Genomic DNA, 230,686 nt, shown 5'->3' with positions numbered 1-230,686 from the left:
TTGGCAGATCTGATCTCCCTAAAAGCATCCCCTTTCAAGGCAACTTTTACAAGGGCTATAAGTGGAAGGACAGAACCGGCAACCATCTGCTGATTCTCAGCAACAGCTATCATCCATGGAATGAAAAAGAGTCGGACGAGGCAGTAGATGAAGGGGATCTATATGTTGCCCATTTTCAGGAAACTGGATCAGATCTCTCCCGAACCTGGCGCATTCATGATTATGTCAGGAATTGCCCGGTTGATATGTTCCTCTACTTTATAGACCAGGGCATTGCCATAACCGACCTTGATAAGAACGGTAAAGCTGAGGTCTGGATTATGTACAAAGTTTCCTGCCAGGGAGATGTAAGTCCAGTTACCATGAAGATCATCATGTACGAAGACGGTCAAAAATTTGCGGTACGTGGATCAACAAGGGTTAGGCTCTCCGAAAATAATTATGAAGGAGGAGAATATACATTTGATACCGCATTCAAAAATGGGCCTTCAGTATTCAGGGAATATGCCAAAGGCTTATGGAAAAATCAGGTTACTGAGAACTGGAAGAAGAAACCTTAGTAATTCTACATGTCCTCCATGATTATCTTTCCAACCAGAAAATCCCTATATGGAAATATCACAGAAATTGAATAGCCTCCAAACCAGCCTTTCTAACCTTGCCAATGAAACAGACCGAATTGCCAATTTCATCCAGTCTAGATTCTCTGAATTGATCTTCTTTCCGAGTATCATTGAGGCAGATATTGACTACACAACCTATTGCAAGCATTGTAAAGCTATCAAACAATACACAGATCAACTGCCTCTAAATGCAGATACAGCGATCTTGAAGCAAAAGGCAATAGATCTTCCTGCAATTGATCACCGTGATTTTCAATACTACCATTGGGGGCTACCTACAATATTGATACTCGTCATTCTACCAATTGGCATAGTGGCCTGGATCAATACCTATATTAAACTAACTGACCTACAAAGCAAATTAAAGATCATCAAGGAAAGCTCAGATAACCTCCGAAACATGATTAAAATATTACAGGATTAAATTCATACATCCCAGATACAATTACCAACTACAACCTATCCGATCTTTATCATACTTTTAGCCATACGACTCAATATGACAAGCAAATCGCAGTGTACCTAATCAGTTATTACAGTAAGAGGTTGTCATTAAAAACGCCAAAAAACAATATCACTATGATCACCTATTAGCTATAGGCTATTACTAATCAACATTCCCGTCCTCACCCGCGTTACGCCTCCACGGGTGCGATCGAAGAGGACCCCAATTGAAAATATGTATAGACAGTAGGCTTTGGTAGGGCTTCCCATTCTATCCATGCTATGCCAGGATCAATAGCGGGTGCAGGCCATTAGCTGATCGGCCTGCTGTATAACTGGCGCAGGTTATCGGCCTGTTCCGTAAAGGCAACGGAAGCAGCTATCGCAAAAAGGATGGTGGTAGCCACCAATACTTGCTTCATCCTGGTCTTTTGGTATGGGGGATAAAGATAGTTGTAAATAGCAGTGTTGATTGAATGGGAATAAGGAAGATCATTGTGAGAAAGCAAATCGCGCCAATGGAATATTGGTCAAGTCATTAACTCATTAATCGCCCAATCTAAAGACATTAAGTACCGATAAATACTATCTTGATCTTTCTCAGTTAATTGCCTAGAATAGAATATGTGATTTGAATCGTTCAAAACTTGCATGTATCGATCCAAAGAGACCTCTGATTCCTATATTTTAAAAAGAGCACGTAAATGCACTGTCTTTGACTCCGAATAATTATGACAGGAGACACATTTATCATTAACCAGGTCTTTACCAGACTTGGCATTTCCCGTATTCAGACAGGAATGATGTAATACAGCCGTAGTGATTAGAATCATTCTCCATTTAGGGATCATAGACAAAGTGCGACTGAAGTAAGCTATGATAAGCAATTATTTAATCAAATTCACTAAAACAGAGAATTCTACACTCCCTTATTTCGTAAAATCTCTTTCTGTTATAAGTTCATTCGCAACCAGCCTTGTCACCGTTGCGACCTGAGCATCTGGGGTATCACCCAGGACCATCTTGCCATAGAAATAAATATCGCCGAATCTTTTAAAATCGGAAAAATAGGTAATTGAAGTTTCGGGAGAGCCGGCATCGGTCACATCTTCCCTGATGATATTAAAGGTCTTCTTCTCTATATAGACCAGTTTAATCCTTCCGGTTATAAAACGAGCTTTCACCTTATAACAATCAGATCTTTTCACTTTTACATCTTCCATTCTCTCAATGGCATAAACCGAAGAATCAAGGTAATCGAGCTCATTGAAAATATTCTTCCTTGGGAATTTATTAGTCAATTGTTCAGCAGCTGTTTCTACTACCTCACCCCTCCTTGTCTCGAACCCTTTTTGTCCATCAAACCAATCCTGGTAGACAATTGAGCCATTGTATACAATCTGGAAGGCCCCCTTATTGGGAAGCATCTCCTTTGTAACCCAAGTTACCTTTCTGCCGTCCATCTCTGTAGTCAATTCGGTATAAAGGGTTTTAACGGATCTTAATTTCTCCATTCCTCCCATTCTATCAATGCATTTTAGAATGATCGTTCTTGCATCGAGGTTAGCAGTCGTCTCCTGACAAAATGCAGACAGGGAATTTAAAAGGCAAAGTGTACAAATCAAAAATTGCTTGGTGATCTTCATTTGTCTCGTTTTGGATTTATTAATTGAAGGCGATCAATGATTATCATTATATTTATTCAGATAAACTACAGGAAGAAGTATCCTGCATACAGAGCCGTTATTAGGATTCTTCCAGTAGACCACATAATTCACCTCTGCCCTTTTTTGACGATACCCATTTTGGTAAAAGACTTCCAGTTTTTCCCTGAATGAACTGGAATATTTGACGACCCTATTCTCCTTATAACCCAATTCAGCATCATTGAGAATGTTCAACTCCGATCCCGGCAGCAAGGAACGCACCCTGTTTTGTACATATTCAAAATAGCCAAGCTGAACATCTTTGTGCGTGAGCTGCAGCTTTATCTCGGGCGGCAGATCATAATTAGTGGCATCAAATCTATTTGTTTGTCCATTTACTTTTACCCGATCAAAATAAGTACCATTATAATGAATGAAAAGGCGCTTTTTAGCCCTGGTCAACGCAACATAAATGAGGCGTTTTGTTTCCTCCAACTTGGGATCCAATCCATTTAGCATCAAATAAACATTATCGAATTCCCTTCCTTTTGCTTTATGAATCGTACTCAAGTAAACCAATTCGCTGCCAATCCCGGTAAAATCATCCATGCCCGACTCTGCGAGCAAGGTCTTCCAGTCAGATTTGTACATTATCCCAGGACTTGACTGTTCAAATGCATCAATGATCCCCAGACAGGAGGGCAATTGGGTGCTCTTACCATACTGAGCTTTTAAACCCTTTTTAGCTGACTCCCAGTCCTCTTTTGTAATAACCGGACTATCCGTTTTTAGGCAAACCCAATCCGTAAACTCCTTTAACTCCAGGAGATTGTACAAATAAAACCCTTCAGTATGCTGCATTATCCTGTTTGGAATACCAGCTCTCTGCAATAGGCATTGCATTTGAAGTACTTCTTCATTCCTATAGGTGAGTACCGCTATTGTTCCCTCAGGTCTTTGCCTGGTTATCTCCTCTGCAACACCAATGTTGAATTGCTTACCCGCATATTGAACCAACTCTACCAGGCCATTTTCAATTGTTTTTGCGGAAATTTCTTCCCGCTTCATTCTATTCTGTAAGTAACGAGCCCATTGATTACTGAAAGCCACAATATTCTGAACAGATCTATAATTGGTTACCAGGTGATACAATACTGACCCATCCAATCGGGCCATTTCATTAAGTGCTCGGTTGCTCGCACCCCTGAAATCAAAAATATTCTGATCATCATCCCCAACCAGCAGGGTTCTCATATTCTCATTTTGCTCTAAAAGGGCTTTAATCAATTCAAACTCATCGTCATTGATATCTTGCGCTTCATCTACCACCAGGACTTGCTTGGTGATTCTATTAGGCTCAATCTCGCCATTACGTATTTTATTAACCGTAATCTTTAAAATATCATTTGATTTTTCGAGATTACCCTGCCTGCCTAACAAATCAAAACAATATGCATGAAAAGTTTTGATCTCTACATAATGGGCCACTGGTCCAATAAGTTCAAGTAACCTTTTTTTAAACTCCATAGCAGCAGCCCGCGAAAAAGTTAACATCAGCAATTGCTCATGTTTTATATCTTCCATTAACAGCAGTGAGGCCATTTTACTTACAAGGATTCGGGTTTTGCCACTACCCGGACCCGCAGCCACAATGATATGCTGATGGTCCTTATCATTAATGATGCTCAATTGCCGGGGATCGAGGGAACCAAAAATGCGTTTAAACTTTTCAGGACTGATTCTCATCTTTAGATCACGTGCCTTTTCACCAGGAAAATATTTTCGAATAAATCGGTCATAGGGCAAACTGAAATAATCCTCGGTGAAATTAATAGCATCCTCATAGTTATTAGCCATCCGCTTTGCGTATTCCCCTACAATATGAATCTGTTCCGCTTTCTGCTTATAATATTCCTCCAATTGGGCATAATCTTCTTTTTTATACTGGACCTTATTATTCTTTTCAATTCTTTCTATTTGTATTTTATTATAGGTAACAATAAAACCCCCTTCAATATTCATGGCACCAATTCTGGACAAATAAAATAGCGCATCCTCAATTTCTTCAATTGTAGCCGATTGTTTAAATAAGGAGTTGGATTGAATAAAACTATCCCGCAGTCCAATAACAGAAACATTAACAATCCCCTCCTTTGTATTAGTTGAGGAACTTTTATTAATTAATTGCCCGACAAACTCAATTATGAAATTGCATATAGCAGCCCTCTTCTCAATACGCTCCAGTAGCTTTTCATTGTCAAGGGTAAGCTGAAGTTGCAAATGGTTCCTGGAATATTCCTGAAGCTGTCTTTTACACCATTTTTTGACCACCCAAAAATTCAGGATATTCTTTATAAATGTGGGGGAATATTCCTTACCAAGATCATTATTAATATCATCAAGTAGTTCCTTGATATTGAATATAGTTGCTTCGAGACTCAGTTTTTGGGATAAAGCCCTTTCCATGGCAACATGTTCCAGTAACAGCCTCTGTGCTTTTAAATCTTCCCCTTTGTCAATACTGATCTGAATATCCTTAGCATCAGCAAGTATCTTTTCTTCTCTCAGCAGGTTAATGAGCTCAATCGTCTCATAAACGGTAATACCTAACCGATCAGCGATATAATCGACCCTGGACTCAACTGCTTCATCCCGGCCGATAGATTTACGGTTGGAAGAGATAAGCGACTTGATAATTCTAATGGCATTTACTTTCTGATCAGGCAATATTCTAGCTGAGTTGTTAACCCTCGAAATTGCTTCATCAGCATTGAACACTTCAATACTGGTAGCAAAAACCCGGGGCATATTCTGTTTACGTCTTAGATAGCTGGCATTTTCCAATGCTGCTATAGCCGTTTTAACTCGTGTTTCCAGATCTTCAATACCTTCCTCCCAACCACCTTTCCTGGCGATTTCAAGCACAGAATTCGAAATATTTACTCGCTTCCTGGTAAGATCCTTGATAGCCTTCCAGATTTGGTTGATCTCAGCCTGGCTCATTTTAGTTTGGTTCAGCCTGCTGAAATGCCGGTCCAGATCATCCGGATTGAACAATACATAACAATCAGCCTGCAAAGCTTCGTCCCTCCCGGCCCTTCCTGCCTCCTGGACATAATTTTCCAATGAGTCAGAAATATCATAATGAATAACCATGCCCACATCCTTTTTATCCACGCCCATCCCAAAAGCAGCGGTAGCAACAATGATCCTGGTAGAACCGGCGATAAAATCATTCTGATTGCTCGTTTTATCCTGTCTGTCCATTTTGCCGTGAAAAGCGAGCGCCTCATACCCATCCGCACTTAGTTTTTCCGCGATCTTTTCCGCCTTCTTTGTCCGGGAAACATAGATAATCGTAGGGCAGTCTTTTTGAGCCAACAAATTGCGTAGCGTATCATATTTGGATTCGTCGGAATCCAGTCTAATAACCTTATAATGGAGATTCTTTCTTCTTACACTGGCCTGAAAAAGTTCAAGTTCTAGGTTCAATCGGCTTTTAAAATAATTGCGGATATCATCTACAACCTGGGGCTTGGCAGTTGCAGAAAAACAGGAAACCGGGATAGGAAATTCCAGGTTCTTTTTTTGTTGTATTGTTTTAATAAACTCAGCGATATAGAGATAATCTACCCTAAAATCATGCCCCCATGAAGAAAAACAGTGCGCCTCATCAATCACAAAACGACTGATATGCCTACCCAGTAAAACCTTTTCAATGGTAGCCGATCGGAGTGATTCAGGAGAAATATATAGAATACCAGCAGATCCGTCAGCAACCTGTTCCAGCACCATGCTCCTTTCGATCGGGTCGAGCAACCCATTAATGGTAACAGCAGCGGTAATTTGCTTTTCCAAAAGATTATCCACCTGATCTTTCATCAATGACTGCAGCGGAGAGATAACCACTGTGAGTCCTTTTTCTGTATCAGCACTGATCAAAGCCGGAACCTGGAAAGTAATGGACTTACCACCGCCGGTAGGAAATATAGCCAGCAGGGATTTATTATTGATGGCAGCGGTAACAGCCTTTTCCTGTAAAGGCTCACCATCATAAACCCGGTAAGCATCGTAGCCAAAATACTTTTTCAAGGCACGCCTGGCATCCAAGGATTCTGAGCAATACTGGCAGGATTCCGGGCAAGGCGTACCTCTCAGGAGCTTGAGTACATATTCCAACCTGGGAAAGGTGAAAAGCAACCAGCGCGGCAGAATGGATTGACGGTCTTGAGCCCCAATAAGCGCTAACGCATAGGCGAGCTCAACCGGCTCAGTTTCAATGATTGATTCTAAGGGACTATTAAAGCAAAATTTACCTTGGTAGCTGTCCCGAATGAGGTTTAAAAGATTGCTATTGGAGGTTGGTCGAAAGGCTATGTATTCAAAAAAATGTTTAAACCGATGGTCCGGCGTAAGGAGGTGGTAAAATATTTGTTGCACATTTGGATTCAATCTTTGAAAAGTGGCCAGCTCATCGAAAAAAAGGTCTCTTGCCTTGATTGAATCGTTCAATGGATTGTTAGGTGCATCATCAGAAATCTTATCATCCTTCAGCAGTCGGTGGTAGGGTTTGGAAGGGAATAGAATGGGGGAAAGAAAAAGCGTATCAATATGCTTCCATTGATCGAATTCTATATCAGGATACAATCTGGCCATATAAGGCAGATCATGAAGCAGGATATTATGTCCAGCTATGAACTGCGACCTGTTAAATTGTGCCAATAGTTTTTCAATAGAAGTGCCATGGTATTGGGAATGGTCTGAGGAGATATAACCCAGATCGGCAATCTTTTTTGATTTAGGATCGACCTCCAGGTCGAAAAATGTCACAACATGGTTCATCAGGTATAAGGTTCCATCTTAAAACAGAGAACATTTAAGATACTTCTACAACTCCAATATATTATTTAATTTATTTAAACACAAGGGGTTAACGAAATATTACACCAATTCTGTATTACCCTAATCACGGAAAATTGAAAAGGCCCTTTCCAGTTTCTCCATAAAGACCCGCTTCGGCATTCTTTGGTTGGTGAGCTCATCCCGCAACAGCAAGTCAATGGCCTTGGTAGCCATCAACCCGAGGAAATAAACGAAAGCCTCCTTTTCGGTGGAGAAGCCAACAGTGCGCAGTTGCATCGCCAGGATTTTGGGTGAGCGGGCAAATTATTAGGGACCTTTGCAAGGGAATTGCAGGGGTTGGGGAGTTGTTGGTCATTTCGGCTACCATTCAATCTAGTATAGAGAAGCCGGAATTGAAACCCGGCGCAACAACCACCTTGTTTTTAAGGAATAGGGTGGGGCATCGGGGGAAGCAGGGATATTGCCATTGAAAGTGCAACGATTGACGGCATCAGGCAGTCAACCTAAAAAAACACACATGAGAAAACTAATTGCTATAACCTTGGGGGGCATCCTGCTGGCAGCCGCTACCAGCTGCAACAAGGACAGCGGGGAGCCGTTGGCCATACAGGGAAAATGGGAACTGCGGCTGCAGCAAGGCGGCTCAGGCTTCCCGGTCAATTATGCCCCGGGCAACGGGAATTATCTCCAATTTTCAGGATGGCGCTTTGAAAGGATCAGCAACGGCGCAGTCGTTCAATCCGGCCATTACTGGCTGGTGAAAGACAATACCGCAGCCGAAACACTGGGCTTGCGCATCCAGGACGGCCAATTCAACCACAGGATCGTATTCGGCGCAGGAGGGCAGGGAAAAACTTTTATTGACGTCAGGGATAACCGGCTCAACCTATTATCCGGCTTCTTCCCCCTGGATGGTGGTGGCATGACCGTTTATGAGCGGGTGGAATAAACTACGGACCATTGATCTGTTATTAACTACCTTAATCCTGGACCAAGGCGAATACCTTCATTCATTTATTTTCATTTTTAAACGCTTTATCCCGGATCGCACAAACTTCTAATAAGCTTTGACTATCAATTATTTATAATAATCAACTGGCCTTCCTATCTGCTTTTCCAACTTCAGGGCCTGTTACATTTTGAAAGCTTGCTCCAAGAAATCAGTAATTTTGTAACATATTTTTATTTTCAAACCAGTCGGTATGGAGCATTGCGGACCTATCATAAAAAAGTTACGGCAGCAATACGGCTATAAACAGGAAACCGTAGCAGATTACCTGGGCGTAAAAAGGGAAATGATCAGCTATTACGAAAATGGCACAAGGGAGCCTTCTTTGGAAGCATTGGAAAAATTAGCTGATCTATTTGGCGTAGCGCTGGATATCTTTTTCTCAGATAACCCTGATGAAGTGGCCGCTGAAATGGCATTTGCCTTCAGGGCAGATCACCTCACCGCAAAGGACATGGAAAACATTGCCACATTCAGAAGGGTCATCAGGAATTACCACCGTATCGTTCAATTAGGGCAGCGTCATGCGTAAGGAAAGATTAATTGAATATAAGGCCAATAAATTCAGGGAGGAGCATGGCTTATCCCCGACAGAACCCGTCAATCTTGGTCACCTGTTGACCAGGCTGAATGTGATCACCCTTTTTAAAGAAATGGGGGATAACTTTTCCGGTATGGCCGTTAAAAATGGTTATGGTCATTTCATGATGATCAATGCCAATGATATCATTGCCAGGCAAAGATTTACCATTGGGCACGAACTCTACCATCTGTTCATCCAGGAAGAATTCCAAAACCGAATCTGTTTCGTAGGCAGTTTCGATAAGAAAGATAAAGAGGAATATAATGCAGATTGGTTCTCTTCCTATTTTTTGATTCCGGAAGACGGCATAATTGAACAATCCCCCGAAAAGGAATTAAAGAAAGATAGTATCACCATCAGTACAGTCACCAAATTGGAACAATACTTTGGCGTGTCAAGGTCTGCCTTGCTCAACCGGCTCAAATTCCTGGACCTGATCAGTTCATCCTATCTGGAACAATTAAAGGATCCCGGTAATATTAAGCGCAATGCCCTTCAAATGGGTTACAGCACAGAACTCTATGAACCAGGCAACAAAAACAGATTCATCGGCGATTATGGCCTGAAGGCAAAGCAACTCCTGGACAAAGACCTGATATCAGAATCTGACTTTTACAGTATGATGTCAGATATAGGGATAGACCCGGATAAAAACCTGGTGGAGGATGACAAGGCAGCAGGATGAACCAAAGATATTACTGGATGCAGATGTCGTCATTCACTTTATAAAAGGGGGTAGTCATCTGAAACTGGCTTCCATTTTCCCGGGCAGGCTGGTAATGCTGGATAAGGTTAAGCAGGAATTAATCAAACATAAATCAGCATCAATAAGCATTGAAAATTTCCTGCACTGGACTAAAATCCCAGTTATCCCCATGCCAAAAGATGTACATATATTGAGGGAATATGCAGCTCTTAAAAAATTAAGAGGTGAAGGCGAAAGTGCCTGTATGGCTGTTGCAAGGTTTCGACGGGATTATATTGCGAGCAGTAACCTAAAAGATATTAAATCTTATTGCCAGGAAAACCAGATAGTTTATTACACGACCATGGACATTTTGGAATTCGCCATTACAAAAGGAATTATGAACCAAAGCGAATGTGATCAATTTATCAAAGAGGTGACCAGCAAGGGTAGCAAACTGCCATTTTCTTCCATGGCTGAATTCAGAAAGCATAAAGGAAAAGGGGTTTAAGGAACCATTTGAATTATAAGTATCCCGATCCTGGCAATTCATGGTGCTGCCTATGATCAGGGAAAGTCATATTCCTGCCCTTTACCCATTTAACCACCTAAAAGCCTCTAATTTTACCACTTTCCCGTATACATAATGACCGGAACAAAGCAAATATTGGCGATCATAGGAAGCGCCAGCAGCAATTCCTCCAATGAAAGACTCATCGATTTCATCCAAAATGAAACCAGCGGCATCTTCCAGCTCACCGTATTTAATGCGCTGAAGACCCTACCCCATTTCGACCCGGAAAGATCGGTTGCCAATTCCCCTGCGGAAATTGAGGCCATTCGCGCCTCGATAGCCAAAGCTGATGGCGTGATCATCTGTACCCCGGAATACATTTTCAGCGTCCCCAGTGGACTGAAAAATTTACTGGAATGGTGTGTAGCTACCACCATTTTCAATGAAAAACCGGTAGGGATCATCACCGCTTCCGCGCATGGGCAGAAAGGCCATGAGGAATTAAAACGCATCATGCAAACCCTGATGGCCAGGTTCACAGAACAGACAACGCTATTGATACCAGGTATCAAAGGCAAGGTAGGCAGGGATGGTAAGCTGTCTGACCAGTCTACCATTGAAGCGCTCAGACAGTTCATTGAGGCATTCAGGTCCATCGTAGGGGAAGAAACAGGGCATTGAACCATATTGTTTCCCCATTGGGGTCTCTTATTGAGGACCTCGATGAAATAAGTCTTTCTATTCATCAGGGTCCCCTGCGGGAGACCCTGATGGGGTGAAGATGTGGGTACACGGTAGCCCCTGCGGGAGACCCTGATGGGGCATATTTTGTACCAAACCACTAAACCTCAGCGGGGTCTCCCGAAGGGGACCCCGATGTATAAATGGCGAAATATTTATGGATCCAACAACTAATCCCATCTTCCAATTACCCGTTGGTCATAAGACACAAAGGGAGGGGGCAGGGACCACCTCAGTGGGAGCAGTTGAAGTGGACCGCGTAGAATACCTATTCTATTATTCATCAGGGTCCCCTGCGGGAGACCCTGCTGGGGTAGGGAATGTGGGTACATTGTAGCCCCTGATGGGTGCAAGTTTTATGCTGCGCCGCTGTTGCGTGTTATCACCAACAGCTTGTAGACACCATCCATTATCAACCTTGGTAGCAGATAGGAAAGTAAAATACCTCCTCGGAGCCTCCCGAAGGGGACCCCACTTGAGTACAAAGACCAAACTAACCGAAAACCATAAGAAAGCGTCCTGTTACCTGTAAACAGGACGCATGCATTCAATTATTCATAGTCTTGAAGGTATAGACATTACCGCTCTTGTCCACTTTTAGGATCACCCGCTTTCCCGGTTGGAACAATTCAATGAAATAGTTATCCTGGTCATCGAACTGTTCACCATAAAGGACCATATCAGTTTCATTGATCTCATTATCGTTGAATAAGATCACATCGCCCTTGCTATAGCCCGCAAACCTTTTCTCGATCATTTTCTGCGCATTGGCGGGAAGGGCACTGTATTCTTTCTTCACCACAGTGCCTACGAGGCTGCCATCGATATCATAATAGGCCGCTTCTTGTTTACCGTCACGGACAAATGTGGCTTTATCCAGGTAGTCGGTCCTTTCCCAGTTTACCCCATTCACTTCACCGAAATCCTTTTTGAAATTCTCCCTTGCCAGGTAGCTGACCTCATTACCCTTTAGCCTGGCCATTTCCTTATGCCCCATCATCATGGAATCCATTTCATGATGATGATGGTGATGATGATGGGTGTCCATATCCTTTTTATGAGTGGATGGCTCCTGTGCGCTGACCACTGAACCTGCCAGGTAAAGGCAGGAAAAAAGCATTGACATCTTTTTCATGATATAGTTTTTAAGTTGAATATTCCGAAGCTTGTTCCCATACAAGAGCAGGTCAAAACGGCTTCCCAGTGGAAGGATCCTATTAACAAGCAGTTAAGTTGAAGAATGGAATCGGTGTAGTGATCCCGGAATCCGTGCTTACCAGAATCATATAATGGTAATGATTAGCGAATCCTCTCCTCTAATTTACACCAATCCTCAGGCAATGGATTATTTGCTGCTGTCCTTTACCACTCATTAACATCCCTTGAAACGTATGCTTTACCTGTATCTGAATGCATCATGGTTGGAGGATGCAGAGACCTGTAGAAGCTCATCATTTGTAAACTAATTACAAATCGGCAATACAAACATATAGCACCCTAAAGGGCTGACTCCTGCCGCTATCATGTGGTGCCAACAAGCAGGCCCACTCCCATGTTCCAACTACCCGTTGGTCATAAGACACAACGGGGGCTATGACATATTTTCACCACATAGGGGGTTTCTTCGAGTGTCCCCGATGGAACTCCATCCTACTATTCATCAGGGTCCCCTGCGGGAGACCCTGATGGGGTAACGAAGAACAGCATGAAGTGATTCTTTTAACCTCAGCGGGCGCGGCCGGAGGGGACCCCGATGTATAAAAGGCAAAATAGTTTATACATCCAATAGCTAAGCTCATCTTCCAACTACCCGTTGGTCATAAGACACAACGGGGGCGACGGGGAGTGTTAAATTTTTTCACCCTAAAGTGGTACTCTTCAATAGTCCCCAATGAATTTTCATCCAACTATTCATCAGGGTCCCCTGCGGGAGACCCTGATGGGGTGTAAAAAATTGTTTTCGTCAACCAGTTGATCTAATCTTCCAACTACCCGTTGGTCATCAAACACAACGGGGGCGTGCGGGGGTGTATTATATCTTTTCACCCCATAGTTCTACCCTTCGAGGTTCCCCGATGGATATCCATCCTACTATTCATCAGGGTCCCCTCCGGGAGACCCTGCTGAGGTAACGAAGAACAGCATGAAGTGATTCTTTTAACCTCAGCGGGCGCGGCCGGAGGGGACCCCGATGTATTATAGGTGAAATATTGTTTTCGTCAACCAGTTGATCTAATCTTCCAACTACCCGTTGGTCATCAAACACAACGGGGGCGTGCGGGGGTGTATTATATCTTTTCACCCCATAGTTCTACCCTTCGAGGTTCCCCGATGGAACTCCATCCTACTATTCATCAGGGTCCCCTCCGGGAGACCCTGCTGAGGTAAAATGAATATCTATCCTACCATTCATCAGGGTCCCCTCCGGGAGACCCTGCTGGGGTATACAAACAATCCTTCAAATTTGCATTATCATCCAGCAAACTATTCCTTTTGTCATGACGATCGAAAAACTTTCCCCGCATAATCTGCAACAGTTACTTACCCTTGTACTGGAGCTATGGACCGATTGTTCCTTAGAAGAAGAGACTCCTTACTATACCGCATTGATGAATGCGCCCGATGAACTATGTCTCCTGGCGAAGGAAGGGGATCATTATGTAGGATTCTTGCATTTATCCACCCGCAAGGATTATGTGGAAGGCGCAGATGAATTACCTATCGCGTATATAGAAGGCATTTATGTACAACCCCACCATCAACACAAGGGTATTGCCAGAAGACTGGTAAGCGCCGGGGAAGAATGGGCAAGACAAATGGGCCTGAAGCAGCTCGCATCGGATACGGAATGGAACAACACCAGCAGCATTGCCTTTCACCAACAGATCGGGTTCCATGAAGCGGGAAGGATCGTCTGCTTCATCAAATCACTATGACTGGGCAGGTAATGGCTGAACCCATAATGAATGGCGCCTGTCCCGGCTGGCCAACCACTCATATTGACGAATTGCTTTAAATTTGTACCACATTTGCTGACCATGTCCTTTGCCACACCAGCCATCCTCAATGAAATAGCCCAGGAGTTGGACCTAGGCTTCCGGGCATTCATCCATAAAGAAACAGGACAACTTGTTTTCATTCCTGACCTCATGAATTACCCAGACATTGAAATTGAGGCATGGAAAGAAGAGACAGCACTGCTGGAAAAGCATCCATCAGACTTTGAGGAGATTTGCAAATGGGAATCATGGGAAGCCTTTAGGGTGATGGAAGCTTTTGTGAATGAGGTATCCGGTGACCGTAGACTTCAGATCCGGCTGCTGGATGCCCTGGAAGGTAAGAAGCCTTTCAGCAGGTTTAAATACGTTATTGATAATTCCGGTCCCTACCGCCAGCAATGGTTCGACTTCAAACACCAGCGTATGATGGAGTATGTGGCGCAGCAGTTGGAAGCACTGGCCTTCAAGCCCGGACAGTAATTTCTCTACTGCCTTGGGTATTGAGCTTCAATTTGGTTCAAAAAGCATCATCCTGATATCCTTAATACCCCCAAAAATTTAGCATTCCACTACCTGATACTAAATACCATGGTCGTGTTTTGATTATTGGTTCACCTAACCAAGAAGCAATGACCTATCCCTCACTATGATTCGTTTTTACTATCTATTATTCATTTTATAATACTCAGGCCTACAATTTATATCTAATTTCATTTGCATACGTAGAAGGCCAATCATGCAAACAACCCTTTACGATTTGTTTCCTGGCCTGCCCTAAGCTTTCATGTAATTCCTGACCCTGGCTTTATAGCTTTTGATAGTTCACTGTAAGTCTCATTAGTAGCCCATCAATTTACTTATCCACCCTTGCAAGCAGTCTCTAACGCTTTAAACTATTACCGAATGAAAATTTTCGCGAAGGTCCTCCTTTTTGGATTACTCTGCAGTGGCTGTAACAACCAGCCTGAGAAACAATCCGCTGACAACCCTGACAACTCAGCAATAGAACAAATGGTGGCGGATGCCTATTTCCATTGCTTCCCCATCGTTGAAAACTACAAGGCCTTGTATGCCTATGGCGTGGACACCAGCTCCCCCAAATACCTACCCATGAACACCCTGTACAATACAAGGAATTTGTATACCCCCGCGGATAAATATGTAGTGAGTCCAAACAACGACACTTATTATACCACTGTTACCGCCGACCTCAGGGCCGAGCCATTGATCATCAAGGTGCCGGCAGTGAAGGACAGGTATTATTCCTTCCAGCTCAACAGCATGGTGACCGATAATTTCGGCTATATCGGCACCAATACCACAGGGACGGATGCTGGCATTTATGCCGTCACAGGCCCCAACTATTCAGGCCCCCTGCCTCCCGGTGTAAAAGAGATCAAATCGCCCAGCGAATTCCTCGGGTTGATGGGACGCACCCAGGTGAATGTGTCGGACCCGAAAGATGTAAAGCAGGCACAGGCTGTCCAGGACAAATACCAGATCGGGGTCATGCACAAATTCTACCCGGAATTCCCGCCTGCGGAGGTGAAGCCCATCAATTTCCCTACCTACAAGGAAGAAGACAAGGCGACCCCAAAGTTTTTCAGCCTGCTGAATTTCCTGCTCCAATTCATCCGTCTCAGTGATGATGAAAAGAAGATCATGGATGGATTTAAGGCCAGTGGGATTGAAGCAGGCAAGCCTTATACCTATTTTGATGACCACCCAAAGCTGCAGCCCGCCATCCAGAACGGCATCAACAAAGGCATGCAAATGGTGGACTCTTCTGCCAGGAAGATGGGCGAGATCATCAATGGCTGGACCATGTTTCCATTGGGAGAATATTTCGGCAAGAACTACATCGCACGGACCAATGTGGCCAAGATGGGCATCTATGCGAACAGTCCATTCGAAGCCTATTATCCTTTGGCTTTTGTTGACCAGGAAGGCAATCCCCTCAATGGGAACAACAGCTATGCCATCACCTTCAAAGCTGGACAACTGCCGCCGGTAAAATATTTCTGGTCCATCACCATGTATGATTCCAAAACCCAGCTACTGGTAGAGAACAAGATCAAAAGGTATTCTATCGGTGATCGGACCAAGGGGATGGTATATGGCAAGGATAGTTCCCTGACCATCTACTTCGGTGCCAATCCCCCAATGGACCAAACCAGCAACTGGCTGCCTGCCCCTAACGGCGACTTCAATGTCATGATGCGCATGTACGGCCCGAAAGATATGGTATTGAATGGCCAGTGGACACCACCTCCCATTGTCAGGCTAACAGGAAAATAAATACAGGAAGGTCAAAATAAAAGTGCGACCTGCACTTGCTGCATCTATAAAAAACATAACCCATCAAAATGAAAAATATTTCCAGACTCCTCCCTATGGCTTTATTGGGTATTGCGGTATTGTTATCCGGTTGCCAGGGAAACACCCGCACCACCGAGAAAGAAACGGATAGCCTAACGGTAGAGGATGCCCGAAGCATTGCCCGGGAAGCCTATATCTATGCCTTCCCCATAGTGGACAACTTAAGGGTCCAGCACTCCTTCTTTGTTGACAGCACCAATGCAGAATACAAAGCACCTTACAATACCCTGTTCAATATCCCCCGGGTATTCACGCCAAAAGACAGGGTGATCCAGACACCCAATTCCGATACCCCTTATTCATGGGCGGGTCTTGACCTCAGGACCGAACCCATGGTATTCATCGTACCGCCGATCGAAAAGAACCGGTATTGGAGTTTGCAATTGATCGACCTCTACACGCATAATTTTGATTACCTGGGCAGCAGGACAACCGGCAATAATGGCGGGGCATATATGATAGCTGGGCCAGGCTGGCAAGGCGAAACTCCCAAAGGCATTACCAAAGTGTACCGTTGCGAAACAGCCATTGCCTCGGCACAATTCAGGACACAATTGTTCAATCCTGGCGACCTTTCCAATGTAAAGAAGATCCAGTCCCAATATCAACTGGTTCCTTTATCGGTTTTCCTGGGAACACCAAGACCTGCACCAGCAGCACCTATCGCCTTCCCGCAGCCCCTTTCTCCACAGGAGCAACGCCATTCCCTGCAGGTCTTTGATATCCTCAATTTTGCATTGCAATACTGTCCCACCCATCCCTCCGAGACGGAGCTCCTGAAAAAGTTCAGCAAAATGGGCATTGAAAGTGGGAAACCATTCGACACGACCAGGTTCTCGCCGGAAATACGGCAAGCCATGCATGAAGGGATCAATGATGCCTGGAAGGATTTTGCGGGGGTGATGCAGCAGATGAACGAAGGAAAGGTTTCCCCCGGTGATGGGTTTGGCACCCGCGAATTTCTCAAGAACAATTATTTGTTTCGCATGGCCGCCGCGGTAGCCGGCATTTACGGCAACAGTAAGGAAGAAGCCATGTATCCAAATTATTACCTCGATAAGAATGGGGAAAAGCTGGATGGCAAAAACCGTTACATCATGTATTTCCCACCAGGCCAGCTTCCGCCGGTCAATTCCTTCTGGTCCCTGACCATGTACGATGCTTCGGATCTTTTGGTGGACAACCCGATCAATCGCTATTTGCTTAACTCAACCATGCTCTCGCAGTTCAAGAAGGACGATAAGGGAGGCATTACCCTTTACATACAGCACGACTCACCAGGCAAAGCAAAAGAAAGCAATTGGTTGCCTGCGCCTGAAGGCATATTCCGTTTGGTGATGCGCTTGTATTGGCCCAAGGAAGCGGCACTTAACGGATCCTGGAAGCAACCGGTAGTGGAAAAAATTTCACCCTGATGGATATGCCTTAGCACAGTTTGTTTCATACCAACATTATAGCGCTGGCTATTGGTTTCACCTTCAAGGCATCATTATTGTACCTGAAGATCATGACTATTGAACCATGAAATTGCGATGGGAATGATATTGGTGCTTAATGTACAGGTGACTTTATTCTGCTATCGCCTTTGGCAGCAGGTGATGGTTTAAGGCATTGTACTTCCTCAGGATCTCGATGGTTTTACCGATCGGCAAGGCCGGTACAAAACGGCCATTATTTCCTTTCATTTCCTCGGCCATGAAGAGCGAATTGATGATGGCTTCTTCTGTAGCTTCCCATACCGCGAGGAACAAGGGAGATAGATGGTCATTGGGAACATCTGCCTTCTGCACTACTGGCTGCTTCGCATCATAGGGAATTCGGTTAGCCTTATACGTGGAAAAAGCGATCGCATAATCGCCACTGCCATTGGAAGAGAAGGAACCCACATTCCCGAAGGCCAGGTAGGCCCGCTTGGCCAGTCGTTTCAGGTTGCGGTCCGACAGCGGTGCATCAATGGCAATGATGATCATGCAGGAGCCATCGGCCTTATACTTGTTGGCAGGGTCCTGCAGGTAAAAATTATTCAATTCCCTTCCCACCGGCGCCCCGTTGATGCTGAGGATGCCGCCAAAATTCGACTGCACCAATACACCCACCGTATATCCTCCCCTGGAAGCCGGCAGCTTTCTTGATGCTGTTCCGATCCCGCCCTTGAAACCCAGGCATTCTGTACCGGTGCCTGCGCCCACATTGCCTTCTGCCACTTTACCGCCTTGGGCTGATCGAATGGCATTCATGACATCGGCTGCCGTAACATGTCGGCCGCGGATATCATTCAGGCCGCCGTCGTTGGTTTCACCTACCACGGCATTCACGGATCGCACTTGTTCATTGCCCGGCAGCGAGAGCATATGGTCCAGCAGGGCATTGGCCACGATTGGTGTGTTTAGCGTATTGGTCAACAGGATCGGGGTTTCCATATTGCCGAGTTCTTCCACTTGCGACAAGCCCATCAACTTTCCGAAGCCATTGCCCACATAAATAGCGGCCGGCACTTTCTCCTGGAAGATATTTCCCTCATGCGGCAGGATGGCCGTTACCCCTGTGCGGATGGCATCGCCTTTCACCAGGGTGGTATGGCCTACTTTCACCCCTTCCACATCGGTAATGGCATTATTGGTACCGGTGGGCAGGATGCCGATGGTGATGCCGAAATCGCGGGCGCGACCGCGTTTTTCTGATTGAGCCCAACCCTGTTGGGTGAGCGATAAACCAAGGCCTAACCAAATGAAGAGTGCTCTTGTCATGGATTGTTTTTTCAATGCTGTAAGCAAAAGGTAAAAAAATTGGAACAGTCTCCGCTCACGATATAGTTGATTAGTTGCATTTATCTATACCTCAGCAGGGTCTCCCGAAGGGGACCCTGATGTGTAAAAGGCGAGATCATTTCTACATCCAACAACTTATCCTTCGTTGCAATTCTATCCTCAGCAGGGTCTCTCGCAGAGGACCCTGATGTATAAAAGGCGAGATATTTATACATCCACCAGCTAATCCCATCTTCCAACTGCCCGTTGGCCATAAGACACAACGGAGGCGGCGGGGGGTTATCTCTATTGTTGTTTGGTGCGGAGTAATTATATCCTGCGCCGCTGTTGTGTGTTATCACCAACAGCTCTTTTATTTAACCCCAGCGGGGTCTCCCGAAGGGGACCCCGATGTATAAAAGACGAAATATTTATGCATCCACCAGCTAAGCTCATCTTCCAACTGCCCGTTGGTCATAAGACACAACGGGGGCGGCGGGGGGGTATCTCTATTGTTGTTTGGTGCGGAGTAATTATATCCTGCGCCGCTGTTGTGTGTTATCACCAACAGCTCTTTTATTTAACCCCAGCGGGGTCTCCCGAAGGGGACCCCGATGTATCAAAGACGAAATATTTATGCATCCACCAGCTAAGCTCATCTTCCAACTGCCCGTTGGTCATAAGACACAACGGGGGCTATGAGAGATATTAAATCCTATCACTCCATAGGGATTCTCTTCGAAAGTCCCCGATGAATTTCTCTCTTACTATTCATCAGGGTCCCCTGCGGGAGACCCTGCTGGGGTTTGAATCCTATCACTCCATAGGGATTCTCTTCGAAAGTCCCCGATGAATTTCTCTCTTACTATTCATCAGGGTCCCCTTTGGGAGACCCTGCTGGGGTTTGAATCCTATCACTCCATAGGGATTCTCTTCGAAAGTCCCCGATGAATTTCTCTCCTACTATTCATCAGGGTCCCCTTCGGGAGACCCTGATGGGGTTTGAATCCTATCACTCCATAGGGATTCTCTTCGAAAGTCCCCGATGAATTTCTCTCCTACTATTCATCAGGGTCCCCTTCGGGAGACCCTGCTGGGGTTTGAATCCTATCACTCCATAGGGATTCTCTTCGAAAGTCCCCGATGAATTTCTCTCCTACTATTCATCAGGGTCCCCTTTGGGAGACCCTGCTGGGGTTTGAATCCTATCACTCCATAGGGATTCTCTTCGAAAGTCCCCGATGAATTTCTCTCCTACTATTCATCAGGGTCCCCTTCGGGAGACCCTGCTGGGGTTTGAATCCTATCACTCCATAGGGATTCTCTTCGAAAGTCCCCGATGAATTTCTCTCCTACTATTCATCAGGGTCCCCTTTGGGAGACCCTGCTGGGGTTTGAATCCTATCACTCCATAGGGATTCTCTTCGAAAGTCCCCGATGAATTTCTCTCCTACTATTCATCAGGGTCCCCTTTGGGAGACCCTGCTGGGGTGAAGATGTGGGTACACGGGAGACCATTCTGAGTTGAAAATTTCTATCCTACTATTCATCTGGCTAAAATGAAGAAGACCCTACACCTTCAACACCCCACGGAATCCCCTTGCCGCATAGTAGGAGCCGGCCCCGTTATGGTAGATGAATACATGGTCATAGCGGCGGTCACCGAAGATGGCGCCACCCAATTTCCTGATGGGCTCAGGGGTCCGTAGCCAACTGGAGGTCTTGGTATCAAAATGGCCCAGGGTCTGCAAATAGCGGTATTCGGCTTCTGTGAGAACGGAAATACCCATACTGGCCGCCAGATCCATCACCGTTGACTCCGGCTTGAACTCCTTGCGCGCATCCAATGCCTCGCGGTCATAGCAAAGGCTACGGCGATCCTTCGGACTTTCAGGGGCACAGTCCATAAAGACCAGTTCTCCACTGGAAGAATCCATTCCCACCACATCGGGTTCACCGCCAGTTCGCTCCATCTCCTGTAAGGACCATAGCTTATCCGGCCGGACCGTTAAACGACCCAATACGGTAGTCCAGTCAATCCCTTTGTGCCGACCAGGGTTCCTTTCAAACCTTTGCTGAAGGGTTTCAATCAGCTGTTGGCGCTGGCTTGCATTAAGTTTTAGTTGATCTTGCTTTGCCATTGGAATGGATAATGTTGTAGTTAAAAAATGTACAGGCCTTTAAGTATCAGGCCTGTTAAAGTTCGTCTAATAGGTGTTGGCTACAGTTTCCTTGTCGGGCAACCAACGTACTTACCTTAATTATGTGGGTAACCTACCTATAAATGTTTAAAGGTTTTGGGTATTTTTTGAAAAAATTATTGAACAATTTACCTATCTTGCTTTCAGGTCAAGGCTTTATATATACCCCGAAGTCGTAAAGCCTGCCATTATATGGCAGGCTTTAATGTACTCATAACCAGAACCATGTAAATTTCCTTTTGCTTATTTCAAATGAACTTTCAACAAGAAGGCCCCCAAATACACCCAATAGCTATAGGATTTCCGATAGATTAGCCATAAATACAATATCTTCACCAAACTGGCGGCGGAGCATGTCCGGTCACCCTATTTGAAGACAATAAACATAACAACCTGGTCATCTGGGCCTCCCCAGCACCCGGGTTATTTTTTTGGGTAACCCAACCAACATGGGCATTTTAAGGTTTATTAATCACCCATCCCCTTTGATTTTTGTAACGGCAGGATTCCAATCCCTGGTCAATAGCAGCCAATAATCAGACTTCAATGGAGGATGATATTCCTTCCTTTTCTATAATGTCGATGGTCATCGATAAATTAAACTTTATCATAAAACAATATAGATGCTTTTTGAAAACAACAAAGACCGTACAACATATATCTTTCCATTTCCTCTTTACTTTTCTCGATTGTTCTTAACCACTGGGTTATTAGTTTTCAGCAGCATAGCAATGGGGCAGGTAAATGGGGATAATAAGGAAAAGATCAAAGCCCTCGATAACCGTATCGAAAGCCGGCAGGCAGAAGTCGAAAAACTGAAGAAGGAAAAGGATGAACTGGATAAGAATTTCATCAAACAAAAAGAGGTGGCAACGCAGGCACAGCTATCAGCTGAATCATTGATGAGCAAGAATCTTTCTGCCGCAAAATCGCTCAAGGAGAACAGCCTGAGTAAAAAGAAAAGCAATGTAGCCTACAAAAATGCCAAAGCTTCCAGGAAAGCCAGCAAAACGGCACGTAAGGAAGCCAGCAAGGCCAATGCCATGGAGAAACGAGTAAAAAAAATGAACAAGCGGATCAGCAAATCAGAAAAAGACCTGTCAAAATTGAAGTCACGGAGAGAAAAACTATAATAACATAGTTCTATCCCCTGGCCGTGCATTTCAATATTTCAAGAACAGGAAATTCAATCCCACCTGGAAGGAAAATCCACCGAACCTATTGCGGGTGCCAAAATTTTGCAGTGCCCTGCCCAGTACACCGAACTTGCCCGGCTTGAACCAATAAGAACCATACAAGCCCAATCCATACATACGGTCATTACCGGCAACGGCCTTTTCGCCTTTGTCATCGCCCAACTGCCACATCCCACAACCCATCAAACCCAATTCATGGCCCTTGGTAAAGCTATAGGATACACCATAATCAAGGGTCAGGTGGGGTGCTTCCTTGAAGTCTACATCCTTTTGATTGGTATTGAATTCAAAGGTAGTGGCAGCCATCAAGGTATATTGTGGTTTGGGTTTGTAGCGGATAGCCCCGCGTAGGTTATGGGAGAGATAACCCAGACCCATGTTCTCTGCACTACCCGCCTCGTATTTACCGGTGGGCAACCATAGCCCATAGGAAACAGAAGTAGTGAGCTTGTTCTTTTCCCAGGTCAGCCATATGGGTTGTAGGTAACAATCACCCAAACCAAAGATATTGATATTGATATCCTCGTTGGCGGGAGGGGTAGGGCCTGTGTAAAAATCAAGGGCGATGTTGGCACTGGGACTATTGATGATCGGCAAGGCCATCATACCCCAACGGGCATTGAGGATCTTGCCTTTTCCAAAATAGAGGGCCATAGGGATTATCGAATGGGTCTTGACCTTTTGGCCAATGGTAACATACAGTGGCGGTTCCTGGCTTACTTCGATCACATCGGTCTTATTTCCGCTCTGGTTGAAATAATCCAAATTGGTATAACTGTAATAGAAGGACACTACCCATCCTGTGGCAGGTGGGATGAAATAATCATTGGGATTAAAGCTACCCCCTACAAAATGCCCCTGGGCATTTGCCCTTGCCAATGACAACAGCAGGGCCAGGGTGAGTAGCAGGCTTTGGCCGGAACAATATTTTCTAACAAACATGAAACCCGGTTTTAGGGTGGCAGATAGGTTCACCAGGATCATTTCAGGTCTCCAGGCTTCACAGTGAGGCTACCCCCTTTCTGCCGTGGTGGAAAATCGCTCAATGTTTTCAAATGCGCCCCAATGATGTCCTGGACCTGTCCGCCCCAGGCAATTCCCAAGCGCATCGCCACTTCCCTTGATTTCCAATCGGTATGTCGCTCGAAGGGGTCCATACGCAGGTTAACCAGTAAGGCACTTGGCTTGTTGTAATCAAAGAAGCCTTCCCGGGTTTGAATATGGGATTTCCAATGGCCGATCCGGATAGCTGTAAGGTCACTCTCATTGTAATAGATCTCAAACTGGCGTGCAGAGGGAGCATTGGAGGTCCAGTGGTTCAGGTTATTCACGCCATCAATATATACTTTGTGAGAAGCTTTCAGGTTCTCCTGAACATTGTTTACGCCAGCTGCTGCTGCCAATGTGGTAAACATATCGCAATGGTCCTGGATCCCATTCGACTTCTTACCGGCAGGGATCCTTGCAGGCCATCTCACCAGCATGGGTACCCGAACACCGCCTTCCCAGGTGGTGGCCTTTTCACCCCTGAATGGCGTGGTGCCACCATCGGGGAACCAATCGGCCATCGCACCATTATCGGTGGTAAAGACAACAATGGTGTTATTGGCAACACCCAGGTCTTCCAGCTTCTTCAATAACCTTCTTACCATATCATCCAATTCCATCAGTCCACTGCCATAGATATCGAACTCTGAAGAATACGGAGTAGCCAGGTTCTTGCTTTCGGGCTTGAGGTGGGTATAAATATGCATACGGGATGGATTGAACCAGGCAAAAAAGGGCTTGCCCTCTTTTGTACTTCTCTCCATAAAATCCATGGTCCGGGACAAGAACTCCTCATCAACCGTTTCCATTCGTTTAGGATCCAGCGGACCGGTATCCTTGATCTTTTGCTTTCCAACTTTACCGAATCGGGGATCTACTGTTGCATCATCCACATTGGTGGCAATGCAATCAAGGACACCCCTTGGTTTGTAGCGCTTATTGAATCCGGAATCCTTTGGCCACATCTCAAGCGATGGCTCTTCTTCTGTGTTAAGGTGGTAGAGGTTCCCGTAGAACTCATCAAACCCGTGTACAGTAGGCAAATGTTCGTTTCGATCACCCAAATGGTTCTTCCCGAATTGACCTGTTCTGTAGCCAAGCGGTTTCAGGAGTTCTGCCAGTGTCGGATCCTTTTCGCTTAGGCCAATGGGTGAACCGGCCATACCCACGGTGGTCAGACCGGTCCTGATAGGCAACTGGCCGGTAATGAACATAGCCCTGCCGGCTGTACAGGAAGGGGCTGCATAATGATCCGTGAACAGCATGCCCTCCTGCCCGATCCGGTCAATACTGGGCGTAGGCACCATCATGCCATTATTGTAAGCGCCAACATTCCAATAACCCACATCATCCGGCATGATGACCAGGATATTGGGTTTTTCACTGGCCGGTGCAGCAACCACTTTCGTTTTACCTGCTGCCGGCTTCTTAGCCGTTTTGGGATTCTGGGCGAAAATGGGGCAGACAGTCAACAAGGATGCCGCAAGAAGCACATTTTTCATACAATAAAAAGTAAGCATTGACAAATAAGAAGGGGCACAGGCCTTAGCAAAGTGGCTTAGAGACAATTGTCAGTCCTGCATCGCAACAATAACTATTACTAACTTTAGATCCTATGATTATGCGGCCTTTGGTTAGATTTGACGAATATGCCAGGAAGCTACCAGCAAGCATAACGAATTTATTTAATTTAAAATAACAAACAAAATATTTGTTTTTAATGGCAAAAACAAATAAAGGGATTGCCTCACGCAGTACTATCCTAACGGAAGCCCGGCATTTGTTGAATGAAAAGGGGCTCTCCATCACTGTTGATATGATCGCCTCGGAACTGGGGCTTACCAGGGGAAGGATCACCCATTTCTTCCCCACCAAGGATAGCCTTATGGTAGGGATCATGAGGGATTATGAACATGAGTTAAGTGAGCTGATCCACCAGTTCGACTGGGGGAAAGGGCCTGATTTTGCCAATTCGGTGGACATTATGGACAGGGTCCTCGACCTGCAATATGAATACCGCTGTGCCATTGCCTTTCTTGCCATTACCACCAAGAACCAACCTGAGTTGCACCAGCATATTGAAGGCTCCTATTATAACCGCATTGATGGCATCAGGATGCGCACCAGCTATATGGTGGAAAAAAAACTATTGCACCCGCAGATCCTGGAAAAAGAAAACTGGGAAGTGTATTGCTTCCAATATACCAACCTGCTTACCACCTGGGTGATCAGCCAGGAAATGTACCATAGCAAGAAGGCCTATAAAAAGATGAAGCCTGTCTATATCCTGGGAGCCATGAACCTTTATATCCCCTATCTTACCCGGGAAGGGAAAAAGGCCTATGATGCCGCCATGGTACCCTATGTCTCCTCAATTTCCGACTCAGAAAAAGCATAGGGATACATCCCTGCTTGATGAATTATTATATTACTAAACCATTTACGTCTTCGTGCCCCTTCGTGCCTTCGAGCCTTTGTGGCAAAAAAAGTATATACTTTTTATACTTAAAATACCCTCTTATGCAACAAAGCCAGCTCTTCTGCAATGGCCTGCAGCATGGGCTCATCCTTCCCCCTTTCATTGAAGATCCTGGTGATCTCCCCAAAATACCATGCCTGCTGCTCCTTGCTGGCACTGAACCGCTCCCAGATAACATCTCCCAAACGCGCATGGTCCGCCGCCATTGAACGCAGGTTATCCAGCTTATCCGCTGCCGGCACTTTCAACTCCAGCAAACTGGCATCATGCTCCAGGAAATTGATGGTCTCCTGCTTGCGTTCAGCCCAGCTGCCTTTCTTATCAATGGAACGCTTCTCCAGTTTGTCCAGTTCCGTTGCTGCCCTAACCAGTGATGCTACCCTCGTTCCAAAATGCAGTTCCACTTCTTCAATGGTAACCGGTGTATCCTCCACCACATCATGCAGCAAGCCGGCCGCCAGCACTTCATCATCACAATCGTGGTCAACGAGGATCTTACAAACATTCAACAGGTGGTACATATAAGGCACCCGCGTGCCTTTCCGCAACTGGTGCTGGTGATGCTCTGCTGCAAAGACAAGTGCCCGGGAAACGATACTCATGGTCAGGTATTATTTTGTTAGATTGAAAGAGGTCGAAATGCCCTACATAATTTAAGCAATATTTTATCATATTCTAGCCAATTACCGATCAAGCAAGGAATTTTCAATGGCCTTGTTTGTCCAATCACCTATTTTGAATTAGTTTCACCAAAACGCAACTGCTGAAAAAACTGTTCGCCTTATTCCTGCTGGTGGTATACCTCTTCAATCTTTTGGGGTATACCCTGCTCTTCGAATATATCGAGGAGCGGTCGGACAGGCAGTTGGTTCAAAAGCTCGATGAAAACCGGTACAGCGAAGACCAGCTGATCGAGATCAAAATACCCCTCTCCCTTCCTTATGGTACTGACTGGCCCGACTATCGACGGGAAGACGGGGAAGTGGAAATTGATGGCAAAATCTTTTCCTTCGTAAAGAAGAAGATCAGTAACGATACCGTTTACCTCAAATGCCTTCCAAATACAGCCAAGGACCAGTTAACACTGGCCAGGCACGACTATAACCGCAAAGCCAACGATCTTCCAACTGGCGAAGCTGGCGGTAGTTTGCTAAAAAAAGCTACCGGTCTATTCTCCTATTCCTTACAGTTGACTTCTTTTGACCTTACCACACCGGTAATCCTGGTCTGCAGGGAGTATGCCCTATTCTCGAATCATCCCTGCACAGCCAGCACTGATGAGATCTTACGTCCCCCTATTGCCTAAAATTCCCCTTGCGTAATTCACCCGTGGATCCCATTTCCAGGGGTACTATGCTATTATGACCATTCTGCATTAACCCGGTATAACCCCCGATGGGATTATACATCATTTCACATAACCATACCTATCAACATGCCTTACATTCCGGTTGAGCGCCATTTACCTGGCATCACTGGGCTGCTGGAATACCGCAAGGATTCGGCTGCCCCTATTCGTGAGTTGACCCAATTCCTCCTGCGCGGACCCAATAGTCTGACCGAAGCAGAAAGGGAACTCATCGCCACTATTGTTTCCCATGGTAACCAATGCAGGTTTTGCACCACTGCCCATACTGCAGCTGCCGACCTGCTGTTGGGGGAACAGGCTACCACAGCACAGGTCAAACAGGACATTAACGCCGCTCCCGTTTCCCCCAAAATGAAAACCCTGCTGACCATTGCCTCCATGGTAAGGGAAAGCGGTAAGGCGGTTACTGAAGAAGCCATCCAGCAGGCAAGGCAGGCTGGGGCAACTGACCTGGAGATCCACGACACAGTGCTGATCGCGGCACTGTTCTGCCTCTACAACCGCTATGTGGATGGACTGGCGACAGCCCTTCCTGAAGATGAAAACTATTATTCCACCCTGGCAGACCGACTGGTCAACCACGGCTATACCAGGCTGCCCCAAGGCTATGATCACCTCAAAAAGTAAACAACCAAAACTTAGCAAGCTATCATGAAAAGACTATTCACCTTATTCGCCTTCCTCATTACTGTTCAAGTACAGGCGCAGGTCTTCAACCTGTCCGGACAGATCACTACAGAACAAAACGAACCCATCAGCAATGCCAGCCTAACGGTGAAGGACAAACTACTGGGAACCGTTACAAATAACAAAGGCCAATTCAACCTTGCTATTACCAAACTCAAACCTCCCTTCACCCTGGTGGTAAGTTCAGTAGGATTTACAGAGATGGAAGTGCAGATCGACAGCACTACCACTACCATCAATATACAATTACAAGCCAAGCCGGCAGCACTGGGGGAAGTGGTAACCGCTGCCACCCGGATGCCGGAAAACATCCTGCGCTCACCCGTGACCATTGAAAAAATGACGCTTAAGTCCATTCGTGAAAATGCCTCCCTTACTTTCTACGATGGCCTTCAGCATCTCAAAGGAATGGAAGTGGTGACCAGCAGCCTCACCTACAAACAGGTCAATACCCGTGGATTCAATAGCACCGGTAACTCACGTTTCCTACAGCTGGTGGATGGGGTGGACAACCAGACACCAGGGCTGAACTTCGCAGTGGGCAACCTCTTCGGCAGTTCAGACCTTGACATGGAAAGTGTGGAATTGATCCCCGGCTCTGCCTCTGCCCTTTATGGACCGATGGCTTTTAATGGTGCCCTGCTCATGCATACAAAGGATCCCTTCAAATACCAGGGACTAAGTTTACAGGCCAAAGCCGGTGTTAACCATATTGGTGAGGACGCTGTTAAGCCGCATGGATTGTACGATGTGGGACTGCGATATGCCAAGGCATTCAATAACCGCTTTGCCTTCAAGCTTAATGCTTCTTACCTGAGCGGACTCGACTGGTACGCCACCAACTATACTGATATCAGTGCACAAACACCCCCGGACAAGCGCGGACCCAATAATCCCGGTCGCGATGCCCTGAACATCTATGGCGATGAAGTATCCAGGACCATTCCGGGCGTTGGCCTCGTATCGCGCACGGGCTATGAAGAAAAGGACCTGATGAACTACGATGTGTACAGCCTCAAACTTAATGGGGCACTGCATTACCGGATCACCAACAATCTTGAAGCAATCTACCAGTACAACTACGGCAGGGGTACTGCCAGCTATACCGGCAGCAGCAGGTTCGACCTGAATAATTTTGAACTGCAAACCCATCGCCTGGAGTTGAAAGGCAGCCAGTTCTTTATCCGCACCTACTCTGTTGTTGAAAACTCCAATGATTCCTACAATACCCGCTCGCTGGCGCAGTTCATCAACCGCACTTGGGTAAAAGACCTCAATGGCAATACCGTAAGCGCTGACAAGGCGGACAATATGTGGTTTACCCGTTTTGAGTCTGCCTTCAAAGGAAATATCAGTGGTGTTGCCGCAAACGATTATGCGGCAGCAAGGGGCTTTGCCGACCAGGGAAGGTTGTTGCCGGGTACAGCTGCATACGAGGCTGCAAAGGAAACTTCCATACATAACTATGGATTAAGCGGGGCAGGTGTCTTCTCCAACAGCAAGTTCTACAATACGGAAGGCCAATATGATTTTTCGAAAGCCATCAAGATCTTCGGCCTGCAGGCAGGTGCCAACTTCAGGTATTATGACATGTTCACCAACGGTAGCTTATTTGATGATAAGGACCAGGAGATCACCATCAAGGAATACGGCGCATTTATCCAGGCAAACAAATCATTGTTGAATGAGCGCCTGAAGCTTACCGCATCCCTTCGCTATGACAAGAATGAGAACTTTGATGGCTATTTCACGCCCAGGGTAGCCGCAGTTTATGAGGTGGCCAGGAACCATAATGTCAGGGCATCCTACCAGACCGGCTTCAGGAACCCAACCCCTGTTGACCAATTCATCCACCTGAATGTAGGTCCCATCACTATCCTGGGAGGCGCACCCAAGAACAGCAAGGACCTGAATGTTTACCAGAACTCCTTCACTGCTGCTTCAGTAGGCGCCTTCGGGGCGGCATTCGGACAGGCCATGGCCAATGGCAAACCCTATCCCGTTGCTGTCAATGAAAACAAGCACCTGCTGCAAAAGTCTGAGGTAGCCTACATCAAGCCCGAAAAACAGCAGGCGCTGGAACTGGGTTATAAAGGATTGTTCGGTAACCAACTATTGGTTGACATCAACTACAACTATAGCGTATACACGAACTTCATCCTTACCACAGTGGTATTGGAACCACAAAGTGACGTATATGATGAAAATGGGGACGTGAACTTTGATGCTGCCAATGACCTCTTAAGCGGTAAGGCCCATGCATACCAGTTGTATACCAATGCAGCCGATAAGGTATCAGCTCAAAGCTTGTCAGCAGGATTGACCTATACCACCAGGTCAGGTTACAGCCTGGGAGGAAACATTACCTGGGCGAAGTTCGATATCAGGGATGCCAATCCAAACAATGTACCTGCATTCAATACCCCTGAGTACAGCAGCAACCTGACCATTGGCAACAGCAACTTGTACCGGAATTTCGGCTTCAACCTGGCCTGGCATTGGCAGGACTCCTTTGACTGGTATGGCAGTTTCAATGGTATGCGTCCGGGCCGTATCGGAGCCTATTCGCTGGTGGACCTGCAGTTCAACAAAAAGCTTCCTAAGCATAACGCGATGTTGAAATTGGGATCCAGCAATCTCCTCAACAACAGGATCTACCAGGCCTACGGTTCACCTGCTATTGGTGCGATCTATTATGTGGCCATCACTTTTGAAGGACTCTTAAAATGATCACCATGAAATCTGGCCAAATTAGAATAACACATATTGGTTTGTTCATTACCTGCTTCCTGAGTAGTGTGGTAGGTGGAACGGTTTCGACCCTCATGTCAGTTTACCTGCCCGTTGCGATCAGGGAATTGCTGGGACCAGAAAATCTCGGGAACCTGGACCAGATAAGCGCTTACGTTAATGCCATCTTTATCCTCGGATGGGCCCTGGGTGGATTCACCTGGGGCCTGATCGGGGACAGGATCGGCAGGAAGAAAGCATTATTGCTGGCCATTGGCAGTTATGGCTTAGCTACTATTGCTACAGGTTCCATGCAGCTTTGGGAAGGACTGGTCATCTGTCGCTTTATCAGTGGCTTTGGGGTAGGCGGTACGCTTGTACTATCCTTCACCCTGCTGAGTGAAGTATGGCCCGCCAAAAGCAGGTCCATCTTTATTGGGATACTATCCATTGGTATTCCGACAGGTATTTTTTCTGCTGGACTCATCAACTACCTGGTTACTTCCTGGCGGCAAGGATTCCTGGTAGGTATCATACCCGTTGCCATTTCGCTGATCGCCTGGATTTGGTTGAAGATCCCCACCGTACCAATCGAAACCACTACATCAAAGGAAACAGAGGCAACAGCTTTTTCGGGTGTCCATGGTCGTAACCTGATCAAGGGCTCTGTCATCTTCGGCTCCATGCTGATTGGATTATGGGCTATTTTCTCCTGGTTGCCAACCTGGATACAGAGCATTAGTCCCGGCCATGATGCCCACCAGGAAAGGGGCATGAGCATGATGTTGCTTGGCTTTGGTGGCCTAACCGGTGGATTCCTCAGTGGATGGATAGCCAATGCATTAGGATTGAGGCGCTGCATGCTACTCTGTTTCACCGCCTGTACAGCGCTTACCCTTATCCTTCTCCTGACCAATAGCCAGGTTCGGCCTGTGCTTTACCTTGAAATAGGCGTGTTGGCATTCTTCTTTGGCATCAGCCAGGGAGTGCTTTCCGCCTATATCCCACAATTGTTCCCCTCTGTCATCAGGGGAACCGCTACAGGATTCTGCTTCAATATTGGAAGGATCCTGACGGCCATTGGGGTCATGTTTGTTGGCCTCCTGGTATCCAGTCTGGGTGGTTATGGCAATACCCTCACCCTATTCACATTGAGTTTTGTCATCGGGGCAATGGCCCTGTTACTTGACAGGTCGCAAACCGAATCCTATTCACTACTTAAAACAAAATAACATGCCACATATAGCACTTCCCGAAAATGTCCCCGGTATCAGGAGCCTTGTCCTCTACCGGCCTGAAACAGGGCAACACTTGTATGATCTCGCCCAGGTACTGCTCAGGGGAGAATCACCCTTGTCCGAAGCAGACCGCGAACTGATCGCCACTTATGTTTCCCATCTCAATCAATGTTACTTCTGCCAAAACAGTCATGCTGCAGCGGCACGTTGCCTCTATGGCCCATCAGCACAACTGGTGGATGAGGTACTAACAGACCTGCAGGCAGCGGGAGTAAGCGAAAAACTGAAAGCATTGTTGCAGATCGCCGGCAAGGTGCAGGTGCTGGGCAAGGAGGTGAAGGAAGATGATATCGCCAAGGCCAGGGCTCTGGGAGCCAATGACCGCGAGATCCATGATACTGTACTGATCGCAGCCACCTTCTGTATGTTCAACCGGTATGTGGATGGGCTGGCCACCCTAACCCCAACAGACCCGGAAGCCTATCGCGCGATGGGTGAACGGATGACCAGCATTGGCTATGTATTACCACAAAAAGCACAACCATGACCACCACAACTACTTCAAAAGCCTATATTGACCTGGGAAATGACCTTCCCGGTATCAGGGGACTGATGGCCTTTCGCCCTGAAACTGCCCAACACCTGAATGCATTGGCGGAGGTATTGCTCCGTGATGATGACAATACCCTAAGCAGGGGTGAGCGGGAACTGATCGCCACCTATGTTTCCTCGCTGAATGATTGTTTCTTCTGCCAGAACGTTCATGGCGCATTGGCTGGACATTACCTGGGATGGTCAATGGCCGAAATTGATGCAGTCAAGGCGAACAGGGAATACCCTGAACTGACTGAAAAAATGAAAGCCTTACTGTCCATCGCTGGTAGTGTGCAAATAAGTGGCAAAGCAGTGACCGAAGCACAGGTGATCACAGCAAAAGAACAAGGAGCTACTGATCGGGAGATCCATGACACGGTACTGATCGCAGCGGCATTCTGTATGTTCAACCGCTATGTTGATGGACTGGGCACCTGGGCACCACAAGACCGGCAGGTCTATATTGAAAGGGCGCCAAGACGTGCAGCTGAAGGATATGTAAACACAGACTTAAATAAATAATCGAATGAAAGCCGTTACACTAATCATTGGACTGATCCTGCTCATCCTGCTCGAGGTCCTGAGGGTATATTTCATCATGCCCTTTCCCGGTAGCCAGTCGGCCAACACCATCGGCATTGCTTATTGGTTACATAACAATATCCTTTGGTTAAGACTGATAGGCTGGGCGATCATCGCCTACCCGCTATTTTATTTCCTTCGCCAACCCTCCTCCTGGAAGCGCTATGCATTACTGCTTGGGCTGGTTCTATATGCAGTAGTAGGCTATCTCTTCAACTTCAGGTTCCTGGCCGATAAAATGTTCTACCAACCGAAGCAGAAGATGTTTGCTACAGGTGACAAGAACAGTATCAAAGGAGAGAAGCTGGTAATAGGTGTAAGCATCAATGGGGAAGCCAAAGCCTATCCCATCCAGTTGATCGGCTATCACCACCAGGTTAGGGATACAGTTGGCGGGATCCCTGTAATGGTAACTTATTGTACTGTTTGCCGCACGGGACGTGTATTCAGTCCGGACGTAAAGGGCAAAACCGAAGACTTCAGGTTGGTAGGGATGGATCATTTCAATGCCATGTTCGAAGATGCAAGTACCAAGAGTTGGTGGCAGCAGGCAACTGGAATGGCCATCGCCGGACCATTAAAGGGAACTTCGTTAAAGGAGATCCCATCACAGCAGGTCCGTCTAGACAGGTGGCTGGAAGCCTACCCGACTTCGCTGGTCATGCAACCTGATGATAACTTTAAGGAAGACTATGCACATCTTGACAAATACGATAAGGGGCAGGGAAAGAGCGACCTGACGCGCAGGGATACATCATCCTGGCAATTCAAATCATGGGTGGTTGGTATCTCTACCCCTTCAGCTGCAAAAGCATATGACTGGAACCGTTTGATAAGGGAGAAGGTGGTGAACGACTCCCTTCCTGGCCTGGCAACAGTACTGCTGATGGAAACGGATTCAGCCTCCTTTCATGCATGGGACAGAAAAATAGACAGCCTCTATCTTCGGTTCCAACCGGCCGGCACCAACCAGATGAGTGATACCCAAACAGGCTCTGTCTGGAATGCCGATGGAAAATGTGTTGATGGTTTCTTGAAGGGAAAACAGTTAGCGCGGATCCAGGCCTACCAGGAATTCTGGCATTCCTGGCAAACATTTCATCCCCACTCAGGGAAGTACTGAAGAATACCTTAGTCAAGCGGCTTGTGGCTATCGTCCATAAGCCGCTTTTCTATCTGTATGACCTATTGGTTCCATCTTCCATAAAATCCAGCATGGTAAACTTGTAAGCTGCTATTGAACAGCCTTTTGACCCTCGTTGGGATGCTATCCTGGCTGCCTAACTACTACCTGAATTTATTCCCAATTGTGAAGTAAACATCTTCTTCGATCCTTACCAGGTCCCCTTTCTTTATCCTCTTCTTGAATTCCTCTGAGAGTATGGCCTTGGGAAGGAAGACCAGGATGAAGTATTTGTTCTCGACAAAAACATTTCCCGAACTGGCAGACCGGAAGGACAAATAGGTAACCGTTTCCTTTCTTCCATTCTCATAAAAGCTTGCCTTCGATATCCAGAGGCATTTCAATTCCAGTAACTGGCGGGAAAACTTTCTTATCAGTGCAGTATCATAGCCAAACCTTGCAATACTTGAGATGAGTTGTGCCTCACTCCTTTCGGTATCATAGATATACCTGATGGTGTCGGTATTCACTTCCATCAGGTAATACCGGAATGACTTATCGGTAAACCCTGCTGAAAAAGCCTGTTGGTCATACAACAGGTCATAAGCCGACTTGAGGTCATGCAGGGCCTCTTTGTTGGCAAAATAGTATTGGTCAGACTTTCGCTTGGAGGCAGAAGCGCATGACAATGCCAGGCAAACATATGCCAGGAACCAGCAGTAGGTATTAAAGTTTTTCCTCCTCATTATATTTGGTAATGGTAGTGATCCCAAAAATCAATCGCTTCAATCTTTTCCTGGTGATAAACTGTTCGGTTTTCAAGCCATAATCCCAGTACTTAAAGTCCAGGACATCATTGATCTTATTAAGGTCGTACAATACAATGAAATGGGTGGGGGCCCTTAACTTCAGCACATTGTGCTTATGGGGGTATAGGTATTTGCTGTTGACAAACAACATCACCACACCTTCCTGCAACTGTTGTTTGAGGTAGGCATAATAATCATCCTTCCAGGGACGGATAAAATCTGAGCCGGTCAATTCAAGCTTTCTTTGCGTGAACACCTTCACCATCTTGTTGAACTTGGCCAGGTTGGTGCCTGCCCATATCTTATTCTCATCTCCCGGCTGGTAATGGTGGTCTACAATATTCATGTAACCTTTAAAGGCATCAGCCAGCGATAAGAACCACATTTGGTTGGCATGCAGCATGTCTAGTTCACCCTTGCGCCTGAGGGTACCGGCAGCATTCCGCACTGCTTCAGATGGCTTAATGGATTTCCGGTTGACCACCAGCGCCCCCTCCCGGTACAAGGTATATATGGATTGCACATATACATCCGGCTGGTACTTTAACAGCAGGTGGGTAAGGGCAGCATAGCCGCAAAAATTGGTTTGTTGTCCCTGGTTGATGGATTCCGGGTGTTCAATATTCTTCCTGATGTTGGAAAAGAAGAGATCCGGGCTAAGGTTAGGCCAAAGGAGAGAAGGACTGGTAGTATCCAGGCCCTTTAGGATGCTGAGGGCTTTTCTTTGCTTTCCGGTCAATAAGCTATTGACTCCTGCATCTTCTATCAGGCTCTGTTGTGCCATTACCATCTGGCAATATCCCGGTATGAATGCCAGGAATAGGAACAGGTATGATTTGGCCCGGGAAAATGTCAGCATTGTTGTTTTTCAATCATCCTTATTGATCCACCATCCGGGATCACCAGGATATATTAAAAATAAACAATCTATACTATACTTTGATAAGGCTACATGTTCCGAAAGAACTCAGGCATAGTAAAGGCCAGGTCTTGTTGGAGAAAGGATCAAAGCAAAGGAAACCGGAATAATGGTAGTTGGTTAACCAGTTTAAAAGATGAGCCTCATCAAGGCCATGACCCGGAATGCCCTGCCCTTTGTATTGTCATAGTTCTCCCTTGAACCAAAAAGGAATTCGCCACCAGCAGTAAAATATTTATTGATGGCATAAATGGCATTGGCTGACAAGTAATTGCTCTTCTTGAAAAAATCTTCTACGCCTTCCGGCTTTTCCTGGTGGAGGTAACTCATTACATAGGTAGAGGACCACCGCTTTTTGAATACAAAACTGAAGGATACATAACCACCATAATACATCAGGCTTTTCAGGGTAACGCTATCTGAAGGCAATGCTTCAAAGCCCAGGCCGCCAAAATCATTGACAGCACCTTGCGTACCGTTACCAAGGATGACAAAAACATTCACTACCTTTTTCCTGATCCCTTTCAGTATAGCCTTAGGCTGGTCCGGGATATTAAGGGTCAGGGAACTGGTCACCCCCCAGGCCCTGATCCTTTTCTTGAAACTATAGTCCTTATCGGTATACACAATGGGTTTATAGATCACTGAACTGATCCATTTACCTTGCTTAAAATTCATGGCAGGCTTAACCACCACTTCGGGAAATGCCGCTTTTACACTCTGGGCGCTATCCAATGGCGTATAATCAGCCCGCGGCTCCTCTGCTGCCAACAGCAGGCTGAACTTCTTGGTGTATTGCCGTTTCCATCTTACCTGGGCCACCCTTGATGCCGGCATTGAATTGGGCCCTTCCAGGTCAAGGGTATTCGGGGAATTAGATACATCGCCAAAATTGGTCCAGGATTGACCAATCAGGAATTCACCATAGGTCAGGTAAGCATGTCTCAGCCTGAAATTCGAATTGGCACCTTTTGCACTGGAAAAAAAATCTGCTTCAATAAATGCAGTAGTGTTCTTTCCAGCTGTCGGGAACTTGAAGGCAAACCCCATCCGGCTCTGGTTGGCGGAGAAATGGACCCTGTTGAACTTAATGTCGGTCTGACCAGTAGTTGGGATTTCTGAAGTAATAAAAAGATCACTGCTCAGCACATTGTTATAATCAAAATAGAATGCTGGCTGGACAAACCCCGATATCTTGAGTTCCGCAAACTCGGTCCGGATGGTCGGCTTATTGGAAGGCTGGTACATGGTATCCAGCATACTGTTACGTTTGAGGGAGTCGAACTCAGTTTGCCCAAATACCTGGACAAATCCTGAAAGGCAAAACACCAATGCCAGACCTAACTTCTTCATATAATGAAAATACTCAACTTGACTGAATGCATTCATAGAAAAACTTCACCTTCTTCGTCTTCATCATCGTTCTTAGCCGAACCCACCATTTTAGACCCATTACTTTCCACCGCTAGCCGCAAATCAATCAATTCAAAATCCATCAGTTTGATAGAATCGGGACCACCCATCCTGAAAGGGTCCTCCAATTGTACCTGGACATTGAAGAGGGAGATTAGTAAGATGGCCTTAAATGCAGTCATAGCGAATAGATACCAAAGGGGAACCTGGAAACCTTGTTGATCGAGTACTGAAGCGGGGTAAAAGATCACAAAACTATAGATGGCGATGAGGGCAATGGTCCGGATACCTAAAGGGGTATGGTGCCGCTTGGTCGCCACAAGGAAATTGGTGCATTCCCTTGCCCGGAACAGCGATAACATCAATTTCTGGGACAGGGCACCTTTCAACACCTTTCGGTTCTCCGTAATAAAACTGGCAATCTGGTCTGTCCCCTCACTTACCCTTTTGATATCCTGGTGTTGCCCCGTCAGGAAAGCATGTAATGCTGACGATGCCTTGTAAAGAAGTTCATTGGCCAACTGTTTCCCGCTTGGATCCAGCTTGCTGTTGGAGAAGCAATAGTAGAAGGAGCGCAAGGAAGCTTCCATTGCAGAAAGATATTGGATGGCCCGCTCCCGGCGCTTGAACGCCTCCTTGATGGTTAGGGTCAGGGGGAAGACCACCAACAACCCCAGTACAAGGAAATCAAGGTGGATGCTGAGTTGCCACTGCAAGGCTGCCAATGAACTGGCCAGGGCCAGGAAAAGGATCAGCAGGCTATGCCAATTGAATATGCCCAGGTACGCTCTCATGAGTGTAAGTTGGTTGAAACAGCGAATAATGGCCGGATAATAAAATGTCCTATGGCGATTACTGCCGCCAGGTAAAGCAATACTGCCAGGATGATGCGCAGGAGATACATACCACTATTCAAGTTGAAGAATTGAACCCTTGACCATACCAGATAGACCATGACCAATCCGATTATCCCCATGCTGATGGCCATATGGGCAGTACTTTGTTTTGCCATAACCATTACAGGAATAGACAATAACTGTATGGCGGAAACACCGCAGAAAATGAAGGTGTTGGCAACAAACATTTCCGGGAAAGTATAGTCCTGCCTGCGAAAGAATAAGCTGTCACCCAAACTGCATACCGTTACAAATACCAGCATCCTTAAGGCAAAATACTTATGGGCAATGGTCGAATGTTCCTGTTCGAGTTGGTCCAGCCGGATGGAAGCAAAAATGGTTGGTAAGTGAAAATGGACAAAAAGAATAGTGGTCAATCCACCCAGCAGCACCAGCATGAGAAAGGGGCTGAAATGGGGTTTTCTTCTCCCTTCCAGGTATTCCCTGATGGTATGACCCGGTCTCGTGGCAAGTTCCTTTAGCGTGAAGAAGAAGCCACTGTCAATATGGAAAAGGGCATGGGGGAGATGGTGAAGCACCTCCGTCCAGGTGATCCGGTAGGTGTCGGCTTTCTGGCCACATTGGTTGCAGAAATTCGAGTCAAAATGATGGCCACAGTTCTTACATTGTATGCTCCCCTTATCCATGATATTCGTTTAAGCTAGTCCCCGCTATTTTTCTATTGACTGGAAGGCTCAGGATGTTTTTTACGGCTGGAGATCTTGCTGACAGCGATCCCAAATAACCAACTGTCATAGGTCTTGAACTTGTTGTCATACTGCAGGCAAATGCTTAGTTCAAATTGCTTTGGCAGCTCCCAACCATAATCGATACCTATCTTCCACAATCCAAGGCTTTCACTTTTTTCCAACTCAACACCAATACCTGAAATGATGGTAAGATGCCTGCCCGGCTTAAAGAGACCTACCAGCGTGGAAGCTACCGGGTAGCTTCTTTCGATGATCGTCTTGTCTTCTTCCTTTTCTACCTTATACTGTTGCAGGATCAGCTCATTGTGCAGGCCTATGGCCCATTTTTCATTGAACCATGCATCATAATCAAACCCCCATGCAGGCACCACCGTAAACTTATTCTGGCCTTCTATGCCATCCATATTGGGAATATGGGCATTGGCCATCATGATGGTAAACCGGTGATGGTGGAATAAGCCGGCTTTCTCTTGTTCTTTTGTTTGCTGTGCTTCAACCTCTGCGGAAGCCTTAACCAGCAAGAACAGGACTGCTGCACGCCTTAGGGATTTGATGACTTCTTGCATTATCATAAATTTATTCTTCTACCCACCACGGGCATTCATCTGTAATTTCCCTATCCCTTATGAAGTATACTGTGGCTCTATTCGAAACCCTGTCTGGGTAATTCTGAACAGTCCCCACTACTCATCATCCAATCCATAGCTCTTGCGATAAAGTGAATCAAAATGCCCCTTGTGGTCGAACACCTCATTCTCCTTTGCATATTTTCCCCATGCCTCGATCAATTCTTGCTTAACAGTAGGGAACTGGATGGAGAGGTCAGTCGTTTCACCCGGATCCTTTGACAGGTCATACAACTCCCATTGGCCTGAACCGAATGGTTTGGGCAACCGCATCAGTTTCCAGTTGCCCCTGATATAAGCTTTCATTTCGAATAATTCCCAGCCCATACCATCAGAACTGTGGATGGTGGCAGAATCCCCTTTCAATACAGGCAGCATTGACTTGCCGATCAACTGGTGGATCTTCCTGCCCCTATATTCCGCGGGATAGGTTGTGCCCGTCAATTCAAGAATAGTAGGCATGATATCGGTAACATGGAGCATCCCATGGTTCCATTGTCCGTTGGATTTGGCCTGTCCGGGCATTTTAACCAATAAAGGAGCTTTGATGCCGCCCTCGCCGACAAATCCCTTGAAAAGGCGGTAGGGAGCTGCTGAAGCTTGCGCCCATCCCGGCCCCATTTCTATATATGATCCTTTTAGGCCACGGTTATCGAGTTGATTATTGAAGCTGTCCAGGTACTTATGGTCTTCATTTCCTGGGTAAGCGGTTGCCATGGCGCCATTGGGGCCATTATCGGATAAGAACAGGATCATGGTATTCTCATAAAGCCCTTCCTTCTTCAGGTAATCGATCACCCTTCCAATGCTCATATCCATGTACTCGAGCATAGCCGCATACACTTCCATATCACGGGCATAATCCTGCTGTTCCTTCTTGCTAAGGCTTTTCCATGTAGGAATAGAGGGGTTCTTCACGAACTTATTGATCCCCTGATCCACTAAACCTAATGCCTTCAGGTTGCTGAGGCGCATGGTCCAGAGGGAATCCCATCCCATGTCAAACTTTCCCTTGTACTTATCGATATACTCCTTTGGAGCATGCAGTGGATCATGCACAGCAGTATAGGAAAGGTAGCCGAAGAAAGGTTTGCCATCCTCCTTGTGCATATTGATGAAGCGGATCATGGAATCGGTGTAGTTACGGGTGGAATAAAAGTCTTGCGGTGGCTCAACTACTACACCATTGCGGGTATATTCCATGTGCTGCGGAGGGGCCAATGCCTTCCTGTCATTAAAATGGCTGCCACCGCCGGTTCCCAGGATAAAGGATTCCTCAAATCCCCTGTCGTGCGGATCCTTGCCCGGTCCTTCACCCAGGTGCCATTTACCGGTCATATAGGTATGGTAACCATTCCCGGCCAATAGTTCTGGTATCGTAGCTACCTGCTGGCTCAATTCTGCAGCATAGCCCGGGAGGTTCAACTCATGCAAGGCAGGGTAATCCAATTCACCCATAATGCCCAGGCCGGCCACATGGTTATCGTTTCCTGTCAATAGCGCTGACCTTGTTGGGGAACAGGTGGGCAGCACATGGAAGTTGGAGAACTTCATTCCCTCCTTTGCCAGTCCATCTATTACGGGGGTTGAGATATTTCCCCCATAACAACCGATGTCGCTGAAGCCCATATCATCTGCCAGGATGATCAGTACATTGGGCCTGGCTGTGGATTCCTGTTTGGTGGATGGCTGGTTATTACAGGAAGAAAAGATGGCCATCAAACCAAAAGCCATCAGGGGAAAGGCTGGTTTCATTGTAATGCTTTTATCTGGTTAATACTGGGGCAGGGATTCAGGACTGGGATTGTAAAGACTTCATCACTTCTTCCTCAAGGTTGATGCAGAGCATGCGGCAGGAGTTTTCCAATCGCTCATCCTTTTCCTCCATTACCACCAGGCGCTTAAGGGTATCATGACACTGCCAGAAATCATCGCATAAGGACCTGAAGTTCGCACTATTCTCATACAGCTCAATCAATTGTCCCCGGTGTTCGGGATACCTGCTGATCATATAATCCAATTCACGGGTCATATTTGTTGATTGTTTTATTTCTCTATATTGTGCCCGTTCTCCTTACAATATTACCTTTCCTTACAACGCATCCTGCCTTGAAAAACCGGTTTACAGTAAAGCAAAAGGTAAAACGTGACCACTAACACTATTAGTCCTGAACGCATCCACCAACAATTGGGGAAAATACTGGCAACAGAAAATTTTCAACACTCAGCTGCCTTGTCAAGGTTCCTGAGTTTCATTGTGAAGGAAACTCTGGCAGGGGAAGATGCTAAACTGAAGGAATATACCATTGCCGTTAAAGTGCTCTCCAGGGAGCCGGACTTTAATCCCCAAAAAAGCCCGATCGTCCGCATCCACGCTGGCAGGCTAAGACGTGCATTAAGCGAATACTATGAAACAGAAGGCAGTGAGGATGAGATCCTGATCAGCATTCCCAAAGGTTCCTATGTGCCACAATTCTCTAATAAGCAAAGCGTTGTTCCTGAAGCAAGGCCCCTTGCGAAAATTGAGGCAAGGTCAAGGAGGATCACGGTAGCGGTATTACCATTCAGGTATTACGACAACAAACAAACCGACTCCCTTTCTTATGCGGATGGGTTTTGTGACCACCTGAGCACCGAGCTCACCAAGTATGCTGATCTATCGGTCATTTCCTATTTCTCCTGCAGGAAGATCAAAGATAAAGTTGCGGATGTCAGGGAAGCAGGCCTGGTCCTCGATGCCAGGTATATCCTTACAGGTAGCATCCAGGTTAGTACCAACAGGATCCGCATTACGGTCCAATTGACCAGGAGTGACACCAGTGAGCAGGTTTGGGCCAATACTTATGAACGGTCTGGCAATGAAACCAATTTGTTTGATATCCAGGATGAGATCGTCTGGCAGGTAGTTAGCCAGACAGCAGGTTCCCATGGTGCTATTTCCAGGCACATTGCCAAGCTTCCACCCAACCACCAGCCTGCTGACCTCGATAATTTCAATGCCATCAACTGGTACTACTATTTTGTTAGTGACCTGTCGGAGGAAACCTTTGACAAGGCAGAAGCCGCTTTATCCAGGGCAGTGGAAGAAGACAGGAACTATGCCCTTGGATGGGCGATCCTGGGTGAAGTGTTGATCGGTGGATTTTTCATGGGGCATAAAAGTAAACTGGTCACCGACCAATTGGAGAAGGCAGTAACCTATGGCAAAACAGCCATACGGATTGATCCTACCTGTCAGCATGCCTACCAAACCATTGCACTGGCTTCACTCTTCCTGCAAAACAAAACCGAAAGCCTGAAGGCCATAGAAGAATGGTCCAGGATCAAACCTGTCGCTGCAGGAGTACAGGGTGCCATGGGCTTTATCCTTATCTGTTGTGGGGAATACGAACGGGGTTTCAAGATGCTCGATGAATCCATCAACCTCAACCCTTTCTACCAATGGTGGTTGAATGCCGGGCTTTCTTTTTACTTCATTCACCATCGTGATTATAGTAATGCCTTGTATTGGGCGGAGAAAATGAACCGTCCTGAAACACCATGGGAGGATTTACTGAAATTGGTTTGTCACAAAGGCCTGGGCAACGAAAAAGATGCTGCACTAATCCTTGAAAGAATAAGAAAAGACTTCCCCTTTGCTTTAACAAATCCTGATCTTCTTGTTGGAGCATTCCTGCAGGATAAGGAACTGGTTGCCCACATCAAGGCTGCACTACTATAACCAAAGGCCTGATCAACGATATTTAAGGTAACTGGTTTTAGTGGCCACTAAGGTCTCGTCATAATGGACACGATCACCGGACCCCATGCAGTCAGGAGAATATTTCCCAATGCATACGGTATGGTATAACCGAGAACTGGCACCTTACTACCGGCTGCATCCTGGATGGCTTTAAGACCAATAGTGGTGGTCCCGGCACCCGACTGGGCACCAAGCAGGATAGCAGGATTCATCTTCAACACATAGCGGCCAAAATACAATCCAATGATATGTGGCACCAGCGCAACAACCAGCCCTGCAGGAAGGATCTGCCAGCCCGTATGCTGCAGGCCGGAAATGAATGAAGGTCCCGCAGACAAACCAACGATACCAAGGAAAGTAGCTAAGCCCAGGTTATCAAATATCCAAAGTGCGGCCTCGGGAATATTACCATATTTCGGTGTCCGGGAATGGATCCAGCCAAATACCAAACCCATAACCAATGCACCGCCGCTGGTACTAAGGGTGATCGTGATCCCGTTCCAACTGGTAGCCAGTAAGCCAACCAGTCCACCCAGCACAATACCCAGGCTCACAAAACTGATATCGGTGTTCACCCCTTTCAATTGCTGTACACCAAGGGTGGTGGTCAACCGGTCCACATCCTCCTTACGGCCATAGATGGTAAGGACATCCCCGGCATGCACCACAGTGTCTGCCTGAAAAGGTAATTCCTGACCTGCCCTGGTGATCTTTTCAAGTAATACCCCTTCCCCATAGGTGGTAGCAATCTCCTTTAAGGTCTTATCGACGATCCTGTCTCCCTTTACAACGAGTTCAAATTCCCTCATGGGATAATCAAGCAGTTTGCGATCCATTACTTCCTTACCAATGCCATTCATGATGTCAAGGATAACACCCTGCCGGGCAGCGATCGCCAATATATCGCCTTCCTGTAAAACCAATTCGGGACCGGGCTCCAATATAGCCCCCAATCTACGCAACCGGTGGATCACGATCCGCTTACCTGGGAAACTCCTTTCAGCCTCACCAATGCTTTTGCCTACCCAATGGTCCTTATCCAGTTGAATGGATCGGATAGACCATTCCTTTAAAGCAGTTTGCTCATCACTCTCCTGCGTCCCTGCTGAGATCATGGTCGATTCATGTACGGCGCATTCCTTCTTCAGGTCAATGCCCAATAACTTAGGTGCCATATTGGAAAGGAACCAAACCAGTGAAGTAGTACCCACCAGGTAAGCAACCGCATAAGCAATGGGGATATTATTGATCAGCTGTTTCTGTTCTTCCGGGGAGATGGCCAGTTTCTTGATGCTTTCACTGGCCGTACCAATTACGGTGGATTCACTAAAGGCCCCAGCCAGGATGCCGGCAGCAGTACCCACATCATACCCCAGGAATTTGGAGACCAGGATCGCCGTGACCAGGCATCCTACGCACACCACGATCGTGAGAAGGAACATGGGCAAGGCATCCTTCCTCAACCCATAAAAAAACTGGGGACCAACCTTGTAGCCAGTTGCAAATAGGAAAAGGTCGAAGAAAATGATCTTCACCACCTCGGGTATCTCTATGGTAAGCTGTCCAACTACCATCCCGGCAAATAAGGTCCCTAACATGGCCCCTACCTGGAAACTGCCGATCCTGATCCTGCCGATCAGGAAGCCAAATCCCAGGGTCAGGAAAACTGCCAATTCAGGATGTTCCCTTAAAATGGTTGCAATAGTATCCATAAAGCAATAGTTGTGGGGTAAATAAACGCAGGGACGGATCGCTACTAACACAAATGCTTAACCGAAAATCATTCATCACTTATACCGCTGGTAGGCTTCTTTCAGGATAGCCCTTACTGATTTGCGCAAGGACTTGGGTTCCAGGACCTCTACCTCGGTCCCCATCGCCAGCAGGCGCTGGATGAGTTCATAGTTGGGTACGACAAAATACCTGAAATCGGTATAGTCTTCTGTCTGCTTCACCACTTCCTGTGAGGCATGCAGCGGAAAGCTCAGGAGGTATTTATCCTGTTTCGGATAAACCCTCAGGATCACTTCAGAGGGGTTATCTACATCATAGGTTACCCCTACCACATGGTTGAAGAGATCGGCATAGGGAAACTTTTTCTTCGGCTCAAAGGTCTGCTCCAGCAATTTCAGGTCATGGATCCTGTCCACCCCAAATGTCCGCAGTTCACCATCAGGTGTATAGCCTACCAGGTACCAGCGGTAGAGGTATTCACGCAGGAGGTAGGGTTCCACCACAAACTCCTTAAAGGTCCCCTTGTGGTAATTCTCATGGCGAAAGCTCACCTGTTGCTGGCTGGTGATGGCCCTGAAAAGTGGGTCGAGCCAATGGATACCTTTCAGTTCACTGCTATTGCCGAAGGAAATATGCTTCAGTGCCTGCGCAGGCTCCGCCATCAGGGTCTGTCCAAATGCAGCCACCTCACCTGTTTTACAAAATCGCATGAAGTCAGCTACCTGTGGCAGTGTATCCTCATCGATCCTGTAGCAGTTCTTCGCGGCATCATAGGGGATACTGATCTTGTATTCGTAACGAAGGCCTTCCAATAAGCGTTCAAAAGTGCGGGGACTCAATTGAAATCCTGCAGTCTCCAGGGCCGACATCAGTTGCTTCCTGCTGCGTCCCTTGGAATGGAGCAAACTATCGATGATGATCTTGTATTGGTGGATCTTTCCCTGGAGAGACATAGTAGTAAGTTACGTTATTCAATGCTCGGCTCAAAGTCATTCAACCAGAATAATCACAATATCCATCACGTTGGTCCTGGTTGGACCAGTAATAATATGACCACCCGCATTGCTGAAAAAATGATACGCATCAAAATCCCCTATTGCTGCCTCTCCATCGATCCCTTTCGCATGGGCATCCGGGAAAGTCCTTCCATCTGCTACAGCACCTGCCGCATCAGTTGGACCATCCGTGCCATCAGAACCTGCCGACAGGACGGTGATGCCTGAGGTTCCCGCAAGCAGTTTGGCCATTACCAGTGCCATGTGCTGGTTCCTTCCACCCCGTCCGGGTCCCCCTACTCTCAAAGTGGTTTCCCCGCCCATAATCCAGCAACATGGTTTGCGAACCGAAGGATCCGTTTGTAAGCGTTTAGCTTCCGGTACAATCGCTTCCGCCATTGCCACGGTGTCACCATGCAAATCCAGGTCATCTTTCACAACCAATAAACCGGCTTTCCCGGCAGCAGCAGCAATGGCTTTCAATGCTATCCGGTTACTCCCGATGATATGGTTGCTTACCCGGTCAAAAACGGGATCACCCGGCTTGGGGGTTTCGGGTAACTGTCCGGCTACCCCGGCTGCCAATACCCTTAACAGGTCAGGATAGATGGCAGAAGCAAGCTTATACTTATGCACTACCTCCCATGCATCAACGAAGCCTGAAGGATCAGGGCAGGTGGGACCCGAAGCGATCACAGCTGGCGAATCGCCCGGCACATCCGAGAGAAGTAAATTGACCATGGTGGCCGGGTATACCTTCCTGGCCAGCTGCCCACCCTTGATCCCCGATAAATGTTTGCGAACGGCATTGATCTCGTCAATACCCGCCCCGCTGCTTACCAGCAATGCGTTTAGGCCAACCATGGCTTCATCTGGAACGCCACCCGGACCATCCGCAAGTAAAGATGACCCGCCACCCGACCATAATCCGATCACCAGATCAGTCGGACTGACCCCTTCCACCAAATGCAATAATTCCCGGGTGGCGCTGAAGGCAGCTGCATCCGGGACCGGGTGGCCAGCCTCCCTTATCGTAATGAATTGGGAAGGCGAAGCATGCCCATGTTTGACGATCACCAATCCTTTGCTGATCCTTTCACCCAGGACCGATTCGAGAGCAGCAGCCATTTGTCCACTGGCCTTACCTGCTCCCATTACAATGATATTCGTATAAGCATTTAAGTTATATACCTGGTCACAAACATGAATTTGCCCTTCTATTCGCTTAACATTGGCCAGTAGTAACCTCTCGGGATCAACGGCTGCAATACCAGCAAGGAATAGTTCCCTCAGGCTTGATTTGGGATCATTGGTAGCGGTGCTATCCTTCATGTAACTGATAGAATCCTTGCAAATAATGAATACTTGATAAACTGATTAATGATGCTCTACCCACTCTGGTTGAAGCCCCCAGTGTTCGGGTGAACGCCATAGTGAGGACAGCAACAGTTCGCGCATAAAGAAGAATTCCTTGGGCAGCTTATCATACATCCGCGAAAACAATTCTTCGTGCGACAATAATTCCTTCTTCCATGGTTCCCGGTCTACGGCCATGATCTTATCAAAATCTACCGCATCGAATGACTCCATATCCGCCCAGTCGAGGTCCTCATGCCTGGGCATCCAGCCGATTGGACTTTCCACTGCGGAAGCCTGGCCATTGATCCTTTTCACGATCCATTGCAGTACACGCATGTTTTGTCCAAATCCCGGCCAGATGAACTGCCCGTTCTCGTCCTTCCTGAACCAGTTCACCCCGAATATGCGCGGGGCATTGGGCAGGTTTCTTCCGAACTGCAGCCAATGGTTTACATAGTCGCCAATATGGTAACCGATAAAGGGCAACATGGCAAAGGGATCATGCCTAACCTTTCCCAGTTCACCAAAGGCAGCGGCCGTCATTTCACTACCCATTGTAGTGGCGAGGTAAACCCCGAAATTCCAGTTGAAGGACTGGTAAACCAAGGGTACAGTTGTGCTGCGCCGTCCACCAAAAATGAAGCCATCTATGGGCACGCCATTCACGTTATCCCAACCCTCATCGATCGCTGGGTTCTGGTGGGCAGGTGCGGTGAACCTGGAGTTGGGATGGGCAGCTGGCTTTCCACTTGATGGATCCCATGGCTTTCCATGCCAGTCGGTAAGTCCTTCCGGGATTTCCCTGGTCATGCCTTCCCACCATACATCCTTGTCCGGGGTCAACGCCACATTGGTGAAGATGGTATTGGCCCGGATCGACTCCATGGCATTGGGATTGGTCTTGGCATTGGTACCCGGTGCCACACCAAAATAGCCGGCTTCCGGGTTGATCGCATACAACCTTCCATCCTTGCCTTTATGGATCCAGGCAATATCATCGCCCACCGTGGTGATCTTCCAGCCATCGAAGGTATTCGGCGGGATCATCATGGCGAAATTGGTCTTGCCGCAGGCACTGGGGAAGGCAGCTGCCACATAGGTCTTTTTACCTTCAGGAGATCTCACCCCAAGGATCAGCATATGTTCGGCCAGCCAGCCTTCTTCCTTTCCCATCACTGAAGCGATCCTCAGGGCAAAGCATTTCTTTCCCATCAGGGCATTGCCACCGTAACCACTTCCATAGGAAATGATCAACCGCTCTTCAGGGAAATGGGAAATATATTTCACATCCGGATTGCAGGGCCAGGGTACATCCTTCTGCCCCGGCTCCAGCGGCGCCCCGACAGTATGAAGGCATTTCACAAAATGACGGGTCATATGGGGCAATACCTGCTCACCTATGCGCGTCATGATGCGCATACTCACCACCACGTATTCGGAATCGGTCAGCTCCACGCCATACCTGGCATAGGGCGAACCAAGCGGACCCATACAGAAGGGGATAACGTAGAGTGTCCTTCCCTTCATGGCTCCTTCTAAAAGATAATTGAGGGTCTTCTTCATCTGTGCGGGTTCCATCCAGTTATTGGTGGGACCAGCATCTGATTGCAAACGACTACAAATGAAAGTCTTGTCTTCCACCCTTGCCACATCGCTGGGATCACTGAAACAGGCAAAGCTATTGGGGCGCTTTTCCGGATTCAGGGGAATGAAGGTGCCCTTCTTTACCAGCAGCTTACAGAGGTTATCATATTCTTCCTGCGACCCATCGCATAAGTGGATATGGTCCGCAGCACATTGGGCAGCGATCTGCCTGGCCCATCCTTCAATTTCGCTGAGTACAGGGCTCGATTTGAAATGGGAGAAATTGGTCCTTATGGCCATAGAGAAAGGTTAATGGTGAATTCGAATTTACCCAGCCTTTTTCTAACGGCAACAAATATTGAACAGTTAAAGGACTGATTTTAATTAGGTCGGGGTACTGGTTGGTTACCTCAGGGCCAGATGCTGCTGACCAGCCAAACCAGCAGGAAGCTCACCAATCCCATCAGGATGGAGGCGATCGTGTATACCTTCAGCAACACATGTACCGGTACCTGCTGGAATTTCGCGATCACCCAGAAATAAGCATCATTGGCATGGGATACCATCATGGAACCCGCACCCATGGCCAGCACCGTATACAACCTGCCATCGGGGGATTCTAATCCCAGTTGCGGCAACAGGGGCTGAACCAGTGAAGCGGCGGTGATGATGGCCACAGTGGAAGAACCCTGTGCCGTCTTTAGCAATGAGGTAACCAGGAAAGGGAAGAAAATGCCCAGGCTTTCGAGGGGCAGGCGAGCACCCAGGTGCTCACCCAAATGGGTAGCCGCCAGCACGGCACCAAATGCCCCACCCGCGCCAATGATCACCAGTATGCCCCCTGCTTTCTCTGCCGACTCCTGCAGCCAGTAATTAAAATGGCTATCCCGCCATCCCCTGTTCAGGCCAATGGTAAGCAGAAGGGCAATGGCCAGGGCGATCACCGGCTCACCGGTGAAATACAGGATATCCTTCCACCCCGGTGATGCAGGCTTTACCGGATACAGGATAGAACGAAGGGTCAGGAGCAGGATGGGCAATAACACAGGAAGGAAGGCCTTCCAGGCAGGTGGCAGGATGCCTGTGGAAGCAGTGCCTGCCTTTTCTTCCCGGTCTTCCAAAAGTTCAGTACCCTTTCCCGCATATAACGCCCATCTATAACCGACATACATGGCCGGGATGGCTAGCAACATGCCAACGATCACGAGCTTGCCATAGTCGGCCCCAATGATCCCCGCGGCGGCTGCGGCACCAGGGTGGGGAGGGATGAGGCAATGGACGGAATACAATCCCGCTGCCATGGCAACCGACATTACGGCAATGGGTTGGGCAGTGCGGATGGCGACAGACTTGTTAAGGCCGCTGAGTACGATGAAGCCGGAATCACAGAAGATGGGCAATCCCACCACATAACCGGTGATGGCCATGGCCAGTGTCGCGAACTTCGGCCCGATCCATTGAAGGATATGGGTGGCCATCACGGTGGCACTGCCGGTCTTCTCCAACAAAATACCTAATGCCGTCCCCAGGACAATGATGAAGCCCAGGGACTGCATGATATGACCAAAGCCGGATCTCATGGTATCGAGCACCTGGAGGGTGGGTATGCCCACGCCCCATCCTACCAGCAAGGCAGCGAGGAACAAGGCGAAGAAGGGATGCAGCCGGATCCTGGCCGTAAGCCAAACGATCAGCAGCACCCCTGCTAATAAGGAAAGCATCACCTGCAAAAAAGAAGTTTCCATACAGGGAAGTTAGGAAGAGGAAGAAGGATTAAATGACCCACCTCCCCTAAAGTTTCGGTGGGCAGTGTGAGAAAATGTGGAGACCGGCCTCCGCTGAAGCTATGGCCGGCGAAGTGTGGAGACCCGCCTCCGCTAAAGCTGCGACGGGCACTGTGTGAAGACCTACGTCTGCTGTAGCTACGGCGGGCGAGGTGTGGAGAGGTTCATGCATTTTTCACCTCAGCAGGGTCTCCCGCAGGGGACCCTGATGAAAGTAGGAGAGAAATTCATCGGGAGTCATTTGCAACCATGCCCGCTGGCGTGATGAGATGTACTATCCCCCGTTGCTCCCGTTGTGTCTTATGACCAACGGGTAGTTGGAAGATGAGCTTAGCTGGTGGATGTATAAATATTTTGCCTTTATACATTTCACCTCAGCAGGGTCTCCCGCAGGGGACCCTGATGAATAATAGGAGAGAAATTCATCGGGAGTCCTTTGCAACCACACCCGCTGGTGTGATGAGATGTACTATCCCCCGTTGCCCCCGTTGTGTCTTATGACCAACGGGTAGTTGGAAGATGAACTTAGCTGGTGGATGTATAAATATTTCCCCTTTTATACATCGGGGTCCCCTTCGGGAGACCCCGCTGGGGCTAAAAAAATACCTGACTCTGCTGAAATTCATCAGGGTCCCCTGCGGGAGACCCTGCTGAGGTGAAACAAATGAAAATTAAAATTGGCGCAGCCGTTTCATGCCGCTTACGTAACAACCCCTCAAAGCAGCCCACGCGTTACTCCACCATTTACACGACTTCATTACCTTCACCCAATGAAAACGATGCTACCAATCCTGGTAATGTTGATCCTGTTCGCGGGCTGCAGCAGCCGCCCGACTGACAAGCCCGTGGTGGTCATTGAAACAGCAGAGGGCGATATCTCCGTTGAGCTCTACCCTAAGCAGGCACCGAAAAGTGTGGCAGCCTTCCTTTCGTATATAGATAAAGGTTATTACAAGGACATCTCCTTTTACCGTGTCCTCAACAACGACAACCAACCTTCCAATGCCCCTAAGGCAGAGCTCATACAAGGCGGTTGCTGGGGAAGCAAGAACCGACCCAAAGTGCCGGGCATCCCGCACGAAAGCACCCAACAAACCGGGCTGAAACATGTAACCGGGACGGTATCCTTTGCCCGCCTCGAACCCGGAACGGCAACCACTGAATTCTTCATTTGCATGGACACCCAGCCCGGACTCGATCATGGCGGACCCAATAATCCCGATGGCCAGGGTTATGCAGCTTTTGGCAAGGTGATACAGGGTATGGATGTGGCCAGGAAGATCTTTAAGCAATCTGAAAGCGACCAGTATTTCGACCCTCCTGTTCCCATTTACCGCATCAAGCGTGATTAAAACGCAAAACCTTCCGGTGTTGGACGCTCTTTTGTAACTTATGGTATGAATGAAGCTAGCCCCAGCAAATCTTGGCGGGAGAAACTCTTTACCGTCATCTTTGAATCAGATACCCGTGCAGGCAGGCAATTCGACCTGGCTTTGCTTTTGCTGATCACCTTAAGTGTGGTCCTGGTGATGGCACAAAGTATCCCCTCCGTTCATGAACAGTATGGCGACCTGTTGTACGACCTGGAATGGATACTGACCATCATCTTCACGGTGGAATATATTCTTCGCATACTCTCGGTAAAGCAGCCCATTCATTATATCACCAGTTTCTATGGATGGATCGACCTCTTGTCCATCCTCCCTACCTACCTCAGCCTTTTCCTGCCGGGTACCCATTTCCTGATGGCCATCAGGGCATTGCGACTGATGCGCATCTTCCGCATCCTCAAGCTCAGCCAGTTTGTGCGCGAGGGCACCACCATCATCCTGGCGCTTAAAGCCAGCGCCCAAAGGATCTTTATCTTCCTGTCGTTCGTGTTGCTGCTGAGCATCATCCTGGGTGCCATCATCTATGTGGTGGAAAGCGGCCAAAATGAAAAATTCACCAGCATACCCCAAAGTATCTACTGGGCCATAGTGACCATCACCACGGTTGGTTATGGTGATATCTCTCCGATCACCCCAATGGGTAAAGTAGTTGCTTCTTTAATCATGTTGCTGGGTTATGCCATCCTGGCCGTACCCACTGGTATTGTCACAGTAGAACTGTCGAAAGCCGCCCGTCACCAGGAACCCAAGGCGCAGGCTTGTCCCAACTGTTCCCGCGAAGGACATGATCCGGATGCCAGTTTTTGCAAATATTGCGGGCATGCATTGTGATAAAATCATGAGATGTGAAGATGTGATTGTACACCAACCATTTCTACCCGACCATTCACCCCAGCAGCGTCTGCCGAAGGGGAGCCTGATGAATAGCACGATAATGGTTCATCGGGATATCTTTCTGTTTTAGCCCCATCGGGGTCTCCCGAAGGGGCTACCGTGTACCCACATTTATTTTTACCCCATCGGGGTCCCCTTCGGGAGACCCCGATGTATAGAAGGCGAAATATTTATGCATCCAACAGTCAAGCTAATCTTCCAACTACCCGTTGGTCATAAGACATAACTGGGGCGACGGGGAGCCAAATCATTTCAATCCATAGTGGTACTCTTCAAGATTCCCCGATGAATTTTCATCCAACCATTCATCAGGGTCCCCTCCGGGAGACCCTGATGGGGTTAGAAATAGTTTTCGTTGTTATTACCCGTTGGTCATAAGACACAACGGGGGCGACGGGGGATAGTACATCTCATCACGCCAGCGGGCGTAGTCGAAAAGGACTCCCGATGAATTTCTCTCCTACTATTCATCAGGATGATGATTCATTGGAATTTCTTTCTGTTACAACTCCAAAAAACTATTCCGCTAACTTTGCCCTCCCCTTATTCTATTCTATCCATGCAACAAAAGCCCATTCTGCATAAAAAGGTCCAACTCGAAAAATTCCCCGGGAAGGGAGGTTGGACCTATGCCCGTATACCTGAAATACTGCAGGATCCCCATAGCCCCTTCGGTTGGGTAAGGGTCAATGGCAGTATCGATGGGGTGGAACTGCAACATTACCACCTGATGCCCATGGGCAATGGTCAACTCTTCCTGCCCGTGAAATCAGCAATACGCAAGAAGATCAAAAAAGAAGCAGGCGATTGGATCGAGGTTATCCTGTATGCCGACACCAACAGCATTGATGTTCCCCCTGATTTCCTCGAATGCCTGCAAGATGAACCAGCCGCACTCGCCTTCTTCCAAAGCCTCCCGGAAACTGAACAACTCCAATGGATCAAATGGATCGGAGCGGTAAGTTTGGAAGAAAAGCGGATCGAGCGCATGGCCAAAGCGGTCAATGACCTGGCCAGGAAGATCAAGTCCCCTAACTAAAAGCATGTATTGAAGTTACTGGCTTAACCCCTTCCATTTATCCATACTGCTCTTATTGCTGCTGAAATCTTCTTATTATTGATGCCATGTCAACTGTGCCGACCATAAGCCTTTCGCAACTCGCTTCCATGATCAAACTGACCCTGGAAGATGCTTTTGCGCGCCAAAGCTTCTGGGTGGTGGCCGATGTGACCAGCCATAATTTCTATTACCAGAAAGGCTATCACTATTTTGACCTGGTGGAGAAGGACAAGCGATCCAACCAGATCCTCGCCAAACTCTCCACTACGGCATGGGGCACTGGCTCCCAAAGGATCAAGGCCTTTGAACAGGAAACAGGACAGCGATTCACCAATGATATCCAGGTATTGGTAAAAGTGGCTGTGGAATACCACCCGGTTTATGGCCTGAAGCTTAACCTGCTGGATATCGATGCCCGGTTTACCTTGGGTGCTATCGAACAGCAAAGACAGGCCACACTGGAACGCTTGTTGAAAGAATGCCCCCAGGACGTTCGAAGGATCGGGGAACAATACCATACCAGCAACCAGTCGCTGCAATTGAACAAGGTGATCCAGTACATTGCCGTACTGAGTTCCAGCTCTTCAGCCGGCTACCAGGATTTCATCCACACACTTTCGCATAACCCTTATGGTTATACCTTCCATGCGGAGCTTTTTCATACGGTGGTGCAGGGCGAGTTCAATGCGGAGGCGATCAATATGAAACTGCAGCAGATCAGGAAAAGCGGGCGCCACTATGATGCCGTGGTGATCATCAGGGGCGGCGGTGCACAAACCGACTTCCTGGTATTCGACCAGTTCCCCCTGGCCAAGACAGTGGCGCAATTCCCCATTCCCGTGATCACCGGTATCGGTCACCAAAAGAATGAGACCATTGTGGACCTGATGGCACATACCGCCACCAAAACCCCCACCAAAGCGGCGGAACTCATTATCCAGCACAATGCCAGTTTTGAGGCAGAACTGGTTACGGCCCAGCGGGATATCATCATCAAATGCCAGCAATTGCTGCATCGCGAAGCAAGGGCGGTCAACACCATTCACCACAATGTGATCAACCTTTCACGCGACCTGCTCGACAATCAACGGTATTCACTGGGCAGACTACAACAGGACCTGGGCACGCAAGCGCGACAACTGCTGTTTGATAACAGATCAGCATTGAATAACGCAGCCTCACTGGTAAGCAGGAAACCGTTGTCGATGCTGGCGGTAGAACAACAACAGATCATTCACTATAAGGAGCGGTTAAAACTGCTCATGAAACAATATCTCCGCAACAGGAAACAGGACCTGGAGCACCGGATCAGTTTGTTCAGGATGGCTTCACCGGAACAGATCATGAAGAGGGGTTTTGCCCTGGTGAAGGTGGACGGCAAGATCACGGCCAACCCCGACCAGATCGAGCCGGGACAAACCATCAGCGTGATCCTGTCGGCAACGGAGATCAAAGCAATTGTAGAATCAAAAAAATTGTACGATGGACCAGCAATTGACCTATGAATCGGCTTATGAAGAATTGATGCAGATCGCGCAGGAGATCGAGAATGAAACCATATCCATCGACCTGCTGGCAGAAAAGGTAAAGCGTGCATCCGAACTGATCGCCTTTTGCCAATCGAGGCTGCGCTCCACAGAAACAGAGTTGAACAAGATCATCAGCCAGATGGAAAACAAACCGGAGGAATAATATGGACCCACAACTAAGGCCGGCCGAAGCAACCGACTTCAACTTTTTCTATGAGCTATACATGCATCCCGATGTCAATCCCTACCTGCTCTATGAATGGATGGGCGAAGAGGAGTTCCGTCCCGTCTGGCAGGAGCTGATGGACAAGCAGGTCTTGTATGTGCTGGAGGCAGGTAGCGAACCGGTGGGCATGTGCAAACTGGTACCCCAATACCATCGCAATAGCCATATGGTATACCTGGGTGGTGTGGCCATCCATCCCGACCATGGCGGCAAGGGCTATGGCAAATCCCTGATGGAAGCCATCATCCAAAAAGCGAAAGCAAATGGTATTAAGCGGATAGAATTGAGTACAGCTGTTGACAATGAAAGAGCCATCCGCCTGTATGAACGTTCAGGTTTTCAGATCGAAGGCCGGCTGCGCAACTATACCTGGCTGAAAAGTGAGGAAAGGTTCATTGATGAATACCTGATGAGTTGGTTGGAGGGATAGATCATTTTGACTTATGCATCGGGGTCCCCTTCGGGAGACCCCGCTGAGGTTACATCGAATGCATCAAGGTCCCTTTCAGGAGACCCCGCTGAGGTTACATCGAATGCATCAAGGTCCCTTTCAGGAGACCACGCTGAGGTTACATCGAATGCATCGGGGCCCCTTTCAGGAGACCCCGCTGAAGTGGTAGTGATGATATTTCTTCACCCCAGCAGGGTCTCCCGCAGGGGACCCTGATGAGGTGAAGATGTGGGTACACGGTAGCTCACGAAAGGGACCCCGATGAATAAATCCTTACTCGAACAAATACCTCAGATCCTCTTCACTCAGTTCCTTCACGAAGGAATCATCCTCCGTCACCAAAGCATCCGACAACATCCGCTTGCGCTGTTGCAGTTCAATGATCTTCTCTTCTATACTATCCTTACAGATCATCTGGTAAGCAAATACATTCTTCGTTTGTCCGATACGGTAAGCCCGGTCAATGGCCTGCTGCTGCACTGCGGTATTCCACCAGGGATCCACCAGGAATACATAATCGGCAGCCGTGAGCGTTAGACCCGTATTGCCTGCTTTCAGGCTGATCAGGAAGACCATTACCTCATTGCCTTCTTCCTGGAATTGCGCCACCATCTCCGAACGCTTCGCCGGTGGTGTATCCCCATCGAAATGGTAAAATTTGATGCCTGAACGCTTACAAGCGTCCCCGATCATTTGCAACATGCCTTTGAACTGCGAAAATACCAGCACCTTATTGTTGCGGAGGTTATGTTGCAGTTCATCCAGCAATACTTCGATCTTCACGGCCGGTGATTGCTGGTAGCCCGCCTCACCCAGTAATTGCGGCGCGGCACAGATCTGGCGCAGCTTCTGCATCCCCTGGAGGATAGACAGTTTGCTCTTGCCCAGTCCGTCATTCTTGATATTCAGGAACAGGCTGTCGCGGATCTGGCCTTTTACCTCTTCATATAATGCTTTCTGCTCAACCCCCATCTCACACCAGAGCACGGATTCTGTCTTGGGCGGCAGGTCTGTAGCCACCTGTTTCTTGGTACGCCGCAGGATGAAGGGTGCGGTCATCTTCTGCAATGCCCTGATCTTTTCCTCATCGTGTTCCCGGTCGATCGGGTGGGCATATACTTTCCGGAAGAACTCCTGTCCGCCGAACAGCCCCGGCACCAGGAACTGCAGCTGGGCATAGAGATCAAAAGTATTGTTCATCACGGGCGTTCCGCTCAGGGCAACCCTTGCTTTTGCTTTCAATTGGTAAACCGCCCGGGTGATCTGCGCCGATGGGTTCTTGATCGTATGGCTCTCATCCAGCACTACGGCAGCCCATTGCACCAATTGCAGTTGTTCAATATCACTGCGCATGGTTCCATAGCTGGTGATCAGCACCTGGGCATCTTCCTTGAAGAACTGCTCCATATTGCGCTGGGTACTATGGTAAACAGACGCTTTCAGATGGGGCGCGAATTTTTCCAGTTCTTTCCGCCAGTTATGGATCAGGCTCGCCGGGCACACGATCATATACTTGCCATTGGCCTCCCTTTCATTCAGGTAGGCCAGGAAGCAAATGGTCTGCAGGGTCTTACCCAAACCCATATCATCTGCGAGGCAGGCGCCCGCATCGATCTCCGCCAACAGGCACATCCACTCAAACCCTTTTTGCTGGTAGGGACGAAGGGTAGCTTTGATAGTAGCAGGCAAACTGATTACAGTGTGATCTTCTTCCTGCCATTTGGTCCAGCGGTTCCACCATTCCTGGCTGATGGCCGGACGGGTACTCGCTTCATTCTCCTCAAGGTCGATGCCCAACAGGATCCACTGGGGGATCACCACCTCGTTCTTGCTGATCTTACCGTGCTTGAGGATGGCACTGTATTGGGCCATCCATTTATCATCGAGGATGGCAATGGAATGGTCCTTCAGCAAGAGGCTACGCTGGCCGGCCAATAACAGCTTCTGCAGTTCATTCAACTGCACTTCCTCTTTGCCAAAACCCACCTTCATGTGCAGGTGCATGATGCTGTCAACGGTCTTGCTTATGCGCAATTCGGTTTGTACCGGATAGGGGGAATAACGGAACTGCTGCAGCATTTCCATGCCGATCAGCTCCACATTATCCGCCAGCAATTGGTGGTATACTTTCAGGAACCAATGCTTCTTCTTGGCCTCGGAAAAGGGCAGGTAGAAATACCCATTCAACTGCCTTCCGAAAGTCGGGTGCAGCCCTTGCAAAAAGTCATGGAAGCCTTGCTCAGCTTCCTTATCGCGATACACCACATAGGTTTCGCCATTGCGGTTGAACTCCTGGATCATTTGCCAGGGGCCTTCCACCCAGAAGCCGTCGTAGTTGTAACGAGGTGTCAGCATCAGGAAGTTGCCGCTGATCTCACTCAGGTATACCGCGTTCACCGGCGGCACCTTCACTTCCTGCTTATTAAGGAGACCGGACACTTCAACCGGGTAATCGGTCTGCAGTTTACTGACCACATGTTCGGAGAAGGCCACCGGGTCTTTCGCATAATCATCCGGGTTATTCGCCTCCAGCCACCTTAGGGTCTGGTGGTCCAGGTAGCTCAAAAGGTAATATTCCTTCCCCCGCTGCAGGAATAGGGTATGAAGGATGAAAGCTTCCAAAGGAGTGGTTTCACCATCCAGTTGCACAAAGGTTTCTAACCCAAGGGACCCTTCCTCATTCCTTCCCACTTTAAAAGATAGCTTCGGCTGATTAGGTGAGAGGACACAGGGTTCTGTAAGGTGGTTACCCGTTTTGGGATTGACGGAACGATGGTAGATCGGCAGTTCCCGGGCAAGGGGCAGCGCCTGTTGCAACAGTTGCTGCAGTTGACGGACAAAGGACCTTTCGATATAGGCATGTAAGGAAGTGCCGGCCTTCTGTTTGGCATGGGTCCGGGTGATCTCCTGAACCAGCAAGGCCAGGGCAGGGTCGCCCAGGCGAATGAGCAATTCCCTCCATTCCTTCGGTTGCTGGCGGAAATGTTTGTCCACCGACTCCTCGGTCATCGGCTCCTGCGCATACTCGATCCCCCGGTTCGATTTGATGATATGGAAGACCTGCAGGGGCGACCAGCGCTGGTCGATCCGGGCAGGCTTAAGGAACAAGGCTATTTTGGTCTGGACGTTGGATACTGCCATAAGGGCAGCAAAGATAAGGAGGCGGGAATAGCGGAAAGGGGCAGATGGAAAATTCTGGAGCAGCAGGACCTGTAGGCATCTTACAGGGTTTTCCGGGTAAAAAATAGCCACTCCCGTTGGAGCGGCTATTGGAAAAATTTCACACTATTGGGAGGGCATTATTTCACTTCGTCCAGTTCCACCTTGATGGTCACTTCCACTTCTTTGCTTACTACCAGGCTACCGGTCTCGGTGGCGCGATCCCACTTCAGGTTGTAGTCAAAGCGGTTGATGGTAGTGGTGGCCTTGAAGCCGGCTTTCTTACCGCGTTGGCCATTGATGGTACCGCCATAGGTAACATCAAAGGAAACAGGCTTGGTAACGTCGCGGATGGTGAGGTTACCGTTCAGTTTGTATTTGTTATTGCCGAGGGGCTGCATGGAAGTGCTTTCAAACTTAATGGTAGGGAATTTCTCGGCATTGAAGAAATCATCGCTCTTCAGGTGCTTGTCACGGTTTTCGTTTTCTGTGTTAATGGAGTTCACGTCAACGGAGAACACAACCTTGGCATCGGAGAAGTCGGGCTTGGTATGCTCTACCGTTCCGTCCCAGATCTTGAAGGTTCCCTCGGTCTCGGAAACTACCATGTGTGTAACGGAAAAACGTACATTGGAGTGGGCCTTGTCCAGCTTCCATTTGGTTTGGGCAGATGCAGCCGTGGCCAGGAATAATCCCGCAGCAGCCAGGATGGTGTTCAGTTTTCTCATAATTTTCATTTTTGTTGTTTCAACACTAAGGTAGGGGATTTTGTTTGAAGAAGGCAGCAGGATCCTTTAACAGCTGACGCTGGTGGGGAAGACCCGCCTACGCTAAGGCTGCGGCGGGCGAGGTGTAGGGATGTGGTGATGTGTTCCCTCCTTCGCTTTGCTTCGGCGGGCGAGGTGCGTTAGAAATGAAAAATTGGATTGGCGAAGCCAACTCTTACACTCAATTCAGCCCCTTCCCCCAAACCAGCTTACTTTTCCGCCTCTCATCACAAACCCCAATGGCTATGCGCCGAATGGCTTAATTTCCCTTCTTAAAACTTTCCTGAACATGACACTCATGAGAACCACTCTCCTGGCAGGCTCGTTGCTGGCCTTATCGGCTATTGCCGTAGAGGCCCAGCAGGTTAAGCTCGATCAGTTCAAAAACTGGAAGCCCCGTAATATCGGCCCCGCCGGTATGAGCGGCCGCATCACCGCCATCGACGCGGTGGTCGACAATCCCAACATCATCTATTTAGGCGCCGCCTCCGGTGGCGTATGGAAGACCGAAAATGGTGGCACCGAATGGAAATCCCTCTTCGATGACCAGCCCATCCTGAACATCGGTTCCATCGCCATCCAGCAAAGCAACCCCAACATCGTTTGGGTGGGTACCGGTGAGGGCAACCCCCGCAACTCCATCAATATCGGCGAGGGTATCTACAAAAGCCTGGATGCCGGCAAGACCTGGCAACGCATGGGACTCGAAAAGACCCGCAATATCCATCGCGTGATCATCGACCCCACTAACCCCAATACGGTATATGCCGGGGCCATCGGTAACCCTTACGCCGAACATCCCGAACGCGGTGTGTTCAAAACAACAGACGGCGGCCAGACCTGGAACAAGATCCTCTACACCAACGACACTTCCGGTGTGGCGGACATGATCATGGACCCCTCCAACCCCAATAAGCTCTTCGCCGGCATGTGGCAGCACCGCCGTACCCCCTGGAGTTTCAGCTCCGGAGGTAAGGGCAGCGGCCTGTACATGACCATCGACGGTGGTAAGAACTGGAAGAAACTGGGCAAGGAGAACGGTCTGCCTTCTGGCGACTACGGCCGTATCGGCCTGGCCATTTCCCGCAGCAACCCCAATGTGGTATACGCACTGGTGGAAGCCACCAAGAACGGCCTCTACAAGAGCGAAGACGGCGGTTACAACTGGAAACTCGTGAACGATAAGCCGGAATGGGTGACCAACCGCCCCTTCTACTTCCAGGAGATCGCAGTGGACCCGCAGAACGAAAACAGGCTATGGCTGATCTACCAGATGATCGCCGTGAGCGAGGATGGTGGCAAGGATTTCAGGGTAGTGATCCCCTATAATGGTATCCACCCCGACCACCACGCCTTCTGGATCCATCCAAAGGATAACAAGTTCATCATCGACGGTAATGATGGCGGTATCGGTATCACCCGCGATATGGGCAAGAACTGGATGTTCGATGAGAAGCTGCCGGTGGGCCAGTTCTACCATATCAATGTAGATAATGAAATGCCTTACAACGTAATGGGAGGCATGCAGGATAATGGTAGCTGGCGCGGACCCGCTTATACCTGGATCAGCGGCGGCATCAAGAACTATTACTGGGAGAGCCTCTGGGGTGGTGATGGCTTCGATGCCATGCCCGATCCCGATGACGCCAACTGGGTATATGCCGAAAGCCAGGGTGGCTTCGTAGGCCGCTACAATATCAAGACCGGCGAGCAGTGGTTCATCCGTCCTGCACCCGCCGACCTGAATGTTCAGTTCCGTTTCAACTGGAACGCAGCCATGGCCCAGGATCCTTTTGACAAGAACACCATTTACTACGGCAGCCAGTACCTGCACAAGAGCACCAATAAAGGGGTGAGCTGGGAACTGATCTCCGGCGACCTCACCACCAACGATTCTTCCAAGATCGACCAGAGCAAGAATGGTGGCCTTAGCCTCGATATCACCGGTGCCGAGAACCATTGTACCATCCTTACCATCGCGCCTTCTGCCAAAGAGAAAGGGGTGATCTGGGTTGGTACCGATGATGGCAATGTACAGCTGACCCGCGACGGCGGAAAGACCTGGACCAATTTCCGTGGCAAGATCCCCGGTATGCCAATTGGCGCCTGGATACCGCAGATCCAGGCATCCCGCCATAATGCCGGCGAAGCCTTCGTTACCGTGAACGATTACCGCAGGGGTGATTTCAAGCCTTATATCTTCCGCACTACTGATTATGGCAAGACCTGGACCAGGATGGTGGATGAGAAGAAGGTGGTGGGTTATGCGCTCTGCATGATCCAGGACCCCACACAGCCCAACCTGATCTTTGTAGGTACCGAACAAGGACTTTGGGTAAGCATGGACAATGGCGTTAGCTTCCAGCAGTGGAAGAACGGCTATCCATCCGTTTCTACTTACGATATGGCCATCCAGGAGCGCGAAGCCGACCTGGCGATCGCCACTTTTGGCCGCGCCATCTGGATCCTGGATGATATCCGCCCCTTGCGCGATCTGGCCGCCAACAAAGGCGTGGCACCCGGCAAGGCGATTAAGGTCTTCGAATCGCCCAAAGCCTACCAGGCTTCTTACCGCAACGCCCCCGGCTATGAATGGAGCACCTGGGGGATCTGGGATGCAGAGAACCGCAAACCCGGCGCACCTGTTTCCTTCTTTGTTGATCCTTCAAAGTTGGACAGCCTTTCTAAAAAGAAGGCCGATAGCGTAGGCGTGAAGATCTATAATGACAAGAACGAACTGATCCGCAACCTGAAATGGAAAGTGGACAGTGGCTATAACCGCAATTACTGGGGCATGGAAGAGAAGGGTGTTCGCAGGCCCGGTTCACCCAAACCCAAGGCAGGGGCACCCGAGCCTGGTGGTGAACAAGTGCTGCCCGGCAACTACAAAGTGGTAGTTACCCTGGGCAATGCTGCAGATAGCACCCTGCTCAGCGTGAATGATGATCCCCGTTTCGGTAACCGCAACGAGGTTCGCATTGCCCAGGCTCAATTGCGTGATCGCCTGCGCAAGAGCAGCGATAAGCTGACCGAAGGCATGGACCGCCTGACCGAAGCAGAAGATATCACCAAAAAACTGGAAGCCCAGTTGAAGGATATCACCGGTAAGGAAGCAGATACCCTTCGTACTGCAGGAAAGAAAATGCAGGATGAGATCAAGGCCATCCGCGAATTCATCAATGGCAAGACCATCGAACGCCAGGGTTATGGTCGCCCGCAGCAACCACCCACAACCATGAGCACCCTGCAGCAGGCCAATATGTATATTGGCGCAAAGGGATTGAAGCCTGGTCCCCATGAGGAGCAGCTGGTGGCCAATGCCGAGACCAAAATCAACGAGGCGGTGGTGAAGATCAACCAGTTCTTCGACAGCAAGTGGAAGGACTACCGCAAGCTGGTAGAAAGCACCCCGGTCAAGCTGTTCAAGGACTACACACCAATACAGTAAGACCTTAAGCAATAAAAAGTGGCTATCGCTTGATAGCCACTTTTTTTATGGAACGCCTTGCCAGATCCTTACGGATAGCCGGGTTAATTTGCGATAATGCTCAGTCGGTTGGCTTCTTTTAAGAAGGGAACATATTTCCAGGCGGCCACCACCCCACCACAGCGCAATCTGTCATAATCCGTTCGCTTCTTCCTCGACTCCCGCTTCTTCGCATCAAAACTCCACCTGACCAATAAGGTTCCTGCGTTTTCGTCCACATCAACGATTTCGAGGTTAGCATCCGAAGGCTTCCATACCTCTTCCCCGTCGGGTGTCCTTAACACCACCCTGATATCGAAATGGGCCTTATTGGCGATCTTCAGGATCTTGATGATGTCCTTTGTAGTGTTGACCTCATTCTTCAGTGAACCAGGACCATCCTGTTCCCACTCGCCACGGTCCGGAATGATGGGTTTGAACAGGTTCATCTGCTTGACCTCACCCTTCTTCAGGTTCTGTTTCAAGTTCAACAAACGAATGACCACCACCCATTCCTCATTGGGTTTACTGGAAGGCCTGAATTGCATTTGCAGTTCCTGTACCCCCTCCTGGTCAGGTGGTAGCAGTTTATGTTGTACGGCATTCGCTGTATCACCCGATTGCCACATGCTGGCACTTAAGGCAGTGGATACCCGGCTGCTGTCCTGGGCATGGAGCCCGGAGCCTGCAAACAAAAGGAAACCCGCAGCCAGGGATCGAAAAAGGATCTTTTTCATGCCGCAAAGAAAATACTGGTTTGCCGATCAAAAATACCGTTCATCCTGATTCACATTAATATGTGAATGGTCTATTGGTTTAGCTTTTTCCTGGACCTGAATTCCCATGGTGCAATAGGATTGGGCTGGCTCCAAATGCCGATCCTCGCTGATCTTGCCGCCTGTTCAGCAGCGTGAAGCTGGCTATTGGCGGAGTACTTCTTAAAATGCCAGGCCAGGCCATTATTCACCAAATCAAGATTCACCCACCTGTTATCTTCCAGGTACACATCAGCGATGATGCGGCCATACTTATCCTTGCCATTTGATTTGATCCTTACTGTTCTTCCGGCTAACAACCGGGAAAGCCTGTCTTTGGCTACCCTGTAGAAGTCCTGTCCTTTTTCGGGCGCATCAATGCCATTCAACCTTATCCTGAATTGGTCCTTGCTTTCGGTGAGCAGGGTAAAAGTGTCCCCGTCGGCCACCTTCACCATCCGACCTGACAAGGTTCCGGAAGAGGGTCTTTCGGTACAGGCACCTGCGATCGCAAGAATGGATAAGGCCAGCAGGAAGAAAAATTTCATAGGCGAGTGAGAATATTTTGGGATGAAGTTAATCATAGGTGCTAATGTGAGGATTTCCTTTGCAAGCTACTTGCAGGAATGGGAAGCATTTTAACCAAATAGTAACCATCTTTACAAGTAATCACCGATCAGCAGAATCAAGCTATGAAAAAGATCATCCTGGCAATAGCCCATATTTTCCTTGTAGCGGGTGCCGATGCCCAAAAACTGGTATCCTTTGTAGATCCCTTCCTGGGCACGGGAGGCCATGGCCATGTTTTCCCCGGGGCAACTGTTCCATTTGGCATGGTACAATTGAGCCCTGATAATGGGGACCAGGGCTGGGATTGGTGCTCCGGCTACCATTATAGTTCCCACACCATTGCCGGCTTCAGCCATACCCACCTGAGCGGCACAGGCATCGGCGATTGGTGTGACATATCGGTACTTCCGCTCACTGATACGGCATCCATCCATTCCAAAAAGATCCTGGTTCCTTTTAGCCATGCCAATGAAAAAGCCTCACCCGGCTATTATGAAGTGAAGCTCGACAATGGCGTGAAGGCTTCCCTGACCGCTACAGACAGGATCGGCTATCACCGCTACCAGTTCCCCGGTCAGGAAGGATGGTTGCGCTTCGATATGGGTTTTGCCATCAACTGGGACAGCGCCACCATGGGCGGGTTGCAACTGCTTGATGACTGTACGCTTATAGGTTACCGTTATTCCACCGGTTGGGCCAAAAACCAGAAGGTCTATTTTGCTGCGCGGTTCTCCCGTTCTATCAGTTCCCATCGTATCCTGATGGCCAGTGGGCAGGAAGGGAAATTCTCCACCGGCAACCAGGTGAAATCCTTGTTACAATTCAATACCCAGGGCCAGCCATTGGAATGCAGGGTAGCACTTAGCAGTGTAGGCACCGAAGCGGCATTGGCGGAATTGCAGGCCGTTACAGCAGGATTTGAAGAGACCGTTAAGGCGGCTGAGGGAAGGTGGGAAAAGGAACTGGAAAAGATCAGGATCAATACCGATAATAAGGACTTCGCCACCAGGTTCTATACAGCCTTGTACCGCACTTGCATGGCTCCGAATCTTTATTCGGATAGGGATGGCCGTTACCATAACAGTAATGGCCTCATTAAAAAACAACCAAAAGGGGATAAGTATACGGTATTTTCCCTCTGGGATACTTTCCGGGCATTGAATCCCCTGTTCACCATCACCCAAACAGAAAGGCTGCCCGACCTGGTCAACAGCATGCTTTCCTTTTACCAGGACAATGGGCTGTTGCCCGTTTGGGACTTGAGCAGTTGGGAAACCAATACCATGACCGGCTACCACGCCTTACCGGTACTGGCGGATGCCATCCTGAAAGGCATCGGGGGCTTTGATGTGAACCTTGCTTATGAGGCGATGTACAAGAGTGCCCACCAGCAGCAGCGGGGGACACCAGCATACATCAGGTATGGCTACTTGCCGCAGGACAAACATGGATGGAGTGTGACCATAACCCTGGAATACGCATTCGACGACTGGTGCATTGCCCAGGTTGCGAAGAAAATCGGGAAGCAGGCCGATTACGAATACTTCATGAAGAGGGCGGGAAGCTACAAGAACCTGTTCGACCCTGCAAGCGGTTTCATGCGCGGAAAGGACAGCCTGGGTAAATTCATCGAACCTTTCGATCCGCTGCTTTCAGAACACGGATTTGAAGGCCAGTATATAGAAGGAACGGCCTGGCAACATAGCTTCTTTGTTCCCCATGATGTGGAAGGCCTTGCCGTATTGTATGGTGGCAAGGAAAAACTTGTTAAGAAACTGGATGAGCTGTTCAGCAGCAGCTCTGAATTACATGGGGAGAATGTGTCCGCAGATGTAAGCGGACTGATCGGCCAATATGCGCATGGCAATGAACCCAGCCACCATATCATTTACCTGTATACGAAACTTGGTCATCCCGAAAAGGCCGCGGAGAAGATCAGGATAGTAGTGGATAGTATGTACAAGAGCGGACCTGACGGCTTAAGCGGTAATGATGACTGCGGCCAGATGAGTGCCTGGCTGGTTTGGACCAGCCTGGGTATGTATCCACTGAACCCGGCCTCAGGGGAATATGTATTTGGCTATCCCCTGGTGAACTCGGCTGATATATTTCTGCCCAATGGAAAAACATTAACTATCCGGGTAAAGAAGGCCAAGGACCGTAGGAAGACAGGCATCCAATCAGTACGCTTTAATGGCAGGGAACTCCCTTCGCTTTCCATCCGTCATGCTGATATTATGCAAGGTGGAAATCTTGAATTCCTTATCTCCACCAATTAATCAATAGCTTAGGCGAATTATTAGTGAATCAATACCCAGCAATGTTTCAGGTTAATGCGTTACCAGGCCGCACACTCCTTTCAGGTGGCAAGGAATGGCTCTATTTTGGGGGCACAGCCTATTTGGGATTACCAGGACTTCCCGAATTCCAGGAACTGGTGATCAACAATATCCGCAAATGGGGTACTGCTTATGGAAGTTCCCGGAATGCCAATATCCGGTTAAGTGCATATGCGGAAGGGGAAGCCTTTCTGGCCAAATTAACCGGAACGGAAATGGCGCTAACCGTATCCTCCGGCATGCTGGCAGGAAAACTGGCCATAGAAGCACTAACGGTTGAGAGTAACCGATTTTTTTACCTGCCGGGTCACCACCCTGCCATCTGGGCCGCCAACAGTGAGCCATTCTATACTGATGGTCAGATCAATCCTTCCTTATTGAATGAACAGAAGGAGAAGATCGTTATCCTCACCGATGCCGTTCCCTCTTTTAGTGTGAAAGCCGTTGAACTCAATGACCTTGAAAAGATCTCACCAGCCAAGCAGGTTACATTGGTGGTAGATGAATCGCATACACTTGGCATCCTGGGAAAGAATGGAGGGGGCATACTTTCAGGTATTAGTTATCCCAATATCTCCCGAAAGATCATGGTCAGCTCATTGGGCAAGGCCATGGGACTGACCGGCGGGGTCATCGCAGCAGACGGGGATTTTATCACTTCAATGAGGAAGCTCGATGGCTTCGTGTCCGGTGCAGGTATGCAACCGGCATTCGTGCAGACCATTGCAGAGGCAGGCGCTATTTACCAACAACAACATGAAAGGCTTCAATCAAACACCCGATATCTCTACGAATTACTAAAAGGATACAACAACCTCACAGCAGCTAGTGATTACCCGGCATTCTACCCGCATGATGCGGATAGTTACCAAAAGTTATTGCAACACCATATAATCATCACCCATTTTACCTATCCCACATCGCCCTTGCCGCTGAACAGGATAGTGGTATCGGCCCATCACACCCTTGATGACCTCAACCAATTGGCTAAGGCCTTTGGGTAAAATTTGTCTTGCCTGACATCATTGGCTGGTCACAAAGTTCCCTTCATGATCCACTTGTTTGGCGGCAAAGGGGTTGACCACGCGATCCAGCAGTACTGCCAGCTCGGCCCTCGTAATGGCACGAGTTGGGGAGAAGTTGGTCAACTTCCATTCGGACCAGGCTTTACCCACCGAGGCCTTGAAAGAATTCAGGCTTTTCAGGTGCAGGTCCCCGGGTTTAGCCCAACTAGACAAACGATTCCTCATCTCATAAACGGTTTCCATGGCCGCATCGATGGTCAGTTCGCCAGCCCCGGATTTCCCTTTTACCGCTGGATCAAATGCCTCCAGGTCTTTGTAGAACTGGTTGGCCGCAATGGTGGAATCGGGATAGAACCAGGTCTGGTTGGCCCATTTATAGGGCACCCCCTTCCCTTGCAATATACCGGTAACACCTATGCGCTGGATGGCTGCAAAATGCGGATGAGCCGGAGTCACATCAATGAAGGGCAGCAGGAAAGCACCGGCATTCAGCAGTTGTTCCTGCACTGCGCGAACGCTGATCCCCTCAGGAAGTTTATGGGACCGGATGGCCAGTGCGGCCAGCACCCCCGCGGCCTGCCCGGTAAGGAGTACAACCGGCTGTAAGCGGGTAGTCCCATTTACGACATTACTGACACTGATCCCTTTTTCCGCAACGATCAGGTTGCCCCCCTGCCTTGGCAGCATGGCCCCTAAGGGTACACTATAGGATGGAATGGGATAGAACTCAAGGTGCTGGGGAGCATCAAGGTTTTTCTTATGGTGATGGTCGATCGGGTAATCACCCACCGAGATACCTGTCCGGTAAAGCGCTGTTCCATTGTCGTAGGGATCGGCAATATGGTTGATGGTCAGCCTGATCTTCCCCTTCACCCTTCTTCCTTCCCGGTGGTAAGGCATCAGGGCCAGTCGATCAGGACTTGGAAACTCATCATGGGCCAGTCCAAGGTTCTTATAACCTAACTGTGTCTGGATGAAATACACAAACCTTAGGGTGGTAGCCTTGGCCTTCTCCAGTTCCCTTTCCCTTTGGGCAGGTTCCATCTCCACAATATTGAGATAAGTATCATTGCCCCTGTTGGGCCAGTTCAGCATGTATTTTCCATTGGGGAGCTTACCATAATCCAGCAGCTTTGCCGCATCTGCGGATGGTTTGGGGAGGGATTTGTTGAGGTAATAGTCAGTGCAGGCCCCATCGAATTCAGCCGGGTCATAGCCTGCAGGCTTTACGATGGTGCAGTCGGCAGCAGGTCCGTAGTCCTTCAGGATAGCCACATAGGTAAGGTCCTGAACGATGGAATTGGATTGGGTTACCCCTACCTTCTCGCCGGTAAAGGATCCGGCTTCCATGCCCAGGTCATAGTCCATACCGGCATTCGCCAGCACATCACCCAACTCGGTTGCATCAATTATAATGGTAGCCTCCACCTGGAGTCGCTTGCCCTTGTCGTTTACAAACTGGGCCCCTTTCAGCAAACCACCCGATCCGGGGATCACCTTTTCAAATCGCCAGCCCTGCAAAACATTGAGGTACTCCTTCTCTGCAGCCACCATTACTTTCCAAATGCTGTCGCCTACATATGGTTCAAACTGGGTATTGCTGACCCAGCCGGTTTCCAGTGCCTTTGGGCTCCCATAATGGGCGTATAGTTTTTGGCGAAACTCCTGCCACAATCCGGAAGGCAGGCGGTGGTTACCATCGGTTGCCGATACCCCGGCAGCCGTCAACATCCCACCAAGCCAGGGAAGGGGCTCCACCACTAGGGTCTTTACTTTCAGGCGGGCAGCCTGGATGCCTGCAGCAGTACCACCGGTTCCGCCACCGATCACCAAAACTTCAGCACGCTTAACTATTTGCGCTTGAATAAAGGTTGCATCAATTAATAAGAATAAAATAAGTATTCTCTGAGGCTTTCTAAAGATCATTTGGGTAAAATGGAACAATACAAAATACTGAAAGTTCCTATAATCCTATAAATGATATTAATTTAAATGTAATCGAAAAAACTCCCAACTTGTGACATATACATCTATATCTCCAGGATAACTATGCTCACCATTAATCACTTTTAAAAACTCAACAAATGGCTTTCCATTCTTTAAATAGGTATACCGCTCAATGCGTTTTCCGTCAGCGGTGTCAATATCCGGTAATACAGTAAGGGATGGAGGCTGTTGGCAATTTGCTAAACTCACCCAGTATTCAACGGTTGACTCGGTTGATCGAACCTTTCCAAATTTTACAGGCAATAAATTAATTTCACCTCCTTGATATGGATTGGTGGCATCATTCGTACCATTAATTACCATTACCGGAACAGGCTTATTTGAAACGACACAATCCATATTGGACAGGTCAGGTAAACTCGCAACAATTGCACTAATAGCCTTAATCTTTTTTGGCATGGTTAACGCCAGTTTATATGCCATATGTCCACCCCCTGAAAAACCAATGGCGAACACATTAGATTTTGAAGCTTTAAACCTTTTAGAGAAATAATCAATCATATAATTAAAAAATAATTCCTCTCTAATGTTAAATAAATTAGGCGTGGTGTTTGCATTCTTACGGCATTCATTCCAGAATCTATTATATCCATCAGGATAAACTAAAAGTAAGCCTTCAGTAGCAGCTCGCGCCTCCAACTCTTTTGTGTAATTCATCATAGACTGACCAGTTCCACCTGACCCATGCAACACAAAAACAAGTGACTTTACCTTGTTACTGTGAACCGGTTTCAAATAATGAAAATGGCGCATATGACCATCAATTACAACTGAATCAGAAATCACATCAGCGTAAACATTGAATGGGGTAAAAAGACTCATAAATAAAGCAACAACCAAAACAAATGAAATGGACACCATGCCATCTGAAGCAATACTATTTTTCATCTTTGAAAATTAATTTTATCTGATAAATACCAAATGCAAGAAGATACAAGTAGCAAAATGCAGGAATCATATACGCCATCTCCCAATTATATCGATCCTTTACATAGCCTTGTAAGTAAGTCACAATTGCTCCTCCAACGATTGCAGTAGAAAGATATCCGGATGCCCGATTCGCATACTTACCTAATCCCTTTATGGATAATGAAAACACAATTGCAAATAAAACAGAATTAAAAAGCCCAATAAGTGCCATGCTCCAAACAGCTATTTCTCCCTTCGTAGCCAAAGAAAGCAATATCAATATAATAGAAGTGAAAGAACAGAAGATGAGCATAAGCGCTGGTCTGCATGAATTCAAAAGATAAGCACCCAAAATTCTGCCAACAATCATGCTACCCCAATATATAGCCACAAAGAAATTGGCATCATCTACTCCGATTTGCAAAGTGTCAGAGATATAATTGGTAAGGAATGTTCCAATTGAGACTTCTGCACCAACATACATAAATATACCAATTACACCGAATAATAAAGATGGATTCCCTATTAGAGAAAACTCACCATTTGTGTCATATGAAACATTATTATTCAACTCAGGCATACTAAGCCTTGATACTACATAGGCAATAAGAACCAATACTAATGCAATCACTGCATACTGAATTTGTATTGGCAGATTAGAATCCATTACATTCTTGGAAGAAAGTAGGAAAGCTGTTCCAACTATTGGCGCAACTGTCGTTCCAATTGAACCTATTGCCTGCAATAGGGTGAGACGAGAAGAAGCTTTATGAGCGGGACCAAGGATAGCAGCATAAGGATTAGCGGTTACCTGAAGCAAAACAACTCCTACTGCCATTACAAAAAGGGCTACCAAGAAATAATTATAATTATCCAATAGAGTAGCTGGTATAAAAAGAATTGCCCCGGCAGCAGTAATACAAAAACCCAGGGTAATACCTGTCCTATAACCTATCCTTGAAACAAGCCTGCCCGATGGTATTGAAACAATTCCGTAAGTAAGGAAAAAGTAAAACTGTACCAAGGAAGAATCAGCATAACTTAAATTAAACCGATTTCTAAAATAAGGAACCAATGAATCATTTAAACAGGTAATAAAACCCATTAAAAAATATAGAACGCCTAATGAACATAGTGCAGGAAAATATGATTGCCGATTATATGTTTCATTTGAAGATAGACTGGTGTCTTGCATTCCAATCAATGCCATATCAAATAAATTTTGTGGTAAGAGAATGTTTTCTTGTTTCAATTTCATTTAAAGTCTTCCATGTCTGATATAACCCCCTTGGGACATGAAAAAACCCCTTCCATTTTCCACCTTTGGCATTAATCAATACCTCTCCCTGACGGTTTAAATACCCAAACCACTCTCCAAAACTACTATCATGAAAACGATCCCAACTGTAATGATGCAATCGAATAAACCACTCTTTGCATCTAGGATCACCAGTAAGGGAATAAGCCTTTATCATGCACACAATTGCTTCTATATGGACCCACCAAAGTTTTTGGTCCCATTCCAACTGTTGGGGGGGGTTACCTTCAATGTCTAAAAAGTAAAAAATTCCACCATGTTCTTTATCCCATCCAAACTCAAGAGTATTCAATGAAATTTCAACAGCTTTTTCAATAAGATCCATATCATGTCTACGAACTGCCAGATCCATAATAAACCACATAGCTTCCAATGAATGTCCAGGATTTACTAACCTGCCTTCAAATGAATTGGAAAAGTTTCCATCTTCTAGGACATTTTCCAAAATCAAACCGTACTTCTTATTATAAAATACCTCCATCACTTCATGAATACCTTCTGCAATCAAACTGTCAATTGTAGAAGGATTAAGAAGGGATTCCATTTCAAGTACCAGATTGCATAAAATCATTGGCAGGGAGAATCCCTTTAGAGGTCTTGTACCGGGGAATTGCTTGTTATAATGCCCCTTGGGACTTGAACGTCGACTTAATATATTTTCAAAGGTCCTAACGGCAATGTCTCGATACTCTGTATTTTCAGTCGCTTTGTAAAGCTGTGCAAAAGCCATAGTTGCAAAGCAGTCTGAAAATATATTATAAGGTTGAACTAATGGCTTTCCAGACCGATCCAGAGAGAAATACCAATTCCCCTCTCCATCCCTACCGTATTTAATTAAAAATTCAGCACCATGCAAAGCATTAGCTAACCATTCTTCCCGCTTTTGAACCTGATTGTACAGCATAGCATAAGTCCATACTTGTCGGCACTGCAACCAAACAAACTTATCAGTATCATACACTTTTCCCTTATTGTCCAAGCAAGTGAAAAAGCCACCATTCTCCTTATCTAGAGAAAATTTGCTCCAAAAAGGGACAACGTCATTCAAAAGTTGATTTTTATAGAACTCTAATAAATTATGAATATGCATTTCTTAAAATATTATGTAATTATTTACCGGAATATCTCCTATCTCTTTCATTTAAAGAATCGATATAGGCTTTATATGCAAGGAACAACTCAATCGTTCTTGAACCACCAGGCTTCAGGCGCATATCAGGACTGCTTAACAAACCTGGAAATTGGTAACAGATAATCTTCTCAAATAGGGGAAAACGCAATAAATCACTTTTAAGTCCATCAATTGAACGCGGAATAAGCGCATTTTCCTCGGCAAAATCAAATATCTCGAGATCAAGCCAGAAATGAGTTCCGAACTGGTCACACAAAGCTTGCAGCTTTAGTGCAGCTTCTTCACCGGATAGATCAGTAGACGGCATTCTATGGAAACCAAATGTGCATAATATATCAAGGTTGGGTAATAGTGCCCTATAGGTATTTTCAGCGCCTCTCAAATTATGGGAATTGGTCGCCAACATTACAGGCTTACCTGGGGCAAGCTTTCTTACGTGTTCGGAAAACTCCTTAAAAAACATGACAATTTCCTGCCGTTCAACATCAGTGCCTAAACCGCCATCTTTTTCCTCACTGATATACCAACCATAGAAAGAAGGATGATGACCATACTTCTCCCATATTTCATTGGCAACACTTTTATGCCATTTTAAAGACCCATTTGAAAAATCAAACCAAGCATACATGCCCACTGCAATAAATACATTCATCCCTAATCTGTCTGCTTCAGATAAAACCGCCTCAACGGGATCCTTAGCTGCGAGTTGCATACGATTTCCAAATAGTGATGAAGGATAAAAAGCAGAACCATTATAACCATTCTTATCAATGTTATGCTGGCCATTGTACTCTTGATTACGAAACAATTCTTGCAGAACAATTATATTCATCGATAGCTGATGCTGAGCCTTTACCATTTGCCGCCAGTCATCATCTGTCATTTCCTTTATGTCTGAATTCCAATACTTCCCTTCCTTTTCACTCCAATGATAGAATCCCATAAAGGAGCCATCAATTCGTTTAGATGAACGCGTATCGGAAGAAATAACCTCTAAGTTTTTCTGTAAAATTCTTTTACTCCTTCCAATATTAATTTCAGCCCAAATAATATGGCTACCCGCCTGTTCCTTAGTTGGCCAATTAAACTTTGCAACTCCTACATCATGACCTTTAATCTCAAGCTTTGTTGAATACAATTTCTTTGATGGCTTTATGCTATCAAGAAAAAAACTAACAGACACTATTACTTTTTTTGGGCTGTTATTTTTGATGCCAGTACGGATATCTACCAATATATGGTCAGATACTGGACTTGGGGGGATTAATAAAAGATCAATGGAACTAAGCGGGTCTCCTTTTCCAGTTTCCTGTGCACTTGAAGATGCGAAGCCATTCATCAGGAACAGCAGTATATAGAAAAAATAATAGTGTCTGGTTTTCATGTATTGCAGTGATTTATTTAGTTATACTATTAAAAATTGATCAATAACCCGGATTCTGAATAATTGAACCTCCTGAACGGTCTATCTCTACCTGTGGTATTGGGAACAATTCATTAATGCCCTTTTTGTGAGCAGCACCCTTTCCATTTGAAAATGGCAAAGTTGAATACTTATTCATAGTTTCTACATAGGTATTCCAGCGAATCAAATCATACAAGCGCTGGTATTCCATAGCAAGTTCCACTCTCCTTTCATGTCTAACAGCTTTTCGGAGGTCATCGGCTGGGCTAACCATCTTCAATGGCATATCGGCAATAACACGTATTCGGCTGATCGCTTCCTTATCCTTCCGCGAAGAGAGGCTGGCACGTCTTCTTACTATATTAATATACTCGGCCACTTCAGCTTTATCGCCACCGCTTTCCAAAAGTGCTTCAGCGTACATCAACAAAACATCCGCGTAACGAATGGGATGGAATGTCCATGCATCATCACCCCATCCTGGCCCCCTCCTGGCCTGTATTAAATATGATTTCCTATTATGGTATCCAGTATTGGGGTAAGAAGAAAAATTAAGCACTTCTTGTCCTGATAACCTTGGGAAAACATCGCCAGACTCAATTATTGTATGGAGCAATCGCGGATCCCCCTCTTCAAACTCATTAACCAGATCCTGTGTCGGAGTATCAAAGCCCCATGCTCCAGTGGGTCCCCTGGGAGAAGTATATATAGGTATAAATGAACCATATATTGCCTGACCCCTATTATCACCCCTGATTATTGTAAAAACTGGCTCAGGCAAAAGGTAACTCTCCTTCAGGAAAAGATCCTGGAAATCGGCAGCGAGTGAGTAGGCCTTTGAATCAATTACTTTTTTTGCCGCATCCCTGGCTTTAGCATATAATTGAATATTGTCCTTGGCAAAAAACAGGTGGACACGAGCCTCAAAAGCCCAGATAGCCTCTTTAGTCACACGACCGACTTCACCAGGACTTATACTACTTTTAGATGGCATGCTGGGGTCATTTACTGCAAGGGCTAACTCACGAATAATAAAATCATAAATTTCTTTATCAGAACTACGTTTCAATTTGTTGCTATACTCAACAGTTGGCGTAGTCTCAATTAAGGGAACACCACCAAAAACACGCACAAGATCAAAATACCAAAATGCCCGGAGGAAGCGAATCTCAGACAAATATTGATCCCTTATTCTATTATCCAGCTTATATCCCTGTGCATCAACAAGCTCATTCTTAGGCAGATTATCTAGCGCAAGATTGCAACGACCGATACCAAGATAACAAGCCGTCCAAAAGCTCTGTAAACTTGAGTTACTTGATAATGCCCGACCAAAACCAAGATCTGTTACAAAAGGCCTATCACCAGCATCTGACCCTCCTTTATCGCTATCATCGGTTGCCATGTTCCCAAGATCCGCCCTAGGCGCCTCATAACCATAAAAGTCATTGAATACCTGGTAGCAATAAACCAATGATTTGAAAGCAGCATCAGGGGATTTATAAAAATTCTCTTCGGTTTGTACGCCACGTGGGGGATGTTCCAAAAAATCCTTGCTGCAGGAGCTGATCAAAAACATCACTGCAAACACTATTAACAAGGGAATATTTTTCATGATTTCAGAAGTTAAAATTTTGCATTAATACCAATAGTAATAGTCCTGGCCTGAGGATAAAAGCCCATATCGATACCTGTTTTTTTAGGATCTGCAGAACCGATCTCAGGGTCCAGTCCGGAATATTTGGTGAACGTAAATAAGTTTTGAGCCCCAGCATACAATCTAAGCTGGCTCATAGAAATTCTCTTTAATAATCTGGTTGAAAAGTTGTATCCAAACTGCAGGTTCCTAATCCTTAAGTAGGAACCATCTTCTACGAAATAATCTGATACACTATTATTGAGTCCTTGTTTTTGAGAAATCTTATGAAATCGATCGGTACTTCCTTCTCCGTTCCATGACCGTTTAAGGAAGTCCTTAGGTGCATTATAAAAACCGGTTCCGGACTCAATATCATAAAGCATAATATTCATAACATCATTACCCTGGGAACCTTGCAAAAAAACACTTAAATCAAAGTTCTTGTAAGATAAATTCGTAGTAATTCCATAGACAAAGTCAGGCCAAGGATTACCAATAACCGTACGGTCATTGGCATTGATTACATCATCTCCATTTATATCCTTGAATCTAATGTCTCCAGGTGTAGACACATCCCTTTGCGGACTATTCTCTACCTCTTTCTCATTTTGGAAAATCCCATTAGTCAGATAACCATAATAAAAACCGATGGGCATACCCACTTCTGTTTTCGTCAAAATTTGATTTAGGTGGGCGGTTGTAAATATTGGCTCCCCATTACCAAGCTTTGTTACTTTGTTACGATATGTAGAAATATTAGCGGCAACGCTGTACTTGAGCTTTCCAATTTGATTGTTAAATGTCAGCTCAGCTTCGTAACCTATGTTTTGCATACTGCCGGCATTAGAATATGGCGAATTTGGATAGCCTAATGTAGTTGGCAGGGGAACGGTAATCAGCATGTTATCTACCCTTTTGTCAAAATAATCCAATACCAGGTTAAGTCTACCCTTTAATAAAGTAACATCCAGACCTACATCCAGCTGCTTGGAAGTTTCCCAACGCAAAACTGAATTACCCGCAGCTATACGGCCACCTCCTATTACAGGGGAAGACTCATTACCGAACAAATAACGACCAAATGAATTGCCAAAGGTTGATAAATAAGCGCCTCCTGCTATATTCTGGTTACCTATTACACCATAACTGATCCGAATCTTTCCTTCATTAATATTGGCACTTATAAACTCTGGAATGAAGGCTTCTTCTGTGAATCGCCAGGCGGCTGATACTGATGGGAAGGTCCCCCATCTATAAGCATCGGCGAACCTTGAAGTACCATCACGCCTAATATTTCCACTAATTATATATCTCCCAGCATAATCCAAACTTAGCCTTCCAAAATATGAATTGATAGCGCTTGATGAAGGATAGCCAAAAACTGATGGATTTACGGTCCCAGCATTGATTATTCGCATCTCTTCATCATTGTTAACAATGCCTTGAATAGAAGCACCAAACTGTGAAGACTTGGTTAGTTCAGCTGAAACACCTGCCAAAGCATTAAGGGTTAAATTTTGATACGTCTTTGTGTAATTCAGTGTGTTCTCGAAAACATAATAGTTTGTGTTGTAGGAACTGTTACTAACCTGGTTGAAATTACTGTTATCATATGCATTTAGTGAATACTTTGGAATGAACCCTAAAGAAAATCCCCTGTATACATCAAAACCAAAACGGCTTTGTAGCATTAGACCTTGCACAAGTCGTAGTTCTGCTGTAACTCCTCCTTTAACAGATATCTGATCAAACTTTCCCTGTTTTAAACGGTCTATTTGGGCAATAGGGTTTCGCTTGTTGGAATAAAGAAAACCGGCATATTGAGAGAATGAATTATTCGGCTCATATCCATTCATTATACCTGCTAAAAATCCAGGTAACTCTACAAGGCTGTTTCTAAATACAGGAGTTATAGGGTCACCTGCCATCGCACTAAAAATGGTACCAGTAAAAGGATTGTTCTCATCAACAGCAAGTCTTTTCTCATAAATAATTCCCAGATTGGTACTGATCTTTAAATTTTTGCTTACCTGAGAATTTAAATTGTTACGCCAAGAAATCCGTTCATATTCTGAGCCCTTTATTATTCCTTCCTGATTCATATAGGCAAGGCTACTTAAATAGGAAGCAAGCTTCCCACCTCCACTTACACTAAGATTATAGTTTTGCACAGGTGCTGCATTATTGGTGATCCCAGCCCACCAATCAGTGCCATTGGGCCCTGTTGTTTTTGATACGAAACTCAATATTGAATCAACTCTTTCCTTTGTAGCGAAATCAAATTGTAAAGGAGCGCCAGCATTTATTGCTGCTTTTTGCTTATATTCTATAAACTCTGCTGCATTTAACATTTCAGGCTCCCGCCATGGACTTTGTACACCTATGTAACTATCAAATGAAATGGTTGCTTTCTCATTCTTTGATCCTGATTTAGTGGTAATGATTACCACTCCATTTGAAGCTCTTGCTCCATAAATAGCAGCGACCGAAGCATCTTTATGAATAGCTATTGATTCAATATCGTTTGGATTTAAAAAATTAATTTCATTCTGCGGCAAACCATCTACCACATACAAAGGATCGGTGCTACCATTTATTGACCCAATTCCACGCACCCTTACCACCGAAGGAGCACCAGGACTTCCACTGCTCTGGCTTACAGTTACACCTGCCGCCTTTCCCTGTAAAACATCTGCAGCGCTTCGTACAGGCATATTACTAATCTGATTTCCTTTCACTATTGATACAGCACCAGTAATCTCTTTCTTTGTTACCGATCCATAGCCAACAAAAACCACTTCTTTTAACGTAGCAGAAGTTTCTTTCAAGGTTATGGTTATTTCCTTACCTGGCTCAGCCACCTTCTCCATCGCCTCAAATCCGATCATAGTAAACTCAAGGATAATTTGTTTAGTCTGGTTAGGAATGGAAAAGAAACCTCGTTCATTTGTTACTGTCTTTAGCTGGCTGTTCTTTACGGCTACTGTAACTCCAGCTAGTGGCTTATTCCCGCTCTCTAGTACATATCCACTTACAATTGTGCTCTGAGCAAATGAATATTGACCAGAAGCCAATGAAAGCACAATAAGTAACATGATAATAATGTGAACGCTTTTTATGTTGAAGCGATACTTCATCTTATTAATTATTTGATGGTTAGAAATGATTATTTATAGACCTCAACCTCCCAAAATGAGAAAGAATAGATGGTGCCACGCTTATTCAATACCAGTTTAACATAGCGTGCATCTTTGGGATTAAAACGGTGACTTACATCACCTCCACTACCACTGGTGGTAGAGTAAACTGTGGTATACGCAATATCGTCAGTCGAAACCTGTATAGAATAATCCACCGCAAACGCACCCTCCCATTTAATGTCTACCCTGCTAATTGAACGAATTGAACCCATATCGACCTTCCACCATTGGTTGTCTGCTACTGCACTGAACCAACGGGTAGATAGCTCGCCATCATTGGCCAGTTTCTCAGCATTTCCACCGCCTGAGGAAGTTGCAGGTTTATTCAATGCCATGTTTGCATTCTCGATTGGGGGGGCAGGGGGTATATATTCAAATCCTGCCAACGGTCTTGCCCCTTTTGCATTGGCTACCGATACCTGCCCAGAGGCTCCGTCCCCAACAACAGCCTTTATCAGTTCATCAGATAGTATTGAATACGAAGCAGCTGGCTTATTGCCAAACATCACTTTTGATGCTTCCTTGAAATTGAATCCGTTAATCAAGATGGTATCTCCAGTTTTACCAGTTGACGGGGAAAATGATTTTACCTTGGGAATCAAAGAAACGGAGACTGGAGTCCCCGGATCATAAGGGCTAGCGCCCTTTTCCTTTTGACAGGCTGCCAGCCATATCAATGGCAATAAAGCAAGCAGAAGAACTTTTCTCATGAGATTAGCTTTTGGTTAGAAAAAAAATTAATAGACGTAAGCCTATTTAATTAAAAAATATACTATATGCGTCTAGATAATAATTTTTTTAAATTTAAAAACTTTTTTCAAATCATAGCCTATTTGATAAAAATTTTTCTCATAAACTTATCTAGTAATAAAATATTTTATTTTTCAATCATGAGGATCTCAAAAAGGTGTATTTTAAATAATTGATTTTGAAATAGTTAGAAAAAATGTAATAACCAGAGGAATAAGAGAGGGAATTGAATAGTTAAAAAATTTATTATAATAATTACTTTAATAAATTTTGTTCTGTTTTTATTTAAAGTCAGCCTGGAAAATGATTAATTGTCTTTACTTTTATTGATTGACAAAAATTCTAAATACATGGTAGGAGCAAATACCCTTCTTACTTTGTTCTCGGATGATACAATAACCGGTGTAGCACATAAGAACAAGGCGCTGAAACGACAAATAATGCAGCTACTGGATAGAAAGGGACATTCAACTATTACAGACCTAGCTCAGGAGTTTACAATCAGTGTTCCTAAAATGACTAGCCTTATTAGTGAACTCATTGATTCAGGGATTGTCCAGGATTATGGGAAAACTGAAACCCTTGGCGGAAGAAAGCCCTACCTGTATGGACTAAATGCTAAAGCCGCCTACTTTTTAGGAGTCGATGTTAAAAAAGACTACATTAATATCGGCTTAATGAACTTTAATAAGGAGTTGGTTTCAGTTAGGGAGCGTATTCCATATAACCTTGAGAACTCTCAAGAAGCCCTCCAAAACCTGATTGCCATTATAAGAAAATTCATAGATGACTTCCCACAGTACAAAAATGATCTTCTGGCCCTGGGTGTGAATCTTTCCGGTCGAATTAACCATACAAATGGCTTCAGTTTCAGCTATTTCCACTTTCAAGAAGAGCCTTTGACAGTGGTGCTTGAGAAACAATTAGGCATTCGCACCTTTCTGGAAAACGATGCCAGGGCAAACACCTATGGTGAAATAATGAATATGTCAACGGAAAGGGATAAAAATATTTTGTATATCTTCCTTGACCATGGCATAGGAATGGGCATGTATATCAATGGAAACCTGTATTACGGAAAATCTGGTTACTCAGGCGAACTCGGTCATATTCCAATCTTCGACAATGAGAGAATTTGCCATTGCGGTAAAAAAGGCTGCCTCGAAACAGAAGCTTCCGGTTCTGCACTCCAAAAAGCTTTTAAAGAGAAACTGTTGTCTGGCTCTACGTCATTGATCCTGGATAAGGTAAAAACCATAGAATCTATCCGGCTTCGCCATATTATAGAGGCGGCCAATAACGATGATGTTCTTTCAATTGAACTTATTGGCCATATTGGTGAAAAAATTGGTCGAGCTATTGCGATCGTAATAAATATTTTCAACCCGGATTTGGTAATTCTTGGTGGTACGCTTGCCGAAACCGGGGAAATACTTCGCTTGCCTGTTAAAAGTGCGCTTAGCAAATATTCCCTTAGTCTGGTAAATTCGGATTCCCAGCTGAAAACATCTGTTCTGGGTGAAAAAGCTGGCTATATAGGAGCTTGCCTTATTGCACGTAATAAATTAATCCAAATGGTCTGAAAATCAAGTTGATCATTTAACAAGAACCGATTTTTCAATAAATCAACAAACGATCTTATTGATAATGAAGCTGATATGCTTTCAAATCCCTAAAAACTACATATAAGAGCCGGGTGTAACTCATTTTGGCCATTGAGCCAATTTTATTATTGGGAAATCAGCGTTTCCTACTGACTATTAGGGCAATTAGCAGTTAAGTTCTTAAAATATTATTTTGTTTGAACACATCTTTATTAATAATTGAACAAAGTTTGGTTGAACACATTTAAGTTTTTGTGGCTAATCGATTAAATTAGCCTCCACCAACAAAATCAGTTCATGTCAGCCCATTCTACCATCCTGGAAGTTTTCACCGAGGACAATGCCACCGGGGTTGCCTTAAAGAACAAGGCATTAAAAAGGGCCATTATCAATTACCTCGACCAGCATGGGGAGACCACTATTACGGAACTGACACAGGAACTAAATATCAGTATACCCAAGACCACCAGCCTGATCAATGAGCTGATGGTGGAAGAGCTGATCCGTGACTATGGGAAGATCGATTCAACAGGGGGCAGGAGGGCAAGCCTGTATGGACTGGCACCTGAGGCGGCTTATTTTATTGGAGTAGACATCAAACGCTATTATATCAATATTGGCTTACTGGATTTCAAGAAGAACCTGGTCTCCGTTAACAAACAAATTCCCTACCAGCTGGAGAATACGGAAGAATCCTACCAGGAGCTGCTGAGGATCATCCGCAACTTCATCAATACCATGCCGGTTGCCAAGGAAAAAGTGCTGGCGCTTGGTATCAATATTGCCGGCCGCATCAATACCGCCACCGGTTTCAACTTCAACTTCTTCCATTTCCATGAGGAATCCCTGAGTACTACCCTTGAAAAGGAACTAGGTATCCGCACCTACCTGGAGAATGACGCCCGCTCAGCCGCATTCGGGGAGATGAGCAATGGCGTGGTTACTACTGAAAAGAATGTGTTGTACGTGTACCTCGATTACGGGATTGGAATGGGAATTTTCATTGACGGGAAGCTATACTATGGCAAATCGGGCTATAGTGGTGAGTTCGGGCATATCCCCATTTTCTACAACGAGATCATATGCCATTGCGGAAAGAAGGGCTGCCTGGAGACAGAGGCCTCCGGCCAGGCCCTGGTAAAGCTATTCAGGGAGAAGATCGAACAGGGCTCTTCTTCTGTGCTACTTAAGAAACTGAAAGGAATGGATGAACTTCGGTTACGGGATATCGTTGATGCTGCCCAGAAAGAAGATGTACTTTCCATTGAACTGATTGCCGCCATTGGCGAGAAGATCGGGAAAGCGCTTGCCATCCTCATCAATATCTTCAACCCTGAAATGGTGATACTAGGTGGCACCATGGCCGAAACGGGAGACTATATCAGGCTCCCGATCCGGAGTGCATTGAACAAGTATTCACTTAGCCTGGTGAACAGCGATTCTACCCTTGCCTTGTCTGTATTAGGGGAAGATGCCGGTGTAATCGGCGGATGCCTGATCGCGAGGAGTAAACTGCTCCGGACGATCTAGTATGCTAACACATCCGGTATTGATCAACCAACCTTTGCCAGCAGGTGCTCTTCAATAACTTTTTTAAAAATGTTCTTTGGGAAAGCTCCAGGTTGCATCATGGGCTGTCCTTCAACGGGGATGAAAAGGAGGGTCGGGATGCTCTGGATGCCAAAAGCAGCAGACAATTCCATTTCTTCTTCCGTATCCACTTTATAGATCAGCAACTTGCCGGCATATTCTTCAGAAAGTTCTTCCAAAATGGGGGCTACCATCTTACAGGGACCGCACCAGTCAGCGTAAAAATCAATGATCGCTGGTAATTGGCCCGCATATTTCCACTCCTTTTCCGTATCGTAATTAAAAACTTTCTCCTTAAAATCTGCCGTGGTCATTTTGATCGTCGCCATTTGAAAAATTTTATGCAAAGCTAATCCATAGCCTTCCTTTTGTATGTGAACAATATCACATTTCCCCACCCTGTCCTCCAAGGGCCTGTTGGTCATGGGGCGCAACATTATTTTTATCCCATTGGGGTCCTTCATAGAGGCTACGGTGTGCACACATATATTTTAACCCCAGCGGGGTCTCCCACAGGGGACCCCGATGTATACAAGACGAAATATGTATGCTTTCAACAGCTAAGCTCAACTTCCAACTACCCGTTGGTCATAAGACACAATAGGGGCGACGGGGGTAGTAAATTTTTTTCCTCAGCGGGGTCTCCCAATGGGGACCCCGATGCACACCCACCCTACTATTCATCAGGGTCCCCTCCGGGAGACCCTGATGGGGTTAGAAATTGTTTTCGTTGTTATTATCCGTTTGTCATAAGGCACAACGGGGGCGACGGGGGGTATAAAATCTTATCACCTCATAGGAATTCTCTTCTAAAGTCCCCGATAAATAGCTTTCCTGCTATTCATCAGGGTCCCCTTCGGGAGACCCTGATGGGGTGAAAATTGGATGGGTTCACATTGGCGCAGCCAATGCTTTGCGTTCTCAAAAACCCCTCAAAAGCTTACCCACCCTTTTGCCTGCCCCAACAGCACTGTTGTGGGCGCTCTTTGCGCTAAAAAAATGAAAATTAAACCTCCCTCCATCTATTCATCAGGGTCCCCTTCGGGAGACCCTGATGGGGTGAAGATGGGGTACACGATAGCCCTTTAAGCAGACCCTGATGAGGTGAGTAGATTTGGGATACAGTAGCTTTTCAGGAGAACCCAATGGGAAGGAAAACCATGGACGCCCATATACCATACCCTATTTAAGCATCCTGATTACCTTTTTATGACAAAAACTAACAACTATTAGCCTTACTTTTGCGCCTGATTCAACAAATCACCACGAAATGAAACTGAGTTATCTATCCGAAACCCTGATTGGTTCGGAAATCGTGAAACTGGGTGGCGAGATCCGCGAAAAGATCCGCCAGGGCGAAAAGATCTACAATTTTACTGTAGGGGATTTTGACCCGAAGGTGTTTCCTATTCCGAAGGAATTGGAAAATGAGATCGTTGAAGCCTATCGCCAGCACTTCACCAACTATCCCTCTGCTGAAGGTAATCCCGACCTGCGCGAAGCATTGGCAGCCTTTATCAAGGAATGGGAAGGCCTGGATTACAGTCCGGCTGAATACCTGGTAGCTGCAGGCGGCCGTCCTTTGATCTATGCGCTATTCCGCGCCATCGTGGACCAGGGCGACAAGGTGGTTTATGCCGTTCCTTCCTGGAACAATAACCACTATACCCATTTCGTAGGTGCAGAACATGTGGTGGTAGAAGCCGGCCCCGAAGCCAACTTCATGCCTACTGCTGCCGAACTGGCACCACTGCTGAAAGGTGCAACCCTGCTTGCCCTCTGTTCTCCTCAAAACCCAACCGGTACTGTTTTCAGTAAGGAAGAACTGGAAAAGATCTGTGACCTTGTCCTTGCAGAGAATGCCCGCCGCGGTGAGGGAGAGAAGAAACTCTATGTCATGTATGACCAGATGTACTGGCACCTTACCTACGGTGATATCCAACATTACAACCCGGTTAGCCTGCGTCCTGAAATGCGTCAATACACTGTTTTCATTGACGCGATCAGTAAGGTCTTTGCCGCCACCGGCGTAAGGGTGGGTTGGAGTTTTGGTCCGGCTACCATCATCAATAAGATGAAGGCTATCCTCACCCATGTGGGTGCATGGGCGCCGATGGCAGAGCAAAAGGCTACTGCCAGATTCCTGCACAACAAACCCGCGATCTCCAACTACCTCAGCCAGTTCAAAACAGCAGTGGAAGACCGTTTGCGTGGTATCTACAATGGCCTGATGACGTTGAAGGCAGAAGGCTTGAACGTTGATGCCATTGCCCCACAGGCTGCCATTTACCTCACCATCAAGATCGACCTGGTTGGTAAGCATACAGCAGATGGAAAGTTGCTGGCAACACAGGCTGATGTATCTGATTACCTGTTGAATGAGGCCAAGCTGGCAGTTGTTCCTTTCTACGCTTTTGGTGCGGCAAAGAATTCACCCTGGTACCGTTTGAGTGTTGGAACCTGCAAGCAGGAAGACATAGACGGCATGCTGCAATTGTTGAAGGCAGCATTGGTGAAATTGAAATAACCGTGAAGTATAAATAAAAAAACCCGTCCCAAACAGGACGGGTTTTTTATTGGAAGTGCGTTTTTAGTTCTTGTTGTTAAAGAAGATGAATGGCTTCTCTCCTTCATTGATGTAGCGAATCACTTTCCGCCCATCTGTATGGATCTTATACCTGTTCATATCTATGATCTCATAGACACAGGAGAAGGTCCTGGAAGTTTCCACCTCCATCAATAACCTGTGCAACTGGGCTATCTCCAGCTCCATTGCTTCCTCATCATAGCGATGATTCTTAACCAGTACAAGCAAATCGCGGTTAGGCGCTTTCATGTCATTAGATTTTAATACCCTACATAGCCTTTATGAAGGTTACAGCCACAGCCCTTTCCGGACCTACCGCTACTCGCGCATCCGACTGCTATGCTACTAATCAGCAGGATAAAGGCGATGTACCTTACTGTCTTCTTCATAGATTTGATTTCTAATTTAAACAGTTTTTCCGGAAAAAAATTATGTGTGAATAACCCTATTTTAAAAAATATCCTCAATATTCAACAAAACTCCAGGGTTTTGGTTGCACCGTTGGATTGGGGATTAGGGCATGCCACACGTTGTATTCCGATCATCCGGTTCCTTACCAGCGAAATAAAATGCCAGGTGATCCTGGCCGCCAACGGTCCCCAAAGGGCTTTGCTGGCTGAATCCTTTCCCGGACTGAAGATTCTGGAGATCCCTGATTACAAGGTTAGTTACAGCAAAAAACGGACCGCAACCATCCTCAAACTCTCCGCAAGTGTCCCATCCATCCTTCGCGCCATCCGGAGGGAACACGCATGGCTAAGAACTGTTGTGACCAGTCACGGTATCGATGTGGTGATCAGTGACAACCGCTATGGACTTTTCCATCCCGGCATTCCCTGCCATTTCATCACCCATCAATTGCTGGTCAAAACCCCATTGGGGCCATGGGCTGACCGCTTGCTGCAAAAGCAATTGTACCGGTTCATCAACAGGTTCAGCTCCTGCTGGGTGCCTGATGACCCCGTTTATCCGGGCCTGGCCGGTGAATTGTCGCACCCTGCGAAATTGCCCTCCGTACCCATACATTACCTTGGCCCCCTGAGCAGGATCCAACCCGGATCGTTCGTCCATCCACCCAAGCCTTCTATCGACCTGTTGGTATTGCTTTCGGGCCCTGAACCCCAGCGCAGTCTGCTCGAGGACCAGGTGCTCAAGGAACTGAAGAAATTACCCGGATTGAAAGTTGTTCTGGTGCGCGGCCTGCCCGGCACCAGCCAAATTCCGCCCACCGGCCCCGATATCCAGGTATTCAACCACCTGGCCACCCCAGCTTTGATTGGGGAAATAGCCAATGCCAGGAGTATAGTAAGCCGAAGCGGCTATAGCACCATCATGGACCTACTGCCACTAGGAAAGGATTGCATCATGGTTCCCACCCCTGGCCAAACCGAGCAGGAATACCTGGCCAAACTTCATAGTTCAACAGGTCGTATCAGGAGTTTCCACCAGGATCAATTAGACCTGGTAAGTCTGTTCGGTTCCTGACCATCTCGCTCAAGGGGCAGTGGTTGAATCCGCTTTCGCCTACCTTTGCGGCAAAAAATTGGAACGCGATCTTAAACCCCATCTGGCTGTCCTGGCAGCCAACGTATTCTTCGGTATCAATTTCAGTGCGGTCCAGCATATCACCAGGGGATTTATCCAGCCCTTCGGCCTGAATATGATAAGGGTGGGTATTTGCGTGATCCTTTTCTGGCTGCTCCTTTTATTCTATCCATCCAAGGCCGGGATAAGGAAGGAGCATTTCCCAAGGTTCTTTTTATGCAGCCTCACGGGGGTGGTCATCAACCAACTGCTCTTCATCAAGGGTTTATCCATGACACTCAGTATCCACGCGGCCCTGCTGATCCTGGTTACCCCCATATTCATCACCTTCGTGGCCGCATGGCTAGACAAGGAGTCGCTAACAATTTGGAAGATCCTGGGATTATCCCTCGGTATCGGGGGTGCTGCCTTACTGGTAGCCGGCAAAGAGTCAAAGGGGGGTGGTAATAATATCCTGGTCGGTAATATACTCATCATTATCAATGCTATTTCCTATGCCTTCTATTTTGCACTGGTCAAACCGCTGATGAAGGCCTACCGCCCAACCCATGTGATCAGGTGGGTATTCACCCTTGGCCTTCCATTCATGGTCTTCTTTGGCTGGGAAGAATTCAAGGCAGTGCAATGGAGTGGCTTCCAGGAAAAGGAATGGGCAGCCTTAGCCCTGATCGTATTGGGCGCAACCTTCTTCGCTTACCTTTTCAATATTTATGGCATCAGCAAGCTGGGGGCCGGCATTACCGGTAGCTATATTTATACCCAGCCCATCTTCGCCACCATCATCGCCGTGTTTTTCCTGGGCGAACACCTGACCTGGCCTAAGGTTTTGGCGGCCTTGCTGATCGTCAGCGGAGTTTGGTTAGTGGGAAAGAAAACCGGCAACCAGCGTGTATGAGGTTATCCGGATGCTTCACCTGCAGTATGTGAGCACTGCGTCAGTAAGATAGGGATATCAGTCCTTGCCGATTTTGGGGGAATCAAAAAACCAGAACTCCTTTTTCGCAGTATCGAAATCCTTCCAGTGTTTGGCATCCACCTTCAGCGCATAGATAGCGCAGGTAGGCATATCATCAATGCGGGTGTTGGTAAGCTGGTTCACAAACTCAGTGATGCCTGGATTATGCCCGAAGATGATGATGGTATCATTTTCGTCATCCACCTCACTGATAACATTAGCATATACATGGGGAGGGGCATGGTATAACTCGTCCTTGAGGACCAGTTCTTTGAGCGGCCTGTCATAGGCCTTAACAAAATGGGTGGCTGTTTCAACGGCTCTTTTGGCCGTACTGGTGATAAAGAGGTCGATCTTGATATCGCGTTTAAGCAAGCGATGCGCCATTTCTGGCGCATTTCGCTGCCCACGATCATTTAACGGACGATCGAAGTCCGAAATCGTTAAGTCACCCCAGCTACTTTTTGCATGACGAACAAGTAACAACTTTTTCATATGTCAAAGGTAACTGGTAATCAGTGAATCCTTAACCGAAATCAATAAGGTACCAAATTAGAGCTGACTTCTTTAGAGCGGTCACTCATAGGTTGGAAATTAAAAACGGACGGTGCTGTTATCTTGCAAATATGTTGCCAGAACTTAGCGGTAATCGGAAAATTTTACCCTGAATTCTTCAACAATTGACCACAATCAATAACCTCTAACATTCTTACCCTCCATATAATTAAGGAAGGCATTATTAACCACCCTGTTTCCTCCCGGGGTGGGATAGTTACCTGTAAAGTACCAATCGCCGGTATTGGTGGGACAGGCGGAATGCAGTGATTCGATGGTCTGGAAAATCACTTCTACCTCGAAGTCGATATCGGGCGGTGTGATCAGTTCCGCAACCTTTGCAGCGATCTGTTCTGCTGTAAAGGGCTTGTAGATCTCTTTCACCAGGTTTCGGGTATGCAATTGGCCTGCACGGGCCAGTTCCTTACATTCTTCGTGGAGCTGTTGCAGTTGCCCCTCCATCCCATTGTCCTTCAGCAGGGCAATGGCTGCACGGAAGGCAATAAAATCGCCCAGCTTACTCATATCAATGCCATAACAATCAGGGTACCTGATCTGGGGGGCGGAGGATACGATTATGATCTTTTTGGGTTTGAGACGACCCAGCATCCTCACAATGCTTTCCTTCAGTGTGGTACCACGAACGATCGAGTCATCGATCACCACCAGGGTATCAGTATGCTTGTTTACTGTACCATAGGTGATATCATAAACGTGCTGCACCATCTCATTACGGCTGGCATCTTCCGTAATGAAGGTCCTCATCTTCACATCCTTGATAGCGATCTTTTCCACCCTGATCCTGCGGTTGACCATCTCGGCCAGTTTCTCTTCATCAAAATCCTTGTCCCATGACATGATCCGCTGGATCTTGATTGTATTAAGGTAATCCTCCATACCCTTCAGCAGGCCGTAGAAGGCAACTTCCGCCGTATTGGGAATGAAGGAAAAAATGGTATTCTTTAAATCGTAGTTGATGGATTTCAATACCGCATCGCTGAGATTATAACCCAGTTGGCTGCGTTCACGGTAGATCTTTTCGTCATTTCCCCTGGAGAAATAGATCCTTTCGAAACTACAGGCCCTCCTTTCCTTTGGCTCCAGGATCTGCTCTATACTATAACTACCATCAGCCCGTACAATCAATGCATGGCCTGGCATCAGTTCCTTCACTTCATTCTCGCCAACATTAAAGGAGGTACGAATGGCCGCACGCTCGGAAGCGGCAACGATCACATCCTCATTGACATAGTAATAAGATGGCCTGATACCATGGGCATCCCGCATCACAAAGCTGTCGCCATTGCCTACGAGACCACCTATATGGTAACCGCCGTCAAATAGCTTTGCAGACCTTTTCAATACGTTGGCGATATCCAGGTTGCCGGGGTTCTGCTCGTCTTCCTGCACCAGGAAATGGTGTACGACCTCCATCATGGCAGCGAGATCACTCTGTCGCTGGAATACACCGGGGTCAATATTCACCAGGCTGAACAGTTCTTCCGTATTCACCAGGTTAAAGTTGCCGGCCAGGGCCAGGTTCCTTGCCTGGATCGTATTTCTTTTGATAAAGGGGTGGCAGAATTCCACATTGTTCTTACCCTGGGTGCCGTAGCGAAGATGGCCCAGGAGAAGTTCGCCCATGAAGCGAACATGGCCTTTCAGCAAACCGGGGTGTTTCTTGATATCTGGTTGGTACTTCTCCAGTTCCTGTACTTCTTCACCAACCTGCTTAAAAATGTCCGCAATGGCCTGGGTAGCATTGCTTCTCAGCCTGTGAAGGAAAGGGTAACCGGGCTCTACGTTCAATTTCACCGCCGCGATACCGGCTCCATCCTGGCCGCGGTTGTGTTGTTTTTCCATAAGCAGGTACAGCTTGTTGAGCCCATACATCACCGTACCATATTCCTGCAAATAATATGAAAAAGGCTTGCGTAAACGAATGAAGGCAAGGCCACATTCGTGTTTGATTGCGTCGCTCATGGTAACAATTGAAGGCGCAAAGTTAGGACGAATTCAGGAAAATGGTGGCAAAGGATTGTTAACCCGGTGGCCCCAAAAACCGCCCGGGGGTTTAACACTTGGTTTACGGTTAACTACCATGTAGTTAGGCTTCGCTAAATTCAATCATACAAATTTTCGCTAATTTGTTCATCAAACCACCTCCATGCGGACCTGCCTTTTAGTTTCTTCCGCCCTGATCGCCGGTTTTTTTTGCATGAGCCAACCGGCACCTTCACCCCAAAAAAAGGTGAAGCAATACCCGCTTTTTGAAAGCGATAGTATCCTTAACCTGGAGATCAGGGGAAATCTAAGGTCCGTGATGCGCGACAGGGAAGATGATGCCGAGTACCACTATGTCGACCTATTGGCACCGGACACTGCGGGCAACATGGAAGCAACCAGGATCAGGGTAAGGAGCAGGGGTAATTTCCGGCGAAGCAGGGCGAATTGTGAATACCCACCCCTTTGGATCAACCTGCCCAAGGACAGTATTTCCCCCTCCAGCATATTTGCGAACCTGAACAAGGTCAAGCTGGTCATGCCATGTACCGATCCGGAATACATTGTCAGGGAGTATATGGTCTATAAGGTCTACAATCTTTTCACCCCCTACAGCTTCCGGGCAAGGTTGGTGAACATTACTTTCCGCGACTCTTCCAGGCTGGACAAGCCGGACAGGTTCTATGGTATCCTCCTTGAGCCGGAAGAAATAATGGCGAAGCGCAATGGTTTTGACCTATACGAGAAAAAGGGGGTTAATTCCAGCTATATCGTTCCCTCCGAATTCCATAGGATGGCCGTTTTCCAATTCTTTGCCGGCAATACCGACTGGTCCCTTCCCTTCCTGCACAACATCAAACTCATGGGTAACGATACAACCCTTCCACCGATCCCAGTCCCCTACGATTTCGATCATACCGGACTGGTCAATGCATCTTATGCCTACCCGGCCGAAGAGCTGAGGCTCCCATCGGTAAGGGTGAGAAGGTACAGGGGCTATTGCCTGGACGATTATGCTAAGGACCTGGCTCCCGTTTTTGCAATGTTCAAGGAAAAAAGAGCTCAGGTAGAGGCCCTTTACCAAAACCAGCCGGGCCTTTCCGATAATTACATCAAATCAACCCTTCGATTCATTGATGATTTCTACAAATTGATCGACAATCCTAAAAAGGCAAAGATGGAATTCAATTATCCCTGCGCCCACAAGGACGGTGGCGAGGTCCAGATCAAGGGAATGAACAACTGATAGCTCGTTACTTTTTGTTGGTGACGATCAGGAAGATGCTCAATAATGAAAGGAAGAAGCTGATCAATGATAAACCAAAGCTCCACCAATAGGTAACGATGCGGTAACGGGTGAATTTAAGCCGGGCCTCACGTAACTCCTCCCTCATTTGCAGTTCATGGGCACTATGATTGGAGCCATGATGGCTATGTTCATGGTGTTCCTTTTGCTTTCTTTCGCCGCCCTTCAGGAATTCCATATAACCACCATGCGACATCCAGTAACGGCCATAATTGGTGATCTGCACTTGTGTCCGCTGGGCATCATTAAAATGCAGCAGTTTTTCCTCCACCAGTTCATCCACCAATGATTTGGTGGAGCGGAAAGCCTCAGAATCCTGACCCCATTTTTCAAGGGCAAGGTCATATACCGGCAAGGGACTATTGGCATAGGCAGCTTGCAACAACTCTTCCAGCAGTAGTTCTCGGTTCATTTGGCAATGGTTGTTATTAAGGTACGACTATTCGGTCGTTTTCGGTTCATAGGGCCCGGAACTTATGTAAGCCCGGGTTTTATCACCCCATTCTTAAAATTCATTTCCCGGAAGGACCTTTTTACGTTTATTTGCGCAAAAAGCGACATGGAATTAACTGGCAAACTCGTTCAGCTGTTACCGGTTCAGACAGGGCAGGGCAAGAACGGAACATGGAAAAAACAGGAATTCATCATTGAATATGGCGATAGCTATCCAAAGAAAGTCTGTATAGAAATATGGGGCGATAAGATCGATATGAACCAGTTCAGGCCTGGCGAAAACATCCAGGTTTCATTCGATGTGGAAAGCAGGGAATACAATGGTCGCTGGTATACCGGCGTGAAAGCCTGGAAGGTTGTGGGTCAGGGTGCCGGCAGTGCTGCGCCTCCACCGCCAGGTCCGATTGATTCCTTCCCCGATGAAGATCTCCCCTTCTGATAAGGAAAGAAAGAGGAATGGTCTGCGCCATTCCTCTTTTAGTTTAATCCTCCCCAGGATCTAAATTTTTACGGTACTGGTGATCTGGTCAGGAAGGTCCTTATTCCTTTGCTCAAGGAGTATGGCCTGGTCTTCAACATGCTTTAAGGCTTCCTGTGCAGAAGCCAGGTAATCATTTGTGCGGGAATGGGTGAATAAACTATCACCATAGATCGTCAACCTTATCTCACAGATCTTGTCCTCAGCAAGGTCGGTTGCTGAATCCTCCCTAAGGATCACTTCTATCCTGGATATGGTCTTATGCCTTTGCGACAATTTTATCATTGACTGCTTCAGGTGCTGGACAACATGGTCCTGGACTCCTTCATGCGGGGTATGCAACTCTATGGTCATGGCAAACTATTTAAGCTTTACTTGAAATACCTACATCAAAAATCCTCCATCTACCGGTAAGGCTACACCGGTAACAAAACTGGCCGCATCCGAACAGAGCCAGCAAACGGATTCCGCTATTTCTTTGGGTTCGCCCATCCTGCCAATGGGCTCCATCGCTACATAAGCAGCTAACTTTTCCGGATCGCCACCGGTGGCCCTTTCGATCATTGGCGTATGAATCACTCCCGGACAAACCGCGTTAATGCGGATCGCTTTCTTTGCATTTTCAATAGCGGCAGACTTGGTCAATCCAATTACGCCATGTTTACTGGCCGTATAGGCGGGAAGGTTAGCAAAGCCTTTTAAGCCAGCTACAGAAGAACAGTTCACGATCACACCGGATCCCTGCTTATGCATCTGGATCAACTCGTGCTTCATGCAGAGAAATACCCCTTTGAGGTTGATGGCAATGGTGGTATCAAAATTGCGCTCGGTACACTGGTCGGTAGAGGCCATTTCCCCTTCAATACCGGCATTATTATAGGCAAAATCCAGCCGGCCATAAGTTTCAACGATCAGGCGAATCAGTTGCACAACCTGTTCTTCTGAGGATACATCACATTTGACGAACCTGCCTTTAGCGCCAGCCTCCTGTACCTGTCTGAGGGTTTGCTGCTGGGGGTCTTCTACCTTGTCAGCAATGACCACCGTTGCACCTCGACTGGCAAAAGCGATGGCTGTTGCCTGTCCGATACCATAGCTGCCACCGGTAACCAATACCACTTTGCCCTGGAAATCCTTGTTCATAACAATCGTTTACAGGATAAAGCTAATGTAGTCCCATACCAGGGAAATTGATATTAATCAGGAGGCGGACTGATACTGGTTCAGATCACGTCATCCAACAAGAAAAGCAAGTGTTCATATGGTTTGCCAGACGCATGTTCCAATGCCATTTCACAAGTCAGGCCGGTACTGTAACAAGACCCTGCCCCTTTCGGGAGCTCAGCTACCTCTTCCTTCGTAGCGCCATTGGTCAGCTCAGGGAACAGGAAGCCCCTGTCACCCGCCATCCCGCAACATCCCGCGTGAACGGGAACCACTACCTGATCGGCGCAGGCCGCTGCAACTTTCTGCAAGGATGACCCCAGCAGCAATTTGCTGGTGGAACAGGTCGGATGCAGCACTACTTCTTTTCGCTTGTCCTTTACTGTTATTCTGGGAACGATCTCTTTTTCAAGGTACTGGATAATATCCATCCACCTGAGCCTTGAAAACTTCTCCTTGTATTCAGCAGAAAAATAGTCTGCATTGTGCAGCAGGGTATAGGTACAGGAGGTAAAATCACATACCACCGGCAACCTGCCGTTATCGGTCCAGCGCAACAAAGCATCAATGGTCTTCTCTTCCATCATGCCTGCCGCTTTCTTGAAACCCTTGCTGCTGAAAGGCTGGCCACAGCAATGGCCCTGGATATCACGGGGCAATAACACCTCCATGCCGGCAGCGCGGCTCACCCTGATGAAGCTTTCCTGCAACGAACGCCCGTTGCGGTTACCCATCACCCTGTGAATGCAGGCGGTAAAATAAACGACCTGGGGGTGGGAGGGTTCACTGACCAGTTGTTTGGGGGCAGCACCTATCTCATCCCACCATTGGGGTACTGCCGCATCCTTTGGAAGCACCCGCTTGACCATGCCCGTCATCTTTCCCATGAAGGATGGCCCAAACACCTTGTTCAATCCCACGCCCGCCCTTACGAGTCCACGGGTCATCGTTTCGGTGAGGGAGAAGTTCCTTGACAGGAAGTTGGCAACGCCATTGGAAAAGCTTCCATGCTGTTCCCTTCGCAGCCTTTTGACCAGTTCCCCAGTGTTGATGGATACCGGGCAGTCTGATTGACAAAGGCCATCGGTAGCACAGGTATCCAGGCCTGCATACTGGTATTCTTTCAACAACTGGCGATGATCCTTTTCATTTCCCTGCCTACGGAAAAGTTGCAGTTGCCGCCTTACCTGGATGCGCTGTCGGGGTGTAAGTGTAACGTCCTTACTTGGACAATGGTGCTCACAAAAGCCACATTCAATGCACTTATCCACTTCCGCCTCTACCGAAGGCATTTGTTTGAGGTTTTGGATATGGGCTTCTGCAGACTGGTTGATGATCACTCCGGGGTTCAGGAGATGCCCGGGGTCAACACAGGCTTTCAGTTCCTTCATGATGGCATAAGCCTCCCCACCCCATTCCGCTTCCACGAATGGCGCCATATTACGGCCGGTACCATGCTCGGCTTTCAAGGCGCCGTCATATTTTTTCAATACCAGTTCAACCAGGGCGCGGATGAACCTATCATAACGGTCTATCTCCTTTTGTTCTTCCAGCAACTGGGTCACCACAAAATGCAGATTCCCATCCTTGGCATGGCCAAAAATGATGGCATTATCGTAGCCAAAGTCCCTGAACAACTGCTGCAGGTCAATGACCGCATCGGCAAGCTGTTCAACCGGGAAGGCAATATCCTCGAGGATCACTGTTGTTCCACTGGCCCTTACCGCACCTACACTGGGGAACATCCCCTTCCTGATCTTCCAGTAGAACTCCCGGGTATAGGGATCACGGGTAAAATCTGCAGCGTGCAGTAATGGCAATTCTTGTAACAAAGGTTGAACGGCAGCAAGCTGTTTTTCCAACTCTTCCGGACTGGAGGCCTGGTATTCACACAGGATACCCGCAGCAGATTCCGGCAATTCACGGAAAAAGGCAGGCAAGCCCTTTAGGTTCTCCACCGACCTCAGGGAGGCCCTGTCCATTAATTCCAACACTGCCGCACCGCTATCCTTTAGTGGGGTAATGGCAGCACAGGCACTCCGGATGGTATCGAAATACAAAATGGCAGTGGCATTGTGAACCGGGTTGGGAATGGTATGCAGCACCGCTTCCGCAATAAAGCCCAATGTGCCTTCAGCCCCAATGAGGAGGTGGGCAAAAATATCGAGGGGGTGGAGGTAATCTACAAGCGCATTAAGGCTATAGCCTACCGTATTCTTAGTGCGGTACTTTTTCCTGATCCTTTCTTCCAGTAAGGGATTGGCGGCGATCCTTTCCCTTAACCCGACCAGCTTATCATGCAGGACCTTCTCTTCCTTCTCAAATCGCGCATAGTCGTCGGTGTTAGCCGTATCGAAACAATTCCCATCCGGCAGCACAAACCTTAGGGAAGCCAGGGTATGGTAAGAGTTATAGGCCACCCCGCAACACATTCCAGATGCGTTATTGGAAAGTATCCCACCCATCATGGCCGCGTTGATGGATGAGGGATCCGGGCCGATCTTGGTTTGCCATGACTTCAGGTAGGTATTCACCATGGCGCCTGTCACCCCTGGTTCCACCCTCACTTTCCTTCCCTGTTCCAGAGGCTCCACCTTCCGCCAATGCTTGCTCAGGTCAACCAGGATGCCATCGGTAATACTCTGGCCCGACAAGCTGGTGCCCCCTGCCCGGAAGCAGAGTGGGATCTGCTGCTCCCTGGAGATCCTGAACAATTCCCTGACCTCGTCCACCCCAACCGGCTGCACAACAGCCTTGGGTATCAGGTGGTAGAAGCCTGCATCATTGGCATAGGCGATCCTGTCTACTAAACTGGTCTTTACCCTTTCCTGCGGTAAGATCCGGGCTAAATAATCTTCTGGTTTCATCTGCATTGCTTGTCGTTCCCAAAAATACAAGAGCCCCGCCAAATAGCGGGGCCTCTTAATTATTTGTGATGACCGATCCTCACTTATTCCCTTTCAGGTATTTATCCAGGAAGGCCAGGGTTACCTCAGCAGCCTTGATCTGGTTGGCCCTTTTCACAAACCCATGGCCCTCATCAGGAAATAATACATATTCCACCGGAACCCCATTCTTCTTCGCGCCCGCTACTATCTCATCGCTTTCCACCTGCAGCACCCTGGGATCATTTGAACCCTGCAACACCAATAAAGGCGTCTTGATCTTTTCGGTATTGAACAGTGGTGAGATACTCTTCAGCCGAACACTGTCTTCCGTCGAAGGGTCCCCCATTTCATCATACAGGGCCTTGCGGAAAGTTTCCCAATAAGGAGGAATGCTCCTTAAGGTGCGGATCCAGTTCGTTACCCCATACAGGTTCACCCCAACAGCAAACTCCTGCGGGTACTGGATGATGCCGGCCAGGCACATGAAGCCGCCATAGCTTCCGCCATAGATGCCGATCTTATTGGCATCGATATAATCCTGGGAGTTCAGCCATTTCTTACCCCATACACAGTCCTTCAGGTCCTTATCCCCATGGTTCTGGTTATCCATTTTGTAGAAAGTCTTGCCATAACCACTGCTGCCACGGTTATTGACGGCAAGGATTGCATAGCCATGGTTCACGAAATACTGGATGGCCTGGGAGTACCCGGCACGGCTTTGACCACCCGGACCGCCATGCACCCATACCAATGCCGGCACTTTGTTTTGCTTGCTTGCCTGGTGGGGTTTGTAATAGATGGCGGGAATCTCTACGCCATCGAAAGACTTGAAGCGAACCACCTGGGCATCCACCAGGTCAGCCGGGTTGATTTCCGGATTCAGTGCCCTGGTCAACTGTTGCAACTTACCTGTTGCTGGTTCATAGTACCAGATATCATTAGGGCTCCTGTCGCCGCCAACATACAACAACATCTTGTTCTCACTGGGGGAGAAGCTGATATTCTGGATGGTTCCTTCATTCAGGGCTGGCAAACTGATCTCCTTGCCAGACTTATGGTCAAATACCATGACCTTATTCCTGCCATCCTCATTGAGGGTGATCACGTGGTACTTGCCATTCATGGTAATATAGAAACCTGCCACATCCCAGTTGGCTGAAAAGTATTTTGATCTTTTACCGGACGCCATATCGTATTTCACCAGGTAAGCGTATTCATTGCCTTCATTGGTGATATAATAGAAGGCTGAATTATCGATTTCAAATCCACCTGAGTAGTAATTAGCAATGCCCGTATCAGCAGAGAGTTTTACCTCCGTACCAGATTTAAGGTCGGCCAGGTAAAGTTCACTTTTATCCGTAGTGATGGGTTGGCTAAGTGCGAGGTATTGTTCGTTCGGACTGAGGTCACCGGGAGTAAGCGCTTTTTCATTCTTGTATAGAAGGACGGGCTGCCAATTGCTACGGTCCATCTTGTAAACATCAAACATCCTTGGGTCGCGGACATTAGAGGAATAATAGAAGGTAGTCCCCTCCCTGTTCCAACCATTGAAATCCGCTTTCTCCTTCTCCCCGGGCGTCAGGTCTTTTATTTTCCCGTCAGCGCTTTGGAGGTAAATATGGCTGTTCTCATTACCACCCTGGTCAGCGGTGTACAGGAAGTCGTTGGAACCGGGAAGATACCCCAGTGAAAAGAAGGACTCTTTTGCCGATTGGGTCAGGGGCTGGATTGCCTTGGTAGACAGGTCAATGGAGTACAGGTTAAAAATACCTGTACCATTATGGTTCAGGATGATCTTCTGCTCATCCTTGTGAAAACTTGCACCTCCATAGCTAACGGTCTTGTAGAACTGTTCTATGGTGTATTGCTTTACCTTGGACGCCGTTGATCGCTGCTGGGCCGTTCCGATTATCGGAATAAGGAGAAGGAGTAAGGGAGAAATGCGCATTTGACTGGTATTTAGTGATACTTAAAATACGCATAAAGTCTAATATGAGAAAAGGACCTTACTGGTCCTTTTTCTCCTGGTATTTCTTTTCTGTTTCTTTTGCTTTCTCAAAATCCAGTATTACCCCATTGATGCAATACCTCAATCCGGTTGGCGGGGGGCCGTCCTCAAACACATGGCCCAGGTGGGCCTTGCACCGGCCGCACATCACTTCTGTCCTGTTCATGCCATGGGAATGATCCGGGGCATAAATGATGCTTCCTTTGGTTATGGGCTGGTAAAAACTGGGCCAACCACAGCCACTGTCAAATTTGGTATCGCTTTTGAACAAAGGGTTACCGCAGGCGGCACAGTAATAGGTACCCACCTCCTTAAAATCTTCAAACTTGCTGGTCCAGGGACGTTCCGTTCCTTTCATCCTGGCAATATAATACACCTCTTCCGGAAGGATCTTCTTCCATTCCGCTTCACTCAGGTTTACCTTTTCATTGGCTGTCCGGGAATAGACCGGATTGGGTTTTGAACTATCCATTGTTGTGCTTTCTTTTTTGGGAGGATGCTGGGAGAAACTACAATGCTGCAGGCTCATGACCAGCAGCAGGAAAAACAGTTTATGGACGATTTTTCTCATGTTTAAATAACAACGCCATTGCTGCCTTGGTTGTGTTTACTTGTTATTGAATTACAAAAAGCAGGCCCGACCCATGTTGTTTTTCGATAATATCTAATTACTGAACCCAATTTATCGAGCATTTTTAACTCCCATGCATTAAATTTGACGTTCACAAGGTTAGCAAGCAATCATGTTCAATTTAATTTTATTTGGTCCTCCCGGTAGTGGGAAGGGCACTCAATCGGAGCGCCTCATTGCGCAATATGGCCTGAAACACCTGTCTACTGGTGACCTGCTACGCAGCGAAATTGCCCACCAAACCCAGTTGGGATTGGAAGCCAAAGCTTTTATGGACCGCGGTGAGCTGGTACCCGATGAAGTAGTTATTGGAATGATCCGCAGCGCGCTGGATGCCAATCCACAAGCCAAGGGCTTTCTCTTTGACGGCTTTCCGCGTACCCAGGCACAGAGTGAAGCACTGGATGCCTTGCTGGCCCAACGCAATGAAGCCATTAACGTGGTATTGGCACTCGAAGTAAGCGAGGAGGAACTGGTGAAGCGCTTGCTCAACAGGGGACTGACCAGTGGCAGGAGCGATGATACCAATGAAGAAGTAATCCGGGCAAGGATCGTGGAATACCACAAGAAGACTTCAGCAGTTGCCGATCATTATCGCAAGTTCGATAAAGTGGTTATGATCAAAGGGGAAGGCAGCATTGACGATATCTTCAATGCCCTATGTGCTGAGATCAACAAGCGCCAGGCAGCTTAACAAGAATAATGATTGTATACAACGATCCCGTATCTTCAGGTACGGGATTTTTATTGCCCTTTTCATATGGACCAGTCAAAATTGGATTTTCTGCAAAAGGATTTCATTGCCAAATTAAAAAGCCTGCAAGCCGATGCGGCAGGTAGTTGGGGCCGCATGAATGGCCAGCAGATGGTAGAGCACTTTATTGATGCGGTTGAATTGGCCTATGGAAAGATTCCTGCCAGGCTGCTCACTCCCCCTGAAAACCTCGGGAAGATGCAGGCCTTTGTCCTTAGCGATATACCCTTCAAGGAGAATACCAAAAACCCATTGATGGGGGAAACCCCTGCACCCCTGAAATACCCTGATATGGCCACCGCCGTCGCAAAACTGGAAGGGGCATTAAAGGAACTGGTCGCCACCTTTACCGCAGAACCAGGAAAAAAGGCCATGAACCCATTTTTCGGTGAATTGGATTTTGCAGGACAAGTCCATTTGCTTCACAAGCATGCCATTCATCACCTCACCCAATTCAAGCTTTATCCTTGATCGAGTCATCTGGAAAACTACCGTACCGCCTTGCTTTTCGTTGTTTAAACAAACAAAAAAAACTTCAGGAAACTTGCATCTAATGGTTTTCCATTATAATTTAGCTTTCTCCCTCCTTTAAAAACCGCGCCTTAAAGACAGTATCCACCACAACACATTTTTAACTGTCAAATTATTACCGATCATGAAAAGAGTATTACTATCTGTTGCCACCCTGGCAATTGGAGCCATCGTTTTCGTAGCCTGCCAAAAGCAAGTTAAGCCCAGTGAAACCGTAGATAACAACCAGGCCATTGTTACCCTGGATGCGGAAAGATCCTACATTATCCCCAGCCATCCTGATTGTAAGAGCCCTTATGAAGTTGTACTGGATGTGAACGGCAATGGAGATGGTACTTACACCTGGATCTGGAAATGGACCAATAATAATCCGGGCAACGGAAAGAATGGTACCGCCCAGGACCTGAGCCATTGGGGGCTTAAGCTGGAAGCTTGCGTAGATGATCCCAATAACGGCGCCAAGTTTGAACATATTGTAAGTGCAGCCTACAGCTATGATGGTGTGAATTGGACCGAGTTCACTCCCAGCTACAAGCCAGATCCAAGTATTGCGAACACCTGTGGCTTTACTACCCCCGATATCCTGAAGTTTGATGCAGGTACTAGTGGTAGCACACCTTCTTACTATAAGTTGGTTGTAAATAAGAAATTCTCTGTTAACCGCTTCTCCAAGGCTTATTATAAGTCTGGCCGCAATACCGGTTGCGGAGAAATTTGTATCCCCAGCTTCTGCTGTATCTGTGAGCACTAAAATTCCTCTTAAAACAGCATAATAAAAGGGCCGCCCTGAGTTGGGCGGCCCTTTTCAATTTATTCCTGAATCTTATTTCTTCATTACAGAGTCTGCGAACCTTAAACTTTCCAGTATTGAGTTCTTTACTTTTTCAACCTTCTCCTGTTCTACTTTGAGGTAGTTCAACCTGGACTCCAGGTCCTCCTTTGATGAGTCAGGATTAAACTCTTCCATCCAGGTATTCATACTATATTCAGCGTAATTGAGTGCTTCCTGCACATCCATCAATGCCTGCTGCTGTTGTTCAATTGCAGGTGTCAATTTCAGCTTGTTCAGGCTGTCGAGTGCCTGCTGTGCTCTCTTTTGAAGCCCTTTAAGCTGCCCCATCTTAGCCATCCCAATATCATGTCCATCCATCACCAACTGGAAAAGGCTGTCCTCGGGTGAAGAAGGCAATGCAGAGAACCCATCCTTCCTTTGTACCTTCTCTTCACCGCCGCCCTGGCAAGCAATCATGGCTATGGAGACCAGGGCAGAAAAGACCAGTTTTTTCATACAACTTGTTTTGGCAAGAGTACAAATTTGGTTGTAAGAATTCAAATTCCCGATTAAAATCTTCATTTCTGTTTACACATAAAATGGAGGCCATCCAGATTATATAAATTGCAGGACAAATGCTTGCTATGACCAAATTAGAAAATTATGTGGGTGGACGTTGGGTTACCGGCGACGGTGACGGACAAACCCTATTCAATGCCGTTACCGGGGACCCGATCGGCGCTGCCAGTACAAAAGGACTGGATTTTAAAGCCATGGCGGAATATGCCAGGAAGGTAGGCTCTCCCAACCTTAAGAAAATGACCTTCCAGGAAAGGGGCCTCATGCTCCGTGGCCTGGCCCTGCACCTGCGCAACCATCTCGAAAAATTTTACCAGGTCAGCTACCAATCCGGTGCCACAAAAGCCGATAGCTGGATCGATATCGAAGGAGGGATCGGCAATCTTTTCTCTTATGCCTCCCTGAGAAGAAAATTCCCGAATGAAACCTATTGCGTGGATGGCGAAAGCCATAACCTGGGCAAACAAAACAGTTTCATGGGCACCCACCTGCTGGTCCCCAAAGAAGGTGTGGCCATCCATATCAATGCCTTTAATTTCCCTGTCTGGGGCATGCTGGAGAAAGTTGCTGTTAACTGGCTGGCTGGCGTACCCGCCATTGTAAAGCCCGCAACAGTCACCTCCTATCTCACAGAAGCTGTAGTAAGGGAGATCATCGCATCAGGCATTCTTCCTGAAGGGGCATTGCAACTGATCTGTGGTAGCGCAGGCGACCTGCTTGACCATGTACAGTCGCAGGATGTGGTGACCTTTACCGGTTCTGCCTCAACCGGATTGATGCTAAAATCCCATCCTGCAATCCTTAGGGAGTCAGTGCCCTTTAATATGGAAGCAGATTCCCTGAACTGTATCATCCTGGGCGAAGATGTTGAGCCCGGCATGCCCGAATGGGATGTATTTGTGAAGGAAGTCCGTAAGGAAATGACCGTAAAGGCCGGCCAGAAATGTACGGCCATCCGCCGCATCTTTGTTCCGGACAATAAGGTGGAAGCTGTTTGGAAAGCTGTTGCCGCTGCCCTCCAGCAAACCACCATCGGCAATCCCCTGAATGAAAAAGTGAGGATGGGCTCTTTGGCAGGCAAGACCCAGCAACGCGAAGTGATGGAGCAGGTACAGAAATTACTGGCCAGCTCCCAGTTGGTATATGGGTCTCTTGATAGTGTTGAGTTGATTGATGCAGACCCAGAAAAAGGAGCCTTTATCAGCCCGCTTCTGCTGGTCAATGATAAACCCTTCAGCAGCCAGGCCGTGCATGAAGTGGAAGCCTTTGGACCCGTGAGTACCATCATGCCTTACAAACACCGTGATGAAACGGTTGAACTGGCGAGGATGGGGAAAGGCTCCCTGTGCAGCTCTATCGTAACCGCTGACCCTGCCATTGCCAGGGAATATGTACTGGGTGCAGGTGCCTGGCATGGCCGCATCCTGGTCCTGAACAACGAATGCGCCAGGGAATCTACCGGCCATGGTTCACCGCTCCCGCTATTGGTTCATGGCGGGCCAGGAAGGGCAGGTGGTGGAGAGGAAATGGGCGGTGTTAGGGGCGTGAAACATTATATGCAAAGGGTGGCGGTACAAGGTTCACCAACCATGCTAACCGCTGTTACTAATGTTTACCAGCCTTTTGCCAAAGGAAATGAAGATGTGGTGCATCCTTTCAGGAAACACTTTGATGAGATCAGGGTGGGCGACCAATTACTGACCGGTAAAAGAACCATCACCGAAGGCGATATCGTCAATTTCGCCAACCTCAGCTGGGATCATTTCTATGCCCACACCGACCATACTTCGCTGGAAGGCACCCTATTTGAAAAACCCGTTGCCCATGGCTATTTCATCCTTTCAGCAGCGGCCGGACTCTTTGTTGATGGCAGTGGTAAAGGACCGGTATTGCTGAACTATGGGCTCGATGAGTTAAGGTTTGTCAAACCTGTTTACGCGGGCAATACCATCCAGGTACGTTTTACCTGCAAGGAAAAAATTGAGCAGGAAAAGAAAACGGAGGAAGATATTCCCAAGGGCATTGTGAAGTGGTACGTGGAAGTGCTGGACCAGACCGGCGAACATGTAGCCATCGGCACCATCCTGACCATGGTGAAAAAAAAGGACTAACACAACTTTCATCCGGAACTAGTCGTTAATATTTTAAAAGCAGGTCGCATTATCCGGGGATACACAACAGTAGAATGAATCGCCTTCTTTCTGGCTATTGTGTATCCCCTGTTTTAACCTTAAATAAGCAATTTGGCTTTGATAAAATAGTCCTCCGGGGTTAACTTTATTGAAGCCCATCCAACAGGAATTTCTTTCACTTCCCAAATCCTTTTTTATGATACATGAAGTAAAAGGCGGTTATGTAAAATCCGAAACGCACAAAGGCATCACTTCAATAGAATTCTTCCATCCACAGAGCAATTCAATGCCCGGCAAACTGTTGCAGGAATTGGCTAACGAGATCACCAATGCCGGTAACGACCCGGATACCAGGGTGATCATCCTTCGTTCCACTGGTGAGAAGGTGTTCTGTTCCGGCGCCTCCTTCGATGAACTCAGTAATATCCGTACTGCACAGGAAGGATTGGCCTTCTTCAGTGGATTTGCCCAGGTGATCAATGCCATGCGCAAGGCACCCAAACTAATCATCGGTCGTATCCACGGTAAATGCGTGGGTGGCGGCGTTGGACTTGCCGCTTCAGTTGATTATGCCATTGCTGTTGAAGGAGCTGATGTTAAATTAAGTGAGCTGGCCGTTGGTATCGGGCCATTTGTTGTAGGACCTGCCGTGGAAAGGAAGATCGGCACATCTGCCTTCTCACAGATCGCTATTGATGCCACCATGTGGCGCAACAGCGATTGGGCAAGGAGAAAAGGGCTCTATGCTGAACTGCATCCCAATCTCGACAGTATGGAAGAATCGATCAACAGGCTGGCCAACACCCTGGCCGCTTCATCACCCGAAGCCATGCTGGAAATGAAAAAGGTTTTCTGGAAAGGAACTGAGAACTGGGACCAGTTGCTGGCTGAAAGGGCTGCCATCAGTGGCCGCCTGATCTTAAGCGATTATTCAAAGAATGCAATTGAGAAATTCAAGTCCAAAGTGGTAAGCTCGTCCTAAATCTCCACTCACCATTTCTCTTCATCATCATCCATGGCCAGGTCCCTGAAAGCCTTCCTGGTGTTGGCTTTCTGGATCTGCCTTTCAATGATGAGGTCTGCCATGATCATGGCAGCGTCTTCGCCCACCTTTTCCCTGAGCAGGTATTTTAGTTTGGGTTCACTCACATCAACCCTATAGAGGATACTGATCAACTGGTTAAAATCCTTACTGATCAGTTCATTGAGTTTTGCGGCAAGCTGTGTCCGCAACTCCTCGAAGGAAATTTGCTCGGGCAAAGCCAGGGATAGGCTGTCGTTGATCCCCTTGATGATGGATGGATCTGGGGTATTGGCTTCCATGGGGGAAAGGTACATCAGTATTTTTCAACAACACCCAGGCCGAAAAGGGCAAAATCGTATTTCACCGGATCAGCAGGATCCATCTTACGCAAATAGGCAGTAAGCTCAAGGGCAGCCTGCCAATCCACCTGGTTGCGGTCCAGCAAACCAAATCGCCTTGCCACCCGCGCTACATGCACATCAATCGGGCAGATCAACTGGGAAGGGCTGATCGTATTCCAGATGCCAAAATCAACCCCGGACCTATCCTGGCGTACCATCCACCTTAGGTACATATTCAGGCGTTTGCAGGTCGACTGCCGCATGGGTGCAGCAATATGCTTACGGGTTCGGGAGGGCACATCCTCCCCGGTAAAGAAATAAGTATAGAAGCCATTCAATGCCTGGGTGATATCTTCTGCTCCACTATCCATCCATTGACTAAAAGCGGTTTCCAGGCTATCAAACCTTGAATAATGCCGGTTCAGGAAATCGATGAAGTACAAGAGGTCAGTGGCATTGAAGGTCCTGTGCTTGAAATCCAGCAGGTCCCTGAGGTCTTTATCGGTGTGGTGAAGTACAAAATCATGCGGACTGTCGTGCATCCGCTTCATCAGTTCATTGCTCTTGTTGATGATGGTGGTACGGTTGCCCCAGGCAAAAATGGAAGCAAACAATCCGGCTATCTCAATGTCCGCTTTTTTGGTAAAGCGATGGGGAACACAGATGGGGTCATCCGGAATAAATTCAGGCTTGTCGTACTCCTCCACCTTCCGGTTAAGGAACTCTATCAGTTTTAATGCTTCCTTCTTCGAGCTGCTAACTGCCATGCAGGGCAAAATTAGGGCAAACCCTTCACCTGCATGGACAGTTGACAGCTTCATTATCGTGCCTGCAAAAGAGGATTCATATCAATTCTAATGGGATCAGTTTTCAGCTTAACCGATCGCCTGGTTCAGGTCCTCGATCAGGTCATCCGCATCTTCAACACCAACGCTCAGCCTGATCAGCGAATCGGTCAGGCCATTCTTCAAGCGTTCTTCCCTAGGTATGGAAGCATGCGTCATAGAGGCCGGGTGATTGATGAGGGATTCTACGCCACCAAGGCTTTCTGCCAGGGAAAAGAGTTTGGTTGATGACAATACCCTCTTTGCTGCCTCTACGCTATCATCCTTCAAAACAAAACTCATCATGCCACCGAAGCCACGCATCTGCTTGCTGGCCACTGCATAACCCGGATGGTCTTCGAAGCCACACCAGTAAACCTTTCCTACTTTGGGATGGTTACGCAACCACCTGGCGACCTTCTCCCCATTCTCGCAATGCCTTTGCATACGCAGGTGCAGGGTTTTTATACCTCGCAGTACCAGGAAGCAATCCATTGGGCCGGGAACGGCACCGCAACTTTTCTGGATAAAGTACAGCTGCTCCCTTAAAGCAGGGTCATTCATGATCAAGGCACCCTGGATCACATCACTGTGGCCACCCAGGTATTTGGTGGCAGAGTGCATCACGATATCCGCACCAAAATCAAGTGGATTCTGTAAATAGGGAGAGGCAAATGTGTTGTCAACGCAAAGCAATGCACCAGCCTTCTTTGCAATGGCTGATACTGCAGCGATGTCTGTGATATTCATCAGGGGATTGGTTGGGGTTTCCAGCCAGATCAACCTTGTCTTCTCCGTAATGGCAGCACTAACATTTTCGGGGTTAGTGGTATCAACATAATGAAAACGGATGCCAAACTTTTCGAACACCCTGGTGAACAAACGGTAGGTGCCCCCATACATATCGCTGGCGGCGATCACCTCATCACCGGGCTGCAATAACTTGATCACCGCATCAGTGGCGGCAACACCACTGCTGAAGGCCAGGCCGAACTTTCCATTCTCGATCTGGGCGAAGGCTTCTTCCAGCGCCTTCCTGGTTGGATTCTGGGAACGCGCATATTCATACCCTTTATGTTGGCCAGGTGATTCCTGTACATAGGTTGAGGTCTGGTAGATAGGAGTCATGATCGCACCAGTACTGGGATCTGGTTCCATTCCTGCATGAATGATCTTAGTCGCAAGCTTCATATATTCAATTGTATGATCAATAAAAGAAAAGCAAATTTGCGCATTATTTTCTAATGCAGGAGGGTAGCCCAGACAATGCTCCTCCAATCAGCATTCCGGGCATCGTGGGCAGGGGTTGCTACTATATCTTTTTGCATTACACCGGGAAGGAATATCCCTTCCCTTACTAACCTGCCCCTGGAGTCCATCACCAGGTCCTTCATTCCCGGTGAGGCCATCCAATCTTCCTGTGGCGGCTCAAAGCCGATCTTCCCCTTCTGCCATAAGATACTTTCCGGCAATAAGCCTTCCGCAGCCCGGCGCAATATCATCTTCCCAAAGCCCCTGTTGATCTTGAGGGTGGAGGGAAGGGTAAAGGCAAACTGCACCAGGAAATGGTTCAGGTAGGGCAGCCTTACCTCCCGACCATGGTACATACTATTGCGGTCAGCATAGCGCAATAATTCCTGCAGGGAACCATTCATGGTATCATGGTAAAGGATGTCGTTCAACCCAAGGACCACAGGCTTATAGAACTTAAGCCCCTTCCGGGTCTCCTGTGCAAAATCAGGATGGACCCAACCAGTCCCCATGGTTTGCAGGGCTTGCCTTTTCTCCAATTGTCGTTGGGCTGCAAATGGGAAAAGGGAGGCCAGTTGATTGGCAATGCCCCAATTAAAATTGAATCCATTGGCTTGAAGCGCCTTGCGCTCTGACCGGCAGTTCCTGAATTGCAAGCGACGCCAGGTTTCTTGCAGATACCAATGGAAATACCTTGGATAGCCACCAAAAACCTCATCCGCCCCCTGGCCATCCAAAAGCACCTTCACCCCTTCGGCCTTAGCCTTCTCATATACTTTGTGCTGGATCCAGGCACTGGCAGAACCAATAGGCTGTTCATGATGCCTGATCAGGGTTTGCAGGTCATGGCCAAGGTCTGGTGCATCTGCCGTTACCAGGTAAGACTCCAGGCCCAAGTGGTTGCAAACCTGGTTAATAGCCGCCGATTCATCCCGTTCAAATCCCGGGAATACAGCTGAAAAGGCTTTCAGGCCATGGCCATCCTTACTAAATCCTGATACCAATGCCGCAATGGTACTACTATCAATGCCGCCGCTCAGGGAAATACCCAATGGCACATCGCTTCTCAAACGGTGCTGCACGGAAACAGCCAAAAGCTGCCTGATATGACCAAGGGCTTCTGTTTCACTGATCCCTTCACCGGTAAGTTTATCAAGGTCCCAATACCGGATGATCTCAACATTCACCGCTCCCGCATGCAGGTTTACCTTAGCGTAGCAGGAGGGTGGAAGCTGCCATATTCCCAGGTAGCCGGAGCGTTCCGGTTCCAGCGGCATAAAGCTTTGGCCGGTGGTGAAGAACAACAGCAATAAGGATGGGTCAGGATCCCTCTTGATACCTGCTGCCCACAGCGCCTTCATTTCTGATGCAAAGAAGAATCGTTCCTCTTTATCCCAGCAATAGAATAGGGGTTTCTCCCCAAACCGATCCCGGGCCAGGAAAAGGCTTTTGCCTTGCACATCATAAATGGCCATGGCGAACATGCCATCAAAGTGTTGGAGGCATTTTTCCTTATAATGATCATAGGCAGCCAGGATCACTTCTGTATCCGATTGGGTCCTGAACCGGTAGCCAATACCGGACAACCGTTCCTTTAATTCAATGTAATTGTATAACTCCCCATTATAGGTAATGGAATAGCGGTCGAGGTATTGCATGGGTTGGGCGGCAGCGCTGCTGGTATCAATGATGGCGAGCCTCCGGTGCCCAAGCCAACAATTGCCTGAAGGGTCTTGCCAATGGCCTTCGCCATCTGGCCCCCGGTGCGCCAATGCATCCGTCATGAGCTCAAGGCAACGTTCATCCCTAACCGAATGCTCGGGTGAGGGGAAAGGTTGAAGGATGCCTGCTATACCGCACATACTGTAAAGATGGGATAAAGCGGGCATAAAAAAAGCAGGCTCATCGCCTGCTTATAGTACTGTACCAGTTACTTATTAAAAATAGATAGGCAGTTTAACCATGGAATCATCCCAGCCAATTACCAGGTTCACATTTCCATTGCTTTTCTCAAAAAACATGCTGAAGGCTTCCAATGGCTCCGATAGCTTACTCACGGGAACTTCGGTACGAAGGATATCCTTCTTTACATCGTATTTGAAAGCGCCCCAGGTATCGGTATCACGGTTCAGGATGATGGTCCATTTACCGGGAGTTGGGATGGCATAAATGGTATAACGGCCTTTCTTGATCTTGGTATTTCCAATCCTCGCATCCTTGAAAAAGTCGATCTCTGTTGCTTCGTTGGCGCCCAGCCTCCATACAGAACCAAACTCCACCAGTTCGCCGAATACAACACGGCCACCTTTTTGGGGACGGCTGTAAAGCACCCTGGCCAATAGGGGTTCAGTTGCCTTGTCCTGTATCTTCAGGATGGGGAAGTTGGCTGGGTAATAGCTCACATCCATTCCCGATTTATCAACTGTGGGAAATTTGCTCTGGGCCGATGCAGACTGGAAAAGGAAAACAGAAAAAGCCAGTAACAACAAGTTTCTCATATGATAGATAAAATGATTAAGGTGCAAAATTAAGTAAGCAGGGCTAACGGTTGTCAATTGTTTACATGAGTAGCCTCAACATTAGTACAAATGGCTTGTTTGTAGTTTTGCTAAAAATTTGCCCATGCGCCCTCCTATTGAATATGTTTCCCCTGCTGAAGCTTTGTCCGTTATCCAATCCGGCAACCGGGTGTTCATTCACGGAAGTGCCCAAACGCCCTCATTCATGATGCAACACCTTGCCTTGCAGAAGGACCGCCTCCGTAATGTGGAACTGGTGAACATCAGTGTATACGGGGATATGGTCGTAGACAAGCCAGAATACCAGGGACATTTCCATATCAATTCCCTGTTTGTCTCGGCATCCATCAGGGATGCTGTTAAAGAGGGCCGGGCCGATTATGTACCCGTTTTCCTGAGCGAGATCCCCGAATTGTTCAAGCAGGGCATCCTTCCCCTGGATGTGGCCATCGTGCAGGTGTCGGTACCAGACAGGCATGGCTACTGTTCCCTGGGTGTATCGGTTGATATTGCCCGGTCTGCGGTGAATACAGCAAAGATTGTGATCGCACAGGTTAACCCCAATGTGCCCCGGACCCATGGCGACGGCATGATCCATGTAAACAGGTTCCATGCCATGGTCTATTGTGAGGATCCCCTGCATGAAGCTGTTTTTGGTGGAAGCGTGAGCCCGGAAGAGGCCAGGATAGGCCAGTACATTGCAGAACTGATCGAGGACAGGAGTACGCTCCAGATGGGCATCGGGGCCATTCCTGATGCAGTGTTGAAATGCCTGGGCAACCATAAGGACCTTGGTGTGCATACCGAAATGTGCAGTGATGGCATCATTGATCTTTTTGAACGCGACATTATCAACAACAAATACAAGAAGATACACCCCAATAAAACGGTAACCGGTTTTGCATTGGGTACGAAAAGGCTTTACGATTATGTGAATGATAACCCGGCCTTTGCCTTCCTTGATATCGACTATGTGAACGAGACCAGTGTGATCAGGAGGAATCCCAAGATGGTCGCTATCAACAGTGCAGTCGAGATCGACCTTACCGGGCAGGTCTGCGCTGACTCCATCGGCACCTTTCAGTTCTCAGGGATTGGCGGCCAGATGGATTTCATGCGGGGTGCCGCACTCAGCGAAGGGGGCAAACCCATTATTGCCCTGCCTTCCAGGACCGCGAAAGGTATCGCACGCATCGTTCCTTTCCTGAAACAGGGAGCAGGGGTGGTTACTACCAGGGGGCATGTGCATTATGTGGTCACTGAATATGGGGTAGCCTACCTCTACGGGAAGAACCTTCGCCAAAGGGCAAAGGCCTTGATCGATATTGCGCATCCCGATGACCGGGAAATGCTGGAAAGGGCTTGTCATGAAAGATTCAAGGTTTTCCCCGGGCAATGATCTTTTCGCGGTAATAATTACTGACAAACAACATCAGCTCGGGGAAGAAATGCTGGTAACAGCCTTCCAGGAAGTTGTAATGTTGCTCAAATACCTGGAAGGCCGGCTGGCTCTCTTCCAGGTATTTTGCCCTTCTCACCAATCCTTCCATACTTCTTTCAATACCCCATTTGTGTTGGTAATTCAACAACCAATCCTGGCTTTTCATAAAAGGGAACATGCCGGCAAACCTTTCCGGAAATAAAGACTGGAAAGGCTCCAGTGTCTTATACACCCACTGGCTGAATTGCCCAAGCGACTGCGTTGAAAATGCAATAGGGTCAGTAGCGAGGAAATGATCATACACCACATCCACGAATGCGGAGGCATATAGGCCTACCACTGGCTTGAAGATTTGCCTGGCCCTTACATTAACCGGATGTTCATCGGTGAAAGTATCAATTGCCCTGTGCAACATTATCCCATCCTGGATCCCGGCGGGATAACTGAACCTGGCCTTACCCTTTACATAATCACTGATCATGTTACCCAGCAACAGCTCGGGTTGCCTGAAAGAAAGGTATGCATGTGCCAGGTAGTTCATTACCGGTAAGATAAATATTATTGCTTAACGGGTGGCACCTTTTCCAACAGCCATTCCCTGATGACATCCAGGGCTGCGGGGGAAATGGTTTCCGTGAGCTGGCCATACTCGTTCAGGCTGCAACTTTTACAGGTTTGGAACAAATGGTTCAACCCCGGCAGGTAACGGATCGTAAAGTCTTTGTTGCGGGCTTTCCCCAACCCCTTGCGAATTCCTTCCAGGTTAGAAGCGGCGAGTACCTGTATATCCCTTTCCCCATTCAGGGCCAGCACCTTTGTCTTTACCCTGGCCAGCCAGGGCTGCGGATCGAAGGAAATAAAATACCTGTACCAGGGAGTATAGAGGGAATTGACCATGGTATTCACATAGCCCTTTGCGGTGCTATCATTTCTCACGCCTGTTGCAGCCATAACAATATTGGGATGGGTAGTGGCGCGCCATTCTTTTAAAGCATTTGCCATCAATGAAACCGCACTGTCCTTCGTCGGTGCCTTTACCAATGCGGGTACTGCATCGCGGAAAAATCGTCCATAAGTTGTGGCTGCATTGGAATCCAATCCTGCCGACCTTAAAACTGCAATATTCTGTTCCGCCATGAGCTGTACTACAGGGACTCCCGGGGCTGCCAGCAGGATGAGAAATGCAAGGTCCTTCCTTTCAGCTGCAACCATCGGGGCGATCATACCGCCCTCACTATGGCCAAGAAGACCGATTCTTTTGGTATCCACTTGCGGGAGTTGTTGCAGGTAATACAGGTGTTCCTTTACATCGGCAGCGAAGTCGGCTGAAGTAGCCATATTGAAGTCACCGGTGGAAACGCCCACTCCCCTGTCATCAGCCCTCAGTACCAGGTAACCGTTTCGGGTAAGCATATCCGATAGTACGGCAAACATCCTGTGACCAAGAATATTCTCATCACGATCCTGCGCACCGGAACCTGTTATCAGTATGATGGATGGAAATGGCCCCTTACCATTGGGTATGGTGATGGTTGCCCCATAGGTCAATTTCCCATCCCTGCTTTTGTATACCACACTATCAGCGCGATAAGGAAATGGAGGCTGGGGTGTTTGGGGCCTGGCTGGTCCCTGCACCGCTTCTCCCCTTGCCATGCGGCGAAAACTCACGGGTACAGGGCCACCCTGGTAAAGACTCGCACTGATGGTTGAATCGTTTACCATCCTTCCTGCAATACGACCATTTATCGAGGGTATGTTGATCCTGATGCTATCGCCTGAAACAATAACACCTTCTGTTTTAATCCCATTCACTTGCTGGTCAGGACTGTCAAGCGTTGCCGAATACTGGCCATCACCGGCTGGTTCTATATGGAGCACGATACGCAAACCCGGACCCACATTGAGTTTCCCCATCCAACTGCCAATAAAGGAAGATTTAACCTGGGCGTTTACAATGCAGGAAAAGAACAATGACAAGGTGAGGAAAATAGAACGCATAGATTCGGTTTTCTTATCAGGAACGTACCACTAAAGTAGTATAAACAGCGAAGCGGTATATGGAGCTACTACTTATTTTGTAAAGGCAAAAGCCAATGAATGGTCACAAAATAGTCAAATGTTAATTCCACTTCTCTAATTTAACCATGGCTTAACCGCACTTTATTGTTTATTTAACACTTTTTCTCAAATGCAGTGCAGTGGCTGCTTTCAACGGATAATCGAGAAGCTGTAAAAGCTATAATTCTCCTGTACTTCACTATTCCTTAATGTTTGTTGCCACCAGTCACTATTTACTTGACGTGCACCTGTAACCATTCTACTTTTACATCGTCATACTTATCAAACGCACATTAATCATTAAACCTATCAATTTTAAGCTATGAAAAAGATTATCGTATTGGCAGCCGCTGCAGTGATCAGCCTGTCCAGTTTCGCAAACGTTGACCCAATAAGGGGAGTAGTTCTCCAGGCCTTCCGCGCTGATTTTGGCAACGCCAAGAATGTAGAATGGAAATCCATTGAAGACACTGACCTGTTCCAGGCAACATTCAATTATGAAAACAGCCAGCTCAGCGCCTTTTATAATGCAGAAGGAGAACTGGTGGCCACCGCTCGTTATGTTTCCCAGGACAACCTTCCCATCATGGTTACCAAAAAGATCAGGGAAAGCTATCCTGAGCACGTGATCAAGAATGTAATTGAGCATATTGCGAACAATACAACTACTTATCATGTAACCCTGGCAAGCCCTAAGAGCTCAATGATGGTAACCGCTACACCATCAGGCCAATTAAGCGTATTCAAAAAAATTAAAAATAAGCTGTAACCTTTTTACAGGCACAGCGTCCTATTCTAAACAAACAAACACTTAAACCTTATAACAATGAAAAAGAGTATCACAAGCTTTGTGGTATTGTCACTCCTGACCTTAACTACCACATTTGCAAACACTAAGAAGAATGAAAATGGTGTTACCGATCGCGTAGAGAAATCCTTTAAAAAAGAATTCGCTGCTGCCGAAAAAACATCCTGGAGCAAGGTAAATGACCTTTACAAAGCCCAGTTCTCCATGAATGGCCAGGTAATGTTCGCATTCCTGAATGAAGATGGTGAAGTTGTAGGAATCTACCGCAACATCCTTTCCAATCAGCTGCCCATTACACTGCAGACCCAACTGAAAGAAGATTATCCCGATTACTGGATCTCTAACTTGTTTGAACTGGCCAAGAGCGAAGGATCAGGCTACTATGTTACCATTGAAAATGCCGACCATACCGTGGTATTGAAAAGCGAAAACTCTGTAGACTGGTACGTTTACTCAAAAGTTAAAAAATAATCAACCGTTTTTTCTCTGAGGTTTTGTTGGAAAGTGAAACAGTCCCGCCATCCGGCGGGACCTGTTTTTTTATTGGGTTTTACTACCAGGAAAGCCAATAATTGGCAAGGGATCCGGACGGTCATTTCATCCAACAAAGTTCTGGCCATCCCAAGTCCAGGCCCTCCGGGCTAGCCGGAATCCTCCTTTTCCCAATCAAGGCAGCCCTTAAACCCCATACCTTCCCCTCTTTCCCCTCCCCAAATTTCACTATTCAAAATTGCCAATCCCCTTACCTTTGCAAGTCAAGATTTCACTTTAAAATAAATTATCATGAGTAAAGGTCCTGTTTCGCAGTTTATTCAGCACCACTACCGCCACTTTAATGCGGCTGCATTGGTGGACGCCGCCAAAGGATATGAAAAGCACCTCCTGGAAGGTGGTAAAATGATGGTAACCCTGGCCGGTGCCATGAGTACTGCAGAATTAGGGGTTTCCCTGGCTGAGATGATACGTCAGGGTAAAGTGGATATTATCAGTTGTACAGGTGCCAACCTGGAAGAAGATATCATGAACCTGGTGGCTCACTCCCATTACAGGAGGATCCCCAACTACCGCGACCTGACCCCTGAGCAGGAATGGGAATTGCTGGAAAACGGTTTGAACCGCGTTACCGATACCTGTATCCCTGAAGAAGAGGCATTCCGTAAGATCCAGCACCATATTGCCAAGATCTGGAAAGATGCTGATGCTGCCGGTGAGCGCTATTTCCCGCATGAATACATGTACAAATTATTGCTGAGCGGCGTAATGAAGGATGATTACGAGATCGATCCCAAGGATAGCTGGATGATCGCTGCCGCAGAACGCAACATCCCGATCATTGTAGGCGGATGGGAGGACAGTACCATGGGTAATATCTTCGCTTCCTATGTGATAAAGAATGAAGTGAAGGCTTCTACCATGAAGAGTGGAATTGAATATATGGTATGGCTGGCCGATTGGTACCGTCACAATAGCGGTGGAAAGGGCGTAGGCTTTTTCCAGATCGGTGGTGGTATTGCCGGTGACTTCCCCATTTGCGTGGTTCCCATGATGTACCAGGACCTGGAATGGCATGATGTTCCATTCTGGAGCTATTTCTGCCAGATCAGTGACTCCACCACCTCCTACGGGTCTTACTCCGGTGCTGTTCCTAATGAGAAGATCACCTGGGGTAAGCTGGACATCAAGACCCCCAAGTACATTGTTGAAAGTGATGCTACTATCGTAGCCCCCCTCATCTTCGCTTATATCCTGGGCTGGTAATTATTAAACCCGGATAATCATAAACGAACAAGGCCTGCTCATTTGCAGGCCTTGCTTTTTGGTACGATCAAAAAAATGCCGGCCCTTTGAAAAAAGAGCCGGCCTATGGTTTAGAAACGACGGTCTATCCGGTTTTCCTTTCTGTCGCGCTTGTCCTCTCTGCGGTCACGACGGTCTTCTTTCCTGTCGCGAACATCTTCCCTGCTGTCCCTTACATCCTCCCTGGCATCACGGCGATCTTCAAGGATATCCTTTTTTCCGCCAAAATGCCTGGCATCACGTACATCTTCCCTTACATCACGACGGTCTTCCCTGCGGTCCCTCACATCCTCCCTGCGGTCAGCAACATCCTCTTTCCTGTCCCTCACATTCTCCCTGCGATCCCTTACATCTTCCCTTCTGTCAGCCCTCTTGCGTTTGCCGGGGTCAGCCTGCAGTTCATTGGATACCAGTACGGTTGAAAGCAACAAAGCGGTTGCCAGCGCGATCTTCATAATAGGTTTACGGTTCATAACGGTAAGTTTTCTATTGTTTTCATTGGGGTTTACAATAGATAGACCTCACCAAATGCGCCGGGTTTAATTCCTTTTCAAAAAAAATTAATCACCTGGTCATGGTTGGAATGGGAAGGTCGCGAACCATCATTTTGTCGCGGTTGGCCATTTCCCATGCTGTAAAGAAAACCAGCTTCGCCCTTTTGGCGCAGAGGGCATAATTGATCTTATCGGGGGTATCTGTAGGCGCATGGTAATCGGCCTTCAACATACCATCATAGTAAAAGATCACCGGCACGCCTTTACGGGCAAAATTGTAATGGTCACTACGGAAATAGATGCGGTTGGGATCGTTATCATCATTGTACTTGTAATCCAGGGTCATCTTGATATACTTACTGTTGATGCCTTCACTCAGCGCCTTCAATTCGGTACTTATCTTATTATCCCCTACCACATACACATAGTTAAGGGTATCGGGGGTTTTCCTTTCCGTATCCACCCTGCCGATCATATCGATATTCAGGTTGGCGGTGATCTTTTCCAGTGGAATGGGGGAATGATCACTGAACCAGGCCGAGCCCCAAAGTCCCTTTTCTTCACCGCTCACCGCCATGATCATTACATTCCTGCGCGGCCCCTTACCTTCTGCCTTAGCCTTAGCAAACGCTTCGGCGATCTCCATTATACCTACAGTTCCCGATCCGTCATCATCAGCGCCGTAATAGATCTTGCCGTTACGCATCCCCAGGTGGTCATAATGTGCAGTGATCACCAACCACTCATCTGTCTTATCAGTACCCTCAATATACCCCAGTACATTGGTGCTGCTGAGTTCCTGCAGTTCCTTCCTGATCTCCAGCATCAGGTTGGCTTTAACGGTGGTGGCCGCCAGCCTTGTGGTCTTTCCCACCATCACCAGGGTATCATAGGAAGATCCCAGTAATGCAGTAGCAACTTTTCCGGAGATGGAATACAGTGGTGACGGGTGTTCCGGGCTGTAAAGGTTTACATACATATTACCGGGGGCAACAGACGGTTTGCGTGGGAAATCCCTGGCCACGATCAAAACCGCTGCCGCGCCTTTCCTGAGCGCATTATTGTATTTCCCGATCGGGGCAGCCGGCCCCATCATGCCCCGGTCTGAGTTCTTATAGTTATCGGGAGCACCATCAAGCAGGACGACCGCTTTTCCCCGAACTTCAACTCCGGCATAATCATCCTGTAGGGAATCCACAATGCCATGCCCGGCAAATACGAACTCCGAGAAGTACTGGCTGCCGGAACGGGTAATGCGCAAATTGGGCTGGAATTCAGCATCAAGCGCATAGGCACTACCGTTAACCATGATCCTTGAGGACAAGAGGGTATCCCGGTAAACAGGGAATGGCATTTGGTAGCTGCCATTGAAACCGGGCTTCAACCCGATTCCCTTAAAGTACTGCTCGATATAGGTGGCAGCTGCCTGCTGGCCCGGTGTTGCCGTTTCCCGGCCTTCCATTGCAGGACCGGCAAGGATATACAGGTGTTTGCTAAGGTCTGCTTCTGTAATGGTGGCAGCATAGGGGGCAGGGTTAGGTTGGCCTGCCGTTTTTTTCTTCTGGGCATGGACATTACCGGCAAGTACCGACAGGCCCAAGATCAAATAGGCTATTCTCATGTGTAGTGGTTAAAACAGCAATATAACCATGATTGCTATTTTTCCCACTTAAAAGAGGATCACTGGCAGGCAATCTTGTTTACACGGTTGGCATGGCGACCGCCTTCAAAAGGGGTGGCAATGAATGTATCGATCATTTGGATCGCATAAGGAAGGGCAACAAACCTCGCCGGAATACAGATGACATTGGCATCATTATGCTGCCGGATCAGCTTGGCCACTTCATTGTCAAAACTAAGGCCTGCCCGGATCCCCTGGTGTTTATTGGCAGTGATGGCCACGCCATTGGCGCTGCCGCAGATCAGGATACCAAAGGCTGCCTCACCAGACTCAACAAATGCTGCTGTGGGGTGGGCAAAATCAGGGTAATCAACTGATGCGGGACTATTGGTGCCAAAATCCTTAACGGTCCAGCCAAGTTTTTCGAGGTGCGACTTGATCGCTTCCTTGTATTCGTATCCGGCATGGTCGCAGCCGATGGCTACGGGCCTGGCAGTTGAAAAGGTTGACATAACAATAGTTTGAGTTGGTATAAAGTTCGTGAAAAAACAAGCTAGTCCCTAGCTCCACTCAGAAGGGGCAGCAACAGCCTCTTCGCCAGGGTTAACCCTTGCAGCAATGGTAATACTGATCTCGTACAAGAGCCAAAGGGGAACGGTAACGATCAGCTGGCTGATCACATCGGGTGGCGTTATCACCGCTGCAATGACCAGGATGACCACCACTGCAAACTTACGGTAGGTCCGAAGGAAGTTGGCAGTCACAATGCCCACCTTGGCCAGGAAGAACACTACCAGCGGTAATTGGAATACAACACCGGTGCCTACCACCAGCGATACGATATTGTCGATATAATCACTTACTGTAAAGGTGTTCTGGATGAGCGGGCTAAGCGTATAGGCGGCAAAGAAATTCACGGTGTAAGGGGCGATCAGGAAATAGCCAAAGGCGATCCCGGTAAAGAAAAGCAGGGACACCCAGAAGATCACACCCCTTGTCTTGCGCAATTCCTTTTCGGTGAGGGCAGGCTTTACGAAACGCCAGAACTCCCAGAATATATAAGGGAAGGCGATAACAAACCCTCCAACAAAAGCAATGGTAAAGCTCATCATGAACTGGCTGCTCATCTCGGTGCTGATCAGCTTCAGGTTAATATCCGCCAGGCACATGGCATCGCCCAGCCCAACCTTATGGCTGAAAGCGCAAAGCATCCGGTAGGTCAGGAACTCCTTATGTGCAGGACCCATGATCACCTGGTCGAAGAAGAAATCCATGTTCGCAAAAACAACAATAGCACCCATCAGGATAGCCAGCAAAGAGCGCATGATATGCCAGCGCAATGCTTCGAGATGGTCGATAAATGACATTTCAGCCTGCTCGCTGCCTCCTTTCCTGTTGAATATACTTTTTGCCATATAATTTCTGCGAACGCAAATTTAATGATTGAAGCCTTGCCATCGGGACCCAAACAGGCCGCAACAATAACTACGAAATTCCGGATATTAGGATTTTTATAAGAAAAAACAGCAATAAAAGTTTAGTATATTCGTTAGTCATCGTATTACATTATCCAAAAAACCAATATCAATGGAAAGGAACTCCATGTATTTTGACACGAACGCCATCAAGATCAACAAGGATGATTTCCGTCCCGGATTCAGGATTACCAGGTTCTTCAGATGTCTCTGGTTCGTCATCCTAAACGGCGAGTCCCCTCTTGCTACCAGGAAAAGCCTGCGTAAGCATTATCGTTACTAACCCATATTACATATCTGGCACTTACCTCTGAAACCACTTTTGTACGTGCCTGCCCCGCCAATGGCGGGGCTTTTTTTCATGAAAAAAGCAATAAGCGATTGTCGTAATAACGGTTTGCTTATTGCTTTCAAATGGAATCAATTCCATTCGCATAATTTAAGGGGAAGCAAATATCCTTACATCAAGAATTTGCCAATGCTGCCCTTCCTTAACTGAACAGGTATTCCACGTCTTCCCTCGTCAGGTTCTTCACGAAGCCTTCATCATCGGCTATCAGGTCTTTCGCGAGTACCCGCTTTCTTTCCTGGAGCTGAAGGATCTTGTCCTCAATGGTGTCCTTACAGATCATCCGGTACGCAAAGATATTCTTGGTCTGGCCAATACGGTGCGTCCGGTCAATGGCCTGCTGCTCTACGGCTGGGTTCCACCAGGGATCAACGATGTACACATAATCGGCCGCGGTAAGGTTAAGACCTACACCCCCGGCTTTCAGTGAGATCAGGAATACCCTGCAGTTCTCATCGTTCTGGAAACGCTGGATGGCCTTCTCACGGTCAGGGGCAGACGTACTTCCATCGAAGTAGGCGAAATCAACTTCCTGCGACTTCAGTTTCTGCCTGATCAGGTCAAGCATACCCAGGAACTGCGAGAAGATCAGGGCCTTGTGGTTGCCAATATTCTCGGTTATCTCCCTGCTGAGCTCCTCCAGTTTAATGGAATGGTTCTCGAACTTTTCCTGCTCATTAAGGATCGCGGGCGAATCACAGATCTGGCGCAACTTCATAAGACCCTGCAAAATGGTCAACTGGGATTTCTGCATACCCTGGGTATCAATAGTGCCAAGGATCTTGTCACGGTAATCATTGCGGTAGGCATCATAGATCCTTCGCTGCTCTTCATCCATTTCACACCATAAGATGGTCTCGGTTTTTTCCGGAAGGTCTTTCGCTACCTGCTCCTTTGTCCTGCGCAGGATGAAGGGATAAAGCAATTTCCGCAGATGCTCCTTCCTGTCCTGCTCCCCGAACTTATCGATAGGAATGGCAAACTCCTGGCGGAAGAACTCCATGCTGCCCAGCATGCCCGGGTTCAGGAAATTCATCTGGGCATAGATATCAAAAGTATTGTTCTGCAGCGGGGTACCGCTCATGCATATACGATGTTTGGAACGGAGCAGCGAAGCCGCCTTCGTTACCTTGCTCGAGGGGTTTTTGATGGCTTGTGATTCATCCAGCACTACACAATCAAATTCCATATCCACCAGCAGCTTGATATCACTCCTGAGGGTGCCATAGGTGGTGATGATCACATTCTTCCCTTCCAGCATGGCCTTATTCCTTGTCCTTTCCCCACCATGATGGATATGGTAGGTAAGCGCAGGGGTGAACTTCTTGATCTCATTCTCCCAGTTGAACATCAGCGTGGTCGGGCAAACCACCAGGGCTTTCAGGGTTCCTTCCGAACTCTTATAATGATGCAGGAAACTCAATGCCTGTACGGTCTTACCAAGACCCATATCATCGGCCAGGATCCCACCCCAGTTTACTTCCTTCAGGTAGTTCAACCACTGGAAGCCAAATACCTGGTAGGGACGCAGGATAGGCGCAAGATGGTTGGGGGGATCCACTTCCGTTATGGTCTGGAACCCCTTCAGGCGGTCATACTTCTCTTCCAGTTGCAGGAATAATTCCTCTTCATTGCGTTCATTGTACAACTCGTCGATCACACTCATGTGGTATTTCGAGAGTTTGAGGTGCTGGTGCTTGCCTTCACCTATCCTGAACAATAGGGAGTACTTCTTGATCCATTCCTCCGGAAGGATACCCAGTGAGCCGTCTCCCAGCTGAACGAATTGTTGCTTATTGGATAATGCCCGTTTAACTTCGGCTACTGTCACTTTCTGGTCGCCGAAAAGGATATCCACCTTCGCATCGAACCAGTCGGTATTGCTGCTGATCTGTATCCTCGTCTGTGGCTTGGCCGTATTGAACCTGAAGTTCTTCAAGGCCTCAAATCCATATACCGGGACCTTCATATCCTTCATGGCATCCACGAAGAGGAAGAACCAGTTATTGCGCAACACATCATTGCCCTTGAGGACAAGGTTATGGGAACCTTCAGGACGGATAAAATTTGAGTGAAGGGCTTCCAGCTTCTGGAGGAATTGGGTTTCCACCTCCTTGTTGCGGTGAACGATCATCACCTTATCGCCATCCGGCACAATGATCTCGTCCTTGTCACCGGGTTTGGTTTCAAATCCCTTGTAACTGAATACAGGCTGGAATACGAGGTAATCACCTTTTTCCTGCAACACCAATCTTTGCTCCGGATCCCCATCCTTATAACTGGAGATAAGGGCTGGGTCAAAATCCACATGGTAATGCTTGGCCAGGGGAAGCACAAGCTGCTTCAATTGCATTGGCCAGGCAGCCTTGGTGATGGTCATTGAGCCTTTGGGCATAAAGGTCTCCACCCTGTTCACATCTTCTTCATTACGCCAGAGGTATAGGTTATCCTGGTAAAGGAAAAGCACATTGCTCTGAAGTTCATTGGCCGTCACCTTTAACTCCACCCCGCTGATCTTTACATGGCAGGTGATCTCATACTGGCTTTTCCTGGGCTGCACCTTAAAATAGGGCACAAGAGGATCATTACTGATGCCCAGAGGCTGAAGGTTCTCCGTTTTGAACACCTTATGCGACGGCAGGTAGAAGACAAAAGGATTTTCCGCCTGCTCTATCATCATCTTCTTTAGCTTGGGATGCAGGTACTCCACTACCAGGTGCTTGGTTTCAGCTGGCAGGTCTTCTGTATCCTGGTGGATGATGTTCTCCCATATCCCGCTGAAGGGAGAGTTCCTGTTGAGGTACTTGGTCAACTCCGACTCCTGCATCCTCCTGATAACTGGTATCAGTTGTTTATCATTCTCGGGGAAGGATTCCGTATCCACATACTTGCTCAGGTCAATTTTCTCTACTTTCCCCACAAATCGCTCCATGGACTCCTCCGGCTCCCCCTGTACTGCCTCAACAAAGAAACCAGGATAGGATTTGTTGTGCAGGTTCAGGACAATACCTACCCGCATTTTTGCAGCGGCTTCCTCTTCTGCTTCCAACACCGGGGTCTCGGTCACTTCTACCGGTTTTTCCACCGGCTTCGGTTTGGAAGAAAGCTGGACAGGGTTTAGTCGCTTGATCGAGGTGTCCAATACACGCAGGTAAGGCTTCCCTTCCTTATAGGCGAATTCAAATTTTCCGGAGAGGTCATCATTCAGGCTATAGCCATAGGCCTCCAGTAACTTGTTCTTCTCTTTGTCCCAGTTCCGGATACTATCAAAATAATTGGCGCCATATGAATTCAGGAGCTGGATGAAGACGATCACCTTGGGCAGGCAGAGGGGATGCTTGGTGTCAACAAAGTCGCAGCTCGTATCAAAATTCCTTTCTTCATTCTTCCTGATGACCACCTGGTAGGTCTTACCCTCCAGGTCAACCGAAGCCTTCACCACTTCATCAGCAGCATGCTCAATGGTTGCCTTGTTGGTCCGAAGGTATTTCTCCGCATCGGCAATGGACTGGGGCGCACTCAGTAGTTTGATCGTTTTCAGGTCAATGGTCTTCATCTTGACCACAGTATGGCGCTGGTCGTATTCCACTTCCTCGGCCTTGAGCAGGTTCTTGTCCAGCAGCTCCTGCAACTGGATCAGGGCGGCAGCTTCATGGCGGCAGATATCACCCAGGTTATAGGGGCAACTGCACCTGACAGAAAGGGATTTGGGATCCTGGAATTTCTGGATATAAACCTTGTAGAAGGTAGAATAGCTATCGTCCTTTACCCGGAAGGTAACGGATCCCAGCAGTTCGTCGTATTCGATCAACTCCACGAAACCAATAGCATGGATCTTCTTCCCACGTCTGATCACTTCCTCGGTGCCATTGGTATACACATACTTGATAAGGTGCGGTAAAGCCATTCAACTATAATATTTCACCCCTTCCTGGTTGTGGCATTCTTTACCCAACCACTTACGGCAAAGGGTCATTTACGAAAAGGACAATTGGCAAAAGTAAAGGAAAGATGGCCAGAATTCCATATTATATAATATGTTCCCAAAACCGGGAATTATTCCCGAAAATTCAGGAACTTTACAGGTTTCGCTGATCACATCCACCCCAATGATCCCCTGGCCGGAACTTCTTCCTAAAATATTTGAAGCGGCACGGTATTAGTGTTCACATCGGTAACTTTGCCCCACGATGAAACCTTTCTTTATGCATCCTTTTGAGAAAGCTGCCTTAACCGCGGCCCTATTACTGACCCAAATGGGTTATGCCCAGAAATTGAAAAAATCCGATAAGCAGGTGATCCAACAGCTCCAGGCCCATGTGAACTACCTGGCGGACGACAAGTTAGAGGGTCGCCGGGCAGGAAGCCGGGGGGAAGAACTGGCAAGGAATTATATCAGCAAGCAATTTGCAGAGATCGGCCTTACACCTAAAGGTGCCGATAACAGTTGGTTCCAGGCATTCAGTATTTATGACGGACTGGAATACAAGGGGAACAGTTACCTTTTCATCGAGGGAAATGAAATCAAGGACAAGGACTTCTTCCCAATGGCCCTGTCGCCCGAGAAGATCCTGGAAGCCATGCCTTCGGTTGCACTGAAGGAAAGCGGCCAGCCATGGTTCATGGACCTGGCTGCTGAAAAACAGGCCAATAGCGGGAACCCCCATTTCGACCTGGATGCACATTTGCAAGCCAAAATAAAGGAGTATGCTTCCAAAGGCGCAACAGCCCTCCTTATTTACAATATAGGCGAGGACATCAAGTTTAACCCCAAGCAAAAAGGGGATCAACTTCCCATTCCGGTGCTTTGCCTCTCAGATGCCATCGCTAAAAAATACCTGGTTGATGAAACCGCCATGGTTGAGGTCAAACTCAAGACCGGCTTCAAAAAGAATGAAAGACAGGGACATAACGTAGTGGGCTACCTTGACAATGGGGCGGCCAGGACAGTGATCATTGGGGCACACTACGACCACCTTGGATTTGGCGAAGACGGCAATTCCATGTTGAGGAACGGCGAACGCCTCATCCACAATGGAGCCGATGATAATGCCAGCGGAACTTCTACCCTTATTGAGTTGGCCAGAAGCTTAAAGAAGGATAAGCAGAAAAACACCAATTACCTGTTCCTAGCCTTTTCAGGGGAAGAACTGGGGCTGTTTGGGTCGAAGTATTTTGCCGAGAACCCTACAATAGCCCTTAATACCGTCAACTATATGATCAATATGGATATGGTGGGAAGGCTAAACGACAGCAGCAAATCCATAACCGTTGGGGGAATTGGCACTTCGCCTTCCTGGGGAAGTATTTTTAATTCGGTTAGTGATGCACGTTACTTCAATATCAAGTATGATAGCAGCGGTACCGGTCCAAGTGACCACACCTCCTTCTATAGGAAGGACCTGCCGGTGTTGTTCTTCTTTACCGGTCTGCACACCGACTACCATAAACCCAGCGATGACGCAGAAAAAGTGAATGTAACAGGTCAGTTGCAGATCCTGAAACTGGTCCAGGGAGTCATCAAACAGGCCAATGAACAGGAAAAGCTGGTGTTCACCAAGACAAGGGAACAGCAAACGACCACTTCTGCAAGGTTCAGCGTGAGCATGGGAATAATGCCCGATTACAGTTTCAGTGGCAATGGTGTTAAAGTGGATGGTGTAACGGACGGAAGGCCGGCCAGCAAGGCAGGGGTAAAGACAGGTGACATCATTGTACAACTGGGCACCTACCCGGTAAGTTCAGTTGAGCAGTATATGCAGGCGCTCGGAAAATTCAGGAAAGGGGATAAGACAACGGTGAAGTATAAACGAGGTGAATCCGAACTGGAGGGCAATATTGAATTTTGATCATATCCATGCCGGGAATTTTTCCCGGCATTTTTTTTGGTGATAATTTAGGGGCATGAAACTAAAACTGGACGTATCGGAAATGGCGGAGGAGTTCTTTGAGGACTCAAAGCTCCTAGGTATTGTGGCCAAGGTGAAGGACTACCAGTTTTGCTGGCAGCTGAACCAAAGGTTCAGGTTCAGGTTCCGCCTGAACAATGACATTGAGATCCAGCTCAGTAAAAAGCAACGGAACTATTTCTTCCCCATTTACCAATATCCAGAGCCTAATTCCTCGCTTATCCATTATCTATACAACAACCACCATGACGGGGAATACCTGTTGCCGGAGTTCAAGCACCTGGACTTCCTATGGCTGGTCAAAGGCGATGTTATTGACCAGGTAGCCCTGCAGGAAATCATACAATCCATCAGGTCCATTAGTGCTGTACAGTTGGTAACCGAATTGACGAATGAAAAGATCAAGCATAAGGACCACCTGATCTTTTGAGCCCAACCATTTTACCCAGTCACATTAAAAAACATGAAGTTTAAACACAATTCGCTAAATTGTGTTTATAATCAATTTGATACATATCAAATTCATATCCGAGTATCTTATCCTATTTGGCATTTTACCCGGTGAACAACAATTACCGGCGAATTAATCTCGTTTGTTTAGAAGGCTGGCGCCTGTATGGGTCTTTTGTCCTTTTGAATAAACCGATTTGTAAACCAAGCCCGTCATATGCCTCAGGTAGAAAACTTTAGTGATAAAATCAAGCAATTTGGCTATGCCAATGCCGGCACCCTGATGATAAAAAAAGTGTTGGAAAAACTAGGCATATTCAAGCATACCTACTTGGTCTACAAGAAGAAATGCAATGCCGCAACCATTTCATCCATTACCTTACCAGAAGGCTACCACCTGAAAAAACTTGCACTATCGGATTTCTCTGCCGCAACCCATTTTCTTTTCCGCGACTCAAAACTGGAACTATTCAAAAAGCAACTAGAGAACCCCGCTTACCATTCCTATGGCATTTTCAAAGGTGATGAACTGGCAGCCTATATCTGGATCTCCTACTCCAATATTGAGTTACCCAACCCTTTCAACGAGGGGTTCTATTTACCACTGGAGCCAAATGAAGGGTACCAGTTTGACAGTTTCTGCCATCCCACTCATAGAAGGAAAGGACTCAATGCCTACCTGGTCCACTATGGAGAAAAGGAGCTTATCAATAACAAAAAGGATTATGCAGTTTCCATCATCCGCAGGGAAAATAAGGCCTCCAGGGGATCATGGGAAAAAGTTGGATTCAAAGAGGACCGCAAGGTAATGTGTACGCTTTGGTGGGGGAAAAAGAAAATATGCATTGCGAACTTCAATACTGTCTGAGACAGCAACCATTTCGGTTCCTGCTTGTTCCTATTAAGTAAAAGGTTTCGTTTAAAAATCCTCAACCATGTGGCAGGAAATCAATAACCAGCTCTATAAAGAGTTTCGTTTCCGTGACTTTTCCGAAGCTTTCGCTTTTATGACCAGGGTCGCGATCGAAGCTGAAAAAATGAACCATCACCCGCTTTGGTCCAATGTCTGGAACAAGGTGGAGATCTGGCTAAGCACACATGACGCCGGCAATATCGTTACTGATAAGGACAGGCAGCTGGCTACCAGGATCGATCAACTCTTATCATGAGCAACCCAAACGAAGACCATATCCTCCGGAGCTGGCATACCAATGCCGGAGCATGGAATACAGCCATTGATTCCAATGCGATCCGGAGCAGGGTGCTGGTGACCAATGAAGCTATTGTAAATAACATTGTAGAACTATCTCCTTCAACTTATCTAGACCTGGGCTGTGGCGAAGGCTGGCTCGTTCGTGCGATCAACGAAAAACTTCCCGGTGTTGTTGCCGAAGGCGCTGACGCCATACCTAACCTGGTTGCTATGGCAGGCCAAAAATTCAAGGCTTCCCATTTCACTATAGCCTCCTACCAGGACATTATTGCTGGCCAATATAAACCAGCCAGGAGTTATGATGTGATCAGCTTCAACTTCTCCCTTTTTGGCAATGAACTGGTAGGGTATCTGTTAACGGCTATCATTCCTTTCTTCTCACCGAAAGGCAAACTGGTGATCCAGACCCTACATCCTTATAGCAGCTGTGGTGATCTGCCTTACCGGGATGGATGGCGGGAAGGAAGCTGGAATGGTTTTTCACCAGATTTCAATGACCCGGCCCCATGGTATTTCCGCACCTTCAATGGATGGTTCAGGCTACTTCACCATTGCGGCTATGCCATCACTGACATCAGGGAGCCGATCCACCCCGAGACCGGCATGCCCGCCTCCCTTATATTTGTGGCCCAACCATAATGTATGCAGGCTGCTTCTTCTATTGCCATGATCCGTCCCGCCTCTTTTGGCTTTAACCCGGACACCGCTGTTACCAATGCTTTCCAGAAACAAACAGGACTGGACCCTGAAAAGCTGGCGAGCCTTGCCAGGGAAGAATTTGACCATATGGTCTCCCTTCTCCGAAACAAGGATATCCATGTATTGGTGTTGGAAGACGATCCTGAACCAAAGAAACCAGATGCGGTTTTCCCCAACAATTGGTTCAGTCTTGGCCCTGATGGGACCTTGCATATCTATCCCATGCAGGCCGCATCCAGGCAACTTGAAGTGAGGGAAGATTTGCTTGCAGAATTATCCGGGCATTTCAAGGTAAAGGAGATAAAGGATTGGAGGGAGAACCCCTATGGAGCTTTCCTGGAAGGAACGGGCAGCATGATCATGGACCATCAGGAAAAAATCATTTATGCGGCTATTTCCCCGCGGACGGATGAGCAATTGCTGTTATCCTATGCATCATATACAGGTTACCGCGCCTTTCCATTCCAGGCAGCTGACCGCTTTGGAAAAAGCATCTATCATACCAATGTATTAATGGCTTTGGGTACCAGCTTTGCCATTCTCTGCACCAGCGCAATAAAAAATGAGGATGAAAGAAGCAGGCTCATTGGATCGCTTGAGCAAACTGGCCATGAACTTATTGCTATCAGTTTCGACCAAATGGATGCCTTTGCAGGCAATATGCTGGAAGTAAAAAACAAGAAGGGGCAACCGTTCATTGCCATGAGCCAGGCTGCTTTCGATAGCCTGACCAATGAGCAACGTAGGAAGCTTTCAGCACACGGGGAATTACTACCCATACCTATCCCTACCATCGAAACGATTGGCGGCGGTAGCGTGAGGTGTATGATGGCCGAGATCTTCGCTCCGGAAAAGGAATAAAAAAGCCGGCACCCGGGCCGGCTATAAAAGAAAACAGTCTTGCTTATGCTGAGACCCTTACCAGCTTTTCCCCCTTTTCCTCCAATTTGCCAATAGGCTCGATGAACTTATCCATTCCTTTTGACTGCAATAAACCAACCACCTCATCCATTGCATTGGGTGAAACGGAGAAAAGTAGACCGCCATTGGTTTGTGGGTCAGGCAACAGGCTAAATGCTTCCATTACATTCACTCCTTTTTCAAAAGCCACCTTATTACTATAACTATTCCAGTTACGGTAGGTGGCATCCGGAACGATCCTTTTAGCCAGGTAGTCCCTAACCCCTTCCAGCACGGGAATGCTATTGTAGAACAGCTGGGCGGTTAAACCACTCCCTTCTGCCATTTCTATCAGGTGGCCCATCAATCCAAAACCGGTAATGTCGGTCATGGCAGTTACCCCTGGGATATTTCCCAAAGAAGCGCCGATCTTATTGAGGGTGGTCAATTGCTTAACCATGGCATCATAATGCTCCGGGAGCAGCTCGCCTCTTTTCTGTGCTGTGGAAAGCACCCCAACCCCTAAGGGTTTGGTAATAAAAAGAAGGTCTCCTTCGCGGGCTGTATTATTCTGCTTCAGGTTCCTTATGTCGACCAACCCATTCACTGAAAGGCCAAAGATGGGCTCTGGAGAATCTATGCTGTGTCCCCCTGCCAATGGTATGCCAGCTTCCGCGCAAATAGCACGTCCCCCTTCAAGCACCCTTGCTGCAATATCTGCCGGTAATTTCTCCACAGGCCAGCCCAGGATCGCTATCGCAACGATCGGGTCTCCTCCCATCGCATATACATCACTGATAGCATTAGCCGCGGCTATCCTTCCAAAATCAAAGGGGTCATCTACAATGGGCATGAAGAAATCAGTAGTAGTGATCAATGCACTACCATTTCCCATATCATACACTGCGGCATCATCCTTTGACTCATTCCCTACCAGGAGCTTTGGGTTCACTGCCATTGGCGAAGTGGTGTGAACGATCTGTTCCAATACCTGCGGTGCTATCTTACAACCACAGCCAGCGCCATGGGAAAACTGTGTTAATCGTATCGTTTGTTCTGACATGTCTGGTTAATTATTTTCTTGTACAAATCCACTGCCGGCTGCGGTCAATAATAGCTGGGCATTCCGGGCCTCATCAACTGCCGTGCTGTTCAACATCCTTATCGGTGGCGCACCAGGCTCACGCGTATGGATACTTTTCCCATACCATTTATCGTAATACTTCAACAAGATGGTGAATGCCCCCTCAATATCATTTTCGATCAGGCAATTGATCGCCTGTTTGGTTTCCAGTCCGCCTAACCTTTTCTGGATGCGAAGTGTGGCCTGGATCAGGTTCTCCCTGTCGGCTACCCCATAATCCTTCACAATATGCTGAAGCCTTGCCTCAAATGGGATATCAATGAAGTAGCATTGTGCCTTTCGCATTTGTTTATAAAGGGGCTGGGGAATGAAAAGGTGCCCTATGCGCAGGCTTTCATCTTCCATCCAGATGGGACGGACCTTCCCGGGGGTCTTTTCCTGTTCTGATTTCAATACATTCCTCAGTGCACCCGCCAGGCAATTCTCAAACATCTCCTGGCTGGGTTGGGAAGAGAGTCCGAGGTGACCAAATGCCGAACCCTTATGATGGGCCAGCCCTTCCAGGTCTATAACGGGCTCGCCTAAACGCTCAAGCTTCTGCAGGATGTCAGTCTTTCCCGCCCCTGTATAGCCACCTATGATATGAATGGGCCATTCCATTTCAAAGGCATCCAACACAGAGCGTCGATAGGCCTTATAACCGCCAATGAGGGTGTACACCTTAAAGCCATACAGGTCCAGTAACCAGGCAACCCCTGCACTTCTCATACCGCCCCGCCAGCAATGGACCAGGACAGTTTGGTGTTCGGCACCTGGCCTGCCTTGCTTCTTCCAATCCTTCAGTAGCCGCTCCACCTCTTCCACCATCTTCCTCATCTTCACCCCAAAATAGTCAAGCCCTATTTTGATGGCATGCTCCCTGCTCTGTTGTTTATAAGCCGTTCCCACCACCTTTCGCTCTTCATCAGAGAAAAGGGGGAGGGAGTACGCACCTGGTATCCTGGCATGGGAAAATTCCCCGGGACTTCTTACGTCCAGGACGGGATAGACTTCAGCTAACTCCATGAACTTTTGTAGTTCCAGTGGTTTTACTGCCATGGCTGCAAATTAGTGCAGATTTTACTCTCTGTTCCTTTCATAAAAAATGCCCTTCGGGTCCGAAGGGCATTCAATTATCTACATCTGGATTATCCATTCATGCTGGCCAGGAACTCTTCATTGCTCTTGGTTCCACGCATACGCTTAAGCAATTCAGTCATAGCTTCTTCTGTATTCATATCATTCAGATACAAACGCAGCAGGTTCATGCGCTGCAAAACATCACGATCCAACAGCAGGTCATCCCTACGGGTTGACGATGCCACCAGGTCGATGGCCGGGAAGATACGGCGGTTGGCCAATCTCCTATCCAGCTGCAATTCCATGTTACCGGTACCCTTGAATTCTTCAAAGATCACTTCATCCATTTTACTACCAGTATCAATGAGGGCTGTTGCCAGGATGGTCAATGATCCACCGTTCTCAATTTTACGGGCCGCACCAAAGAATTGCTTGGGCTTTTGCATGGCGTTGGCTTCCACACCACCGCTGAGCACTTTACCACTGGCAGGCGCCACGGTATTGTGGGCACGGGCCAAACGGGTGATGGAATCCAGGAGGATGACCACATCATGACCGCATTCTACCAAACGCTTCGCTTTCTGGAGCGCCATGGCAGACACTTTCACGTGCTTCTCCGCCGGTTCGTCAAAGGTAGAAGCGATCACTTCAGCCCTAACGCTGCGCTCCATATCGGTCACTTCTTCCGGACGTTCATCGATCAGCACTACCATCAGGTAACACTCGGGGTGGTTGGCAGCAATGGCATTGGCCACTTCTTTCAACAGGACGGTCTTACCCACTTTTGGTTGGGCAACGATCAGTCCACGCTGGCCCTTTCCTATAGGGGTGAAGAGGTCGATCATCCTTGTGCTGTAACCATTTGGCTCGGTGAACAGGTTCAGCTTTTCGAATGGGAACAGAGGGGTGAGGTAATCGAAAGGAACCCTGTCACGCACTTCTTCAGGAAGCTTACCATTGATGGTCTCTACCTTCAAGAGTGCAAAATATTTTTCCCCTTCTTTTGGAGGGCGAACCGTACCGTTTACAGTATCACCGGTCTTCAGGCCAAAGAGCTTGATCTGGGAAGGAGATACATATACATCATCGGGGGAAGATAAGTAGTTATAGTCGCTGCTGCGCAGGAAACCATACCCATCAGGCATCATTTCCAATACGCCTTCCGCGGGAATAACCCCATCAAATTCTATGTTGAAATAATCCTTCTCCCTGCGCTGGTGGTGTTGGGGTCTTTGCTGGGGTTCAACGGGAGGCATAACCGGAGCAGGTTCTGCTTCCTGCCTGATCAGGTCACCAACTTCCGCTTCGGCTACCACAGATCCAAGTTCTTCATCTGCAGTGTCTACAGGCAAAACAGGCATCACTTCTTCTTCCTCGTTCAAAGGTAATTCCTGGGGTTTCTTGCGCGGCTTCTTATTGGGAGCCGGCTTTTCTTCTTTTTTTACTACCGGTTTTTTCTGCTCAACCTTCCTGGGCTTTTCTTCTTCGCTTTCCACAACAGCCTCCTCAGTGGTATGTGCAGTAGTAGCTTTTACAATTCGTTTCCTCTTGGTTTTCTCACCTGAATCGGTACTCTTTACCTCACTGGCCAGAACAGCCTGTTTGTCCAGGATCTTGTAGATCAGCTCCTGCTTGTCAAGTTTCTTTGCATTAGGGATTTTCAGTTGCTCCGCAATATCGAGCAACTCAGGAACGAGCATATCGTTCAGTTGCAGAATGTCGTACATACTAAGACTTGTGCTTTTTGTAAGATTTCAATCAGTCTTGTTAGTTGAAAAAAATCGAAATGATAATTGATTGATTGGGTGGCAGCAAGTGATGAGTTAGCGAGAGGATAAGAACTAATCAGCTTGATTCCAATGCAAGTTTAGGTCAAAAATGGCATTTTTTAAAAAATATTTCTGCCGAACCCCCTCTTAACAGGGTAAGCCAGCCCTTATTCTACTCTGTTTTCCAGCTCCCGGCCTTCTTCAAAATCATCTATATTCCGGAGCGTAACGGTAGCGATCTGGGTTAGCGCCTCATCTGTGAAAAAGCCCTGGTGTGCAGTGATCATAACATTAGGGAAACTCATCAGGCGAAGGATCTGGTCATCCTCAATGATCTCCTCGCTAAGATTATAAAAGAACAGTTTCTCTTCCTGCTCATAAACATCCATTCCCAGATAACCCAATTGCCCGTTTTTCAAGGCCTCGATCACCGCCGGGGTATCGATCAATCCACCCCTGCTGGTATTGACCAGCATGGCCCCTTTCTTCATTTGGCCAAGGTTCGCCGCATTGATGAGGTGGTGGGTGTGACTGTTCAGGGGACAATGCAGGGAAACAATATCGGATTGGTTAAAAAGTACAGGAAGTTCAACATACTCAACACCCTTTTCCTCCAGAAGCCTGTTCCTGGCTACATCATAGGCAATGACCCTGCAGCCGAAACCAAGCATGATGGAAGCAAATACTTCCCCGATCTTCCCGGTTCCTATTACCCCTACCGTTTTGCCATAGAGGTCAAACCCGGTAAGCTTATCAAGGGAAAAATTACCCTCCCTGATCCGGTTATAGGCCTTATGGGTCTTGCGGTTCAGTGCCATGATGAGGGCCACAGCATGCTCCGCCACAGCATGCGGCGAGTAGGCCGGAACGCGTAGAACTGTCATGCCAAGGGACCTTGCTGTTATGAGGTCAACATTGTTATACCCGGCGCAACGAAGGGCTACCAATCTGATTCCCAGCTCCTTAAGTTGCTTAAGCACCTTTTCGTCAAGTTTGTCATTCACGAAAACGCAAACTGCTTCATTACCGGCTGCAAGGTTGACTGTTTGTTCGTTCAGTCGCAGGTCAAAGTAGGTGATCTCATGCTTTTCATTGTAGCGATTGAAATACTGGCGGTCATATGGTTGGGTGGAGAAAAATGCTATCCTCATGTTGCAGTTTTGGCTAAAATAGCACGAAATGCCACGAACAGCTTTCATTAAACAGTAAAAACCCGAATAGGCTTATCTTTGCCAACCTTAATAAACAGGATATGTTCAACAAAAGAACCAAGATAAAAGAGCTGCTGACCTGGGAACCTGCCCAGCAGGAAGTTACCGTAATGGGATGGGTTAGAACCTTCAGGAACAACCAATTCATTGCCCTGAATGATGGCTCTACCAATACCAACCTCCAGGTGGTGGTAGAACTTGGCCAGTACGATGACGAGTTCCTCAAGCGCATTACCACCAGTGCTTCCCTGAAAGTTACCGGTGTAGTGATCCCTTCCCTGGGAAAAGGCCAGAAACTTGAAGTGAAAGCATCCGCTGTGGAGATCCTGGGAGACAGCGATCCTGAAAAATACCCTTTGCAACCCAAGAAGCATAGCCTTGAATTCCTCAGGGAGAAAGCCCACTTGCGCTTCCGGACCAATACATTCGGGGCCATTTTCAGGGTTAGGCATAGCCTGGCTTTTGCTGTACACAAATTCTTCCATGAGAAAGGGTTCCTTTACCTCCACACTCCTATCATCACGGCCAGTGATGCAGAAGGTGCGGGTGAAATGTTCAGGGTAACCACCCTTGACCTGGGCAACCCGCCACGCAATGAAGATGGCAGCATCAATTTCAAGGAAGACTTCTTTGGACGCAGCACCAACCTTACGGTGAGCGGACAGCTGGAGGGCGAACTGGGTGCCACTGCCTTTGGTGACATCTATACCTTCGGTCCAACTTTCCGTGCGGAGAACTCCAATACAACACGCCACCTGGCTGAGTTCTGGATGATCGAACCGGAGATGGCCTTCTATGACATCGAAGACAACATGAACCTTGCAGAAGAGTTCATCAAATACATCATCCGTTTCGCCATGGACAATAACCGTGAGGACCTGGAGTTCCTGGGACAGCGACTGGCAGAAGAAGAAAAGCAACTGCCGCAGGATAAGCGTAGCGAGATGGGCCTGATCGAGAAACTTGAGTTTGTCCTGAATAACGACTTCGAACGCATCACTTATACAGAAGCTATCGACATCCTCCTGCAATCACCTGCCTACAAGAAGAAGAAATTCCAATACGATGTGAAGTGGGGAATTGACATGCAGAGTGAACACGAGCGCTACCTCGTAGAGAAACATTTCAAGAAGCCTGTGATCGTCAGGAACTACCCTAAGGACATCAAGGCCTTTTACATGCGCCTGAACGATGATGGTAAGACCGTTGCGGCGATGGATATCCTGGCTCCCGGCATTGGCGAGATCGTAGGTGGTTCACAAAGGGAAGAACGCCAGGAGGTGTTGGAAGCAAGGATGAAGGAAATGCATGTACCCGCAGATGAATTGTGGTGGTACCTCGATACCAGGAGGTTTGGTACCGTTCCCCATGCGGGATTTGGGCTGGGCTTTGAGCGCATGGTTCAATTTGTTACCGGTATGGGCAATATCAGGGACGTGATCGCCTTCCCCCGCACCCCAAAGACAGCTGAATTCTAATCTATACTATGGATTCAAAATGAAAAAGACCGAAGCCCATCGCTTCGGTCTTTTTTGTCCTCCATGATTCATTGATTTTTTTGCTATAGCACCATTATGGAAAACACAGGCATCGCCATCTCATTATCAAACCCCAAACATATGGCAGAAATGATGGCAAATGCCGCTTCCAGTGGCAAACAGGGAGCTATTACCCGTAGCAAAAAACTATCTACAAGAGTAGACCTTACCCCAATGGTTGACCTGGGTTTCCTGCTGATTACCTTCTTCATTTTCACTACCCAGCTCAGCAAGCCGGCCGTACTTAAGTTCAACCTGCCTGCGAACGGCTCACCATTATTAACAGGAGAATCAACAACTCTTACAATCATTCCAATGGCCAATGACAGTTTATTTTATTTCCACGGGGAACTGGAAACTGCACTCAGGCAAGAACAATATGGCACAACAGGCTTTCATTGGGAAACTGGTATCGGTGAGATCATAAGGACCAAGAAGAAAATGCTTGCCCAAACCGGCAAGCTCAATGATCTCTTTGTCATCATTACCCCCACTCCCTCCTGCAGCTACAAGAATATTGTTGACCTAATGGATGAAATGCTGATTAATGATGTGAAAAAATACAGCTTTAGCGATGATGGTGCTTTATTGGATATGATCGGCCATCATTAATATCCGGGTACTCTCCAAAAACTACATAAAATATAAATCCAGCATGCTGCATTGGCCACTTCTGGCATAGCTTTGCTATATGACTGTATCGAAGCCATCCTGTCCTTTTTGTAAATGCGAAGCCTTGCAACCAAAATTCAAGGGGCTTTACCATCCTTACAAAAAAGAATACGGACCCTTCGACTACTTGTGTTGTAATAATTGTAAATCACTCGTCATTCATCCCTTACCATCAAACCAAGAACTCCAGGACTTATATAAAAGCCTTCAAAACGGAATGATCCCAAAGATCACCCAACTAAGGGAGCAATTCCCATTAAAGAGCTGGTACAACCAATGTATCGATCATGCTATTAAGGATTTTTCTGAAATTGATGCCAAATCAGTATTCACCTGGATGGATATTGGCGCTGGCAATGGAAATCTATCTGTCTTGATGGCCAATAGGTTTCCTCTTAGTAAAGGTATTGCCATAGATTTTGGTGAAAAGCCTGAAAAATTAAAAGATCTGCCAAATATTGAATGGCTGCAAGCCAACCTGGATGGTCCCGACTTCAACACACTGGCCAATTCCCATAAAGCTGATCTTATCCTTTCCATAACAGTTATGGAGCATATATCAGATCCGACTTCATTCCTTAAAGGACTTTGCAAGCTGGCAAAGCCAGGTGGAAGGGTTTACTTAAGTACACCAGTCTACGGCAATTGGGTGTCTTACTTAATGGGTAAACGTTGGCCATACCTTATTGCCGGGGAGCATCTTCATCTTCCAACCCTTAAAGGTTTAAAATACTGGCTACAAAGGGAGGCGCACACCAGGCCATCCATGCAGTTAAACGCCAATACCAGCACAACAAAGATTCCCTACCCAATAGCTTATGTAGCAGGCTTTTTAAACATGCCACTCATTGGGAGGTTAATGCCTTCCTACCTGAATTTCCCATTCCCAACTGGGATGGCTGAAGCCTGGATCACGGTCAGTGAATGAGTCAACCCTGTTCAGGCTTCCTTCTTCACCACTTCAGCGATAGTTTGATTTCGGATCAGGTCGGTCACCTGGGCTTCCAGTTTGCGAATTTTAGCGTAAAGTTTGATCAGGATGAACCAGAATAACAGGATGCTAACATACATTACCAGGTCTGCTCCCCGACCAACTCCCAATTTATGGGCAAGTTTATTGGCCAATTCAGGCATTAAAACAAATAGTATAGCAACTGTTCCCAGCAGCAAAAGCAATAGCACATCTGCAATGGCTCTTTGCATCCTGCTATAAAAATAGAACCCAATAAAAAGGATCCCTGTCAATAATATTATCTGAATTCCACTCATAGTAATGTTGTAAGAAATCCAATACATCCAAGATATCACTTAAATAGCCTACCCATCATCACATCAAAAAGAATACGGATACCGGCGGACGATGACTGGCCTTTTGAAATGGAATAATCCGTATAAGCAACATGTACAGGCACTTCTTTCCACCTGAGGCGATGCTGCTTGACTTCAAAAAGGATCTCAGTGGCATGTGCCATCCTGTTTTCCCTCAACCGGATCTTTGCTGCAGCATGGGCGGACAGGCCCCTGAATCCATTATGTGCATCTGTCATTTTCATACCCGTCATGAGGCACTGAATGAACTTGGCAAGCCTTATAGTCTGATTCCTTAACCAAGGCATATTGCTTTCCTTGCCCATGAAGCGTGAACCAAAAACTATATCCGCTTCCTCATTAATCAATGGTTGCAATACAGCCGGTATATCCTCCAACTGGTGCTGGCCGTCCGAATCAAAAGTGACCAACATTCTTGCACCGCATTGTAATGCATAATCCATCCCTGTTTGCAAAGCTGCTCCCTGTCCGAGGTTTACGCGGTGACGCAATAAATGGACCGGACCTTTGAGTTCATCCAATAGGATTTTTGGGTCGGACCCGTCATCTACCACCACAATCTCATAGCGTTCACCTGAATCATTAAAACGTTGAAGCACTTCTTTTAACGCCTCCCGCTCATTGAACACTGGTATCACTATAAAAACTTGGCACATCATTACTGCGGGTTAATAAAACTAATATAACAATTATAATCAGTGTCGATGGTGGCAGTCTTCTTGAATCCATACCGGTCAATGAAAGCCTGGTGGGCCGAATTGGGTTCCCTGTAGGTAAAGAAAACCAATAATGACGGCCTGGTGGCTGTTAAACTGGTTTGGCTGTTCAATAGCTGGGCATGACGCATCAATTTAATATTATGCATAGCAGCATGATACATATTGCTATAGTCACTGGTAAATAGCACCATATCCGCATCATGCTTATCAGCAGCCTTTTTCAGCTGGTCAAGGTATTTTCTTGAATTACCGGTATAAATGGAATAAAAGATATTTTCCTCCGCCCGTTCGCGCCTGCTCTTCAAAAGCATCCATCCTACATGCAGGACCTGGAAAGCCAGTGATCCCCACAAAAACAAACCCACCAGGTATTTCACTCTGGTAAATGTTCCCCCGCTGATGAATGCCCAATGAATCAACACCAGTAAGATCAACAATAGTGGCAGTAAATAGTACCTTTCCTCGGACACAAACGTCCAACTTCCTCCGGTCCCCTGACCGCCATCAAACAGTATCCTCGCAGAGAGATACATTAACAAAATCAGCAGCGCCAGTGAAGGAAAGAACATTACATAGACCAACCGGCCAAATACACTTGCCGGCATCCTGCATTTGTTAATAAATGCACCTGAAACCATTTTCCAGACCATTGGAACCAGGACAATCAGGGAAGAATAGAAAAAATAAACAGAAACATCACTATAAGGAACCTTAAACAGGTACGACAATTGTAATACTATAAAAACATGATGGGCTATCGCATGCCAGAATAATGGGGCTATACCCATAGCCCTGGATAGATCAAAGCCCTGTGCCCATTTCCCAAAATACGTAACCTGTTCACCAAGCAGATAGTTCATGAGAAAATAGCCCCCTGTTCCCAACAGCAATATCCCTCCTAACAACAACCCGTTTTTTATCCGGAACCATTCCTTATTTATAACCCCATTCCAGATAGTCATTAAAGGAAAAACTGCAATAACCGGCAGGTACATATACCGGAAGTAAAATGCAGCCAATGACCAAAATGCTACCACTAATATGTAAGAAACACTTTTACTATCCCAACGTTTAAGAAATACATAAACACCTAAGAAAAGTGATCCTGCTGCAAGATGATCGGTTGGCATTGAAAATAGAATTCCTTCATTGAATTCAGTCGCCTTAAAGCCTAATACCATGCATTGCAAAATGATGGGAAAACCTATGAGTGTGGTTATTCTCCAGATTGCATACAAATAAAGTACGGCCCCGGACACATCAAGGATGGTGGCACTCAATACCTGGTCCATTCCGGTTAACCAGAGAAAAGGGACCAACAACAAACTGTAAAGTGGCGGCCACTCAAGCAGCCAATCGTTGTACACGGTATTAATGTCCGGCAAATGAATAACAGGAATCGTATAGCCAAAGCCTTTTGCCCAATTAATTGCTGCAGTCATTTGAAGTGCCCTGTCCCCATCCATTACCAGGTAGGATTGAAGCAGAAGACTTTTAAGGAAAATACAACATAAGAATAATCCAGCAACTATAAATTTCTCAGCGATAACACTGTGACCCGTATTTGCAATCGAATGTTGGCTAATTTTCATAATAGACGAGTAGCATTATCTGCCTTGTTATGAAATAATGCAGCACCGATCAAATAAAGGCTTAAAAATATCAATGCTGAAAAATTGAACATCTGGAACCTGGGAAAGCAGGCTGTTCCATTGTAAGCAAGGGAGGGCATTACCAAAAGTGCAGCCAGGAAAAGCCAACCCCAGAAAACCAATGTTTCATGCTGTAAGAGCGCTTTGCCCATTTTCCAAAGAACGACCCACCCCAATGGGATAAACAGCAATGACATGATTTCATTGGTAATGCTGAAAAACCCGACATCTATTCCAAAATACTGCAGGAACACCAGCTCATAGGGCTCCACCATGGAAAACCAGAAATATTCTTTCGGGGTCATGCTCATCCGTTCTGCCCACCAGGAATAATCTGCGAAATACACAAGTTTTCCTGCAAAAAAATAATTGTGCAGGAATGGAAGGCATAATACAAGGGAAAAGGCCAGGGCATTCCAGCCTTTGTTCTTCTCCATCACAGGAAAAACGAAGAAGGAGGATACCAGCGCAACGGGTACGAAGGTTTGACGGACAAATGCAGCAAGGCCGAGAAATACCAGACAAGCGCCATACCATCTGCGATGGTAGGTTAAGAATGATAGGATCATCATCAGGATGGCCAGCCATTCGGTCAATCCCATCAGCATACTTTTCAGTAGACTGGGTACCATACCAATAAAGAATAAGGAGACAAGGACAGGGCCTCCCGGAATTTCCCTTTCTTTCCTTAAAGTACAAACCAGCGAAATCATGGTCATCAGAATGAACAACTCCCCGATGAATTGAATCACCCTGAACAATTGGCCATCAGTCAGGAAAAGAAGTGCAGCGAGGTAATATTTATAACCCGGCTGGTACAGGTAGTGATTCCCAATGTTGGTTCCCAATAAGTGGCCATCGTAAGAGCAAAGGGTCTTATGCTCATACATGTAATTGGCCGCCCTTTGATAAAGGTGGCTATCTGTTCCGCTAACATAATCGTACACTTCAGGAATATGGTGGAACAAAGGAAGCTGGATCGCCAGGCATGCAACCAATCCCGCAATCATTACCCTGGATGTTGACATCTTCCCGAAATAGGATAGACAAAAAGCCAGGAGTACAGCCGTCATAGGACCTACATAAAAGGCAAGCATTTCTTCCCCGTTGGAAATTTTGAAGTCCTTCCACAGCCACCTGTCCAGTACATAAGTTAGTCCCATGGATGGCAGTATGAAAATAAGCGCTAGCCATCCCGGTGCAAATTGCTTCACAAAGGAATCAAGGCTCTTATCCATGCGGGTCAAAATATCCTTCATCGCTGGTTCTTATAACTTTTGATCCTGACCGAAAGGTTTTCCCTTATGTTCATATAGAACAAATTGATGTCGCCTATATGGTAATTCCGGGAAGTGTACAACCAACTGCCGGGAAACTTTGGCCTGCTGATCCATAGGAGGTCCTTATACACCTGGGCATCACTGACAGCAGGAACCAACTTATCAAAATTCCTTAGGATCGCTCCCTTATGCATCCCAACTGACGCATAACTGGTATCGGTCTTCCAGTTTAGCGGGTTCACTACCACTGAACGCCTTGACGAAGGCTTGTAATCCGGTTCATAGTCTCGCCGGAAGGTACGCCATGCCACATAACATCCGGTTGCTGTTGAGTCCCGGCAAGGCTGGAGGGAGGTAAAGTAATCCGGCTCCACCTGGATGCCTATGATATAGGCTGCTACCAACTGCTTCTGTAAAGGCTTGCCTTCAACCAATTCCCTGATCAGTCGCTTGCTGTGCGTGGTTCCCTGGCTATGGGAAGCGATCACAAAAGGCTTTCCCTTGTTTTCGTTGGCCAGGTAGTATTCAAAGGCAGCTTTTACATCCTGGTAGGCAATATCAAATGCCTTTAAGGCCTGAGAAGTATCCTTGTCATAATAGCTCTGGATATGCGCCTGCCTGTACCTGGGGGTAAATACATTGCATTCATTAAATGCAGAAGCCTGGTACTTGATACTCGACCCATCTATCTTGTTGTTGAGCTCCGCATCATCAATGGCCGCATTCCAACGTTTTGCCTTTTTGTGGGTATAGATCGTTGGATAGATAAAGAATACATCAACGGAACTATCCTTTACATAGTTTTTTTGCAAAGCTGCCGGCACCAGGTCAGAGGGATCCTGCTTCCCTGGATGGGCGGCCCAATAGGCAATTTGGGAATAATCAGGTGCCGGTTCTATATCATTATTTACTGGAACGGAAAGCCTGGGCCCGGAGGAACAGGCCGACAGCAACAGGCCGCCTATCAACGGCAATAGGCTTAAATAAAGGGATTTGGTTAATTTCACGGCCTAAAATAATACATTTCCTCACTGTTAAACGATTGTGTATGGCCATTCCTGTAGTTGACCTGGCTGATTTCCTTAGCAACGACCCCACCCGGAAGCAACAATTCGTCCAGCAATTGGGCAAGGCATATGAAGACGTAGGATTTGTTGCAGTAAAGAACCATGGCATCCCCGATGACCTGATCGCGGACCTGTACAAATATGTCCAGCAGTTCTTTTCCCTGCCGCTGGAAAAGAAAAAAGGCTATGAGATCCCTGAACTTGCGGGACAAAGGGGATATACCTCTTTTGGAAAGGAACACGCCAAGGGCAGTGATGCGCCGGACCTGAAGGAGTTCTACCAGCATGGGCAGACCGTAGAGGATATTGATCCCGTGAAAGCTGAATATCCCGATAATGTAAGTATTGAAGAAGTACCCGGCTTTACTCCAACCTTCAATAAGGCTTACCGGGCTTTCGAAAAATCAGGTAAATCCTTGTTGCAGGCCATAGCCCTTTACCTCGGGCTTGATGAACATTATTTCGATGACCATATCCATAATGGGAATTCCATCCTTCGCGCCATCCATTACCCTCCTATTACCCAGGAACCCAAATCTTCCATCAGGGCTGAACAACATGAGGACATCAACCTGATCACCCTACTGGTGGGTGCCAGCGCCGATGGCCTGCAGATCCTGACCAAGCAGAACGAATGGGTGGGCGTAACCTCCCTACCGGAGCAGATCGTAGTGAATGTGGGGGATATGTTGCAGCGACTGACCAATAACAGACTGCGCTCTACTACCCACCGTGTGGTAAATCCCCCGAGGGAAATGTGGCATACCAGTCGCTTTTCCATTCCCTTTTTCCTGCATCCCAAGAGTGCCATGAGCCTTGCCTGCCTCGAAAGCTGTATCGATGGTCAGCATCCAAAGGCCTATCCCGATGCCACTGCCGGGGAATATCTCGATGAACGCCTGAGGGAGATCGGCTTGAAAAAATAGCCCGGGGTGGTTCTTATGATTATGCGAACCACCTTCATAAATACAAAAAGCTCCCCTGGTCCAATAGTTCCAGGGGAGCTTTTTTACTTCCCACCCCCCGGTTGCCCCTTTTTCAACAACACCTATCCCCTTTCCTTGCCCCGGAAGTGCTTCAGTGTTTTCACGGTATTTTGACCAGCGGCTTCCAAATTCCCCTTTTCCTCCTTAATTTCTACATTCCAAACCATTCTACTTATGCCAACAACCATTCCTTCAGCAGCACTTAAGCTGCTGTCGGGGGGACTGCTACTTGGAGTTCTGTTCCAGACAGAAGCTCATTATTCCCCTTTGCGCTCCTTCAAGCCATTTGCTGACTCCACTAAAAAAGATACCAGCAAATTCACCGAATTCAAGTCACTACCGCTTAAGCCTAACCGAAAAATTAAGCTTAACACCAGTGAAGGCACCTGGATGTCGGTAGATGTGCACCCGGATGGGAAGTCGCTGCTCTTCGACCTGATGGGTGATATCTATACCATTCCCATAGCCGGCGGCAAGGCTACGCAGGTAACGAAGGGCATCGCCTTTGATGTCCATCCCAAATACAGTCCGGACGGGAAAAGGATCCTGTTCATTTCCGATCGTAGCGGAAGCGATAACCTTTGGTACATCGATACAGAAAAACAGGACACAGTACAATTAACGAAGGATCCCAGCCAGAATATCCCGGGCGCAAGCTGGACACCGGATGGTGAATATGTGGTGTATGCCAAGGGAAGGATGAATGTGCAGTTGTTCATGGTACATCGCGATGGTGGGGGCGGTACACAGCTGATCGATGCACCACCCACCCTGAAGACCATTGACCCTGCAGTAAGTGCAGATGGACGGTACATTTATTTCTCCCGCCGCTTTGGTCCCTGGAACTACAATGCAACGATGCCCCAATACCAACTGGGTGTCTATGACAGGGAGAACGCCAAGGTCACTACCATTACCAGCCGGTACGGTTCTGCTTTCAGGCCTGTGCTCTCCAGGGACGGTAAATGGCTGGCCTACGGCAGCAGGTTTGAAGAGAAGACCGGGCTGGTCCTAAGGAACCTGGCTACAGGTGAGGAAAAATGGCTGGCCTATCCCGTACAACGAGATGAACAGGAATCCATCGCCACAATGGGTGTATTGCCAGCCATGGCATTTACGCCAGACAGCAAAGCCCTTATTGCATCCTTTGGCGGAAAGATAAAGCGCATACCCATTGATGGTAGTGCCATTACCGAAATTCCCTTCACCGTTGACACGGAAATAGAAATGGGCGAACAACTCGATTTCCAATACCCCATTTCAGACTCCTCCCATGCGTTGACCACCCAGATCCGTGATGCCGTTCCTTCTCCGGATGGGAAGAAACTGGCCTTCACTGCATTGAACAGGCTGTATGTGATGGATTACCCCAATGGTAAACCCAAAAGGGTTACCAGTAATAATTTCACAGAGGCCATGCCAACCTGGGCACCAGATGGAAACAGCATCGTGTTCAGTACCTGGACACCTGAGGGCGGGCATTTGTTCAGGACCTACCTGAATGGCAAAACACCCGTTCAACAACTCACCAGGGTTGCAGGACTTTACCAAAATCCTGTATTCAATAATACGGGAGACAGGGTGGTGTTCCTCCAAAGCAACACTGAGACCTATAAAACCGCTATTTCACCTTTTTACAATGGAGCCGAGGATAACCTTAGCTGGGTACCTGCCAATGGTGGTGATATCAGCATCATTGATAAAGCCAATGGACGCTATAACCCCCATTTCGTGAAAGGCAGCAACCGCATCTACCTGAATAATGCAGGAAGCCTGGTCTCCATTCAATGGGATGGTACGGATGAGAAGGTACATGCCAAGATCACCGGTATCACTACCTATGGCATGAGCAATTTCCAGAATGGAAGACCGGTAATGGATAAATGTATCCTTACCGAGGCTTCGGCTGAGGCCATGGAACTCACCATGCCGTCCAATGCCGCCTTCATCAAAATGTCACCATCAGGCAACAGGGCGCTGGCCCAGATCAACAACGAGATCTATGTGATCAATATCCCCATGACCGGTAAAACAGTTAACATCAATGTAGCAGATGCCGGCAATGCCATTTTCCCTGCCAGGAAGCTTACTGAAGTGGGAGGTGAATTCCCTGCATGGGAAGGGAATGGCAAAAGGGCCCATTGGAGCCTGGGCAATGCCCATTTTGTTTACGATGTAGATCTTGCCAGGCAGTTTGAAGACAGCCTGAAGGAAGCCAAGAAACTGGAAGCGAAAAAGTTGGCCGATTCATTGGCCAGGGCCAGCACCGACACCCTGAAAGCGAAACTGGATAGCGCCCTGGCAAAAGCAGATACTTCCAAGGCCAAAGCAGACAGCCTTGCGAAAAAGAAAAAAGAAGAGCCTAAGTACAGTCCGGAAGAAACAGCCATCAAGGTCTATTTCGAGCGTGACCTCCCGGCAGGTACCGTTCTGTTGAAGAACGCCAGGATCATTACCATGAAAGGTGAGGAAGTGATCGAAAATGGGGATATCCTCGTAGTCAATAACCGCATTAAGGCAGTGGGTAAGACCGGTACCCTTACTGTTCCCGCAGGGGTGAAAACCATTGATTGTACCGGCAAGACCATTACCCCCGGCTTTGTTGATACACATTCGCATATGTGGCCAAACTGGGGAATCCATAAGAACCAGATCTGGATTTATGCAGCCAACCTCGCTTATGGGGTAACCACCACTATGGATCCCCAGACCAGTACAACGGATGTATTGACCTATGGCGATATGGTTGAATCGGGTGCCATGGTTGGACCAAGGGTTTATTCCACCGGACCGGGAGTTGGATTCTGGAGTTACAATGTGAAAGACTCTGCACAGGCCGAAACTATTCTCCAGCAGTACAGCAAGTATTATAATACCAAGTACATCAAGATGTACCTGACCGGCAACCGCCAGCAGCGCCAGTGGATCATCATGGCGGCCAAACGCCAGGGACTGCATCCTACTACCGAAGGAGGCCTGAATTTCAAGCTCAACATGACCAACTTGCTGGATGGCTATCCCGGTCATGAGCATGCTATACCTGTTTACCCCTTATTCAAGGATGTGACCCAAACGATCGCAACCTCCCAAATGGCAGTCACCCCCACCTTACTGGTCGCCTATGGAGGCCCCTTTGCCGAGAACTACTACTTCCAGACCGAAAATCCCTATCATGATAAAAAGATGCAGTACTTCATGCCCTATGAGGAGCTCGCGGAAAAGACACGCAGGGTGCAGGGATGGTTCATGCCGGAAGAACATGTATTTACCAAACATGCCAGGAGCATGAAGGCGCTCGTGGAAAGCGGAGGCCTGGCAGGTATCGGCAGCCATGGCGAGTTCCAGGGCCTGGGTTACCATTGGGAGCTCTGGGCCATGAAGAGTGGTGGCATGAAGAACCATGATGCCCTCAAAGTGGCCACCATATTGGGCGCAAAGACCCTGGGGCTCGACAGGGACCTGGGATCCATTGAAAGCGGCAAACTGGCAGACCTGGTCATTATGGATAAGAATCCCCTGGAGAATATCCGTAACAGCAATGCCATACAATATGTGATGAAGAATGGCCGCCTCTACGATGGAAATACCTGTGATGAGGTCTATCCCAAGGCCAGGAAACTGGATAGGAGCGAGTGGAACCAGCAAAAACCACCAACCAATACCGGAATCACGGAATAGCAGTTTAATCCGCATTTAAGGACCAGTTCCCAGCAAAAGGCCGTCAAGAGACGGCCTTTTGCCATTAATAATCAACCGTTTAAAAAGGATAGTTGGGGCCAGGTCTAACACCCATTGACATCCCATCAGCAGAAATACCGTTCATACTTGAATTTTACCATTCGCAACATCTGTGAAAAAATTTTTCTATGTGAGCGAATTCCTGAAATCCTCTTCAGAACTGCATTCCAACCAAAACCTATTATCTTTTTATAAAAATTACCTCCCATAATTAGGTACTTTGTGTTGCATAGTACTGAAACATTATCTATGTTTGTGTTGTCAAAGTAATTGAACAGGCTGGTGGCAAGGCCAGCGAAACGGCGGAACTAACCTTATCCTTATAACCTTATCCGAATTAAACCTTATCCACGCCGCTGACACTGCCACCAGCCATAAAAACTAGAATCGCCATGAATATAGAAAACACACAAAGCCAGATGCGGAAGGGGATACTGGAGTTCTGTATCCTGTCCGTCATCCGCCGCGGTGAGGCTTACCCGAGTGATATCGTGGACGAAATGAAGGCGGCCAACCTGCAGATCCTGGAAGGCACCCTTTATCCACTACTCACCAGGCTGAAGAACGCAGACATGCTCACCTACCGTTGGGTAGAAAGCAACTCCGGCCCCCCGAGGAAATATTTCTCCCTCACCGCAAAAGGAGAAACCTTTTACCAGGAACTGGAAGCTACCTGGAATGAGTTGGCCAACGGAGTGAAAGCACTCACCAGCAAGTCAGAATCACTTCCAACTGTCCCTGAAAACCCAACAACCAACTAAACTTCAACCAAGCTAATACGAGAATTATGAAAAAGGTAATCAACATAAACTTCCAGGGCAGGGTGATCCCGATCGAGGAGACCGCTTACGACCTGTTGAAGCACTATACCGAGAGCCTGCGTCGCTACTTCGCTAATGAAGAAGGCCGCGACGAGATCATCAATGATATTGAAGGGCGCATTGCCGAGCTTTTCTCCGACAGGCTGAAGAAAGGCAGCACCTGCATCACCGATGAGGATGTAAATGCCATCATCGCCAGCATGGGTCGCCCGGAAGATTTTGAAGCTGCAGAGGCCGAAACCTCCAGTGCTTCAGGAAATTCATCTTATACTAACACTCATTCAACTTCGGGTACCGGCTTCAGTGGCGGCGGCGCTACCTCTGGTGGCTATACCGGTCCCGCTGGCCGTGGTAAACTCTACCGCAATGCTGATGACAAGATCATCGGTGGTGTATGTAGCGGTCTGGCCAACTACCTGGGCATCGACCCCGTGATCATGAGGATCATTTTTGTCCTCCTCTTTGGTGCCTTGTTCTGGGTATACATCCTGCTGTGGATCATCGTTCCATCGCAGAGCCTGCAGTCAAACGTTACCAAGCGTTTGTACCGCAACCCCGACGATAAGGTGATCGCCGGTGTGGCAGGTGGTCTCGCCGCCTATTTTAACCTCCAGCCCTGGATCCCCAGGTTGATCTTCGCCCTGCCCATCATCCTTGGCATTGTGGGCGGAAGCTTCAACGCTTTCTTCTGGGATTGGGACTTCATGGCCGGCCCTCGATTCATCTCCGGCGGACTGGGTAGTACCCTGTTCGTAGTGTACCTGATCCTCTGGATCGCAGTACCCTATGCCAATACTGCAGCCGAAAAGCTTGAAATGAAGGGTGAGCGCATTGACCTGAATTCTATCCGCGACACTGTTAAAGGTGACCTGGAAAATTTTAAGCACAGGGCGCAAAGCTGGGGCGCTGAAGTGAAAGAAACAGCCCAGCAATTAGGTGAGAAAGGACGTAGCATGGCCTATGAGGCGGCCCCAACAGCAAGGAGGGCAGGCAGTGGGATCGGCAATGTGATCGGTATCCTCTTCAAGGCTTTCTTCCTCTTCATCGCTGCTATCATTGCCCTGTCACTGTTCGCCGCCCTGATGGGTATCCTGTTCAGCGGTATGGCCGTGTATCCCTTGAAGGATTTCTTCCTGGAAGGTTTCTGGCAAAATGCCCTGGCCTGGAGTAGCCTCTTCCTTTTCCTGGGTGTTCCCGCCATCGCGCTGCTCACCTGGGTAGTACGCAGGATCATGGGTGTAAGAAGCACCAATAATTACCTGGGCTACATTTTCGGTGGACTGTGGATCTTAGGCTTGTTCAGCTTTGTTTTCCTTGCCGGCATGGTTGCCCGCAACTTCAAGAACAGGGCTGGTGTAGAGAACCCGGTTACCATCGCCCAGCCATCCAAGGACAAGCTTTTCGTTGATGCTATCGGTAACAATATCCGCTACTATGGTGATGACTGGTTCGGGATCGAATGGGATGAAAATGCCCCCTTCTATGGGATCAACCGCGATAGCCTGATGCTGAAGACTGTCAGGGTAAATGTGGTCAAGAGCAAGGATTCTTCCTTCCATGTGTACACCATCCGCTTCAGCAGGAGCAACGATAACATCAGGGCTAAAGAACTGGCTGAACATATCGAGTTCCCGATCACCCAGCAAGACAGCATTCTCCAACTGCCCCGTGGCTTTGTGATCACCAACAAGGACAAGTTCCGTAACCAGCAGGTACTGGTGGTGATCGAAGTACCGGTAGGTAAGAAGATTGAACTGGACGGCAGCCTCGAAGACTACGAATGGTTCAATGTAAATGCTAACCGCAGGAGAGGATTCAATGTTACCTGGGACGAGAATTGGGATGATAGCTACGATTGGGACTCTGATGTCGAATATATCATGACCCGGGAAGGACTGGAAAGGACCAATAAGACCACTGAAAAGGAACTGAAGAACGGGGATTTCAAGATGAAGATCGATGAGAACGGTGTGATCATTGAAGGTAAGGGAGAGTTCAAGGAAAATAAGGACGGTGATTATGAATACAAAGGACCGGATAAGAAAGACAAGAAGGATTCCACTACCATCAAGATAGAAGGCAAGATCTCACAAACAGATGCGATCGATAAGGAACAGGACGCAGAAGAAACCGAGTCCAATTCCACCTTAAGCAGCCTTCGCCAGCTCAAGCAGGCGGCCATTGACAACCATTCACCCTTCCTGATACTGAGCACCCTGCTCAGGTAAGATATCACCAACCCGGCCGCCGGTTTTCTATAGTGAACCCTGGCGGGGTTGAAGTTGGAACGGCCCCTGGTCTTATACCCGGGGCCTTTTTATGCCCCTGCCTGTCCCGACACAGTTTCCAATAGTACCTATATTTGGGAATGACCACCAAGCAACCCTCCATATTTCACCTATCCGTTATCGTTAGTGCCCTGGGATTCTTTGTGGATGTGTATGATCTCCTCCTTTTTGGGATCATCCGCAAGCCAAGTCTTACCGACCTGGGATTAGGTCCCGAGGAAGTATTGACGCAAGGCGAATTCATCATCAGTATCCAGATGATCGGGCTACTGGTGGGCGGTATTCTATGGGGAATGTTGGGCGACAAGAAGGGAAGGTTAAGTGTATTGTTTGGCTCCATCCTATTGTATTCGGTGGCGAATATCCTCAACGGTATGGTCACCACAATTCCCCAATATATCATCCTCCGGTTTATTGCCGGGGTTGGCCTGGCCGGCGAGCTGGGGGCAGGGATAACTCTTGTTAACGAGCTTCTTCCCAAAGAGAAAAGGGGGATAGCTTCTGCCATGGTGGCCAGCTTCGGTATCCTGGGTGCCGTTACGGCCTTCTTCATGAAGGAATGGTTCCACTGGAGAACCTGTTACTATATCGGCGGAGGCCTGGGCATCCTTTTATTGCTCTTACGGATATCTGTAGCCGAAAGTGGATTATACAACAAGGTCAAAGAATCATCCTTATCACGGGGTGATTTCCTGATGTTCTTCAATAACCGGGAAAGATTCAGCAGGTACATGCGCTGCATCCTCATTGGCATCCCCGCCTGGTATATCATTGGCGTGCTGGTTACATTCTCTGACCAGTTTGCGAGGGAGTTCGGCATCGAAGGAATTGATCCTGGTAAGGCCATCATGTACCAATACATGGCCATTGCTTTTGGCGACCTTACCGTTGGGTTACTCAGCAACTACCTGAAAAGCCGGAAGAAAGCATTGTTCATTTTCTATGCGATCACTGCCCTTTTTATTATACTCTACTTCAACCAGGATGGCGGAACAGCTGAACGGTTCTATTGGATCTGCGCCGGACTTGGTTATGGAACAGGATTTACGGTAGTATACATCACCATGAGTGCAGAACAATTCGGCACCAACCTCAGGGCCACAGCCGCCATCAGCATCCCCAATATGGTTCGTGGGGCATTACCCCTGATCATCCTGCTCTTCAAAGGAATGAGGGAGATCACTGGGTCCTATGTTACCGGTGCATGGGTAACCGGCGTGATCCTGATGGGTATTGCCGTTATTGCAGCATGGAAAACAGAAGAGACCTTTGGTAAAGACCTTGATTTCGTCGAGACCCCTTAAAGAAGAGATATAACTTTACCAGCCTAGCAGTGCTTTCAGTTTCAGGTCAAGGTTACTGTATACGAGGAACAAGAATAAACTATCAACCAACCCATGGGCTATGATACATACCCATAAGTTGTATCCGGTCCTTATAAACAACCAGCCAAAGAGGATTCCTGCCAAAAAAGTAATCGTGATCCCGCTAGGTCCCTGATAAAGATGGATCAGGGCAAATGCTACAGCTGATAACAAAATGGCCAACCAATTTTTTCCTGTTAGCACTTTGATCCTTTCCAGTATGAACCCCCTGAAAACCACTTCCTCGCAGAATGCAGCTGTAATCCAAATCGACAACATCATTCTTGCAAAAACCTTTGTATCTCCCCTGAGCTTATCAAACCTGGTTAGGTCAGTAACCTGACCGGTCAGTTTTTCAATAAATGGTGTAAATACCCAGTCAATTAGCACCCAAAAAATCACCCCATACAGGATCCCCAGCAAGAGGGTGGATAAAAACGAGCCCGCATTGATTACCCCCGTCCTTTTCAAACTCTTTTCATCATTCCAGGCAAAAAAGAATACGGCAAGTGTGCATATTACCAGTGAACCAATTGATAACCACATGCCGGGGGGCAGGAACTGTGGCAAATAGATAACTATTGCGATGATCGCCAACTGGAGTAGGGGCTTGGTTGGTTTGCTAAGTGCGAGGGATGATGACATGTGCTGACAACTTTATATTTAGGTAGTAACAATTGTCATAGCAATACGGAATCCAAAGTGTTGAACTTTGGATTCCGCCACTACAGCCTTGCTTCATGTCAGGATTTAAAAGTATGATTTATAACATGCCTGGAATAGCACACCCTCTTAAACCTTATTGATATCAAACGGTAATCTGCGTATACGTTTGCCTGTTGCTGCAAAGATGGCATTGCAAAGTGCAGGCGCCAAAGGTGGCAAACCGGGTTCACCAACCCCTTTGATCTTCCCCCCATCAGCTATATAATGTACCTCTATTGGTGGGGTCTCGCTCATCCTTACCACCGGGTTATTATGGAAGTTGGATTGAACCGTCCTTCCCCTGTCAAAACTGATACCGTTCTTGATGGCTGCTGAAAGTCCCATGATCACAGCCCCCTGTACCTGGCCTTCTATGGTATCAGGGTTGACTATGGTGCCCAGGTCAATGACCGCATATACTTTCTCGATCTTCACACCATCGCCTTGCTTCGACACTTCCACTACCTGGCCACAAAGCCCTGCAAAGAACTCCCATTGGGCTACGCCCCTTCCCCATCCTTTGGGCAATGGCTTATCCCAATTGGACACTGCCCTTAGCTTCTCCAATACCTTCTTGGTATCCGAGTCCTTGGTCAGCATTTCCATCCTGAATACCATCGGGTCTTTACCTGCCGCAACAGCCATCTCATCAATGAAGCATTCATGTGAAAAGGCTAGCGTGGTACTGGTCACGGCACGCCATGCCGCTATGGGAATATGCAGGTCGGCATAAACATAGAGGTTCCTGATATTGGGGATCTCATACTGTTGTTCGCTGATCCCTTCTGTCATACCCCTGTCCGATTTGGTCTTGTCGTACTTGGGATCCCTTGATGCGTCTATGGATGGCGAGATCACTTTGTGCTGGAAGGCCAGTGCCTTGCCGTCAGCACCTATGGCACCCTTCATGGCAGAAAAGGTCATAGGCCTGAATGGTCCTTGCTGGGTGTCATCTTCCCTTGTCCAGATCACTTTGACCGGCTTCCCGATCTTCTTCGATACCTGAACGGCCTCATGTACATAGTCGGGATATAACCTCCGGCCAAAACCGCCGCCATTGAAGGTTACATTCACCTTCAGCTGCTCATCGGTTATGTTGTACTCCTTGGCAAAGTCGCGCTTGATGCCGCTGGGCACCTGGGTGGATGTCCAAATCTCCAATTGGTTCCCTTCCTTCCAATGGGCTACACAGTTCATGGGTTCAATGGGAGAGTGCGACACCATGGGTGTTTCATAGAACGCCTCCAGTTTTTTAGCAGCATCGGCGAAAGCCTTGTCAAAATCCCCAACTTTATGGTCTTCCACACCCTCTGTCTTGGCCAGCTCCCGCAACTGTTGCTCATAGGCCTTGGTATTGAAACTATCATAACCCTGGAAATCCCAGTTCACCTTCAATGCCTTCCTGCCCTGTAAGGCAGCCCAATAATTATCGGCAATAACTGCCACTCCGGTATAACGGTATTTACCAATGATCCTTTCGCAGGTAACCACATCTGTTACACCCTTGACCTTCCGGGCGGCGCTATCATCAAAGTTGACCAGCTTGCCCCCAAATACGGGACAACGCTCAACTGATGCATATACCATACCCGGCACTTCAATATCAATACCAAATACTGCACGTCCTGATGATTTCAGCGGCACATCAGGGCGCATCGTTTTCTTACCCAATATTTTAAAGTCCCTGGGGTCCTTCAATTTCGGCTCCTTGGGAATTTCAAGCTTGGAAGCTGCCTCGGCCAGTTCATTGTAGGCAAGGCTTTTCCCTGATGGGCGATGGTAAACTTTTCCCTGTTCTGCATAACATTCTTCCACCGGAACATTCCAGGTCTTTGCTGCCGCCGTCACCAGCATTTCCCTTGCCGATGCTCCCACCTTCCTTAATTTGTCATAACTGGACCTTACTGAAAAACTACCGCCAGAAAACTGGTCCGGCCCGAGTGACCTTTCCCCTCCTGATTGTTTGATCGTCACCTGGTCGAGGGAAACTTCCAGCTCCTCTGCGATCAGGGAAGGGATGGACTGGAACGTACCCTGGCCCATTTCCGGTTTCGTATTGAATATGGTGATGCCACCACCTTTCTCGATGATGATATATGGGGAAAGCTCGTAGGTCTCTGTTGCATCATTCATCAACACAACCGCATCGGCAATATTCCCCTTCACGTAAGAGAGGCCCAGGATGAATCCGGTACCAGTTAGGCCGGTCATCCTCAGGAAATTACGGCGACTAAGATTAGAAGACTGTTTTTCCATTGTTCAATAGTTGAATGGAGGTGAATTATTTCTTCATGAGTTCGGCAGCGCGGTGAATGGCACTGCGAATGCGTGGATAAGTACCGCATCGGCAAAGGTTACCCTGCATTGCCGCATCGATCTGTGCATCGGTGGGATTGGGGTTGCGCTTCAATAATGCAACCGCCGACATGATCTGGCCCGACTGGCAATAACCGCATTGCGGCACTTGCAATTCGATCCATGCCTGCTGAACGGGATGATCAATATTTTCCGACAACCCTTCGATGGTGGTAATTTTCTTACCGGAAGCCGCTGTGACAGGAGTACTGCAGGAGCGGATCGGATTGCCTTCCAGCAATACCGTACATGCCCCGCACTGGGCAATACCGCAACCGAACTTTGTTCCCTTCAATCCTATAAAGTCCCTGATGGCCCAGAGTAAGGGCATTTGCGGATCTGCATCAATGGTGTGGGACTTGTTGTTAATGGTCAGTGTAATGGATGCCATAACAGTATTTTTCAGGACAACTAATCTACCGATTTTTCAGGGTAAATGGTGAAATATTATTGTATCCCGCTTTGTGTAAGCTACTGCCCAAATTTGTCCTAAACAATATAACAGGATCGTATAAGTGAAAACCGTTGCCTGCCACCTGGCATCCTGTGGCCTATTCAATTTTTAGCCCGGCTTCACGGGAAAAACACCCCTTTCCCACTGGTAAAACACCTTCTATTGTCCTGCTGTGTCTTTATACCTTGTTGTAAAGAAAGTCCTGGTGAACCCAACTGAACAATTAAGCAATATTTCCCCCAGCCCTTCATCGCGCGAGGTTATTGAAAGGTTATCCATTCCTGAGACCAATAATACCATTGCAGTAATATTGCCCGGGGAGGAACTGAACGAACTGTTGGGCCTGGACGGAAGGCCGCACCAGGGGATCCACGCCTATATAGGAATCGAAAAACTGGCCAATGGCCAAACAATTGCCAAGTTGTTTACTGTTGCCTGCACCACCTCCGATTCAGAGAAAAAAATTGAACCAATTGTCAGCATTAAAGGTGTGAACTTCTAGTCCAGGTTGGGCGGGCCATCCGGCAATTGCGCCTTCCAAACCTCATTCCCTTTCCTGGCTTCAAATTCTTTCCGGATATCGGTCCTCAGCTTTTCATTTTCAAACAGGTCAACCATAGTCAGGCCCAGTGCCTTTGCAGCATATAACATGCCTTTATGGCCAATGCTCATGCCTCCGCATGCCACAACTACCCAGGAATGCCAAGGTGCTTCAGCAGGCGCGGTTGGGGCCATCAGGGTGATCTCCGGAACAATATAACTGACATCACCCACATCAGTAGAACCTCCTGCAGGATCGGGGTTGGTCTTCTCCAAAGGTTTCACCTTTGCATCCATGCCTTTGTAAGGTGCACCATATTCCTTCATGATCTTCTCGGCAAAAGCCAACTCTTCCGGTGTGTAACTGATACCACCCAGCAGCTCAAGGTTCTTTTGTAATGCAGTTGCACCCGCTTCATTGACCAGGAGCTCATACAGGCCACTGTTCAATTTGATCTCATAGTCTACACCGGCCATAAGTGCCGCGCCCTTGGCAATATCCCTCATGCGTTCTTCCACTGCCTTCACCCCAGAACGCTTGCTGTCCCTGATCCATAACCAAACACTTGCAGACTCGGGTATAACATTGGGAACCTTGCCGGCATCCTTGAAAACATAGTGCATGCGCACACTGGGCCTTACATGCTCACGGAGGTAGTTGATGCCATCGGTGAATAACTGCGCGGCATCAAGCGCACTTCTGCCATTCCATGGGTCAAAGGCAGCATGGGCACTCTTCCCTTTAAAGATGATTTCATGGTCAATAACCGCCTGGGAACTCTGCATATTTGCCCTGATCTCAGCATCCGGATGCCAGTCGAGGCAAACATCCAGGTCGCTGAAAAGACCTTCCCTTGCCATATATACCTTGCCGGCACGGTCTTCTTCGGCCGGGGTCCCATAAAACCGGATAGTCCCCTTGAGCTTACCCGAGGCGATCAATTCCTTTACGGCTACAGCTGCACCGAGGCTGCCGGCCCCAAACATATTGTGCCCACAACCATGACCGTTACCCCCGGGTTGCAATTCTGCCCTCACCGGCTCCGTCTTCTGGGAAAGGCCGGGCAATGCATCAAATTCACCCAATATGCCAATGATCGGCCTGCCTGAACCATACTCTGCCACAAAGGCCGTTGGAATTGCTGCAACTCCCCGCTTCACCCTGAAGCCCTGCTTCTCTGCATAATCTGCCAACACTTTGGCCGAATTCGTTTCTTTCATCGCCAGTTCGGCAAAGGACCACACCTGGTCACTTAACTGGATCAATTCCTTTTGGTGCTTGTCAACAGAAGACAGGACATTTGATTTATTGCCGCTCATTTGGGCAATGGAGATTTGGGTCAGGCAGAGCAGACCAAGGATCGATGGGACTCTCATAATTGTTAGTTAGGTATTCCAATTTAGTTTAAACAACTGGAATTCCCGTACCCTCCTTTATTTATCATTGCAGGAGGCTGGCCCTGATCTTTTCCCTGTTGAATAACGCCTTTACCTGCGTTTGGAAGATCTCATCTGCCAACTGTTGCAGTACCTTCACACTTCCGGCCACACCCTTCTTGTCCACAAAAATATCCTGGGTGGTTTCCGAAGCCAGTAATTGGCCGGACTGGTCATAGATATCCAGCTTGAGGTCGTACAACACTTCATACTTGATGGTGGTAAAGGTGGGCGTTTCTTCCGCTTCCCATTTCCTGATGGTAAAGAAAACCAACCTTTCCTTTCCTGATGAGGTAAAAGCCTGCCTTATCGAATCAAAACTGGTGAGGTGCGTGACTACCAGCGGACTATTGTTGAGCTGCTTTTCCGTCAAGCCCTTACTTACGGCATTGGTAAACTCCTCCGCCAGGGGCTTACCCGACTCTGTTTGCATATTGTATTCGATCTGTCCCGTTGACTTCATATGCCCACAGAAACTGGGCTTTTCCTTTCCACTCAGGACATCGGGTCTCTGGTCCTGGAAACTGACCAGCATCGACTTGGCTGAGGCATAGTCGGGAGCCACTTTCTTCTCTTCAAAACTCATTTTCCTACCAACCGAACAACCGACCAATAAAAAGAGGCCAATCAGCATGGCAAACAGTACATGACTTTGTTTCATTGTGCAAGGTTTAGGGTGATGCTTAAAATTATCCTGTCACCCTAGCTCATACCATGACCTTCATCAATTCGAAAAATGATTTATTAAACATTTGACCATATATCCCACCTCCGATGCCTATTATAAATACTTGCAATTATTTGATATTTACCTTTTTGTATCACCTATTCAGAAAAAAATTCCACAAAGTGGGTAGCGTTAATTTGGATTTTCCAGCCAAATTGCAGTTGGTGAAAGCTTCTGATAAAAATACCATGACAGTAGCCATGGTGGACGACCACAAATTGTTGAGAAGTGGTTTGGCCTACATGGTTAATTCGTTTGAAGGCTTCAAAGTAATTTTTGAGGCCGGCAACGGAAAGGAGCTTATTGAACAATTGAGCTTCCACCCGGCCCCCGATCTCATCCTGCTTGATATCAACATGCCGGTAATGAACGGCTATGAAACTGCCGCATGGATCAGGCAAAACCTTTCACGTACCAAGGTGGTGGTACTGAGCATGCTGGATGCAGACCTGGCGATTATCCGGATGCTTAACCTGGGAGCCAGGGGCTACCTTCGTAAGGATACCGATCCCAAGGAATTCCAAAAATCACTGAACCAATTAAGAAGGACGGGCTTCTGCCTGAACGAAACCTTTAACCGCAGGATGAACCTGAGGCAGCCCATCGTTTCGCAGGAAATGGACGAAGAGAATGCAGAGGAGCCTGATTTCTTCAAGCAGGCGGTAAAGGTCTCCAGCCTTTCAGAGAGGGAACTCAATTTCCTTCGCCTGGTGTGTACCGATAAGACCTACAGGGAGATCGCGGAGGAATTGAATGTTTCCCCCCGGACAGTGGATAGCTATCGCGATTCGCTTTTTGAGAAACTGGGTATCTCCACCAGGATGGGTCTGGCCCTTTTCGCTATCAAGAATGGTATCGTCATGGTCTAGGCTTTAATTACTCCTTTACTAGCAGCAGATGGTCAGCGCCAACTAAAATAGTCCAGGCCTTCAAGTATCCCCCCACAACCCGGCTCATCAGCGAAATAGACTGTTTCCTTTTTATCCAGCAAGGCCTTCAAGCCCGGTTCTGCGTTACCGACAACCACCGACTGGTATCCCGCATCCAGCATGGACAGGTCATTCATGGTATCGCCACAGGCCATAATGCGGTGGTTGGGAATTCCCAATACTGCCGCTAGTCTTTTCAATGTATATCCCTTATTGATACCCGCCGGCAACACATCGAGGTATTTCCCGGCAGAATAGATGGCTTCACAACCCAGGCTGCTTAGCCTTCCATAAACCTGGTTTGGCTGGTGGCCTTTTTCATAATAATAGGATGACCTCCTGTTCATAGGCACTTCCTGCTTACTTAATCCTTCGACCCCCATAAGCATATTCTCTACCAGTTCTGCTCCCGGCCACCGGGCTTCTATTTCAGCATGGATGGGCTGAACGGGTTGGAGTGTCTCGCCGGCTACTATGGTGGCCCCAACATCAGCAATGATGTAGTCGGGCTTCGGAAGGAAAGGATCAATAAGTAAGGGAGAGACCGCATCAAGGCTTCGACCGGTCACATATGCCAGGCGGATGTCAACAGTTGAGCGTATCCACTGGTAAAGTTCCTCCCTTTGCGCATTGGTCCCGGCAAGGAAAGTCCCATCGAGGTCTGTTGCCAATAAAAACATTGCCCAAAATTAGCCATAGCCCTGATGGCGTACAATAGTACGACGGCCTGCCCTCGTTTAAGCCTTTAGTTTTCAGCAAGATGCAGTCATTATTTTAATGGCTTTTTCATAGCAGGTGGTCGATCCAATGCTTTCCGCTACTTTTGCGACCGAAATAATGCAGCTATATGAAGAATACACCGTTCACCCATAAGCACCAGCAACTCGGTGCAAAAATGGCGCCTTTCGCAGGCTATAACATGCCCATTTCCTATTCAGGGATCAATGATGAACACCAGGCAGTAAGGACCAATGCCGGGGTGTTTGATGTCAGCCATATGGGTGAATTTATTCTTAAGGGTCCCGGGGCACTGGACCTAATCCAACGTGTTACCACCAACGATGCCTCCAAGCTAACTGCAGGCAAGGCCCAGTACAGCGCCCTGACCAATAACGAAGGTGGCATCGTGGATGACCTGATCGTTTATTGCATTGAGGAGAACAAGGTATACATGCTGGTAGTTAATGCCAGCAATATTGAAAAAGACTGGAACTGGATAAGCCAGCACAATACCGGCAACGTGGAAATGCACAATATATCTGATAAAACCTGCCTCCTTGCTATCCAGGGCCCCAATGCCACCAGGATCTTACAGTCACTAACGGAAATGGATATCCTAAACCTGAAGTATTATACTTTTGTGAAAGGAAAATTTGCCGGTGTTGACAATGTGCTGGTGAGTGCTACCGGTTATACCGGATCGGGCGGTGTGGAGATCTATTTTGAAGATAGCGATGGCGCTGCAGACAAGATCTGGGATGCGATATTTGAAGCAGGAAAGGCGTCAGGAATCAAGCCAATTGGACTGGGTGCCCGTGATACCCTTCGCCTTGAAATGGGATATTGCCTTTACGGAAACGATATTGACGATACCACTTCACCCCTGGAGGCTGGATTGGGCTGGATCACCAAGTTTACCAAGGACTTCACGGCAAGGCCAATCCTGGAGCAACAAAAGGCTTCGGGTGTATCGCGTAAACTGGTTGGTTTTGAGATGATCGACCGTGGCATTCCCCGCCATGACTACGAGATCAAGGATGCGGAAGGAAATACTATTGGTAAAGTAACCAGCGGTACCCAATCCCCATCGCTGGGTAAGGCCATTGGCCTGGGTTATGTGGCCACCTCACATGCCGCCATCGACAGTGAGATCTTTGTTGCAGTGCGCGATAAACAACTGAAAGCAAAAGTGGTAAAGATCCCTTTTCAATAACTGATGAACTATATTGATAAAAGAAAGCCGCATCCCATTGCGGCTTTTTCTTTAACTGTCCCTGCCTGCATCAACGCATTTCTTTGCTACATTTATCCCAAACATTCTGAACGATGCGGGCCATAAACTTACTCTCCCTTCTATTGTTGGGTGCTGCTGCGCAGGCACAAACTGATACCACTTTTGCAGAAAGGCTAGGTTACCCAAAAGGCGCCAAAGTGATCATCCTCCATGTGGATGATGCGGGCATGAGTTATGATTCCAACATTGGCGCTTTCAAGGCGCTGGAAGAAGGGGTGGCCAGTTCTGTCAGTGTAATGATGCCCTGCCCATGGGTTCCCCACTTTGTTCAATGGCTGAAACAACATCCCAGGGTTGATGCCGGCTTACACCTTACCCTTACTTCAGAATGGGACAATTACAAATGGGGCCCCGTTAGTGGTCGCCCGGCTGTACCTGGTCTCGTGGACACGCTCACCGGCGGCATGTATGCTACCGTGGCAGCAGTGGATAAATCGGCCAAACCAGAGGAAGTAGGCAGGGAGATCAGGGCGCAGATCCAGAAAGCCCGGCAGATGGGATTTGAGCCCACCCACCTCGATACCCATATGGGCACGGTCTATGCTAACCCGGCCTTCACCATGCAATACATCACTGCCGGTATCGAGCACAAGATACCGGTAATGGTTCCCGGAGGCCATAACACCATCGTATCCCGGGATATGCCCGAAAAGGCCGATGCGCTGAAACAGGCTAAGATGATCGGCCAGATGCTATGGAAATCCGGTTTGCCGGTGCTCGATGACCTGCACAATAATAGTTATGGCTGGAAGATCCCCGAGTCAGCCAAGAAATCCGATAAGGCATTGCAGGATTTCGGCACCCAACAATACATCACCGCCATGGAAGAATGCAAGCCGGGTCTTACCATGATCATCATGCACTGCACCCAGCCCACTGAGGTATTCCCACATATCAGCGACAGCGGTCCTACACGCAAGGCGGACCTTCTCGCCATGCTCGATCCCCGGTTAAAGAATTATATCAGGGAAAAAGGCATTATTCTCACTACCTGGCGGGAACTGATGGAAAGAAGGAGCCGGATCAAATAAATTGGAACGATTTTGGCCCGGTTCCATCACCACTCACCAATCAGTGATCTTCTATGCCCACTATCCACCTGACCGTATTCATCAAGGCGCCTATCGAAAGGGTCTTTGACCTGGCCCGAAGCATAGACCTGCACAGGAAATCCATGGCCCATACCGGTGAGGAAGCGGTTGCCGGCACCACTATGGGGTTGATCGGACTCAATGAAACGGTTACCTGGAAAGCCAAACACCTAGGCAAACAAAGGGTGTTCAAATCAAAGATCACGTCATTCCAAAAGCCTTCAGGCTTTGTGGATGAAATGATGGATGGTGATTTCAAAAGCTTCCGGCATGAGCATCACTTCAAGGAAGTGGATAATGGTACCCTGATGATCGACTTCCTGCACTATGAAATGCCCTATGGCGCCCTCGGCAAACTGGTTGACCGCTTATACCTGAACAAATACCTTATCCGTTTGCTGGAAACGCGCAATGAAGCGCTTAAACAAAGTGCTGAGACCGATAAATGGAAACAATTCATTAAGTAAGCTACCGATATCAGTTGCCGGATGGCATTCGCCAATCCTTCTTATTTTTGCCCCCACAATTTTTGAAATGAGCCAGAAACCCAGTCTTTATACCTCTATCTCACCTGCCTTATTGCACTTGTATGATGTTAGCGATAGCGTGGTGGTGATCATTGATGTGCTGCGTGCCACTTCCACCATTGCCACTGCATTGTATAACGGTGCCGCCTGTGTGATACCCGTCGACAGTGTTCCGGGTTGTATCGCGCTTGGCAAGGAGTTGGGAGCCATCACCGCGGGCGAGCGCGATGGCAAGGTTGCGGAAGGACTGGAATATGGCAATTCCCCCTTTGAATATCCAAGGGATTTCATCGGTGATAAGACCCTGGTGCTTACCACCACCAATGGTACCAAGCTCTTGCATATGGCCCTGAACAATGGTGCACCCATCGTGATCACCGGTTCATTTCCCAACCTCGACGCCGTTTGCACCTTCCTGTTAAGCCAGAAGAAGAACGTACTCCTGGGATGTGCAGCCTGGAAGGATCGCTTTAACCTGGAAGACACTTTATTTGCCGGGGCGGTTATTGACAGGATCGGCGAGCATTTCCATATCAATTGCGACGCCTCCCAGATGGCCCTTTCCCTTTACAAGGAGGCCCAGCCTGATCTGTACGAATTCATGAAAGCGAAGAATGCCTCCCACTACCAGCGACTCACCGGCTTTGGGCTGGAGAAAGATATCCGCTACTGCCTTACCCCCAATGGAGCCAATGTACTGCCCATTTACCGTGATGGCAAGTTGGTAGCCGGTTAATCAGGAGTCCCGCTTGCTTTGTACCTTACAGCAAATTGCTGGTATGTACGAACACAAAGGACAACCTGTTATCAGCAGGCGCAAATTCCTGATGAGGCTTTCGGGAAATATCGTCTGGGTCCTGGTCCTCATCATGATTTCCCTATTGATCGGAACGATTGGGTTCAGGCTTACCAATGACAATGACTGGATCGACTGTTTTCACAATGCCTGCATGTTACTGGGGGGAATGGGGCCGGTCATAGAAATGCGGTCAGATCCGGCCAAACTATTCTCTTCCTTCTTCTCCATCTTTTCCGGCATAGTATTCATCACCAATATTGGTGTACTACTGGCACCGGTCATGCACCGGGTATTCCACCGACTGCACCTTGAAGAACCGAAATGATCAACCCAATTGCTTTTCGTACAACCTTACCCCAGGTCCATTCTGGTAATGGATGGTGGTCAGTTCCCTGAATCCCATTTTGGACAGAAGGGGATCATTGTGGATATTGGCATTCATCAACCTGCAGCATTTTAATCCTTCCGCCTTCATTTGCTCCAGGGCTTCCTCCAGCAGCATTTTGCCATAGCCCCTTCCCCTAACCGAAAAATCAACGGTCCACAACCAAAGGAATCCAAAATCCCCATCATAGGAGGCGAGCTGGTCCCAGGCAACCGATTCTATGATCCGCAACTTTTCCCAACCTTTCACCACATAAGGAGGCTGGTTCCTGATCACATTCTCCTCGACCACGGGAGGGAAAGCCCCATTGGGTAACCAGGCTGCCAGCCCGGCATTACCCGGCGCGACAACCAGGCTCCCTTTCTCCAGGCAACAGTCAAGTGCCGCTGAAAAGTAGGCTTCCATACCCCGCTGCTGCTGGACCTTGGTGCCAGTGAATACATCAGAAAACAAAGGATCATCAGCATAATTGCTTACCAGCAAAAGGGTAGTTTGCATCAGGTTCATGGCGCAAAGATATTCCAGGGTGGCCTTCAGCCTTCCAAATCAGCCCTTCTTCCCGAAATCGTAACTAGAATCAACCGGGGCTTAATATTTTTGTTGATTAACTACATGGCTAAAGGCATGATTCATATTGGATTGGTAGGAAACCCCAACAGTGGAAAAAGCTCCCTGTTCAACGCCCTCACGGGACTGAACCAGAAAGTAGGCAATTTCCCGGGGGTAACTGTAGACAAGAAAACTGGAATTACTGATTTAGGAGAGGGATTGGAAGCCGAGATCACAGACCTTCCTGGCACCTATAGCCTTTACCCCAAAAGGGGGGATGAATGGGTGACCTATAAAGTACTGATGGGGCAGGATAAGGAAGCCAGCCTTAACATGATGATCCTGCTGGTGGATGCCAGCAACCTGAAGAGGAACCTTTTATTTGTATCCCAGATCATAGACCTGAAACTCCCGGTAGTGGTAGCCCTCACCATGATGGACCTTGCCAGGAGAAAGGGAATTGAGATTGATGTGGAAGGACTGGAAAGGGAACTGGGTGTGCCCGTTGTACCCGTGAACCCCAGGAAGAACAAGGGTATTGGCCAGTTGAAAAAGGTAATGGCCCAAACCGCCCAAAACCTCTATAAGGCCCCGGCCAGGGATTTTATCGCCAACAGGGACCTGGCAGCCAATGCGGTTGATACGATCAAGGGCAGGATCGATGGCTTGAGTGATTATAAGGCCATCCACTACCTGATCAACCACGAACATTTCGACCTGCCACAGTCATTACAGGATACCATTGAGCAAACCGAAAGGGACAATCAATTCAACCCCACCAAGACCCAGGCAGAAGAGATCCTGCAGCGCTATACGCGGATCAAGCACATCATGCAACTTACCGTATCGGAACCCGATCCCTTGCAGAAAAGCCTGTTCACCGAAAAGCTGGACAATATCCTCCTGCATAGGGTTTGGGGTTATGTGATATTGCTGGGTGTATTGTTCCTGCTTTTCCAGAGTGTTTTCCTGATCGCCCAATACCCGATGGATGCCATTGAATGGGCCTTTGGGCAGTTGGGTGGCTGGCTGGGAGGTGTCCTTCCGGAAGCCTGGTGGAGCGACCTGTTCATCAATGGTATTGTAGCGGGCCTGAGCGGGATCCTGGTATTTGTACCCCAGATCATGATCCTGTTTGGACTGATCACCATCCTGGAAGATACCGGCTACATGGCCCGCATCAGCTTCCTAACTGATAAGCTCATGCGAAAAGTGGGGTTGAACGGCAAAAGTGTGATGCCCATGATCAGCGGCTTTGCCTGTGCCGTGCCAGCCATCATGAGCGCCAGGAATATTGAGAATACCAAAGAGCGGTTGCTGACGATCCTGGTTACACCTTTGATGAGTTGCAGTGCAAGGCTCCCGGTATTTACCATACTCATTGCGCTGGTCATTCCACAGCAACACCTGTTTGGATTCATCAGTCTGCAAGGCCTGGTGATGATGGGACTATACCTGCTTGGTTTGGTGATGGCCATGGTCATTGCCTGGATCGCCAAGTGGTTCATCAATATTAAGGAGAAGAGCTTTTTCATCCTGGAACTGCCTATGTACCGGGCGCCCCGCTGGAAGAATGTCTTCCCCACCATGATCCAGAAGGCCCGCATATTCGTGACCGACGCCGGTAAGGTGATCATGATCATCAGCCTGCTATTATGGGCCTTGAGTTCTTACGGGCCAAAAGAAAGAATGGAAGCGACCACGGCCTATTATGAAAAGCTGAAGGTGGAACAACCCCAACGCCTGACCGAAATAGAACGCGAACAGAATGCCGCTTTGCTGGAGAACTCCTATGCGGGCATTTTGGGCAAGAGCATTGAGCCGGTGATCAAGCCCCTGGGCTATGATTGGAAGATCGGTATTGCCTTGATCACCTCCTTTGCGGCAAGGGAAGTTTTTGTGGGAACAATGGCTACCTTATACAGTGTGGGTGAAGATGACGAAAGCGGCCTGTTGTTGAGGGAGAAAATGCAGATGGCCAGAAAGGCAGATGGTTCACCGGTTTACACCCTGGCAGCCGGTGTTTCCCTCATGGTATTCTATGTATTGGCCATGCAGTGTATGAGTACCCTGGCCATTGTTAAGCGCGAGACCAAAAGCTGGAAATGGCCTATGATCCAGTTAGGCTATATGACCGCGCTGGCCTACCTGATGAGTTTACTCTTCTACCAGCTCTTAAAGTAATTAAACAAAAAAGCCCGGAATGAACCGGGCTTTTTTTATGCTTTTACCCATTGGCTGGCCTTCAGGGCTGCTTCCACAACCTGCTCTGATATCTCCACTCCCTTATCCCTGGCATACCAGCCATGGATCGCGTTGTATAGGTCTTCCTTGACCAGGTTGGTATTCTTCTTCATTTCCAGCACAAGCGCAGCGGCACTGGTTGGCCTTGGACCCCAGGTGCCCAATACCTTACCTGAATCACGGGCGATAAACATGGTCTTAGGGATAGACCTGGTGCCATTGGTAAGGAATTGATCCATTAATTCAAGGTTCTCGTCACGAAGGACTAGCTTATGTTCAATATGTGGGTTTAGTTTGGACAGTTTGTCGATGATGGGCACGATCTGGGCCGCATCGCCGCACCATCCTTCCGTGATGGTGAGCCAGGTCATCGGTTCTGCAATGGATTCCATGGATAACCTGATCTTCTCTGCCGGTTCCCATGTCTTCTCCCACCTGCTCATGCGTTGAATATTCAGCCTGGCATAATCAACCAGCCAGGGTTCCTGGTTGGTACCGGTGGTCTTTCCCTCCTGCATCAACTGATCAACAAGCTGACGATAACCAGGATAGTCATATACGTTCTGCAGGGCTTCAATATTTATCCTTTCCATATTTCCTGTTTGAATGATACTGTTTGCAGTGCCACATTATAGACAGTTATCAGGCTTGAATTGTTGTCTGGCCATTAAAATGCGGCTGCCGGAAGCAAGAACCAATCCGATCCGGGCATATTCGTTAAATATCCAGGTACCAGTTTAACAAATTGACCATCAGATCTCCTGCAATAGGGCCTTGACCTTCTCACTGATAAAGTCCCTCACCTCATTAAAAGCAACAGGATCCATATGCTTGGGATCGGGGATTTGCCAATCCACAAATCTTTTGGCTGGCATCCAGGGACAGGCGTCCCCACAGCCCATCGTTACCACAGCATCAAATGGCGCATATTGCTCCACCTCCTGCAGGGATTTGGATTCGTGGGTAGAAAGGTCATAACCCAATTCTTTCATAGCCGCAATAGCTTTGGGATTCACTACCCCGCTGGGCTTGCTCCCTGCGCTATAGGCTTCCACCGCTTCGCCGCCATGGATTTTCGCAAAGGCCTGGCTCATCTGGCTGCGGTTGCTGTTCTCCACACATACAAAAAGCAGTTTCTTTTTCTCGGACATAGACTATGTTGGTTTATTAGTTGCAAACTTGTTTGGCAAATTTTGTTTTCTGGCCCAGGGCGTATTTCACCAGCAATACCAACACCGGTACCTCGATCAAGGGACCGATCACCGCTGCAAAAGCAACACCCGAGTGGATCCCAAAAACGGCAATGGCCACTGCGATCCCGAGTTCGAAATTGTTACCGGCAGCCGTAAAGGCCAGGGATGTGGACCGGGCATAATCAGTTCCCGCCTTCCTCGACAGGTAGAAGGAGGAAAAGAACATGATGGCAAAATAAAAGGTGAGGGGCAAGGCGATCTTCACAACATCCAAAGGAATCTGTACGATCAGGTTGCCTTTCAGGCTAAACATCAGCACGATGGTCAACAAGAGGGCCACCAGGGTGATCGGGCTGATAGCAGGCTGGAATTTTTGCTCGTACCAATCCAGGCCTTTCAGTCGAACCAGGACAAACCTCGAGATCATTCCTAAAAGGAAGGGAATACCCAAATAGATAAATACACTTTGGGCGATCTGGCCAATGGTGATGTTGACCTCGTAACCTTGTAATCCAAATAACGGGGGGAGTTTGGTAATAAAGATCCAGGCATACACCGGGTAGAACAGGACCTGGAAAATGCTATTGAAAGCAACGAGGCCTGCAGCATACAACCGGTCACCATCTGCCAGGTCGTTCCATACAATCACCATGGCAATGCATCGGGCAATACCGATCAGGATGAGACCGGTCAGGTATTCCGGTTCATCCCTGAGGAAAATCACCGCGAGCCCAAACATCAGGAGCGGGCCAATAATCCAGTTCTGGATTAGTGAAAGGGCGAGGACCTTCTTATTGGCAAAAACCTTGGGAAGCTCTTCATATTTCACTTTAGCGAGTGGGGGATACATCATCAGGATGAGTCCAACGGCAAGCGGGATATTGGTGGTGCCGGTTTGCCAGGAGTTGATGGTATCAGCGGCTCCGGGTACGAAATAACCAATGGCAACGCCAATAACCATGGCCAGGAAGATCCAAAGGGTCAGGTTACGGTCAAGCAGTGAAAGTTTCTTTTCCATATTTTAAATAAGCAGTTTTGGTCATGCTCCACAAAGAGGGGAGTAAAAAGTCCGATATAGAAATGTAATTGTGTTAGGCAATGGCCTTGGTCATGATCACCGCTGATGCAGGGCAGAGACCATTGAATTCCCGCGAGCCCAAAACAGGTTCAGCGACTACAGAACGATCCACCTTCACAAAGCCCTTTGCCGAAAAATAGGTTTCAGCCGTATTGGTGATCAGGTATAATTGTTCAACACCCATGGTGCGGGCATATTCTTCCAGTTGGCTGACCAGCTTCCCTGCGATCCCATTCTTCCTGAATTCTGCGTCCACTACCATGGAACGCAACAAACCAGATGGTCCGTAACACTCCAGCCCAATGGCACCAATGATCCGATTATCAAGTTCCGACACAAAAAAGTGGGGGAGCGCAGGGTTAATATCTTCTGTAGGCAATGGCTGGGCCTCGAGCAGTTTTACCAACTGCCCGAGGTCTTCAGCTACTGCTGGCCTGATCTTAATATTTTCCATTGAATCAAAAATTTTATTCAATCAGATAACCATTTATTAGCAACAACCGCCACCAGGGGTACATGCCTTGGTTGCTGTTTCTTCAGGTTTTTCAGCATATACAGTAATGCTGATGATCCTAACCTTTCCTTCCTGATATGCTTTCACTTCCTCATCACTCAGGTATTGGGCAAGGATCTCATCAGGGATATTGATCACTTTCTCTTTCTGCAGTTGCAAATTCACAAATCCGTTGGACTTAATAGTACCCAGGTAATCCTCTTTCTGGATCGCACCGGAAATGCAACCGGCATAGAGTTCAGCTACTTCCTTCCATTTGGCAGGCATTTCCCCTTCGAGTACAATATCAGAGATGGAAAAATGTCCACCAGGCTTAAGCACGCGGTAGATCTCCTGGAAAACTGCTTCTTTGTTGGGTACCAGGTTGAGCACGCAATTGCTGACAATAACATCAGCGCGGTTGGCAGCAACGGGCATTTTTTCAATGTCACCAAAGCGGAACTCGACATTGTTGTAACCCAACTTCTCAGCGTTCTCCCTGGCTTTTTCGATCATTTGTTCGGTAAAGTCAATACCAATCACCTTTCCCTGCTCACCAACCACTGCCCTGGCAACAAAGCAGTCGTTACCGGCACCGCTACCCAGGTCGATCACTGTATCACCTTCCTTGATCTTTGCGAAGGCTGTGGGAAGCCCACAACCCAGGCCCAGGTCAGCATCAGGGTTATACCCCTCCAGTTGGGAGTAGTCGTCGGACATAATGGTGTACACCTCATCGCCGCAGCAGGAGCTGGTGGCCCCGCAACAGGAGCTGAGGTTTTGGGTCTTTGACTGGCTGGCAATGGCGCCATATTTTTCTTTTACCAGTTCTTTGATCTCGATGTCTTTTTTCATGGCTATATGTTTATACTTTAAAAAACTGCGTTAACAACATGTCTTCCCCTGGTTTAGCTGGAGGGTGCCGAATAAGGCATTGAACTGCTCCAGCAGGCTGGCAAGTATTTCCCAATTGATGCAATAGCAAGACCTTGGACCGTCGATGGTCCCCTTGATCAGGCCTGCATCCTTTAATTCCTTAAGGTGCTGGGAAACCGTGCTTTGGGCCAGTGGCAATACCTCTACGATATCACCACATATGCATTCATTCCTTTCGGCCAGCACTTTTAGGATGGCTACCCTTGCCGGGTGGGCAATGGCTTTGGCAAAGGCGGCTATTTCCTGTTCTTCTTTATTGAAAATGTCTTTTTTGTTGATGGCCATACCCTTTGTTTTATTTATTATCGCAAATATACGATAAAGAAGATTCCACAAAAATATTTTTTCCATCCCCGGGAATAAAAAAAGCGGGATGCCTCCCGCTCTTGGACTGTTCAAAACCTTAAAGCATTATTTATCAGTCACCTATGCCTGCCTTAGGGCGGGGAACCAGGTAAACTTCCTTTTGCCTTCCATTGATGTACCGGAAGCCGGACTCATCGAAATAACCATCCTGCTCCAGCATGATCCGGATGGTTTTCTTCCATTCGGGAATCTCTGTTGCCGTATTGAGCTCAATGGAATAGGCTGTTCCGTTATGCAAAGGATAATCCCCGGCACCCGGTACACCATTCTGCTGGTCCCACAACCCAATAGTAGGGCCGGCAGCATGACCATGAAAGCCAAGCGGATGGGTATAGATCGACGCTACTATGCCTTCCCTCTTTGCCTGGGCAAGTGCATCGGCCAATATGGTGTTACCAGACTTACCTTCCTTGAACTGGCTGGTCAGGATATCCTGCAGGCGATTGCTTCGTTCGAATGCCTTTTTGATGGAGGAGGGCAACTCCTGTTCACCGGGTTTCAAAACATAAGCATGCTGCTGGATATCGGTATTCAACCTGAGGTAAGTAATACCAATATCAACATGCAGCAGGTCACCCGGCTGGATCACATCATCCTTGGGCCGGTTGGAAAAATTACGCAGGTGTTCAAAGCTCTGCGGGTCATTTCGCTGAACAGAAACCGAAGGATGGAACCAGGTCTCCAGGCCAAGTCCCCTGATCTTCTCCCTGAACCACCAAACCAGGTCATCTGTAGTAGTAATGCCAGGGGTGATCACTTTCTCTGAGAATCCTTCTTCAATGATGCTATGGGTAATATCCACCAATTGGGGATAGATGGCCATCTCACGTGCTGTCCTGGTTTCCAGCCATCTGATGGCCAGGTCTTCCGCGCTTACCACCTTATTCTTATACGCCGCAGGGATCTTTTCCATCATTTCCGCATAGTCGGTATGGTCCAGGCCATCTGCGTGGGCATGGTGAACAGATGTATTGATACCGATCTTTTTGGGTTTACGGGTTTGGATGATATCAGCCAGGGCATCCCACTGGTTGGGGAATTTGGTCAAGTCCCAGGAGGCCTTGATACTCTCCCCAACATTGTACCTGGCGATGGCCAGCTTCTCATATTTATTGTTTGCCGCATCCCGGTAAAACACCAGGATGGTCCTTCTCCGGGCCGACAACCATTCAGCGGGAAGCATGGTCCGCAATACCGGGTCTTCGTTGTACTCCCTGGAGATCAGCACCCACATATCGATGCCAGTCTTATCCATTAATACCGGCAAGAGGTTATCAAACCGGTCGGCCAGGATCTCATTAACCACTTTGGCTTGTTCCCGCAGGGGCAGTACCTGGGCATCAGCAGAACTTGCCCAAAGCATGGCAAGTAAAATCGGGATTTTCCTCATAAGGCAATTTATTACATCCAAATATAGTGGACGATACAACACAGGGGAGCTACTGTTTCGGTTGAACCAGCCCGTTATCGGCGGTCATTTATCAAGCCGGTGCTTCTTCCTGTTGTATACCATCAGACTTCTTGCTATAGGAGATGATCACACCACCAAGCACGATAAGGATGATCCCCATGGTTGTGAACAGGTCAGGCACACCATCACCCAATGCGATTCCCAGCAGGACACCAAAGAATATATTGGCATAGCTGATTGCTGAGACAATACTGGCCTGGTCAGCCCCGTAGGCCCTGGTCACATAGTATTGTCCAAACAATGCCCACAAACCCATTCCCAATATCCAGAACCATTGCATCCCGGCCGGCCATTTCCATTCGAACAGGAACAGGTCATCAGCCGGCAATCCCATTACCAGCCTGATGGACATGGACAGGAGGGGCAATAATATTCCTCCCACCAGAAAGGCCATCACTATTACCCTGGCATCATAATACCTATTCAACCTGCCAACGGTGAGGTAGGCGATGGCAGAAAGGAATCCTGAAAGTATTCCTACCAGGTGGTTGTCCCAACCCACTTCGAGGCTGGGCCGATACACCAGCAACATCCCTGCAAAACCAAGGACAATGGCCCAAAATACCGGCCTGGTGATCATTTCCTTAAATACCATCATGGAAAACAATGCAATCCAGATCGTGGAGGTCTGGATATAGGCATTAGCGGTACCCAATGGCATGGTAAGGATACAATAGAGATAGGTGTAGAGCGAGATCGCTCCCATGAATCCCCGGAACATGAGCCAACCAGGTTTCCCACCCAGCTTGTTAACCGGTGGCTTGAAGATCAACCCAGGTAACATGATCATTAAACCGATAAGGTTGCGCCATAGGACCAATTGTCCTGCACTGAAACTACCTTTTAGCATGCGGGCACAAGCTCCCATCAGGGAGAAACCTAATGCAGCAAGTATCATGAAGACTATTCCTTGGTAGGTGCGCTTAACCATCAGGGGGATATTATGACAAATCTAGCAGGATAGGCTATTCACCTGCCGGTTGGGCAGCCTTTTTATTTTCCCATTCCAATCCCGCTATTACTGCACGTATTTCTTCATAACTATATTCCTCGCCAAGTTGCTCCTTGATCGGGGTGAGTTGGGTAGTTTGGTTTGATTCAATCGTTTCTTTTATCCGATGGTATTTTCCTTCGGGGACCAAGGCCGATAGTTCCAGTTCCCCTGTCCTGACCATCCCGATCAAATGGCCCATTATGGTTGATAAAGCCAATCCACGCTGAACGGCAATTTCTCCAGGAGTGAGCCCATTCCTGATCATGGCTAAGGAGATGCGCTGGGAATCGCCTTTTCCCGGTTTGGCCTTCTCTTTCGCTTCAGCATCAGAATTGGCTTCCTGTAGTGCAGCTGAATCTTTTATCTGTTCCTGCGAAAGTTCCGGTCTGCTGTCTATCAGTTCCAGCAGGCTGGTCCTGGACCTTCCTTCCAACAGCTCGCCAGTGATCAGGGCAGCCTTCCTGACTTCCTCCAGCTTCCTGAGCAAGCTTAGCTCCAGAAGGGCTACTCCCGCCAGATATTTCTTCACCCTGGGAAGTCCACGCATTTCTTCCTGATGGGACCTGAGCAAGTCCAACAATACCTGGATGGCATCCACAAAATAGCCTGCCGCAGCTGCCGTTCTTTCATGAAGGTATTGGTATCCCATAGCCTGGGCACCTTTCAAAAGATGATCCAGGTGTTGGATCGTTTTCTGTGCCAGTCTTTCCAGATCTTCTGTTTTATCCAGGTTCAACGCGGCCCACTGTTCTGCCTTTTCCTTTTCCGGCATGGCCTTTTCTTCCAGTGACGCGACCATAGTCCTGGCCTCTTCTACCTGTTTATCCAGTTCAAAACACTTGAGGATGGACTGCTGGATATAATGCTGTTCCCCATCCACCAAGGCTTCCTCCAATTGTTCCGGCCTTAACTCCGTGGAGGAAAAACCCAGGATCCGCTCATCTGTCTGGATAGCGGAAGGCTCAATCCTGGACAACAATATCATCCCCTCCATGGTGGTCAAACGGCTTAACGCCACGTATACCTGGCCTGCAGCAAAGGCAGCGCCCGCATCAATGATCGCCTTGTCAAATGTCAGTCCCTGGCTCTTATGGATGGTAATGGCCCATGCAAGCCTAATGGGATACTGGGAAAAAGTGCCCAACTCTTCTTCTTCGATCTTATCCGAACCTTTGTTGTAGTGATACCTGATCTGTTTCCAGGTCTCCCTGGCCAGGTCAAGCAATTCAGCTTCGTCCTTGAACTTTACCTTGATGCCCTGGTCGGTTATGGAATGGATGGTTCCGATCTTCCCATTGAAATAGCGCCGGTCCTCACCCTTATCATTCCTGATGAACATAACCTGTGCCCCTTCCTTCAATACCAATGAAGGTTCGGCGGGGTAGGCCTTCTCATTGAACTCACCGGTGATCTCCGCTTCAAACACCCAAAGTTTTCCCGGTAAATGGGCCAGGGCCTGTTGGTTAATATGCTCAGCTTTATGGTTGTGTGTCGTAAGGGTTATGTATTGGTCCGTTCGTTCCGGCCTGAACCCAGGACGGAATCGGCTGTTGAGCCAATTCAAGTCTGACGGCCCAACCTGGTTATTCCTCACCTTATTCAGCAGGTCAATAAACTGTTGCTCACTTTGGCGATAGATCTTCTTCAACTCCAGGTAGATGGGCTTGGCGTCCTGCAACACCTTCGCATCAAAGAAGAAGGGACTCTTATAATACTCTTGCAGTACGGACCATTCCCGCTCATTCACCACAGGGGGAAGCTGGTAGAGGTCACCAATAAAGACCACCTGCACGCCGCCAAATGGGAGGTAAGGCTGCTTCCTGACATTCCTCAACACTGCATCCATGGCATCCAACAGGTCGGCCCTTACCATACTCACCTCATCGATCACCAATAATTCAAGCTCCCTGATCAATTCCCTCCTCGACTGGTTAAAGCGCATATGCCTCAGGAGGGTTTGCCTGTTGTTGAACTGTTGGTCTGACCCCACCGGCAGGTAAGGACCCGGAATAAAACTTCCCAGGGGGAGGTTGAAAAAAGAATGGATAGTCACGCCTCCTGCATTGATGGCTGCCACTCCCGTCGGCGCAACTACTGCCATTTTCTTGCTTGCCTTGTCCTTGATATGTTTCAGGAAGGTGGTCTTTCCCGTTCCTGCCTTACCGGTCAGGAAAAGGTTCTGGTTGGTATGTAATACAAACCTCGCCGCCAACTGGAAATATTGATTGTCCTGGTCCTTCTGCATTGTCAACCCTTAAAATATGATCAGAAAAGAATGCCGGGGCAGTAATTAGGGAGGAAGCCCCTAATCGCCGCACAGGCATCCGGATCAGGCCTTGGCTTCCGTCTTTGCCGGATCTGCAGCAAGATTAAGGGAAGTAGCATTAACTTCAGTGATATACTTTTGCACGCCATTGGCATCTGTATAAGAACGATGTACCAATTTGCCTTCTACCACCACCTTGGCTCCCTTCAGGAAGTCCTTCTCCGCTTTCTCGGCAAGCCTTGCCCATGCCACTACCTGGTGCCATTCCGTTGCTTCCACCCATTCACCCTGGCTATTCTGGTACAGCTCTGAAGTAGCCACATTCAACCTCGCCAACTTCTTCCCTGTCGCAGTGGTCTTAACATCTGCATCACTACCCAGGTAACCGATCAACTCCACATGATTCTTACACTCTTTCATCTTTTCAAATTTTTTGTATCCCAACCGCTGCCGGAATACCCATTAAACAATTTATTCCATCCTTCAAGGCGCCACGAAGGAACAAGGCAAAGATGGATAAAAGGAAAACCCCTTGCCGGTTGGTAAGCCTTTACAGGTGATGATTACCGTTATAAAACGGTTGTAAGGGAAAGGACGCTGGACTAACTTACAGGACATAAAAACGATTACCATGAGTGAAGCAAGAGTATGTGGCAATTGCGGTAAGGTCCTTCGGGGAAGGATCGACAAAAAGTTCTGTGATGACAATTGCAGGAACCATTACAACAACCAGAGAAGCCCGGACAATTACCAGCTGGTCAGGAAGGTCAATTATGCCCTGACCAGAAACCGCAAGATCCTGGCCGAGTTGTTACCCAAAGGCGCAAGGAAAGCAAGGATCCCCAGGTCAACCTTACTGGAAAGGGGGTTCCAGTTCCGGTTTACCACCCATACCATCGGCCATCCCAAAGAAGGGGAGTACCGGTTCTGCTATGATATGGGCTACCTCCCACTGAACAATGAACAGCTGCTGCTGGTAAGGAAGGAACAACTGCCTGAACATTGAAACTTTGAGCACTAAATTTTAACCCGGCATCAAAAGAAAATGCCGGGAGTTTTTCAACCCACCGACATTTCTCCTACACCAAACCCACACTTACCACACCGAGTTCAACCAACCTATATGCTAACCATTAAACTAAAAACTGATCCCTTCTATCACTACTGAGGTAACATACCACATACTTCCTTCATAAGGCTGTTCCATGACCACTTCCCAATTCCTGGTAGTTCTTTCCGTTTCCCCTTCAATGGGCGGCAATGCATACTTGCCCCGTACTACGCATTTATCCCCCTCCATTACCGCTGTTTCAGCCCAGCACTTCTTTAACCGCATTTCCACCAATTCCTGCTCCCTGGCCTGGATAAGCTCTATGAATTGCTGACCGCTAAGACCCCTATGCTCATTTAACCTCAGGCCTTCCTTCCAGATCATGAACAGGTCATACAGCGGTGGATGCAGTATTTGCCTGATACACTCTTCCTCCGCTATCCGAGAGTTAGAGTATAACGGGTCAGGGTAAAACTCATCATAACAGAAAACCTGGTACATCCCGGGAATCCTGACGTCGTCCATATCCATCTCAAACAACTCTTCCACCACAAAACGGTAAAGCTCACGCTTACCCACCGAAGGATTGTCCACCCAAAGTTCTACCCCTGAACGAAGCAGCAACCCGTTCAGGCTCTCCCATGCCTCATCCAGCTCCTCATCTGGTATGGCATCCACCGGGGGGATATGATCAGGCCTTCCCAATTTATCAAACACCTTTACTTGTGGACAATTCTCCAACATGTCCTCAAACTCCATCATCCGGCGAAGGAAAAAATTCTCTACCTGCGCTCCGAACTGGCCTTCCAATGCCGGACCGCCCAACATGGCACCTTTCTCCAGCATCATCTTCATCTTTAGGAAATCATTTTCGGCCTGCAGCATCTCTTCTTCACTTAGGTTTTTATAGTCTTCCATGCTGATTTGTTTTTGGTTAAGGACGGGCAGTAAACAATCACCACATTCCAGCCATTTTGGTGGTTTACTGCCCGAACCCTTCAACGAAATAAGCCCAAATAAGGAGGCCTGACAATGTTTAAAAAACGGCTTTTATTCCCCGTATTTTAACCCTACTTATTGCTGTTGTTGTCGTTCTATCAACAAAACCTTATACTATCCTAACTAAAAAACCCCGACCTTGATGGCCGGGGTTTTTTATTCGTTCACACCCTAATTATTCCTGGTGCATTCAGGCGCTTGGCTTCATGCGCTCCTTCAATACCGCCTTGATCTCGTGCAGTTTCATCTTATCGGCTGACTTCAATTCCAACCTTGCGTTGGCCATCGACTTTTTCTTCTCCAACTCCTTATGTAGTTCGTACTTGGTTTCCGCCGGACCCATGATCACCACTACTCCCACTTTCGACAAGTGGGAGGCTACCTCCTTCAAGAACGCTTTTCGTTGCTGATGCTGCTTGTTCTGCTGGTGCTTCTCGTTATTGAGCGTTGAACTGAACAACCTGCTTTTTGAAGAGGTCTCACCAGGAAACCTGACATGTGTTTCTATGGCAGACTCCATGGATTCTGTGGTAATTTGACCGGCCTTATCCATACAGGCAATGATGGCCTTTTTTTGGTCTATCCAGATGGCATACTGGAGGAGGTCAGGGGTCTTCTTTTTCATAACGGCAATTTTCGTTTGCTATAAGTTACGAAAAATGATAATGCATAGCTGAAGCTTCTTCCAGAAACAGCTTTCTCCGGCATGCCCATATTTGTTAACTTCCCATATGGCTCAGATACTTCTTTATGGTGCAAATGGCTATACCGGAAAACTGATCATCCGTGAAGCTATCAAAAGGGGCATGTCCCCCATACTTGCCGGACGAAACCCGTCCGCCCTTCAACAATTGGCGCAGGAATTTTCCTTGACTTATCGTGTGGCCAGCCTGGAGGACAAGGCTCAACTGGATAGCCTGCTCTCCGATATCAGTGTAGTCATCCATGCTGCCGGACCTTTCAGCATCACAGCCAGGCCGATGATCGAAGCCTGTATCCGGAACAAAGTGCATTACCTGGATATCACCGGGGAAATTCCGGTATTCGAACTGGCCAAAAAATACGACCAGCAGGCGAAAGATGCCGGCATCATGGTCATGCCGGGGGTGGGTTTTGATGTTGTGCCGACAGATTGCATGGCCAGTCACCTTAAAGAACAGCTACCCGATGCTACCCACCTCGAATTGGGATTTGCGAGCGTGGGCGGCGCCATTTCACATGGTACTGCAACCACTATGGCTATGGCCATTGGCGAAGGGGGCGCTGCGCGGGAGAACGGCAGGATCGTTCCCAAACCCCTTGGATTTACCACCCGTAAGGTTGACCTGGGCAAGGGCCCCTGGTTGTTCATGAGCATTCCCTGGGGAGATGTTTCCACTGCATTCCATACCACCGGCATTCCTAATATCACCACTTTCACCAGTATAACTCCCGGCGTTTACCGCTTCATCAAATTACAGGGACTCTTCAACTGGCTCCTCAGGACCAAATGGGCCAGGAAACTCATCCAAAAAAAGATCGATGGCCGGCCCGCCGGGCCTACGGATGAAGAACGCAGCAAGTCCTATAGCCTTGTCTGGGGAAAGGTCTACAATGCAAAAGGGGAGGCAAAAGAAGCCAGGCTTAGGTGTGAGAACGGTTACACCTTAACAGCCATCAGCAGTTTAGTGATCGCACAAAAAGTGATAGATGCGAAATTCTGTCCGGGCTATCAAACCCCTGCGGGCTGCTATGGATCCAACCTCGTACTGGAGATCGAAGGGTCTGCTTTTTTGTAAAATATGAACCCATTTTAACAGGGTTTCTTGATATGCGGTTATGAAGGAAAGGAGGCAAAGCAGCAATTTTGCCGCAAACCTATCCTCATGCTTTTTCATTCTGTTACATTCCAGACCAAGAACCTCGAAGCCCAGCTCCAGTTTTATGCCGATATCATGGGATTACCTGTCATAGAAAGGAATGACCAATCCTTCACTGTGGCTGCGGGAAATTCCTTGTTGCGATTTGACCATCACCCTGAAAAGCCCGAAGGCCTCTACCATTTTGCCTTTAACGTAAGGCCGCAATCAATCTGGACCAGCTTTGACTTCCTGGTGGAAAGGAAGATCCAGCCTCTGGAATTGAACGGCGAAACCATTTTCGACTTTATCGATTGGAATGCCAAGGCTGTTTATTTCCGTGATGCCGACAACAATATCCTTGAATTCATCGGAAGATTCAACCTGGCTACATCATCAGACCAGCCGGGATTCAGTATAGCGGATATCATCAATATCAGTGAAGTGGGAATCCCCGTTGGTAATATCCCGGAAACGCTTTCCATTCTTGCTGAAAAGACCGGGGCCGGGATATGGAAAGAGAATGGCGATAGCTTCAAAGCCGTTGGGGATGAATACGGTTTGCTGATCACCGTATCAACAGCGAGGAACTGGTTTCCCACCGGTGACCCCTCTGCTACCCTGCCCATATCCATTATCCTTGGCCAGCAAATACCGGCTTTTGAAGTAGGCCCCTATCGTTTTAGTGGAAACCAACAGTAAGACTGAACGACAGGACACCAAGGAATACGATTTTGACCGGCGTTTAAGCTAAGATGATCACAGTTTAGGCTATTGTACGGTATCCCATATTGGGATATTGCATCGATCCTATTGACTACTCCACATAGTACAAGCATCACTGCCGAATTATAAAACTTAATCCCCTTATTCTGTAAAGGCCTGGCGCAGGTGGCGTCCTAGCTTTGCAGTATACAAACGGATTAACATTTATCATATGGAACAATTGAAATTCAAAACAAACATTAAATGCAACGGATGCCTTACCAAGGCAAGACCCTTCCTGAATGAGACCGCAGGGGAAGACAATTGGGAGGTGGACCTGCAGGATCCCCAAAAGGTACTTTCCGTGATTCCGGAAGGAGATATTACAGCAGCAGAAATTATTGCAGCAGTCAAGGAAGCTGGTTACACAGCTGAACGACTTTCCTGATCTTTTTCATGATGATCTATTGATTGAACCTACCTATGATTCAAAGCCGGCCCAGCCGGCTTTTTTCTTTTTCAAAATCATACAAATCAAGGCCCAGATTGTATAATACCCGCAGCATTGAATCAATCGATCTTTGTCTTACAAAACTGAATCACATGAAATCAATTATCAATTATCTCTTGGGAATGGTACTGCTGATCGCAGGAACCCGTGTTAATGCACAGGACAATAAATCCTCTTTCACCAATCTTTTGAACAATTATATCAATATCAAGAATGCATTGGTTGCCGGGGACGGCACAAAAGCTAAATTTGAGGCATCAGCTTTCCTCACCCTGCTGAACAGCCCAGGTAGCTCTTCCATCCAATCAGAAAAACCCAAACTGCAGGAATCAGCCAGGAAGATCGCTGCTTCCACTGACCTTAAACTGCAGCGCGAAGCTTTTGCCGGATTGTCCGACAGCATGGCCAAACTGGCTAAATCAAACGGATCCGCTGCCCAGGCTATCTATATTGATTATTGCCCTATGAAGAAGGCCTACTGGCTGAGCCTTGACAAAGCGATCAAAAACCCCTACTATGGCAATAGTATGTTGACCTGTGGAAATATTTCCGATACCATTCAACGCTAATCAACATGAGAACGCTATTCATTCTATTCATAAGCATTATCAGTTTGCAATTGCAGGCACAACATAATGCCATGCCATTGCAAGGAAAGGCTGAAAAGCTTCCATTCCGTGAACAGAAAGGAAACCTCGTGATCTATCATCTCTATGTGGCAGATACAGTGGTTAAATACACCGGCAAAAAAGCCAGGGCTATCGCCATCAATGGAAGTATCCCTGCACCAACCCTTCATTTTACTGAGGGCGATACCGCTGAGATCCATGTACACAATGAAATGCATATGGAAACTTCCATCCACTGGCATGGCCTGATATTACCGAATGAGCATGATGGCGTTCCTTACCTCACCACAGCTCCTATCAAAGGTCATTCAACGCATATTTTCCGATTCCCCATCGTACAGAATGGCACCTATTGGTACCATTCGCACACCATGCTGCAGGAGCAATCCGGCATGTATGGAGCTTTCATCATTGCCAAAAAAGAACCGGCCCCGATGAAAGAGAAGGTTCTATTGCTCAGCGACTGGACCAATGAAAATCCCCACCAGGTTGAGCGTTCCCTTCACTTTGCTACCGACTGGTATGCGATCAGGAAACGCGCTACTCAGAACTATGCAGAAGCCATTAAGAACGGATACCTGGGAACCAAACTGGAAAATGAATGGAAGCGGATGCTGGCCATGGACGTAAGCGATGTGTATTACGACCTGCTCACGGCCAATGGAAAGGCCCGGGATGAAATGGTCAACCTGAACGTCGGGGAATCAGTTAGGCTACGCGTGATCAATGGCAGTTCTTCCACCTATTTCTGGCTGCATTTCGCCGGCGGAAAGATTAAGGTTGTGGCAACTGATGGTAAAGATGTTGAACCAGTTGAAGTGGATCGATTGATCGTTGGGGTATCCGAAACTTATGATGTAGTGGTTACCCTTCCTTCGACAGGAAGCTTCGAATTCATGGCTACTGCTGAAGATCGCACAAGATCGACCTCTATCTGGTTGGGCGAAGGTGAGCAGCACAAGGCTGCAGCCCTGCCCAGGCTGAAGTATTTTGAAGGAATGCAGATGATGAACGACATGACCAATCCAGATGGCAGCATGAATGACATGGGCATGAACATGAGTCTCCAGAAAATGGACATGAATACGGTAATGTACCCGGAGATCGTGGATAGCGCCCAGAGCATCACCACGCTTAATTATTCCATGCTTCGTTCACCGGAACCCACCACCCTTCCCGCCGGACCGACAAGGACCATGGAGTTCGAGCTAACCGGCAATATGAACCGCTATGTGTGGACCATGGATAATAAGACCATTTCAGAATCTGATAAGATACTGATCAAAAAGGGAGAGAACATCCGCATCATTCTCCGCAATAATTCAATGATGCGTCATCCCATGCACCTCCATGGACATTTCTTCAGGGTGGTGAATGGCCAGGGAGAAAATGCGCCATGGAAGACCGTTCTTGACATCATGCCCATGGAAACGGATACCATTGAATTCAATGCTTCAGAGAACGGGGGTGATTGGTATTTCCATTGCCATATCCTCTATCATATGATGGCAGGTATGGGAAGGATCTTTAGTTATGAGAATTCTGCTCCCAATCCGCAAATACCCGATCCCGCAAAAGCCATAAAGAAAGTATACCGCGATGACAGGAGGTTCTACCTTGGGGCGCAGATCGGATTGGAAAGCAATGGCAGTGATGGCGAGATCATGCTGGCCAATACCAGGTACCTGATCCAAACGGAATGGCGCCTTGGATTGAACGCAGAGAAGGGATTTGAGAATGAAGTGCATATCGGTCGGTTGATTGGCAAACGCCAATACCTGATGCCCTATATCGGTTTCGATTGGCGATACCGGAAAAACGCTGAACCTGAAAAGAATATCTTCGGTCAAACCAATACAAAAGACCAACGTGCGGCCGTATGTTTCGGTGTACAATATATATTACCTATGCTCATAAGGGCAGATGCGAGGATTGATACTGACGGAAAGGTAAGGGTACAATTAGGAAGGGAAGACATCCCCCTTACGAGCAGGTTAAGAATGAACTTCATGGTGAATAGTGATAAGGAATACATGGCAGGCTTCAGGTATATCGCTACCAAATATATCTCACTCAGTACGCACTATGACAGCGACATGAGTTGGGGTGCGGGCCTTACCATTACTTATTAAGTTGCGCTGGAAGTATGACAGGTGCCGGTTGAATATTTCAACCGGCATTTTTTATGCTGTTTGCATTTTGCGGAATGCTGAAGGATTCATTCCGGTATATTTCCTGAAGGTCTTATTGAAATAGGACAAATGCTCGAAGCCGCTTTCGTAACAGGCTTCTGTGATTGATTTCTCCTGCAGCAATAATTTCTTCGCCTGGTTGATCCTGTATTGGTTAAGGAAGTCGGTGAAGGTAAGATGGGTAGATTTCTTAAAGTACCGGCAAAAGGCCGCTGTGGTCAGGTTCGACAATTTCGCCACCTCATTTACATCAATCGGGTCCTGGTAATGGCTTTCTATATAATGATAGATCCGGTGTAGTCTCTTCTGCTCCTTGAGAACAGAGGCCTTCGCGATCGGCCTTGTATCAAGGGAAATGAACTCTTTGGATTCGGCCAACAACTGAAACACTTTTAGCAAGGCGATCAACTGGTCGAAATGCGAAAGGTTGGTAAGCGTTTTCAATAGTTCTCCCGCAAGTTTTTTGGTCTCCCCATAAAAAGCCAGACCTGTACGCGCCCTTTCAAACAGGTCATTGATGGCTGCGATCTCCGGCAATGCAAAAAATGCCTCGCCAAGAAAATGCTCCTTCATTTGAACCACTACTGTTTCCACAGTGGTCTTTACCCCATAATCAAAATTGAGATGGGGGATATTAGGACCGATCAGGGCCAGGTCACTTTCTTCATACCTGGAAATATGGTCACCTATATGACGAATCCCACTCCCGGCCTCCACATAAACGATCTCGTATTCCGGGTGGAAATGCCAGTAGAACAGGTCATTGAGGTTAGGTGTCAGCAGTATCTTGAATGAACTGTCTGCATCAGGCTGTATGGCTTCGAGTTTAACCTTCATAAATACTGGGTAATGGCGGAACCGGTTTCCATTGAAATTGCTCCCGATTGGTCCAAAAACCAACAAAACTTACAAAAAATATCAATACAGCGCAAAAACTGGCCATTGTAATGGTAGATTCCAGCCTGTTCCAGGAGGTAGTTTTGAATGGTCATTCACCTTCAACGTTTGCCATATGCCACAGGTAAAATCAACCAACCCTGCCAATCGAATCAACCTCGAACAGTTGATCCCCGTCCATCCCCCGGTAAAAAATTATGCCGCGACAAGTCGCCATGAACAATCCTGTAAGTACCGCACCGCAACCGGCTACTGCACCAGGAGTCATCGGCCCTGTCCAGCCGCCACCGCTTTATCCCTTCCTTTTAACCAATAAACGCAATCATATGTCACAGCAAACCATGGCCGCTACTATGGCCCCCACCATGACGCCCAATAATGCCCATTTGGATATACCGGGCAATCCGTCCACTGCAAAGAGCAGTGCTACCCAACTCAACGACCGCAGCAATGGCCAGCCACTCCGTGTGCTGAGTGAAGAAGACTGGTATTTCTGGATCCACAATGGTTACATAGTGATCAAGAATGCCGTGCCCAGGGAACAGGCATTGGCAACAGCTGCCTTCCTTTGGGAATTTGAAGAAAAGGACCCCAACAACCCAGATACCTGGTACACCCCGCCCCGCGCCGAAATGAAGATGAAGGAACTCACCAATACGGGAATGGTGGAAGTTTATAATAACCAGCACCTCTGGAACAACCGCCAGATGCAAAGAGTATATGATGCATTTGTTGATATCTGGGGTACCGAAAAACTGTGGGTGACCATTGACAGGGCCAACCTTAACTTCCCCATCAGGCCAGGCCATGAATACAAAGGTTTCATCCACTGGGATTATGACCCGGAGACCAGGCCGGTGAATGTGCAGGGTGTGCTGGCGCTTGCTGACCAGACAGATGAGAACATGGGCGGCTTCCAGTGTATTCCTGAGTTGTTCCGCACCTACGATACCTGGAAGCAAACCCAACCCGAAGACCGTGACCGGTTTAAACCCGATACTACTGGCTTTGAGCCGGTAAAGGTTAAAATGGAAGCAGGTGACTTGCTTATCTTTAATAGCCTGCAGCCCCATGGTATCCGCCCCAACCTGAGCGGCAATAAGGTGCGCATAGCACAGTACATTTCCATGATGCCTGCAGAAGAAGACAATGAAGCCCTGCGCCAGTGGAGGATCAATTCATGGCGCGACAGGATTGCCCCTGAAGGTTATGCCTTCCCGGGTGATCCCCGCAAATGGGAGCAGACCAAATATGGTACGGCTGAGTTGAACGAATTGGGCAAGAAACTTCTCGGACTCGAAAAATGGTGATCAATACAGATAAGCAACTATGGTAAATCAACCCATCACTACGCTGAGCAATGGCATATCTATGCCATTGCTTGGACTTGGTGTTTATGACATGTACAACCAGGAAGCCGAACGGGCTGTTTTGGACGCACTGGATATAGGCTACCGGCTGATAGATACCGCCTCACTTTACGAAAATGAAAAAGAGATCGGCAATGCGATCAGGCAAAGTGGTATGGCGAGGGAAGAGATCTTTGTCACTACGAAAGTGGGGAACAATGACCATGGCTTTGACGCTACCCTCAAGGCTTTCGATACCAGCCTGAAAAAGCTGAATATGGATTATGTGGACCTCTATCTCGTGCACTGGCCCGTAAAGGGGCAACGCAAGGAAACCTGGCTGGCACTGGAAAAACTTTACCAGGATAAACGGGTACGGGCCATTGGCGTTGCCAATTACCTGCTACCCTTCCTAAAGGAATTGGAAGGATACGCTTCCATTACGCCCGTCCTGGACCAGGTAGAGTTGACTCCCTGGCTATACGACAAAACATTGGTTACCTATTGTGCGGCCAATAGGATCCAGTTACAATCCTATTCACCCATAACGAGGGGAAAAAAGCTGGATGACCCAAGGCTACAGATCCTTTGTGGGAAATACCAACGGACACCGGCACAGTTGGTCCTGCGCTGGAACCTGGAGCACGGTTTTTCAACCATTCCCAAATCGTCCAGCAAGCAAAGACTCCAGGAAAATTTTGACAGCATTCTATTCACCATGGACAAGGAGGATATTGCTTTTATGGATAGCTTCAATGAGGACTTCCGGATCTGCGATGACCCCATGACCATGCTTTAACTACATCTACTTAATTATGAAAGTACTTTCTATTCTCCTGACTGCCCTGTTCATCAATGTGGCGGTTCTTGCCCAAACTGCTTCACAACCTAAATTACTCAGGCATGTGGTAGTATTCTCCTTTAAGAAAAGTTCTTCTGCTGATGATATCAAAAAAGTGGCGGAAACTTTTGCAGCACTTCATGGAAAGGTGCCACAGATCAAAGCCGTTGAATGGGGTGTCAACATGAGCCCTGAAAAACTCAACCCCGAATTCACGCATTGCTTTATCCTTACCTTCCATTCAGAAAAAGACCTGGCCGATTACCAGGAACACCCGGCACACCGGGACTTCCAGAAGGTACTGAAACCACATATGGATAAGGTCTTCGTGGTTGACTACTTCGTGAACTAACGGATCAACCAAATTTCAGGATTATAAGCTCCCTTACTTAACCCATCGGTATTCCCGATGGGTTAATTCATTAATTTCATTGGTTGCTAATCTTACTGCATGAAACATTCCATTCCATTGCTTTTTGTATTGGTTCCGGCGCTGGGTTTTTCTCAGGCACAAGTAAAGAAAATTGATGAATCCATCAGTGGCCAGAAGGCCGCTTACGAATCCTGGTACAAGCACCTGCATGCCAACCCGGAGCTCAGTACCATGGAAGAAAAGACTGCTGCCTATTTGAAGAAGGAACTCCTTTCCATGGGCTATGAAATAACCGATTCCATGGGTTACCATAGTTTCGCCGCCGTCCTTCGCAATGGGAAAGGGCCGGTGGTGTTATACCGTACGGATATGGACGGACTACCATTAAAGGAACTTACCAACCTTGATTATGCCAGCAAGGTGCAGGTGAAGCGGGGGGAAGAAACCGTTTCGGCTATGCATGCCTGTGGACACGATATCCATATGAGCAGCTGGCTGGGAACAGCCAGGGCAATGGCGGAAATGAAAAGCCTATGGACAGGTACGCTCATTCTCCTGGCACAATCCGCGGAAGAGACCGGGCAGGGGGCAAAGAAAGTGGTGGCATCCCCGGCTTTCAGGTCATTACCTAAACCTGATATCCAGCTGGCCTTCCATGATCATGCAGAATTGCTTACCGGCCAGGCTGGCTTTTGCGATGGCTTCGCTATGGCTGCTACTGACATGCTGAACATTACCTTCTATGGTAAGGGTGGACACGGTGCGGTACCCCAACAGGCCATTGACCCGGTATTACTGGCGGCACAATTCGTGACTGCCATTCAAAGTATCGTTAGCCGTAACCTGTCACCCAATGATCCAGCTGTTATCACCGTAGGTGCCATCAATGGAGGCACTGTAGGGAACATCATCCCCGACCAGGTAACACTCAAGCTTACCATTCGTTCCTACAGCAAGGAATCCCGTGAACTGATCTTCAACAGGCTCAAGACCATTGGGAACAACCTGGCAGCTGCGGCTGGATTGGAAAAGGACCGCATGCCGGTTTTTGATCTTCTGGACATGTCCATTCCTTCTGTTTACAATGATCCCATTCTGGGGGAACGCCTGAGGAATAATCTGGTTGCGAAGCTGGGGGAGCAGTCCGTTACAAAGGTTCAACCTATTATGATCGGGGAAGACTTCGGCATTTATGGCCAGCAGGAGTCCAGGATCCCGTCCTACCTGGTTTGGATCGGAACAGTTTCCCCCGAAAGAAAGGAATTGGCCAGGCAGGGTAAAACGGAGTTACCATCACTGCACTCACCCAGGTTCGCTCCCGATTACCAATCAGCCATTCCTGGGGCTGTGAGGGTAATGACCAATAGCCTTATGGACCTGATGCCAAAGCAGAAATAAAAAAGCAGCGGGATTACCGCTGCCTTTCATTCCTATAGAAGGATTTATTTTTGAAAGGTCTTGACCCGCTTGTCGTTGATCACACCTTTCCAATTCAGACCAAACCCAAAGTCATAAAGGTTTCCTTCGGAATCCTTATGGCATTTCAGGTCAAAGGGAACATCCTCAGCCTGTTTCTCCACCGAACCCATATCTGCCGGCATTTGCATGGGTAATAATGCTGATGGCTCTGCCTTACCGGAAATGATCTCCAGCAATGCCTGGTCTTGCACATTAAAGCTTACCAGAATAGCATCCACTCCAGTTTCAAATTCCGAAAACACCATCGGGTTTGACAAGTTGATGGTAACGATTACAGGCTTGCCTTTCATTTTCTCCTTTGTCTCCCTGATGAGTTGGATATCCGTGGCATTCCTGGTCTTCACTGTCTTTCCTTTATAGGACCTGTTGGTGAAGGATTCCATTGGATCACCGCCGGCAATGCTGGTCTCACGGGCATCAGTAGCCGTATAATCTTCATACTGCAGGCTGATAGGTATATACCCATTTCCGCCTTTCGCTACATCCTCCTTATCATACCCAATTCCGCTTTTGGGATTCTCTATTCCCACCAAAGCGAAATCAGCTTCAGCCGGGTTATCGGTCACCTTGAAATATCGCTTCACTAATTCCATATTAAAGGGATAATCATTGGATGCAGGGATCTCTGCACCAAGAAAGTTCCTGCTGGCAGCAACATAGCGTTTGGGAACATAAACTGTCCTGGTAGCAGCCATTGGCAAAACATGCCCCTTATTTTTTAACATCACAACCGATTTCAACTGTGCTTCAAAACCAGCTTTGATAAATTCAGGCTTACCAACGGTGGCCCTGGTGATTTCCGGATCGATATAGGGATTCTCAAACACTCCGGTGTTGAAAATATTGCGGAGCAGTCGAACGGCAGATTGCTCCATTCTCTCACGCATCTTAGCTTCCCCATGTTCCTCTATACCGATCTGGTACGCTTCCAATATGGGTTTCATATCATTGTTACCCCCATATTGGTCAGCACCGGCCATCAATACCTTGTAGTGCCTTTCAGCAAGGCTAAGGTTTTCAACGCCCCATGATTTTCCATCAACGAATACATCCATGGCCTTATGGTCACCCGTTACCAGCCAATCGGTACAAACCACTCCATCATAATTGTACTTGTTGCGAAGAAGGTCGGTGATCATATACCGATTGTAATTATTGGCGACATTCTCACCATTCTTCTTATCCTGGTTCCAGGAAATGGTATAATAGGGCATTACTGCGGAAGCCTTCCTCGTCTTGCCCTTAAGCTTAAATGCGCCTTCGGTAAATGGGATAAGGTGTTCAACAAAATTGTCCCCGGGGTAAACCGCAAATTTTCCATTGGCATAGTGTGCGTCGCGTCCGGCTTCACCCGCACCACCACCCGGCCAGTGTTTCACCATGGCATTTACGCTGCCATATCCCCAGCCATTGGCGATCTCCTTGATACCGGTTGAGGTCTGGAAGCCATTACAATAGGCTTCTGCCATGGCTGCCGAAAGTTTGGGGCTTTCCCCGAATGTTCCTTCAAACCTTCCCCAACGTGGCTCAGTCGCAATATCTACCTGGGGTGACAATGCCGTGGTCAAACCCAATGCCCTGTACTCGGCAGCAGCAATCCGGCCAAATTGCTCTACCAGTGCAGGATCAAAAGTAGCAGCCATTCCCAGTGATGAGGGCCACATGGATATCCTGCCACCCGCCGCGGCATTGTATTCGGCCCTTGCCTGTGTTCCATGGCGCGGGTCAGAACTGTTATTGGCAGGTATTCCCTTGCCCAGTCCCTCACAATAGGCCTGCAGCTTATTGCTCCACTTGGCGGCAACTTCCGGGGTCAATACAGTGGTCACCAATACATGCCTGAGGTTATCTTCCTTCAGGAATTTCTTTTGCTGGTCGGTGAGGTCTGTTGGATCAACTTCCCCTTCTTTGTATGGCTTCCCATTATAGGTGCCGGCAAAATATCCTGTTGACCTTGCGGGAATGGATTGATGGGAAGAATACAACATCAGGCCGGCGATCTCCTCAATGGATAACTGGGATGCCAGGTCCTTTGCCCTAACGTCCACGGGTAAACGCCAGTCTTCATACTTGTCAAGTTGGCCATTCCTGTTAAGGTCCTTAAAGGCCAACCCATTTACCGTCAGGATCTTCACCCCTGATGCCGGAGCGTAACCCAGTGTAACCCCTCCCGGGTTCTTGACCAGGTTATAGATACCGAAGGAATTCTCATTCCATTTCTGTTGGGAGTGGGCCATGGCTGGTAATAAGATACCGGCTATTGAAAGCGACAACAATGATCTCATTGAAGAACTATTTGAAGTGATGATTGAAATTGGTTTATTCAGGACGTTTGTGGAAAACTGCATTCCCATATATGAGTTCCCTGATCTTTCCATAGCCATCGGACTGGAAACCGATCAGCATACTGCCATTCCACTTTTCATCCCACTGCATCTTGAAAGCATCATAATGCCAGTGTTCCAGTTTTCCCTTTCCCCGATCGTTCAATACCAACAACAACCGGTCTCCCTGCAAGGTGATCTCAATTTTCCCATATAAAGGATCCTCATATACCCCTGCATAATCCTTCAGGTCATGGCTGGGTTTGGTGCCGGTCACCCTTTTGCTTTCAAATTCCTTCACCTGTTGTGCACGGTTCTTTTGGATGGATTGATACAAGGCAAACATTTCCTGGTGCCAATCCCTGTTACCGCCCAGTGCGTACAGGTCGAATGCCTTATACATCAAAGCGTGCCTCATTTCAGCATGGTCGAGGTTGGCGAATACATATACTGCTGTATTTACTTCCGGGATCTGGCCATGGATCGCTACTTCCCCGGACAGACTCCCGGTATGCATATTCAACTTCTTTCCCTTATAATCATGCTGAAACCATCCCATGGCATAAGTTAGGAAATTAGGATGGGTCAGTCGCTGGGTGGGATAGAATTCTTCTGCGGGTAGTATGACCTGTGGCCTGAGCAATTCTTTCCAGGTCTCTGGCTTCACCAACCTTCCGCCACTGTACTTACTGCTATCCAACATGCAACTTACCCATTTGGTAATATCCTCTATGCTGGAATAAACTGAACCAGCCGGTCCGACCTGGTCTGCAGTATCCCTCACAATGGGCTGAACCACGCTATCGATCACGTAATGCGGGGTGGCGATATTATCATCCTTGACCAATCTTAATTCCGCTTTCGTTCTCGACATCCCCAATGGCCTGAAAATACGCTGGTCCATGAAAGCTGCCCAGGTCATCCCACTTACTTTTTCTATTACCTTTCCTGCCACCAGGTAGAAGATATTCTGGTAGATATAACTACTGCGGAAAGAATAGCTGGGCTTTACCAGTGCCATTTGCCGCAGTATGCCATCTGAATCCAACGTATTGTATCCCCAGAGAAAATCCGCATTGCCCACGCCGCTATTGTGAATGAAAAGGTCCCGAATCTGTAACTCCCTGGTCACATAAGGATCATAGACCCGGAAGTCCGGGAGGTATTTGATCACTGGGTCAGTCCATTTTACCTTGCCTTCATCTACCAGCATACCCATGCAGGCAGCTGTCATGGCTTTTGTAGTGGAGGCGCAAGCGAATAGGGTCTGTTCATCTACTGCCTTTCCGGTCCCAAGCCTGGTGGTGCCATAGGCCTTCCTGTACACCACTTTGTTATCCCGAACCACTGCAATCGCCATACCCGGTACCCGCCAATCTTCCATGGCCTTTTTTGCATAGGCGTCAAATACAGCAGTAGTGTCCATTCCCTTCTGCTTGCGTTGTGCACTGAGCCAATTAGTGGTCAACAGGCAAATACTAAAAAGGAGCAGCATTTTAGGATAGCGCATGATTTAGGTTTTATTCTTTGATTTGAATTTGGTGTTTACCCGACTGCAGGGTAATACTATTTACCGTTTTTACTTGTTTGCCGTTGACGAGGACCTGATTTGCGGTTATACCCGGAAGTCGAAGCTCAGCACTAGTACCGGCTGGAATAATCAAACTGAGTTGGATATTTCCCTTAACCCTTTCCCATGATGAACCGATCCTGCCAAACGGGGAATCATGCCAGGCTTCCACCTTATTCAGGCCTTTGACGAAGTGGGGTTCAATGATGACCTTCCGGAATCCAGCTAATTTTTCATCAGGTTTGATGCCAGCCAGGGCTTTATAGAACCAGGCCCCGATCTCACCAAACATGATATGGTTCATGGAAATATCATTCTTCGCATCAACCGGCCAGTTCTCAAATAAGGTAGTGGCACCGTTCTTTATCCACCAGCCCCAAGAGGGATAAGTCTCGTTGGAAGCAAGTTGGTAGGCCAGTTCTGCACAACCATTCTCACTCAAGGCATTCAGGATAGCCTTGGTTCCCAATAAGCCAACATCAATATGGTCGCCGTCTGCATGTACCCTGGCTGCCAGGTTATCGGCAACCTTCTGCCTTGATTCCGCTGGTACCAAGCTCCAGAACAAGGGCATGGCCAGTTCTGTCTGCAAGCCTGAAGCGTATATACCTGACCGTTGGTCAAGGAATTTCTGGTTGAAGGCTGCCTTGATCTTTTCAGCCAGTTTCTGGTAATGAAGGGCGTCTACATTCTTCCCTAATAGCTTTGCCGCTTTGGCCATGATCACCGCATCAGCATAGTAATAACAGGTTGAAGTCAGTTCAAGCGAGGCTTTTGATTTTACCGGAACCCAATCACCAAGCCCCCAGGAGGTAGTTCCTCCAGGGTTTTGCCTGGTGATATAATCCACATAACGCTTCATGTGATCATAGCTTTTCTCCAGGAGTTGTTTATCACCATAGAACAGGTAGGTATTCCATGGTATGATCACGATAGTACTGGTCCAGTCTACGCCATTTGCCCATTCATACCCCCAGCCACCGGTGGGAATGATAGCCGGCAAAACCCCATTGGGTTGCTGTTCGTCAAAATGATCGGCCAGCCATTTTTCATACACCTTTATGCCATCGAAATTATACAACCCGGTTTCGGACGCAATATGCGCATCGCCGGTCCAGCCATTCTTTTCCCGCTGTGGGCAATCCGTCGGGTATCCATAAAGGTTGGATAGATAGGAATTATTGGTAGCCTTCCACAATTGATTGACCAGGGGATTATCCGTATTGAATCCTCCTGCTGATGGCACATCACTATGCATGAAGCATCCTACCAGGTCTTCTTTCCTGAGGTCGATGGGCTGGTCACTGCTTATCTCAACGTACTGGAATCCTTTATAGCTAAACTTCGGCAAAAACACTGCTGGCCCCTGGCCATCCAGGATATAAGTGTCTGATTGGAATGGGATCATATCCGCCGCCGATCTGTAGAAGATATCAATATTGGATTGATCCAGCCTTCCGCCGGGGCTTAACTTCTCCCCATGCTTGAGGGTTACCTTCGTTCCCTTTCTCCCGTTCAGCCTGATCTCACATACGCCTGCGATATTCCTTCCCAGGTCCGCTATATAAAGCGTATCAGCCAGCTTCCTGATCGACCTGAATGGGATCCTTTCCTTAATGCGGATGGGAGGAAGGGCCTGCGCTACAATATTGGTGGAAGGGGCAGCGCGCAAGGATACATTCGTCCATGATGAATCATTAAAGGTGGCAAGGTTCCAATCCGACTGGTGGCGGTTGGCATCATATACTTCCCCTGCGTAAATGGCATTAAAGCTGAGGGAGCTCAGGGCCGTTTTCCAGTCCTTTCCACTTGAAATGGTTTCCACTGAACCATCGGTATAGGTTATGCGAAGATCCATACAGAAGGCCGGGCGGTTTCGCCAGGGAGCCTTATGGAAATCCCAAACACCAATGGGTTGGTGGTTATACCAGCCATTGCCCAACCAGATGCCGACCACATTATTACCCTGGCTCATGGCATTGGTCACATCGTAGGTAACATAGAGATTGCGGCGGTCGAAGCGCGTGTACATAGGATCCAGCATATGGTCCCCTTGCTTCACGCCGTTCAGGTAGAATTCATAAAGGCCTGCCGCTGCTATATAGGCCCTTGCCGAAAGGATAGTCTTTGTTGTCTTAAATGCCTTCCTGAACCAGGGCGCCGGCCTGACATCAATTGACTGGCCATCACTGATCCATGCGCCGCTCCAATTGGCCATATCCATCATCCCGGTCTCGAAAGAGGCAATCCCTGAATTTTTGGAAGGGGTCCCTTTTTCGTCCCAGGTCCTGACCAACCAATAATACTTTGAGAATGGTTCGAGCGGCTGGCCGGCATAACTCACCAATTGGGAAGAAGAGACTACTTTCCCGCTATTCCAGAGTGGTGACTTTCCCTTCACCAACTCAAGGGAATCCCTTGCCACCATAATTTGGTAAGCAGCCTGGACCGCACCTGCACGATCATCACTGAGCTTCCAGGCTAACCTTGGCTTACTGGCATCTATCCCCAGCGGGTTATTCAAATACTCGCACTGCAAGGCCACCGGTTGTTGGCCAAGGACCGGATCAGTAACCAAGGCGAACAATAACAGTGTACAAAAGCGGAACGGTCGGTTCATGTATCCAGGCATTATGAATTAATGTTGATGGTGATCTTCACTGCGCTGCTTCTCATATACCAATTTGCCATTGAGAATTGTTCGCGTAACCTTCACCGTAAGGATCTCAGCAGGTGGAAGGGTAAGCAGGTCATCGGACAATACCACGAAGTCTGCCAGCATACCAGGCTTTAGCATCCCCGTCTTTTTCTCCAGGAAAGCAGCATAAGCATTGTTTACCGTGTAACACCGGAGGGCCTGTTCAACTGTGATGCGCTGTTCCGGATACCAACCTCCAGGATGCTTGCCATCCAGGGTCTGGCGGTTGACCGCTGCATTGATCCCTTCGATCGGTGAGAGCGGCGCCACCACCCAGTCTGAACCAAAGGTCACCCGGGCACCCGCATCCAGCAATGATTTGAAGGCATAGGTCCTTTTGAGCCGGTCATCATCGAGTCGTTTAGAGGCCCATCTTCCATCATCAATCGCATGGTAGGGCTGCATGGATGGGATCACTTTCATGGCCGCAAACCGGTCGATCGCTGTCTTACTGAGGTGCTGGCTATGTTCAACCCTGAATCGACTTTCCCTTTTGCCACTTCTGGTTTGTGCTTCCGCAAAAACATCCAATACCCAGTCTATTGCCCTATCGCCTATGGCATGGATCGCAGGTTGCAAACCGGCTGAATCTGCTGACAGGATCTGCTGCCTTAACTCATTGGAGTCGGCCAGTAACAGCCCCGTTTTCTTCAGCTCATCGAGATAGGGCTGATAAAACCAGGCAGTAGTAGAACCTAGCGAACCATCTACGAATCCCTTCAAAGCTCCCCAATGAAGCATATCATCACCCTTTCCATTCTCCCGCACATATTCAACCATCCTGCGCCAGCTATTCACAGGAACCATGGAATAGATCCTGATGGATAAGCTTCCGGCCGTTCTGGCACGACGGTAGGCTTCAAGGTCTGTCCAGCCGCCATAGCTGCCGACATCATGGACCTGTGTGATACCATGCTCTAATGCATGGGCGGTTGCCCGCTGCAGCATTTCTTCCAATTCCTTTGCTGATGGGGGCGGGATCTTTGCATAAACGAGGTCCATGGCTGCATCTTTCAATACCCCTGTTGGCTCACCGGTCCTGGGATCGCGTACAATTTCACCACCAGGGGGATCCGGCGTATTCCTGTTGATACCGGCCAGTTTCAGGGTAAGACTATTGGCCAAAGCCATATGGCCATCATAGCGGGATACAAAAACCGGATGGTTACCGCTAATGCTGTCGATCCAATACCTTGTCGGAAGTTTCCCCCCGATCCCCTCATGATCCCAATTACCACCCTGGATCCAGCGATCATCCTTTAACTGTGCGGCATAATCCTTCAGAATGGTTATAAAGTCTGCAGGATTCTTTGCCAGCTTCAGGTCCACAGAGGCCAGCTGGTAACCTCCTGAAATGAAATGGCTGTGGTTGTCAATAAAACCGGGGAGGATCATCTGGCCTGAAACATCCACCACTTCCGTATCAGGCCCCCGCAAGCTATCTGCATTATTGCCCACATAGATGATCACGCTATCCTTCACTGCAATGACGGAAGCAGAACGATTACTGCTGTCACCCGTCCAGACCTTTGCATTCTTGTAGATAGCCGTTGCATAATTCACCTGTTGGGTGGCATACCTGCAGGAGGCTAAGGATAGTAAAGCAAGAAAGGGAAGCAATCGGAAGGGATACATGTTGGTAATTGTTCCTAAAAGTTAAGCAAAATGGAAATCATACAAACTTCTCTCAAAATAGTATAACAGGTTTTCCTAAAGCAATCAGGAAATTTGCATCAGGTAAAGCCTATTCTTTATGCAAGAGCAACAATTGATCATCAAGGGAATGACCTGTAACCGGTGCATCAATGCAGTGCGAAGCCAGGTAAGCCGCTTAGAGCTGGAGATCATCCATCTTCGGCTGGGTGAGCTGGTGGTCAGGTCATGCGGAGACGAGCTGGATCTTGCGAGGATAAATTCAGCGTTGCAGCAACTTGGTTTTGAACTGGTGGAAGACAGAAAAACCCGGCTTTCTTCCGGAATAAAGGAATTGGTTGCAAAAGTATATTCCGGTGATTTCGACTTTCCGGGCAGATTCAGGTTTTCGGCGCTTGTGGAAAAGGAATTGTTTAAAGATTACGATATTGTAAGTGCCGCTTTTTCAGAAATAGAAGGCATCACACTGGAGCAATACATTATCAAATACCGGATCGAAAGGGTCAAGTCAATGCTGCTGGAAGAAAGGAAAAGCTTGTCTGACATAGCCTTTAGACTGGGATATAGCAGTGTCGCACACCTATCCAGGCAATTCAAATCTGTTGTTGGCATGAACCCCTCTGTTTACAGGGATAATCAACAGGCTAATTCAGTCATGATTTAATTCTATTGCCGGGGAAAATTTTTAACCACCAAACAAATCAAACAACATGAAAACGGTAGATATCTTCAGATTACTGATACTTGGTGCCTTATGGGGAAGTTCCTACCTCTTCATGAAAATGGTTGCACCGGTGATCGGCGTTACCAATACAGTGGGCATCCGCATCATCATCGCTGCAGTCCTTCTCCTTATAATATTTGGCTTTTCCGGAAAACTTCCCGAGTTCAGGAAATACTGGAAGCAGTATATCCTCCTGGGTATACTCAACCTGGTTTTGCCCTTTGCATTGATAACCTATTCCATGCTATACCTCAACGCTTCCATGGGAGCCATCATCAATGCCACCACACCCTTGTTTGCACTGCTGGTGGGCGTCATCTGGAATAAGGAAAGCCTGAGTGGTGCAAAAGTTACAGGGTTGGTCCTTGGCTTTATTGGGGTTGTCCTGCTGGTAGGCTGGAACCCATTACCAGCTGATGCTATGGTATATCTCGCAATGGCTATGGGACTGGCTGCTGCACTTTCCTATGCAATTGCCGCAGCCTATACCAGGAAAAAATTCAGCGGTGCAGCCCCTCAAAAAACAGCAGCCGGACAAATGACTGCTGCAGCCATCCTGTTGTTACCACTGGTTTTATCAGGAAATGCTGGCACTGTGCCATTCAGCAATACAGTTGCCTATTCCCTACTTTTTCTCGCTGTTGGCTGTACGGCCATTGCCTATACCCTCTACTTCCAACTCATCACTAGCGCCGGTCCCATGAAAGCTACCCTTGTAACTTTTCTGGTACCGGTCTTCAGCCTGGTTTGGTCCGTCATTTTCCTGCAGGAGATCATTACTGCAGGTATCCTTATCAGCCTGGCCTTCATTCTCGGTGGACTCTATATGGTCATCGCCAGGAAATAGCTTCCACAAAGGATTACATCGGAATAATTATACATAAAAGCAAGGTTTATATGCAACAACCCCGCCTCAGTGCGGGGTTAGTTTTGGGCATTCATTGATGTTCAAAATTTATAATCATGCAAACCTTTATCAACATGGCTAGGGCCGTCCTGATGGGCTCCTTGCCGGTCATTATCTTAACTGCTTGCGGGAGCAATGAGGCAGGAAAAAAAGAAGCGGCCCAAAGTCCTGCTCCTGCTGCGGCGCCCGCACTTCCTGTAGATATCAAAATTGCGAAGGAAGAAGTATTGGACCAGGCTGAAACCATTGCCGGTACTATCCTCCCGAATAAGGAAGTGATGATCATGAGTGAACTGACCAAAAAGATCAGTTCAGTAAACTTCACCGATGGAAGCTTTGTCAACAGCGGCCAGGTACTCTACCAATTGGATGATGCAGATATCCAGGCACGTGTCAGGCAGCTCAAGGCAGACCTGAACCTTGCCAGTATAAACGAACGCAGGTTATACAACCTGCTGCAATCTGAAACAGTAAGGCAGGAAGAATACGATGTGGCCAACACAAAGCTCCAGTCATTGCAGGCGGCCATGCAGGCAATGCAGGTAGAACTTTCCAAGACCACCATCAGGGCTCCTTTCAGTGGTCGCATTGGCATCACCAAAGTATACCCGGGAACATTGGTTAGTCCCGGCATGCCCCTGGTCACCCTCCAGGACCAGGCAACAGCCAAGATCAATTTCGCGGTGAGTGAAAAATACCTGAAACTAGCCAGGACAGGCAACACCGTTCAATTTGCAACGGATGTTGACCAGGTGAAAAGAACGGCAAGGATCATCGCTTCCGAAGCTGGTATCAATGCCAATAGCAGGAGCATTGAACTGCAGGCAGTGGCACCTAATACAGACGGTCAGTTAAAACCAGGCATGTCAGTAAAAGTATCTTTTTCTACAAATGCTGCTGATCAAAAGGGCATACTTATTCCAACCGAATCGCTCATTCCCAGTGCTAATGGATACAGCGTATTCCTGATCAGGAATGGCGTGGCCAAGATCACTCCGGTTACCATTGGTAACAGGAGCCAGACAGAGGCAACCATCCTTTCCGGTATCAGCAACGGTGATTCCGTTCTGACTTCCAACCTGATGCGCGCCAGTGACGGAGCACCAGTACAAGTGGTATCAAGTAAGTAATTGAAAACAACAAGCAATGAGTTTACCATCAATAAGTATCAAGAAACCGGTATTGGCAGCAGTATTCTCTGCCCTTATCGTCATTGCCGGCCTTGTGGGCTGGCGCTACCTGGGGGTCAGGGAGTTCCCCATGACCGAACCACCGGTGATCTCCGTGGTCACTTTCTATCCCGGTGCCAGTCCTGATGTTATCGCATCGAAGATCACCAAACCACTAGAAGAGTCCATTGCAGAAGCCAATGGTGTCAGGACCATCTCATCTGAATCAAGGGAACAGGTAAGTGTTATTTCCGTCGAGTTCAACCGAGATGTTGACCTGGAAGATGCCTTGAATGACGTCCGCGACAAAGTGGCCAAATCCAAGAACCAGTTACCAGCTGACGTGGACCCGCCTATCGTGGAAAAAGCTTCTTCACCCGACAACCTCGTGGCTTTCCTTGAAGTGGAAAGCGATAACAAGGATATCAAGGAGGTCAGCCACCTGGCCAGTACCGTGATCAAGGACAGGATGCAATCCATCCCCGGCATTCAGCGTGTTGCCATCGTTGGTGAACACAAGTACGCGATGAGGCTCCGTTTCGATCCCGTTAAACTGGCGGCATTCCAATTGACCCCTGAAGATATCCGTACTGCTTTGAGCAGGGAGAACATTGACCTCCCTTCCGGTCGAATTGAAGGCAATAACAACGAGCTGAGTGTAAGGACCCTGGGAAGGCTCTCCACGCAAGAAGAGTTCAATGAAATGATCATCAAGCAGACCGATAATGCAGTGATCCGACTGAAGGATATCGGTTATGCGGAACTGGGGGAAATGAATGAACGCAATGCCATCATCAACGAAACCGACGGAGCCAATGCCATTGGCGTGGGTGTGGCCATCCAGATCCAGCGGGGCGCCAATGCCATTGAAGTGGTTGATGAATTCTACAGGAGACTGGAAGTCCTCAGGAAAGAAGTCCCCAAAGACTATAGGTTGATCGTTGGCTTCGACTATACCAAACCGGTAAGGGAATCGATCAAGGAAGTGGAAGAAACCCTCTTCATCGCATTTGGACTGGTGGTGATCATCATCTTCCTGTTCCTGCGCGACTGGCGATCAACTATCATTCCGGTGCTCGCTATCCCTGTTTCCATCCTATCTGCCTTCTTTATCATGTACATCGCAGGGTTCTCCATCAATGTGCTTACCCTGCTTGGACTGGTACTGGCGATCGGACTGGTGGTGGATGACGCCATTGTGGTCCTTGAGAATATCTATAAGAAGGTTGAAGAAGGCATGAGTCCTATCCAGGCTGCTTTTGCAGGTTCCAAGGAGATCTATTTCGCGGTTATCTCCACCACCATTACCCTGGCTGCCGTATTCATGCCCATCATTTTCATGGGCGGTATCAGTGGACAGTTGTTCAAGGAGTTTGCCATTGTCGTATCCGGTTCAGTAATGGTATCTGCATTTGTTGCCCTTACCCTGTCGCCCATGTTGAGTGCCTACCTCTTGAAGAAACAGGACAAACCCAACTGGCTGTACAGGGCCACAGAGCCTTTTTTTGTAAGCCTTAACAACGGCTACGGCAAATGGCTCAAGGCCTTTATGAAATACCGTTGGGTGGCATGGGTATTCCTTGCTTTCACCGCTGGCCTGATCTATACCATCGGCCGTAAGCTTCCTTCAGAGTTGGCCCCGGTTGAAGACCGCAGCAACCTCAGCCTGATCGCTATTGCACCCGAAGGCGTGTCGTTCGACAAAATGAAGCAGAACATGCTCGAGGTAGGAAAGTTTGTGAATGATTCCACCGAAGGCCTCTACCAGACCTATTCCATGGTGGCCATTTCCTTCATACCTGCACCGGCACCCACCAATTTCGCCGTTCAGAGCATTTACCTCAAAGATCCCAAAGAGCGCAAATCAACCATACAGGACCTCTATAACAAATACGGAATGGCTTCCGGCAATTTCAGGAATATCCTCTTGTTCCCCTATTTGCCACCAACCATTGGCACCAGGTATGGTGGTGGTATGCCAGTACAATATGTGCTGCAGGCACCATCACTCGATAGCATCAGTGCCGTATTGCCCCAATTCCTCGGCGCTGTAAGGCAAAGCCCCAAGCTCATGTTTGCGGATGCCGACCTGAAGATCAACAAGCCGGAACTTAAGATCAATATTGACCGGAAAAAAGCCGCATTGATGGGCGTTTCCATCCAGGAAGTGGCAAGGGCATTACAGCTATCCTTCTCGGGTCAGCGCTATGGATACTTCCTGCGCAACGACAGGCAATATGAGGTGATCGGCCAGGTAGAAAGGAGCAACCGCAATGATATCAGCGATCTCCGTTCTGTTTATGTGCGTTCAGCCAAAGGCGACATGATCTCGCTGGACAACCTCGTGCAAATCGAAGAGGGCATCAGTCCGGCCGCCATCTACCGCTACGATCAGTACACTTCTGCTACTGTTTCAGCAGGCTTGGCACCTGGTGTGAGCCTTGCAGAAGGTATCCAGGAGATGGAAAGGATAAGGAAGGAAGTGCTGGGTGAAAACTTCAAGACAACCCTTGCCGGTCAATCCCGCGATTACCAGGAAAGCCAGGGCAATATCAATTTCACCCTGATACTGGCACTCCTACTGATCTATATGATCCTTGCAGCACAATTCGAAAGCCTGAGGGATCCGCTGATCATCATGTTAACTGTCCCTATGGCGGTAACCGGTGCGCTGATCAGTTTGCAGTGGTTCGGCCAAAGCCTGAATGTGTTCAGCCAGATCGGGATCATCACATTGGTAGGCCTCATTACCAAGAACGGTATCCTTATCGTTGAATTCGCGAATCACCTGAAGGATTCAGGCTTGAATAGTTTCGAAGCTGCTATCCAGGCCGCCATCCAACGTTTCAGGCCAATCCTGATGACCTCACTGGCTATGATCTTCGGGGCTATTCCCATTGCGCTTACGCATAATAGCCGTCAGTCATTAGGTATCGTTATTGCGGGCGGACTCGTATTCGCAGGTATCCTGACGCTATTCATTATCCCCGCTGTGTATTCCTATCTCTCCTCTTCAAAGAAGAAAAGGGTGATAGTGGAAGAAGATCCGGTAGCAGAAGCAGAAATCGCTTAACACAAAAACCTTTTTTATGAAAAGTAGAACATTAATAACGATAGGCCTACTCGGGTTGCTGTTGCAGGAAAAAGCAACCGCCCAGGTAAAACAGCTAAGCCTTAGCGAAACCTTTGGACTCGTAGCCAAAGGGAACCGTAACCTCCAGGTACAAGCCCTGGAGAACCAGCGATCCGGTTTAGCAGTTAAGGAAAGCAAGAGTCAATTACTACCCGTTGTCAATCTCAACGGCTCCTATACACTGTATACTGAACTGCCGGTCATTTACCTGCGCAATGAGAATACAAGCGAGAAGGTTGGTGATGTAAAGTACAATGGTCGCCATGCTTTTGATGGAGTGATCAGTGCAGCTTATCCCATCCTGAACAAGGGAATCCAAAGTGCCATCCGGGAATCAGGAATCCGTGAGCAATTGAGCCACCAGCAAACCAAATTGCTGGAAGAACAATTGGCCATAACCGTATCACAAAAATACCTGGGCATCCTGCTGAACCAGGAACAGGAGAAATTATTGCTCCAAAGCCTGCAACGCAACCAGAAAGCCCTGGCAGATTCAAGGTCACTGTTCTTACAAGGCAAGAACCTGAAGACAGATACGCTCAGTAACTATATCATGATCCAGAATATATTGTCTTCAATTTCCATCCTGCATACATCCACCAATGTTATGAAGCTGGAACTGAAACAATTGATGGGCCTTGAAGATAGTATTACCATTGAACTTACCGACAAACTGGAAAACGCAGTAGCGGCAACCAATGACCTGCCTGGTGACAGCCTGTTGGGTTTTGCGCTCAACAACAGGAACGATATCCGCTCCGCGGCATTGCAACTGGAACAAAGAAAGGAGCAGGGCCTAGCGGTGAAGTCAAAATATTCCCCACAGCTTTGGCTGGTAGGTCAATACCAGCTGCAGGCGCAGGCCGATAATCTGAAGTTCTGGAATTATTCCTTTCCCCGAACCTCTTTTGCCGGTATCAGGTTCTCTATGCCTATCTATAGCGGTAACAGGCAAAAATACCAGCTGGAGCAGGCGGGAATGGCCGTCAGTCAAACAGAAAAATCGATCGAGGAGTTGAAGTCTTCCGTAAAGACTGAACTGTATGCAGCCAATGCCAATTTACAGGAAGCATGGCGGCAGCTGGGCATCCAGGAACAGAATGAACAAGCGGCACAGATCAATTACCATATGATGCAGGAACGGTACACCCACGGACTCGGCACCAGGCTCGAACTCAGTGATGCAGAATTATCGCTCACTAAAGCCAGGCTCGGAAAGATCCAAGCCATCTACCAGATCAGGTTGGCTGAGGTGCAGCTGAGGAAAGCAACCGGGACCTTGCACTTGCAATAATTTTCCTCCTTGTTAGAACAAAAGGGCTTCGGATGCATTCCGGGGCCCTTATTGTTATAAAAAATAGCATATAAATTGCACCTACCAATGTACACCGTCAGCATACTCAATAATATCGCAAGGCATATCAGGCTGGATGAGGAGGAGCAAGCCTATTTCCTTTCCTTATTAGAGGAGAAGGAACTTAGAAAGAAAGCATTGCTGCTCCGTGAAGGAGATATCTGCCGGTACGATTATTTTGTAGTGAAGGGTTGTTTTAAATCCTACTCGTTAAATGAGAAAGGACAGGAAAACATTGTACAGTTCGCTCCTGAAAACTGGTGGACAGGAGACCTTTACAGTTTCCTGACCGGACAACCAACAAAATTCTATGTTGAAGCCATTGAAGACAGCATCACAATCCAGATCAGTAAAACAAACCTGCAATTACTTTTCGATAAGGTCCCAAAATTCGAACGATTCTTCCGGATACTTTTCCAGAACGCACTGATTGCACAGATCCAGCGAGTTGATGACACCCTTTCCAAATCAGCAGAAGAAAAATATCAGCAGTTCCTAAGCAAATACCCTCAATTGGTAAACAGGTTGCCCCAAAAACTGATTGCATCATATATAGGTGTTACCCCGGAATTCTTCAGCGCTTTGCTTCGGAAAATGAAGCAATAGTCCTAATCTATTGTTAAGCCCATATTTCTTAAACTACCTTAAGATTCAGGTCCATAGCGGTTTCTAGCTTTGTCATGTAAAATTTATTATATGCAAAACTTAGCAACCCTGATCAGGGACCTTAACCAAATGGTGCTGGATGGCAATGCCATGGAGGCATTTGAAAAGTACTATGATATTGATGTGATCATGCAGGAAAACGAACAGCAACCTACAATAGGAAAGGAAGCGAACAGGCAGAGAGAAATAGAATTCTTTAACAACATTGTTGAATTCCGGGGAGCTGCCGCCCTGTACGTAGCAGTTGGTGATGGGGTTACCATGGTGGTATGGCATTATGACTATACCCATATGGAATGGGGAGCACGCAATTATACCCAGGTATCTGTGCAGCACTGGAAGAATGGAAAGATCATCAAGGAACAATTCTTCTACGGCAATTAATTCAATCACCCATTCAAATCTTATTTATGAAGAAAATGATCTTATCACCAGTCGACAACTGGACGGGTTTTATCGCAAGGATAACTGTTGGATTACTGATCCTCCCGCATGGAATGCAAAAAGCGCTTGGTTCATTTGGTGGTTATGGTTTTTCCAATACCATGGCCTTCTTTACTGAAACCATACAGATTCCCTGGATCTTAGGTGCCTTTATCATCATCACTGAATTCATAGGTGCCCTATTCCTCATCGCAGGATTTGCCACCCGCTTCTGGTCCCTGATCATGATCGCTTTAATGATCGGCGCCATTCTAACTGTTCATGCCCCTTATGGCTTTTTTATGAACTGGGGAAACAGTGGAAAAGGGGAAGGTTTTGAATACCATATTGCCGTGATCGCAGTAGCATTGATCGCCTTGATCAATGGCGGGGGAAAGTATTCAATCGATAAATTATTGGTCAATGGACAAAAGAATTAAGCTTGACCAGGTAGCGCCGGAAATATTTGGTGTCATGGCCAGGATGGAAAGATACCTGGAGCAAAGTTCCTTATCACCCATCCATAAGGACCTGTTAAGGATACATGCCTCACATATCAATGGTTGCTCCTTCTGTCTTGAATTGCACAAAGGGCAGGCAAGGAAATTGGGGGAAACGGAAGAAAGGCTCGACGCTATTGCTTTTTGGCCAGACAGTACGCTATTCTCAAAAGAAGAAAAACTTATCCTTTCCCTTACGGAATCCATCACGCTGATCCATCATACTGGGGAGAGGGAAGAACTTCTGAAGGAAGCAAGGGATGTATTCGGTGATCAATACCTGGCACAGTTGATCATGGCCATCATTACCATCAATGCCTGGAACAGGCTGGCCATTTCAGTGCACCTTGAACCATTGCCTTAATTATACAATTAAGGGAAGCGTAAATACAATAATGTCATTGATTGCTGGTGCTAGATTCGTTCAAAAACCAGATCATATGAACACAGCAATGTCAATGGCAGCTAATGCCTACTACGGGAAAAGATGGGCAGCACTAGCCCTGTTATGCACCGCGCAATTCATGGTAATCATGGATACTTCCATCATCGGTGTTGCGCTACCAGCTATTAAGGAAGAATTGCAATACACACAAAGTGGCCTGCAATGGATCTTTAATGCATATGTGGTACTGTTTGGCGGATTACTCTTATTGGGCGGAAGGCTTTCCGATCTGTTCGGTGCCAGGAAACTGTTCCTGTGGGGATTTGCCATCCTTACCATTTCCTCTTTACTTGCCGGTTTAGCCTGGTCGCCCGCATCGCTAAACACCGGAAGGGCACTGCAGGGTTTGGGATCCGCACTTATCGCCCCTTCAGCCATGACCCTGTTGATGAGCACCTTCACTGATCCAAAGGAACTGGGAAAGGCTTTCGGGTTTTGGGGTGCTTCAGCCGCAGCTGGTGGTTCAGCCGGTGTATTCCTTGGTGGTGTCATTACAGAGTGGCTGGATTGGCGATGGGTATTCCTGGTAAATATTCCCATTGGCCTGATCGTGCTGGCATTGGGTAAGCAATACCTGTTGCCGGGCAAAAAGGTGGAAGGTAAGATCGACTGGGCAGGCGCCATACAAAGTACAGTGGCCCTGATCACCCTGGTTTATGCCATCGTTTCAGCTGAGTCTGCAGGATGGATATCCGTTCAGACCATAGGAATCCTGGCAGCATCCATAAGCCTGTTCATTGTCTTTATCATCAGGCAGAAGAACAGCCAGTCACCCATCCTTCCCCTTAGCATATTTAAGGCACCCAACCTGTCGGCCGGTAATATTTCAATGGCATTGATGGCTGCGGCCTGGATTCCCTTGTGGTTCTTCCTTAACCTCTACCTGCAGCAGATCCTCCAGCTGAATGCATTCCAAAGCGGATTGGCATTATTGCCCATGACCATTATCATCATGATCGTAATGGTTGGATTAACAGGAAAGCTGGTTGGGAAATTTGGCTTCAAGACCAACCTGGTAGCGGGACTGGTATCCCTGACGCTTTCACTGATCCTGTTCAGCTTTGTACCGGACAGTGGTACCTATATGGGAAATGTATTGCCGGCATCTATCCTGGGTGCCCTGGGTATGTCGCTTGCCTATATTCCGGGTACCATGGCCTCCATGTCAGGGGCAAAACCAGAAGAAACTGGTCTTGCTTCCGGCATCGTTAACACCAGCTACCAGATCGGATCGGCAATCGGATTGGCTGTAGTGGCAGTATTTGCAGCAAGTGTGACCAAAGCCTCACTGGCTGATGGCCTGGCGGAAAAAGCTGCCCTGAATGAAGGATTTCAATCCGCATTTGGCCTGGCCGCATGTTTTAGTGCTATCGCTGTCCTGGTTGCTATCCTAAAGATCAGGCAGCCCAAATAATAAGGTAGTCTATTTATTCCTATGATTCAGGGGCTGTATCGCGTTGCCGATGCAGCCTCTTTTATTGGCGGCTTTTATGGGATCCGTCTTCTGGCTAAAGCACATACTCAATCTCCTCTTCCGGAATCTCTTTACTTTATGGCCTCCATCAAACCAATCCCATTCTTATCAATCGCCTGCCTGAATTTTCGCATATCTGTTTCCGGTAGTTTCCTGAGCAGGGAACCCGGAACCAATTGAATGCTTCCTTCTTTGGTATTTCCTGCACTTGGAAAGAAAGCTACAACCTCCCCGTTATTGCCGGATTCCATTACAAAGCATGGGACAAATTTCCCATCGGATGGGAATAGTGCAGCCATTTGGTATGGTAACACTTCTTCCTTTTCCACCAGTTTTGACATGGCCATTTCCCGGTAAATACTATAACCGGGAATATGCGCACTAAGCTTATTATCCACCCAGTTGGTGATCTGTTTGAAAAAGGCAACCCTTACCAGGTATCCGCAAAACAAAATAAACAGCAGCAGACCGATAGCACCAGCTATGGTCCCACCAGATACCCCCAAAAAGGATTTCAATCCGAACATAGCGGCAAACCTTGAAGTAAGGCCAGTGAAGAATAATAAAACCTTATTGGCCAGGACAACCAATACCAGGATGGGTAAAAGAAAGATGATTCCCGCGATCATGGTATCGCGTAGCTTTTTGGTCAGTGATTTCATGATTATTGATTTGGTGGTTCTAATACTTTCCCGAAAGGAAGGAAATACTTCCTTTAAGCAGTTTACTTCGGGTAAGTCAGCGGTCCATCGGTTCCGGATCGTGGTGGCTTTGTCCTATTCAAACATTATCATGAGAAAAGTTGAGAAAGGGGTCAGCATTCCTGCTTCATTCCATTGATCATCCCTTCAAACGACTCATAAGGTACATTCATGATCCAGTATCTGAAGGGTCTTATCGTACAATGCCTTTGCCCTTTCCGGCGAACTGCCCACACAAACCAATCCCAGCTTTCCAAACTCTGATAATGCACCTACCAGGTGGAACATCACGCCTTCCTGTGCTGCCCCATCGTACATGAGGTCGTGGTACATGGCGATATCGATCAGGTCATCCGGGGTCAGGCCCTTATAACATTCACTGCTAACATTATCGGACGCAAAATAGAAACGTTTGTTCTTGCCCGCTGTGATATACTCGCCCTTTTCAGCATTGTAATGCCCGTCCGTCAGGAATTGCAACATCAGGTAGGGATGCGTGGTCCCACCCTTACGCAAATTGATCTCAATGGCATAATGCTTCCAGGAACCATCCGTTTGCTTCACTGAAATAAAATCAATGGCAAAGCGTCCCAGGGCTCCTTTCTTCTCCAACACTTCCGCGATCTTCCTGCCCTCGGCCGCCAGGCTGGTATTGTAGGATTCATCCGCCGGGAATATGGCCCCGATGAAGATCTGGCCATCATCCCCGCCAAGGACCTGGTCATGGGTGCTCACAATTTCTATTTCCCTGGTTGGCTTGATCACGCATTGAACGGATGGTGAGGTCTTGATCTCGCCATCCAGGAATTCTTCTACGATTCCTCCCATGGAAGCGAATTTCTCAAAGAACAATTCTTCCGAAACATCGGGCGCTACGGGCTTCATCTGTTGGGAAAGACTGGCTGCCAGCTGCTCTTCGAGTTGGTCATCAATCGGCAGATCAGGATACCTGTACATCGCATTGCCATCTCCGCTGAAGCCATCATTCATCTTGATCACCGCTTTGCGCATGGCCGGATACTTTCTTTTTAAAGAAGCCAGTGCAGCTGCTATATCTGCCTTGGTATGAAGGTCCTCATAGCCATCGGGCAGCAACACACCAGCTTCTCGGAAGGATTTCCTTCCACCAGATTTGGAGCCTTCATATAATTTTTCAGGATCGGTCCCGAATAGCGGTACGCCTAAGTGTACGGACAAGGTTTTCTCCAATGGCGTGATATTGTAACAGGTAAGGTGTGCGACAGAAGGGTCGGGGACCGATTGGCGGATGCGCTCGATCAGCCGGGGACGTTCGAGGATCTTCTGCGTAAGTGGTTTTACCGAAGCATCATAACAACTCAGTAAAGTCAGTCTTTTTCGCGCATGCGATCCCGTTATACCCGGTAAGAGGTGAAGGTAATAGTCGATGATGCTATCCGCCACCGGCATACTGGTCACATAGATCACATTGGTATTGGGCATGCGCAGCAACATCAACAGGCAAAGCATGCGTTCTTCATAATGCACCGCTCCTTTCACCTTCGACAATATCTCCTGATCGAGTGTCAGGGAAGGGATGATCACTACTGTCCTAGGTGCCAGTTTATCGGGGAAGACATGCTCGTATTGTTTCCCGAAACCTGCCTGGATGTCCCGGAATACAGCTTGCTCTTCTTCAGAACCTGGTGCGGGGAAATGTTTAGGGGCAGTAAAGGTCCTGCCGAGTGCGTGGGATTCGGGGAGCATAGTGGTTTTCTTTGTTCATAAGTTACATAAAATTTAAGTCGATATTCACCCCTGTACAGACAGGAACCACCATTATCTGAATAAAACCTACGAGGCACCCAAGCCCTGCTTGGTCAGGGGGAGCGGAATCGATTGCGCTACATCCAGCTGAGGCAGGTAACGATGCCCCAAAATGAAGTACATTCATTTTAGCCTTTAATATAACCTGGATTATATCCCTTCAAAACTTTGTGGAATATGTCAATCAGCATCCGGTCAATATTGATCTTTCTCTTTTTTCTTCTTGCTGAAATCACTTCAGGCCAGCCCAAACGGCATCTTTTTCAGCCCTTTCCCAAACGTTGGGATGAAGGCATCCCGCTTGGCAATGGAATGCTGGGAGCGCTAATCTGGCAGAAAGAAGATAAGCTAAGGTTTTCCCTTGACCGGGCAGACCTTTGGGATAGCCGTCCAATGAAAGGACTACATAGGAATGAATTCAGCTATGATTGGGTGTACCGGCAGGTACTGAAAAAGGATTACAAGATCGTTCAGCAATATTTTGACGCTCCCTATGATAATGAACCTGCACCAACCAAGATCCCGGGTGCGGCACTTGAAATCAATTCAGCCGCTTTAGGGGATATTGTTCAGGCAGAACTGAATCTCAGCACTGCTATCAGCCAGGTCAAATGGTCCAGCGGAACCCTGCTCAAAACCTTTGTACATGCTACCAGGCCTATCGGTTGGTTTCGTTTCGAAAATCTACACCAGCCCTTCTCCCTTGAACTGGTGCCTCCCGCTTACCAGGCAGCGGTCAGGAATATTGCCGATCCGGTAGGGGGCGATGACCTTGGCCGTCTCGGTTATTCCCAGGGTACTATTACCCGGAAGAACAATGCGATTGTTTATAGCCAAAAAGGGTGGGGTGATTTTGCCTATGAAGTAAGCATTCAATGGACAGAAGTTGATTCGAAGACAGTGGAAGGCGTGTGGACCATTACCAGAAGCCCGGAGGTATATTCCGGTTTCCATCTTTCATTAAATGGACTGGCTGAAGAACTAATGAAGGGATATGAAGCTGCGAGTCGTCTGCATAGGGATTGGTGGTCACGGTTCTGGGCGCAATCTGATGTACGGGTACCCGACAGCCTTGTCCAGCACCAATGGTATATGGAACAATACAAATTCGGGGCTACAGCCAGGAAAAATGCACCGCCCATTTCCTTGCAGGCTATCTGGACGGCTGACAATGGAAGGATCCCACCATGGAAAGGGGACTTCCACCATGACTTGAATACCCAGCTGAGTTATTGGCCAGCTTATAGCGGTAACCATTTAGGGGAAGCCATGGGTTACCTTAATTACTTCGAGAAGAACAAGGAGAACTTTAAGCGCTATACCAAATTGTATTTCGGTAAGGAGGGTATTGCCGTACCGGGTGTCACCACGCTTGATGGAACGGAAATGGGAGGCTGGATCCAGTATTCTTTATCGCCTACTGTCTCCGCATGGATCTCCCACCACTATTACCTGCACTGGCGCTATAGCATGGACAGGGATTTCCTGAAAGCCACAGCCTATCCCTGGATCAAAGGCACCGCCCGATTCCTTGAATCCATCACCATCATTGACACCAATGGTCGCCGGCAATTGCCCATCAGTTCAAGTCCCGAGATCAATGACAATAGCCTGGATGCCTGGTTTCTCGAAACCACCAACTATGACCTATCACTGATGAAATTCAATTTCAAGGCTGCTGCTGAACTCGCTAACGAACTGGAATTGGCAGATGAAGCCGACCACTGGCAACAATTGCATGACCAGCTTCCCGATTATGCCCTTTCCAACAAGAAAGAACTGATAGTAGGCCCCAATTACCCTTTCAGGGAATCCCATCGCCATTTCTCCAACCTGATGGCGATCCACCCGCTGGGCTTGATCAATTGGGATGGTTCTGCAAACGAACAAACCATAATTCGGAATAGCCTTCAGCAATTTGATAGTATAGGTCCAGGGAACTGGTGTGGATACTCCTATTCCTGGCTGGCCAATTTAAAAGCGAGGGCAAAAGATGGAGCAGGTGCATTAAATGCTCTGCAGATCTTTGCCAGGGCTTTCTGCTCCCCCAATAGCTTTCACCTGAATGGCGACCAGACCAAATCCGGCTATTCAAGTTTCACCTATCGCCCTTTTACCCTTGAAGGGAATTTTGCCTTTGCAGCAGGCCTGCAGGAAATGCTGCTGCAGTCCCATGCCGGCTATATTGAAGTGATGCCGGCTATTCCGGCTGAGTGGAAAACTGTTTCCTTCCATACCTTAAGGGCGGAAGGGGCTTTCCTGGTGAGTGCGGACAAAGAAAACGGCGAGATCAGGAGTATTGAGATATTCGCTGAGAAAGAAAATACCCTCCGGTTGAAAATGCCATCAGCGTCCTATTCCATCAGCGTAAATGAAAAAGTGACCGGCCAAAAGCGGGAAGGTAATTTGCTTATTGTTCAGTGCAAAGCAGGAGGGAAGATCATCCTTAAGAAAACTTAGTATGATCTTCTCCGTTAGTTTTGCTCAGTTCACTTCAAGGTTCGCCTTTTGCCAAAGGTCACGACTGGAAGACCCGATCATGATCCTGAAGGTACCGGGCTCGACCACACGCTTAAGGTCCTTATCGAGCATTTCCAGCATTTCAGGCGTAATGGCAAATTGCACCGTCCTACTTTCCCCCGGAGCCAGCTCGATCCGCTGGAATCCCCTTAACTCCTGCACAGGACGCGCTACGGATGCCAGGATATCCTTTATGTACATTTGCACTACTTCCTCTCCTTTAACCCGGCCGGTATTCCTGATGGTACAGCTAACAAAAGTTGTATCCTTCACACCCATCTGTTGCCGGGATAAGCGGATATTGCTGTATTCAAATTGTGTATAGCTTAACCCGGACCCAAAGGGGAAAAGCGGTTGTCCGCTGAGGTTATGGTAATCATCCCCCCGACCGGTTGGTTTGTGGTTATAGACCAATGGCAACTGGGCTTCATGTTGCGGGAAGGTTATCGGCAATCGACCTGCTGGATTATAGTCACCAAACAACACCGCTGCTACAGCATGCCCGCCTTCTTCACCCGGGTACCAAACGTCCAGCACCCCATCCACTTTATCCAGCCAATTGCCCATGGTGATGGCACTTCCCCCCACCAATACGACCACGACAGGCTTACCGGTGGCAGCCACAGCCTTTATCAGTTCTTCCTGGTGGCCGGGAAGGTTCAGCATGGCCCTGTCCTGGAACTCCCCCTCATGGATTCCCACCACAACTATCGCTATATCTGATGCCTTTGCTACCGCAACCGCGTCCCTGATCTTTGCTTCCTGGTTCTTTTCAACACCATAGTCCCAAACCAGCCTGATCCTGCCATTCGCTGCCGCTTCATAGAACTCTACCTGGATGGCATATTCTTTTCCTTTTTCCAATACATAATCCACGAGACGGGTATGATATCCCTGCTTGCCCCAATTATCCACGACCAGTTGTTGGTTGATGTATAACCTGTACCCATCATTACCCTCCAGTCCAATCTTTACCTTACCTGAAACAGGCGCTACCAGCTTGCCACTCCATTTCACTGAATAGTGGTCGGTTGGGAGGGAGGGGTCTGGTGAGAACAAGGTCCAATGGAAATTCACCGATTGGTCTAGTCGTGTCAAACTTGCTTTACCACTCGGGTTCAGGCCTGAAAAGTATTCCCCTGTAAGGCCCTGGGTGGTTTTACCGTTCCAAACCGTTTGTAAGTACTTATTAGGGATCGGTTCCCAATAGGTTTCATTCCTGTTGGCTCCTTCCACATAATTCACTTGCACGGTCTTACCCAGTTTTTCCCGGATGCCCTCCAGTATACTGACCTTCCCATTACCGGGACCGCTATAGCCTCCCAACCTGGCCTCTACCGCATCCTTACCCAGCACTGCGATGGAGCGGATCTTCTTACTGATGGGAAGTACTTGCTTTTCGTTCTTAAGCAACACGATTGATTTTAATGCAGCTTGCTTTGCAATGGCCTTATGGGTGGTATTGTTCACCCAGGCCTGGGCCAGTTCTTCGGAAACATATGGCTGTTCAAACAGTCCGAGTTCAAACTTGGCACGCAGGACCCTTGCCACCGCATCGTCTATTCGTTGCTGTGAGATAGACCCATCCAGGAAAGGTGGCTGGAACAATTGGTAATGCTGGTAATCGGTCTGGAAGATCACGTCCAGTCCATTGGAAATGGCATCTGCCGCTGATGCCGGATAATCCTTCGCTGTATTATGGAGCACCAGGGTTCCACCGGTGGCGCCCGCATCGGAGATCACGAATCCACCGAAGCCCCATTCCTTTTTCAGTTTATCCATCAATAACCAGCTATTGGCCGTGCTGGCTTTGCCGTCATAGGAATTATATGCGGTCATGATGGACCGCGATCCACCTTTTTCAATGGCTGCCCTGAAAGGAGGGAAGTGGATCTCTTCCATGTACCGCTCATTGAAATGAATGGGATAACTATCCCTTCCGCCATCACCCACATTGGCCACAAAATGCTTGGGGGTGGTAATGATGCCCATCTGTTCAAAGGGCGATACAAATGCCACCGCCATGGCTGCTGCCAGGAAGGGATCCTCACCATAGGTCTATTCGGTCCTTCCCCAACGGACATCACTGGCAATATTCACAACAGGCGAAAGCACATCACGGATGCCCCTTGCCTTTGTCTCAGTAGCTATGGCCGAAGCCACTTTCCGCATCATACTGGTATCGAAACTCGCTGCCAACCCAATGGCCTGCGGAAATGCAGTAGCGCCCTGCCGAACCAGTCCGTGCAGGCATTCATCAAAGGCCATGATGGGAATACCCAATCTTGTCTGCTCCACAAAATAGCGTTGGATGGTATTCACCTTCCTGGCCAGTAACAAGGCGTTCTCTGATGCATTGTACTGCAGTAACTGTGCAGAAGCATTCTTGCCGGCGGAAGCGGCGCTTACCTGGAAGCCAAAGATGCCATGCCGGTATTGTCCGGGGTCCTCACCCAGGTCTCCCGGTATCATGAACAACTGCCAGAATTTTTCCTCTGGGGTCATCCTCGCCAAAAGGTCCTTCACCCTTTCTTCAACAGGAAGTTTCGGGTTCTTGTACGGCAATGATTGTTGGGCCCCGGCCACTGAAGAAAGGGCTAACCATGCAAGGGAAATAATGATAAACCGCTTCATCCTATAAGGGTATTCTTTAGTGAACTATACTTCGAAGATAATTGACCGTAACAAGGATACTCGCTGCGGTCAAAATTGAAGAGATATCTGTAGATTTAATATCACTTTTTACTACCACACATTCCTTCAACCCAAAACTTTCCGCTAATGAAACCTGTACTCACCTGGTTATTGCTCCTGGTTATTCCCGTATTGGTATCCGCACAGACCAACTGGAGTCCGGATCAACTCCTAAAGATCAAGAACATCTCTGCTGCTGAAGTATCGCCCGATGGTAAAAGGGTCGCCTATACTATCCGAGAAGCTGTGATGACAGACGACCGCAGTGAATATGTGAACCAGATCTGGATCAGTGCCATCGATGGCAGCAATGCCTTCCAGCTTACGAGGGGAGACAAAAGCAATAACAACCCCAAATGGAGCCCCGACAACCAATCCATTGCCTTTACTTCTTCAAGGGATGGTAAAAGCAATCTTTATATCATTTCACTGGCCGGAGGTGAAGCCGAGAAGATCACGGAAGTGAAAGGCAGTGTGGGTGATTTCAGCTGGAGCTACGATGGGAAGATGATCGCCTACCTGACTGCCGATGTGGCAAGTGATGAGGAGGAGAAACGCAAGAAGGCAAAGGACGATTGGTACTTCATGGAAGAAGTACTGAAGCAAAACCGACTGGCTGTGGTCTGGTTGAACCAGAAGGACAGTACCGGTCGCCTTGTCCAGAAAGTGCTCACCAAGGACAATATCAATGTAAATGCATTCGACTGGAACAAGGATGGTTCGGCTATTGTTTACAGTTATGGTAAGTCTGTCAAGGTGAATGACAATATATACAGCGATATCGCCATGGTCAATATTGCTTCCGGTGAAATAAAGACCATTGCCAACACCCCGGCCGGTGAGACCAATCCACGCTTCAGTCCCGATGGTCAATACATCAGTTACCACTGCACCCAGAACCCGCACGATTGGGCCGGCGCCAGGCATGCACAGGTTTATGGCCTGGCTGATGGCAAAAGCTGGAAATTGAAAGCCACGCCAAATGAGGACGGTGCCATACTCGGCTGGACAAAGGACGGCAAGGCACTGATCTGGTCCGAGGAAAACCGTACCAGGGCCAGTATCTATCTCCTTGGTCTGGACGGCCAAACCATAAGCGAATGGAGCAAGGGCGAGAAAGACCATATCAGCCTGGCCAGGTTGAACAACAGCAGGACCCATCTATCCTTCTTGCTGCAGAACAGCTCGAAGTTTCCGGAACTCTATGTGAGTACCCTGGATGACTACAAGCCAGCAAAAGTTACCAGCATCAATGCGGGACATGCCAATAAGCCCTTGGGAAGGACAGAACTGATCAAATGGAAGGGAGCCGATGGCCTGGAGATCGAAGGCCTGCTCACCTACCCGGTGAATTACCAGGCCGGCCAGAAAGTACCGCTGATCCTGAACATCCATGGTGGCCCGGCAGGCGTTTTTGCCGAGACCTGTATCGCTGCCAATTCCGGGACCTATCCCTTAGCCAGTTTCAGTGAACAGGGCATTGCCATCCTGCGCCCTAATCCCAGGGGTTCTACAGGGTATGGAACGGCATTCCGCCAGGCCAACCGCGCCGATTGGGGTGGAAAGGATTATATCGACCTCATGAATGGAATAGATGCCGTGATCAAAATGGGCGTGGCCGACAAGGACAAGCTGGGCGTGATGGGCTGGAGTTATGGCGGTTTCATGAGCAGCTGGGTGGTGGGCCATACCAACCGCTTCAAGGTTGCATCCATCGGTGCCCCGGTAGTGGACCTCCGTCACCAGAACCTGACCGATGATGTGGCCGGCCTGCTGATCACTTACTTTAACGGCGACCCCTGGACGAACTGGGACCTCTATGATAAGTATTCACCCCTTCTGTATGTCCAGCATGTACAAACCCCGGTATTGTTGCAACACGGTGAGGCCGACCAGCGGGTGCCGGTAAGCAACTCCATTATGTTCTATAATGCCTTGAAGCGAAGGAATATCCCGGTAAGGTTACTGGTATTGCCCCGCCAACCACATGGCCCGGTGGAACCCAGGATGGTGAAGAAGACCATGCAAACCAATCTTGAATGGATGGGAGCTAAGTTGAAGTAAGAAAGTTGAACAAGATCAAAATAAAAAACCCGGCTAGATTAGCCGGGTTTTTTCGTGGTGTGGGCCGGAATCGAACCGGCGACACAAGGATTTTCAGTCCTTTGCTCTACCAACTGAGCTACCGCACCTCCTTCCTTTCTTCAACGAAGAATATTCGTTTCGAATGGGTGGCAAAGATAAGCGGAGGATGCTTTCCTGCCAAAAAATTCTGGAAAAAATGTTGATATCGCCTTTAGTTATCGTGCTTTGCCACGAAGGCACGAAGGCTCAAAAGAGCACGAAGGCGTTTGAAAGATCTTTGTGTTACTTAGCGTCTTAGTGCCTTCGTGGCCCAAAACATTACATCCCATACTGCGCCAGGAACTTGATGCGCATGATCTTCAGCTGCTCCCAGGTATAATTGCTTTCCGCCAGTTCCTCCAGGGCTACCTGCAGGGATGAGGTCTCGCAACCCTTGAAATATTCCAGGATCTCCTCCTGGTCATATTCATCCAGCATTTCATCAATGGCATAGTCCAGGTTCAGCTTGGTGCCGCTGGCCGCGATGGTCTCCATTTCCTCCAGCAAGGCATCGAGCCTCAGGTCCTTGTTCTTCGCAATGGTCTCCAGCGGTATCTTCTTATCGGTCTGCTGGATGATGTATACTTTCAGCCCGCTCTTGTTCACCACGCTCTTCATCACGAACTCATCGGGCTTCTCAATATTGTTCTCCTCCACATATTTAGCGATAAGCTCCACGAATGGCTTACCATAACGGATGGCCTTGCCCTTGCTCACGCCCTGGCATTTCTCCAGCTCCTGCACCGTGGTAGGGTAGAGGGTGGCCATATCCTGCAGGGAGGTTTCCAGGAAGATCACGAATGGTGGCAGGCTCTTACGCTTCGCCTCCTTCTGGCGGAGCTCCTTCAGCATCTCGAACAGCTTTTCATCCGTAGCCGTTGCGGAACCGCCGCCGGTCTCTACGCCTTCGTCATCGTCCTCATTGGCGTCCTCGAACAGGTTGTTCAGGATGATCTTGAAGCTCTTGGGCTTCTTCATGAAGGCTTCGCCATTTTTGGTCAGCTTCAACACCCCATATTCTTCAATATCCTTGGAAAGGTACCCTGCCAACAGCAGCTGCCTCACCAGGGAATTCCAGTAATGGTCGGCCTCATCCTTACCAATGCCGAACTCGGCCAGGCCATCGTGCCTGAACATCTTGATATTGGGGGTCAGCTTACCGGTCAGGATATTCACCACGTAATCGGTCGCGAAGCGCTCATCCAGGGCCTTCACCACCTTCAACACCTTCACGGCATTCTCCTTAGCTTCTACCTGCTCCTTGGGGTTCCTGCAATTATCGCAGTTGCCGCAGTTCTTATCGGTCCACTCCTCTCCAAAATAGCTCAGCAGGATCTTCCGCCTGCAGACACCGCTTTCTGCGTAGGCCACGGTCTCATTGATGAGTTGGGCGCCCACTTCGCGCTCGCTCAGGGGCTTGTCGCGCATCAGGTGTTCCAGCTTGGCCACATCCTTATGGGAATAATACAGGATACAGTTGCCCTCCAGTCCATCACGACCGGCACGACCTGTTTCCTGGTAATAGTTCTCGATGCTCTTGGGGATATTATAATGGATCACGAAACGCACATCCGGCTTGTCGATGCCCATCCCGAATGCGATGGTCGCCACGATCACCTGGACATCCTCGTTCAGGAACATATCCTGGCGTTCTGCCCTCAGTTTGCTGTCGAGTCCCGCATGGTAGGCCACCGCCTTGATGCCATTGGCCACCAGCACATCGGCCAGTTCTTCGGTGGTCTTGCGGTTCAGGGTATAGATGATACCGCTCTTTCCCTTCAGGCTGACAATATATTTTACAATGCTCTTGATGGTCTGTTCCTTCTTGATCTTGGGCTGGATCTCGTAATAGAGGTTATGCCTGTTGAAGGAAGAAATAAAGATATTTGGTTCGCGAAGGCCCAGGTTCTTCACAATATCACTCTGCACTTTGGGGGTGGCGGTCGCCGTAAGGGCAACCACCGGCACTTCCGGGCTGATCTGGTCCATCATTTCACGAAGGCGACGGTATTCCGGGCGGAAATCATGTCCCCATTCTGAGATACAGTGGGCCTCGTCAACGGCGAAAAAGGAAATATTCAGGTCACTGAAAAATTCAAGGTTCTCTTGCTTGGTAAGGGTTTCAGGTGCCACATACAGCATCTTGGTCCTGCCGGTCAGCAGGTCATCGTGCACTTCCCTGATCTCCTTCTTGGTAAGGGTGGAGTTCAGGAAATGGGCCACATCATCCTTGCTGCTGTAACTCCTCACCAGGTCTACCTGGTTCTTCATCAGGGCGATCAGGGGCGATACAATGATCGCAACCCCATCCTTGATCATGGCCGGTAACTGGTAACACAAGCTCTTACCGCCACCGGTGGGCATGATTACAAAGGTATCCTTGCCGCTGAGCAGCGACTGGATCGCTGCTTCCTGCTGGCCCTTGAATTGATTGAAACCAAAATGCTCCTGCAGGGCTTCCAGCAGTTGTTCGGAGCTGTATGTAGATGTGGTGGATTTGGATGCCGTCTTCTTAGCCTTTGGAGCTGAAGCCGCGGTTTTCCTGGATCTTGTAGTCGTTGCCATGCGCTGTAATTTTCATTCTCACTGCAATCAGTAATCTCATAAGTTAACGAAAAAAGCCATATGAGGGAACCAGAGCCTTTACCTTTTTCCGGAAATCCCTGCTTTTTTCAGAAAGGACGGCGAAGTTACTGAAAAATGGGGCCAAAAGGGGGTTGAAATTGTTAATATGATGCGATTTTATCCGCTTCGGTTAGGTATATAGCCCCTTTTCGGAAAAGGGACCGTCAACCAAATTCGCCCCCCTCCAATCCACATTCCTCATTATTTTTGCCCCGCTATATGAATCCCCAACAAATTCAAGAGATCGCCCGCCAAACCATTGGACTGGAAGCGGAATCCCTGCTGGCCATGCAGCAGTTCATCGACGACCAGTTCTCCCGCGCGGTAGAAGTGGTGTACCAGAGCAAGGGCCGGCTGGTGGTGAGTGGAATAGGAAAGAGTGCGATCATTGCCCAGAAGATCGTGGCCACCCTCAATTCAACCGGTACCCCATCACTCTATATGCATGCTGCGGACGCTATCCACGGCGACCTGGGTATGGTTCAACAGGATGATGTGGTAATGGTGATCAGCAAGAGCGGCGAAAGCCCGGAGATCAAGGTGCTGGTACCCCTTATCAGGAATTTCGGCAATGTGCTGATCGGGATGGTCGGTAATACCGCATCCTTCCTCGCCAGGCAGTCAGATATTGTCCTGAACACTTCTGTTTCCGTAGAAGCCTGTCCCAATAACCTGGCACCTACCAGCAGTACCACGGCACAAATGGTGATGGGTGATGCATTGGCGGTGAGCCTCATGAAGCTGAGCGGATTCAATGGCCAGGATTTTGCCAAGTTCCACCCGGGTGGCACCCTGGGCAAGAAGCTTTACCTGAGGGTACACGACCTCTATATCAATAATGAAAAACCCAAAGTAAGCCCTTCTGCAGGACTGAAAGAGGTGATCATCTCCATTTCGGGAAGCCGGTTGGGAATGACTACGGTTGTTGATGGCAACAATACCATCCTGGGGGTGATCACGGATGGGGACCTGCGCAGGATGCTGGAAAAGGAGCAAAGCCTTGAAGGCATTAAGGCCTCCGACATCATGACCAGCAATCCCAAAAGCATCTTGGCCGATGCCATGGCCATCAATGCGCTGGACCTGTTAAGGAAATATGATATAACCCAGCTGGTTGTCAGGGACGAGCACAACCAATACCTTGGAATCCTACATTTGCACGATCTAATCAAAGAAGGCCTTATTTAAGGCACAATAGCCTGACCAATGAACAAACATCACTACGTGGCCATTATGGCCGGAGGGATAGGAAGCCGTTTCTGGCCCATGAGCCGTACCAACTACCCCAAACAGTTCCTGGATATCCTGAATACGGGCAAGACCCTTATCCAGTGGACCTTTGATCGTTTCGCTGAATTTATCCCCAAGGAAAACATCTTTGTTGTTACGTCGGAAGAGTACATCGATATTGTTGCAGAACAATTACCCGCACTGCCAACCGATAATATCCTGGGTGAACCTTCCCGCAAGAATACCGCACCCTGTATCGCCTATATCTCCTTCAAGCTGATGCAGAAGGACCCACAGGCATCCCTGATCGTGGCGCCTTCAGACCACCTTATCCTGGACACTACCGCTTTCAGGAAGGTTTGCTTGGAAGCCCTGAGCTTTGTGAATAAGCACAATGCCCTGGTGACGCTGGGTATCCAGCCAACCCATCCCAACACGGGTTATGGGTATATCCAGTATGAGCAACATGCCGTTACCGATAATGTCTTTAAGGTAAAGACCTTCACCGAAAAGCCCAACCTGGAATTGGCCAGGACCTTCCTGGCTAGCGGCGATTTCCTTTGGAATGCAGGTATCTTCGTTTGGCAGGTCAAGAATGTGCTTGCCGCATTTGAACAATACCTGCCGGAAATGTTCGAAGTGTTCGCCTCAGAAAAGGAAAAATTCAACACACCTGAAGAAAAGGCAACCCTGGAGCAGGTCTATCCCCAGTGTACCAATATTTCCATCGATTTCGGCATCATGGAAAAAGCCAATAATGTTTATGTGATCCCCTCTTCCTTTGGCTGGAGCGACCTGGGTACCTGGAACAGTGCCTATGATAATTTCGAGAAAGATTACCTGGGTAATGCCGTTGCCGGGGAGAACGTCATGGTAATAGATGCTACAAAATGCATGGTCCATGTCCCGGATGACAAACTGGTATTGCTGCAGGGACTCGATGATTTCATCGTTGTGGATACAAAAGATGTCCTGATGATCTGCCAGAAAGGCCGCGAACAGGAGATAAAGGATTATGTTTCAGAGGTAAAAAGGAAAAAAGGCGAGAAGTACCTATAGGCCATACCACTTATCAAGTTTTTTAAAAATGCCTCGCTATTTCCCGCGAGGCATTTTATATTTACCTTTAACATCGCATCACAATAAACCGCTTGTTCCTTATCCTCCCCCGAGTTGAGTCTTTGTAAACATAGGCTCTAATCCTCTACTACACCGGGTGTCGGATGCTGGTGCAGGCGCCAGGCAGAACCCAAACCATACTAACCGTAGATAATTGACGATCCGTAAAAGCTATTTGTCAGGAACAGCTTGCAACGTTTTGCGTCACATGATGTCAAATTTGCTGTTCCCGGCTTGATACCGGATGACACCCTATTGACGGTTGCCATCTGATGCTCTTGCAGATCGTATTAAATCTTTTATATGACCAGAATAAACTATTCTTCAGGCGCACCCTGGGAAGAAATTGTCGGTTACAGCAGGGCAGTGAAGGTGGGCAATCTAGTAGAAGTGACCGGAACAGTTGCCATCAATGAAAACAATGAAGTGGTAGGCAAGGAAGATGCCTATGCCCAAACCCGCTTCATCATTGAAAAGATCGGCAGGGTCCTGGAGCAGACAGGCTTCAGCCTCAAGGATGTGATCCGGACCAGGATCTTCGTAACCGATATCAGTCGTTGGGAAGAGATTGGTCGCGCCCACGGTGAGTTTTTCAAGGCCATCAAACCCTGCACCACTATGGTGGAGGTAAAGGGCCTGATATCGCCTGATTACCTGGTAGAGATAGAGGCTACGGCCATGAAAGCATAGATAAACCTTAGACTTATCCTATAAACACAAAGAGAAAACACATGCAAAAACAGGTTGCCTATTTCGACAATCTGGTCGATTCATTCCGAATCAATCACCATTCTCAGGAACCGATCTCCCCGCATTTTGAGATCCTGAAATTCGAGGACATCTCCTGGCAAACCAAAGAAACCACTACCAACCCGTTCCGGTTAAATGCTTTTGTAATCGGATTTGTAACGGGAGGTAGCTTTAAGCTGAATATCAGTAACCAGGAATATGCCATTGGTAAGGACATCATGTATTTTACCTCGCCCTGGCATATCCGCCAGTATTCAGAGATCACTGATTGGAATGGATACCTGGTATTCTTCACCCCTGATTTCATCTTCCAGTATCCCCAGGGTGAATTCATTTTCCGTGAGTTCAGGTTCTTCCATACTGAAAATGGACTGGTCATAGATAAGGGTCCCGGTTTCCTCGATGAACAGAAGGAATTGTTGGATCTCATGTACAAGATCCTGCACAGTGATAATCCCGAAAAGATGAAGATGCTCTTTCATTACCTGAACATCTTCCTTTACCAGTGCAAGGCCAAGTTTGGCAGTGAAACCGCCCAGCAACAGAACGGCAAGGACACTACCCTGAACAATTTCCTACAGACGCTGAACGAGTACTTTATCAAACTCAATAAGGGCAAAATGGATAAAGCCCTGACCCTTAAGTATGTGGCTAATGAAATGCACCTGCACCCCACCTATCTCAGTAACCTGCTCAAGCAGCAAACCGGGAAGACGGCAGCCCAACTGGTGAGGGAAAGGGTGATCCTTGAAGCACAGTCCCTTCTCAAGAATACGGATATGACCGTTGCTGAAGTGGCTTATTACCTGCATTTCAAGGACAATTCCAACTTCGCCAAATTCTTCCGTCACCAGGTTGGAATCAGCCCATCCGACTACCGGGACAAGGCCCGTAACAATGTTAAAATCTGATTAAAGCAAGAAATTACCACAAATTCTATAACACTTACCTCATGAAGGCGGGGAACTGAACTAACTTCATGGGGCAATCTGTAAGCAGCAGATTGTAAAACCTCTTCTTCATGCAGGTTTTAGGGTGGTCCTAATAGAGCTCGTCCGCGGGCTCTATTTTTTTGTGCCTGCACTACCAATATGCCTCCCTTATCTTTGGCCCATGCGAAGGATCGACTCCAAATTACCACTGGTGGGTACAACCATTTTTACCACCATGAGCGCTCTAGCAACTGAATACAATGCCATCAACCTCGGGCAGGGATTTCCTGACTTCCCCATGGACAAATCGCTCACAAGCCTTGTCAATGCAGCCATGGAAAATGATTTCAACCAATATGCCCCCATGCCTGGTCTTCCTGCACTCCGCGAAGCCATTGCAGAAAAGGTCTTATTGTGTTATGGCACCCTGATCAACCCCGGAACAGAGGTCACCATCACACCCGGCGGAACCTATGCCATCTATACCGCACTGACCACGATCCTCAATAAAGGTGATGAGGTTATTGTTCTCGAGCCCGCTTACGACAGTTATGTCCCCAATATCCTTGTCAATGGGGCAAAGCCTGTACTGGTACCACTTGACCCTTCCAATTTCAGCATCAACTGGGATGCGGTGAGGAATGCCGTAAGTCCAGCTACCAGGGCCATCATCATCAATTCGCCACATAACCCAACCGGCGCCATCCTTAGGGAAGAAGATATTATCCAGCTCACCCATTTGGTGGAGGAGCATGACCTATTTATCATTAGTGATGAAGTATATGAACACCTGATCTTCGACGGACGGCCACACCTGAGTATGCTGAAGTATCCCCGTTTGTTGCAACGCAGCTTCGTTTGTTTCTCTTTCGGGAAAGTATACCACTGCACAGGATGGAAGATGGGCTACTGCATTGCCCCGGAGGCCATGATGAAGGAATTCAGGAAGGTTCACCAGTTCAACTGTTTTAGCTGCCATACCCCTTCACAAGTGGCGCTGGCCAGCTACCTGAAAAATCCTTCGGCCTACCTGGAATTAGGTAGCTTCCTGCAAAAGAAGCGGGATCATTTCACCGACCTGATGTCAACTACGAGGTTCAACCTCCTGCCTTCCTACGGAAGTTATTTTATCTGCGCTTCCTATGGCCGGATATCGGATGAGTCCGCTGCCGAATTTGCCATCAGGTTGACAAAGGAGACTGGTGTGGCTACCATACCCGTCTCCGCATTCTACCAGGATGGCTTTGATGGGAAGCTTTTGCGCTTCTGCTTTGCCAAAAAGGAATCCACACTTGAAACGGCAGTAGCCAAATTGCAAAAGATCTGAAACTGTTCCGATGTTATTGAAACTGTCAAGACCAGTAGTTGCGAGGTACCAGGCCTTTATCGGCTGGATGCGGCTTAAACTGAATCGTGTTCAGTTCATGGTGTATACGGCAATCCTGACAGGGATTGTTACTGGCCTGGCTGCCGTTGGTTTAAAATCGGTGGTCCACCTGCTGCAGGAGTTCATTTCCCAACCAGGTTCAAGGAAATTCACATTTGCCATCTTCCCCATACTTGGACTGATCATAACGGTGATCATCACCCGCCTTTTTTTCAACGGGTTCATTGAGAAAGGTATTGGAATGGTGTTAAGGTCAGTGGCCCGGAAGAACGCTTTTATCCCACTTTCAGATACTTACAAACACCTTGTCACCGCATCTATTACGGTAGGCATGGGCGGCTCCGCAGGTCTTGAGGCACCCATTGTAGCGACCGGCTCAGCCATTGGGTCAAATACCGCCAGGATACATCAGTTAGATTTTAAGGAGAGAAGTTTGATCCTTGCTTGCGGTGCAGCTGCAGGTATTTCGGCAGTTTTCAATGCCCCTGTGGCCGGGGTAATCTTTGCCATTGAGATACTGTTGACCGAAACCATTGTCAGTTATTTCATCCCGCTCATTATTGCTTCTGTTACCGGCGCATTATGCTCCCATATCATTTTAAAAGAGAGCATTCTTTTCAACTTCAAACTAAAGCAGGCATTTGATTACCATAATGTACCATTCTATATCCTCCTTGGACTGATGGCAGGGTTCACGTCACTCTATTATGCCAGGGTATTCAAGAAAACCGAACACGGTGTACACCAGCTCATCAAAAATCCCTATTTGAAAGCACTGATCGCAGGCTGCTTATTGGCTATCCTGATCATTGCTTTTCCCCCACTTTTAGGGGAGGGCTATCCTACTGTCGGCTTCCTCGCCAATGGTGAACCTGAAAAGATCATCCAGGCCTTCCTCTACCAGTTCGAGCCGGGCATGTGGGGATTATTACTGATTGCCGGCGCCATTATCCTATTAAAACCGGTAGCGGCCGGTATTACCATTGGCGGGGGTGGCAATGGCGGAAATTTTGCACCATCCCTGTTTGTGGGCGCCTATCTGGGTTTTTTCCTTTCACGTATTACCAATCTCACCAAATGGTTCAGTTTACCGGAAGGCAACTTTAGCCTTGCCGGTATGGCCGGGGTTTTAAGCGGCATAATGTATTGTCCGCTTACTGCCATCTTCCTCATTGCTGAGATCACCAATGGGTATGAATTGTTCATTCCCCTGATGATCGTTTCTTCCATTTCTTTTTTCATCGTGAAGCATTTTGAGCCTTATTCAATGGAAACAAAAAAACTGGTTCGCGAAGGGCAGGTATTCACCCACAAAAAAGAAGACAATATCCTTCAGCAAATGCACCTTGGGGAACTGGTTCAGGATGAATATGAACGGATCGGGATCGATAAGAAACTCTCTGACCTGGTAGCATTGATCAAATCTTCCAACAAGAACATCTTTGCGGTGGTTAACAATGAGGGAAAATTCCAGGGCATCATTGAACTGAATGATATCAAAAAGACCTTGTTCGAACCCAGGTTATTTGAAAGGACAACAGTCAAGGAACTGATGAAGAAACCCCCGGCAACTATTTTTGAAAATGAATCCATGAAGAAGGCCATGGATAAAATGGATTACACCCAGTCATGGTACCTGCCTGTACTGGACAAGGACAAACGCTTTCTTGGCTTTCTATCCAAAACCAGGATTTTTGAAAAATACCGGGAATCACTGGCCGGAAAGGCTGATCTTTATGATGAAGAAGAACATGAACCCTAAACATCAATGATCATGAGTGCCTTACTTCGAAAGATCAAATGGTTCTTTTGGGACAGGTTTAACCTGATGGAAGATACAGATGAGTTTGAAAATATTATCGAAGCTTTAAGTAAGGGTGTTGACTTCAAAGGAACAAATTTATGGATCCTCATCTTTGCCATATTTATAGCCTCAATTGGACTAAATGTTAACGCTACTGCGGTGATCATTGGGGCGATGCTGATCTCTCCTTTAATGGGACCAATCATGGGTTTCGGCCTTGGGGTAGGGATCTATGATTTTGAGCTGGTCAAAAGGGCTTTACGTAACCTGGCCATCGCAGCCTTACTCAGTCTTTGTACCTCTACCCTTTACTTCCTTATTTCCCCCATCCATGATGCAGCGTCAGAGTTATTGGCAAGAACGCAGCCAACTACCTATGATGTCTTAATCGCATTTTTGGGCGGGTTGGCAGGAGTTGTGGCGGCTACAAGAAAGGAAAAGAGTAATGTTATTCCAGGCGTTGCAATTGCCACGGCACTAATGCCCCCGCTTTGCACGGCAGGTTATGGATTGGCTAACGGTGAGTGGAAATACTTAATGGGAGCCCTCTACCTGTTTTTTATCAATAGCGTTTTCATCAGTTTGGCTACCATCCTAATTGTCAGGTTCCTGAAGTTCCCCAAGGTAAAGTACGTTAATGATGAAGAGCGGAAAAAGGTTCGCAGTTATATTTTGAGCATATCCTTACTAACCCTGGTACCTAGCATATATTTTGGCTATAACATTATTCAACAAAATATTTACCTGAAAAACGCAAGTTCTTTTATAGAGAAGGAAATGTCCTTTGGGTTTTCACAGTTGGTCAAATCAGAAATCAATACTAAAGCAAGGGTGATCTCGCTGGTATATATCGGTGCTCCCTTAACAGATAGCCTAATAAATAGCCGGAAACAAAGAATGCCCGAGTATAATTTGACCAATACCCAATGCAAGATCAGGCAAATTAGTATTAGCGACAGCCTTCAGGTTAACCTGCTCAAAAATGCCATAAGGGAAGACCTCAAGGGTAATCAGGAGTTAAGCCTGTCCATGGAAGAGCGGCTGTCCCGACTGGAAGAAGCGCAGGCTGTCATGAAAATGGATACCACGCCCCGTAATGCTGCATTACTGCAAGAGCTGGCCAGCTTTAACAGCAATATCAAAGCCCTGGCCGTGGAACCAACCATAATAGAAGGGCCTTCAGGCTCAGATACTGCCTACCTGGTATTCCTTGAACTAAGAATACCCCTTAATAAAAACGAGACCCAGTCCATTAACCAATGGCTTTCCGCAAGGCTGAAGAGTGAGAATATCAAGGTGTTTTCCGAGATAAAACCTTGATAGTAGTCATTTTAATGAATTTATAATTGTTCTACGGAGCGCACTGAGCAGGAGTTTTGGTAATTTTAAGTTTGTCTGATTCCATCGTGTATGCAGGATATTTCCATTTTATTGGTCGAAGATGAGCGAAAGATTGCCGAAACCCTGAAAAAAGGCCTGGAAGAACAGCAGTACACTGTCCAGATCGCCTACGACGGGAACATGGGTAAGAAACTGTTCGATAACGAGCATTTCGACCTGGTGATCGCAGATATCAATCTTCCCGGCATCAATGGTTACGAATTACTCCACCATATCCGCCAGGTAAACCAGCATATCCCGGTACTTTTATTGACAGCACTGAACGGAATAGATGATAAGGTTGAGGGCTTCAATTCCGGCGCAGATGATTATATTGTGAAACCCTTCGATTTTGTGGAACTCCTCGTTAGGATCCGGGCATTATTGAAGCGGGCACAATATAACATGCCGATCGGCAATACGATCAGGGTAGGAGACCTGTTGATGAATATCGATAGTAAGGAAGTATCAAGGGCTGGTAAACCCATTCAGTTGACCGCAAAAGAATTCCAGCTCCTCGAATACATGATCAAGAACAAGAACAGGGTGGTGTCACGTGCCGATATAGCCTTGAATGTATGGGATATTGATTTTGACACCGGTACCAATGTTATTGATGTTTATGTGAACTTCCTCCGTAAAAAGATCGACAGGGATTTTGACCAGAAACTGATCCACACCCAGGTTGGCATGGGGTATGTGCTGAAAGAAAACAGCTAGCGTGAAGATCAGAACCAAAATAACCTTACTGTTCACGATACTGGTCACAGCCTTATTATTATTGCTGGCC

At 47.8% G+C, this 230,686-nt stretch carries 194 protein-coding genes, 1 tRNA gene and 1 pseudogene (2 of these 196 cut by a window edge); 100 read left to right on the top strand and 96 right to left on the bottom strand.

Annotated features, from left to right (window positions below; all coding sequences use genetic code 11):
• Both KJS94_RS14380 and KJS94_RS14375 read left to right on the top strand, forming a co-directional pair.
• Positions 1-560 carry the 3' portion of a M949_RS01915 family surface polysaccharide biosynthesis protein gene (locus KJS94_RS14380; protein WP_214448176.1) on the top strand. Its footprint begins 169 nt before the window's first position, so the window shows 560 of its 729 coding nt (coding positions 170-729); its start codon lies off the left edge, out of view; its stop codon occupies positions 558-560.
• Between the two features lie 49 nt (positions 561-609).
• A complete protein-coding gene (locus tag KJS94_RS14375) occupies positions 610-1,047 on the top strand; it encodes a hypothetical protein (RefSeq protein ID WP_214448175.1) in 438 nt (145 codons plus the stop codon).
• Positions 1,048-1,996: 949 nt separating this feature from the next.
• Here KJS94_RS14375 and KJS94_RS14370 read toward each other — a convergent pair.
• The 3 genes from KJS94_RS14370 to KJS94_RS14360 form a co-directional block, all read right to left on the bottom strand.
• Positions 1,997-2,713 carry a hypothetical protein gene (locus tag KJS94_RS14370; RefSeq protein ID WP_214448174.1) on the bottom strand — a complete coding sequence of 239 codons (717 nt, stop codon included), beginning with the start codon at positions 2,711-2,713 and terminating at the stop codon, positions 1,997-1,999.
• 33 nt (positions 2,714-2,746) lie between these two features.
• Positions 2,747-7,555 carry a RecQ family ATP-dependent DNA helicase gene (locus KJS94_RS14365; protein WP_214448173.1) on the bottom strand — a complete coding sequence of 1,603 codons (4,809 nt, stop codon included), beginning with the start codon at positions 7,553-7,555 and terminating at the stop codon, positions 2,747-2,749.
• Between the two features lie 120 nt (positions 7,556-7,675).
• Entirely contained in the window at positions 7,676-7,852 is a 177-nt protein-coding gene (locus tag KJS94_RS14360) for a hypothetical protein (RefSeq protein ID WP_214448172.1), read from the bottom strand.
• A gap of 241 nt (positions 7,853-8,093) precedes the next feature.
• Between KJS94_RS14360 and KJS94_RS14355 the strand changes: the two genes are divergently transcribed.
• The 5 genes from KJS94_RS14355 (at position 8,094) to KJS94_RS14335 (ending at position 11,048) form a co-directional block, all read left to right on the top strand.
• Positions 8,094-8,525, top strand: a complete 432-nt coding sequence (locus tag KJS94_RS14355) for a hypothetical protein (RefSeq protein WP_214448171.1) — start codon at positions 8,094-8,096, stop codon at positions 8,523-8,525.
• A 253-nt stretch (positions 8,526-8,778) separates the two neighbouring features.
• Positions 8,779-9,117: a helix-turn-helix domain-containing protein gene (locus KJS94_RS14350; RefSeq protein ID WP_214448170.1), complete on the top strand. Its 339-nt coding sequence runs from the start codon at positions 8,779-8,781 to the stop codon at positions 9,115-9,117.
• Entirely contained in the window at positions 9,110-9,853 is a 744-nt protein-coding gene (locus tag KJS94_RS14345; RefSeq protein ID WP_214448169.1) for an ImmA/IrrE family metallo-endopeptidase, read from the top strand. Before KJS94_RS14350 ends, KJS94_RS14345 begins: the two co-directional genes overlap by 8 nt.
• Positions 9,834-10,364 carry a hypothetical protein gene (locus KJS94_RS14340; protein WP_214448168.1) on the top strand — a complete coding sequence of 177 codons (531 nt, stop codon included), beginning with the start codon at positions 9,834-9,836 and terminating at the stop codon, positions 10,362-10,364. The genes KJS94_RS14345 and KJS94_RS14340 overlap by 20 nt, the downstream gene beginning before the upstream one ends.
• Before the next feature lie 135 nt (positions 10,365-10,499).
• Positions 10,500-11,048: an NADPH-dependent FMN reductase gene (locus KJS94_RS14335; protein WP_214448167.1), complete on the top strand. Its 549-nt coding sequence runs from the start codon at positions 10,500-10,502 to the stop codon at positions 11,046-11,048.
• A gap of 607 nt (positions 11,049-11,655) precedes the next feature.
• Here the strand turns inward: KJS94_RS14335 and KJS94_RS14330 are convergent.
• The gene (locus KJS94_RS14330; protein WP_214448166.1) at positions 11,656-12,243 is read right to left on the bottom strand and encodes a hypothetical protein; all 588 of its coding nucleotides are present in this window, start codon (positions 12,241-12,243) and stop codon (positions 11,656-11,658) included.
• 1,363 nt (positions 12,244-13,606) lie between these two features.
• On the opposite strand from KJS94_RS14330, the gene aac(6') reads away from it, so the two are divergent.
• From aac(6') to KJS94_RS14310, 4 genes are all read left to right on the top strand, one after another.
• Complete coding sequence (aac(6'), locus tag KJS94_RS14325; protein WP_214448165.1) at positions 13,607-14,044, top strand: aminoglycoside 6'-N-acetyltransferase; 438 nt, start codon at positions 13,607-13,609, stop codon at positions 14,042-14,044.
• A 63-nt stretch (positions 14,045-14,107) separates the two neighbouring features.
• Positions 14,108-14,587 carry a UPF0158 family protein gene (locus KJS94_RS14320; protein WP_214448164.1) on the top strand — a complete coding sequence of 160 codons (480 nt, stop codon included), beginning with the start codon at positions 14,108-14,110 and terminating at the stop codon, positions 14,585-14,587.
• Between the two features lie 423 nt (positions 14,588-15,010).
• Positions 15,011-16,405: a DUF1254 domain-containing protein gene (locus KJS94_RS14315; RefSeq protein WP_214448163.1), complete on the top strand. Its 1,395-nt coding sequence runs from the start codon at positions 15,011-15,013 to the stop codon at positions 16,403-16,405.
• A gap of 68 nt (positions 16,406-16,473) precedes the next feature.
• Positions 16,474-17,901, top strand: coding sequence for a DUF1254 domain-containing protein (locus tag KJS94_RS14310; RefSeq protein ID WP_214448162.1), 1,428 nt, complete (start codon positions 16,474-16,476; stop codon positions 17,899-17,901).
• 153 nt (positions 17,902-18,054) lie between these two features.
• On the opposite strand, the gene KJS94_RS14305 is transcribed toward KJS94_RS14310, so the two are convergent.
• Together KJS94_RS14305 and KJS94_RS14300 are read right to left on the bottom strand one after the other, a co-directional pair.
• The gene (locus tag KJS94_RS14305; protein ID WP_214448161.1) at positions 18,055-19,233 is read right to left on the bottom strand and encodes a DmpA family aminopeptidase; all 1,179 of its coding nucleotides are present in this window, start codon (positions 19,231-19,233) and stop codon (positions 18,055-18,057) included.
• A 1,571-nt stretch (positions 19,234-20,804) separates the two neighbouring features.
• Entirely contained in the window at positions 20,805-21,374 is a 570-nt protein-coding gene (locus KJS94_RS14300; protein WP_214448160.1) for a DUF4256 domain-containing protein, read from the bottom strand.
• Positions 21,375-22,165: 791 nt separating this feature from the next.
• Here KJS94_RS14300 and KJS94_RS14295 point away from each other — a divergent pair.
• The gene (locus KJS94_RS14295; protein WP_214448159.1) at positions 22,166-22,567 is read left to right on the top strand and encodes a hypothetical protein; all 402 of its coding nucleotides are present in this window, start codon (positions 22,166-22,168) and stop codon (positions 22,565-22,567) included.
• Between the two features lie 30 nt (positions 22,568-22,597).
• Here the strand turns inward: KJS94_RS14295 and KJS94_RS14290 are convergent, their stop codons facing one another.
• Both KJS94_RS14290 and KJS94_RS14285 read right to left on the bottom strand, forming a co-directional pair.
• Entirely contained in the window at positions 22,598-23,572 is a 975-nt protein-coding gene (locus KJS94_RS14290) for a SphA family protein (RefSeq protein ID WP_214448158.1), read from the bottom strand.
• A 38-nt stretch (positions 23,573-23,610) separates the two neighbouring features.
• On the bottom strand, positions 23,611-25,179 hold the full coding sequence (locus KJS94_RS14285) for an arylsulfatase (protein ID WP_214448157.1): 1,569 nt from the start codon (positions 25,177-25,179) through the stop codon (positions 23,611-23,613).
• A gap of 218 nt (positions 25,180-25,397) precedes the next feature.
• Between KJS94_RS14285 and KJS94_RS14280 the strand changes: the two genes are divergently transcribed.
• On the top strand, positions 25,398-26,075 hold the full coding sequence (locus KJS94_RS14280; protein WP_214448156.1) for a TetR/AcrR family transcriptional regulator: 678 nt from the start codon (positions 25,398-25,400) through the stop codon (positions 26,073-26,075).
• Positions 26,076-26,182: 107 nt separating this feature from the next.
• Here KJS94_RS14280 and KJS94_RS14275 read toward each other — a convergent pair whose 3' ends face one another.
• On the bottom strand, positions 26,183-26,758 hold the full coding sequence (locus KJS94_RS14275; RefSeq protein ID WP_214448155.1) for an HD domain-containing protein: 576 nt from the start codon (positions 26,756-26,758) through the stop codon (positions 26,183-26,185).
• Between the two features lie 191 nt (positions 26,759-26,949).
• Here KJS94_RS14275 and KJS94_RS14270 point away from each other — a divergent pair, with 191 nt between their 5' ends.
• The 7 genes from KJS94_RS14270 (at position 26,950) to KJS94_RS14240 (ending at position 34,479) form a co-directional block, all read left to right on the top strand.
• Positions 26,950-27,462, top strand: coding sequence for a hypothetical protein (locus KJS94_RS14270; RefSeq protein ID WP_214448154.1), 513 nt, complete (start codon positions 26,950-26,952; stop codon positions 27,460-27,462).
• A 129-nt stretch (positions 27,463-27,591) separates the two neighbouring features.
• Positions 27,592-28,152 (top strand): carboxymuconolactone decarboxylase family protein, encoded by a 561-nt coding sequence (locus KJS94_RS14265; protein ID WP_214448153.1) that lies wholly within the window; start codon positions 27,592-27,594, stop codon positions 28,150-28,152.
• Between the two features lie 24 nt (positions 28,153-28,176).
• Positions 28,177-30,942, top strand: coding sequence for a TonB-dependent receptor (locus KJS94_RS14260; RefSeq protein WP_214448152.1), 2,766 nt, complete (start codon positions 28,177-28,179; stop codon positions 30,940-30,942).
• 5 nt (positions 30,943-30,947) lie between these two features.
• Positions 30,948-32,174, top strand: coding sequence for an MFS transporter (locus KJS94_RS14255; protein ID WP_214448151.1), 1,227 nt, complete (start codon positions 30,948-30,950; stop codon positions 32,172-32,174).
• Between the two features lies 1 nt (position 32,175).
• Positions 32,176-32,727 (top strand): carboxymuconolactone decarboxylase family protein, encoded by a 552-nt coding sequence (locus KJS94_RS14250; RefSeq protein ID WP_214448150.1) that lies wholly within the window; start codon positions 32,176-32,178, stop codon positions 32,725-32,727.
• The gene (locus KJS94_RS14245; protein ID WP_214448149.1) at positions 32,724-33,296 is read left to right on the top strand and encodes a carboxymuconolactone decarboxylase family protein; all 573 of its coding nucleotides are present in this window, start codon (positions 32,724-32,726) and stop codon (positions 33,294-33,296) included. Before KJS94_RS14250 ends, KJS94_RS14245 begins: the two co-directional genes overlap by 4 nt.
• A 4-nt stretch (positions 33,297-33,300) precedes the next feature.
• Positions 33,301-34,479, top strand: a complete 1,179-nt coding sequence (locus KJS94_RS14240) for a DUF3179 domain-containing (seleno)protein (RefSeq protein ID WP_214448148.1) — start codon at positions 33,301-33,303, stop codon at positions 34,477-34,479.
• 164 nt (positions 34,480-34,643) lie between these two features.
• Here KJS94_RS14240 and KJS94_RS14235 read toward each other — a convergent pair whose 3' ends face one another.
• From KJS94_RS14235 to KJS94_RS14200, 8 genes are all read right to left on the bottom strand, one after another.
• Positions 34,644-35,225 (bottom strand): hypothetical protein, encoded by a 582-nt coding sequence (locus tag KJS94_RS14235; RefSeq protein WP_214448147.1) that lies wholly within the window; start codon positions 35,223-35,225, stop codon positions 34,644-34,646.
• Positions 35,206-36,147 carry a hypothetical protein gene (locus KJS94_RS14230; RefSeq protein ID WP_214448146.1) on the bottom strand — a complete coding sequence of 314 codons (942 nt, stop codon included), beginning with the start codon at positions 36,145-36,147 and terminating at the stop codon, positions 35,206-35,208. The genes KJS94_RS14235 and KJS94_RS14230 overlap by 20 nt, the downstream gene beginning before the upstream one ends.
• A gap of 189 nt (positions 36,148-36,336) precedes the next feature.
• The gene (locus tag KJS94_RS14225) at positions 36,337-37,560 is read right to left on the bottom strand and encodes a DcaP family trimeric outer membrane transporter (protein ID WP_214448145.1); all 1,224 of its coding nucleotides are present in this window, start codon (positions 37,558-37,560) and stop codon (positions 36,337-36,339) included.
• Positions 37,561-37,592: 32 nt separating this feature from the next.
• Positions 37,593-38,414, bottom strand: coding sequence for a hypothetical protein (locus KJS94_RS14220; RefSeq protein ID WP_214448144.1), 822 nt, complete (start codon positions 38,412-38,414; stop codon positions 37,593-37,595).
• A complete protein-coding gene (locus tag KJS94_RS14215) occupies positions 38,411-39,163 on the bottom strand; it encodes a DUF3667 domain-containing protein (RefSeq protein ID WP_214448143.1) in 753 nt (250 codons plus the stop codon). Before KJS94_RS14215 ends, KJS94_RS14220 begins: the two co-directional genes overlap by 4 nt.
• Before the next feature lie 32 nt (positions 39,164-39,195).
• Positions 39,196-39,792 (bottom strand): hypothetical protein, encoded by a 597-nt coding sequence (locus tag KJS94_RS14210; RefSeq protein WP_214448142.1) that lies wholly within the window; start codon positions 39,790-39,792, stop codon positions 39,196-39,198.
• 117 nt (positions 39,793-39,909) lie between these two features.
• Complete coding sequence (locus tag KJS94_RS14205) at positions 39,910-41,607, bottom strand: arylsulfatase (RefSeq protein WP_214448141.1); 1,698 nt, start codon at positions 41,605-41,607, stop codon at positions 39,910-39,912.
• A 37-nt stretch (positions 41,608-41,644) separates the two neighbouring features.
• Complete coding sequence (locus KJS94_RS14200; protein WP_214448140.1) at positions 41,645-41,884, bottom strand: hypothetical protein; 240 nt, start codon at positions 41,882-41,884, stop codon at positions 41,645-41,647.
• A gap of 114 nt (positions 41,885-41,998) precedes the next feature.
• Here KJS94_RS14200 and KJS94_RS14195 point away from each other — a divergent pair, with 114 nt between their 5' ends.
• Positions 41,999-43,573 carry a tetratricopeptide repeat protein gene (locus KJS94_RS14195; RefSeq protein WP_214448139.1) on the top strand — a complete coding sequence of 525 codons (1,575 nt, stop codon included), beginning with the start codon at positions 41,999-42,001 and terminating at the stop codon, positions 43,571-43,573.
• A gap of 47 nt (positions 43,574-43,620) precedes the next feature.
• Here the strand turns inward: KJS94_RS14195 and aspT are convergent, their stop codons facing one another.
• From aspT to KJS94_RS14170, 5 genes are all read right to left on the bottom strand, one after another.
• A complete protein-coding gene (gene aspT / locus KJS94_RS14190; RefSeq protein ID WP_214448138.1) occupies positions 43,621-45,306 on the bottom strand; it encodes an aspartate-alanine antiporter in 1,686 nt (561 codons plus the stop codon).
• Positions 45,307-45,381: 75 nt separating this feature from the next.
• Positions 45,382-46,281 (bottom strand): helix-turn-helix transcriptional regulator, encoded by a 900-nt coding sequence (locus tag KJS94_RS14185; protein WP_214448137.1) that lies wholly within the window; start codon positions 46,279-46,281, stop codon positions 45,382-45,384.
• Between the two features lie 36 nt (positions 46,282-46,317).
• Positions 46,318-47,655 carry a glycerate kinase type-2 family protein gene (locus tag KJS94_RS14180; protein WP_214448136.1) on the bottom strand — a complete coding sequence of 446 codons (1,338 nt, stop codon included), beginning with the start codon at positions 47,653-47,655 and terminating at the stop codon, positions 46,318-46,320.
• Between the two features lie 45 nt (positions 47,656-47,700).
• Entirely contained in the window at positions 47,701-49,566 is a 1,866-nt protein-coding gene (locus KJS94_RS14175; RefSeq protein ID WP_214448135.1) for a phosphoenolpyruvate carboxykinase (GTP), read from the bottom strand.
• Positions 49,567-49,676: 110 nt separating this feature from the next.
• The gene (locus KJS94_RS14170; protein WP_214448134.1) at positions 49,677-51,011 is read right to left on the bottom strand and encodes a GntP family permease; all 1,335 of its coding nucleotides are present in this window, start codon (positions 51,009-51,011) and stop codon (positions 49,677-49,679) included.
• 809 nt (positions 51,012-51,820) lie between these two features.
• Here KJS94_RS14170 and KJS94_RS14165 point away from each other — a divergent pair.
• The 6 genes from KJS94_RS14165 (at position 51,821) to KJS94_RS14140 (ending at position 56,580) form a co-directional block, all read left to right on the top strand.
• On the top strand, positions 51,821-52,402 hold the full coding sequence (locus KJS94_RS14165) for a peptidylprolyl isomerase (RefSeq protein WP_214448133.1): 582 nt from the start codon (positions 51,821-51,823) through the stop codon (positions 52,400-52,402).
• 45 nt (positions 52,403-52,447) lie between these two features.
• Positions 52,448-53,272, top strand: a complete 825-nt coding sequence (locus KJS94_RS14160; protein ID WP_214448132.1) for an ion transporter — start codon at positions 52,448-52,450, stop codon at positions 53,270-53,272.
• Between the two features lie 622 nt (positions 53,273-53,894).
• Entirely contained in the window at positions 53,895-54,374 is a 480-nt protein-coding gene (locus KJS94_RS14155) for a YdeI/OmpD-associated family protein (RefSeq protein ID WP_214448131.1), read from the top strand.
• 86 nt (positions 54,375-54,460) lie between these two features.
• The gene (xseA, locus tag KJS94_RS14150) at positions 54,461-55,900 is read left to right on the top strand and encodes an exodeoxyribonuclease VII large subunit (RefSeq protein WP_214448130.1); all 1,440 of its coding nucleotides are present in this window, start codon (positions 54,461-54,463) and stop codon (positions 55,898-55,900) included.
• Positions 55,878-56,087: an exodeoxyribonuclease VII small subunit gene (gene xseB / locus KJS94_RS14145; protein ID WP_214448129.1), complete on the top strand. Its 210-nt coding sequence runs from the start codon at positions 55,878-55,880 to the stop codon at positions 56,085-56,087. Before xseA ends, xseB begins: the two co-directional genes overlap by 23 nt.
• A 1-nt stretch (position 56,088) precedes the next feature.
• Positions 56,089-56,580 carry a GNAT family N-acetyltransferase gene (locus KJS94_RS14140; protein ID WP_214448128.1) on the top strand — a complete coding sequence of 164 codons (492 nt, stop codon included), beginning with the start codon at positions 56,089-56,091 and terminating at the stop codon, positions 56,578-56,580.
• A gap of 294 nt (positions 56,581-56,874) precedes the next feature.
• Here KJS94_RS14140 and KJS94_RS14135 read toward each other — a convergent pair whose 3' ends face one another.
• Together KJS94_RS14135 and KJS94_RS14130 are read right to left on the bottom strand one after the other, a co-directional pair.
• The gene (locus KJS94_RS14135; protein ID WP_214448127.1) at positions 56,875-59,742 is read right to left on the bottom strand and encodes a DEAD/DEAH box helicase; all 2,868 of its coding nucleotides are present in this window, start codon (positions 59,740-59,742) and stop codon (positions 56,875-56,877) included.
• A 158-nt stretch (positions 59,743-59,900) separates the two neighbouring features.
• Positions 59,901-60,488, bottom strand: a complete 588-nt coding sequence (locus KJS94_RS14130) for a YceI family protein (RefSeq protein ID WP_239804179.1) — start codon at positions 60,486-60,488, stop codon at positions 59,901-59,903.
• A gap of 337 nt (positions 60,489-60,825) precedes the next feature.
• On the opposite strand from KJS94_RS14130, the gene KJS94_RS14125 reads away from it, so the two are divergent.
• Complete coding sequence (locus KJS94_RS14125; RefSeq protein WP_214448125.1) at positions 60,826-63,975, top strand: VPS10 domain-containing protein; 3,150 nt, start codon at positions 60,826-60,828, stop codon at positions 63,973-63,975.
• Positions 63,976-64,058: 83 nt separating this feature from the next.
• Here KJS94_RS14125 and KJS94_RS14120 read toward each other — a convergent pair whose 3' ends face one another.
• Positions 64,059-64,730 (bottom strand): hypothetical protein, encoded by a 672-nt coding sequence (locus KJS94_RS14120; protein ID WP_214448124.1) that lies wholly within the window; start codon positions 64,728-64,730, stop codon positions 64,059-64,061.
• Positions 64,731-64,801: 71 nt separating this feature from the next.
• Positions 64,802-65,296 carry a thermonuclease family protein gene (locus KJS94_RS14115; protein ID WP_214448123.1) on the bottom strand — a complete coding sequence of 165 codons (495 nt, stop codon included), beginning with the start codon at positions 65,294-65,296 and terminating at the stop codon, positions 64,802-64,804.
• Positions 65,297-65,440: 144 nt separating this feature from the next.
• Between KJS94_RS14115 and KJS94_RS14110 the strand changes: the two genes are divergently transcribed.
• Both KJS94_RS14110 and KJS94_RS14105 read left to right on the top strand, forming a co-directional pair.
• Complete coding sequence (locus KJS94_RS14110; RefSeq protein ID WP_214448122.1) at positions 65,441-67,597, top strand: GH92 family glycosyl hydrolase; 2,157 nt, start codon at positions 65,441-65,443, stop codon at positions 67,595-67,597.
• A 41-nt stretch (positions 67,598-67,638) separates the two neighbouring features.
• Positions 67,639-68,661 (top strand): aminotransferase class I/II-fold pyridoxal phosphate-dependent enzyme, encoded by a 1,023-nt coding sequence (locus KJS94_RS14105; RefSeq protein WP_214448121.1) that lies wholly within the window; start codon positions 67,639-67,641, stop codon positions 68,659-68,661.
• An 18-nt stretch (positions 68,662-68,679) separates the two neighbouring features.
• Here the strand turns inward: KJS94_RS14105 and KJS94_RS14100 are convergent, their stop codons facing one another.
• The 8 genes from KJS94_RS14100 to KJS94_RS14065 are packed head-to-tail and all read right to left on the bottom strand — an operon-like array spanning position 68,680 to position 81,002.
• Complete coding sequence (locus tag KJS94_RS14100; protein WP_214448120.1) at positions 68,680-70,608, bottom strand: FAD-dependent oxidoreductase; 1,929 nt, start codon at positions 70,606-70,608, stop codon at positions 68,680-68,682.
• Positions 70,609-70,665: 57 nt separating this feature from the next.
• Complete coding sequence (locus tag KJS94_RS14095; RefSeq protein ID WP_239804178.1) at positions 70,666-71,577, bottom strand: CE1 family esterase; 912 nt, start codon at positions 71,575-71,577, stop codon at positions 70,666-70,668.
• On the bottom strand, positions 71,567-72,808 hold the full coding sequence (locus KJS94_RS14090) for a sugar MFS transporter (protein ID WP_214448119.1): 1,242 nt from the start codon (positions 72,806-72,808) through the stop codon (positions 71,567-71,569). The genes KJS94_RS14095 and KJS94_RS14090 overlap by 11 nt, the downstream gene beginning before the upstream one ends.
• A 1-nt stretch (position 72,809) precedes the next feature.
• Positions 72,810-74,006, bottom strand: coding sequence for a n-acyl-d-glucosamine 2-epimerase (locus KJS94_RS14085; RefSeq protein WP_214448118.1), 1,197 nt, complete (start codon positions 74,004-74,006; stop codon positions 72,810-72,812).
• Between the two features lie 19 nt (positions 74,007-74,025).
• Positions 74,026-75,432 (bottom strand): DUF4434 domain-containing protein, encoded by a 1,407-nt coding sequence (locus KJS94_RS14080; protein ID WP_214448117.1) that lies wholly within the window; start codon positions 75,430-75,432, stop codon positions 74,026-74,028.
• A 40-nt stretch (positions 75,433-75,472) separates the two neighbouring features.
• Positions 75,473-77,068, bottom strand: coding sequence for a RagB/SusD family nutrient uptake outer membrane protein (locus tag KJS94_RS14075; RefSeq protein ID WP_214448116.1), 1,596 nt, complete (start codon positions 77,066-77,068; stop codon positions 75,473-75,475).
• 11 nt (positions 77,069-77,079) lie between these two features.
• Positions 77,080-80,229, bottom strand: a complete 3,150-nt coding sequence (locus KJS94_RS14070) for a SusC/RagA family TonB-linked outer membrane protein (protein ID WP_214448115.1) — start codon at positions 80,227-80,229, stop codon at positions 77,080-77,082.
• A gap of 29 nt (positions 80,230-80,258) precedes the next feature.
• The gene (locus KJS94_RS14065; RefSeq protein ID WP_214448114.1) at positions 80,259-81,002 is read right to left on the bottom strand and encodes a galactose-binding domain-containing protein; all 744 of its coding nucleotides are present in this window, start codon (positions 81,000-81,002) and stop codon (positions 80,259-80,261) included.
• A gap of 390 nt (positions 81,003-81,392) precedes the next feature.
• On the opposite strand from KJS94_RS14065, the gene KJS94_RS14060 reads away from it, so the two are divergent.
• Together KJS94_RS14060 and KJS94_RS14055 are read left to right on the top strand one after the other, a co-directional pair.
• Positions 81,393-82,625 (top strand): ROK family transcriptional regulator, encoded by a 1,233-nt coding sequence (locus KJS94_RS14060; protein ID WP_214448113.1) that lies wholly within the window; start codon positions 81,393-81,395, stop codon positions 82,623-82,625.
• 318 nt (positions 82,626-82,943) lie between these two features.
• On the top strand, positions 82,944-84,176 hold the full coding sequence (locus KJS94_RS14055; protein ID WP_214448112.1) for an ROK family transcriptional regulator: 1,233 nt from the start codon (positions 82,944-82,946) through the stop codon (positions 84,174-84,176).
• 23 nt (positions 84,177-84,199) lie between these two features.
• Here the strand turns inward: KJS94_RS14055 and trxA are convergent, their stop codons facing one another.
• Positions 84,200-84,565: a thioredoxin gene (gene trxA, locus KJS94_RS14050; protein ID WP_239804177.1), complete on the bottom strand. Its 366-nt coding sequence runs from the start codon at positions 84,563-84,565 to the stop codon at positions 84,200-84,202.
• A gap of 941 nt (positions 84,566-85,506) precedes the next feature.
• Between trxA and KJS94_RS14045 the strand changes: the two genes are divergently transcribed.
• A complete protein-coding gene (locus tag KJS94_RS14045; RefSeq protein ID WP_214448111.1) occupies positions 85,507-86,763 on the top strand; it encodes a pyridoxal phosphate-dependent aminotransferase in 1,257 nt (418 codons plus the stop codon).
• A 63-nt stretch (positions 86,764-86,826) separates the two neighbouring features.
• On the opposite strand, the gene KJS94_RS14040 is transcribed toward KJS94_RS14045, so the two are convergent.
• Positions 86,827-87,072 carry a hypothetical protein gene (locus KJS94_RS14040; protein ID WP_214448110.1) on the bottom strand — a complete coding sequence of 82 codons (246 nt, stop codon included), beginning with the start codon at positions 87,070-87,072 and terminating at the stop codon, positions 86,827-86,829.
• A gap of 240 nt (positions 87,073-87,312) precedes the next feature.
• Here KJS94_RS14040 and KJS94_RS14035 point away from each other — a divergent pair, with 240 nt between their 5' ends.
• Both KJS94_RS14035 and KJS94_RS14030 read left to right on the top strand, forming a co-directional pair.
• Positions 87,313-88,308 (top strand): glycosyltransferase, encoded by a 996-nt coding sequence (locus KJS94_RS14035; RefSeq protein ID WP_214448109.1) that lies wholly within the window; start codon positions 87,313-87,315, stop codon positions 88,306-88,308.
• 58 nt (positions 88,309-88,366) lie between these two features.
• A complete protein-coding gene (locus KJS94_RS14030) occupies positions 88,367-89,263 on the top strand; it encodes a DMT family transporter (protein ID WP_214448108.1) in 897 nt (298 codons plus the stop codon).
• 57 nt (positions 89,264-89,320) lie between these two features.
• On the opposite strand, the gene KJS94_RS14025 is transcribed toward KJS94_RS14030, so the two are convergent.
• Complete coding sequence (locus KJS94_RS14025) at positions 89,321-89,818, bottom strand: SixA phosphatase family protein (protein WP_214448107.1); 498 nt, start codon at positions 89,816-89,818, stop codon at positions 89,321-89,323.
• Between the two features lie 195 nt (positions 89,819-90,013).
• Positions 90,014-91,861, bottom strand: a complete 1,848-nt coding sequence (locus tag KJS94_RS14020; RefSeq protein ID WP_214448106.1) for an amidophosphoribosyltransferase — start codon at positions 91,859-91,861, stop codon at positions 90,014-90,016.
• A 184-nt stretch (positions 91,862-92,045) separates the two neighbouring features.
• Between KJS94_RS14020 and KJS94_RS14015 the strand changes: the two genes are divergently transcribed.
• Positions 92,046-93,128: a hypothetical protein gene (locus KJS94_RS14015; protein ID WP_214448105.1), complete on the top strand. Its 1,083-nt coding sequence runs from the start codon at positions 92,046-92,048 to the stop codon at positions 93,126-93,128.
• A gap of 7 nt (positions 93,129-93,135) precedes the next feature.
• On the opposite strand, the gene KJS94_RS14010 is transcribed toward KJS94_RS14015, so the two are convergent.
• Positions 93,136-93,600: a hypothetical protein gene (locus KJS94_RS14010; protein WP_214448104.1), complete on the bottom strand. Its 465-nt coding sequence runs from the start codon at positions 93,598-93,600 to the stop codon at positions 93,136-93,138.
• A 147-nt stretch (positions 93,601-93,747) separates the two neighbouring features.
• Here KJS94_RS14010 and KJS94_RS14005 point away from each other — a divergent pair, with 147 nt between their 5' ends.
• Complete coding sequence (locus tag KJS94_RS14005; protein WP_214448103.1) at positions 93,748-94,080, top strand: DUF3127 domain-containing protein; 333 nt, start codon at positions 93,748-93,750, stop codon at positions 94,078-94,080.
• A gap of 60 nt (positions 94,081-94,140) precedes the next feature.
• Here the strand turns inward: KJS94_RS14005 and KJS94_RS14000 are convergent, their stop codons facing one another.
• The 5 genes from KJS94_RS14000 to msrB form a co-directional block, all read right to left on the bottom strand.
• Positions 94,141-94,473 (bottom strand): hypothetical protein, encoded by a 333-nt coding sequence (locus KJS94_RS14000; RefSeq protein ID WP_214448102.1) that lies wholly within the window; start codon positions 94,471-94,473, stop codon positions 94,141-94,143.
• 30 nt (positions 94,474-94,503) lie between these two features.
• Complete coding sequence (locus KJS94_RS13995; RefSeq protein ID WP_214448101.1) at positions 94,504-95,262, bottom strand: SDR family oxidoreductase; 759 nt, start codon at positions 95,260-95,262, stop codon at positions 94,504-94,506.
• Positions 95,263-95,342: 80 nt separating this feature from the next.
• Positions 95,343-98,150, bottom strand: a complete 2,808-nt coding sequence (locus KJS94_RS13990) for an FAD-binding and (Fe-S)-binding domain-containing protein (protein ID WP_239804176.1) — start codon at positions 98,148-98,150, stop codon at positions 95,343-95,345.
• 79 nt (positions 98,151-98,229) lie between these two features.
• Positions 98,230-100,119 carry a S9 family peptidase gene (locus tag KJS94_RS13985; RefSeq protein WP_214448099.1) on the bottom strand — a complete coding sequence of 630 codons (1,890 nt, stop codon included), beginning with the start codon at positions 100,117-100,119 and terminating at the stop codon, positions 98,230-98,232.
• Positions 100,120-100,177: 58 nt separating this feature from the next.
• Entirely contained in the window at positions 100,178-100,750 is a 573-nt protein-coding gene (gene msrB / locus KJS94_RS13980) for a peptide-methionine (R)-S-oxide reductase MsrB (protein WP_214448098.1), read from the bottom strand.
• 172 nt (positions 100,751-100,922) lie between these two features.
• Between msrB and KJS94_RS13975 the strand changes: the two genes are divergently transcribed.
• The 3 genes from KJS94_RS13975 to KJS94_RS13965 all read left to right on the top strand — a co-directional run bounded on the left by KJS94_RS13975 (position 100,923) and on the right by KJS94_RS13965 (position 102,846).
• Positions 100,923-101,504 (top strand): adenylate kinase, encoded by a 582-nt coding sequence (locus KJS94_RS13975; RefSeq protein WP_214448097.1) that lies wholly within the window; start codon positions 100,923-100,925, stop codon positions 101,502-101,504.
• A 66-nt stretch (positions 101,505-101,570) separates the two neighbouring features.
• Positions 101,571-102,035 (top strand): DUF1569 domain-containing protein, encoded by a 465-nt coding sequence (locus KJS94_RS13970; RefSeq protein WP_214448096.1) that lies wholly within the window; start codon positions 101,571-101,573, stop codon positions 102,033-102,035.
• Between the two features lie 184 nt (positions 102,036-102,219).
• A complete protein-coding gene (locus tag KJS94_RS13965; protein WP_214448095.1) occupies positions 102,220-102,846 on the top strand; it encodes a hypothetical protein in 627 nt (208 codons plus the stop codon).
• A gap of 72 nt (positions 102,847-102,918) precedes the next feature.
• On the opposite strand, the gene KJS94_RS13960 is transcribed toward KJS94_RS13965, so the two are convergent.
• Positions 102,919-103,383, bottom strand: a complete 465-nt coding sequence (locus KJS94_RS13960) for a hypothetical protein (protein WP_214448094.1) — start codon at positions 103,381-103,383, stop codon at positions 102,919-102,921.
• A gap of 128 nt (positions 103,384-103,511) precedes the next feature.
• On the opposite strand from KJS94_RS13960, the gene paaZ reads away from it, so the two are divergent.
• Positions 103,512-105,557: a phenylacetic acid degradation bifunctional protein PaaZ gene (gene paaZ, locus KJS94_RS13955; protein ID WP_214448093.1), complete on the top strand. Its 2,046-nt coding sequence runs from the start codon at positions 103,512-103,514 to the stop codon at positions 105,555-105,557.
• A gap of 217 nt (positions 105,558-105,774) precedes the next feature.
• Positions 105,775-106,560 carry an enoyl-CoA hydratase/isomerase family protein gene (locus tag KJS94_RS13950; RefSeq protein ID WP_214448092.1) on the top strand — a complete coding sequence of 262 codons (786 nt, stop codon included), beginning with the start codon at positions 105,775-105,777 and terminating at the stop codon, positions 106,558-106,560.
• Positions 106,561-106,568: 8 nt separating this feature from the next.
• On the opposite strand, the gene KJS94_RS13945 is transcribed toward KJS94_RS13950, so the two are convergent.
• The 5 genes from KJS94_RS13945 to KJS94_RS13925 all read right to left on the bottom strand — a co-directional run bounded on the left by KJS94_RS13945 (position 106,569) and on the right by KJS94_RS13925 (position 111,516).
• A complete protein-coding gene (locus KJS94_RS13945; protein ID WP_214448091.1) occupies positions 106,569-106,901 on the bottom strand; it encodes a hypothetical protein in 333 nt (110 codons plus the stop codon).
• A 14-nt stretch (positions 106,902-106,915) separates the two neighbouring features.
• On the bottom strand, positions 106,916-107,710 hold the full coding sequence (locus tag KJS94_RS13940; RefSeq protein WP_214448090.1) for a TIGR02757 family protein: 795 nt from the start codon (positions 107,708-107,710) through the stop codon (positions 106,916-106,918).
• A gap of 108 nt (positions 107,711-107,818) precedes the next feature.
• Positions 107,819-108,958: a cystathionine gamma-synthase gene (locus tag KJS94_RS13935; protein ID WP_214448089.1), complete on the bottom strand. Its 1,140-nt coding sequence runs from the start codon at positions 108,956-108,958 to the stop codon at positions 107,819-107,821.
• Positions 108,959-109,008: 50 nt separating this feature from the next.
• Positions 109,009-110,880: an asparagine synthase (glutamine-hydrolyzing) gene (gene asnB, locus KJS94_RS13930; RefSeq protein WP_214448088.1), complete on the bottom strand. Its 1,872-nt coding sequence runs from the start codon at positions 110,878-110,880 to the stop codon at positions 109,009-109,011.
• Between the two features lie 75 nt (positions 110,881-110,955).
• The gene (locus KJS94_RS13925) at positions 110,956-111,516 is read right to left on the bottom strand and encodes a DUF2911 domain-containing protein (protein ID WP_214448087.1); all 561 of its coding nucleotides are present in this window, start codon (positions 111,514-111,516) and stop codon (positions 110,956-110,958) included.
• A gap of 124 nt (positions 111,517-111,640) precedes the next feature.
• Here KJS94_RS13925 and KJS94_RS13920 point away from each other — a divergent pair, with 124 nt between their 5' ends.
• On the top strand, positions 111,641-112,936 hold the full coding sequence (locus tag KJS94_RS13920; RefSeq protein WP_214448086.1) for an acetyl-CoA hydrolase/transferase family protein: 1,296 nt from the start codon (positions 111,641-111,643) through the stop codon (positions 112,934-112,936).
• Here the strand turns inward: KJS94_RS13920 and KJS94_RS13915 are convergent.
• Positions 112,914-113,519, bottom strand: a complete 606-nt coding sequence (locus KJS94_RS13915; RefSeq protein ID WP_214448085.1) for an acyl carrier protein phosphodiesterase — start codon at positions 113,517-113,519, stop codon at positions 112,914-112,916. The genes KJS94_RS13920 and KJS94_RS13915 overlap by 23 nt on opposite strands.
• 17 nt (positions 113,520-113,536) lie before the next feature.
• Entirely contained in the window at positions 113,537-114,976 is a 1,440-nt protein-coding gene (locus KJS94_RS13910; protein WP_214448084.1) for an alpha/beta hydrolase family protein, read from the bottom strand.
• Positions 114,977-115,358: 382 nt separating this feature from the next.
• Between KJS94_RS13910 and KJS94_RS13905 the strand changes: the two genes are divergently transcribed.
• From KJS94_RS13905 to KJS94_RS13895, 3 genes are all read left to right on the top strand, one after another.
• Positions 115,359-115,805, top strand: coding sequence for a hypothetical protein (locus tag KJS94_RS13905; RefSeq protein WP_214448083.1), 447 nt, complete (start codon positions 115,359-115,361; stop codon positions 115,803-115,805).
• A 57-nt stretch (positions 115,806-115,862) separates the two neighbouring features.
• The gene (locus tag KJS94_RS13900; protein ID WP_214448082.1) at positions 115,863-116,315 is read left to right on the top strand and encodes a hypothetical protein; all 453 of its coding nucleotides are present in this window, start codon (positions 115,863-115,865) and stop codon (positions 116,313-116,315) included.
• 312 nt (positions 116,316-116,627) lie between these two features.
• The gene (locus KJS94_RS13895) at positions 116,628-117,602 is read left to right on the top strand and encodes a deoxyhypusine synthase family protein (protein WP_214448081.1); all 975 of its coding nucleotides are present in this window, start codon (positions 116,628-116,630) and stop codon (positions 117,600-117,602) included.
• 110 nt (positions 117,603-117,712) lie between these two features.
• Here KJS94_RS13895 and KJS94_RS13890 read toward each other — a convergent pair whose 3' ends face one another.
• The 4 genes from KJS94_RS13890 to tatC form a co-directional block, all read right to left on the bottom strand.
• A complete protein-coding gene (locus KJS94_RS13890; RefSeq protein WP_214448080.1) occupies positions 117,713-118,114 on the bottom strand; it encodes a hypothetical protein in 402 nt (133 codons plus the stop codon).
• A 91-nt stretch (positions 118,115-118,205) separates the two neighbouring features.
• A complete protein-coding gene (locus KJS94_RS13885) occupies positions 118,206-119,756 on the bottom strand; it encodes a M28 family peptidase (protein WP_214448079.1) in 1,551 nt (516 codons plus the stop codon).
• 59 nt (positions 119,757-119,815) lie between these two features.
• The gene (gene rpiB, locus KJS94_RS13880; RefSeq protein WP_214448078.1) at positions 119,816-120,268 is read right to left on the bottom strand and encodes a ribose 5-phosphate isomerase B; all 453 of its coding nucleotides are present in this window, start codon (positions 120,266-120,268) and stop codon (positions 119,816-119,818) included.
• Between the two features lie 48 nt (positions 120,269-120,316).
• The gene (tatC, locus tag KJS94_RS13875) at positions 120,317-121,171 is read right to left on the bottom strand and encodes a twin-arginine translocase subunit TatC (RefSeq protein ID WP_214448077.1); all 855 of its coding nucleotides are present in this window, start codon (positions 121,169-121,171) and stop codon (positions 120,317-120,319) included.
• 172 nt (positions 121,172-121,343) lie between these two features.
• Between tatC and KJS94_RS13870 the strand changes: the two genes are divergently transcribed.
• Entirely contained in the window at positions 121,344-121,514 is a 171-nt protein-coding gene (locus KJS94_RS13870; protein WP_214448076.1) for a hypothetical protein, read from the top strand.
• Positions 121,515-121,722: 208 nt separating this feature from the next.
• Here the strand turns inward: KJS94_RS13870 and KJS94_RS13865 are convergent, their stop codons facing one another.
• Entirely contained in the window at positions 121,723-125,487 is a 3,765-nt protein-coding gene (locus KJS94_RS13865) for a DEAD/DEAH box helicase (protein ID WP_214448075.1), read from the bottom strand.
• A 283-nt stretch (positions 125,488-125,770) separates the two neighbouring features.
• Here KJS94_RS13865 and KJS94_RS13860 point away from each other — a divergent pair, with 283 nt between their 5' ends.
• From KJS94_RS13860 to ctlX, 6 genes are all read left to right on the top strand, one after another.
• On the top strand, positions 125,771-127,429 hold the full coding sequence (locus KJS94_RS13860) for a M20/M25/M40 family metallo-hydrolase (RefSeq protein WP_214448074.1): 1,659 nt from the start codon (positions 125,771-125,773) through the stop codon (positions 127,427-127,429).
• Positions 127,430-127,484: 55 nt separating this feature from the next.
• A complete protein-coding gene (locus KJS94_RS13855) occupies positions 127,485-127,919 on the top strand; it encodes an IPExxxVDY family protein (protein ID WP_214448073.1) in 435 nt (144 codons plus the stop codon).
• A gap of 237 nt (positions 127,920-128,156) precedes the next feature.
• Positions 128,157-128,807 carry a GNAT family N-acetyltransferase gene (locus tag KJS94_RS13850; protein WP_214448072.1) on the top strand — a complete coding sequence of 217 codons (651 nt, stop codon included), beginning with the start codon at positions 128,157-128,159 and terminating at the stop codon, positions 128,805-128,807.
• 67 nt (positions 128,808-128,874) lie between these two features.
• The gene (locus tag KJS94_RS13845; protein WP_214448071.1) at positions 128,875-129,108 is read left to right on the top strand and encodes a 4a-hydroxytetrahydrobiopterin dehydratase; all 234 of its coding nucleotides are present in this window, start codon (positions 128,875-128,877) and stop codon (positions 129,106-129,108) included.
• Positions 129,105-129,791: a class I SAM-dependent methyltransferase gene (locus tag KJS94_RS13840; protein WP_214448070.1), complete on the top strand. Its 687-nt coding sequence runs from the start codon at positions 129,105-129,107 to the stop codon at positions 129,789-129,791. The genes KJS94_RS13845 and KJS94_RS13840 overlap by 4 nt, the downstream gene beginning before the upstream one ends.
• Positions 129,792-129,794: 3 nt before the next feature.
• Complete coding sequence (gene ctlX / locus KJS94_RS13835; RefSeq protein WP_214448069.1) at positions 129,795-130,712, top strand: citrulline utilization hydrolase CtlX; 918 nt, start codon at positions 129,795-129,797, stop codon at positions 130,710-130,712.
• 43 nt (positions 130,713-130,755) lie between these two features.
• On the opposite strand, the gene selD is transcribed toward ctlX, so the two are convergent.
• The 4 genes from selD to KJS94_RS13815 all read right to left on the bottom strand — a co-directional run bounded on the left by selD (position 130,756) and on the right by KJS94_RS13815 (position 135,874).
• Complete coding sequence (selD, locus tag KJS94_RS13830) at positions 130,756-131,814, bottom strand: selenide, water dikinase SelD (RefSeq protein WP_214448068.1); 1,059 nt, start codon at positions 131,812-131,814, stop codon at positions 130,756-130,758.
• Between the two features lie 6 nt (positions 131,815-131,820).
• Positions 131,821-132,933, bottom strand: coding sequence for a tRNA 2-selenouridine(34) synthase MnmH (mnmH, locus tag KJS94_RS13825; RefSeq protein WP_214448067.1), 1,113 nt, complete (start codon positions 132,931-132,933; stop codon positions 131,821-131,823).
• 89 nt (positions 132,934-133,022) lie between these two features.
• Complete coding sequence (gene rho, locus KJS94_RS13820) at positions 133,023-134,681, bottom strand: transcription termination factor Rho (RefSeq protein ID WP_214448066.1); 1,659 nt, start codon at positions 134,679-134,681, stop codon at positions 133,023-133,025.
• Positions 134,682-134,890: 209 nt separating this feature from the next.
• Positions 134,891-135,874 (bottom strand): 2-hydroxyacid dehydrogenase, encoded by a 984-nt coding sequence (locus KJS94_RS13815; RefSeq protein WP_214448065.1) that lies wholly within the window; start codon positions 135,872-135,874, stop codon positions 134,891-134,893.
• A gap of 101 nt (positions 135,875-135,975) precedes the next feature.
• Between KJS94_RS13815 and asnS the strand changes: the two genes are divergently transcribed.
• From asnS to KJS94_RS13800, 3 genes are all read left to right on the top strand, one after another.
• Positions 135,976-137,412: an asparagine--tRNA ligase gene (asnS, locus tag KJS94_RS13810; RefSeq protein WP_214448064.1), complete on the top strand. Its 1,437-nt coding sequence runs from the start codon at positions 135,976-135,978 to the stop codon at positions 137,410-137,412.
• Positions 137,413-137,553: 141 nt separating this feature from the next.
• Positions 137,554-138,084 (top strand): ExbD/TolR family protein, encoded by a 531-nt coding sequence (locus KJS94_RS13805; RefSeq protein WP_214448063.1) that lies wholly within the window; start codon positions 137,554-137,556, stop codon positions 138,082-138,084.
• 79 nt (positions 138,085-138,163) lie between these two features.
• Positions 138,164-139,072: a class I SAM-dependent methyltransferase gene (locus tag KJS94_RS13800; protein WP_239804175.1), complete on the top strand. Its 909-nt coding sequence runs from the start codon at positions 138,164-138,166 to the stop codon at positions 139,070-139,072.
• Positions 139,073-139,083: 11 nt separating this feature from the next.
• On the opposite strand, the gene KJS94_RS13795 is transcribed toward KJS94_RS13800, so the two are convergent.
• The 5 genes from KJS94_RS13795 to KJS94_RS13775 all read right to left on the bottom strand — a co-directional run bounded on the left by KJS94_RS13795 (position 139,084) and on the right by KJS94_RS13775 (position 144,131).
• Positions 139,084-139,413, bottom strand: coding sequence for a DUF2304 domain-containing protein (locus KJS94_RS13795; protein WP_214448061.1), 330 nt, complete (start codon positions 139,411-139,413; stop codon positions 139,084-139,086).
• Between the two features lie 35 nt (positions 139,414-139,448).
• Entirely contained in the window at positions 139,449-140,132 is a 684-nt protein-coding gene (locus KJS94_RS13790) for a glycosyltransferase family 2 protein (protein WP_214448060.1), read from the bottom strand.
• The gene (locus KJS94_RS13785) at positions 140,132-141,052 is read right to left on the bottom strand and encodes a hypothetical protein (RefSeq protein ID WP_214448059.1); all 921 of its coding nucleotides are present in this window, start codon (positions 141,050-141,052) and stop codon (positions 140,132-140,134) included. Before KJS94_RS13785 ends, KJS94_RS13790 begins: the two co-directional genes overlap by 1 nt.
• 728 nt (positions 141,053-141,780) lie before the next feature.
• Positions 141,781-143,103, bottom strand: coding sequence for a hypothetical protein (locus KJS94_RS13780; protein WP_214448058.1), 1,323 nt, complete (start codon positions 143,101-143,103; stop codon positions 141,781-141,783).
• On the bottom strand, positions 143,100-144,131 hold the full coding sequence (locus KJS94_RS13775; RefSeq protein WP_214448057.1) for a DUF3089 domain-containing protein: 1,032 nt from the start codon (positions 144,129-144,131) through the stop codon (positions 143,100-143,102). The genes KJS94_RS13780 and KJS94_RS13775 overlap by 4 nt, the downstream gene beginning before the upstream one ends.
• A 41-nt stretch (positions 144,132-144,172) precedes the next feature.
• Here KJS94_RS13775 and KJS94_RS13770 point away from each other — a divergent pair, with 41 nt between their 5' ends.
• From KJS94_RS13770 to KJS94_RS13750, 5 genes are all read left to right on the top strand, one after another.
• The gene (locus KJS94_RS13770; RefSeq protein WP_214448056.1) at positions 144,173-145,117 is read left to right on the top strand and encodes an isopenicillin N synthase family dioxygenase; all 945 of its coding nucleotides are present in this window, start codon (positions 144,173-144,175) and stop codon (positions 145,115-145,117) included.
• Positions 145,118-145,351: 234 nt separating this feature from the next.
• Positions 145,352-148,855: an amidohydrolase family protein gene (locus KJS94_RS13765; protein WP_214448055.1), complete on the top strand. Its 3,504-nt coding sequence runs from the start codon at positions 145,352-145,354 to the stop codon at positions 148,853-148,855.
• 452 nt (positions 148,856-149,307) lie between these two features.
• Positions 149,308-149,676 (top strand): PadR family transcriptional regulator, encoded by a 369-nt coding sequence (locus KJS94_RS13760; RefSeq protein WP_214448054.1) that lies wholly within the window; start codon positions 149,308-149,310, stop codon positions 149,674-149,676.
• A 26-nt stretch (positions 149,677-149,702) separates the two neighbouring features.
• Positions 149,703-151,964, top strand: coding sequence for a PspC domain-containing protein (locus KJS94_RS13755; RefSeq protein WP_214448053.1), 2,262 nt, complete (start codon positions 149,703-149,705; stop codon positions 151,962-151,964).
• Between the two features lie 140 nt (positions 151,965-152,104).
• Complete coding sequence (locus KJS94_RS13750) at positions 152,105-153,328, top strand: MFS transporter (protein WP_214448052.1); 1,224 nt, start codon at positions 152,105-152,107, stop codon at positions 153,326-153,328.
• Between the two features lie 15 nt (positions 153,329-153,343).
• On the opposite strand, the gene KJS94_RS13745 is transcribed toward KJS94_RS13750, so the two are convergent.
• The 3 genes from KJS94_RS13745 to KJS94_RS13735 form a co-directional block, all read right to left on the bottom strand.
• Positions 153,344-154,033, bottom strand: coding sequence for a CPBP family intramembrane glutamic endopeptidase (locus tag KJS94_RS13745; RefSeq protein WP_214448051.1), 690 nt, complete (start codon positions 154,031-154,033; stop codon positions 153,344-153,346).
• 147 nt (positions 154,034-154,180) lie between these two features.
• A complete protein-coding gene (locus KJS94_RS13740; protein ID WP_214448050.1) occupies positions 154,181-156,349 on the bottom strand; it encodes a xanthine dehydrogenase family protein molybdopterin-binding subunit in 2,169 nt (722 codons plus the stop codon).
• A gap of 25 nt (positions 156,350-156,374) precedes the next feature.
• Positions 156,375-156,839: a (2Fe-2S)-binding protein gene (locus tag KJS94_RS13735; RefSeq protein ID WP_214448049.1), complete on the bottom strand. Its 465-nt coding sequence runs from the start codon at positions 156,837-156,839 to the stop codon at positions 156,375-156,377.
• 235 nt (positions 156,840-157,074) lie between these two features.
• On the opposite strand from KJS94_RS13735, the gene KJS94_RS13730 reads away from it, so the two are divergent.
• Positions 157,075-157,404 (top strand): hypothetical protein, encoded by a 330-nt coding sequence (locus KJS94_RS13730; protein ID WP_214448048.1) that lies wholly within the window; start codon positions 157,075-157,077, stop codon positions 157,402-157,404.
• On the opposite strand, the gene KJS94_RS13725 is transcribed toward KJS94_RS13730, so the two are convergent.
• Positions 157,401-158,819 carry an amidohydrolase gene (locus KJS94_RS13725; RefSeq protein ID WP_214448047.1) on the bottom strand — a complete coding sequence of 473 codons (1,419 nt, stop codon included), beginning with the start codon at positions 158,817-158,819 and terminating at the stop codon, positions 157,401-157,403. The genes KJS94_RS13730 and KJS94_RS13725 overlap by 4 nt on opposite strands.
• A 64-nt stretch (positions 158,820-158,883) precedes the next feature.
• Positions 158,884-159,540, bottom strand: coding sequence for a hypothetical protein (locus tag KJS94_RS13720; protein ID WP_214448046.1), 657 nt, complete (start codon positions 159,538-159,540; stop codon positions 158,884-158,886).
• Between the two features lie 230 nt (positions 159,541-159,770).
• Between KJS94_RS13720 and KJS94_RS13715 the strand changes: the two genes are divergently transcribed.
• Entirely contained in the window at positions 159,771-160,475 is a 705-nt protein-coding gene (locus tag KJS94_RS13715) for a response regulator transcription factor (RefSeq protein ID WP_214448045.1), read from the top strand.
• A gap of 32 nt (positions 160,476-160,507) precedes the next feature.
• Here the strand turns inward: KJS94_RS13715 and KJS94_RS13710 are convergent, their stop codons facing one another.
• A complete protein-coding gene (locus KJS94_RS13710; RefSeq protein WP_214448044.1) occupies positions 160,508-161,215 on the bottom strand; it encodes an HAD family hydrolase in 708 nt (235 codons plus the stop codon).
• 167 nt (positions 161,216-161,382) lie between these two features.
• Here KJS94_RS13710 and gcvT point away from each other — a divergent pair, with 167 nt between their 5' ends.
• The 5 genes from gcvT (at position 161,383) to KJS94_RS13685 (ending at position 165,291) form a co-directional block, all read left to right on the top strand.
• On the top strand, positions 161,383-162,468 hold the full coding sequence (gcvT, locus tag KJS94_RS13705) for a glycine cleavage system aminomethyltransferase GcvT (protein WP_214448043.1): 1,086 nt from the start codon (positions 161,383-161,385) through the stop codon (positions 162,466-162,468).
• Positions 162,469-162,581: 113 nt separating this feature from the next.
• The gene (locus KJS94_RS13700) at positions 162,582-163,580 is read left to right on the top strand and encodes a polysaccharide deacetylase family protein (RefSeq protein ID WP_214448042.1); all 999 of its coding nucleotides are present in this window, start codon (positions 162,582-162,584) and stop codon (positions 163,578-163,580) included.
• 53 nt (positions 163,581-163,633) lie between these two features.
• On the top strand, positions 163,634-164,107 hold the full coding sequence (locus tag KJS94_RS13695) for an SRPBCC family protein (RefSeq protein WP_214448041.1): 474 nt from the start codon (positions 163,634-163,636) through the stop codon (positions 164,105-164,107).
• A 67-nt stretch (positions 164,108-164,174) separates the two neighbouring features.
• A complete protein-coding gene (locus KJS94_RS13690; RefSeq protein ID WP_214448040.1) occupies positions 164,175-164,903 on the top strand; it encodes a 2-phosphosulfolactate phosphatase in 729 nt (242 codons plus the stop codon).
• 43 nt (positions 164,904-164,946) lie between these two features.
• Positions 164,947-165,291 (top strand): hypothetical protein, encoded by a 345-nt coding sequence (locus tag KJS94_RS13685; protein WP_214448039.1) that lies wholly within the window; start codon positions 164,947-164,949, stop codon positions 165,289-165,291.
• Here the strand turns inward: KJS94_RS13685 and KJS94_RS13680 are convergent, their stop codons facing one another.
• On the bottom strand, positions 165,292-165,858 hold the full coding sequence (locus tag KJS94_RS13680) for a GNAT family N-acetyltransferase (protein WP_214448038.1): 567 nt from the start codon (positions 165,856-165,858) through the stop codon (positions 165,292-165,294).
• 117 nt (positions 165,859-165,975) lie between these two features.
• Here KJS94_RS13680 and feoB point away from each other — a divergent pair, with 117 nt between their 5' ends.
• A complete protein-coding gene (feoB, locus tag KJS94_RS13675) occupies positions 165,976-168,084 on the top strand; it encodes a ferrous iron transport protein B (RefSeq protein ID WP_239804174.1) in 2,109 nt (702 codons plus the stop codon).
• Between the two features lie 35 nt (positions 168,085-168,119).
• On the opposite strand, the gene KJS94_RS13670 is transcribed toward feoB, so the two are convergent.
• The 10 genes from KJS94_RS13670 to KJS94_RS13625 form a co-directional block, all read right to left on the bottom strand.
• Positions 168,120-168,737 carry a thioredoxin family protein gene (locus tag KJS94_RS13670; RefSeq protein WP_239804173.1) on the bottom strand — a complete coding sequence of 206 codons (618 nt, stop codon included), beginning with the start codon at positions 168,735-168,737 and terminating at the stop codon, positions 168,120-168,122.
• Positions 168,738-168,896: 159 nt separating this feature from the next.
• Complete coding sequence (locus KJS94_RS13665) at positions 168,897-169,295, bottom strand: arsenate reductase ArsC (protein WP_214448036.1); 399 nt, start codon at positions 169,293-169,295, stop codon at positions 168,897-168,899.
• A gap of 16 nt (positions 169,296-169,311) precedes the next feature.
• A complete protein-coding gene (arsB, locus tag KJS94_RS13660; RefSeq protein ID WP_214448035.1) occupies positions 169,312-170,355 on the bottom strand; it encodes an ACR3 family arsenite efflux transporter in 1,044 nt (347 codons plus the stop codon).
• A gap of 73 nt (positions 170,356-170,428) precedes the next feature.
• Positions 170,429-170,869 (bottom strand): arsenic resistance N-acetyltransferase ArsN2, encoded by a 441-nt coding sequence (arsN2, locus tag KJS94_RS13655; protein ID WP_214448034.1) that lies wholly within the window; start codon positions 170,867-170,869, stop codon positions 170,429-170,431.
• 36 nt (positions 170,870-170,905) lie between these two features.
• Complete coding sequence (locus tag KJS94_RS13650) at positions 170,906-171,763, bottom strand: arsenite methyltransferase (protein ID WP_214448033.1); 858 nt, start codon at positions 171,761-171,763, stop codon at positions 170,906-170,908.
• A gap of 30 nt (positions 171,764-171,793) precedes the next feature.
• Positions 171,794-172,129, bottom strand: a complete 336-nt coding sequence (locus KJS94_RS13645) for an ArsR/SmtB family transcription factor (RefSeq protein WP_214448032.1) — start codon at positions 172,127-172,129, stop codon at positions 171,794-171,796.
• A gap of 133 nt (positions 172,130-172,262) precedes the next feature.
• Positions 172,263-173,600, bottom strand: coding sequence for a M24 family metallopeptidase (locus tag KJS94_RS13640; RefSeq protein WP_214448031.1), 1,338 nt, complete (start codon positions 173,598-173,600; stop codon positions 172,263-172,265).
• 91 nt (positions 173,601-173,691) lie between these two features.
• Entirely contained in the window at positions 173,692-174,612 is a 921-nt protein-coding gene (locus KJS94_RS13635) for a DMT family transporter (protein WP_214448030.1), read from the bottom strand.
• A gap of 34 nt (positions 174,613-174,646) precedes the next feature.
• Positions 174,647-176,920, bottom strand: a complete 2,274-nt coding sequence (locus tag KJS94_RS13630) for a helix-turn-helix domain-containing protein (protein WP_214448029.1) — start codon at positions 176,918-176,920, stop codon at positions 174,647-174,649.
• An 84-nt stretch (positions 176,921-177,004) separates the two neighbouring features.
• A complete protein-coding gene (locus KJS94_RS13625) occupies positions 177,005-177,361 on the bottom strand; it encodes a single-stranded DNA-binding protein (RefSeq protein ID WP_214448028.1) in 357 nt (118 codons plus the stop codon).
• Positions 177,362-177,572: 211 nt separating this feature from the next.
• On the opposite strand from KJS94_RS13625, the gene KJS94_RS13620 reads away from it, so the two are divergent.
• A complete protein-coding gene (locus tag KJS94_RS13620) occupies positions 177,573-177,947 on the top strand; it encodes a hypothetical protein (RefSeq protein WP_214448027.1) in 375 nt (124 codons plus the stop codon).
• Between the two features lie 132 nt (positions 177,948-178,079).
• Here KJS94_RS13620 and KJS94_RS13615 read toward each other — a convergent pair whose 3' ends face one another.
• Together KJS94_RS13615 and KJS94_RS13610 are read right to left on the bottom strand one after the other, a co-directional pair.
• Positions 178,080-178,910, bottom strand: coding sequence for a hypothetical protein (locus tag KJS94_RS13615; RefSeq protein ID WP_214448026.1), 831 nt, complete (start codon positions 178,908-178,910; stop codon positions 178,080-178,082).
• Between the two features lie 271 nt (positions 178,911-179,181).
• Positions 179,182-179,616 carry a hypothetical protein gene (locus KJS94_RS13610; RefSeq protein WP_214448025.1) on the bottom strand — a complete coding sequence of 145 codons (435 nt, stop codon included), beginning with the start codon at positions 179,614-179,616 and terminating at the stop codon, positions 179,182-179,184.
• 106 nt (positions 179,617-179,722) lie between these two features.
• Here KJS94_RS13610 and KJS94_RS13605 point away from each other — a divergent pair, with 106 nt between their 5' ends.
• From KJS94_RS13605 to KJS94_RS13585, 5 genes are all read left to right on the top strand, one after another.
• Positions 179,723-180,769 (top strand): saccharopine dehydrogenase family protein, encoded by a 1,047-nt coding sequence (locus tag KJS94_RS13605; protein WP_214448024.1) that lies wholly within the window; start codon positions 179,723-179,725, stop codon positions 180,767-180,769.
• Between the two features lie 87 nt (positions 180,770-180,856).
• Positions 180,857-181,531 carry a VOC family protein gene (locus tag KJS94_RS13600; RefSeq protein WP_214448023.1) on the top strand — a complete coding sequence of 225 codons (675 nt, stop codon included), beginning with the start codon at positions 180,857-180,859 and terminating at the stop codon, positions 181,529-181,531.
• Positions 181,532-181,766: 235 nt separating this feature from the next.
• Entirely contained in the window at positions 181,767-181,982 is a 216-nt protein-coding gene (locus KJS94_RS13595; protein WP_214448022.1) for a heavy-metal-associated domain-containing protein, read from the top strand.
• A 155-nt stretch (positions 181,983-182,137) separates the two neighbouring features.
• A complete protein-coding gene (locus KJS94_RS13590; RefSeq protein ID WP_214448021.1) occupies positions 182,138-182,614 on the top strand; it encodes a DUF3347 domain-containing protein in 477 nt (158 codons plus the stop codon).
• Positions 182,615-182,619: 5 nt separating this feature from the next.
• On the top strand, positions 182,620-184,806 hold the full coding sequence (locus KJS94_RS13585; protein WP_239804172.1) for a multicopper oxidase domain-containing protein: 2,187 nt from the start codon (positions 182,620-182,622) through the stop codon (positions 184,804-184,806).
• Between the two features lie 51 nt (positions 184,807-184,857).
• Here the strand turns inward: KJS94_RS13585 and KJS94_RS13580 are convergent, their stop codons facing one another.
• Positions 184,858-185,703, bottom strand: a complete 846-nt coding sequence (locus tag KJS94_RS13580) for a helix-turn-helix transcriptional regulator (RefSeq protein ID WP_214448020.1) — start codon at positions 185,701-185,703, stop codon at positions 184,858-184,860.
• A 257-nt stretch (positions 185,704-185,960) separates the two neighbouring features.
• On the opposite strand from KJS94_RS13580, the gene KJS94_RS13575 reads away from it, so the two are divergent.
• The 4 genes from KJS94_RS13575 to KJS94_RS13560 all read left to right on the top strand — a co-directional run bounded on the left by KJS94_RS13575 (position 185,961) and on the right by KJS94_RS13560 (position 189,724).
• Positions 185,961-187,073: a phytanoyl-CoA dioxygenase family protein gene (locus KJS94_RS13575; protein ID WP_239804171.1), complete on the top strand. Its 1,113-nt coding sequence runs from the start codon at positions 185,961-185,963 to the stop codon at positions 187,071-187,073.
• Positions 187,074-187,092: 19 nt separating this feature from the next.
• The gene (locus KJS94_RS13570) at positions 187,093-187,911 is read left to right on the top strand and encodes an aldo/keto reductase (RefSeq protein ID WP_214448019.1); all 819 of its coding nucleotides are present in this window, start codon (positions 187,093-187,095) and stop codon (positions 187,909-187,911) included.
• Positions 187,912-187,927: 16 nt separating this feature from the next.
• Positions 187,928-188,305, top strand: a complete 378-nt coding sequence (locus tag KJS94_RS13565) for a Dabb family protein (RefSeq protein WP_214448018.1) — start codon at positions 187,928-187,930, stop codon at positions 188,303-188,305.
• Between the two features lie 99 nt (positions 188,306-188,404).
• A complete protein-coding gene (locus KJS94_RS13560; RefSeq protein ID WP_214448017.1) occupies positions 188,405-189,724 on the top strand; it encodes a M20 metallopeptidase family protein in 1,320 nt (439 codons plus the stop codon).
• 44 nt (positions 189,725-189,768) lie between these two features.
• On the opposite strand, the gene KJS94_RS13555 is transcribed toward KJS94_RS13560, so the two are convergent.
• The 4 genes from KJS94_RS13555 to KJS94_RS13540 are packed head-to-tail and all read right to left on the bottom strand — an operon-like array spanning position 189,769 to position 198,032.
• Positions 189,769-192,090, bottom strand: coding sequence for a glycoside hydrolase family 3 protein (locus tag KJS94_RS13555; RefSeq protein ID WP_214448016.1), 2,322 nt, complete (start codon positions 192,088-192,090; stop codon positions 189,769-189,771).
• A gap of 34 nt (positions 192,091-192,124) precedes the next feature.
• Entirely contained in the window at positions 192,125-193,639 is a 1,515-nt protein-coding gene (locus tag KJS94_RS13550; RefSeq protein WP_214448015.1) for a serine hydrolase, read from the bottom strand.
• Positions 193,640-193,649: 10 nt separating this feature from the next.
• The gene (locus tag KJS94_RS13545) at positions 193,650-196,319 is read right to left on the bottom strand and encodes an alpha-L-rhamnosidase (protein ID WP_214448014.1); all 2,670 of its coding nucleotides are present in this window, start codon (positions 196,317-196,319) and stop codon (positions 193,650-193,652) included.
• 18 nt (positions 196,320-196,337) lie between these two features.
• Positions 196,338-198,032, bottom strand: a complete 1,695-nt coding sequence (locus KJS94_RS13540) for an amidohydrolase (protein WP_214448013.1) — start codon at positions 198,030-198,032, stop codon at positions 196,338-196,340.
• A 118-nt stretch (positions 198,033-198,150) separates the two neighbouring features.
• Here KJS94_RS13540 and KJS94_RS13535 point away from each other — a divergent pair, with 118 nt between their 5' ends.
• The 10 genes from KJS94_RS13535 to KJS94_RS13490 all read left to right on the top strand — a co-directional run bounded on the left by KJS94_RS13535 (position 198,151) and on the right by KJS94_RS13490 (position 208,785).
• Positions 198,151-198,714 carry an AraC family transcriptional regulator gene (locus KJS94_RS13535; RefSeq protein ID WP_214448012.1) on the top strand — a complete coding sequence of 188 codons (564 nt, stop codon included), beginning with the start codon at positions 198,151-198,153 and terminating at the stop codon, positions 198,712-198,714.
• A gap of 46 nt (positions 198,715-198,760) precedes the next feature.
• Positions 198,761-199,621: a DMT family transporter gene (locus KJS94_RS13530; RefSeq protein WP_214448011.1), complete on the top strand. Its 861-nt coding sequence runs from the start codon at positions 198,761-198,763 to the stop codon at positions 199,619-199,621.
• A gap of 116 nt (positions 199,622-199,737) precedes the next feature.
• The gene (locus KJS94_RS13525; RefSeq protein ID WP_214448010.1) at positions 199,738-200,811 is read left to right on the top strand and encodes an efflux RND transporter periplasmic adaptor subunit; all 1,074 of its coding nucleotides are present in this window, start codon (positions 199,738-199,740) and stop codon (positions 200,809-200,811) included.
• A 16-nt stretch (positions 200,812-200,827) separates the two neighbouring features.
• On the top strand, positions 200,828-203,923 hold the full coding sequence (locus tag KJS94_RS13520) for an efflux RND transporter permease subunit (protein WP_214448009.1): 3,096 nt from the start codon (positions 200,828-200,830) through the stop codon (positions 203,921-203,923).
• Positions 203,924-203,939: 16 nt separating this feature from the next.
• Positions 203,940-205,277 carry a TolC family protein gene (locus KJS94_RS13515; RefSeq protein ID WP_214448008.1) on the top strand — a complete coding sequence of 446 codons (1,338 nt, stop codon included), beginning with the start codon at positions 203,940-203,942 and terminating at the stop codon, positions 205,275-205,277.
• 87 nt (positions 205,278-205,364) lie between these two features.
• On the top strand, positions 205,365-205,943 hold the full coding sequence (locus KJS94_RS13510; RefSeq protein WP_214448007.1) for a Crp/Fnr family transcriptional regulator: 579 nt from the start codon (positions 205,365-205,367) through the stop codon (positions 205,941-205,943).
• 90 nt (positions 205,944-206,033) lie between these two features.
• Positions 206,034-206,387 carry a SnoaL-like domain-containing protein gene (locus KJS94_RS13505; protein ID WP_214448006.1) on the top strand — a complete coding sequence of 118 codons (354 nt, stop codon included), beginning with the start codon at positions 206,034-206,036 and terminating at the stop codon, positions 206,385-206,387.
• A gap of 26 nt (positions 206,388-206,413) precedes the next feature.
• Positions 206,414-206,866, top strand: coding sequence for a DoxX family protein (locus KJS94_RS13500; protein ID WP_239804170.1), 453 nt, complete (start codon positions 206,414-206,416; stop codon positions 206,864-206,866).
• Positions 206,850-207,290 (top strand): carboxymuconolactone decarboxylase family protein, encoded by a 441-nt coding sequence (locus KJS94_RS13495; protein ID WP_214448005.1) that lies wholly within the window; start codon positions 206,850-206,852, stop codon positions 207,288-207,290. The genes KJS94_RS13500 and KJS94_RS13495 overlap by 17 nt, the downstream gene beginning before the upstream one ends.
• Positions 207,291-207,366: 76 nt before the next feature.
• Positions 207,367-208,785: an MFS transporter gene (locus tag KJS94_RS13490; protein WP_214448004.1), complete on the top strand. Its 1,419-nt coding sequence runs from the start codon at positions 207,367-207,369 to the stop codon at positions 208,783-208,785.
• A gap of 131 nt (positions 208,786-208,916) precedes the next feature.
• Here the strand turns inward: KJS94_RS13490 and KJS94_RS13485 are convergent, their stop codons facing one another.
• Together KJS94_RS13485 and KJS94_RS13480 are read right to left on the bottom strand one after the other, a co-directional pair.
• Positions 208,917-209,507, bottom strand: coding sequence for a hypothetical protein (locus KJS94_RS13485; RefSeq protein ID WP_214448003.1), 591 nt, complete (start codon positions 209,505-209,507; stop codon positions 208,917-208,919).
• Between the two features lie 195 nt (positions 209,508-209,702).
• Positions 209,703-211,271, bottom strand: coding sequence for a peptide ligase PGM1-related protein (locus KJS94_RS13480; protein ID WP_214448002.1), 1,569 nt, complete (start codon positions 211,269-211,271; stop codon positions 209,703-209,705).
• A gap of 237 nt (positions 211,272-211,508) precedes the next feature.
• Between KJS94_RS13480 and KJS94_RS13475 the strand changes: the two genes are divergently transcribed.
• The gene (locus KJS94_RS13475) at positions 211,509-213,791 is read left to right on the top strand and encodes a glycosyl hydrolase family 95 catalytic domain-containing protein (protein WP_214448001.1); all 2,283 of its coding nucleotides are present in this window, start codon (positions 211,509-211,511) and stop codon (positions 213,789-213,791) included.
• 24 nt (positions 213,792-213,815) lie between these two features.
• Here KJS94_RS13475 and KJS94_RS13470 read toward each other — a convergent pair whose 3' ends face one another.
• A complete protein-coding gene (locus tag KJS94_RS13470; RefSeq protein WP_239804368.1) occupies positions 213,816-214,052 on the bottom strand; it encodes a fibronectin type III-like domain-contianing protein in 237 nt (78 codons plus the stop codon).
• A 132-nt stretch (positions 214,053-214,184) separates the two neighbouring features.
• Positions 214,185-216,323, bottom strand: a pseudogene (locus tag KJS94_RS13465) (glycoside hydrolase family 3 C-terminal domain-containing protein); the annotation flags it as partial.
• A 309-nt stretch (positions 216,324-216,632) separates the two neighbouring features.
• Between KJS94_RS13465 and KJS94_RS13460 the strand changes: the two are divergent.
• Positions 216,633-218,609, top strand: coding sequence for a S9 family peptidase (locus tag KJS94_RS13460; RefSeq protein WP_214448000.1), 1,977 nt, complete (start codon positions 216,633-216,635; stop codon positions 218,607-218,609).
• Positions 218,610-218,664: 55 nt separating this feature from the next.
• Here the strand turns inward: KJS94_RS13460 and KJS94_RS13455 are convergent.
• Both KJS94_RS13455 and recQ read right to left on the bottom strand, forming a co-directional pair.
• Positions 218,665-218,737, bottom strand: a tRNA-Phe gene (locus KJS94_RS13455).
• A 211-nt stretch (positions 218,738-218,948) separates the two neighbouring features.
• The gene (recQ, locus tag KJS94_RS13450) at positions 218,949-221,234 is read right to left on the bottom strand and encodes a DNA helicase RecQ (RefSeq protein WP_214447999.1); all 2,286 of its coding nucleotides are present in this window, start codon (positions 221,232-221,234) and stop codon (positions 218,949-218,951) included.
• A 279-nt stretch (positions 221,235-221,513) separates the two neighbouring features.
• Here recQ and KJS94_RS13445 point away from each other — a divergent pair, with 279 nt between their 5' ends.
• From KJS94_RS13445 to KJS94_RS13405, 9 genes are all read left to right on the top strand, one after another.
• Complete coding sequence (locus KJS94_RS13445; RefSeq protein WP_214447998.1) at positions 221,514-222,482, top strand: KpsF/GutQ family sugar-phosphate isomerase; 969 nt, start codon at positions 221,514-221,516, stop codon at positions 222,480-222,482.
• Positions 222,483-222,500: 18 nt separating this feature from the next.
• The gene (locus KJS94_RS13440; RefSeq protein ID WP_214447997.1) at positions 222,501-223,583 is read left to right on the top strand and encodes a mannose-1-phosphate guanylyltransferase; all 1,083 of its coding nucleotides are present in this window, start codon (positions 222,501-222,503) and stop codon (positions 223,581-223,583) included.
• Between the two features lie 363 nt (positions 223,584-223,946).
• Positions 223,947-224,333: a RidA family protein gene (locus KJS94_RS13435; protein WP_214447996.1), complete on the top strand. Its 387-nt coding sequence runs from the start codon at positions 223,947-223,949 to the stop codon at positions 224,331-224,333.
• A gap of 41 nt (positions 224,334-224,374) precedes the next feature.
• Complete coding sequence (locus tag KJS94_RS13430) at positions 224,375-225,304, top strand: helix-turn-helix domain-containing protein (protein WP_214447995.1); 930 nt, start codon at positions 224,375-224,377, stop codon at positions 225,302-225,304.
• Positions 225,305-225,506: 202 nt separating this feature from the next.
• On the top strand, positions 225,507-226,652 hold the full coding sequence (locus KJS94_RS13425; protein ID WP_214447994.1) for a methionine aminotransferase: 1,146 nt from the start codon (positions 225,507-225,509) through the stop codon (positions 226,650-226,652).
• Between the two features lie 10 nt (positions 226,653-226,662).
• Positions 226,663-228,474 (top strand): chloride channel protein, encoded by a 1,812-nt coding sequence (locus tag KJS94_RS13420; RefSeq protein WP_214447993.1) that lies wholly within the window; start codon positions 226,663-226,665, stop codon positions 228,472-228,474.
• 12 nt (positions 228,475-228,486) lie between these two features.
• Positions 228,487-229,836: a TIGR00341 family protein gene (locus KJS94_RS13415; protein WP_214447992.1), complete on the top strand. Its 1,350-nt coding sequence runs from the start codon at positions 228,487-228,489 to the stop codon at positions 229,834-229,836.
• A gap of 90 nt (positions 229,837-229,926) precedes the next feature.
• Positions 229,927-230,616, top strand: a complete 690-nt coding sequence (locus tag KJS94_RS13410; RefSeq protein ID WP_214447991.1) for a response regulator transcription factor — start codon at positions 229,927-229,929, stop codon at positions 230,614-230,616.
• 1 nt (position 230,617) lies between these two features.
• Positions 230,618-230,686, top strand: the start of a protein-coding gene (locus tag KJS94_RS13405) for a HAMP domain-containing sensor histidine kinase (RefSeq protein WP_214447990.1). 1,320 nt of this gene lie beyond the right edge of the window; 69 of the gene's 1,389 nt are visible here — the first part of the coding sequence; it begins with the start codon at positions 230,618-230,620; its stop codon lies beyond the right edge, outside the window.

The sequence above is a fragment of the Flavihumibacter rivuli genome (assembly GCF_018595685.2).
GTDB classification, from domain to species: Bacteria; Bacteroidota; Bacteroidia; order Chitinophagales; family Chitinophagaceae; genus Flavihumibacter; species Flavihumibacter rivuli.
This window is presented reverse-complemented; position numbering and strand designations above follow the sequence as displayed.

Coding starts and splice junctions, on each gene's coding strand:
- KJS94_RS14375 (WP_214448175.1), top strand. CDS start 610: ATGGAAATATCACAGAAATTGAATAGCCTCCAAACCAGCCTTTCTAAC.
- KJS94_RS14370 (WP_214448174.1), bottom strand. CDS start 2,713: ATGAAGATCACCAAGCAATTTTTGATTTGTACACTTTGCCTTTTAAAT.
- KJS94_RS14365 (WP_214448173.1), bottom strand. CDS start 7,555: ATGAACCATGTTGTGACATTTTTCGACCTGGAGGTCGATCCTAAATCA.
- KJS94_RS14360 (WP_214448172.1), bottom strand. CDS start 7,852: ATGCAACTGCGCACTGTTGGCTTCTCCACCGAAAAGGAGGCTTTCGTT.
- KJS94_RS14355 (WP_214448171.1), top strand. CDS start 8,094: ATGAGAAAACTAATTGCTATAACCTTGGGGGGCATCCTGCTGGCAGCC.
- KJS94_RS14350 (WP_214448170.1), top strand. CDS start 8,779: ATGGAGCATTGCGGACCTATCATAAAAAAGTTACGGCAGCAATACGGC.
- KJS94_RS14345 (WP_214448169.1), top strand. CDS start 9,110: ATGCGTAAGGAAAGATTAATTGAATATAAGGCCAATAAATTCAGGGAG.
- KJS94_RS14340 (WP_214448168.1), top strand. CDS start 9,834: ATGACAAGGCAGCAGGATGAACCAAAGATATTACTGGATGCAGATGTC.
- KJS94_RS14335 (WP_214448167.1), top strand. CDS start 10,500: ATGACCGGAACAAAGCAAATATTGGCGATCATAGGAAGCGCCAGCAGC.
- KJS94_RS14330 (WP_214448166.1), bottom strand. CDS start 12,243: ATGAAAAAGATGTCAATGCTTTTTTCCTGCCTTTACCTGGCAGGTTCA.
- KJS94_RS14315 (WP_214448163.1), top strand. CDS start 15,011: ATGAAAATTTTCGCGAAGGTCCTCCTTTTTGGATTACTCTGCAGTGGC.
- KJS94_RS14310 (WP_214448162.1), top strand. CDS start 16,474: ATGAAAAATATTTCCAGACTCCTCCCTATGGCTTTATTGGGTATTGCG.
- KJS94_RS14305 (WP_214448161.1), bottom strand. CDS start 19,233: ATGACAAGAGCACTCTTCATTTGGTTAGGCCTTGGTTTATCGCTCACC.
- KJS94_RS14300 (WP_214448160.1), bottom strand. CDS start 21,374: ATGGCAAAGCAAGATCAACTAAAACTTAATGCAAGCCAGCGCCAACAG.
- KJS94_RS14295 (WP_214448159.1), top strand. CDS start 22,166: ATGGGGCAGGTAAATGGGGATAATAAGGAAAAGATCAAAGCCCTCGAT.
- KJS94_RS14290 (WP_214448158.1), bottom strand. CDS start 23,572: ATGTTTGTTAGAAAATATTGTTCCGGCCAAAGCCTGCTACTCACCCTG.
- KJS94_RS14285 (WP_214448157.1), bottom strand. CDS start 25,179: ATGAAAAATGTGCTTCTTGCGGCATCCTTGTTGACTGTCTGCCCCATT.
- KJS94_RS14280 (WP_214448156.1), top strand. CDS start 25,398: ATGGCAAAAACAAATAAAGGGATTGCCTCACGCAGTACTATCCTAACG.
- KJS94_RS14275 (WP_214448155.1), bottom strand. CDS start 26,758: ATGAGTATCGTTTCCCGGGCACTTGTCTTTGCAGCAGAGCATCACCAG.
- KJS94_RS14265 (WP_214448153.1), top strand. CDS start 27,592: ATGCCTTACATTCCGGTTGAGCGCCATTTACCTGGCATCACTGGGCTG.
- KJS94_RS14260 (WP_214448152.1), top strand. CDS start 28,177: ATGAAAAGACTATTCACCTTATTCGCCTTCCTCATTACTGTTCAAGTA.
- KJS94_RS14255 (WP_214448151.1), top strand. CDS start 30,948: ATGAAATCTGGCCAAATTAGAATAACACATATTGGTTTGTTCATTACC.
- KJS94_RS14250 (WP_214448150.1), top strand. CDS start 32,176: ATGCCACATATAGCACTTCCCGAAAATGTCCCCGGTATCAGGAGCCTT.
- KJS94_RS14245 (WP_214448149.1), top strand. CDS start 32,724: ATGACCACCACAACTACTTCAAAAGCCTATATTGACCTGGGAAATGAC.
- KJS94_RS14240 (WP_214448148.1), top strand. CDS start 33,301: ATGAAAGCCGTTACACTAATCATTGGACTGATCCTGCTCATCCTGCTC.
- KJS94_RS14235 (WP_214448147.1), bottom strand. CDS start 35,225: ATGAGGAGGAAAAACTTTAATACCTACTGCTGGTTCCTGGCATATGTT.
- KJS94_RS14230 (WP_214448146.1), bottom strand. CDS start 36,147: ATGCTGACATTTTCCCGGGCCAAATCATACCTGTTCCTATTCCTGGCA.
- KJS94_RS14225 (WP_214448145.1), bottom strand. CDS start 37,560: ATGAAGAAGTTAGGTCTGGCATTGGTGTTTTGCCTTTCAGGATTTGTC.
- KJS94_RS14220 (WP_214448144.1), bottom strand. CDS start 38,414: ATGAGAGCGTACCTGGGCATATTCAATTGGCATAGCCTGCTGATCCTT.
- KJS94_RS14215 (WP_214448143.1), bottom strand. CDS start 39,163: ATGGATAAGGGGAGCATACAATGTAAGAACTGTGGCCATCATTTTGAC.
- KJS94_RS14210 (WP_214448142.1), bottom strand. CDS start 39,792: ATGCAAGAAGTCATCAAATCCCTAAGGCGTGCAGCAGTCCTGTTCTTG.
- KJS94_RS14205 (WP_214448141.1), bottom strand. CDS start 41,607: ATGAAACCAGCCTTTCCCCTGATGGCTTTTGGTTTGATGGCCATCTTT.
- KJS94_RS14200 (WP_214448140.1), bottom strand. CDS start 41,884: ATGACCCGTGAATTGGATTATATGATCAGCAGGTATCCCGAACACCGG.
- aspT (WP_214448138.1), bottom strand. CDS start 45,306: ATGGATACTATTGCAACCATTTTAAGGGAACATCCTGAATTGGCAGTT.
- KJS94_RS14185 (WP_214448137.1), bottom strand. CDS start 46,281: ATGTCTCTCCAGGGAAAGATCCACCAATACAAGATCATCATCGATAGT.
- KJS94_RS14180 (WP_214448136.1), bottom strand. CDS start 47,655: ATGAAGGATAGCACCGCTACCAATGATCCCAAATCAAGCCTGAGGGAA.
- KJS94_RS14175 (WP_214448135.1), bottom strand. CDS start 49,566: ATGGCCATAAGGACCAATTTCTCCCATTTCAAATCGAGCCCTGTACTC.
- KJS94_RS14170 (WP_214448134.1), bottom strand. CDS start 51,011: ATGGAAACTTCTTTTTTGCAGGTGATGCTTTCCTTATTAGCAGGGGTG.
- KJS94_RS14165 (WP_214448133.1), top strand. CDS start 51,821: ATGAAAACGATGCTACCAATCCTGGTAATGTTGATCCTGTTCGCGGGC.
- KJS94_RS14160 (WP_214448132.1), top strand. CDS start 52,448: ATGAATGAAGCTAGCCCCAGCAAATCTTGGCGGGAGAAACTCTTTACC.
- KJS94_RS14155 (WP_214448131.1), top strand. CDS start 53,895: ATGCAACAAAAGCCCATTCTGCATAAAAAGGTCCAACTCGAAAAATTC.
- xseA (WP_214448130.1), top strand. CDS start 54,461: ATGTCAACTGTGCCGACCATAAGCCTTTCGCAACTCGCTTCCATGATC.
- xseB (WP_214448129.1), top strand. CDS start 55,878: ATGGACCAGCAATTGACCTATGAATCGGCTTATGAAGAATTGATGCAG.
- KJS94_RS14140 (WP_214448128.1), top strand. CDS start 56,089: ATGGACCCACAACTAAGGCCGGCCGAAGCAACCGACTTCAACTTTTTC.
- KJS94_RS14135 (WP_214448127.1), bottom strand. CDS start 59,742: ATGGCAGTATCCAACGTCCAGACCAAAATAGCCTTGTTCCTTAAGCCT.
- KJS94_RS14130 (WP_239804179.1), bottom strand. CDS start 60,488: ATGAGAAAACTGAACACCATCCTGGCTGCTGCGGGATTATTCCTGGCC.
- KJS94_RS14125 (WP_214448125.1), top strand. CDS start 60,826: ATGAGAACCACTCTCCTGGCAGGCTCGTTGCTGGCCTTATCGGCTATT.
- KJS94_RS14120 (WP_214448124.1), bottom strand. CDS start 64,730: ATGAAAAAGATCCTTTTTCGATCCCTGGCTGCGGGTTTCCTTTTGTTT.
- KJS94_RS14115 (WP_214448123.1), bottom strand. CDS start 65,296: ATGAAATTTTTCTTCCTGCTGGCCTTATCCATTCTTGCGATCGCAGGT.
- KJS94_RS14110 (WP_214448122.1), top strand. CDS start 65,441: ATGAAAAAGATCATCCTGGCAATAGCCCATATTTTCCTTGTAGCGGGT.
- KJS94_RS14105 (WP_214448121.1), top strand. CDS start 67,639: ATGTTTCAGGTTAATGCGTTACCAGGCCGCACACTCCTTTCAGGTGGC.
- KJS94_RS14100 (WP_214448120.1), bottom strand. CDS start 70,608: ATGATCTTTAGAAAGCCTCAGAGAATACTTATTTTATTCTTATTAATT.
- KJS94_RS14095 (WP_239804178.1), bottom strand. CDS start 71,577: ATGAAAAATAGTATTGCTTCAGATGGCATGGTGTCCATTTCATTTGTT.
- KJS94_RS14090 (WP_214448119.1), bottom strand. CDS start 72,808: ATGGCATTGATTGGAATGCAAGACACCAGTCTATCTTCAAATGAAACA.
- KJS94_RS14085 (WP_214448118.1), bottom strand. CDS start 74,006: ATGCATATTCATAATTTATTAGAGTTCTATAAAAATCAACTTTTGAAT.
- KJS94_RS14080 (WP_214448117.1), bottom strand. CDS start 75,432: ATGAAAACCAGACACTATTATTTTTTCTATATACTGCTGTTCCTGATG.
- KJS94_RS14075 (WP_214448116.1), bottom strand. CDS start 77,068: ATGAAAAATATTCCCTTGTTAATAGTGTTTGCAGTGATGTTTTTGATC.
- KJS94_RS14070 (WP_214448115.1), bottom strand. CDS start 80,229: ATGAAGTATCGCTTCAACATAAAAAGCGTTCACATTATTATCATGTTA.
- KJS94_RS14065 (WP_214448114.1), bottom strand. CDS start 81,002: ATGAGAAAAGTTCTTCTGCTTGCTTTATTGCCATTGATATGGCTGGCA.
- KJS94_RS14060 (WP_214448113.1), top strand. CDS start 81,393: ATGGTAGGAGCAAATACCCTTCTTACTTTGTTCTCGGATGATACAATA.
- KJS94_RS14055 (WP_214448112.1), top strand. CDS start 82,944: ATGTCAGCCCATTCTACCATCCTGGAAGTTTTCACCGAGGACAATGCC.
- trxA (WP_239804177.1), bottom strand. CDS start 84,565: ATGGCGACGATCAAAATGACCACGGCAGATTTTAAGGAGAAAGTTTTT.
- KJS94_RS14045 (WP_214448111.1), top strand. CDS start 85,507: ATGAAACTGAGTTATCTATCCGAAACCCTGATTGGTTCGGAAATCGTG.
- KJS94_RS14040 (WP_214448110.1), bottom strand. CDS start 87,072: ATGAAAGCGCCTAACCGCGATTTGCTTGTACTGGTTAAGAATCATCGC.
- KJS94_RS14025 (WP_214448107.1), bottom strand. CDS start 89,818: ATGAAAAAGTTGTTACTTGTTCGTCATGCAAAAAGTAGCTGGGGTGAC.
- KJS94_RS14020 (WP_214448106.1), bottom strand. CDS start 91,861: ATGAGCGACGCAATCAAACACGAATGTGGCCTTGCCTTCATTCGTTTA.
- KJS94_RS14015 (WP_214448105.1), top strand. CDS start 92,046: ATGCGGACCTGCCTTTTAGTTTCTTCCGCCCTGATCGCCGGTTTTTTT.
- KJS94_RS14010 (WP_214448104.1), bottom strand. CDS start 93,600: ATGAACCGAGAACTACTGCTGGAAGAGTTGTTGCAAGCTGCCTATGCC.
- KJS94_RS14005 (WP_214448103.1), top strand. CDS start 93,748: ATGGAATTAACTGGCAAACTCGTTCAGCTGTTACCGGTTCAGACAGGG.
- KJS94_RS14000 (WP_214448102.1), bottom strand. CDS start 94,473: ATGACCATAGAGTTGCATACCCCGCATGAAGGAGTCCAGGACCATGTT.
- KJS94_RS13995 (WP_214448101.1), bottom strand. CDS start 95,262: ATGAACAAGGATTTCCAGGGCAAAGTGGTATTGGTTACCGGTGGCAGC.
- KJS94_RS13990 (WP_239804176.1), bottom strand. CDS start 98,150: ATGAAACCAGAAGATTATTTAGCCCGGATCTTACCGCAGGAAAGGGTA.
- KJS94_RS13985 (WP_214448099.1), bottom strand. CDS start 100,119: ATGCGCATTTCTCCCTTACTCCTTCTCCTTATTCCGATAATCGGAACG.
- msrB (WP_214448098.1), bottom strand. CDS start 100,750: ATGAGAAAAATCGTCCATAAACTGTTTTTCCTGCTGCTGGTCATGAGC.
- KJS94_RS13975 (WP_214448097.1), top strand. CDS start 100,923: ATGTTCAATTTAATTTTATTTGGTCCTCCCGGTAGTGGGAAGGGCACT.
- KJS94_RS13970 (WP_214448096.1), top strand. CDS start 101,571: ATGGACCAGTCAAAATTGGATTTTCTGCAAAAGGATTTCATTGCCAAA.
- KJS94_RS13965 (WP_214448095.1), top strand. CDS start 102,220: ATGAAAAGAGTATTACTATCTGTTGCCACCCTGGCAATTGGAGCCATC.
- KJS94_RS13960 (WP_214448094.1), bottom strand. CDS start 103,383: ATGAAAAAACTGGTCTTTTCTGCCCTGGTCTCCATAGCCATGATTGCT.
- paaZ (WP_214448093.1), top strand. CDS start 103,512: ATGACCAAATTAGAAAATTATGTGGGTGGACGTTGGGTTACCGGCGAC.
- KJS94_RS13950 (WP_214448092.1), top strand. CDS start 105,775: ATGATACATGAAGTAAAAGGCGGTTATGTAAAATCCGAAACGCACAAA.
- KJS94_RS13945 (WP_214448091.1), bottom strand. CDS start 106,901: ATGGAAGCCAATACCCCAGATCCATCCATCATCAAGGGGATCAACGAC.
- KJS94_RS13940 (WP_214448090.1), bottom strand. CDS start 107,710: ATGGCAGTTAGCAGCTCGAAGAAGGAAGCATTAAAACTGATAGAGTTC.
- KJS94_RS13935 (WP_214448089.1), bottom strand. CDS start 108,958: ATGAAGCTTGCGACTAAGATCATTCATGCAGGAATGGAACCAGATCCC.
- asnB (WP_214448088.1), bottom strand. CDS start 110,880: ATGTGCGGTATAGCAGGCATCCTTCAACCTTTCCCCTCACCCGAGCAT.
- KJS94_RS13925 (WP_214448087.1), bottom strand. CDS start 111,516: ATGAGAAACTTGTTGTTACTGGCTTTTTCTGTTTTCCTTTTCCAGTCT.
- KJS94_RS13920 (WP_214448086.1), top strand. CDS start 111,641: ATGCGCCCTCCTATTGAATATGTTTCCCCTGCTGAAGCTTTGTCCGTT.
- KJS94_RS13915 (WP_214448085.1), bottom strand. CDS start 113,519: ATGAACTACCTGGCACATGCATACCTTTCTTTCAGGCAACCCGAGCTG.
- KJS94_RS13910 (WP_214448084.1), bottom strand. CDS start 114,976: ATGCGTTCTATTTTCCTCACCTTGTCATTGTTCTTTTCCTGCATTGTA.
- KJS94_RS13905 (WP_214448083.1), top strand. CDS start 115,359: ATGAAAAAGATTATCGTATTGGCAGCCGCTGCAGTGATCAGCCTGTCC.
- KJS94_RS13900 (WP_214448082.1), top strand. CDS start 115,863: ATGAAAAAGAGTATCACAAGCTTTGTGGTATTGTCACTCCTGACCTTA.
- KJS94_RS13895 (WP_214448081.1), top strand. CDS start 116,628: ATGAGTAAAGGTCCTGTTTCGCAGTTTATTCAGCACCACTACCGCCAC.
- KJS94_RS13890 (WP_214448080.1), bottom strand. CDS start 118,114: ATGAACCGTAAACCTATTATGAAGATCGCGCTGGCAACCGCTTTGTTG.
- KJS94_RS13885 (WP_214448079.1), bottom strand. CDS start 119,756: ATGAGAATAGCCTATTTGATCTTGGGCCTGTCGGTACTTGCCGGTAAT.
- rpiB (WP_214448078.1), bottom strand. CDS start 120,268: ATGTCAACCTTTTCAACTGCCAGGCCCGTAGCCATCGGCTGCGACCAT.
- tatC (WP_214448077.1), bottom strand. CDS start 121,171: ATGGCAAAAAGTATATTCAACAGGAAAGGAGGCAGCGAGCAGGCTGAA.
- KJS94_RS13870 (WP_214448076.1), top strand. CDS start 121,344: ATGGAAAGGAACTCCATGTATTTTGACACGAACGCCATCAAGATCAAC.
- KJS94_RS13865 (WP_214448075.1), bottom strand. CDS start 125,487: ATGGCTTTACCGCACCTTATCAAGTATGTGTATACCAATGGCACCGAG.
- KJS94_RS13860 (WP_214448074.1), top strand. CDS start 125,771: ATGAAACCTTTCTTTATGCATCCTTTTGAGAAAGCTGCCTTAACCGCG.
- KJS94_RS13855 (WP_214448073.1), top strand. CDS start 127,485: ATGAAACTAAAACTGGACGTATCGGAAATGGCGGAGGAGTTCTTTGAG.
- KJS94_RS13850 (WP_214448072.1), top strand. CDS start 128,157: ATGCCTCAGGTAGAAAACTTTAGTGATAAAATCAAGCAATTTGGCTAT.
- KJS94_RS13845 (WP_214448071.1), top strand. CDS start 128,875: ATGTGGCAGGAAATCAATAACCAGCTCTATAAAGAGTTTCGTTTCCGT.
- KJS94_RS13840 (WP_214448070.1), top strand. CDS start 129,105: ATGAGCAACCCAAACGAAGACCATATCCTCCGGAGCTGGCATACCAAT.
- ctlX (WP_214448069.1), top strand. CDS start 129,795: ATGCAGGCTGCTTCTTCTATTGCCATGATCCGTCCCGCCTCTTTTGGC.
- selD (WP_214448068.1), bottom strand. CDS start 131,814: ATGTCAGAACAAACGATACGATTAACACAGTTTTCCCATGGCGCTGGC.
- mnmH (WP_214448067.1), bottom strand. CDS start 132,933: ATGGCAGTAAAACCACTGGAACTACAAAAGTTCATGGAGTTAGCTGAA.
- rho (WP_214448066.1), bottom strand. CDS start 134,681: ATGTACGACATTCTGCAACTGAACGATATGCTCGTTCCTGAGTTGCTC.
- KJS94_RS13815 (WP_214448065.1), bottom strand. CDS start 135,874: ATGAGGATAGCATTTTTCTCCACCCAACCATATGACCGCCAGTATTTC.
- asnS (WP_214448064.1), top strand. CDS start 135,976: ATGTTCAACAAAAGAACCAAGATAAAAGAGCTGCTGACCTGGGAACCT.
- KJS94_RS13805 (WP_214448063.1), top strand. CDS start 137,554: ATGGCAGAAATGATGGCAAATGCCGCTTCCAGTGGCAAACAGGGAGCT.
- KJS94_RS13800 (WP_239804175.1), top strand. CDS start 138,164: ATGACTGTATCGAAGCCATCCTGTCCTTTTTGTAAATGCGAAGCCTTG.
- KJS94_RS13795 (WP_214448061.1), bottom strand. CDS start 139,413: ATGAGTGGAATTCAGATAATATTATTGACAGGGATCCTTTTTATTGGG.
- KJS94_RS13790 (WP_214448060.1), bottom strand. CDS start 140,132: ATGATGTGCCAAGTTTTTATAGTGATACCAGTGTTCAATGAGCGGGAG.
- KJS94_RS13785 (WP_214448059.1), bottom strand. CDS start 141,052: ATGAACTATCTGCTTGGTGAACAGGTTACGTATTTTGGGAAATGGGCA.
- KJS94_RS13780 (WP_214448058.1), bottom strand. CDS start 143,103: ATGAAGGATATTTTGACCCGCATGGATAAGAGCCTTGATTCCTTTGTG.
- KJS94_RS13770 (WP_214448056.1), top strand. CDS start 144,173: ATGGCCATTCCTGTAGTTGACCTGGCTGATTTCCTTAGCAACGACCCC.
- KJS94_RS13765 (WP_214448055.1), top strand. CDS start 145,352: ATGCCAACAACCATTCCTTCAGCAGCACTTAAGCTGCTGTCGGGGGGA.
- KJS94_RS13760 (WP_214448054.1), top strand. CDS start 149,308: ATGAATATAGAAAACACACAAAGCCAGATGCGGAAGGGGATACTGGAG.
- KJS94_RS13755 (WP_214448053.1), top strand. CDS start 149,703: ATGAAAAAGGTAATCAACATAAACTTCCAGGGCAGGGTGATCCCGATC.
- KJS94_RS13750 (WP_214448052.1), top strand. CDS start 152,105: ATGACCACCAAGCAACCCTCCATATTTCACCTATCCGTTATCGTTAGT.
- KJS94_RS13745 (WP_214448051.1), bottom strand. CDS start 154,033: ATGTCATCATCCCTCGCACTTAGCAAACCAACCAAGCCCCTACTCCAG.
- KJS94_RS13740 (WP_214448050.1), bottom strand. CDS start 156,349: ATGGAAAAACAGTCTTCTAATCTTAGTCGCCGTAATTTCCTGAGGATG.
- KJS94_RS13735 (WP_214448049.1), bottom strand. CDS start 156,839: ATGGCATCCATTACACTGACCATTAACAACAAGTCCCACACCATTGAT.
- KJS94_RS13725 (WP_214448047.1), bottom strand. CDS start 158,819: ATGAGAGTCCCATCGATCCTTGGTCTGCTCTGCCTGACCCAAATCTCC.
- KJS94_RS13720 (WP_214448046.1), bottom strand. CDS start 159,540: ATGAAACAAAGTCATGTACTGTTTGCCATGCTGATTGGCCTCTTTTTA.
- KJS94_RS13710 (WP_214448044.1), bottom strand. CDS start 161,215: ATGTTTTTATTGGCAACAGACCTCGATGGGACTTTCCTTGCCGGGACC.
- gcvT (WP_214448043.1), top strand. CDS start 161,383: ATGAAGAATACACCGTTCACCCATAAGCACCAGCAACTCGGTGCAAAA.
- KJS94_RS13700 (WP_214448042.1), top strand. CDS start 162,582: ATGCGGGCCATAAACTTACTCTCCCTTCTATTGTTGGGTGCTGCTGCG.
- KJS94_RS13695 (WP_214448041.1), top strand. CDS start 163,634: ATGCCCACTATCCACCTGACCGTATTCATCAAGGCGCCTATCGAAAGG.
- KJS94_RS13690 (WP_214448040.1), top strand. CDS start 164,175: ATGAGCCAGAAACCCAGTCTTTATACCTCTATCTCACCTGCCTTATTG.
- KJS94_RS13685 (WP_214448039.1), top strand. CDS start 164,947: ATGTACGAACACAAAGGACAACCTGTTATCAGCAGGCGCAAATTCCTG.
- KJS94_RS13680 (WP_214448038.1), bottom strand. CDS start 165,858: ATGAACCTGATGCAAACTACCCTTTTGCTGGTAAGCAATTATGCTGAT.
- feoB (WP_239804174.1), top strand. CDS start 165,976: ATGATTCATATTGGATTGGTAGGAAACCCCAACAGTGGAAAAAGCTCC.
- KJS94_RS13670 (WP_239804173.1), bottom strand. CDS start 168,737: ATGGAAAGGATAAATATTGAAGCCCTGCAGAACGTATATGACTATCCT.
- KJS94_RS13665 (WP_214448036.1), bottom strand. CDS start 169,295: ATGTCCGAGAAAAAGAAACTGCTTTTTGTATGTGTGGAGAACAGCAAC.
- arsB (WP_214448035.1), bottom strand. CDS start 170,355: ATGGAAAAGAAACTTTCACTGCTTGACCGTAACCTGACCCTTTGGATC.
- arsN2 (WP_214448034.1), bottom strand. CDS start 170,869: ATGGAAAATATTAAGATCAGGCCAGCAGTAGCTGAAGACCTCGGGCAG.
- KJS94_RS13650 (WP_214448033.1), bottom strand. CDS start 171,763: ATGAAAAAAGACATCGAGATCAAAGAACTGGTAAAAGAAAAATATGGC.
- KJS94_RS13645 (WP_214448032.1), bottom strand. CDS start 172,129: ATGGCCATCAACAAAAAAGACATTTTCAATAAAGAAGAACAGGAAATA.
- KJS94_RS13640 (WP_214448031.1), bottom strand. CDS start 173,600: ATGAGGAAAATCCCGATTTTACTTGCCATGCTTTGGGCAAGTTCTGCT.
- KJS94_RS13635 (WP_214448030.1), bottom strand. CDS start 174,612: ATGGTTAAGCGCACCTACCAAGGAATAGTCTTCATGATACTTGCTGCA.
- KJS94_RS13630 (WP_214448029.1), bottom strand. CDS start 176,920: ATGCAGAAGGACCAGGACAATCAATATTTCCAGTTGGCGGCGAGGTTT.
- KJS94_RS13625 (WP_214448028.1), bottom strand. CDS start 177,361: ATGAAAGAGTGTAAGAATCATGTGGAGTTGATCGGTTACCTGGGTAGT.
- KJS94_RS13620 (WP_214448027.1), top strand. CDS start 177,573: ATGAGTGAAGCAAGAGTATGTGGCAATTGCGGTAAGGTCCTTCGGGGA.
- KJS94_RS13615 (WP_214448026.1), bottom strand. CDS start 178,910: ATGGAAGACTATAAAAACCTAAGTGAAGAAGAGATGCTGCAGGCCGAA.
- KJS94_RS13610 (WP_214448025.1), bottom strand. CDS start 179,616: ATGAAAAAGAAGACCCCTGACCTCCTCCAGTATGCCATCTGGATAGAC.
- KJS94_RS13605 (WP_214448024.1), top strand. CDS start 179,723: ATGGCTCAGATACTTCTTTATGGTGCAAATGGCTATACCGGAAAACTG.
- KJS94_RS13600 (WP_214448023.1), top strand. CDS start 180,857: ATGCTTTTTCATTCTGTTACATTCCAGACCAAGAACCTCGAAGCCCAG.
- KJS94_RS13595 (WP_214448022.1), top strand. CDS start 181,767: ATGGAACAATTGAAATTCAAAACAAACATTAAATGCAACGGATGCCTT.
- KJS94_RS13590 (WP_214448021.1), top strand. CDS start 182,138: ATGAAATCAATTATCAATTATCTCTTGGGAATGGTACTGCTGATCGCA.
- KJS94_RS13585 (WP_239804172.1), top strand. CDS start 182,620: ATGAGAACGCTATTCATTCTATTCATAAGCATTATCAGTTTGCAATTG.
- KJS94_RS13580 (WP_214448020.1), bottom strand. CDS start 185,703: ATGAAGGTTAAACTCGAAGCCATACAGCCTGATGCAGACAGTTCATTC.
- KJS94_RS13575 (WP_239804171.1), top strand. CDS start 185,961: ATGCCGCGACAAGTCGCCATGAACAATCCTGTAAGTACCGCACCGCAA.
- KJS94_RS13570 (WP_214448019.1), top strand. CDS start 187,093: ATGGTAAATCAACCCATCACTACGCTGAGCAATGGCATATCTATGCCA.
- KJS94_RS13565 (WP_214448018.1), top strand. CDS start 187,928: ATGAAAGTACTTTCTATTCTCCTGACTGCCCTGTTCATCAATGTGGCG.
- KJS94_RS13560 (WP_214448017.1), top strand. CDS start 188,405: ATGAAACATTCCATTCCATTGCTTTTTGTATTGGTTCCGGCGCTGGGT.
- KJS94_RS13555 (WP_214448016.1), bottom strand. CDS start 192,090: ATGAGATCATTGTTGTCGCTTTCAATAGCCGGTATCTTATTACCAGCC.
- KJS94_RS13550 (WP_214448015.1), bottom strand. CDS start 193,639: ATGCGCTATCCTAAAATGCTGCTCCTTTTTAGTATTTGCCTGTTGACC.
- KJS94_RS13545 (WP_214448014.1), bottom strand. CDS start 196,319: ATGAACCGACCGTTCCGCTTTTGTACACTGTTATTGTTCGCCTTGGTT.
- KJS94_RS13540 (WP_214448013.1), bottom strand. CDS start 198,032: ATGTATCCCTTCCGATTGCTTCCCTTTCTTGCTTTACTATCCTTAGCC.
- KJS94_RS13535 (WP_214448012.1), top strand. CDS start 198,151: ATGCAAGAGCAACAATTGATCATCAAGGGAATGACCTGTAACCGGTGC.
- KJS94_RS13530 (WP_214448011.1), top strand. CDS start 198,761: ATGAAAACGGTAGATATCTTCAGATTACTGATACTTGGTGCCTTATGG.
- KJS94_RS13525 (WP_214448010.1), top strand. CDS start 199,738: ATGCAAACCTTTATCAACATGGCTAGGGCCGTCCTGATGGGCTCCTTG.
- KJS94_RS13520 (WP_214448009.1), top strand. CDS start 200,828: ATGAGTTTACCATCAATAAGTATCAAGAAACCGGTATTGGCAGCAGTA.
- KJS94_RS13515 (WP_214448008.1), top strand. CDS start 203,940: ATGAAAAGTAGAACATTAATAACGATAGGCCTACTCGGGTTGCTGTTG.
- KJS94_RS13510 (WP_214448007.1), top strand. CDS start 205,365: ATGTACACCGTCAGCATACTCAATAATATCGCAAGGCATATCAGGCTG.
- KJS94_RS13505 (WP_214448006.1), top strand. CDS start 206,034: ATGCAAAACTTAGCAACCCTGATCAGGGACCTTAACCAAATGGTGCTG.
- KJS94_RS13500 (WP_239804170.1), top strand. CDS start 206,414: ATGAAGAAAATGATCTTATCACCAGTCGACAACTGGACGGGTTTTATC.
- KJS94_RS13495 (WP_214448005.1), top strand. CDS start 206,850: ATGGACAAAAGAATTAAGCTTGACCAGGTAGCGCCGGAAATATTTGGT.
- KJS94_RS13490 (WP_214448004.1), top strand. CDS start 207,367: ATGAACACAGCAATGTCAATGGCAGCTAATGCCTACTACGGGAAAAGA.
- KJS94_RS13485 (WP_214448003.1), bottom strand. CDS start 209,507: ATGAAATCACTGACCAAAAAGCTACGCGATACCATGATCGCGGGAATC.
- KJS94_RS13480 (WP_214448002.1), bottom strand. CDS start 211,271: ATGCTCCCCGAATCCCACGCACTCGGCAGGACCTTTACTGCCCCTAAA.
- KJS94_RS13475 (WP_214448001.1), top strand. CDS start 211,509: ATGTCAATCAGCATCCGGTCAATATTGATCTTTCTCTTTTTTCTTCTT.
- KJS94_RS13470 (WP_239804368.1), bottom strand. CDS start 214,052: ATGTACATAAAGGATATCCTGGCATCCGTAGCGCGTCCTGTGCAGGAG.
- KJS94_RS13460 (WP_214448000.1), top strand. CDS start 216,633: ATGAAACCTGTACTCACCTGGTTATTGCTCCTGGTTATTCCCGTATTG.
- recQ (WP_214447999.1), bottom strand. CDS start 221,234: ATGGCAACGACTACAAGATCCAGGAAAACCGCGGCTTCAGCTCCAAAG.
- KJS94_RS13445 (WP_214447998.1), top strand. CDS start 221,514: ATGAATCCCCAACAAATTCAAGAGATCGCCCGCCAAACCATTGGACTG.
- KJS94_RS13440 (WP_214447997.1), top strand. CDS start 222,501: ATGAACAAACATCACTACGTGGCCATTATGGCCGGAGGGATAGGAAGC.
- KJS94_RS13435 (WP_214447996.1), top strand. CDS start 223,947: ATGACCAGAATAAACTATTCTTCAGGCGCACCCTGGGAAGAAATTGTC.
- KJS94_RS13430 (WP_214447995.1), top strand. CDS start 224,375: ATGCAAAAACAGGTTGCCTATTTCGACAATCTGGTCGATTCATTCCGA.
- KJS94_RS13425 (WP_214447994.1), top strand. CDS start 225,507: ATGCGAAGGATCGACTCCAAATTACCACTGGTGGGTACAACCATTTTT.
- KJS94_RS13420 (WP_214447993.1), top strand. CDS start 226,663: ATGTTATTGAAACTGTCAAGACCAGTAGTTGCGAGGTACCAGGCCTTT.
- KJS94_RS13415 (WP_214447992.1), top strand. CDS start 228,487: ATGAGTGCCTTACTTCGAAAGATCAAATGGTTCTTTTGGGACAGGTTT.
- KJS94_RS13410 (WP_214447991.1), top strand. CDS start 229,927: ATGCAGGATATTTCCATTTTATTGGTCGAAGATGAGCGAAAGATTGCC.